At 69.9% G+C, this 230,686-nt stretch carries 180 protein-coding genes and 14 pseudogenes (2 of these 194 running past the window's edge); 114 read left to right on the forward strand and 80 right to left on the reverse strand.

Annotated features, from left to right (window positions below):
- A protein-coding gene (locus HYQ63_RS36385; RefSeq protein ID WP_179937956.1) for a TetR/AcrR family transcriptional regulator crosses the window boundary here: on the forward strand, window positions 1-137 show its 3' portion. It extends 433 nt beyond the left edge of the window; 137 of the gene's 570 nt are visible here — the last part of the coding sequence; the start codon falls outside the window, past its left edge; it ends in the stop codon at window positions 135-137.
- A gap of 338 nt (window positions 138-475) precedes the next feature.
- A complete protein-coding gene (locus tag HYQ63_RS36390) occupies window positions 476-1,291 on the forward strand; it encodes an oxidoreductase (protein ID WP_218929674.1) in 816 nt (271 codons plus the stop codon).
- A 323-nt stretch (window positions 1,292-1,614) separates the two neighbouring features.
- Here HYQ63_RS36390 and HYQ63_RS36395 read toward each other — a convergent pair whose 3' ends face one another.
- The 3 genes from HYQ63_RS36395 to HYQ63_RS36405 form a co-directional block, all read right to left on the reverse strand.
- Window positions 1,615-2,322, reverse strand: coding sequence for a nitroreductase (locus tag HYQ63_RS36395; RefSeq protein ID WP_179937958.1), 708 nt, complete (start codon window positions 2,320-2,322; stop codon window positions 1,615-1,617).
- 89 nt (window positions 2,323-2,411) lie between these two features.
- Window positions 2,412-3,146, reverse strand: a complete 735-nt coding sequence (locus HYQ63_RS36400; RefSeq protein WP_179937959.1) for an NADPH-dependent F420 reductase — start codon at window positions 3,144-3,146, stop codon at window positions 2,412-2,414.
- A gap of 137 nt (window positions 3,147-3,283) precedes the next feature.
- The gene (locus HYQ63_RS36405) at window positions 3,284-3,880 is read right to left on the reverse strand and encodes a TetR/AcrR family transcriptional regulator (RefSeq protein WP_179937960.1); all 597 of its coding nucleotides are present in this window, start codon (window positions 3,878-3,880) and stop codon (window positions 3,284-3,286) included.
- A gap of 233 nt (window positions 3,881-4,113) precedes the next feature.
- Here HYQ63_RS36405 and HYQ63_RS36410 point away from each other — a divergent pair, with 233 nt between their 5' ends.
- The 3 genes and pseudogenes from HYQ63_RS36410 to HYQ63_RS36420 all read left to right on the forward strand — a co-directional run bounded on the left by HYQ63_RS36410 (window position 4,114) and on the right by HYQ63_RS36420 (window position 6,484).
- Window positions 4,114-4,815, forward strand: coding sequence for an SDR family oxidoreductase (locus HYQ63_RS36410; protein ID WP_179937961.1), 702 nt, complete (start codon window positions 4,114-4,116; stop codon window positions 4,813-4,815).
- A 29-nt stretch (window positions 4,816-4,844) separates the two neighbouring features.
- Window positions 4,845-5,472, forward strand: a pseudogene (locus HYQ63_RS46175) (alpha/beta fold hydrolase).
- 37 nt (window positions 5,473-5,509) lie between these two features.
- Window positions 5,510-6,484, forward strand: coding sequence for an NAD(P)H-binding protein (locus tag HYQ63_RS36420; protein WP_179937962.1), 975 nt, complete (start codon window positions 5,510-5,512; stop codon window positions 6,482-6,484).
- Between the two features lie 139 nt (window positions 6,485-6,623).
- Here the strand turns inward: HYQ63_RS36420 and HYQ63_RS36425 are convergent, their stop codons facing one another.
- Window positions 6,624-7,262, reverse strand: coding sequence for a TetR/AcrR family transcriptional regulator (locus HYQ63_RS36425; RefSeq protein ID WP_179937963.1), 639 nt, complete (start codon window positions 7,260-7,262; stop codon window positions 6,624-6,626).
- A 125-nt stretch (window positions 7,263-7,387) separates the two neighbouring features.
- Here HYQ63_RS36425 and HYQ63_RS36430 point away from each other — a divergent pair, with 125 nt between their 5' ends.
- Both HYQ63_RS36430 and HYQ63_RS36435 read left to right on the forward strand, forming a co-directional pair.
- Complete coding sequence (locus HYQ63_RS36430) at window positions 7,388-9,742, forward strand: MMPL family transporter (protein ID WP_179937964.1); 2,355 nt, start codon at window positions 7,388-7,390, stop codon at window positions 9,740-9,742.
- A 364-nt stretch (window positions 9,743-10,106) separates the two neighbouring features.
- On the forward strand, window positions 10,107-10,463 hold the full coding sequence (locus HYQ63_RS36435) for a hypothetical protein (RefSeq protein WP_179937965.1): 357 nt from the start codon (window positions 10,107-10,109) through the stop codon (window positions 10,461-10,463).
- A 674-nt stretch (window positions 10,464-11,137) separates the two neighbouring features.
- Here HYQ63_RS36435 and HYQ63_RS36440 read toward each other — a convergent pair.
- The 4 genes from HYQ63_RS36440 to HYQ63_RS36455 all read right to left on the reverse strand — a co-directional run bounded on the left by HYQ63_RS36440 (window position 11,138) and on the right by HYQ63_RS36455 (window position 14,864).
- Window positions 11,138-11,920: an IS5 family transposase gene (locus HYQ63_RS36440; protein ID WP_257232368.1), complete on the reverse strand. Its 783-nt coding sequence runs from the start codon at window positions 11,918-11,920 to the stop codon at window positions 11,138-11,140.
- Window positions 11,921-12,273: 353 nt separating this feature from the next.
- Window positions 12,274-12,876: a GNAT family N-acetyltransferase gene (locus tag HYQ63_RS36445; RefSeq protein WP_179937967.1), complete on the reverse strand. Its 603-nt coding sequence runs from the start codon at window positions 12,874-12,876 to the stop codon at window positions 12,274-12,276.
- A 321-nt stretch (window positions 12,877-13,197) separates the two neighbouring features.
- Window positions 13,198-13,884, reverse strand: coding sequence for a GAF and ANTAR domain-containing protein (locus tag HYQ63_RS36450; RefSeq protein ID WP_179940889.1), 687 nt, complete (start codon window positions 13,882-13,884; stop codon window positions 13,198-13,200).
- A gap of 86 nt (window positions 13,885-13,970) precedes the next feature.
- Window positions 13,971-14,864 (reverse strand): IS982 family transposase, encoded by an 894-nt coding sequence (locus HYQ63_RS36455; protein WP_179935202.1) that lies wholly within the window; start codon window positions 14,862-14,864, stop codon window positions 13,971-13,973.
- Between the two features lie 449 nt (window positions 14,865-15,313).
- On the opposite strand from HYQ63_RS36455, the gene HYQ63_RS36460 reads away from it, so the two are divergent.
- Window positions 15,314-15,922: a GNAT family N-acetyltransferase gene (locus HYQ63_RS36460; protein WP_179937968.1), complete on the forward strand. Its 609-nt coding sequence runs from the start codon at window positions 15,314-15,316 to the stop codon at window positions 15,920-15,922.
- Between the two features lie 450 nt (window positions 15,923-16,372).
- On the opposite strand, the gene HYQ63_RS46180 is transcribed toward HYQ63_RS36460, so the two are convergent.
- The gene (locus tag HYQ63_RS46180; protein WP_373689176.1) at window positions 16,373-16,663 is read right to left on the reverse strand and encodes a DUF6233 domain-containing protein; all 291 of its coding nucleotides are present in this window, start codon (window positions 16,661-16,663) and stop codon (window positions 16,373-16,375) included.
- Here HYQ63_RS46180 and HYQ63_RS36465 point away from each other — a divergent pair.
- Window positions 16,571-16,864: pseudogene (locus tag HYQ63_RS36465) on the forward strand (cupin domain-containing protein); the annotation flags it as partial. The gene HYQ63_RS46180 and the pseudogene HYQ63_RS36465 overlap by 93 nt on opposite strands.
- Before the next feature lie 130 nt (window positions 16,865-16,994).
- On the opposite strand, the gene HYQ63_RS36470 reads toward HYQ63_RS36465, so the two are convergent.
- Together HYQ63_RS36470 and HYQ63_RS36475 are read right to left on the reverse strand one after the other, a co-directional pair.
- Window positions 16,995-17,981 carry a nitronate monooxygenase family protein gene (locus tag HYQ63_RS36470; RefSeq protein WP_179937969.1) on the reverse strand — a complete coding sequence of 329 codons (987 nt, stop codon included), beginning with the start codon at window positions 17,979-17,981 and terminating at the stop codon, window positions 16,995-16,997.
- Between the two features lie 225 nt (window positions 17,982-18,206).
- Window positions 18,207-18,704: a nuclear transport factor 2 family protein gene (locus tag HYQ63_RS36475; protein WP_218929606.1), complete on the reverse strand. Its 498-nt coding sequence runs from the start codon at window positions 18,702-18,704 to the stop codon at window positions 18,207-18,209.
- A gap of 49 nt (window positions 18,705-18,753) precedes the next feature.
- Here HYQ63_RS36475 and HYQ63_RS36480 point away from each other — a divergent pair, with 49 nt between their 5' ends.
- A complete protein-coding gene (locus HYQ63_RS36480; protein WP_179937970.1) occupies window positions 18,754-19,320 on the forward strand; it encodes a TetR/AcrR family transcriptional regulator in 567 nt (188 codons plus the stop codon).
- A 41-nt stretch (window positions 19,321-19,361) separates the two neighbouring features.
- Here HYQ63_RS36480 and HYQ63_RS36485 read toward each other — a convergent pair whose 3' ends face one another.
- From HYQ63_RS36485 to HYQ63_RS36500, 4 genes are all read right to left on the reverse strand, one after another.
- The gene (locus HYQ63_RS36485; RefSeq protein WP_179937971.1) at window positions 19,362-20,273 is read right to left on the reverse strand and encodes a LysR family transcriptional regulator; all 912 of its coding nucleotides are present in this window, start codon (window positions 20,271-20,273) and stop codon (window positions 19,362-19,364) included.
- Between the two features lie 63 nt (window positions 20,274-20,336).
- Entirely contained in the window at window positions 20,337-20,741 is a 405-nt protein-coding gene (locus HYQ63_RS36490) for a tautomerase family protein (RefSeq protein WP_179937972.1), read from the reverse strand.
- Window positions 20,742-20,792: 51 nt separating this feature from the next.
- Window positions 20,793-21,608 carry an MBL fold metallo-hydrolase gene (locus HYQ63_RS36495; protein WP_179937973.1) on the reverse strand — a complete coding sequence of 272 codons (816 nt, stop codon included), beginning with the start codon at window positions 21,606-21,608 and terminating at the stop codon, window positions 20,793-20,795.
- A gap of 101 nt (window positions 21,609-21,709) precedes the next feature.
- Complete coding sequence (locus HYQ63_RS36500; protein WP_179937974.1) at window positions 21,710-22,564, reverse strand: LysR family transcriptional regulator; 855 nt, start codon at window positions 22,562-22,564, stop codon at window positions 21,710-21,712.
- 133 nt (window positions 22,565-22,697) lie between these two features.
- On the opposite strand from HYQ63_RS36500, the pseudogene HYQ63_RS36505 reads away from it, so the two are divergent.
- From HYQ63_RS36505 to HYQ63_RS36515, 3 genes and pseudogenes are all read left to right on the forward strand, one after another.
- Window positions 22,698-23,884, forward strand: a pseudogene (locus tag HYQ63_RS36505) (YbfB/YjiJ family MFS transporter).
- 26 nt (window positions 23,885-23,910) lie between these two features.
- Entirely contained in the window at window positions 23,911-24,939 is a 1,029-nt protein-coding gene (locus HYQ63_RS36510) for a nitronate monooxygenase (RefSeq protein WP_179937975.1), read from the forward strand.
- A gap of 135 nt (window positions 24,940-25,074) precedes the next feature.
- The gene (locus HYQ63_RS36515) at window positions 25,075-25,308 is read left to right on the forward strand and encodes a hexameric tyrosine-coordinated heme protein (protein WP_179937976.1); all 234 of its coding nucleotides are present in this window, start codon (window positions 25,075-25,077) and stop codon (window positions 25,306-25,308) included.
- A gap of 80 nt (window positions 25,309-25,388) precedes the next feature.
- Here the strand turns inward: HYQ63_RS36515 and HYQ63_RS45190 are convergent.
- Window positions 25,389-26,164, reverse strand: a pseudogene (locus HYQ63_RS45190) (IS5 family transposase); the annotation flags it as partial.
- A gap of 182 nt (window positions 26,165-26,346) precedes the next feature.
- Here HYQ63_RS45190 and HYQ63_RS36535 point away from each other — a divergent pair.
- Both HYQ63_RS36535 and HYQ63_RS36540 read left to right on the forward strand, forming a co-directional pair.
- On the forward strand, window positions 26,347-26,943 hold the full coding sequence (locus HYQ63_RS36535) for a TetR/AcrR family transcriptional regulator (RefSeq protein ID WP_179937978.1): 597 nt from the start codon (window positions 26,347-26,349) through the stop codon (window positions 26,941-26,943).
- Between the two features lie 373 nt (window positions 26,944-27,316).
- Window positions 27,317-28,051, forward strand: coding sequence for an SDR family NAD(P)-dependent oxidoreductase (locus HYQ63_RS36540; RefSeq protein WP_179937979.1), 735 nt, complete (start codon window positions 27,317-27,319; stop codon window positions 28,049-28,051).
- Window positions 28,052-28,345: 294 nt separating this feature from the next.
- Here the strand turns inward: HYQ63_RS36540 and HYQ63_RS36545 are convergent, their stop codons facing one another.
- Window positions 28,346-29,308, reverse strand: a complete 963-nt coding sequence (locus tag HYQ63_RS36545; RefSeq protein ID WP_179937980.1) for an IS481 family transposase — start codon at window positions 29,306-29,308, stop codon at window positions 28,346-28,348.
- Window positions 29,309-29,448: 140 nt separating this feature from the next.
- Window positions 29,449-29,724, reverse strand: a complete 276-nt coding sequence (locus HYQ63_RS36550; protein WP_257232369.1) for a hypothetical protein — start codon at window positions 29,722-29,724, stop codon at window positions 29,449-29,451.
- 164 nt (window positions 29,725-29,888) lie between these two features.
- Between HYQ63_RS36550 and HYQ63_RS45200 the strand changes: the two genes are divergently transcribed.
- The 8 genes and pseudogenes from HYQ63_RS45200 (at window position 29,889) to HYQ63_RS36590 (ending at window position 36,786) form a co-directional block, all read left to right on the forward strand.
- Entirely contained in the window at window positions 29,889-30,404 is a 516-nt protein-coding gene (locus HYQ63_RS45200) for a hypothetical protein (protein ID WP_257232370.1), read from the forward strand.
- Complete coding sequence (locus HYQ63_RS36560; protein WP_179937981.1) at window positions 30,401-30,934, forward strand: DUF6262 family protein; 534 nt, start codon at window positions 30,401-30,403, stop codon at window positions 30,932-30,934. Before HYQ63_RS45200 ends, HYQ63_RS36560 begins: the two co-directional genes overlap by 4 nt.
- A 237-nt stretch (window positions 30,935-31,171) precedes the next feature.
- Entirely contained in the window at window positions 31,172-32,077 is a 906-nt protein-coding gene (locus tag HYQ63_RS36565; protein ID WP_179937982.1) for an NADP-dependent oxidoreductase, read from the forward strand.
- An 83-nt stretch (window positions 32,078-32,160) separates the two neighbouring features.
- On the forward strand, window positions 32,161-33,222 hold the full coding sequence (locus HYQ63_RS36570; protein ID WP_179937983.1) for an alkene reductase: 1,062 nt from the start codon (window positions 32,161-32,163) through the stop codon (window positions 33,220-33,222).
- Between the two features lie 11 nt (window positions 33,223-33,233).
- Entirely contained in the window at window positions 33,234-33,713 is a 480-nt protein-coding gene (locus HYQ63_RS36575) for a MarR family winged helix-turn-helix transcriptional regulator (RefSeq protein WP_179937984.1), read from the forward strand.
- Window positions 33,714-34,003: 290 nt separating this feature from the next.
- Window positions 34,004-34,924 carry an SDR family oxidoreductase gene (locus HYQ63_RS36580; RefSeq protein WP_179937985.1) on the forward strand — a complete coding sequence of 307 codons (921 nt, stop codon included), beginning with the start codon at window positions 34,004-34,006 and terminating at the stop codon, window positions 34,922-34,924.
- Window positions 34,925-35,407: 483 nt separating this feature from the next.
- Window positions 35,408-36,288 (forward strand): annotated as a pseudogene (locus HYQ63_RS36585) (zinc-binding dehydrogenase).
- 66 nt (window positions 36,289-36,354) lie between these two features.
- Window positions 36,355-36,786, forward strand: a complete 432-nt coding sequence (locus HYQ63_RS36590) for a nuclear transport factor 2 family protein (RefSeq protein WP_179937986.1) — start codon at window positions 36,355-36,357, stop codon at window positions 36,784-36,786.
- 186 nt (window positions 36,787-36,972) lie between these two features.
- Here HYQ63_RS36590 and HYQ63_RS36595 read toward each other — a convergent pair whose 3' ends face one another.
- Window positions 36,973-37,803: an AraC family transcriptional regulator gene (locus HYQ63_RS36595; protein ID WP_257232371.1), complete on the reverse strand. Its 831-nt coding sequence runs from the start codon at window positions 37,801-37,803 to the stop codon at window positions 36,973-36,975.
- 225 nt (window positions 37,804-38,028) lie between these two features.
- Here HYQ63_RS36595 and HYQ63_RS36600 point away from each other — a divergent pair, with 225 nt between their 5' ends.
- A complete protein-coding gene (locus tag HYQ63_RS36600; RefSeq protein ID WP_179937988.1) occupies window positions 38,029-38,424 on the forward strand; it encodes an MmcQ/YjbR family DNA-binding protein in 396 nt (131 codons plus the stop codon).
- Entirely contained in the window at window positions 38,421-38,813 is a 393-nt protein-coding gene (locus HYQ63_RS36605; protein ID WP_179937989.1) for an MmcQ/YjbR family DNA-binding protein, read from the forward strand. The genes HYQ63_RS36600 and HYQ63_RS36605 overlap by 4 nt, the downstream gene beginning before the upstream one ends.
- A gap of 148 nt (window positions 38,814-38,961) precedes the next feature.
- Here the strand turns inward: HYQ63_RS36605 and HYQ63_RS36610 are convergent, their stop codons facing one another.
- Complete coding sequence (locus HYQ63_RS36610) at window positions 38,962-39,192, reverse strand: hypothetical protein (protein ID WP_179937990.1); 231 nt, start codon at window positions 39,190-39,192, stop codon at window positions 38,962-38,964.
- Window positions 39,193-39,504: 312 nt separating this feature from the next.
- Between HYQ63_RS36610 and HYQ63_RS36615 the strand changes: the two genes are divergently transcribed.
- Window positions 39,505-40,749, forward strand: coding sequence for a PP2C family protein-serine/threonine phosphatase (locus HYQ63_RS36615; protein ID WP_179937991.1), 1,245 nt, complete (start codon window positions 39,505-39,507; stop codon window positions 40,747-40,749).
- 476 nt (window positions 40,750-41,225) lie between these two features.
- Here the strand turns inward: HYQ63_RS36615 and HYQ63_RS36620 are convergent, their stop codons facing one another.
- Window positions 41,226-41,495 (reverse strand): GNAT family N-acetyltransferase, encoded by a 270-nt coding sequence (locus tag HYQ63_RS36620; RefSeq protein WP_257232372.1) that lies wholly within the window; start codon window positions 41,493-41,495, stop codon window positions 41,226-41,228.
- 236 nt (window positions 41,496-41,731) lie between these two features.
- On the opposite strand from HYQ63_RS36620, the pseudogene HYQ63_RS36625 reads away from it, so the two are divergent.
- Window positions 41,732-42,113 (forward strand): annotated as a pseudogene (locus HYQ63_RS36625) (transposase); the annotation flags it as partial.
- 171 nt (window positions 42,114-42,284) lie between these two features.
- Here HYQ63_RS36625 and dxs read toward each other — a convergent pair.
- Together dxs and HYQ63_RS36635 are read right to left on the reverse strand one after the other, a co-directional pair.
- Window positions 42,285-44,231: a 1-deoxy-D-xylulose-5-phosphate synthase gene (gene dxs, locus HYQ63_RS36630; RefSeq protein WP_373689233.1), complete on the reverse strand. Its 1,947-nt coding sequence runs from the start codon at window positions 44,229-44,231 to the stop codon at window positions 42,285-42,287.
- A 35-nt stretch (window positions 44,232-44,266) separates the two neighbouring features.
- Window positions 44,267-45,076 carry an inositol monophosphatase family protein gene (locus HYQ63_RS36635; RefSeq protein WP_179937994.1) on the reverse strand — a complete coding sequence of 270 codons (810 nt, stop codon included), beginning with the start codon at window positions 45,074-45,076 and terminating at the stop codon, window positions 44,267-44,269.
- 866 nt (window positions 45,077-45,942) lie between these two features.
- On the opposite strand from HYQ63_RS36635, the gene HYQ63_RS36640 reads away from it, so the two are divergent.
- From HYQ63_RS36640 to HYQ63_RS36660, 6 genes and pseudogenes are all read left to right on the forward strand, one after another.
- Window positions 45,943-46,683 (forward strand): GNAT family N-acetyltransferase, encoded by a 741-nt coding sequence (locus HYQ63_RS36640; protein WP_373689234.1) that lies wholly within the window; start codon window positions 45,943-45,945, stop codon window positions 46,681-46,683.
- A 65-nt stretch (window positions 46,684-46,748) separates the two neighbouring features.
- Window positions 46,749-46,994, forward strand: a complete 246-nt coding sequence (locus HYQ63_RS36645) for a response regulator transcription factor (protein ID WP_179937996.1) — start codon at window positions 46,749-46,751, stop codon at window positions 46,992-46,994.
- Between the two features lie 400 nt (window positions 46,995-47,394).
- Window positions 47,395-47,520: pseudogene (locus HYQ63_RS45205) on the forward strand (integrase); the annotation flags it as partial.
- Between the two features lie 78 nt (window positions 47,521-47,598).
- Window positions 47,599-48,117, forward strand: a complete 519-nt coding sequence (locus tag HYQ63_RS36650) for a helix-turn-helix domain-containing protein (protein ID WP_257232373.1) — start codon at window positions 47,599-47,601, stop codon at window positions 48,115-48,117.
- A 533-nt stretch (window positions 48,118-48,650) separates the two neighbouring features.
- Window positions 48,651-48,944, forward strand: coding sequence for a hypothetical protein (locus HYQ63_RS36655; RefSeq protein ID WP_179937997.1), 294 nt, complete (start codon window positions 48,651-48,653; stop codon window positions 48,942-48,944).
- A gap of 708 nt (window positions 48,945-49,652) precedes the next feature.
- Window positions 49,653-53,990, forward strand: a complete 4,338-nt coding sequence (locus HYQ63_RS36660) for a serine protease (protein WP_179937998.1) — start codon at window positions 49,653-49,655, stop codon at window positions 53,988-53,990.
- Window positions 53,991-54,288: 298 nt separating this feature from the next.
- On the opposite strand, the gene HYQ63_RS36665 is transcribed toward HYQ63_RS36660, so the two are convergent.
- Window positions 54,289-54,909 carry a GAF and ANTAR domain-containing protein gene (locus tag HYQ63_RS36665; RefSeq protein WP_306664861.1) on the reverse strand — a complete coding sequence of 207 codons (621 nt, stop codon included), beginning with the start codon at window positions 54,907-54,909 and terminating at the stop codon, window positions 54,289-54,291.
- 377 nt (window positions 54,910-55,286) lie between these two features.
- Here HYQ63_RS36665 and HYQ63_RS36670 point away from each other — a divergent pair, with 377 nt between their 5' ends.
- Window positions 55,287-55,721, forward strand: coding sequence for a hypothetical protein (locus HYQ63_RS36670; protein WP_179938000.1), 435 nt, complete (start codon window positions 55,287-55,289; stop codon window positions 55,719-55,721).
- A 101-nt stretch (window positions 55,722-55,822) separates the two neighbouring features.
- Here the strand turns inward: HYQ63_RS36670 and HYQ63_RS36675 are convergent, their stop codons facing one another.
- The 4 genes from HYQ63_RS36675 to HYQ63_RS36690 all read right to left on the reverse strand — a co-directional run bounded on the left by HYQ63_RS36675 (window position 55,823) and on the right by HYQ63_RS36690 (window position 59,076).
- Window positions 55,823-56,821, reverse strand: a complete 999-nt coding sequence (locus tag HYQ63_RS36675; RefSeq protein WP_179938001.1) for a hypothetical protein — start codon at window positions 56,819-56,821, stop codon at window positions 55,823-55,825.
- Window positions 56,794-57,105 (reverse strand): hypothetical protein, encoded by a 312-nt coding sequence (locus HYQ63_RS36680; protein ID WP_179938002.1) that lies wholly within the window; start codon window positions 57,103-57,105, stop codon window positions 56,794-56,796. The genes HYQ63_RS36675 and HYQ63_RS36680 overlap by 28 nt, the downstream gene beginning before the upstream one ends.
- A 364-nt stretch (window positions 57,106-57,469) precedes the next feature.
- Window positions 57,470-58,093 carry a DJ-1/PfpI family protein gene (locus HYQ63_RS36685; RefSeq protein WP_179938003.1) on the reverse strand — a complete coding sequence of 208 codons (624 nt, stop codon included), beginning with the start codon at window positions 58,091-58,093 and terminating at the stop codon, window positions 57,470-57,472.
- Between the two features lie 35 nt (window positions 58,094-58,128).
- On the reverse strand, window positions 58,129-59,076 hold the full coding sequence (locus tag HYQ63_RS36690) for a GlxA family transcriptional regulator (RefSeq protein WP_179938004.1): 948 nt from the start codon (window positions 59,074-59,076) through the stop codon (window positions 58,129-58,131).
- A gap of 372 nt (window positions 59,077-59,448) precedes the next feature.
- On the opposite strand from HYQ63_RS36690, the pseudogene HYQ63_RS45210 reads away from it, so the two are divergent.
- Window positions 59,449-59,628: pseudogene (locus HYQ63_RS45210) on the forward strand (serine/threonine-protein phosphatase); the annotation flags it as partial.
- Window positions 59,629-60,012: 384 nt separating this feature from the next.
- Here the strand turns inward: HYQ63_RS45210 and HYQ63_RS36695 are convergent.
- Window positions 60,013-60,984, reverse strand: a complete 972-nt coding sequence (locus tag HYQ63_RS36695) for an AraC family transcriptional regulator (protein ID WP_179938005.1) — start codon at window positions 60,982-60,984, stop codon at window positions 60,013-60,015.
- Between the two features lie 82 nt (window positions 60,985-61,066).
- On the opposite strand from HYQ63_RS36695, the gene HYQ63_RS36700 reads away from it, so the two are divergent.
- The 4 genes from HYQ63_RS36700 (at window position 61,067) to HYQ63_RS36715 (ending at window position 66,894) form a co-directional block, all read left to right on the forward strand.
- A complete protein-coding gene (locus HYQ63_RS36700; RefSeq protein WP_179938006.1) occupies window positions 61,067-61,906 on the forward strand; it encodes an NAD(P)H-binding protein in 840 nt (279 codons plus the stop codon).
- 203 nt (window positions 61,907-62,109) lie between these two features.
- Entirely contained in the window at window positions 62,110-62,523 is a 414-nt protein-coding gene (locus HYQ63_RS46185; RefSeq protein ID WP_373689177.1) for a hypothetical protein, read from the forward strand.
- A 904-nt stretch (window positions 62,524-63,427) separates the two neighbouring features.
- Window positions 63,428-65,911, forward strand: a complete 2,484-nt coding sequence (locus HYQ63_RS36710; RefSeq protein WP_179938007.1) for an SdrD B-like domain-containing protein — start codon at window positions 63,428-63,430, stop codon at window positions 65,909-65,911.
- A 302-nt stretch (window positions 65,912-66,213) separates the two neighbouring features.
- Window positions 66,214-66,894, forward strand: coding sequence for a hypothetical protein (locus HYQ63_RS36715; protein ID WP_179940895.1), 681 nt, complete (start codon window positions 66,214-66,216; stop codon window positions 66,892-66,894).
- Window positions 66,895-66,901: 7 nt separating this feature from the next.
- Here HYQ63_RS36715 and HYQ63_RS36720 read toward each other — a convergent pair whose 3' ends face one another.
- On the reverse strand, window positions 66,902-68,242 hold the full coding sequence (locus HYQ63_RS36720) for a nitrous oxide reductase family maturation protein NosD (protein WP_257232374.1): 1,341 nt from the start codon (window positions 68,240-68,242) through the stop codon (window positions 66,902-66,904).
- 88 nt (window positions 68,243-68,330) lie between these two features.
- On the opposite strand from HYQ63_RS36720, the gene HYQ63_RS36725 reads away from it, so the two are divergent.
- Both HYQ63_RS36725 and HYQ63_RS36730 read left to right on the forward strand, forming a co-directional pair.
- Window positions 68,331-69,488, forward strand: coding sequence for a Dyp-type peroxidase (locus HYQ63_RS36725; RefSeq protein ID WP_179938008.1), 1,158 nt, complete (start codon window positions 68,331-68,333; stop codon window positions 69,486-69,488).
- Between the two features lie 335 nt (window positions 69,489-69,823).
- Window positions 69,824-70,972, forward strand: coding sequence for a DUF475 domain-containing protein (locus HYQ63_RS36730; RefSeq protein ID WP_179938009.1), 1,149 nt, complete (start codon window positions 69,824-69,826; stop codon window positions 70,970-70,972).
- Window positions 70,973-71,101: 129 nt separating this feature from the next.
- On the opposite strand, the pseudogene HYQ63_RS46190 reads toward HYQ63_RS36730, so the two are convergent.
- The 3 genes and pseudogenes from HYQ63_RS46190 to HYQ63_RS36740 all read right to left on the reverse strand — a co-directional run bounded on the left by HYQ63_RS46190 (window position 71,102) and on the right by HYQ63_RS36740 (window position 72,808).
- Window positions 71,102-71,670, reverse strand: a pseudogene (locus HYQ63_RS46190) (class II aldolase/adducin family protein).
- Window positions 71,667-72,032 carry a nucleotide-binding domain containing protein gene (locus HYQ63_RS45720; RefSeq protein WP_306664886.1) on the reverse strand — a complete coding sequence of 122 codons (366 nt, stop codon included), beginning with the start codon at window positions 72,030-72,032 and terminating at the stop codon, window positions 71,667-71,669. The pseudogene HYQ63_RS46190 and the gene HYQ63_RS45720 overlap by 4 nt, the downstream one beginning before the upstream one ends.
- Window positions 72,002-72,808, reverse strand: a complete 807-nt coding sequence (locus HYQ63_RS36740) for a four-carbon acid sugar kinase family protein (protein WP_306664862.1) — start codon at window positions 72,806-72,808, stop codon at window positions 72,002-72,004. Before HYQ63_RS36740 ends, HYQ63_RS45720 begins: the two co-directional genes overlap by 31 nt.
- 55 nt (window positions 72,809-72,863) lie before the next feature.
- Between HYQ63_RS36740 and HYQ63_RS36745 the strand changes: the two are divergent.
- Window positions 72,864-73,070: pseudogene (locus tag HYQ63_RS36745) on the forward strand (ABC transporter permease); the annotation flags it as partial.
- 246 nt (window positions 73,071-73,316) lie between these two features.
- Here HYQ63_RS36745 and HYQ63_RS36750 read toward each other — a convergent pair.
- The 5 genes from HYQ63_RS36750 to HYQ63_RS36770 all read right to left on the reverse strand — a co-directional run bounded on the left by HYQ63_RS36750 (window position 73,317) and on the right by HYQ63_RS36770 (window position 79,694).
- A complete protein-coding gene (locus HYQ63_RS36750) occupies window positions 73,317-74,339 on the reverse strand; it encodes an aldo/keto reductase (RefSeq protein ID WP_179938010.1) in 1,023 nt (340 codons plus the stop codon).
- A 267-nt stretch (window positions 74,340-74,606) separates the two neighbouring features.
- Entirely contained in the window at window positions 74,607-75,485 is an 879-nt protein-coding gene (locus HYQ63_RS36755; RefSeq protein ID WP_179938011.1) for a helix-turn-helix transcriptional regulator, read from the reverse strand.
- 275 nt (window positions 75,486-75,760) lie between these two features.
- Window positions 75,761-76,486, reverse strand: coding sequence for a hypothetical protein (locus HYQ63_RS36760; RefSeq protein WP_179938012.1), 726 nt, complete (start codon window positions 76,484-76,486; stop codon window positions 75,761-75,763).
- 23 nt (window positions 76,487-76,509) lie between these two features.
- Window positions 76,510-77,673, reverse strand: coding sequence for an NAD(P)/FAD-dependent oxidoreductase (locus HYQ63_RS36765; protein WP_179938013.1), 1,164 nt, complete (start codon window positions 77,671-77,673; stop codon window positions 76,510-76,512).
- Window positions 77,670-79,694 carry a LodA/GoxA family CTQ-dependent oxidase gene (locus HYQ63_RS36770; RefSeq protein WP_179938014.1) on the reverse strand — a complete coding sequence of 675 codons (2,025 nt, stop codon included), beginning with the start codon at window positions 79,692-79,694 and terminating at the stop codon, window positions 77,670-77,672. The genes HYQ63_RS36765 and HYQ63_RS36770 overlap by 4 nt, the downstream gene beginning before the upstream one ends.
- A gap of 374 nt (window positions 79,695-80,068) precedes the next feature.
- Between HYQ63_RS36770 and HYQ63_RS45725 the strand changes: the two genes are divergently transcribed.
- A complete protein-coding gene (locus HYQ63_RS45725) occupies window positions 80,069-80,620 on the forward strand; it encodes a hypothetical protein (RefSeq protein ID WP_179938015.1) in 552 nt (183 codons plus the stop codon).
- Window positions 80,621-80,693: 73 nt separating this feature from the next.
- On the opposite strand, the gene HYQ63_RS36780 is transcribed toward HYQ63_RS45725, so the two are convergent.
- From HYQ63_RS36780 to HYQ63_RS36790, 3 genes are all read right to left on the reverse strand, one after another.
- Window positions 80,694-81,899, reverse strand: a complete 1,206-nt coding sequence (locus HYQ63_RS36780) for a CdaR family transcriptional regulator (RefSeq protein WP_179938016.1) — start codon at window positions 81,897-81,899, stop codon at window positions 80,694-80,696.
- A gap of 285 nt (window positions 81,900-82,184) precedes the next feature.
- A complete protein-coding gene (locus tag HYQ63_RS36785; protein ID WP_179938017.1) occupies window positions 82,185-82,820 on the reverse strand; it encodes a CBS domain-containing protein in 636 nt (211 codons plus the stop codon).
- A gap of 337 nt (window positions 82,821-83,157) precedes the next feature.
- Window positions 83,158-83,844: a PepSY domain-containing protein gene (locus HYQ63_RS36790; RefSeq protein ID WP_179938018.1), complete on the reverse strand. Its 687-nt coding sequence runs from the start codon at window positions 83,842-83,844 to the stop codon at window positions 83,158-83,160.
- A gap of 338 nt (window positions 83,845-84,182) precedes the next feature.
- Between HYQ63_RS36790 and HYQ63_RS36795 the strand changes: the two genes are divergently transcribed.
- From HYQ63_RS36795 to HYQ63_RS36825, 7 genes are all read left to right on the forward strand, one after another.
- Entirely contained in the window at window positions 84,183-84,635 is a 453-nt protein-coding gene (locus tag HYQ63_RS36795) for a carboxymuconolactone decarboxylase family protein (protein ID WP_257232376.1), read from the forward strand.
- Between the two features lie 95 nt (window positions 84,636-84,730).
- Window positions 84,731-85,933 carry an MFS transporter gene (locus HYQ63_RS36800; protein ID WP_179938019.1) on the forward strand — a complete coding sequence of 401 codons (1,203 nt, stop codon included), beginning with the start codon at window positions 84,731-84,733 and terminating at the stop codon, window positions 85,931-85,933.
- Window positions 85,934-85,964: 31 nt separating this feature from the next.
- Window positions 85,965-86,141 carry a hypothetical protein gene (locus tag HYQ63_RS36805; protein ID WP_179938020.1) on the forward strand — a complete coding sequence of 59 codons (177 nt, stop codon included), beginning with the start codon at window positions 85,965-85,967 and terminating at the stop codon, window positions 86,139-86,141.
- Window positions 86,142-86,252: 111 nt separating this feature from the next.
- Entirely contained in the window at window positions 86,253-87,695 is a 1,443-nt protein-coding gene (locus tag HYQ63_RS36810; RefSeq protein WP_257232377.1) for a GntP family permease, read from the forward strand.
- 31 nt (window positions 87,696-87,726) lie between these two features.
- Window positions 87,727-88,965: a CaiB/BaiF CoA-transferase family protein gene (locus HYQ63_RS36815; RefSeq protein ID WP_179938022.1), complete on the forward strand. Its 1,239-nt coding sequence runs from the start codon at window positions 87,727-87,729 to the stop codon at window positions 88,963-88,965.
- A complete protein-coding gene (locus HYQ63_RS36820; RefSeq protein WP_179938023.1) occupies window positions 88,962-89,903 on the forward strand; it encodes a hydroxymethylglutaryl-CoA lyase in 942 nt (313 codons plus the stop codon). Before HYQ63_RS36815 ends, HYQ63_RS36820 begins: the two co-directional genes overlap by 4 nt.
- Window positions 89,900-90,874 (forward strand): D-glycerate dehydrogenase, encoded by a 975-nt coding sequence (locus tag HYQ63_RS36825; RefSeq protein WP_179940901.1) that lies wholly within the window; start codon window positions 89,900-89,902, stop codon window positions 90,872-90,874. The genes HYQ63_RS36820 and HYQ63_RS36825 overlap by 4 nt, the downstream gene beginning before the upstream one ends.
- A gap of 57 nt (window positions 90,875-90,931) precedes the next feature.
- On the opposite strand, the gene HYQ63_RS36830 is transcribed toward HYQ63_RS36825, so the two are convergent.
- The gene (locus HYQ63_RS36830) at window positions 90,932-91,732 is read right to left on the reverse strand and encodes an IclR family transcriptional regulator (RefSeq protein ID WP_179938024.1); all 801 of its coding nucleotides are present in this window, start codon (window positions 91,730-91,732) and stop codon (window positions 90,932-90,934) included.
- 28 nt (window positions 91,733-91,760) lie between these two features.
- Here HYQ63_RS36830 and ilvA point away from each other — a divergent pair, with 28 nt between their 5' ends.
- Entirely contained in the window at window positions 91,761-93,026 is a 1,266-nt protein-coding gene (gene ilvA / locus HYQ63_RS36835; RefSeq protein WP_257232379.1) for a threonine ammonia-lyase IlvA, read from the forward strand.
- Window positions 93,027-93,150: 124 nt separating this feature from the next.
- Here the strand turns inward: ilvA and HYQ63_RS36840 are convergent, their stop codons facing one another.
- The 3 genes from HYQ63_RS36840 to HYQ63_RS36850 form a co-directional block, all read right to left on the reverse strand.
- A complete protein-coding gene (locus tag HYQ63_RS36840) occupies window positions 93,151-94,665 on the reverse strand; it encodes a triacylglycerol lipase (protein WP_179938026.1) in 1,515 nt (504 codons plus the stop codon).
- Window positions 94,666-94,670: 5 nt separating this feature from the next.
- Complete coding sequence (locus tag HYQ63_RS36845) at window positions 94,671-96,869, reverse strand: endonuclease (protein WP_179938027.1); 2,199 nt, start codon at window positions 96,867-96,869, stop codon at window positions 94,671-94,673.
- Between the two features lie 306 nt (window positions 96,870-97,175).
- Window positions 97,176-98,726: a cytosine permease gene (locus tag HYQ63_RS36850; protein WP_179938028.1), complete on the reverse strand. Its 1,551-nt coding sequence runs from the start codon at window positions 98,724-98,726 to the stop codon at window positions 97,176-97,178.
- A 359-nt stretch (window positions 98,727-99,085) separates the two neighbouring features.
- On the opposite strand from HYQ63_RS36850, the gene HYQ63_RS36855 reads away from it, so the two are divergent.
- The 3 genes from HYQ63_RS36855 (at window position 99,086) to HYQ63_RS36865 (ending at window position 104,574) form a co-directional block, all read left to right on the forward strand.
- Window positions 99,086-102,109, forward strand: a complete 3,024-nt coding sequence (locus HYQ63_RS36855; RefSeq protein WP_179938029.1) for a family 16 glycoside hydrolase — start codon at window positions 99,086-99,088, stop codon at window positions 102,107-102,109.
- A gap of 237 nt (window positions 102,110-102,346) precedes the next feature.
- Complete coding sequence (locus HYQ63_RS36860; RefSeq protein WP_179938030.1) at window positions 102,347-103,828, forward strand: NCS1 family nucleobase:cation symporter-1; 1,482 nt, start codon at window positions 102,347-102,349, stop codon at window positions 103,826-103,828.
- 23 nt (window positions 103,829-103,851) lie between these two features.
- Window positions 103,852-104,574 carry an aspartate/glutamate racemase family protein gene (locus HYQ63_RS36865; RefSeq protein WP_179938031.1) on the forward strand — a complete coding sequence of 241 codons (723 nt, stop codon included), beginning with the start codon at window positions 103,852-103,854 and terminating at the stop codon, window positions 104,572-104,574.
- Between the two features lie 32 nt (window positions 104,575-104,606).
- Here the strand turns inward: HYQ63_RS36865 and pdxA are convergent, their stop codons facing one another.
- Window positions 104,607-105,620, reverse strand: coding sequence for a 4-hydroxythreonine-4-phosphate dehydrogenase PdxA (gene pdxA / locus HYQ63_RS36870; RefSeq protein ID WP_179938032.1), 1,014 nt, complete (start codon window positions 105,618-105,620; stop codon window positions 104,607-104,609).
- 711 nt (window positions 105,621-106,331) lie between these two features.
- On the opposite strand from pdxA, the gene HYQ63_RS36875 reads away from it, so the two are divergent.
- The 4 genes from HYQ63_RS36875 (at window position 106,332) to HYQ63_RS36890 (ending at window position 110,343) form a co-directional block, all read left to right on the forward strand.
- Window positions 106,332-107,033, forward strand: a complete 702-nt coding sequence (locus tag HYQ63_RS36875; protein ID WP_257232380.1) for an aldo/keto reductase — start codon at window positions 106,332-106,334, stop codon at window positions 107,031-107,033.
- A 44-nt stretch (window positions 107,034-107,077) separates the two neighbouring features.
- Window positions 107,078-107,863: an HpcH/HpaI aldolase/citrate lyase family protein gene (locus HYQ63_RS36880; RefSeq protein WP_179938033.1), complete on the forward strand. Its 786-nt coding sequence runs from the start codon at window positions 107,078-107,080 to the stop codon at window positions 107,861-107,863.
- Complete coding sequence (locus HYQ63_RS36885) at window positions 107,863-108,816, forward strand: phosphoglycerate dehydrogenase (protein WP_179938034.1); 954 nt, start codon at window positions 107,863-107,865, stop codon at window positions 108,814-108,816. The genes HYQ63_RS36880 and HYQ63_RS36885 overlap by 1 nt, the downstream gene beginning before the upstream one ends.
- Window positions 108,817-108,915: 99 nt before the next feature.
- Window positions 108,916-110,343: an Nramp family divalent metal transporter gene (locus HYQ63_RS36890; RefSeq protein ID WP_179938035.1), complete on the forward strand. Its 1,428-nt coding sequence runs from the start codon at window positions 108,916-108,918 to the stop codon at window positions 110,341-110,343.
- Between the two features lie 223 nt (window positions 110,344-110,566).
- Here HYQ63_RS36890 and HYQ63_RS36895 read toward each other — a convergent pair.
- Window positions 110,567-110,674, reverse strand: a pseudogene (locus HYQ63_RS36895) (transcriptional regulator); the annotation flags it as partial.
- Between the two features lie 45 nt (window positions 110,675-110,719).
- Between HYQ63_RS36895 and HYQ63_RS36900 the strand changes: the two are divergent.
- The gene (locus HYQ63_RS36900) at window positions 110,720-111,664 is read left to right on the forward strand and encodes an NADP-dependent oxidoreductase (protein ID WP_179938036.1); all 945 of its coding nucleotides are present in this window, start codon (window positions 110,720-110,722) and stop codon (window positions 111,662-111,664) included.
- A gap of 103 nt (window positions 111,665-111,767) precedes the next feature.
- On the opposite strand, the gene HYQ63_RS36905 is transcribed toward HYQ63_RS36900, so the two are convergent.
- Window positions 111,768-113,114 (reverse strand): mucin-1, encoded by a 1,347-nt coding sequence (locus HYQ63_RS36905; protein WP_179938037.1) that lies wholly within the window; start codon window positions 113,112-113,114, stop codon window positions 111,768-111,770.
- A 180-nt stretch (window positions 113,115-113,294) separates the two neighbouring features.
- Between HYQ63_RS36905 and HYQ63_RS36910 the strand changes: the two genes are divergently transcribed.
- From HYQ63_RS36910 to HYQ63_RS36930, 5 genes and pseudogenes are all read left to right on the forward strand, one after another.
- Window positions 113,295-114,314, forward strand: a complete 1,020-nt coding sequence (locus HYQ63_RS36910) for a LacI family DNA-binding transcriptional regulator (protein ID WP_179938038.1) — start codon at window positions 113,295-113,297, stop codon at window positions 114,312-114,314.
- A 94-nt stretch (window positions 114,315-114,408) separates the two neighbouring features.
- Window positions 114,409-115,752, forward strand: a complete 1,344-nt coding sequence (locus HYQ63_RS36915; protein WP_179938039.1) for a sugar ABC transporter substrate-binding protein — start codon at window positions 114,409-114,411, stop codon at window positions 115,750-115,752.
- A 101-nt stretch (window positions 115,753-115,853) separates the two neighbouring features.
- Window positions 115,854-116,843: a carbohydrate ABC transporter permease gene (locus HYQ63_RS36920; RefSeq protein WP_179938040.1), complete on the forward strand. Its 990-nt coding sequence runs from the start codon at window positions 115,854-115,856 to the stop codon at window positions 116,841-116,843.
- Between the two features lie 6 nt (window positions 116,844-116,849).
- Entirely contained in the window at window positions 116,850-117,692 is an 843-nt protein-coding gene (locus HYQ63_RS36925; protein WP_179938041.1) for a carbohydrate ABC transporter permease, read from the forward strand.
- A gap of 162 nt (window positions 117,693-117,854) precedes the next feature.
- Window positions 117,855-118,235, forward strand: a pseudogene (locus HYQ63_RS36930) (hypothetical protein); the annotation flags it as partial.
- Between the two features lie 48 nt (window positions 118,236-118,283).
- Here the strand turns inward: HYQ63_RS36930 and HYQ63_RS36935 are convergent.
- On the reverse strand, window positions 118,284-118,637 hold the full coding sequence (locus tag HYQ63_RS36935; protein ID WP_179938042.1) for a hypothetical protein: 354 nt from the start codon (window positions 118,635-118,637) through the stop codon (window positions 118,284-118,286).
- Window positions 118,638-119,109: 472 nt separating this feature from the next.
- Between HYQ63_RS36935 and HYQ63_RS36940 the strand changes: the two genes are divergently transcribed.
- From HYQ63_RS36940 to HYQ63_RS36960, 5 genes are all read left to right on the forward strand, one after another.
- A complete protein-coding gene (locus HYQ63_RS36940) occupies window positions 119,110-119,661 on the forward strand; it encodes a hypothetical protein (protein ID WP_179938043.1) in 552 nt (183 codons plus the stop codon).
- Between the two features lie 172 nt (window positions 119,662-119,833).
- Window positions 119,834-120,094: a hypothetical protein gene (locus HYQ63_RS36945; RefSeq protein ID WP_179938044.1), complete on the forward strand. Its 261-nt coding sequence runs from the start codon at window positions 119,834-119,836 to the stop codon at window positions 120,092-120,094.
- 34 nt (window positions 120,095-120,128) lie between these two features.
- Window positions 120,129-120,464, forward strand: a complete 336-nt coding sequence (locus HYQ63_RS36950; RefSeq protein WP_179938045.1) for a hypothetical protein — start codon at window positions 120,129-120,131, stop codon at window positions 120,462-120,464.
- A 34-nt stretch (window positions 120,465-120,498) separates the two neighbouring features.
- Window positions 120,499-121,707, forward strand: a complete 1,209-nt coding sequence (locus HYQ63_RS36955) for a helix-turn-helix transcriptional regulator (protein WP_179938046.1) — start codon at window positions 120,499-120,501, stop codon at window positions 121,705-121,707.
- A 220-nt stretch (window positions 121,708-121,927) separates the two neighbouring features.
- Entirely contained in the window at window positions 121,928-122,293 is a 366-nt protein-coding gene (locus HYQ63_RS36960) for an ATP-binding protein (RefSeq protein WP_179940903.1), read from the forward strand.
- A gap of 207 nt (window positions 122,294-122,500) precedes the next feature.
- Here HYQ63_RS36960 and HYQ63_RS36965 read toward each other — a convergent pair whose 3' ends face one another.
- From HYQ63_RS36965 to HYQ63_RS36975, 3 genes are all read right to left on the reverse strand, one after another.
- Entirely contained in the window at window positions 122,501-123,148 is a 648-nt protein-coding gene (locus HYQ63_RS36965) for a hypothetical protein (RefSeq protein ID WP_179938047.1), read from the reverse strand.
- Window positions 123,149-123,158: 10 nt separating this feature from the next.
- The gene (locus HYQ63_RS36970; protein WP_179938048.1) at window positions 123,159-127,925 is read right to left on the reverse strand and encodes a hypothetical protein; all 4,767 of its coding nucleotides are present in this window, start codon (window positions 127,923-127,925) and stop codon (window positions 123,159-123,161) included.
- Window positions 127,926-128,033: 108 nt separating this feature from the next.
- Complete coding sequence (locus HYQ63_RS36975; RefSeq protein WP_179938049.1) at window positions 128,034-128,642, reverse strand: TetR family transcriptional regulator; 609 nt, start codon at window positions 128,640-128,642, stop codon at window positions 128,034-128,036.
- An 83-nt stretch (window positions 128,643-128,725) separates the two neighbouring features.
- Here HYQ63_RS36975 and HYQ63_RS36980 point away from each other — a divergent pair, with 83 nt between their 5' ends.
- The 9 genes from HYQ63_RS36980 to HYQ63_RS37035 all read left to right on the forward strand — a co-directional run bounded on the left by HYQ63_RS36980 (window position 128,726) and on the right by HYQ63_RS37035 (window position 165,061).
- Window positions 128,726-129,661: an oxidoreductase gene (locus tag HYQ63_RS36980; protein WP_179938050.1), complete on the forward strand. Its 936-nt coding sequence runs from the start codon at window positions 128,726-128,728 to the stop codon at window positions 129,659-129,661.
- 476 nt (window positions 129,662-130,137) lie between these two features.
- Entirely contained in the window at window positions 130,138-131,127 is a 990-nt protein-coding gene (locus HYQ63_RS36985) for a cytochrome P450 (RefSeq protein WP_257232382.1), read from the forward strand.
- 2 nt (window positions 131,128-131,129) lie between these two features.
- Window positions 131,130-131,339, forward strand: coding sequence for a ferredoxin (locus HYQ63_RS36990; protein WP_179940905.1), 210 nt, complete (start codon window positions 131,130-131,132; stop codon window positions 131,337-131,339).
- Window positions 131,340-131,642: 303 nt separating this feature from the next.
- Complete coding sequence (locus tag HYQ63_RS36995) at window positions 131,643-132,176, forward strand: response regulator transcription factor (RefSeq protein ID WP_179938052.1); 534 nt, start codon at window positions 131,643-131,645, stop codon at window positions 132,174-132,176.
- A 204-nt stretch (window positions 132,177-132,380) separates the two neighbouring features.
- Window positions 132,381-151,832 (forward strand): SDR family NAD(P)-dependent oxidoreductase, encoded by a 19,452-nt coding sequence (locus HYQ63_RS45730; RefSeq protein ID WP_306664863.1) that lies wholly within the window; start codon window positions 132,381-132,383, stop codon window positions 151,830-151,832.
- Window positions 151,833-151,842: 10 nt separating this feature from the next.
- Complete coding sequence (locus tag HYQ63_RS37020) at window positions 151,843-160,074, forward strand: type I polyketide synthase (protein ID WP_179938053.1); 8,232 nt, start codon at window positions 151,843-151,845, stop codon at window positions 160,072-160,074.
- Window positions 160,067-162,469 (forward strand): thioester reductase domain-containing protein, encoded by a 2,403-nt coding sequence (locus tag HYQ63_RS37025; RefSeq protein WP_179938054.1) that lies wholly within the window; start codon window positions 160,067-160,069, stop codon window positions 162,467-162,469. Before HYQ63_RS37020 ends, HYQ63_RS37025 begins: the two co-directional genes overlap by 8 nt.
- The gene (locus HYQ63_RS37030) at window positions 162,466-163,572 is read left to right on the forward strand and encodes an alpha/beta fold hydrolase (RefSeq protein WP_179938055.1); all 1,107 of its coding nucleotides are present in this window, start codon (window positions 162,466-162,468) and stop codon (window positions 163,570-163,572) included. The genes HYQ63_RS37025 and HYQ63_RS37030 overlap by 4 nt, the downstream gene beginning before the upstream one ends.
- Window positions 163,573-163,585: 13 nt before the next feature.
- Window positions 163,586-165,061 (forward strand): MFS transporter, encoded by a 1,476-nt coding sequence (locus HYQ63_RS37035; RefSeq protein WP_179938056.1) that lies wholly within the window; start codon window positions 163,586-163,588, stop codon window positions 165,059-165,061.
- On the opposite strand, the gene HYQ63_RS37040 is transcribed toward HYQ63_RS37035, so the two are convergent.
- Window positions 165,009-165,866: an AraC family transcriptional regulator gene (locus tag HYQ63_RS37040; protein ID WP_306664864.1), complete on the reverse strand. Its 858-nt coding sequence runs from the start codon at window positions 165,864-165,866 to the stop codon at window positions 165,009-165,011. The two genes, HYQ63_RS37035 and HYQ63_RS37040, sit on opposite strands and share 53 nt — an antisense overlap.
- Before the next feature lie 147 nt (window positions 165,867-166,013).
- On the opposite strand from HYQ63_RS37040, the gene HYQ63_RS46195 reads away from it, so the two are divergent.
- Complete coding sequence (locus tag HYQ63_RS46195; RefSeq protein ID WP_373689178.1) at window positions 166,014-166,295, forward strand: SDR family oxidoreductase; 282 nt, start codon at window positions 166,014-166,016, stop codon at window positions 166,293-166,295.
- Window positions 166,296-166,732: 437 nt separating this feature from the next.
- Here the strand turns inward: HYQ63_RS46195 and HYQ63_RS37050 are convergent, their stop codons facing one another.
- Window positions 166,733-167,650 (reverse strand): LysR family transcriptional regulator, encoded by a 918-nt coding sequence (locus HYQ63_RS37050; RefSeq protein ID WP_179938057.1) that lies wholly within the window; start codon window positions 167,648-167,650, stop codon window positions 166,733-166,735.
- Between the two features lie 132 nt (window positions 167,651-167,782).
- Between HYQ63_RS37050 and HYQ63_RS37055 the strand changes: the two genes are divergently transcribed.
- Both HYQ63_RS37055 and dctA read left to right on the forward strand, forming a co-directional pair.
- Complete coding sequence (locus tag HYQ63_RS37055; RefSeq protein ID WP_179938058.1) at window positions 167,783-168,901, forward strand: PrpF domain-containing protein; 1,119 nt, start codon at window positions 167,783-167,785, stop codon at window positions 168,899-168,901.
- Window positions 168,898-170,307, forward strand: coding sequence for a C4-dicarboxylate transporter DctA (gene dctA, locus HYQ63_RS37060; protein ID WP_179938059.1), 1,410 nt, complete (start codon window positions 168,898-168,900; stop codon window positions 170,305-170,307). Before HYQ63_RS37055 ends, dctA begins: the two co-directional genes overlap by 4 nt.
- On the opposite strand, the gene HYQ63_RS37065 is transcribed toward dctA, so the two are convergent.
- Complete coding sequence (locus HYQ63_RS37065; RefSeq protein ID WP_179938060.1) at window positions 170,304-170,645, reverse strand: helix-turn-helix transcriptional regulator; 342 nt, start codon at window positions 170,643-170,645, stop codon at window positions 170,304-170,306. The genes dctA and HYQ63_RS37065 overlap by 4 nt on opposite strands.
- Before the next feature lie 111 nt (window positions 170,646-170,756).
- Here HYQ63_RS37065 and HYQ63_RS37070 point away from each other — a divergent pair, with 111 nt between their 5' ends.
- Together HYQ63_RS37070 and HYQ63_RS37075 are read left to right on the forward strand one after the other, a co-directional pair.
- A complete protein-coding gene (locus HYQ63_RS37070) occupies window positions 170,757-171,734 on the forward strand; it encodes a zinc-binding dehydrogenase (RefSeq protein WP_179938061.1) in 978 nt (325 codons plus the stop codon).
- A 42-nt stretch (window positions 171,735-171,776) separates the two neighbouring features.
- Window positions 171,777-172,736, forward strand: coding sequence for a DMT family transporter (locus HYQ63_RS37075; protein ID WP_179938062.1), 960 nt, complete (start codon window positions 171,777-171,779; stop codon window positions 172,734-172,736).
- Between the two features lie 754 nt (window positions 172,737-173,490).
- On the opposite strand, the gene HYQ63_RS37080 is transcribed toward HYQ63_RS37075, so the two are convergent.
- Together HYQ63_RS37080 and HYQ63_RS37085 are read right to left on the reverse strand one after the other, a co-directional pair.
- Entirely contained in the window at window positions 173,491-174,108 is a 618-nt protein-coding gene (locus HYQ63_RS37080) for a LysE family translocator (RefSeq protein ID WP_179938063.1), read from the reverse strand.
- A gap of 384 nt (window positions 174,109-174,492) precedes the next feature.
- A complete protein-coding gene (locus HYQ63_RS37085) occupies window positions 174,493-174,945 on the reverse strand; it encodes a helix-turn-helix domain-containing protein (RefSeq protein ID WP_179938064.1) in 453 nt (150 codons plus the stop codon).
- A gap of 108 nt (window positions 174,946-175,053) precedes the next feature.
- On the opposite strand from HYQ63_RS37085, the gene HYQ63_RS37090 reads away from it, so the two are divergent.
- Entirely contained in the window at window positions 175,054-176,286 is a 1,233-nt protein-coding gene (locus HYQ63_RS37090; protein WP_179938065.1) for an MFS transporter, read from the forward strand.
- Window positions 176,287-176,299: 13 nt separating this feature from the next.
- Here the strand turns inward: HYQ63_RS37090 and HYQ63_RS37095 are convergent, their stop codons facing one another.
- A complete protein-coding gene (locus HYQ63_RS37095; RefSeq protein WP_257232383.1) occupies window positions 176,300-176,584 on the reverse strand; it encodes an MFS transporter in 285 nt (94 codons plus the stop codon).
- 136 nt (window positions 176,585-176,720) lie between these two features.
- On the opposite strand from HYQ63_RS37095, the gene HYQ63_RS37100 reads away from it, so the two are divergent.
- Window positions 176,721-177,116: a hypothetical protein gene (locus HYQ63_RS37100; RefSeq protein WP_179938066.1), complete on the forward strand. Its 396-nt coding sequence runs from the start codon at window positions 176,721-176,723 to the stop codon at window positions 177,114-177,116.
- Between the two features lie 54 nt (window positions 177,117-177,170).
- Window positions 177,171-178,709, forward strand: a complete 1,539-nt coding sequence (locus HYQ63_RS37105; protein WP_179938067.1) for a hypothetical protein — start codon at window positions 177,171-177,173, stop codon at window positions 178,707-178,709.
- A 27-nt stretch (window positions 178,710-178,736) separates the two neighbouring features.
- Here the strand turns inward: HYQ63_RS37105 and HYQ63_RS37110 are convergent, their stop codons facing one another.
- Together HYQ63_RS37110 and HYQ63_RS37115 are read right to left on the reverse strand one after the other, a co-directional pair.
- Window positions 178,737-180,707 (reverse strand): APC family permease, encoded by a 1,971-nt coding sequence (locus HYQ63_RS37110; RefSeq protein ID WP_179938068.1) that lies wholly within the window; start codon window positions 180,705-180,707, stop codon window positions 178,737-178,739.
- 291 nt (window positions 180,708-180,998) lie between these two features.
- The gene (locus HYQ63_RS37115; protein WP_179938069.1) at window positions 180,999-181,952 is read right to left on the reverse strand and encodes an AraC family transcriptional regulator; all 954 of its coding nucleotides are present in this window, start codon (window positions 181,950-181,952) and stop codon (window positions 180,999-181,001) included.
- A 96-nt stretch (window positions 181,953-182,048) separates the two neighbouring features.
- Between HYQ63_RS37115 and HYQ63_RS37120 the strand changes: the two genes are divergently transcribed.
- From HYQ63_RS37120 to HYQ63_RS37130, 3 genes are all read left to right on the forward strand, one after another.
- The gene (locus HYQ63_RS37120; RefSeq protein ID WP_179938070.1) at window positions 182,049-182,891 is read left to right on the forward strand and encodes an NAD(P)H-binding protein; all 843 of its coding nucleotides are present in this window, start codon (window positions 182,049-182,051) and stop codon (window positions 182,889-182,891) included.
- 208 nt (window positions 182,892-183,099) lie between these two features.
- The gene (locus HYQ63_RS37125; RefSeq protein WP_179938071.1) at window positions 183,100-184,044 is read left to right on the forward strand and encodes a nucleoside hydrolase; all 945 of its coding nucleotides are present in this window, start codon (window positions 183,100-183,102) and stop codon (window positions 184,042-184,044) included.
- Window positions 184,041-185,501: an MFS transporter gene (locus HYQ63_RS37130; RefSeq protein ID WP_179938072.1), complete on the forward strand. Its 1,461-nt coding sequence runs from the start codon at window positions 184,041-184,043 to the stop codon at window positions 185,499-185,501. Before HYQ63_RS37125 ends, HYQ63_RS37130 begins: the two co-directional genes overlap by 4 nt.
- Window positions 185,502-185,514: 13 nt before the next feature.
- Here the strand turns inward: HYQ63_RS37130 and HYQ63_RS37135 are convergent.
- A pseudogene (locus HYQ63_RS37135) lies at window positions 185,515-185,625 on the reverse strand (AraC family transcriptional regulator); the annotation flags it as partial.
- Window positions 185,626-185,673: 48 nt separating this feature from the next.
- On the opposite strand from HYQ63_RS37135, the gene HYQ63_RS37140 reads away from it, so the two are divergent.
- Window positions 185,674-186,480, forward strand: coding sequence for a nucleotidyltransferase domain-containing protein (locus tag HYQ63_RS37140; protein WP_179938073.1), 807 nt, complete (start codon window positions 185,674-185,676; stop codon window positions 186,478-186,480).
- Window positions 186,481-186,493: 13 nt separating this feature from the next.
- Here HYQ63_RS37140 and HYQ63_RS37145 read toward each other — a convergent pair whose 3' ends face one another.
- Window positions 186,494-187,090, reverse strand: coding sequence for a TetR/AcrR family transcriptional regulator (locus tag HYQ63_RS37145; protein ID WP_179938074.1), 597 nt, complete (start codon window positions 187,088-187,090; stop codon window positions 186,494-186,496).
- A gap of 55 nt (window positions 187,091-187,145) precedes the next feature.
- Between HYQ63_RS37145 and HYQ63_RS37150 the strand changes: the two genes are divergently transcribed.
- Both HYQ63_RS37150 and HYQ63_RS37155 read left to right on the forward strand, forming a co-directional pair.
- Window positions 187,146-187,973 (forward strand): class I SAM-dependent methyltransferase, encoded by an 828-nt coding sequence (locus HYQ63_RS37150; RefSeq protein WP_179938075.1) that lies wholly within the window; start codon window positions 187,146-187,148, stop codon window positions 187,971-187,973.
- A gap of 72 nt (window positions 187,974-188,045) precedes the next feature.
- The gene (locus HYQ63_RS37155; RefSeq protein WP_179938076.1) at window positions 188,046-188,789 is read left to right on the forward strand and encodes a class I SAM-dependent methyltransferase; all 744 of its coding nucleotides are present in this window, start codon (window positions 188,046-188,048) and stop codon (window positions 188,787-188,789) included.
- Between the two features lie 73 nt (window positions 188,790-188,862).
- On the opposite strand, the gene HYQ63_RS37160 is transcribed toward HYQ63_RS37155, so the two are convergent.
- A complete protein-coding gene (locus tag HYQ63_RS37160; protein ID WP_179938077.1) occupies window positions 188,863-189,408 on the reverse strand; it encodes a hypothetical protein in 546 nt (181 codons plus the stop codon).
- Window positions 189,409-189,704: 296 nt separating this feature from the next.
- Between HYQ63_RS37160 and HYQ63_RS37165 the strand changes: the two genes are divergently transcribed.
- The 3 genes from HYQ63_RS37165 to HYQ63_RS37175 all read left to right on the forward strand — a co-directional run bounded on the left by HYQ63_RS37165 (window position 189,705) and on the right by HYQ63_RS37175 (window position 192,410).
- A complete protein-coding gene (locus HYQ63_RS37165) occupies window positions 189,705-190,556 on the forward strand; it encodes a DUF4097 family beta strand repeat-containing protein (protein ID WP_179938078.1) in 852 nt (283 codons plus the stop codon).
- A gap of 106 nt (window positions 190,557-190,662) precedes the next feature.
- On the forward strand, window positions 190,663-191,571 hold the full coding sequence (locus HYQ63_RS37170) for an ABC transporter ATP-binding protein (RefSeq protein ID WP_257232699.1): 909 nt from the start codon (window positions 190,663-190,665) through the stop codon (window positions 191,569-191,571).
- Window positions 191,568-192,410, forward strand: coding sequence for an ABC transporter permease (locus HYQ63_RS37175; protein ID WP_179938080.1), 843 nt, complete (start codon window positions 191,568-191,570; stop codon window positions 192,408-192,410). Before HYQ63_RS37170 ends, HYQ63_RS37175 begins: the two co-directional genes overlap by 4 nt.
- Before the next feature lie 76 nt (window positions 192,411-192,486).
- On the opposite strand, the gene HYQ63_RS37180 is transcribed toward HYQ63_RS37175, so the two are convergent.
- Window positions 192,487-195,645: a BTAD domain-containing putative transcriptional regulator gene (locus HYQ63_RS37180; RefSeq protein WP_179938081.1), complete on the reverse strand. Its 3,159-nt coding sequence runs from the start codon at window positions 195,643-195,645 to the stop codon at window positions 192,487-192,489.
- A 549-nt stretch (window positions 195,646-196,194) separates the two neighbouring features.
- Between HYQ63_RS37180 and HYQ63_RS37185 the strand changes: the two genes are divergently transcribed.
- The gene (locus tag HYQ63_RS37185) at window positions 196,195-196,953 is read left to right on the forward strand and encodes an AfsR/SARP family transcriptional regulator (protein ID WP_257232384.1); all 759 of its coding nucleotides are present in this window, start codon (window positions 196,195-196,197) and stop codon (window positions 196,951-196,953) included.
- A 48-nt stretch (window positions 196,954-197,001) separates the two neighbouring features.
- On the opposite strand, the gene HYQ63_RS37190 is transcribed toward HYQ63_RS37185, so the two are convergent.
- The 6 genes from HYQ63_RS37190 to HYQ63_RS37215 form a co-directional block, all read right to left on the reverse strand.
- Window positions 197,002-197,739: an SDR family NAD(P)-dependent oxidoreductase gene (locus HYQ63_RS37190; RefSeq protein WP_257232385.1), complete on the reverse strand. Its 738-nt coding sequence runs from the start codon at window positions 197,737-197,739 to the stop codon at window positions 197,002-197,004.
- A gap of 133 nt (window positions 197,740-197,872) precedes the next feature.
- A complete protein-coding gene (locus tag HYQ63_RS37195) occupies window positions 197,873-199,105 on the reverse strand; it encodes a class I adenylate-forming enzyme family protein (protein WP_179938084.1) in 1,233 nt (410 codons plus the stop codon).
- A gap of 156 nt (window positions 199,106-199,261) precedes the next feature.
- Entirely contained in the window at window positions 199,262-199,813 is a 552-nt protein-coding gene (locus HYQ63_RS37200) for a methylated-DNA--[protein]-cysteine S-methyltransferase (RefSeq protein WP_179938085.1), read from the reverse strand.
- A 36-nt stretch (window positions 199,814-199,849) separates the two neighbouring features.
- Window positions 199,850-200,665 (reverse strand): MGMT family protein, encoded by an 816-nt coding sequence (locus HYQ63_RS37205; protein WP_257232386.1) that lies wholly within the window; start codon window positions 200,663-200,665, stop codon window positions 199,850-199,852.
- On the reverse strand, window positions 200,662-201,249 hold the full coding sequence (locus HYQ63_RS37210) for an RNA polymerase sigma factor (RefSeq protein WP_179938086.1): 588 nt from the start codon (window positions 201,247-201,249) through the stop codon (window positions 200,662-200,664). Before HYQ63_RS37210 ends, HYQ63_RS37205 begins: the two co-directional genes overlap by 4 nt.
- Before the next feature lie 158 nt (window positions 201,250-201,407).
- A complete protein-coding gene (locus HYQ63_RS37215) occupies window positions 201,408-203,075 on the reverse strand; it encodes an FAD-binding oxidoreductase (RefSeq protein WP_179940913.1) in 1,668 nt (555 codons plus the stop codon).
- 327 nt (window positions 203,076-203,402) lie between these two features.
- Here HYQ63_RS37215 and HYQ63_RS37220 point away from each other — a divergent pair, with 327 nt between their 5' ends.
- The 16 genes from HYQ63_RS37220 to metF all read left to right on the forward strand — a co-directional run bounded on the left by HYQ63_RS37220 (window position 203,403) and on the right by metF (window position 223,182).
- Entirely contained in the window at window positions 203,403-204,866 is a 1,464-nt protein-coding gene (locus HYQ63_RS37220; RefSeq protein WP_218929608.1) for an MFS transporter, read from the forward strand.
- 82 nt (window positions 204,867-204,948) lie between these two features.
- On the forward strand, window positions 204,949-205,389 hold the full coding sequence (locus tag HYQ63_RS37225; protein WP_179938087.1) for a heme-binding protein: 441 nt from the start codon (window positions 204,949-204,951) through the stop codon (window positions 205,387-205,389).
- Between the two features lie 90 nt (window positions 205,390-205,479).
- Window positions 205,480-206,127, forward strand: coding sequence for a cupin domain-containing protein (locus tag HYQ63_RS37230; RefSeq protein ID WP_257232389.1), 648 nt, complete (start codon window positions 205,480-205,482; stop codon window positions 206,125-206,127).
- A 225-nt stretch (window positions 206,128-206,352) separates the two neighbouring features.
- Window positions 206,353-206,961: an O-methyltransferase gene (locus HYQ63_RS37235; RefSeq protein WP_257232390.1), complete on the forward strand. Its 609-nt coding sequence runs from the start codon at window positions 206,353-206,355 to the stop codon at window positions 206,959-206,961.
- Between the two features lie 33 nt (window positions 206,962-206,994).
- On the forward strand, window positions 206,995-207,810 hold the full coding sequence (locus tag HYQ63_RS37240) for a 2-amino-3,7-dideoxy-D-threo-hept-6-ulosonate synthase (protein WP_179938090.1): 816 nt from the start codon (window positions 206,995-206,997) through the stop codon (window positions 207,808-207,810).
- Window positions 207,807-208,910, forward strand: coding sequence for a 3-dehydroquinate synthase II family protein (locus tag HYQ63_RS37245; RefSeq protein ID WP_009719746.1), 1,104 nt, complete (start codon window positions 207,807-207,809; stop codon window positions 208,908-208,910). The genes HYQ63_RS37240 and HYQ63_RS37245 overlap by 4 nt, the downstream gene beginning before the upstream one ends.
- A gap of 131 nt (window positions 208,911-209,041) precedes the next feature.
- The gene (locus HYQ63_RS37250; RefSeq protein ID WP_179938091.1) at window positions 209,042-209,971 is read left to right on the forward strand and encodes a bifunctional transcriptional activator/DNA repair enzyme AdaA; all 930 of its coding nucleotides are present in this window, start codon (window positions 209,042-209,044) and stop codon (window positions 209,969-209,971) included.
- A gap of 13 nt (window positions 209,972-209,984) precedes the next feature.
- A complete protein-coding gene (locus HYQ63_RS37255) occupies window positions 209,985-211,721 on the forward strand; it encodes a class I adenylate-forming enzyme family protein (protein WP_257232700.1) in 1,737 nt (578 codons plus the stop codon).
- Window positions 211,722-211,833: 112 nt separating this feature from the next.
- Window positions 211,834-212,841, forward strand: coding sequence for a methyltransferase (locus tag HYQ63_RS37260; protein ID WP_179938093.1), 1,008 nt, complete (start codon window positions 211,834-211,836; stop codon window positions 212,839-212,841).
- Between the two features lie 59 nt (window positions 212,842-212,900).
- Window positions 212,901-214,769: an FAD-dependent monooxygenase gene (locus HYQ63_RS37265; RefSeq protein ID WP_179938094.1), complete on the forward strand. Its 1,869-nt coding sequence runs from the start codon at window positions 212,901-212,903 to the stop codon at window positions 214,767-214,769.
- Window position 214,770: 1 nt separating this feature from the next.
- Window positions 214,771-216,465, forward strand: coding sequence for an FAD-dependent monooxygenase (locus HYQ63_RS37270; protein WP_179938095.1), 1,695 nt, complete (start codon window positions 214,771-214,773; stop codon window positions 216,463-216,465).
- Window positions 216,462-218,477: an FAD/NAD(P)-binding domain-containing protein gene (locus HYQ63_RS37275; RefSeq protein ID WP_179938096.1), complete on the forward strand. Its 2,016-nt coding sequence runs from the start codon at window positions 216,462-216,464 to the stop codon at window positions 218,475-218,477. The genes HYQ63_RS37270 and HYQ63_RS37275 overlap by 4 nt, the downstream gene beginning before the upstream one ends.
- Window positions 218,474-219,880 carry an adenylosuccinate lyase family protein gene (locus HYQ63_RS37280; protein ID WP_179938097.1) on the forward strand — a complete coding sequence of 469 codons (1,407 nt, stop codon included), beginning with the start codon at window positions 218,474-218,476 and terminating at the stop codon, window positions 219,878-219,880. The genes HYQ63_RS37275 and HYQ63_RS37280 overlap by 4 nt, the downstream gene beginning before the upstream one ends.
- Window positions 219,881-219,948: 68 nt before the next feature.
- Window positions 219,949-221,172, forward strand: a complete 1,224-nt coding sequence (gene metK, locus HYQ63_RS37285; RefSeq protein ID WP_179938098.1) for a methionine adenosyltransferase — start codon at window positions 219,949-219,951, stop codon at window positions 221,170-221,172.
- A gap of 49 nt (window positions 221,173-221,221) precedes the next feature.
- Window positions 221,222-222,205, forward strand: a complete 984-nt coding sequence (locus tag HYQ63_RS37290; RefSeq protein WP_179940917.1) for a carbohydrate kinase family protein — start codon at window positions 221,222-221,224, stop codon at window positions 222,203-222,205.
- Window positions 222,202-223,182, forward strand: coding sequence for a methylenetetrahydrofolate reductase [NAD(P)H] (gene metF, locus HYQ63_RS37295; RefSeq protein ID WP_257232391.1), 981 nt, complete (start codon window positions 222,202-222,204; stop codon window positions 223,180-223,182). Before HYQ63_RS37290 ends, metF begins: the two co-directional genes overlap by 4 nt.
- Here the strand turns inward: metF and HYQ63_RS37300 are convergent.
- Window positions 223,109-223,588: a nuclear transport factor 2 family protein gene (locus HYQ63_RS37300; protein WP_179938099.1), complete on the reverse strand. Its 480-nt coding sequence runs from the start codon at window positions 223,586-223,588 to the stop codon at window positions 223,109-223,111. The two genes, metF and HYQ63_RS37300, sit on opposite strands and share 74 nt — an antisense overlap.
- A gap of 130 nt (window positions 223,589-223,718) precedes the next feature.
- Here HYQ63_RS37300 and HYQ63_RS37305 point away from each other — a divergent pair, with 130 nt between their 5' ends.
- Window positions 223,719-224,498 carry a 2OG-Fe(II) oxygenase gene (locus HYQ63_RS37305; RefSeq protein WP_257232392.1) on the forward strand — a complete coding sequence of 260 codons (780 nt, stop codon included), beginning with the start codon at window positions 223,719-223,721 and terminating at the stop codon, window positions 224,496-224,498.
- Between the two features lie 24 nt (window positions 224,499-224,522).
- Here the strand turns inward: HYQ63_RS37305 and HYQ63_RS37310 are convergent, their stop codons facing one another.
- The 8 genes and pseudogenes from HYQ63_RS37310 to HYQ63_RS37345 all read right to left on the reverse strand — a co-directional run bounded on the left by HYQ63_RS37310 (window position 224,523) and on the right by HYQ63_RS37345 (window position 229,880).
- The gene (locus HYQ63_RS37310; protein ID WP_179938100.1) at window positions 224,523-225,197 is read right to left on the reverse strand and encodes an alpha-ketoglutarate-dependent dioxygenase AlkB; all 675 of its coding nucleotides are present in this window, start codon (window positions 225,195-225,197) and stop codon (window positions 224,523-224,525) included.
- Window positions 225,194-225,757 (reverse strand): ABC transporter substrate-binding protein, encoded by a 564-nt coding sequence (locus HYQ63_RS37315; protein WP_257232393.1) that lies wholly within the window; start codon window positions 225,755-225,757, stop codon window positions 225,194-225,196. The genes HYQ63_RS37310 and HYQ63_RS37315 overlap by 4 nt, the downstream gene beginning before the upstream one ends.
- Window positions 225,754-226,065 carry an Ada metal-binding domain-containing protein gene (locus HYQ63_RS37320; RefSeq protein WP_179938102.1) on the reverse strand — a complete coding sequence of 104 codons (312 nt, stop codon included), beginning with the start codon at window positions 226,063-226,065 and terminating at the stop codon, window positions 225,754-225,756. Before HYQ63_RS37320 ends, HYQ63_RS37315 begins: the two co-directional genes overlap by 4 nt.
- Entirely contained in the window at window positions 226,062-226,799 is a 738-nt protein-coding gene (locus HYQ63_RS37325) for a 2OG-Fe(II) oxygenase (RefSeq protein ID WP_179938103.1), read from the reverse strand. Before HYQ63_RS37325 ends, HYQ63_RS37320 begins: the two co-directional genes overlap by 4 nt.
- Complete coding sequence (locus HYQ63_RS37330) at window positions 226,796-227,326, reverse strand: methylated-DNA--[protein]-cysteine S-methyltransferase (protein WP_179938104.1); 531 nt, start codon at window positions 227,324-227,326, stop codon at window positions 226,796-226,798. Before HYQ63_RS37330 ends, HYQ63_RS37325 begins: the two co-directional genes overlap by 4 nt.
- Window positions 227,327-227,369: 43 nt before the next feature.
- Window positions 227,370-227,876 (reverse strand): methylated-DNA--[protein]-cysteine S-methyltransferase, encoded by a 507-nt coding sequence (locus tag HYQ63_RS37335; RefSeq protein ID WP_179938105.1) that lies wholly within the window; start codon window positions 227,874-227,876, stop codon window positions 227,370-227,372.
- A 180-nt stretch (window positions 227,877-228,056) separates the two neighbouring features.
- Window positions 228,057-229,084 (reverse strand): annotated as a pseudogene (locus HYQ63_RS46200) (helix-turn-helix domain-containing protein); the annotation flags it as partial.
- The gene (locus HYQ63_RS37345; protein ID WP_179940923.1) at window positions 228,996-229,880 is read right to left on the reverse strand and encodes an NAD(P)-dependent oxidoreductase; all 885 of its coding nucleotides are present in this window, start codon (window positions 229,878-229,880) and stop codon (window positions 228,996-228,998) included. The gene HYQ63_RS37345 and the pseudogene HYQ63_RS46200, both read right to left, overlap by 89 nt.
- 119 nt (window positions 229,881-229,999) lie before the next feature.
- On the opposite strand from HYQ63_RS37345, the gene HYQ63_RS37350 reads away from it, so the two are divergent.
- Window positions 230,000-230,368, forward strand: a complete 369-nt coding sequence (locus HYQ63_RS37350) for a helix-turn-helix domain-containing protein (RefSeq protein WP_179938106.1) — start codon at window positions 230,000-230,002, stop codon at window positions 230,366-230,368.
- Window positions 230,369-230,386: 18 nt separating this feature from the next.
- Here the strand turns inward: HYQ63_RS37350 and HYQ63_RS37355 are convergent, their stop codons facing one another.
- Window positions 230,387-230,686, reverse strand: the end of a protein-coding gene (locus tag HYQ63_RS37355; RefSeq protein ID WP_179938107.1) for an aldo/keto reductase. It continues 729 nt past the right edge of the window; 300 of the gene's 1,029 nt are visible here — the last part of the coding sequence; its start codon lies off the right edge, out of view; its stop codon occupies window positions 230,387-230,389.

Below are 230,686 nucleotides of genomic sequence, written 5' to 3' on the forward strand. Positions count from 1 at the left end.
ATCCGGACCTGCTGGCCCGGCAGCTCAGCCTGGTCTTCGACGGAGCCAGTGCCCGTGCGGGGATCGGGGCCGACAACCTCACAGGGCTCGTTGCGCCCACTGTGGTCACCCTGCTCGATGCGGCAGGCGTGCGCTGACGCGTCGGCGCTTCGGGCAGGGCTCGGTGACTGATGTGCTCCGCGAGTGGATGTCCGTCCCCGGCGGCCGGAGCGGCTCCCGCGGCTTCATGCCTCCCGGTGCTCGGGAGGAGGCCCGAGGAGCAGTACCGGTGTGGATCGCCTGCCTCTCGGCGATTGCCGCGATGTCGCATCCCGGCGCGTAAGCATTCGCGTTGGAGGGAGGGGCTGCTCGCGGCCCTTCCGCCTCTGGCGGCGATGCGGCCCGGGATCGTCCCCTCCTTGGGCTTGCGCGTGGAAACCGATCGGTTTACGGTTGAAAAAACCGATCGGTTTCTCAATGGTTCCGGGAGTCCATGATGACGACACATCGGCCGGTGGCACTCGTGACGGGTGCGTCCTCCGGCATCGGGAAGGCGGCCGCGCTCGCGCTGGTCGAAGCGGGTTTCGACGTGGTCGGCACAAGCCGCGACACCTCGCGCGCCGCCCCCCTTGACGGCGTGACCTTCCTCGACCTCGACGTGGCCAGTGACGCGTCGGTCACCGCCGCGGTCCAGCAGGTGATCGACCGGTTCGGGCGGATCGATGTCCTGGTCAACAACGCCGGTATGGGCTTGATGGGTGCGGCCGAGGAGAACTCCGTCGCGCAGGCCCAGGGAGTCTTCGACGTCAACGTCTTCGGCGTGATGCGTATGGTGAAGGCAGCCCTGCCGCACATGCGTGCCCGGGGACGCGGACGCATCATCAACCTCTCTTCCGTACTCGGCTTCCTCCCCTCGCCCTACATGGCCGTCTACGCCGCGTCCAAGCATGCGATCGAGGGGTACTCCGAGTCCCTGGACCACGAGATCCGCGAGCACGGTGTCCGGGCGCTTCTCGTCGAACCCGCCTACACCAGCACCGGATTCGAGGCCAACAGCCCGCGACCCGACACGCCCCTGCCGGTCTACGCGGACCAGCGGCGCGCCTTCGACCGCATGATGGAAACTGCGATCAAGGACGGCGACGACCCCGGCATCGTCGCCAAGGTGATCGTCGCAGCAGCGACCGACCCGAAGCCGAAGCTGCGCTACACCGCCGGTCCCGTGGCCGGACGAGCGAGCACACTGCGCCGCATCGCTCCTGCCGGGGTCTTCGACAAGCAGATCCGCAAGCTCAACCGGCTGGCCGGCTGACACCTGCCCGTGCCCGAGCCCCCGCAAGGATGAAACGCACAGGGAAAGCGGCACATGGTGGAGATCCGGACCCCTGGTCTTCCCGACCGGCGGCAAGCGGCCCGCCCCCACCCTGCCCGCACCACCCGAAATCTCTGGCTGCTGCTTCTGGATTGAGCTGGTCAAGGCAGGCACCGGCCTAGACGACGTGAGACGCCTGCGCTACTCATGGGCGGCGTTGGGGTTGTGCCCGCACAACAGAGCGGTTGCAGTGTGGACGCCTCGGTCGCCCGGCCGAGCGTCGGCTCCGGCTTTCTTGTCAGTGTCCCTTGTCGGTGGAGGACCTACTGCTCGTCGAGGACGCCGGGGGTCTCGTGCAGGACGACGCTGTGCTCGAGCGGCACTCGTCCCATGCGGAAGCTGTTCGCCGGTGCGGCCGGGTCGGCTGTGCCGAAGGAGATGCCGAACAAGAGCTTGAGCTCCTCGGGAACGCCCAGGAACTCGCGGATGGTGTCGGCGTAGAAGCCGAGCATGGTCTGCGGGATGCCGTCGAGTCCCCGGGCGGTCAGCGAGAGCAGGAAGTTCTGCGCGTACATGCCGATGTCACCGGCCGCCCGCACCCCGTCTCCGAATGCCGGCATGAAGAGAAGGGCGACGTGGGGTGCGCCGTAGAAGTTCAGGTTCTTCCGGGCCGCTGCCTTCCTGGCTGTTCGGTCCGAGCGCGGTATGCCCATGGCCTGGTAGAGGGTCGCGGCGTGGTTGTGCGCACGGTCGAGGTAGGCGCCGTCGCCGAAGTCGGCGTAGTCGAAGGTGAAGTCGTAGGAGAACCGCTCCTCCTTATCGGCCTGGAGCAGTTCCTTGCTCAGGGCATCCCGTGCCGCGCCCGAGACGACATGCACCGTCCACGGCTGGGTGTTGCAGTTCGACGGGGCGGTTTGAGCGTCTTCCAGCACGCCGCGGATGTCGGACGGGGACAGCGGGGCGGGCAGGAACTTCCGAACGGAGCGCCGGGACCGCACGATGTCGGTGAAGGGCGAAGCCGTGGTGGGCAAAGCGATTCCTCTCAAGTGTGCTCAGTTCGCGTGATCGCGGCTGTGCCTCATGGGGTTGGTTGTGGCAGGGCGGGGCCCCGCCGGGTGTGTCAGCGGTGGACGGAGCGGTTGAGCTCGACGATCTCTTCCAGCGTGGGTGCGGATGTGAAGGCGGCGAAGCGCTCCATCATGCGGTCACGGTTGCGCGGGGCCTCGGCTCGGTCAGCCGCCTCCAGGGCCGGTCCCAGGTCCTCAAGGGCCAGCTCGGTGCAGTAGGCGGGCGTCATCGGCTGCTGGCGCCAGGAGTCGGCCAGCACCCCGGCGTCGAGGGGATCGAAGCCGCTCTCGTCCACCAGGCGCATGCCCACACGCCGTACCGCATCGGAGTCGGCGGCGACCGGGAGCGCGATGCGGCCCGGGGTACCCGCCGGAACGCTCTTGGTCTGCAAGGTGCCGGCCAGGGCGGCGTTCCATGCCTTTACCACGGGCCGCCCCAGCTGCTCGGCAACCCACAGGCTCTCCACCTGGCCGCCCTCCACCGCCTCGATGGGACCGTTGAGGTGGGGGAAGTAGTTGGAGGTGTCGATGACCACGGTGTCGCTGGGCACGGAGGCAAAGAGTCCTGCCACCGTCGGGATCCGCCCGAAGGGGATGGACAGGATCACCACGTCCTTGCCCTGGACGGCATCGGCCGCGGTCGCCGCGTGCGCCCCGAATTCCAGCGTGGTGGCATCGATCGTTTCCGGGCCCCGGGAGTTCGCCACCTGAACGTCGTGTCCGCCCGCGCTGAACGTGCGCGTCAGCGTCTTCCCGATCGACCCCGTGCCGATAACGCCAATTCTCATGATTTGTCCCTCTCGAAGTCGTGCCGCTCCCGAGGAGGAGGCGGTGAGGTGTGATGGCTGTGCGGGGAACGCAGCCGGGACTTCCCGACGGCTCCAGGGATGTTCCGGTGGCCGCCGTGCGGTGAGTGGCTGGTGGCCTACTCCTCGTTGTCCCGCTCGCGGTATCCGCTTTCGATGAGTGCGCGCAGACGGTCGAGCGACTCCTCGTCGGTGGCGCCGGTGCCCTTGATCCAGGAAACGGAAACGGTCGCGAGGAACAGGTCGTAGCCCTTCACCGACACTCTCGCGTGGCCCGCGAGCTGCGCGGCCCGCACGTATTCGTCGGTAGCGGTGATCAGGTAGTCGCAGGGAAGGGTCAGCGGGTTGTCCGGCTCCTGCTCCCTGGCCGCAGCCATGAGCGGTTCCGGCAGCCCACTGAAGGCGCTGAAGTACTCCTCCATGGCCCGCAGCCACTGCCGGAGCGCCTCGGATGCGTCACCGAGCGGCGCGATCTCCGCCCGGCGGGCCACCAGCTCCTCGGAGCGCGTCTGCAACACGGCAGCCAGCAGCGCCTCCCGGGTGGGGAAGTGCCGGTACAGCGTGCCGGGCCCGACACCCGCTTCCTTGGCCACCGCCTCCAGGGAGGCGCTGACGCCATACCTCAGGAAATGGCGCTGCGCCGCTTCCAGAAGGGCCGCACGGTTGCGCTGGACATCCGCACGGGGCCTGCGCCCCTGCTGCCCCTTGACGCCCATACGCCCTCCTGCCTCATGCGATCCTGCGGCTCCAGTAAAACGGAGGCTGTCTCCGCGCAAGGTCGAGCGTAAAGCGGAGGCTGTGTCCGGTCAACTCGGCCCGGCTGTCCCGCCGACCCTCGGGCCGTAGTCAGATGGTGCTGGTGGGATCCGAGGCTCGACTCACTTGCAAGGGTGAAACCGATCGGTTTACGGTAGAGGAAACCGATCGGTTTCTCGCGTTGGAGGTAGCCGTGACAGCGATCAAGGGCGCCACCGTCTTCGTCACCGGAGGCGGTCGCGGTATCGGCAAGGAACTGGTCGAGGAGCTCTGCGCGCGCGGTGCCGGCAAGGTCTACGCCACGGCCCGTGACCCGCGCACGGTGGCGCACCCTCATGCTGTTCCGCTGGCGCTCGAGGTCACCGACCCGGCGTCCGTGGCGGTGGCTGCCGAGCAGGCCCAGGACGTCACCATCCTGATCAACAATGCCGGCGCCTCGGTCGGCGCTTCGTACCTCGACTCCGCGATGGAGGACGTGCGCCGGGACCTGGAGACCAACTTCTACGGGCCGCTGCTGGTCACCCGGGCTTTCGCGCCGATTATCGAGCGCAACGGCGGGGGTCATATCCTCAATGTCCACTCCGCCCTGTCCTGGCTGGCTGACGGCACGCCCTACAGTGCGTCCAAGTCCGCTCTGTGGTCGCAGACCAATTCCTTGCGCCTGGAGTTGCGGCCGCGCGGCATCGCGGTGACTGGGCTCCACGTGGCTTATGTGGACACGGACATGACGTCGGCTGTCGACGCGCCCAAGGCCGACCCCCATGATGTCGCCGTGGCCGCGCTGGACGGTATCGCGGCGGGGGCACACGAGGTGCTGGCCGACGACACCACCCGCCGGATCAAGTTGCAGCTGGCTGCTGATCTGGAGGTCATGTACGCGCAGTTGGCCCAGTAGCGCGCACTTACTGATTCGAAGGAAATCTTGTGGAAGGGCCGCTCACCCACCGCTTCGTCGACGTGAACGGCGTCAGGCTGCACATCGCCGAGCAGGGGCATGGGCCGCTGGTCCTGCTGCTGCACGGCTGGCCGGAGAGCTGGTACTCCTGACGTCACCAGTTCGGGGCGCTGGCGGCGGCCGGGTACCGGGTCGTCGCCCCCGACCAGCGCGGCTACGCCCGCAGTGAGCAGCCGCCGGACGTCAGCTCGTACACCCTGCTCCACCTCGTCGCCGACGTGCTCGCCCTGATCGAGGAGCTGGGGGAGGAGCGGGCGGTCGTCGTTGCCTTCCGTCGCCTCCTGGCCGGTGCATCAGGCGACAACCCGCTCGGCAGAGAGCCACGGCCGTTGGTCATACCCGACGGTCTGGGCCTCCTGGCCACCATGCCGGACTGACATGGTCACCGCATTGCGCGGGCCGGAAGGAGGCAGCCCGCTGAGCGATCTTTTGCGTGGCCAGGGCATGTCGGGCAACACGCTGAGCGCTCTCGCGCCACGACTGCACGACCCGGTGGTCCTGCCGGGATGCGGGCATTGGACCCAGCAGGAGCGTCCCGCCGAGGTCAACGCCGCGCTACTCGACTTCCTCGCCCGCATCGATGGCTCGAATTTCTGACCAGCTGACCCACCCCAACCAGACAGAGGGCACGACGATGCCAGAGCGCAATCCCATCCTGATCACCGGTGCCGCCGGCGAAATTGGTGGCGTGAGCAGAACGATGGTCGAGATGCTGCTTGAACGAGGGCACCCGGTGCGTGCGTTCGTGCGACGGGACGACGAACGTGCACACGCGCTCCGCCAGGCCGGGGCCGAGGTCTTCGTGGGTGACCTGCTGAACATCGCCGACGTGACCGCCGCGCTGAAGGGTTGCCGACGCATCTACTTCAGCATGAGCCTGTCGCCGTACTACACCGACGCCGTCAGCCTGATGGCCGCGGCGGCGAGGGCCCAGGGCGGCATCGAGGTCTTCGTCAACATCTCCGAGTTCGAGCAGTCGTTCATGACGTTCGAGAAGATGACCGCCCCGGACGAAGAACGGCGTTCGTGGCTCGGCGGGCTCATCGCGGACTGGTCGCCACAGCAGCGGGCCCACTGGGTCGCCGAGCAGGTGCTGGACTGGTCCGGTATCCCGACCGTCAACGTGCGGGCGGCCATGTTCGTCGAGAATCCCATCCTGACCTGGCTGGCGCTGGGCCCGCTGAGTAACGGTGAACTGCGCCTGCCCTTCGGCCGCCAGCGGCTCGCGCCCATCGCAAGTTACGACGTGGCGGAGCTGTGCGCGAAGATCCTGGTCGATCCGGCGCCGCACATCTCGAAGTCCTATGAGCTCAACGGTCCGGAACTGAAGGACATGCATGGGTTCGCGGAGGACTACGGGGCCGCGCTGGGACGTCAGGTCACTTACGTTCCCGAAGAGGTCGACGCCTGGAACGAGAGCTACGTGGACAGCGCCCTGGCCGAGTTGCCGCACATTGCGGAGCACCTGAAGACCCTGACCCGGCTGGTCGCCGGCGGGGGGTACCGCGGCGTCACCGACCAGCTGGAAACTCTGCTCGGGCGTCCGCCGAAGACCGTGCGGTGGGCGCTGGAGAACCATCCGCGCATCCGGAAGTCGGCGTCTGCCTGAGCCGCATTCCCTCACGCCGCCGGATGTGGCGCGGTCGCGGTCCTGAAGGCCGAGTTACCCGGCCTCCCGGAGGTCCGCCGGGAAAACAGGCCGCTCGGAGCGAGTTCACGCCCTGTCTGACCGTCCTGCCGGTGGCGGATTACGAGCGTGCGACGTTGCTGACCGCAGTACGCAGGTCATCCTCCCCGGCGAGCAGCGGGGGCAGGGGGGTTGCGTTGGCGGGGTTGAGCGAGTCGAAGAGCAGGGCGATGAAGCGGGCCCGCAGAGAGGGCGCGGTGCCGGGGAGGGCGAGACCGGCGACCGCCATGACGAGGAAACGCGGAATGTCTTCCGCGGTGAGGTCGGAGCGGATCTCCTTCTGTTGCTGCGCGCGCAGCAACAAGGGGTGGAGGGAATGGCTGAGGCGCTGGAGAGCGTCCACGGCCACGTCGGTGAAATTGCTGGCGAAGCTGACCAGTCCCCGCTCCTCGGTGATCAGGTCGAGCAAGCGCGTGGCGATGTCCTGGAGGGAACGACGCGGGTGGGGGGCATCGGCGGCACGGTCGATGAGGGGCAGCAGGTCGGTTTCGAGGATGTCGTCGAGGACGGCCCGGACGATCGCCTCCCGGTTGGGGAAGTGGCGGTAGAGGGTGGCGATGCCCACGCCGGCCTCGGCTGCGATCTGTTCCAGAGATGCCTCGCCGGCGGCGAGGACGGTCCGCCCGGCAGCGGTGATGCGCTCGACGCTGGTGCGCGCGTCGACCCTGCGCCGGCCGCCGCGATCCTTCGGGGTTGTCATCGACAGCTCCTCCCTGCTCTGCGATGAAGGCTATCCTCCCTCGTTTGATAGTGTCCTATCGTTTTGATAGGACACTATCACTTCGCGTCTGGTGTGGTCTCGACGCACGGAAGAGGGAGAGAACTGTGTCCGTTCTGCTGTACCGGCTGGGAAGGTTCGCCTACGGCAAACCCTGGTACGTCCTCGGGGGCTGGCTGGCCGTGGTGACGGCCGTGGTGAGCCTCCTCCTTGCCAACCCGGTCAAACTCAGCAACGAGGTCCGTATCGACGGCACCCCGTCCCAGAAGGTCCTCGACGAACTGGCCAAGTCCCTGCCGGAGGCGTCCGGCGGGCAGGGCATGCTGGCCTTCAGCGCACCGGACGGTGCCCGGATCGACGGCGCGAAGGTCCAGGCCGCCCTGGCCGCGGCAGTGGATGCCGTCTACCGCCACGACCACGTCATCGACGCCCGGAAGGTCATGGCTCAGCAAGCCGCCCAGGGGAAGAAAAGCCCACTGATACGGGGCCAGGCGGCGGTGGCTCAGGCTGCCGGACAGCCGTCCTCCGGCAAGGCACCCGTCCCGTTACAGGTGGACGGCCGGCCGGTGCCGGGGGTCACTGTCTCCACCGATGGCTCGACAGCACTGATGCAGTTCCAGTTCGACGAACAGACTTACGAGCTTCCCTCCGGGACAATCGACAGCACCGTCAAGGCCGCCGAGCGTCAGGCCGCACATGGCGGCCTCGAAGTCCTGCCGTCCGCGGCGATGATGGAGATCCCCGAGATCGTCGGCATCGGAGAGATCGTTGGTGTCGTCGTCGCGGCCATCGTCCTGCTGGTCACCCTGGGGTCGGTCGTGGCGGCCGGACTACCCCTGGCCATCGCCCTGGTCGGTGTCACGGTGGGAGTGGGGGGAGCCTTCACCCTCTCCGCCGTCTTTGAAATCCACTCGCTCACCGCGGTCCTGGCTCTGATGCTTGGACTGGCCGTCGGTATCGACTACGCACTGTTCATCGTCAACCGGGAACGCCGGCTGATCCTGGAAGACGGCCTGGACTCGCACGAAGCGACCAGCCGCGCCGTCGGCACAGCCGGAAGCGCGGTCTTCTTCGCCGGCTGCACTGTCATCATCGCCTTGATGGGGCTCCTGGTCGTCAGGATCACCCTGCTCAGCACCATGGCCATCGTGGCGGCTGCCACGATCGCCTTGGCCGTCCTGCTCGCCCTCACCTTGCTGCCGGCGCTGCTGGGGCTGGTCCAGGAACGCATCTGTCCCACCCGGACCCGGAACAGGATGCAGCAACAGAAGGCTTCCGCCGACCACGCGCGGGCAAGTCGCTGGGCAGCACGCCTGGTCCGCCACAAGTACCCGGCCCTCGCCTCCGCGCTCCTGATCCCCGCGATCCTGGCCGTGCCCGCCGCCGACATGAAGATGGGCCTGCCCTCCGGCGCCAGCTACAACACCGAAACCGCACAGCGGCAGAGCTACGAGCTGGTCAGCGACGTCTACGGGCCCGGCTACAACGGCCCGCTCATGGTCGCCGTCACCTCTACCGCCAAGGGACAGCCCCTCACCCCGGCAACTCTCGCCGCAATCACCTCCGGCATCAAAGGCATCAAGGGCTCGACCTCGGTGTCCCTGGCCGGAATGAACAGCACCGGCACCACGGCCATCCTCAGCCTCATTCCCGGCAGCGGGCCGAACGACGACGCCACCAAGGACCTCGTCACCGCTGTACGGGACGAGAGCGCACAGATCGGCGAAGCCCACGGTGCCACCCTCGGTATCTCCGGCTTCACCGCCCTCGCGATCGATGTCTCCGACCGGCTCGCCGACGTCCTGCCCATCTATGTGGCAACCGTGCTCGCGCTCTCCCTGATCGTCCTGCTCCTGGTCTTCCGCTCCCTCATGATCCCGGTGATGGCCACCCTCGGCTTCCTGCTCACCATCGGCGCCACCTTCGGCCTGACCACGGCTGTCTTCCAGTGGGGCTGGTTCCAGGACCTGATCGGACTCGATGCCAGGGCCCCTGTGGTGAGCCTGCTGCCCATCATCATCACCGGCGTCCTGTACGGGCTCGCCATGGACTACCAGATGTTCCTGGTCACCTCCATGCGGGAAGCCCACGTACACGGCGCCACTCCGCTCAACGCCACCGTCACGGGATTCGCACGTGCCAGTTCCGTTGTCGTCGCGGCGGCCACCATCATGGTCTCCGTCTTCGCCGGATTCATCTTCAACCCCCAGCCCATGATCAAACAGGCCGGCTTCGCCCTGGCCACCGGCATCCTGATCGACGCCTTCGTCATCCGCATGACCCTCATCCCCGCCACCATGGCACTCGCGCAGGAGAAAGCCTGGTGGCTGCCCGCCCGGCTGGACCGCCTACTGCCCGACCTCGACGTGGAAGGCGACAAGCTCACGCAGAAGATCCCGCTGCCCCATCCCACGCCCCACCAACCGCACGCCACCGCGCCAAAGACCGAGACCACCGACTGACCTGCCGGAGGAGGGTTCTCTGCGGGCGGGGTGGAACTGCCCATATCCAGGGCCGGGCTGGGGGTTGAGCTGGGCTGTGGCCAGGCGGGTCGCCTGGTCGTTTTCGGGCAGCCCGGCGAAGGACTGTCCGGCCAGGGTGGCCTTGCGGAAAATGCGCCACCAGCCTTCCTGGAGGTTCAGCCGGCAGGTAATCCGTGGTGATCGCCGCCGCGGCCGTGGAGCACGAAGTCGTCCTCCGCGAACTTCGTGAGGATGGCAACAACCGGCACAAGGACTTCTCCGGCTACCGATACGTCATCGACGCGCTGGAGCGCGTCACACCAGCTCGCCTCCCTCACCCGCACCCTCCACCAGTGGCCACAGGATGAAGAAGGCAACGAATGCAACAGCTTCCTACGCGACTACGCCGACCTGCTCGAAGCGTTCGCCAGCACACCCGCCTCACACCCGCCTCTTCAGCGAGATCGACGAGGACCGGCTGGCCAGCCAGGCCGACGAGCTGTGCGAAGCCGCCAAAACGGTCCAGGACGAGCGTGAGCGGCTGGTCGACCGCGCGCAGGCTTCATCACTCGCCTTGAACGACCCCTCCCGCCCGTACGGCATCCTCCTGGCGGAAGCCACCCGACTGACGGAGGAAGCCGAGCATTCCTGCGACATGCTCCGCCACACAACCGACTGCGCACACAAGACCAACGGCACGCCAGCCCAAAGCACCGCCTGACCGTGATGCCCGCCAGCACCGCTGACCTGTCGCAGCGAAGGCTGGGCGATTCTCGTCGGAGGTTGAGTGCCGAACCGCTCGAGACCAGGCGGGCAGACAGCAGGTGACGTACTCAGAAGCCGTTGTCTTTCCGAGCGTGACTGCTGCGTTTGTGCTGGCCAGGCATAGTCCGTTTCTCGTGCGGCAGTGATGGCGTGTCGTGTTGTCTCCTCGGTGGAGGTGCCGTGTGCCGTCGGTGATGGGGTTGCTGGAGGAACGCGAGCGTGCTGCCCAGCAGCGGGTGGAGGTTCTTCAGGCCGAGTTGCGGGAAGCGGAGGCCGCGTTGGAGCGGTTCGTGATCGCTCGTGAGACGGTCGGGCAGGTCCTGGCGGAGCCGAGCGGCCGCGGGGATGCACCGGTGACCGTGTCTGATGGGCGAGAGCGGCCGGTCGTGGGTGCGGTGCCCGGCTCGGTGGTGCCGGTGTGGAGGGAAGGACTCGACGTCGGCGTACTGGCGCCGGACTATCGGCGGATCATGGCCATCGTGGCCGACCAGGGCGGGGAGGCGGTGGACTGTCGGCAGCTCGCTGCGGCACTCGGTCTGGCGGTAGTCCCGGCGAAAGTCGAGGGGGTGCGGTCGAAGGTCAAGCGCCTGGCCGCGCGGGGCTGGCTGGCCGAGACGGTGCCGGGCAGGTTCAGTGAGGCTGCCGGGCCAGGCGGCGGCTCGCGACCATGCTCATCGACCACCAGATCATCGCCTCCGCGCTGTCGGTGCGGCTCTCGTAGTCGCGGGCCAGGCGGCGGGAGCGCATCAGCCACGCGAACGTGCGCTCGACCAGCCATCTCTTGGGCAGCACGGTGAACCCGGAGGCACCGTCACTGCGTTTGACCACCGTCAGCGCGATCTGCCAGAGGCTGCGGGCGACGTCGACCAGCGGCCCGGTGTAACCGCCGTCGGCCCACACCCTGGCCACGCGCCAATGCCTGTGCCGCAGCCGGGCCAGCAGGACCCGGCCCGCGTCCCGGTCGGTGACCGACGCTGCCGTGACCATCACGGCCAGCAGCAGCCCGAGAGTGTCGACCACGATGTGCCGCTTGCGCCCGTTGACCTTCTTGCCGCCATCGAAGCCCCGGCTGGCGGCCGGCACCGACGCGGCGGCTTTCACCGACTGCGCGTCGATGACCGCGGCCGTCGGCTCCGCGTCCCGTCCCCCGGCCTCGCGGACCCGGTCACGCAGCCGGTCGTGGAACTCGCTGATCAGGCCGTTGTCCCGCCAGCGCCGCCAGAAGGCGTAGACGCGGTCCCAGGCGGGGAAATCGCCAGGCATCGCCCGCCACGTGATGCCGCCGGCCACGAGGTAGCGGATGGCGTCGATCATCTGCCGGTGACAGTAGCCCTCCGGCTGCCCGCCCCTGCCCTCCAGCCATCCCGGCACCGGCAGCAAGCCCCGCACCTCGGCCCACTCGGCGTCCGTCATGTCCGACGGATACCGAGGCCGTCTGTCCGAACGATCCCCCGCATTGCCGTACACGTGCGCGAGGCAATCACACGACCGAGCAACCGAGTTGGACGACGAGGACAACGGAACGCAAGACTGCGGCACAGGGCCTCCTGACGCTCGAAGGACTTCAGCAATCCCGAGCTGGGCAGGAGGCCCTGCTTTCATGCCTGCTTCGGCTGGAGATCACCCAACCGAGTCACTGCACTCGAACCAGTGATCACCGTGATCGATAGGGCAACGGCTTCTCACACCGCGCAGACGATCGCTGTGCACGTCGGTGAACCTGATGCCCAGGCTCCGAGTGCGCTTGCGTTGCGGGCCCCTGAGTCCTAACGCGGATCCCTGCGCATGCACCATGTGCGGGGGCCACTGTCGGGCAGCAGGATCTCGGCTGTGACCTTGAAGCCGAGGCGCTCATAGAACGCCACGTTCCTCTCGCTGGAGGTCTCCAGGAATGCCGGGTACCCGGCGCGTGCAGCCGCCTCGATGCCGGGGGTGAGCACCGCGGTGCCAAGGCCCCTCCCTTGGGCTTCGGGGGTGACTCCTACCGTGTTGAGGAACCACGCCGGCTCCTGCGGTCGATACGGAGCGACGGTCTCCTCTGCTGACTCGTAGGCGGCCGCCCGGTCACCGGTGAGGTCGCCGAGCAGCGGGCCGATCTCGGCGAAAGCGGGCGAGGGGTCCTGGTCAGGAGTGGCCCAGACAGCGACAGCGCGACCCGCGTCGGCAACCCACACGCGGCCGTACACCATCCCGATACGTGTCAGGCAGAGTTCTTGGAAGCGTCGGATCCGGTCTTCGTGGCTGTCCGCGGCGATCACGTGCCGGGTGAAGGGGTAGTCGGCGAATGATCGGGTGAGGGTGTCGACCGCGGCGGGAATGTCGGCGTTGGTGATGGGACGTACGACAGGGGCGTCCTGGTTCGGTGGCATGCCGACTGAACGATCTTGACGGCAGGCACATTCCTGACCAGCCCACTCGACCTTCTGTGAGAGAGGCTCACCGGCCAGACTTCGGTGAGAACACTCAGCCATTTCTGCGACGGAACAACGACCCGGTGTTGATGTACATGCCGTCGCCGAGCACGGTTTCGGGCCTGCGGCCCACGACGATGCATGCGGGCCGGGTGGGTGCGCATCCCTTCGGCATGGCGGGTACTCGGGCCGCAAGCCGTTGCTGCATCCCCCGGGGGAGGGCGATGGCCAGGCTTCTCCGGTCCAGAATGCGGGCCGGTGGAGCCGTCCCCGCGGCGGTCAGTCGTCGAGTCCGCCGCTCTCGCAGATCTGCCGTGCGATGTTCCGCAGCTTGATGTTGCGGTCTTGGGACACCCGCCGCAGCGTGTTGAACGCGTCGTCCTCGCTGATCTTGCGGCGCTCCATGAGGATGCCCATGGCTTCGCCGATGGTGTGCCGGGTGGCGAGCGCGTGCTGGAGTTGGTCGGCGGTGCGGGCGCTGGAGAAGGCGACTGCGGCGTGCGAGGCCAGCAGCCAGCCCGCGGTCTCGCTGCCCTTGGTGAACGCGGCCGGCCGCCGCGAGTACAGATTGAGGGAGCCGAGTTCCTCTTCCCTCGTGTAGAGCAGGAAGCTCATCATGCTCCCGACGCCCAGCGCGCGGGCTTGGCGCGCGAACTCGGGCCACCCCTCCCGGGGCTCGGTGAAGTCCTGAATCCGGTAGACCGGCTGGCTGCGCAGAGCGGCGTCGAAGCCCGGGCCCTCGGCAAGCCGCTCCTGCAACTGGTCGGAGCGGACCACCAGCCCGTCAGTGGGGGCCAGGGTTTCCACCCGCTTGCCGCGGAAGACCAGGATTCCGGCCGCCTCACATCCCTCGACGATCTCCACGGCACGCGCGGTGATGCGCTCCAGCGTCGCGTCCACCGAGTCCTGCGCCAGCAGGTCACGCGCCATCCTCGCCATCTGCTCGGCGAACCTTTCCCAGTCCATGACCACCGTCCCGCTCGCCATCATCCGCGTCTTCCGCACGCCCACGATGGGCACTCGGGCCTAGACGAGTAAGTCCGAAGGCTTGGTCAGTGGTCGTAGGCGATCAGTGATCGGGTGATGGATCGGCCTGTGGCGCGGTTGTGCCAGATCGCGGCCGTCATGGCCAGGATCCGTTGTCCGACACGGGCGAGGACGCCGGCGGGGGTTCTCGCTCCGTGGCGCTCGAGGTCGAGCTGGCCCTTGAGGGTGTCGTTCACCGACTCGATGAGCTGGCGGATGGGCTTGAGCAGGTATTCGCCGGGCCGCGGCTTGTGGGAGCGGTAGCTGGGCCGCAGGAGGGTCAGGCCGTGCTCGGCCAGGAAAGCGTCGAGGTGCTTGGACACGTAGCCCTTGTCACCGATGATCGTCTGCCCGGGGTGTGTGGCCAGCAGGTCTTGGTCGCCGGTGAGCATGTCGGCCAGCACCTCGCGTTCGTCGATTTTGGGGTTGGCCAGGGCCCAGGCGATCGGCAGGCCGCCGGGCGTGCACACAAGGTGGAGCCGCAGGCCCCAGAAGAACCGGGAGTGGGAGGGGCAGTAGCCGTACCCGGCCCAGCCGGCCAGGTCGGAACGCTTCACGGTGGGCCGTGAGCGGGCGCACTCCACCGGTGTGGAGTCCACGATCCACACGTCGTCGTGCCACAGGTCGCTGTCGCGGGCGAGTGTGCGGATGAATGTGCTGATCAGCGTGTTCCCGGCTCGCAGGCGCTTGTTGTAGCCGGACTGTCCGGGCAGGTAGGGAAACTCGGCGGCCAGGTGGGCGCGTGCGAAGCGCAGCCATCGGGCTTCGGAGACGAAGCCGAGCAGGGCCTGCATGACCGCGAGGGTCAACAGCTCGGCGTCCGTCAGTCTGGGTGGGCGGCCCCATCGCCGCGTTCCTGCCAGAGCGTCATCGATCTTCACGTACAGTGCTGTCGCGAGGGTCTCGAGGTTTGTCGTCACAAACGAACCAACGAGACCCTCGCTTCATGCGCCCGGAGACTTCGGACTTACTCGTCTAGCTCGTCGTCAGAGTAACCGGAGGTACTCAGGAGGCCGTGCAAGTGTGGCGGCGGTGATTCAGCGGACGAGGGCCGCAGGCTCCCCACGGGCTTTGAGGACTCCCCCGTTCCAACCTGAAACGGGCTTGCTTGCCCTGGCGTCGACCCTCGGAGCACACGGTGAATAACTCTTATCCGGCCTTGGCCAGTTCATGGCGACGTATCAACCGCCATGTTCCCCCAGCCAAGATCCTTTGACGAGAGTGCCTACCCCGTCACCCCGGTCGCCGCTGATCTTTTCGCCGCCCCCTGCATCAACCCCCGCCCCGCCGTCAGGCAGCTCTGTGTGCCGCACAAGCAGATCGGGCCCCGCCCCGTAGCCGAAGATCACCGAGGTGCAGAATGACGCGTATGCCGATAACGGACACTCTGAAGATGGCCACGATCGACGATGCTTCGCTGATCAGTCGCACTTTGACCCGTGCCTTCGGTGACGACCCGATGATGCGCTGGTTCTTCCCCGGCGATTCCTCGCGCGAGGCAGGGCTGGGCCGCTACTTCACCACAATCTTCACTCGGCAGTACGTCCACCACGGAGTGTGCGAGCGCACCGAGGCGGGGGCCGCCTTCTGGGTACCGCCGGAGGCGCAGGCCAAGGCAGTTCCCGACGCGGAGACCATCCAGGAGCTCCAGAACATCCTTGGTGACCGAGCTTCCCTTTTCAGGGACACCGTCGAGACGGCAGCCAAGCACGCGCCCCAGGAACCGCACTGGTCCCTGGCAGTGATCGGCGCCGATCCGGCCGCCCAGGGGCAGGGGCACGGGGCCGCTCTGCTGCGCTCGGGGCTGGCCAAGGCCGACGCGGCGGGTCTGCCCGCCTATCTGGAGTCCTCCAAGCCGTCCAACCTGCCCTTCTACGAGCACTTCGGCTTCACCATGCGTGAGCAGTTGCGGCTGCCGGGGAACGGGCCGGAGCTGTGGACGATGTGGCGCGAACCGCGTCACCCGGCCGACGCCTAGTAGTGCTTCGTTAGGTTCTAGTGCGACAGGCTTCCTTGCCTGACGGCCGCACCTCTACCACGGTAAACGCGAGGTCATCGTGGCTTTGCTGCCTTCCCGCCAGGTGACCTCCTCGAAGGGGGTGCCTGCTTCGAGGAACGCGGGCAGAGGCTGGGCAGCCTCACGGTAACGAGGCAAAGCAGGCGGTCCCAGCCCACCGCAGGCAGGCTGGGACGGCTCGATCACGGCCGGGCGGGCGATCCGCCGCAGCACCGGCGTCCACTCCCACGGCGGCTGGTTCACGACTCACCCCGGAGCCGTTCCACCTCCCCGAACTTCATACCAACCACCATGCCCCGGCCAGGCAAGATCGGCAGAGCTAACGAAGCACTACTAGTTCGAGGCCAGGCGGCGGACCCTGCGTAGCCCTGCCGTGTACAGCGGCCTCCGCTGGTCGTGCCCACGGCTCTGCTAGGCGTAGCCCTCGCCGCGTTCGAGCGCTGGAACGAGAACGGCCGCAGGGTCGCAGTCGTGGCAGGCCCGCGCACCTGGCCGCATCAAGGCATCCAGGGCTTCCATCGTGCCCAACTCCTTGCCGCCATTGTCGGCGACGTGGCGGCAGGCGGCATCGTGCACGATCGTATGTCCGCGCCGCTCCGGCGCCGGCCGGCCCGGCTCATGCTGACGACCTCGGGTCCGGCCCCCGTCGAGGTCTGGCGCTGGCGACTGGAGCCGGACGAGGAATACCCCAGCCACCCCCACCAGGCCGGAGTCGTGGAAACCGTGTCCGTCACCTCCGGCCGGATGGTTCTGGTAGTCGACGGCACGGAGCAGACCGTCGAAGCCGGGCAGACCGCGACCTTCGACGGCGACACCCCGCACACCTACCGCGGCGCGGGCATCGAGACCTGCCACCTGATCATGACGGTGCACCTGCCGCCCGGTCCCGCTTCGACGACCTGACCCGAACACCCGTTGAGCCGTTCGCGGACTGGTCGCCGAACAGCGTCCGTTTCCACTCGCCGGGGGCGTGCGCAAGAACTCGGTGCCATGAGCGGGACGTTGACCGGGTCCCTCGCGGGGCAGTGCCGGCTCAGCCGGTGTCCGCGGTGGGCTGCGGAGTCCACCGGCCGAGGCGGGCTGCGGCGTCCCGCGCCATCCTGCGCACCACCTCCCCGGCGGGAAGGATCTCGTGGACCAGGCCCACGCCCTCGCCGACGATCATGTTCGCGACGTCGAAGTCCTGTCGCGAGACGGCGTCCTTGAACTCTTCGGCGGCCTCGGCGCGTTGTGCGGCGAGGCCCGCCTCCCGCCCGTGCCACCGGTCGATGAACCGGTTGCGCAACACGCGACCGTTGTACTCGACGGGCCAGTCGTGCCTGCGCACGATGTCGTAGACGCTGGTTCGAATGGTCTCATCACCGTCGGCGGCCACCGCTCGGGCGTGGGCGCGAGCCGAGACCACGGCTTCCTCCGTCGCCCAGAAGCGGGTGCCGACGAGGACGCCGTCCGCACCGAGAGCGAGCGCGCCGGCGAGCCCGCGACCGTCCGCCACCCCACCGGCGCCCAGCAGAAGGGTGTCCGGGGAGCGGTCGGCGATCAGGTCCGCGACATCGGGTACGAGGGTGAACGTCGACCGCGTCCCGACGCCGTGCCCGCCGGCCTCCCCGCCCTGCGCGACGATGACGTCCGCTCCGGCGTCGAGGGCCTGGCGGGCCTGGTCGAGCGTGTGGACCTGACACAGCAGCGGTACGGCCGAGGCGCGGATCCGTTCCGCGAACGGGGCCGGGTCACCGAAGGACAGCATGATCGCGGCGGGCCGGCGCTCCAGGGCGATGTCGAGCAGCTCGGGGCGGCGGGCCAGGCTCCAGGTGATGAAGCCGCACCCCACCCGGGTGCCGGCCGCGGCGGCGAACTCCCGCTTCAGCCACTCTGCGTCGCCGTAGCCTCCGCCGATCAGGCCCAGCCCACCCGCGGTGGTCACCGCGGTGGCGAGCCGGGCCCCGGAGACGAGGTCCATGGGGGCGAGCACGACGGGGTGCTCGATTCCGAAGGTGTGGGTAAGGCGCGTTGTCAGCAAGGCGAAGTCCCCTTCGTCCAGGCATCCGCCCGGCAGTGCGGTGGGCGGTGCGGCGTTAAGGCGACCGTAGGTTCGCCGAGACTTCAGATCCAACGATTACTGGTGATGGCAGCCATCACCAGCAGAGAACTTTTCGACGGCCAACGAGCGTCAGGACGGTGAACTAGCGGCTCGGGCGATGGTGCTGCCTGAGCACACCGGCTTGGGATGACAGGGAGGCGGGCGCTACTGGAGCGGGATGTCGATCCCGTATTCGTCCACGGGCCGAGGACCGTGTACGCGTCTGTCGGCTTCGGAGATGGCGATGTCGTTGATGCTCGCCTCGCGGCGCCGCATAAGGCCGCGCTCATCGAACTCCCACAGTTCATTGCCGTAACTGCGCCACCACTGACCTTCCGTGTCGTGCCACTCGTACTGGAAGCGGACGGCGATCCGGTTCTCGTGGAACGCCCAGAGGCTCTTGCGTAGCGCGTAGTCCAGTTCGCGCTCCCACTTCCGTGTCAGGAAGGTGACGATTTCCTCGCGGCCGCTGACGAAAGTGTCCCGGTTCCGCCATGTCGAGTCCGCCGTGTAGGCCAGTGCCACCCGCTGGGGATCACGGGTGTTCCATGCATCCTCGGCGGCCTGGACCTTCTGCAGGGCGGTCTCCCGGGTGAACGGGGGGTGGGGCGGGCGATCTTCCGGCACTGCGGCCTCCTCGTATTGGGAACGTGCGTTCTCCATCGGTGAGGCTAAGATAGGGAACGATCGTTCTCAACGTCAAGGAGACCCGATGCCGGCCCCGATCACCGAGGAACAGAACAGCCTGGACCGTGAAGCGCTGCTCGACGCGGCAGAGAGGCTCTTCTACGAGCGAGGCATCCAAGCGGTCGGAATGGATGAGGTGCGCGCAGCATCAGGTCTGCCGCTGAAGCGGATCTACCGATTCTTCGCGGCAAAGGAGGGTCTCGTCGTGGCGATGCTCAAACGTCGCGACCAACGGTGGAGAGGAGACCTGGCCGCCCACGTGGAACAGGTCCCGGATCCCCGCGAGCGCGTACTCGCGGTATTCGACTGGCTTGCCGAGTGGTTCGCACAGCCCGGTTTCCGCGGATGCGCCTGGGTCAACGCCCACGGCGAACTCGGCTCGTCGTCCGAAGCGGTGCTGTCCGAAGTCCGGTCACACAAGCAGGCATTCCACGACCAGATCGCCATGTGGGTCCACGCCACCGGCGTGCCGGTGGTCGAACCAGTCTTCCTCCTCGCCGAAGGAGCCATCGTGACGGCCGGTATCAGTGGCGACCCGGTCTCAGCCCGTCATGCTCGCGCAGCCGTCGCGACGTTGCTCGGGACACCTTGATCTCTCGGTCCCAGCGTCAACAACCTGCTGACCCGCAACGACTAGCCCGTGGCTGCGGAGGAGCCTCCGACCATCCGCAGGACCGGCGGTGCCTGCTCCATGGCTCGCGCATGCGTGAGGAACCGGGTCAGGGCCGGCCACGGCGGTGTGTCGACGCGCTGGACAAACACGGTCTGAGAGCGTGCCTGCACCTCCGGCAGCTCATGCACCCGAACCTGCTCGCGGGAGGCGTGCCGCTCGACCACAGCGGCGGGCAGAAGGGTGAGGCCCATGCCGGCCCCGACGCAGCCGAGGATGCCCTCCAGCGTTCCGAATTCCATGCAGCGAACGCTGACGGCGCCCCGCGCCTGGAGGATGCTCTCCAGGCGCCTGCGGTAGGAACAGCCCGTACGGAAGACGAGAATCTTGGGGTCGCGCATGATGGCGTCCAGATCGGCGATGCGGCGCGCCGTGACGAGGACGAGGCGTTCCTCGAACACCGGGGTCTCCACCAGGTCGGGCTGCCGCACCGGGCCGTTGACCAGCGCGCCGTCGAGCCGATACTCCAGGACGTCCCGGACCAGCTGTTCGGTCGGCCCGGTGGTCAGTGAGAAGTCGATGCGGGGACAGTCATCGGCGAAGGCCGCCAGCACCGTGGGGAGCCGCAGGCCCGCCGTGGTCTCCATGGACCCGATCCGCAGCGGACCGCACGGATCGGCCTCGTCGCCGATCACTTGCTGTGCCTCGTCGACGAGCCTGCTGATGCGCTCGGCATACGGAAGCAACTGCTCGCCCGCGTTGGTCAGCGCCACGCCCCGGGCGTGCCGACGGAACAGCGGGGCGCCCAGCTGCTTCTCCAGCGCGTGGATACGCGCGCTGACGTTCGACTGCACGGTGTGCAGTTGCTGAGCGGCCTTGGTGATGCCGTGCGTGCGCGCAACAGCCAGGAAGATCCGCAGGTCGGAGAGTTCCACGTCGACCTCCACATGGGCCCGCGGGCAGGAGCATACCTGCGGCCGGTTACAAGGCGATTGGTGTCAGCGGCCGGGCACGGCCAGATCGCCCTCGGTGTACTGGGCGCGACCGAAGCCGAACGACCAGTCCTGGGGGCCGTTTTCGACAATGCCGATGAAGACGTTTTCACCGCTGATGCCGAGGGGTTCAAGCTGTTCGGCGATGGTGCGAAAGAGGCGTTGCTTGACTTCGGTGGTGCGCCCGGACTGGGTGAAGATCTGGATCATCACCAGCTTGTCGCTTCGCTCGAAGCCGAGGCCGGCGTCGAGGGCGATGACGTGATCCGCGTCGTGCTCGGTGATGACCTGGAACCTGTCCCGCTCGGGGATGTCCAGCACGTCCACGAGCGCCCGGTGCGTCGCGTCGGCGATTGCCCTCACCTCGTCGGGTCGGCGTCCGCGGATGAGATCGATCCGTACGAATGGCATGTGTGTCGTTCCTTGCTCGTCCTGTTGCCGGTGTGTGTCGGTGAGGGCGGATCAATGGTTCAGTTGCACCCACGTTCCATGGGGTGCGGCCTGTAGTACGGAGGACAGGCCGGCCTCGTGGAAGGCCAGCTCGATCTCCGACAGTCCCTCGGTGAAGTGGGCCCAGGCGTCGTAATGGGCCGGGACGACGGTGTCCGCGCCCAGGACAGCTGCTGCGGCAGCGGCGGCGCGGCTGTCCAGTGAGAGGGGGCGGCCGTCGAACTTCGCCGGGACGCGTGCCGCTCCCACGTGCAGGACGGCCGCGCCGATGTCGGGCACGCGGCGGGAGATCTCCGCGACCGTGCGGATCGAGGCGTTGTCGCCACTCACATACACGGTGGGAAGTCCCTGCCCGGACAGCACGAACCCGGTGACTTCGCAGTTGACGTTCCCGTCGGCGTCGCGCTCGCCGTCCTCGGGGCCGTGGACCGCGGGGACCGCCAGCACGGTCAGGTCGACGCCGCCATCCGCGCGGGGCACGGAGTGGCTGGTCCACGGTGCGAGGCCGACGGCCGGCGAGCCCAGCCGTCCGGCGGCCAGGGGGCCGGTGAGGACCAGCGGGGCGGCCTTCGCGAACGCGCGGCCACGCTCGTCGAGGTTGTCCGGATGCGTGTCGTGGCTCACCAGAACGAGGTCGACCTGCCCCACGGCGTCCTCGCCGACGACGGGGTCTGCCGTCTTGGTGAGGTACCCGTGCGGGCCGGCGTCATCGAAGGTCGGATCAGTGACGATGCGCAGCCCGCCGAGGTCGATCACGGCCGTGGGGCCGCCCAGGACGGTGATCGCGGATTCCTGGCGGGACAAACCTGTACTCAGGATTTCGCTCATGCCATCGACGCTAGTGATTTCCCGCTACCGGCAGAAATGCCGGTGGTGACCCAGCTATGTGTGTCAGGCATAGATTCTGCTCCCCGGAAGGGAGGGTGCGATCAATCCGGGGCGTCGTCCGGCACGGCGGCGTCCAGGAACCGACGGATCAGCGTCCGCTGGGCGCCGGGAAAGTGGACGAGACTGACCCGGCTTGGCGGCGCATTGGTGAGGGGCACGAAGCGGACGGCGGGGTGCTGGCTACGGCGCTGCGCGACTTCGGGAACGATGCCGATGCCGCGGTTGGCGGCCACCGTCTCCAGCCATTCGTCGTAGTTGCCCGTTTCGATGATCCGGTCCGGGCGCTGGTCCGCAGGCCATGACCAGGGGCCGGTCGTACCGCTGACGGTGTTGACGACCAGGGTCCAGTGCTGGACGTCCGTCCAGTCCAGATGGTCGAAATGGGTCAGGTCGGAGTGCTCGGAGCATACGGCGATCCGCGGCTCGTCGAACAGGTGCAAGATGCGCGCTCCTCGTGGCGCGTCGACCTCGCCGCGGACCACCGCGATGTCGAGGGTGCGCTGACGCAGCGCTTGGAGGGGATCGTCGCTCCGGGTCAGGGAGACTGTCGCTCCCGTGCTCTCCTCGAAGCGGCTGACGGTCCGCTGCGTCCAGGGATCGGGCAGCAGCCAGCTGAACCCGAGCCGCAGAGTGACACGGTGGCTCACGACGGCGAGGGCCTGGTCGAGGGTCGCGAGAACTTGCTCGACGTGGAGAAGGAACTCCGCGCCGGTATCGGTCAGTTCGACGTGTCGTGAGGACCGGTCGAGCAGTCGGACGCTCAGATTGCCTTCCAGTTGCGCGATCGTACGGCTCAGCGCGGGCTGCGTGATCAGCAGTTCCTCGGCGGCACGGGAGAACGAGCGATGGCGGGCCACGGACGCGAAGGCCCGCAGGTGGCGCAGTTCGACATCCATCCTCCTCGTGCCTCCTGGCCGCATCCATGTCTGCCGTGCATAGCGGCAGCTTAACCGGCATTTCACAGGCATACATGTGCTGCCTAGCGTGAACGACGGCCACTGAACGTCACCCAGGAAGGTGCCTAAGACCGTGCAGTCATCAGCCCTGCCCGCTACGCGGACGCAGTCTCCTTGGACGCTCGTCGCCCAGGCGGCGGCAGCGCTCGCCGCGGGACAGGGGATCGGCAGGTTCGTCTACACCCCCATCCTTCCCCTCATGCACACCCAGGCCGGACTCTCCTCGGCGCTCGGGGCCGACCTGGCGACTGCGAACTTCATCGGCTACCTCGCCGGCGCCCTGGTCGGCATCGCCGTACCCGCCGTCGTACGGTCGGCCGCAGTTCTGCGTTGCTCCTTCGGCGTGCTGGTGGCGACGCTGGCGCTCATGCCGGTCACCCACGACGGCACCGCCTGGTTCCTGCTGCGCCTCGTGGCCGGCGCCGCCAGCGCGTTGATCTTCGTGATCGCCGTCAGCGCCCTGCTCTCGGGCCTGCGCGAGCACGCCCACCACCTGGTCGGCTGGGCCTTCGGCGGAGTCGGTGCCGGAATCGCCCTGTCCGGCCTGCTGGTCGTCGCCGTGCAGACCGCGTCCACCTGGCAGGCCGCCTGGTGGACCTGCACCGCCCTGGCCGCCCTGCTCGCCGCGGTCGCCTGGCCCCTGCCCCCACAGCCGGAACCCAGGATTTCCGATGCGGCCGCGCATACCGAGGGGCCCCGTACCCACCGCTGGTTCCTCGCCCTGCTCACCAGCTACACCTTCGAAGGCATCGGCTACATCATCGCCGGCACCTTCCTGGTCGCCGCGATCCAGCAGGGCGTCCCGGGCCGTCTCGGCTCCGGGGCCTGGATCGTGGTCGGCCTCGCCGCACTGCCCTCGTGCGCGCTGTGGACCCGGCTGGCCGGCCGCTGGTCCAGCCCGGCCCTGCTGCTCACCTCGCTGACCATCCAGGCCATCGGCATCGCCCTGCCCGCGCTGCTGGGCGGTGCCACGCCCGCACTCGTGTCCGCCGTGCTGTTCGGCGCCACTTCATGGGCGTCAGCACGATCGCCCTGGCCATCGGCGCGCACCTTCAAGTGCCGCGGGCCGTGGCCCTGTTGACAGCCGGATACAGCGTCGGCCAGATCCTCGGTCCGCTGCTCGCCGCCCCGCTGCTCAGTCACGGCTACCACCAGGCGCTCCTGCTGGGCAGCGCGTTGGTCGTCGTCTCCGCGGTCGCGGCCGCCGCCGTCTGCGTCCGCTTCCCGCACCACCTCGGCCCCGTGACCTCGGCGGCCTGACCTCATACCTTTCAGGAGGAGTTGCCATGAGCACACTGCTCTCCGACCTCGGAGCAGACCTTCCCCTCATCGCGGCGCCGATGGCCGGAGGACCGAGCACGCCCGCGCTGGTCACCGCCGCCGCCCGGGCGGGCGGCCTGGGTTTCCTGGCCGGTGGGTACAAGACCGCACAGGCACTCGCCGGGCAGATCCACACCACCCGCGCGGAAGGCGTCGCGTTCGGCGTCAACCTGTTCGTCCCCAACCCGCTCCCCGCCTCCCGGGAGGCGTACCGGCGCTACGCGCGGGAGGTACAGGCGGAGGCCGACCGCTACGGCCTCACGCTGCCCGAGGAGCCGATCGAGGACGACGACCACTGGACGGACAAGATCGACCTGCTCACCTCCTCTCCCGTCCCCTGGGTGTCCTTCACCTTCGGCATCCCGGGCCGCGCGGTCGTCAGCGCCCTGCGCAGGGCCGGGAGCACCGTTCTGCAGTGCGTCACCTCGGCCGACGAGGCACGTCGAGCGGCTGACGCCGGGGTCGACGCCCTCATCGTGCAGGCACCCGCCGCTGGCGGGCACTCGGCCACGCTCACCCCCGAACGGCCTCCCGTACAGGTTTCGTTGCCCGACCTGATCGTCGGAGTGCGCCGCGCCGTCGCCCTGCCCCTCATCGCCACTGGCGGAATCACCACCGCCACCGACGTGGCAGGCGCGCTGGGTGCAGGTGCGCAAGCCGCCATGGTCGGCACCGTCCTGCTGCGCACGCACGAGAGCGGCGCGTCCGCACCGCACAAGGCGGCCCTGGTCGACCCGGCCTTCGACACCACCGTCGTCACCCGTGCCTTCACCGGGCGACCCGCGCGTGCCCTGCGCAACCACTTCACCGACCGATACGACGCGCTCGCCCCGGCCGGTTACCCCGCTCTCCATCACCTCACAGGCCCACTCCGCAAGGCCGCCACCGCAGCCGCCGACACACGGCTGACCCACCTGTGGGCTGGAACCGGGCACCGCCAGGCGAAGGCCGAATTCATCGCCGACACCTTCGCGCACCTCGCTGACCAGCTGTGAGTCCTGCGACTGGCGCACTGAGCACCGTGCCTGGCGTCAGCTGCGCGGTCGGCCGCGCGCTCGCCGCCGAGCGACGGGCGGGACCCGTCGAGAACAAGATGATCCAGAGAACCGTCAACACCACGGAGGTATGACATGGCCACTGAACTGGTCCCCGGCAAAACCCTGATCACCGCTTCTCCGCAGGAGGGCCGCGAGCTTGCCCTCAAGATGGCCCGGCTGGTCATCAAGGCCACGCAGCCCGACGGCGCGGTGCGCGAGCAGTTGCGCCCTGAGTACGCGCAGGACGCGGACTCGCTGATCTCCATCGCCCATGTGGTCGCGGTGGAGTTCGCGACGATCGCCGCAGCGAACGACTACTGGCGCTGACCGACCAACAGAGTCCGCGCCTTGCACGGATTGGGTCAGCACACAGAGCACGGACTGTCTTGCGCAGTTGCTCTCGCGTGTGTCTTGTCGTACCGGGTAGCGATACCTCGCCACGCCTTCAGCTTGTTGATCAGCCGCTCAACCGTGTTCCGCGCCTTGTAAAGATCGGCGTCGTGGCTGACGGGCCTACCGCCCCGGCTGCCTTTCTCCTGCCGGTTGGCAGCTTGGTCCTTTTTCTCCGGGATGACCGCCTTGATAGGCGTTTGCGCAGGTGGGCGCGATTGCCATGCGACGAGTGCGCTTTGTCTCCGGCGACTGCGTCAGGCCGGGTGCGGGGACGGCCGACGGGCCCGCGCACCCGCACCCTCTTCAGGACGGGGATGAACTGCGGGCTGTCCGCTGCCTGGTCCGGGGTCAGGAGGAACGTCAGCGGGCGGCACCTCCGATCGCCGGCGACGTGAATTTTGCTGGTCTGTCCGCCCCTGGAGCGTCCGAGGAGGGCGGCCTTCAGCCGAAGGTTGTGCCGGCGCCGGATGTGTCTTCGTTCATCCCGCTCAGTATCGTCTTCGACCCCCTGCCCGGTTTGTTCGTCGCAATCGCCCCCTTTACGCTGGCCTTCTCAGCCTCCGTGGCGGCCTTTTTACGCCACTGCCGGAAGCGGTTGTGGGCGGTTGTGGGTGGTCGACCAGGCGCCGAACTGCGCCGGCATCTCCCGCCACTGCCCGCCCGTCCTGAACCGCCAGATCACACCCTCGAACTGTTGCCGCAGCCGCTCGGGGTACGGGCCGTACTCACCGACCGGCAGGTACGGCTTGATGAACTCCCACTCCGAATCCGTGAGTTGTCCTCGCGTCACCCAAGAACGTCTATAGGTCTGGGGCCTGCCGCGAAGGCAAATCTCGCAGATTGATCACGACATGATGCGCGCCCTGGCACTCAGCACCGGTTTTCGGCTGGACTTTTCCCGAGCTAAGCCGGGCACATGGCGGCCCGGAGTCCATTGTGGCCCATGCGGTCCAGAACTTGTATTGTGCGGGTATGCCTCGACCTCGTGAGTTCGATGAAAATCGTGTGGTTCTCGCTATCCGTGACGAGTTCTGGGACAAGGGCTACGCGGCGACATCGATGGACGACCTGCTGCGCGTGAGCGGGCTGGGCAAAGGCAGCCTCTACGGGGCGTTCGGGGATAAGCGCAGCCTGTTCCTGCGGGTGCTGCGCGACTACGACGACGCGAACCTGCTGATGCTGCGCGAGCGTCTGGTTTCCGCGGCGCGGGGGATCGACGTGGTGCGCGAGTTCGTACTCGGCCTGACCGGCGATCCGACCGGGGCAGTTGCGCGTCGGGGTTGCCTGCTGGCCAACAGCAACGCCGAGCTTGCCGCCAGCACTCCGGAGGTCGCAGCTGAGGCTCGCCGCAGCTACGACGCGATCGCCACCGTCCTCACCGCGGCGCTGGAGCGCGCCCAGAGCGAAGGCGACCTCGACCCCGACATCGACCCTTCTGAGACCGCCCGCGCGGTCCTCGTCGCGCAACTCGGCCTCATCGCTCTCGGGCGCACCGGCATGGACATCGGAGCGCTCACCGTGATAGCCCAGTCCGCCCTGGCACGGTTGCTGCCCACTCCGGCGCAGTAGCAGCAACGCACCGGCCGACCTGTACCGCCACGGCCTGCAACCGGCTCCGAACCCTGGGGCGCGCCCTGAAGCTGTGCGCTGCGGCTCCTGCGGAGGGCCGCGCTCCGCAGGCCGGGCTCCTGCGCGCTGCCAGTCGTCAGGCGACTCGAAGCGCGACCCGGCAGGCCGATACCGCCGCGGCGGTCGGCGCTGCCGGTGGTGCGGCCCCGCAGTTGTCCGACCAGAGGTCGCGGGTGCGGGACAACTGCCCGCAGCCTGCGCAGCCCGTCTACGGGGCGCGCCGGGAAGCCCCGATGCCGAAGCAATCTTGACTGTGCGGTCCATATCGGGGAAGGTTGTGGACGCAACAGTCCATAACTTGAAGGAGCACGGCATGGCCGTCTTGGAAGACAAGGTCGCCGTGGTCACCGGGGCCAGCACCGGCATCGGGTTCGCGACCGCGCGCGCATTCCGCGACGAGGGCGCCACGGTGTTCATCACCGGTCGCCGCAAAGACGCGCTCGACGCCGCGGTTGCCGAGCTCGGACCTGGCGTGACCGGCGTGGTCTGCGATGCTTCGGTGCCCTCGGAGCTCGATGCGTTCTACAGCACCGTGCGCGACCAGGCCGGACGCATCGACGTGCTGGTCGCCAACGCCGGCGTCGGCACCGCGGCGCCGTTCGGTGAGGTGACGGAAGATCTGATCGACTCGGTGTTCGCCACCAACGTCAAGGGAACGATCTTCACTCTCCAGCAGGCGCTGCCGCTGCTCAGCACAAACGCTTCGGTAATCCTGACGGGTTCGACCGCTGCGACACGGCCCAACCTGGGACTTGAGGTCTACGCAGCGTCGAAGGCCGCAGTCCGCACGCTCGCCCGCGGCTGGGCTCTCAGCGCGCGCACACACGGCTTCCGGGTCAACGTCGTATCCCCGGGCGGTACGCGCACCTCTGGTCTGCTTGAGCTGGTCACACCCGAGATGCTCAAGCAGGCCGAAGGCGCTGTTCCCCTCGGCCGGCTTGCCGAGCCCGAGGAGATCGCCGCCGTGACGACGTTCCTCGCCTCGGACGCGTCGAGCTACGTCAACGGTGCCGAGTTCTTCGCCGACGGTGGATACGCGCAGGCATGAGCGCTCTCGTAAGCGCCGATTCAGGTGTGTCTCACGCACGGTCCGGGGCTGGGGCGGTGGCTGGGAGGAGGCGTGTCTCGATAACCTGACGGCGCGCGGACACCCACGTGCATGGCGATGGCGCGCATCGTGCCCAGCGCACGGTTGGCCGGAAGCTGAAGGCGTGGCGAGGTATCGCTACCCGGTACGACAAGACACACGCGAGCTACCTCTCCGGCCTCTACCTTCGCGCCTCGATGATCTGGCTCAAGGACCTCGCCCGGGCCATCTGTTGATCGCAACCGAATACGCGCCCTAGTTGTGTTGTCCGGGCAGGTTGGTGACGCGGCTGGCTGGGGTGTGGCCGCTGATGCCGGTGTGGGGTCGGTGGTAGTTGTACCAGTCCAGCCAGTCGGGGAATGTTGCCTGGCGTTCGTGCTCTGAGGTGTAGGGCTGCTGGTAGGCCCATTCATCGAGCAGGGTGCGGTGGAAGCGCTCGACCTTGCCGTTGGTCTGCGGTCGCCAGGGGCGGGTCCGACGTGGGCTGATGCCCAGGTCATGGCAGGTGCGGTGCCAGGTGTTCTTGCTGTAGGCCCAGGCGTTGTCGGTCAGCACCCGCTCGATGGTGACTCCGCGGTTGGTGAACCAGGCGCTGGCGCGGGTCAGGAAACCGGCGCAGGTGGCGGCTTTCTCGTCGGTCAGGGCTTCGGTGTAGGCCAGGCGGGAGTGGTCGTCCAGGGCGGTGTGGAGGTAGAGGTAACCGCCGCCCGTCCGGCGTTGCTGGTTGCCGCGGCCGGCAGCCCGTCCGAGGGCTTTATGGCCGCCGCCGTCGGGGATACGGCCGAGCTTCTTGACGTCGATGTGGACCAGTTCGCCCGGTTGGGAGCGTTCGTAGCGGCGGACTGGTTCGCCGGTGGCCCGGTCACACGTGGCCAGGGGCGGCAGGCCGTGGCGTTGGAGGATGCGGTGAGCGGTGGAGGCGGCGATGCCGGTGCGGGCCGCCGGCCGCAGTGGCCCAATGCGGTGTTCACGGCGCCTGCGCAGGACCTGTTCCTCCAGGGCGATCGGCGTGCGACGCGGCGAGCGATGCGGACGGCTGGAGCGGTCGTGCAGACCCGCTGTCCCCTGGTGGCGGTAGCGGTGGGTCCAGCGGGCTGCGGTGGTGTGGCTGACCTGGAAGCGTTCGGCCGCTTGCCGCAGTGGCCATCCGTCCTCGACGACGCACCGGGCCAGACGCAGCCTGCCGGTCGGGGTCAGCGGGGCGTTACGGTGGATCAACGAGGGCCTCTTGCGTGCCGGTGGTAGATGTCGCAATCCACACCGAAACCAGAGGCCCTCGCCTCGTTCAAGCACCACTCACAGCGCGTCGCCTGTCACCAACGTGCCGGGACAGCACACCTAGGCGGTTTCCGTTTGGATCAGCTGCTCGTTGGTCCGGGTGTGTCGTTGACTGACGCGCAGTGGGCGCGGATCGAGCCGTTACTCCCGGACCGGACGCCGAAGCGGTGTAGCAGGGCCGCGAGGAGTGCCCGGTCGGGCCAGGTCAGCTGCGGACGGTCTACCGTGCGCTGTAGCACGGCGAGTTGGTGTCGCAGCGCCAGGATCTCCAGATCTTTCTCGCGATCGCTCATCGGCACGAGCCGTACGAACGTGAACACGGTCGACACGGTGAGGTAGAGGAGTCGCAGCAGCACAGTCAAGCATCTCGCGGTCGGTGCGGATGGGCTACACCCGGTCTTGGCCCAGGGGAGGAGAGAAGCGATCGCGTTGACCTTTCTCCAAGCTCACCGACAGCGCGACCTGCACGGACGTAATATCCGGCACCTACAGGGTCAGCCAAGAGCGGGGGCGCGACGCTGTGGACCGGGTGATCGCCCTTCAGTTCGACCGTAACGGCACTCGCGTCTGGCGCAAGGCCCAGTCGTTGCTGGACTCCGAGCACGTCCGGCGAGCGATCGGCGAAGTCAGCGTCCCCTACGGCGTCTGTCAGGAACCCTCGAACGTCGCGACCGGCGGACAGAGCTGCCCCATCCGGTTCCGGTGCGTGGGCTGCGACCACTTCCGCACCGACGTCTCCTACCTGCCCGACCTGCAGGCGTACCTGGCCGACCTGCTGCGCAGCCGGGAGAAGCTCCTGTCGGCATTTGCCGCCGACGACTGGGCGCGCAGCGAGGCCATGCCCTCCGAGGAGGAGATCCGCAGGGTGCGCCGGCTGATTGACCGGGTCAAGGCTGATCTCGGTGACCTCACGGCCGAGGAACAGGGCTCAGATCGGGGAGGCCGTCGCCGTCGTACGCCGCAGCCGGAGCGTGATGCTCGGCATGCCCCGCATCGGCCACCCCTTGCCCGACATCCACGTCAGAGGTCCGCATGAGCACCGCTATGGCCGACGGCCGCCGCGCCGACAGTGAACGCCGCCGCCAGCGCGTGAAATCCGCCATCGTGCAGGCCACACGTACCGGCACGGCGATCAGCGTCAGCGGCATCGCCCGGCAGGCCGGGGTCGACCGCACCTTCCTCTACCGCCACCGTGACCTACTCGCGCTGATCCACGCCGCCGAACGCGAGCCGCACGGACCACCGTCCTCAGCCAGCCCACCGGTCAGTCTGGCATCGCTGCAAGCCGACCTCGCCAATTCTCAGGCCCGCAACACCCGCCTCGTGGCACAGGTCCGCCGGTTGGAGCGGCGCCTGTCGGAGCTGATGGGAGAGCAGGCATGGCGTGACTCGGGGCTCGGCGCCCCCGTCGACGTCGAAGAACTCCAGCGCCGGGTCGCGAGTCTGGAGCAGATGAACACCGAGCTGACCGCCCAGCTGGAGGGTAGGGACGCAGAGCTGGAGGCGGCCCGCGCGGCCAACCGGGAGCTGACCCGGGCGGTGAACCAGCGTGGAGCCGCCCTGTAGCTCAGTTGGTGCTGAGATGCGAGTCAGAGGGGCAATTAGTTGATCTTGAAGCTCCGGTGACTGCTCAGCTCTCCGATTCATCCTCGGCAAGAACGCAAGTGATCGGCGCACCCTGAAGCGAGCCGAGGTGGCCATCTTCGCCCCCGCGGCCGCGAATACTTGGCTAGCCATGTGATTGCTGTTACGTTGGTTATGTGGCCAGCCATGCTTTGGGTGGCCAGAGGGAATGGAGTCATCATGAGAGCAATCGTTTTCGACCATTTTGGCGGCCCGGACGTGCTGCACGAGGCGGACATCGAGGTTCCGCAGCCCGGCCCCGGTCAGGTCCGGGTCCGCGTGAAGGCCGCCGGGCTGAACGCGTTGGACGGCAAGATCCGCTCCGGGATGATGGAGGCCGTCCGCCCGACGACCTTCCCCGCCGTCCCCGGTGGCGAGCTCGCAGGCGTGGTGGACGCCCTGGGTGAGGGCGTGCGGGACGTGCAGGTCGGCGATGAGGTGCTGGGCTGGTCGGACACCGGCTCGTACGCCCAGTACGCGCTGGCCACCACCGTGGCCTCCAAGCCCGCCGGCCTCGACTGGCAGCATGCGGTCGCGCTGCCGGTGGCCGGCGAGACGGCCGAGCGGGTCCTGAACCTGCTGGGGGTGGCCGCCGGGGAGACCGTGCTGATGCACGGCGCGTCCGGAGCGGTGGGCACCCTGGCGGTCCAGCTCGCCACGGCCCGCGGAGCACGCGTGATCGCCACCGCGGGCCCCTCCAACCAGGACTACCTTGCCTCGCTCGGCGCCACCGCGACCGTGTACGGCGAGGGTCTGGTCGAGCGGGTGCAGGCGCTGGCCCCCGACGGCGTGGACGCGGTGTTCGATCTGGCCGGGAAGGGAGCCCTGGAGGACTCCATCACCCTGCGGGGCGGCACCGAGCGCATCGTCACCATCGCCGACTTCGGTGCACGGCAGCTGGGCATCACCTTCTCCCAGGGGCCCCAGGAACGCTCGACCGCCTGCTTGGCCGCTCTGGCCCAGGACGCCGCGGCCCGCAAGCTCGTCACCACCGTCACCGCCTACCCGCTCGACCAGGCGGCCACGGCCCAGCAGGTCAGCGACGCCGGGCACGTCCGGGGCAAGCTCGTCCTGACCGTCGACTGAGCACGTCCTCCCACCCCTCACACACCACCACCCGCTGCCTTTACGGTGACCGGCCGGTCACCGCCCTGTCGAAGGACCCCCTCATGCTGGATTCCCTGTGGACGCCGACGACTCTTGGCGGCATATCTCTGCCGCACCGCCTGGTCATGGCCCCCATGACCCGTGACCGCTCCACTCCTGAAGGCGTCCCCACCGAGCTGAACGCCGAGTACTACGCCCAGCGGGCCTCGCACGCGCTCGTCATCACCGAGGGAACCCAGCCCTCCGCCGACGGCCAGGGCTACCTCCTGACCCCCGGCATCCACAACGACGAGCAGATCGCCGGGTGGCGCAAGGTCACCGACGCCGTGCACGCGGCCGACGGCCGGATCGTCATCCAGCTGATGCATACCGGACGCATCGCCCACCCCGACAACACCTCCCACGGCCGCCGGCCGGTCGCCCCTTCGGCGATCCGGCCGCAGGGCGCGATGTTCACCGCGTCCGGGCCCCAGGAGATGCCGACCCCCCGTGCTCTGTCGACGCAGGAGGTCGCGGCGACCGTCGAGGACTTCCGTCGCGCCGCAGCGGCCGCCGTCGCGGCCGGCGCCGACGGCGTGGAGATCCACGGCGCCAACGGCTACCTGGTGCACCAGTTCCTGTCCGACAACACCAATCAGCGCACCGATGGCTACGGCGGCTCGATCGAGGGCCGCATCCGCTTCGCCGTCGAGGTCGCCGCCGCGGTGGCCGACGAGATCGGCGCCGAGCGCACCGGCATCCGTATCTCCCCCGCAAACCCCTACAACGACATCGCCGAGTCCGACACCGCCGAGCTGTATCCGGCGTTCCTGGACGCCTTGCGCCCCCTGGGCCTGGCCTACCTCCACGTGATGCACACCGGCGACGAGGAGCTGCTGGGCACCCTGCGCGCGCTGTGGCCGACCACGCTGATCCTCAACCGGGGCGGCACCGACCTGCCCGCCCGCGCCAAGGACATCGGCAACGGCACGGCCGACCTCGTCTCCGTCGGCGCCCTCGCGCTCGCCAACCCGGACCTGGTCGAGCGGCTTCGCGTCGGCGCGCCGCTGAACACCCCCGACCCGGCGACCTTCTACGGCGGCGGAGCGGCCGGCTACACCGACTACCCCACCCACACCGGCTGAGGAACCGAACCATGCCCACCCCCGAACGCCGCATCCCCACGACGGCCGGCGCAGGACCGATGAGCTACGCGATCTTCCAACTCGCCCGCGCCCACCGCGCCTACGCCGCCACCCTGCTGCGCGAGATGGACCTGCATCCCGGACAGGAACTGCTGCTGATGCACCTTCTTGACCGGGACGGCCAGTCCCAGTCCGAGCTGCTCGAATGCCTCGGCGTGGACCAGTCCACCATCTCCAAGGCGCTACGCCGCATGCAGGACGCCGGCCTGGTCATCCGCGAGCCGGCCGCACATGACCGGCGCGTCATGGTGGTCCACCTCACCGACAAGGGCCGGGCGATGCGCGAGCCCATCGCGGCCCTGTGGCAGGCCCTGGAGGAGACCTCTGCCGGGAATCTGTCGGAGCAGCAGGCGGAGTCCTTCGTCGAGACCGCGTACGCCATCACCGAGGCGATCAGCAGCCGCGCGCTTCCGGAAGAAGAGTCCGCCTGACTCCCCGGTGTGCACCCCATGCCCGCCTACGCCACACCACACGTGACGAGGGGCACGCGGCCTGGGGAGCACACCGTCCCGCATGCGGCGCGACCACCTTCAGGTCGGCCATATCACCCACCCCATCCCGGCTGCCTTCGCGGCACGTTCCGGCGGCGAGGCACACTGCGGATCCGCCCCCACGGCCCGCCTCCATTGACCCGCCCGGCACGCAGGTGCCCATGTCTGCAGCCACCTCAGCCGTGCCCACCAAGCTCCTCGCTGATGACCTGACGGAAAGTGAGACCCCCATGCCTGCCACCGACTCAACCACCCTCCCGGTCCTCGTCGTCGGGGCGACCGGCTCCCTGGGGAGCAAGGTCGTCGACGAACTCCTGAGGCGCGGCAAGACCGTCCGCGCCCTGGTGAGGCCGGCCAGCGACGCCGGCCGGCTCGAAAGCCGGGGCGTTCAGATCGCCCGCGGCGACATGCTCGACTTCGACTCGCTCGTGACCGCCATGAACGGCGCCGACGCCGTCATCACCACCGCCGCCGGCTACACCCGCGGCGGCAAGAACGCCCACGACATCGACACCATCGGCAACGCCAACCTCGCCGAGGCCGCCCACCGCACCGGCATCCGACGGTTCGTCCTGACCAGCATCCTCACCAGCGACCAGACGCCCGATGTCCCGCACTTCTGGCACAAGAAGCTCGCCGAGGACAAGCTCGAACAGCTCGGCGTCCCATTCGTCGCCCTGCGCCCGGGGGCGTTCCTCGACCAGGTCGCGAGCATGGCGGGCGACCCGGTCGACAAGGGCCGCATGGTGTGGATCGGCAAGGCCACCGTCCCGCTGACCTTCGTCCACACCTCCGATCTCGCGGCGTACCTGGCAGCCGCGGTCGACGCCGAGGCCGAGGCCGGTGAGCGGATCGACATCGGCTGGGACCGTCCGGTCAGCATGCGGGAGGTGGCCGACGTGATGGGCAGCCGGGCCGGAAAGAAGATCAAGGTGTGGGTCGTCCCGTCCGCCGTCGCCCGCGCCGCAGGAGCCGTCGCCGGCCGCTTCATGCCCCTGATCGCGGACATGGCCGCGATGTTCCGCTGGTTCGAGACCGGACGCTACGTCGCCGACCCCCGTCGCCAGGAGCAGTTGTTCGGGCCCGTCCCCACGGCCGAGGAGGCCCTCGCCCGGTTCACCGATGAGCTGCGCACCGCACAGCACCGGTGACAGGCCCGCGTCTCAACCCTCGCCGCCCGGCGGCCTGACCAGGACGCCTCGGGCCCATCCCTCCTGGCCGAACCACTCCACAACGGTTCCGGCCGAGCCAACGGGTGACGGGGCGGGCGCTCAGCGCTTCCCTGGCCGGGATGAGGGGCCCAGTGAAGACCTGCGATCGCGGGGCTTCACCCGGTGTCCCCCATTGACCACCAGATGTCCGCAACCGACTGAGCGATTCGCCGGATGTCGACAGAAGATCGAGAGGTGCTGCGGCGACCACCTCGCCCCCGGGCCGCAGCATGGCGAATGGCGATCCTGCGGGCCGTACACGATAAGCAAGGAACTGGCATGGACAAGCGTGCAGCATCCTCCGCAGGCGCCGCCCCTGCGACGATGCGAGCGGTCGTCGTCACTCAGCCCGGCGGCCTGGATGCCCTTCAGGCCACCACGGTGCCGATGCCCGAGCCGCAGCCCGGATGGGTGCGCATCGAGGTGAAGGCGTTCGGCGTCAACGAGTCCGAGGTCACCACACGAAAGGGCGAGTCGGACCCGGAGGCCACCTACCCGCGGAACCCCGGCATCGAGGGCGTCGGTGTGGTCGACCAGGCCGACGAGGACAGCGGGCTGCGCCCGGGGCAACAGGTGGCGACCATGATGGGCGGCATGGGCCGGTCCTTCGACGGCTCGTACGCGCAGTACGTGACCGTCCCCGCAGGGCAGGTCATCCCGTTCGAGACCGGCCTCCCGTGGGAAGTGGTCGGCGCGCTGCCGGAGATGTTCCAGACCGCCTACGGCTCCCTCGCCACGGGCCTCGCTCTGCAGGCGGGGCAGACGCTGCTGATCCGCGGCGGCACCTCCACGGTCGGGCTGAGCGCGGCCACGATCGCGAAGGACCTCGGAGCCACCGTGCTGTCCACCACCGGCAGCCCGGACCGGGCCGGGGAACTGCGGGCCGTGGGTGTCGACCATCCTCTGGTCGACAGTGGCACCATCGCCGACCAGGTGCGCGAGTTGATGCCGTACGGCGTCGACGCCGTACTGGAACTGGTGGGCTGCTCGGTCCTCGCCGACACCTTCCGCATCGTCCGCCGCCACGGCACCGTCTGCTTCACCGGAGCCCTGGCGGGCCAGTGGACGATCTCTGACTTCACCCCGTTCATGATCCCCAGCGGGGTGCGGCTGACCAGCTACGCGGGCCGGCCACCGACCTGCCGGCGCAGGTGTTCCAGCAGCACCTGCAAGCCATCGCCGCCGGGCGGCTCAAGGCCCCGGTCGCGAAGGTCTACCACGGCCTGGAGCAGGTGCGCGATGCCCAGGCCGACGTCGAGGCCGGCACGACGCCGGGCAAGCACGTGGTGCTGCTCGACGACTGAGAAACACACACTCATCCGCCGCCGCCCTCGGAGCCGGCCGGCGGCATGCACGAAAAGGAGACTGTCATGGGCGTCAGCAAGGAAGAAATCAGCAAGACCATCCTGGAACTGGAGAAGTCCTTCAACGAGCGGTGGAGCGTCGGCGACAACCGCGGCTACCTCGACAACTACGCCGAGGAGATCAGCTACTTCGACCCGATCGAAAAAGACCTGGTCGTCGGCCGTGACGCGGCCGTCGCCCACATCGAGGCGATCTACTCCAACCCGCACATCGTGCGCAACGAGTACCTCAATCCCGTCGTGCATGTCAGTGATGGCGGTGACTTCGCCGTCCTGGCCTACAACCTGAACACCTACGTGCTCGACGACAACGGCAACGAGCGGCAGCTTCGCGCCTGGAACGCCACCGAGGCGTACCGGCTGATCGACGGCGACTGGCGCATCGTGCACTCCAACTGGGCGTTCACCCAGACCGCGACAGGCGCCATCGCGTCCTGACCTGGGATCAAAGGGGCCCGTGAGCAGCGATCGAAGGAGACGGCCGGCCCCGGCCCGGCCCCAGCTCCGGACGCGATCAAGGTTCACGGGGCACGCGTGCGCAACCTCATGGACATCGACGTCACGGTGCCGCTGGGCAAGCTCGTCGCGATCGCCTGGCGGCCGTGGGTTTGTGCTGCGCCCGCCTCACATACCGGTCCTGGTTTCGCGGGCCGCGAAGGCGGCCGGGGTGAGACCGGTGTGGCCACGGAAGAAGCGGCCGAAGTTCGCGGGATCGGTGAATCCGAGATGGACGGCCACAGCCCGGGCGTCCCAACCGGCACCTCCCAGCAGGCGCCGGGCTTCGAGCAGCCGCCGCTCGTCGATGACCTCACGCACCCCCTTGCCGGTGGCGTCCCGGGCCGCGCGGCTGAGGGTACGAACCGAACAGCCGAGCAGCCCGGCATAGTCCGCAGCCCGGTGCAGTTCCCGGAAGTGCAGCTCCATGGCGTCCACGAACCGTGCGTACGTGTCCCTGCGGCCCGTGCCGCCCGCCAACGCGCCGGTGGAGGTGACATCCGGGGAGTTGGCAAGGCGCAGCAGCAGTGATTCGAGCAGGCTGCGCCGCAGGGCGTGGTGGACATCGAGCCGGCGGCGCCCCAGTGCACGGTGCTCGTCCAGGAGTTGGAGCGCCGTCTGCCGCAGCCAGGCCGCGTCATCGGGGTGCGGGCTCAGTACGGCAGGGGCCTCGTGCGCGGTGAGCGGGGCCAGCAGGCGGGCGGCGTCGGACGTCAGCACGTCCGGCTCGAACAGGATGAACAAGCCACGGACGGCACCCGGCGGATGCCAGCACTGCGCGTGCCCGGGACGCACCCACAGCCACTGCCCGCAGGCCACGGTCCGCGTGACGTGGTCGACATCGTGGAGCAGCTCACCCTCGGTGACGAGGATCAGGTAGTGGAAGGTGGCGCGGCCCGGACGGGGCGGATTCCACGGCCAGTCATCGTGCTCGGCGAAGAAGTCCTCGACGGTGCTCACCTCAAGGCCGTACGGAGTGCCGACCGGGGGCTGGAAACCGTACAGCGGAACCGCGGCCTGCCCGCTGCGTCCGACGCGTGGAGAACGCCTGGGGTGTCGCTTGTCGACCATCACATGTCCGCAGCGTACCGCCCGATTGCCCGCTTCAGGGAAAAGGATGGGGCGTGCCGTCCGCGTCCCTTGGTCGACGCCCCTGCCTGCCACCACCAGAGGAAGGAAACACTCATGAACGGATCGACCATGCAGACGTTCGCCGCCGAGTGCGCGGAGGAACTGCCCGGAGCCCAGCTGGAGCATCCCTTCGGCCCGGACTGGGAGGTCTTCAAGGTGCGAGGCAAGGTGTTCATGCTGATGACCGAGGTCCCCGGGCGCCCTGTCGTGATCCTCAAGGCGGACCCCGACGAGGCCCATGCTCTCCGGGAAAGCAACAGCCACATCACCCCCGGCTACCACATGAACAAGAAGCACTGGATCACTCTGGAGGGCGGGAAAAGCGTCGACAAGAAGCTCGTCAGGGAACTCGTCACCGACTCCTACCTGCTCGTCGTCGACCACCTGCCCAAGGCCGAGCAGCCCGTCGACCCGCACACCTATGGCACCAGCACGCGGGCGGCCCGGTGAGCACGGCCGGTGACCGCCTCCAGGACACCGCCCGCAAGGCGGCCCTCGCCCTCCCCGACGTCAGCCACGGCCGCCCCTTCACCCCCGGACTCGACGTGTACAAGGTCGCGGACAAGGTGTTCCTGATCGTCACCGACGACCCGGACGAACAGATCATCACGGTCAAGTGCGAGCCCGAGCACGCGCGGGCACTGGAGCGCGGCTACGCCTCGATCGCCCCGGGCCGCTATCTCGACAAGAGGCACTGGATCTCGCTGGGGGCCGGGCGGGGCATCACGAAGCAGCTGGTCAACGATGTGGTCGAGCACTCCTACGACCTGGTCGTCGACGGTCTGACACAGAGCGAGCGCCCGCCGCGAGCCCCTGGCCCGGACGCGGCCGACAGGTGAACGTTGGCCGCGCCCCCCTTGGACACTGGCTGGCCTCAAGTCAGCCAGGCAGCTCTGGGAGCTGGTCGATGACGCCGCCTCGCTTCCAAGTCCTTGTGCACACCGGGATGGCACCGGTCGGCTGCTGATCACCACCCGTACTGCGCATCTACCCGACTCCGGACTCCAGCTCGCGCGCTCGCATGCGCAAGGCCACCCGGTGACCCGGCCCGGCCGTGCGCCAGTAGGGGTGCCACCACACTCGCGCCGACAGCTCCAGCAGCCGTCGTCGCAGCGCAGTCGTCCGTTCATGCTGTGCGGGATCGGCGAGCGCCCGATAGGTACGATCCCAGGCACTCTGCGCGGCGATCAGGTCCTCGGGAAGAGTGGGGCATCGCATGGACCTATTGCATCTTGCGTTCGATTTCTCTCGCATCTGTGCAGGTGAGGCCGTGCGGTAAATGTGACTGAGCGCCGTAGTTGGCGAATCCTGAGCGTTGTACTTGGCGGGCTGACGGGACTTGTTGAGATCGGCCAAAGGTGCTCTTTGTTCCTCAGTGGGGAGTACGAGCACGTGTCTGGGGCTGCCGTAGCGTCTTGTCCGTTGTGCGTTGGAGCTGGTCAGTCGTTCGACTCTTCCCCCGCGCCCGCGACATGGCCGCCGTTGGCGTAATCGACTGGCCGTGCCAGGCGGCTGCGGCACCCTGCGGCTATGGCTGAAGGCGAGCGCGAGCAGGACAGGGGCATGGTGGACCGGTCGGAGGGATTCGGCGAGCGCCTGCTGGGGGTGCTGCTGGACCGGGCCCACGAGATGCCGCCGCAGCTGATCGCTCCGCTGATCGCGGAAGAGGTTGCCAGGGTCGGTGGCCGTGACGTCTCGATCCTCCTCCAGGACTACGCGCAGATGGTGCTCGCTCCGCTGCCGGGTCGGCGACTGGTGGTCGCCGAGCCCGAGCTGATCAGCGACTCCCACGCCGGAACGGCGTTCCTGACCGCGGCTACCGTCGAGGTAGCGCGTGACGACGGCGGCGTCCGGATGTACCTGCCGTTGCTGGACGGCAGCGACCAGGTCGGGGTGATGGCCGTCACCTTGGACTCCGTCGATGACGACGACCGGCGGCTGCTGCGCAGGCTGGCCGGCCTGGTCGCCGACATGGTGGTCACCAAACACACTTACACCGACCTGTTCTTCCAGGCCCGGCGCCGCGAGCCGATGAGCGTGGCCGCCGAGATCCAGTGGTCCCTGCTCCCCCCGCTGGCCATGTCCGTTCCGCAGGTCGCGTTGGCAGGGATCCTCGAACCCGCCTACCGCATCGCCGGCGACAGTTTCGACTACGCCCTCAACGAAAGTGTCCTGCACGTGGCCGTAATCGATGCGATGGGCCACGATCTCGGGGCCGCCGCGATGGCCACCATCGCCATTGGCGCCTACCGCCACGCCAGGCGCGCCGACGTCGACCTGGCCGAGATGTACTTGTTCATGGACCGGGCGATCGCCGGTCAGTTCGGTCCCGATCGCTTCGTCACCGCGCAGATGATGCGCCTGGACACCGCGACGGGCCATCTGCAATGGGTCAACGCGGGCCACCCGGCACCGCTGCTGATCCGCGGCGGCCGGGTGCTGCACCCCCTGGAGGGCCCGACCACCCTGCCGGTCGGCTTCGGCGGCGAGCAGCCCCGGATGAGCGAGTACCAGCTCCAGCGCGGCGATCGGCTGCTGTTCTACACGGACGGCGTCATCGAGGAGCACGTTGCCGGACAGGAGCCGTTCGGCGAGGAACAGCTCATCCGCTGCGTCGACCGCATGATGGGCGAAGCGAGTGGGGTACGTGCCGAGGTGCGTTGGCTCTCCCAGAGACTGGTGGAGGAGCGGGGCGGGATCACCAGCGACGACGCGACCCTGTTCCTGGTCGAATGGCGCGGGGGCGTCGCCGACCACCTCGCCCTCTTGCAGTAAGCCGACCTCAGAACCGTTTCACGGTCGAACCACGTGCCGATTTCCGGCTGCATCTCACTGATGGTTCGCACCTGTGTCCACCAGTCGTGGCCAGCGGGATCGCGGCCCTCATCGGCCGATCACAGTTTGCCGATCGTCACACACCAAATCCATCGCGCGCCAAGGACCGACTCCTGGAGGGGATCCTTCAGCGTCGAGGTGTTGAAGCGGGACGTCTCCGTCACCTCGAGACCGCTTTTGGTACCCCGCCGAACGTCCCAGGCATTCCGTCACTCCGGGAGCCGCAATTCGTCGGTTTCCCCCAGATAGGTCGGATGGTCGTGCGGTCACGGCCCGCCTGAGGGTCGGAGTGACCGCCGGAGGGCATCGGCGGCTCGCTGCTCGGGCCGATCCTCGCCGGATGTGGCCTGCCGGGGGCGCGCGCCACTCCCGTAGCGGCCGCCAACTATCGCGCTCAGACTCGCCAACTACATCGCTCAGTCACAACCGTCTGCGGCTCGCCGTACTCGACCACCTCGCTGTGCGACGGACAGGCCGATCGCCTCCAGCAGGCGCCGGGAGCCTGTGTTCGCGCTCTGCGCCACCGCCACCACCGGAAATTCGCCCGGCAGCTTTCGGGCCCACTCGACCGTGGCGGCGACCGCTTCCCGGCCCAGGCCGCGCCCCCACCACTGCGGGAGAAACGATGGATACGCATAGCCCGCGCCGAATGCACCGACCGACTCCTCATCATCGGTGAACGACACCTGCGTACGGTCCTCACCAGGCACACCGAGCACTACAACTCCGGACGAGCTCACCGCAGCCTCGACCTACGTGCTCCAGACGACGACCCGAACATCATCCTCCTGCCTGTCGCCGCGGTCAGGCGCAGGCACTCGGCGGACTGCTCAACGAGTACCACGCCACGCCACCCCGACCGCCTCATTATCCACAGGAAACGCCCAGCTCAGCGGCCTGATCGGAATATTGGCACCCTTCAGGCGAACACACAGGCCCGAGCCCCGTGGACCGGGGCAAGCCGGGTTCCAAGATGCACATCCTGTCGGACGCGAACGGACTGCCCCTACTCGTCGGCATCTCGGCCGCCAACCTCTATGACAGCGAAGGGCTGAAGCCCATGGTTGAGGTCACCAAGCGAGGGCATCGAGTCCAGCGAACGATTAGGCCGACGCCAGTGGGTCATCGAGCGGACCATGTCGTGGCTGTCCGGGTACCGCCGACTCAGCCCCCGCTACGAACGTAACCCCCGCAACTACCTGGCCTTTCTCGGCCTCGCCGCCGCCCTTTGCTGCTCTACACAGGCCGGCGAAGTAGCTGGTCAGAAGGGGTGCCCCTGGTCCAGGGGCACCCCTTCCGCGTAGAGCCTGTCTCACCAACCGGCTCTGTCACCTTGTTGATCAGCGTGTGTGGACCAGGCGTGGGCCACTATGCGGCCGATCCGGCGTACGAACTCGTATGTACCGCATATCGGTTGGCTTCTTACGGGGCCCCTGCTCCGCAGCGGGGGCGTACGGGCCCCGATGGACCCGCCCTTAGGCGTTGTGGGTAATCGGTACTGCGTTGCTCGGAGTTCCGGCTCCTTGGTGAAAGGCTCCGATCTCGCCCAGGGCAAGATCGACGCTGTCGTGGATCGCCTTGTGCAGGGCATCCTCGGTGAGTTCCAGTTCCGCGAGGAGTTCACCCCGTGATCCGTGGTCGAGGAACTGTTGGGGAATGCCGATCACTTGGACCGGAGCGGCGACACCGGCATCACACAGTGCCTGTGTCACGGCTGCGCCCACGCCTCCCATACGTCCGCTGTCCTCCACGGTAACGATTTGACGGTATCCGCGGGCCAGGCGGATGAGCCCCTCTGGAACAGGCTTGACCCACCTCGGGTCGATGACCGTGGCGTTGACTCCGTCGTCGGAGAGCCGGTGCGCCACCCGCACGCACGGGCCCGCCATAGCGCCCACACCGACGATCAGTACGTCGCGCTGCCTGGACTCGTACAGCACGTCGACGCCGTGCCTGCGTTCGAACGCGGGTACGGCGGACTCGACCGCTCCCTTGGGGAAACGCAATGCTGTCGGCGCGTCCGTGACGTCAACGGCCTCGCGGAGTTCCTCGCGAAGCGTGTCGGCGTCCCGGGGGATGGCTACGCGCAGGCCGGGAACCATGTTGAGCAGGGACAGGTCCCACATGCCGTTGTGGCTGGCACCGTCACTGCCTGTGATTCCAGCCCGGTCCAGTACGAACGTCACACCGCACTGGTGCAGGGCGACGTCCATGAGGAGCTGGTCAAAGGCCCGGTTCAGGAAGGTCGAGTAGATGGCGACGACGGGATGTAGGCCGGCCATCGCCATGCCGGCCGCGGAGGTGACCGCGTGCTGTTCTGCGATTCCGACGTCGAAGAGCCGGTCAGGGTGGCGTTTGCCGAACTCATTCAGTCCGACCGGCCCTTGCATGGCCGCCGTGATGGCGGTGACGCTCGGGTTCTCCGCGCCGATCTTGGTGATTTCCGCAGAGAAGACGGAGGTCCAGGTCTGGGAACCGTCCGACGATGCTTCGCCGGTGCGGGAGTCGATCTTTCCCACAGCGTGGAACCGTTCGGCTTCGTCTCGTTCGGCAGGACTGTATCCGCGTCCCTTCTCCGTGATGCAGTGGACGATGACGGGACTTCCGAACCCCTTGGCAAGACGGAGGGAGTTCTCCAACTCGGCGATATCGTGTCCGTCCACCGGCCCGACGTACTTGATGCCGAGATCCTCGAAGAGCGCCTGTGGTGCCACGATGTCCTTGAGCCCCTGTTTGACGCCGTGCAGGGTCTCGAAGACCGGATTGCCGACAACGGGCGTACGTTCGAGGACCTCCTTACCGGCCGCCAAGAACCGTTCGTACGCCGGCAGGGTCCGCAGGGCCGAGAGGTGCCGGGCCAGCCCTCCGACCGTGGGCGAGTAGGAACGGCCGTTGTCGTTGACAACGATCACCAGGGGCCTGGAGTTGCCCGCCGCCGCTATGTTGTTCAGAGCCTCCCACGCCATTCCCCCCGTCAAGGCACCGTCTCCGATGACTGCCACCGCGCACCGGTCGACCTCGCCGCGCAGCGCGTACGCCTTGGACAACCCATCGGCGTAGGCCAGGGCCGTGGAGGCGTGGGAGTTCTCGACCAGGTCATGTGCGGACTCGGCCCGCGACGGGTAGCCCGACAGGCCGCCCTTCTTGCGCAGGGTGGAAAACCCGTCCCGGCGTCCGGTGACGATCTTGTGGACGTAGGACTGGTGCCCGGTGTCCCAAACGAGGGAGTCCTTGGGGGAATCGAAGACCCGGTGCAGCGCCAGGGTGAGTTCCACCACGCCGAGGTTGGGGCCCAGGTGACCACCGGTCTGTGAGACGTGCTCGATGAGGAAGGTGCGTACTTCCGAGGCGAGTCGTTCTAACTCCCCCTCGGACAGGTTGTGCAGATCCTTCGGGGAGCTGATCTCGTTGAGCAGCTTCACCATGGGATTCCCTTTCTGAATCGTTTCCCTGGAGTTCACAGGTCGGCGAGGGCGTACTTCAGCCCGGTGACGACTTCGGGAGAGCCCGCGAGGAAGGCGTCGATCTGCCCGGCCCGAACGGTTTCGCAATGGCCTCCGGCGGCCTTCACGAGAGCGATACCGGCCGCGATGTCCCAGATGTTGAGATTGATTCCGACGTAGCCGTCGAGCGAACCGTCGGCCACCGAGAAGAGGTCGCAGGCGGCGGATCCCACCCAGCGCCAGTCCTGGACATGAGAGACCAGGACCGGCACGATCTGCTGCAAGGTGAACGCCCGTGCGGTGGCGTCGTGGCACAGGCCAACTGCAACCAGAGCCTCGTTCACCTTGACCGAGGAGACCGACATCGGGCGTTCGACGCTGGAGTAGATCCGGTCTCCTTCGGCGGCAGCCCAGTCTCCGTGAGCAGGCCGAACCACGGCGCCCGCAAAGATCCCGTCGCGTGCCTCAAGGCCGACCGAGACGGCGAAGTCTCGTCGCCCGTGCACGAAGTTCGTGGTCCCGTCGATGGGGTCGATCACCCAACGCAGCCCAGAGGTCCCCTCCCGAGACCCGGTCTCTTCGGCGAGGATCCCGTCGCTCGGGCTTCGGTCCGAGAGGTGGCTGATGATCGCGCGCTCTGCTTCCTTGTCGGCGCGAGTCACGAGGTCGTAGCGGGCTCCCTTGCTGGTGACCGACTGGAGGAATTCCGCCGCGTGTTCATCAATGGCCCTGGCACCCTCCTTCGCCGCCTCTAGTGCTAGGGCTGCGTATGTTAAGTCCACGCCCCCGTGCATCGACGTGACCAGCATTTCGTTTTCTCGCATCAATACCCCATGAATCGGTGTGTGATCGAATGAATCCCTTGAGTGACCACCCTTGCTCACGGATTGATCTTGCGTCAACTACTTCAAGTGACATCGATGTAAACAGCAACGATTGTCTTGATTCGTTTCGTTGGGGTTGTGGGTGTTCTCGCGCCGAGGGCAAGGGCTTGTTGCGGGGTGGCGGTGAGTGTTACTTCGGGTTGCATGTCGAGAGGGGTGGTGTCCGAGTTATGGCATTTCCAGCATTTGCTGGAGTGTTGAATTAGCCATCAAGGTTTCTCGTGCCACTATCGCGATTCCAAGCCCTGAGGCCGAAATCGATCGAATATACTTACCTTTCACAAAGATGTCAGGTGCCGTTGTTCGACCGGCGGTCTCGAGGTCGGATGTGATCAAGCGGAGTGAGGCACTGTGCTTGGACGCGGTTGAGCGAGTGCCATCAAGATTCCGACGACACTCGCTCCACCCATGCGATCGGCGCACCAATCGCTGCCTCCTCGGCCACCTCCAGGGCACGCTCGATGCGTGGTTCGCGCGCTGCCGTCGCTCGTGTTTCGCAGTTTTGAGTGATCAGGTGGCGAACAGGCCGAAGGGGACGGCGCGTTCGACTGCGCGGCGGGGGCGGTCCGAGCGGGAGCCCGGGACTGCTCGCAACGGCTCCGAGCCACGCCACGCGAAGGCGTCCTCGGCCGTCACCTCGGACCCCGGTGCCGCGATGCGCCACGGCGGAATCCGAACCTCCGGCCGATGGGCAGCGTTGTATAGGACGAAGGGCATTGCACACACGACAATGTGAGGGGTTTGCGGTGACAGATCTGACGGCCGCGGTCGAATCGGTGGAGCAGCTCTCCACGGTCTGGCGCGCCATGGTGCTCGACCGGGACGAGGAGGCGGACGTACGGGATCTTCCTGGTGTCGCCGTCCGCTGGGCCGACTGCCGCTTCGCCTTCTGGAACGCGGTGACACTGACCGACGTCGGAGCGGACGCGGCGCTCCTCGACCAGCGTCTAGGGCAAGCGGCGGACATCATGCGGTCCAAGAAGCAGCCGGGCTTCCTGTGGCTCTTCGAGGACTTACTCGCGGACGACGCGCGCGCGGCACTGGGAGAGGCGGCACAGCGCGCGGGCCTGGTCTATGCCTTTCCCGGTACCGGCATGGCGGGCGACCTTCTGCCGATCCCCGAGCCGCACCACCTGGACCTGACGTTCGAGCGGGTGACCACCGACGAACAGCTGCGGGCCTACGCGGACATCAACTCGCGCGCCTACGGCTTTCCCCTCGAGGAAGGCCGCGACGGCATCGTCGGCTCCACGTTGTGGAAGAAGGAGGTGTACGCCTACCTGGCCCTGCGGGACGGTGTCCCGGTCGCCTGTGCCGCGACGGTCGGGGCGCAGGGCCGCCTGTTCGTCGTGCTCGTCGCCACCGATCCGGACGCGCAGCGTCGAGGGTACGGCGAGGCGGTGACGCGCAAGGCGCTGTATGAGGGCGCCCGCGCCACCGGCCTGACCCGCGCCACTCTGCACGCGACCGCCGCCGGGGCACCCGTGTACCCGCGGATCGGCTTCGAGCCGAACTCACCGATGCACTTCTACGGGCTGGCGGACTGACCCACCGACGGCGTTGTCTACGGCTGGTGGCACAGCTCGGCTCATGGTCCCCTTAGTGTTCGATCATGGACACGAATGCCCGGCGCACCGCCAGGGCGCGGCGTCTGGTGGACGTGCTGACGGCACGCGAGCGGGAGGTCCTCGTACTGGTCGGCCTCGGACTGTCCAGCGCCGAGGCAGGCAGAAGGCTTTACTTGGGGGAGGGCACGGTCAAGACGAACGTCCGGAACATCCTGGCCAAGTTGGACTGCGCCAACCGCGTCCAAGCCGCGATCCTCGCCCATGAGTCCGGCCTGCCGTCGGCAGAGTGACAGTGGTTGTCTCCTACAGCCTGTTCCCTGACGCTGGTCCGTTCCCGCGGAACGGAATGCCTCTGCGGACGGGGGAGAGGAGCGCGTACGTGGTGTGGGAGCGTCGAGCTGCTGGGGGTCAAGGGGTCGCAGGTTCAAATCCTGTCGTCCCGACGGTGTGACCAGCGGGTTTGCCAGTGATGGCAGACCCGCTGATTGCGTTCGTGTGACACGTGATGGCATCACGTGAGCGCCGCTCTGTGGCTGCCACGGCGCCCCTGGCCGGAGGCATCGTGCAGGGAGAGGCCGCGGCAGGCATGGAGAGGATTGAGGTCTCAGGCCGCCTGCCTTTCTGACGCACTGCCAGGGCCGGTGGCGGGGCGTTCCCGGTCGGCGCGCTCCAGGGCGCTGCCAATGGCGGCGACGGCGTCGCGGGGACCGGACCCTGAACTGGAACCAGAGCCACCTCCTCCATGCCCTGCGCGAGTACGAGGCCCTCTACAACGAACACCGCCCGCACAGAGCCCTGGAACAAGCCGCTCCATGCCTGAAGGGTGTCTTTATTGCCGTACGGTGGTTGACCTGGGGCTTTGAGATCGCTTGCGTGTGGGCATGATCAATGATTGTGGGTCTGCGACTGCTCTACCTGATCTTCCGTCGACTACTGGGCTGCTTACTCTTGCTGGGCCGATCGACCGCCGCGAACCATGCTGAGATCCTCGTGCTTCGTCATGAGGTCGCTGTACTTCGCCGGCAGGTCGAGCGGCCGCGGTTTTCGTGGGCTGATCGTGCCGTGTTCTCCGCTCTCGCGCGGCACCTTCCCTCCGTCTTACGTCGCCATCGGCTGGTCACCCCGGGCACGCTGCTGACCTGGCACCGGCGTCTGGTGCGCTGGAAGTGGCGCCAGACGGCGGTCGGACCTGGCCGGCCATCATTGCCGGAAGGGACGGTCGCGCTCATTCAGCGTTTGGCGCGAGAGAACCCGACCTGGGGATACGTCAGGATTCAAGGTGAGCTGCGGCGGCTTGGCCATCGGGTCGCCGCCGCCACGATCCGGCGCGTCCTGCGCGGCACATGGGTCACTCAGCTCGCCCGCAACCTGCTCATGGACGTCGAGGACAGAGGGCAGAATATAGGAGCGTGAGCGTGGTACGGGTGTCCTTTGGCGCGGCGAGTGATGACGTGTCTCTAGACCTACAGCGCCGTACCGAGCCCCTGCGTGCCGTCGTCAACCGTATGCCCCTGAGGTCACCCCATCGATCCGGATGCCTTCTGCATCGAGAGGCATAAGTACCCCTTGTCGGCCCTCGACTCCCTTTCGGGGTGGGAGCACGGCACCGTGCTCCCCATGCGACAGGGGGAGCACGGACTGCCGGTGCTCTCTCCGGGGCCAGTTTTCGCAGGCAGTCCGCACGCGGGTGTCCTGGTCGCCGTGGAGGGTCTGCGTCAAGGCGCGGCAAAGCCCCTTGGCGTCCGTCGGCAGATAGGGCACTCCCAGAGTGTGAGCGCCGTATCCGGCTCTGTGGCGCCGCAGCGAGACAGTCCGCGGAGGTCTCGCTGGAAAAAAGTGTGCCAAGCGAGCGAAGGTGATGGCGTTGATGAGTGAGCTTGGCGTGCTGATCGACGAGATCTTCGCCCGTTGTAGTGGCGGGCGTATTCGTCCAGGACGCTGCGCAGATGGTGCTGGCCGAGGATGAGCATGCGGTCGGTGACCTCGGACCGGACGGTGAGCACGAATCCGCACGCGTTCGTGCGTGGGCTGCGTGGAGGGATCTTCACGACCGTGATGCCGGCGCTGGCCAGGACAGCGTCGAAGGAGGTAGTGAACTGTCCGGCCCGGTCACGCACCAGGAACGCGAACTCGGAGGCTCGGTGACCCAGTTCCATCAGGAGGTTGCGTGCCTGCTGCGCGGTCCAGGGGCCGTCGGTCAGACGGAGTGGCTTACTGTCCGACTGCTGGTCGTCGGCTGAACCAGCAGATGATCGATCTCGGCGCTGACATGGTTCCGCGCAGCCGACCTCGCCGCCGGTATCCGCTCCGCGCGCGCCGCTCAGATCCCCGTGTGGGAGGTCCACACCCCAGATCAGCCGTAAGCACAACCGACCGACACGACTCAGGCTCACGGCTACCACCACGCGTCACCGATCGGGATGTGGAGCATGCAGCGGACGGACGATCTGGCACGGGGAGTTCAACTCGTATGTGTTTCCGGCGTTCGGGCCCGAGCAGCCAGCTGCGAGGTCAGCTGACCGATGGTCGTCCTCCCCGCCGGGACGCAATCCCTTCTGGAGGGACCAATGCTGGTGGTGGCACCATGAGTTGGGGCGAAGGGGTGGGGATTCCTTGCGGGACGACAGGCGGCAGATCCAGACGGCGGTATTGGGTAGCGCGGACGCGGAGGAGCCGCTGATGCTGCTGTTGGGGCCGATCGAGCTGGACGCCTTCCGTCACTGGCACGAGCACGACACGTTGTGGTGCGGGTTGCTGCTCGGCGGCTGCGGCGGCCAGCTGACGACCAAGCTCTACACCGACCGGGTCTGCCACTTCGACCACGTGCGCCGTGAGGCGCTCGATTGTCGAGTGGAGGTGAAAGACCTCCACCGCCGTACAGACCTCAGGAGTTGCCATACTCCGCTGTGGAGTTGGCGGGGATGGGGGAGCAAGAGGGGGGAATTGTCGTGCCGGATTCGCGTAGCCCCGAGGCGGTGCTGGGGGCAGCAATCCTGCGAGTACGCGCGCCGGACAGCGCCGATGGAGCCGACGGAGCCATCGGCGGGGCGGGATTTCTGATCACCAGCGACCTCGCGCTGACCTGTGCGCACGTCGTGTGCGATGCGCTGTCGCTTCCGCGGGATGCGCCCCGGCCCGACGGGGTGTGCCTCACCGTCGACCTGCCGCTGGACGGCGGTGGGCGAGGACGCGCAAGCGCCGAGGTCGAGCATTGGGTGCCCACCGCCCCCGACGGCAGGGGCGACATCGCTGTACTGCGGCTGACGGCTCCGATCCCGGGGGCGCGGCCAACGCGCATGGCGGAGGCGGACACCGTCTGGGAGCACGCTGCACGCGTGGCCGGGTTCCCGGCGACCTCGCCGGGGGGCGTCTGGCACCGGGGGAGGCTGCTGGGCGGGACCGCCGAGGGATGGGTGCAGTTCTCGGCGGCCGACGGCGAGGCCGCTCCCGTACAGGGCGGTTTCAGCGGCAGCCCGGTGTGGGACGAGCAACTGGGTGTCGTTGTGGGGATGGTGACCAGAGCTCAGGTCACCGGGGAGCGGCGGCAGAGCTTTCTGATAGCGACGCGCATGATCGCACAGGCGGTGCCGGAGCTGGCCGAGGTGCTGCGCCCGGCGACCCCGTTCCGTGGGCTGGCCGCCTTCCGGGAGGAGGACGCGGCGGTCTTCTTCGGGCGGGAGGCGGAGGCCGAGGACATCGCCCGGCTCGTACGGGCGCATCCGTACGTGACGATGGTGGGGCCGTCGGGCAGCGGGAAATCCTCCCTGGCGTTGGCCGGTGTCGTACCGCGGTTGCGTACCGAGGGCTTCGAAGCCCTCGTCGTACGGCCGGCCGCCGGGCGGTCGCTGCTGACCACACTCGCCTCGGAGCTGGTGGCGCTGCTGCACCCGGAACTGCGCGGCACTGAAAAACTGCTCAGGACGCGGGAGCTGGAGCCGCTGCTGAGCGAGCCCGGCAGGCTCGCGGAGACGATCCGGCTGGTGCTGGAGGAGTCGGGGGCGGGTCGCCTGCTGGTCGTCCTGGACCAGGGGGAGGAGCTGTTCGCGGGCGGCGGGGAGGCGGCCCAGGCTGCGGCTGGGGTGCTGTTTCCCGCCGACCCGCCAGAGGAGCTGCGGGTCCTGGTCACCTTGCGCGCGGACTTCCTGGAGGCCGCGCTGTCCCATCCGGCAACTGGTCCGGCGCTCAGCCGTACGGTCCACGCCCTCGCCCCGATGGACCGCGAGCAACTGCGTGCGGTGATCATCCGGCCTGTGGAGACCGTCGCGGGTGTGGAGTATGACCCGGGACTCGTCACGGCCATGCTGGATGACGCGGGCGCCGAGCCGGGCGCGCTGCCGCTGCTGGGCTTCGTCCTGGAGCGCTTGTGGCGCGAGCAGCGGCACGGAGTCCTGCGCTTCGACACCTACCAGGAACTGGGCGGCGTGCAGGGCGCCCTGGGCCAGCAGGCCGAGACCATCTGGCGTGCGTCCGTGGCGGACCAGGACACGGATACGGCGCTGCGGCTGCTGACCGGGCTGGTGCGGGTGCTCCCGGGCGGCGAGGGCACCCTGCGCAACGTCCTCACCCGCGAGGAGGCGGGTCAGCAGCGGTGGCGGATCGCCCAGGCGCTCGCCCGGCAGCGGCTGCTGGTCCTGGGGAGCAGCCCGGAGGCGGGAGAGACTGTTGAACTCGCGCACGAAGCGCTGATCCGGGCCTGGCCCCGCCTCGCTCAGCGAGTGGAGGACGATCGGGCGTTCCTGACCTGGCGGGCGGGCCTGCGCCGGGACATGGAACGCTGGGAAGCGTCGGAACGGCGGACGGAACGGTTACCCGGCGTGGACGAGCTGCGGGCCGCACGGCCGTGGCTGGACAGCCGGAGCGCGGAGCTGACCGCGGGGGAGCGGAACTTCCTGAAGAGGGGGCAGCAGCACCGCCAGAAGGTGATGAGAGCCAAGCGTGCCGCCTGGGCGGCCGGAGCCTTGGTGATGGTGTTGCTCGTCACGCTCAGCACCAGCCTGGTCGTCACGTCGGGAGCCAAGGAACAGCGGGAGGCCGAGGCACACTCGCGGGAGCTGGCCGGCATCTCGGCGGATCTGGCGGAGCAGGATCCGGTGCTGGCGGCCCGAGTGGCGATGGCGGCGTACGAGGCCGCGCCGACGAGGGAGGCCAGCAATGAGCTTCTCCGGCGCTACATGGGGTACCGCGATACACAGTGGGCCGTATCCGGTACGCAGGGCGCCATCGACGCGATGGCGACCAGCGCTGATGGCGCGATCACTCTGATCACCACCGAACTGGGCCGGGGGACCCTCTTCGTACGGGGCGCGGACGGGAAAGTCCGCAGGGTCCAGTTCCCCGTCGAGCGGTACCTGGGCTATCCGATGGTCAGCGCGGACGGCAGACGAATCGCTTACACGACGGAGAAGGGCTCGCTTGTCTGGCACGAGGTGCGGTCCGACTCCAAGGCGCTGCTGGGGCCTGGCCACACCCTCCATGGCGGTGGCACCGCACACGACGACAACAAGAGGATCGACTTCGCCCAACGCCGCATTGCTGTCCTTTCCCAGGACGGCACGCGCGCCGCGACGATCTCCGGCAGACAGATCGACCTGTGGGATCTGGAGGCCGGTAAGCACCGGACGTTGCCGCTCTCGGCGCCGGCTGCCCTCTCCGTGTCGTTCGGTCCCGACAACCACACACTCGTGGTGGACGAGGAGGCCAAGACCCCCAACCTGGCCCAGATGGGCCCCGTGGTGGCCATGGACGCCCGTACGGGAAAGCCCCGGAAGCTGGGAGCCACGATCAGCTCGACCGCGGTGTCGGGTGACGGCTCGACGGCCGTGATGTGCACGCAAGGCGGGGACGACTCCGACCGGCAGGTCGTCTACCGCGCGGTACGGGTCAAGGACGGCCGGGAGATCAGCCGTTACTCCGACGAGAATCTGATCGGCTGCAACGACATGGCCGTCGACAGCGCGGGGCACCGGATGGTTCTGGAGGACGAAAGCCGGCGCGTACTGGTCGACGTACCCAGCGGGAAGCAGCTGGCCACGACCGACGGATTTGCCGAGTCCGACGACGGCGAGCTGACCAACCCGCAGCTGCTCGGAGGACCGGAAACACCCGTCCTGGTCACCGCGCGGGGCACTCAGGTCACCGCGCGGCCCCTGGCCACCCGACCGCAGCCCGAACTCGCAGGGCCCACGCTGCTCGACCACGGCCGACGGCTGATCGGACGAGAGGGTACGAAGGAACACCAAAGGATCAGGCTCGTCGACCCGTTGCGGCAGATGAGGTCCCTTGCCGCGAGCAGACCGCTGTCGAAGAATGACCTCGGCGGGCGTCCAGTGTGGGCGGAGGAACCGGAGGACCTGCCGCTGGCAGTTGGCCGGAACGAGAAGCTGATGGCCGACGTGGTGGCGTACAACAAGGTCGTCGTCCGGTCCTTGCCGTCGCTGCGCGAGGTATCACAGATCACCCTTCCCCTGGGCAGGGCGAACCACTTCGGCGACCGGGAGGCACCGTCCGCCCACTTCCTCAGCAGCGGTGAGCTCCTGACCCAGGTGGAGGGCCGACTGGATCGCTGGGACCCCGAGACGGGCCAGCGGCTGTCGACGGTCGATCTGCGTGATCTGAAGCTGTCGAAGCGCGGCCCCAAGCCGTTCGACCCGCAGGAAGACCCACCTGTCTCCGGCTTCTGGGTGGGGTCGTATCCCAAGAAGGACCACGTACTGGTCAAGGTCGAAGGCGATGCCAATGTGCATGTGGTGGACCTGCGCGAGCAGCGGGAGGAACAGGAACTCGGGTTCCGGGTGGGGGCGGATTCCGTGACGGTCCATATGGACCCAAGCGGCAAGTATGCGGCTGTGTACGCCCGAGGGGCGATGGTCGAACTGTGGTCCGTGCAGGCCGACGGGGAGGCGAGACGGTCCCTGGGCCCGATCGGGCCGGTCACACAATCCGGCGAAGGTCGTGGATTCGTGGCGAGCTTCCTTGCCGGACAGCGATTCCTCTTGGCCGAAGGCGACTCGGCCCGTATCTACAAGGCAGGCGGCCGTTCATACGACACGTCATACGACTTCGGTAAGCCGCAGACCTTTTTGAACGCATCGCAGGACGGGAAGGTCTTGCTGAGCAAGTCACCGGACGACTTCGCGATCCCTCCCAGCCGGGGTTTCGACGTCGTCCGGCTCGACCCCGCCCTGTGGCGTGACCAACTCTGCCGGGTTGTCGGCCAGCAGAGGTTCACGGCTTCGGAGCGGAGTGCCGTCCCCGCCGAGCTGCCGGATCGCGCCTGCCCCGACTGAGCCCGTCAGGCGCCGGCTGCCGGACGACGCAAAGGCCACGTGTGGATCGTTCCTCGCGAGACCTTTGCGTGCATGGCGCGAGTTGGACCAACTGAGCAGTCGCACGGCGATTTCGAACCGGCCGACGCTCGCGGCCATCGGTCAGTCGTTGCAGACCCGACCCCCTCTGCCGGGCCTACGGTCCACGACGACATGGCGGGTACTCGGGCCGCAAGCCGTTGCTGGGTCCCGCGCGGGAAGGCGATGGCCAGGCTTCTCCGGTCCAGAATGCGGGCCGGTGGAGCCATCTCCTCGGCGCTCAGGCGTCGAGTCCGCCGCTCGCGCAGATCTGCCGTGCGATGTCCCGCAGCTTGATGTTGCGCTCCTGGGACACCCGCCGCACCGTGTTGAACGCGTCGTCCTCGCTGATCTTGAGGCGTTCCATGAGCATGCCCATGGCCTCACCGATGGTGTGCCGGGCGGCGAGCGCGTGCTGGAGCTGGTCGGCCGTGCGGGCGCTGGAGAAGGCGACCGCGGCATGCGAGGCCAGCAGCCAGCCGACGGTCTCGCTGCCCTGGGTGAACGCGGCCGACCGCCGCGAGTACAGATTCAGGGAGCCCAGCTCCTCTTCCCTCGTGTAGAGCAGGAAGCTCATCATGCTCCCGACACCCAGTGCGCGGGCCTGGCTCGCGAACTCGGGCCACCCTTCCTGCGGCTCGGTGAAGTCGGTGATTCGGTAGACCGGCTGGCTACGGAGAGCGGCATCGAAGCCCGGGCCCTCACCGAGCCGCTCCTGCAACTGATCGCAGCGGACCACCAGCCCGTCGGTCGGGGCCAGGGTTTCCACCCGCTTGCCGCGGAAGACCAGGATTCCGGCCGCCTCACACCCCTCGACGATCTCCACGGCACGCGCGGTGACCAGCTCCAGCGTCGCGTCCACCGAGTCCTGCGCCAACAGGTCCGGGGCGCCGGGAAGCCGCGCGGGTGTGACGGTGGCGGATAAGCGGTCGGCGGGCGGAGGTGCGGGGTGTCGGCGCCGTTGCGACGCCGCTGCTCCCCCAGCGGCGGCACGCCTGTCCGAGTGCTGCGCCATAGGTGACGCGTGCGGCGGGTTCACCGCGCAGCAGGTCGGGGCGGGCATCGGGGATCGCGAAAGCCCGCATGAGCCCTTCCACCGGCCCGGGCTTCTGGCCTGTTGGGACGCTGTCCGGGATTGTCCCGGACATGTCCCGGACAGCCAAACCGTTGTCCAGCTCACTCCCGCCAGCCAACCTTGCAACTCGGCAACCGAACGGCACGCTGCTGGGATCCAGCAGCGTGACCGAATCCAACCTGACTTCGAGTCAACGAGGTGGAACAGTGAAAAGAGCGATGATGAGGGTGCTGGCCGCTGCTTCCTTAGGTAGTGCAGCGGTGCTCGGCCTGGCGGTAGCCCCGGCGACGGCCGCACCCGTCAGTAACTGGACACAGCTCAGCGATGACTTCCCCAACGAGGCTGGCGTCTCGTACGAAGCGGGAACTGACAGCTTCGAGATCTGGGACAACAACCCCGACAATCTGCGCGTATACGCGAAATGGAATTACAAGGGCATCAGCGACTCCTGGACCACATACGGAGCGCCGGTCGACTACCCGTACAGCTACACCGTGGACCGCGATCTCGTAGAGGGGCGTGTGATCTACCTCAGCGTCTGCCGGTCCGAGCCGAGCGCCACAGACCCGTGCGCTGACATCGTCGAGACCAGCACCTGACCCGGTTCAGCATGGTCCTCGGTTCCGTCGGTAACAGGCAGGACCCGGAGTTCAGCTGATCCCATTCGGGCCCGAACCCCAGTCGCTGGGATTCGGGCCCTTCATCCTGCGGCCCGCCGAAGATGGTCGGCTGTCACTGTGCCGAGCGCAAGTGTTCGCGCCGGGTGGTGACCAGAGCAGAGCGTGCCATCGGTGGCGGGTCTGCCGTCCTCCGTCCAGCCAGAGTGCTTGTGAGGGGGCTCTGGGGGAAGGTCGAGGCCGCCCATGAAGTGGGCGATGTCGATGTAGTAGGTGTAGTCGCCGCTATGGATCAGCTCGCGGAGCCGGGAGACCGTGGCGAGCAGGGCGTCGCGGAGGAGGGCGGCGATCTGGGTGGTGAGGCTGGTGGCGCGCAGGTCGAGTCCGGCGAGTAGCTGCTCGGCGAGGTCGAGTTCGTCGTCAGCGACCTCGGGGTCGGTGAAGGCCAGGACGAAGGCGCACTGGGCCTGGCAGGCGGCCCGCTCCCCGGCGACACCATGCTGCTCGGCTTCGCCGCGGGCGGCCTGATACGCGGCGGCCGCGCAGGTCATGTCGCCCGGCACCCACCACACGTCGCCCATCACGCGGTGGTGGCGGCCGGCCCAGCCGAGGGTCTGGGCGGTTTCCAGGGCGGGGCTCGTGCAGGTCGGTGGGCAGCAGGTTGGTGTCGACGACCGTGGTGAGGCGGTCGACGGTGCGGTCGCGGTGCTCGTGCTGCCGGCGGCTGAGCGCGCTGAGGGTTTCGACAGGGCGTCCGCTGCTGTCTCCAACCCGGCTCCAGGGTCGTGTGGGGCGGGTGGGGCGAGCGGTTCCCCGATCGAGTCGCTGACGTAGGACCAGGCTGCGTCCGCGAGCCAGTCGAGCTCGAGATGGTGGTCGCGGGCGAGGCGCAGGCCTTGGCGCAAGCAGCCGATGAGCAGGAGCCGGTTCCGGGTGGGGCTGGTGTTCCACTGCTCGCCGAGTGCGTCGAGGGCCCGCTGGGCGGCGTGGGCCCGGTCGCGGGGTGACCAGCGGTCGTCGGTCTGGTCATCCGCGGCGCGGATGGTGGAGCGGATCAGCCCGTGCAGGTGGAACGGCCACAAGCCGAAGGGTCTTCGCTGACGAACGGCCTCTCCACCAGCCGTGTGGCCGGCGCCTCGTGGGCCATGCCCGCGGCCCGGGTCGCCAGCACCACGTCGAAGGCGTCCAGCAGGGCGACCGGCCGCAGGACGTGCCGCTCGTCGGGGGTGAGGTCGGACAGGGGGCGGGCGATCAGGGCCGGGAAGTCCTGGTCGAAGTCGTCCGGGCCGGGGGTGTGGCCCGAGCGGCGGAGCTCCAGGAACCGCATCACCGACAGATCGAGGTAGAGGGGCAGGCCGTGGTGCACCGCATCACCGAGAGACGAGGAGAAACTCGACAACTGCGGCTGATGGGGAGATGCGTCAGGTGACGGGTACGGCGGGTTCACCGCGCAGCAGGTCGGGGCGGGCATCGGGGATCGCGAAAGCCCGCATGAGCCCTTCTACCAAAGTCTGGTCGATGTGGTAGAGCCGGGCCCGTTCATCGCGCTCGTCACCCCTGATGTGCTGATCAGTCTGACGACACCTCGCGCCAGCCTGCTCGGTGCGCGGACGAGTGTCGCGATACGGCGATGTGCACCCCCGTTGCCGTCAACGACTGTCGTCAGGCCACCAGCTCAGCAGGCAACAGCCCAGCTCAAACTGCTTGATCACGGCCTTCTGTAACACGCTTTAAGCGCCTTGCCGGAGCAGCCGGGCAGTCAGCTCGGCCGGGGCCTTGTGCGGTGAGCCGGAGTCGTAGGGCGGCTGGGGATCGTACTGGAGCATCAGCTGCACGGTTTGCGCGGTGGCGTCCCCCGCGATCCGCCCGGCCAGTGCCAGGCCCATGTCGATCCCGGCCGAGACGCCCGCCGCGGTGACGTACTTGCCGTCGAACACATAGCGCTCGTCCACGGCCTCCGCTCCCAGGGCCCGGAGGCGGCCCATGGTGGTCCAGTGGGTGGTCGCACGGCGTCCGGTGAGCAGTCCGGCCGAGCCGAGGATCAGCGAACCGGTGCACACCGACGTGGTCCAGGTCGTGGTGGCGTCCACGGCCCGCAGCCAGGCGAGCACCTCCGGGTTCTTCTGCTGCTCCTCCGGGAAGGGGCCGCCGGGCACCAGCACGACGTCCGGCCGCGTCACTTCCTCCAGCGTGGCCTCGGCCACCAGGCGGAGGCTGCCGCTGTCGTTGCGCACCGGGCCGCGGCGTTCGGCCACGAACACCGGCTGGGCGCCGGGCAGTCCGGCCAGGGTGTCGTACGGGCCGACGGCGTCGAGGGCGGTGAAGTGTTCGTAGAGCAGGATCGCGATCTGCACGATGGTGCCTCTCGGTAAGGGGTGATGACGTGTGCTCAGGGATGGAACCGGCGCCGGTACTCGGCGGGGGCCGTGCCCAGGTCGCGGACGAAGGCGCGGCGCATGGCCTCCGGTGTTCCGTAGCCGCAGGCGCGGGAGACCTCCTCGATCCCGTCTCCGGTGTCCTCCAGCAGCCGCCGCGCCACTTCGAGCCGCACCTGGTCCACGTACCGGCCGGGCGAGGTGCCGATCTCGTCCCGGAAGGCGCGGGCGAAGTGGCGGGGCGACAGGTTCGCCCGCTCGGCCAGGGCGGTGACGGACAGGTCCGCATCGGGGTGTTCGGCGATGTACTGCTGGATGTCGCGCAGCGGACGGCGCTGTGCGCTCTGCGCCGCGAGCTGGACGCTGAACTGCCGCTGGCTGCCGGGGCGGCGGAGGAAGACGACCAGGAAGCGGGCGACGGTGAGCGCCACATCACGGCCGAGGTCCTCCTCCACGAGGGCGAGCGCGAGGTCGATGCCACTGGTGACCCCGGCGGAGGTGGACACCGGTCCGTCGCGGATGTAGATGGGCTCCGGGTCCACCTCCACGGCGGGGAACCGCTCGGCCAGCCCCTCCCACAGCGCCCAATGGGTCGTCACCCGGCGACCGTCCAGCAGCCCGGCCGCGGCTAGCGCGTAGGCCCCGGTGCACACCGACACCAGACGCCGCGCCGCCCGGGCGTTCTGCCGCAGCCACGTCACGACCTCCGGATCCATCGCCCGGGTGCCCTCACCGCCCGGGACGATCAGGGTGTGCGGAGTGGGCGCGCCAGACAGCGCGAGGTCCGGCGTGACCGACAACCCGCTGGAGGTGCGCACCGGTGAGCCGTCCAGGCTGCCGGTCCTGATGTCGTACGCGCCGGGGACCGCGCCGGCCGCACCGGCGAAGACCTCCAGCGGTCCGGTGAAGTCCAGGCTCAGTACGCCGTCGAAGAGGACGATGAGCACGGTGCGCTGTTCCATGGCGTCCATGCTGGCCGCCGGAAAGGATGGCAGCAATGACGTACTTCCCACCTTTTCTGCCATCCGCCGGGCGCGTGATGTCACGGCCCGGGGGCGCTCAGGAGGTGGCGTCGACGCTCGCGCTCGTGCGGTGGGGCGCCGCCGGTCCCTCCCGGCTCTTCACCACCTCCAGGCGACGCGGCGCCGTACCGCGCTTCCGGGTGGCAGATGATGACCTGGCGCTACCGGGGGAGTCCGGCCCCGCAGCTACCTCAACACGGTCTCGGCGGCACTGCTGGTCCTGACGATGCGGCCCTTGAGGACGTAGACCGTGCGTCCGAATGGTGGCAGTTCGCTGACGGCGCCACCGTGTCGGTGCAGAGCGATCATCCGATGCGCTTCGACCTGCGTGAGCGCATCCGGGTGCAGAGTTGCCCGGCCTGCCGCGCGGCTGGCACCGCGAGATGGCGCTCCGCCCCGCGCCCGGCAGCTCCTTTCTCGGGTGACTTCGTCGTGGGGGCCCGCACCAACAGCGGCCGCAGGCTGGAGGTGGTCCTGGCTGGCAGGAGGGGCTGTAGCGGAATATGTCAACGACGACCGAGCTCTCCTCCTGATCCCTAGGGCGCCGTGCTGAAGGTCTTCGTCGACGCCCCGGCACTGGAGGCCGCCGAGGCGGCCGGGGGAGCCGTCATCGCCGAGATCGTCACGCACAGCGAGCCGCGCGCTGAATGAACGGTCGACGCGTGCGAGGTCCAGCTCGACTTCGCCGAAGAACGCCGACAACGAGTAGAGCCCCAGCTCACCGACGACGCTTTTCTGAACGGCACACGGTTCATTCACCGGCTCAGCGTCGGTGCACCATGTCCGATGCCTGGTGCGCCGGCAGACCGTGCACGTGCACATGACCAACAGGTCTTCGACGAACTCCGACGTGCCTTCGTACAGCCGAGTCGGAAGTCAAGTCTCCGCTTGAGTCTCTCGCGCGCGGTACTCGCTCGGGCTGATGCCGTGTTGCCGCTTGAAGGCGGCGCTGAGGGCGAAGGCGTTGGCGAACCCGACGCGGTCCGCCACCGTGGCGAGCGTCGCGTCGGGCTCGCGCAGCAGGTCGGCGGCCAGAGCGAGGCGCCGTTCCCGCAGGAAGGTCATCGGCGGCAGTCCGACCAGGGCGGTGAAGCGCCGGGCCAGGTTCGCTCGTGACACGCCTGTCCTGGCAGCCAGGGTCGGCAGTGTCCATGGGTGTGCGGGGTCGGCTTGCAGCAGGCGCAGGGCGGGGCCGACGACGGGGTCACTGTGGGCGCGGTACCAGGCGGGGACCTGAGCGCCGGGGCGGGTGAACCAGGCGCGCAGGGCGGTGATGAGCATCAGGTCCAGTGTCCGGTCCAACAGGATCTGCTGCCCGGGCTCTTCACGGGTGATCTCCGCGAAAGTCGTCCGACTGACCGGGCAGGCGCCCACGTTCGCCTCGATGACGGCCAGGAGTGGCAGGGCGGCGAGCAGTCGAGTCGGGGCGCCGCTGTCCACGGTGTGCAGGCCGCTCAGGAGGAGTGTGCTGTCCGCGTCTGCCGTGTCCCAGGTGCCGGCATCCGGAACTCGCGCGACGGCTGTCTCCTCGCCCTGCGTGGTCGTGCAGCGGCCCCCGGGATGGATCACCACGTCCGGCTCGGTGGCCGGGTCGTCCGCGATCACGTACGGTGCGCCGCCGCACAGCACCGCGACGTCACCGGGGCCGATCCTGACCGGGGCGCCGCCCTCGGGGGTGATCCAGGCGGAGCCGTGCAGGAGGACTGCGAGGGCCAGGGGCGAGCGGTCTTCGAAGCGCGCTGCCCAGGAGCCGGTCAGGGAGGACTGGTTGAAGATCGCGCCACTGGTCCGTACCCCGTTCAACAGGCTGGTCAGCGGATCCGTGCTGGTCAGTGCGAGTGGATCCATGCCGGTCAGCGTAGACGAACGGATATGGAGCTGAGTTTGCGTGGCATGGCTGGGGCGGATGGCGGCTGGTTCAGTTGCATTCATGAGCGACGAGATGATCCTGGTGACAGGGGCTACGGGCAAAACGGGCCGCCGCGTGGTGCGGTTGCTGGAGGAGCGGGGCGTGGCGGTCCGCGCGGCGTCGCGGTCCGGTACGCCGTCCTTCGACTGGACCGACCGGAGCACCTGGGCTCCGGCGCTGCGCGGCACGACGGGGATGTACCTGGTGCACCCCGACCTCGGCACACCACAGGCCGCTGAGGCCGTCGCCGCGTTCGCCCGGCAGGCCGCGGCTGCCGGAGCCCGGCGCGCGGTGCTGCTGTCCACGCCCTCCGACGCCTGCGGCCCTGCCCAGGAGCCCGCCCTGGCCGCGGAACGAGCGCTGGAGCACTCCGGCCTGGAGTGGACCGTGCTGCGGGTTCGGTGGTTCTTCCAGAACTTCAGCGAGGACTTCCTGTACGACCCCGTGCTGAGCGGCGAGGTACGGCTGCCGGCCGGGGACGGCAAGGAGGCGTTCATCGACGCCGAGGACATCGCCGAGGTGGCGGTCGTCGCGCTCACCGAGGCCGGACACGCCGGGTGCCACTACGAACTCAGCGGGCCTCGGTTGATGACCTTCGGCGAGGCGGTCGAGGAGATCGCCCGGGCCGCCGGCCGCGACATCCGTTACGTGCCGCTGACCCCGGAGGCGTACGCGGAGGAGCAGCGCGCGCAGGGCGTGCCCGAGGAGTGGGTGCAGCTGTCGATCGGTCTGTACGAGCAGGTACGCTCCGGCGGCCTCGCCACACTCGGCGACGGCGTACAGCGTGCGCTGGGCCGAGCCCCCCGGAGCTTCTCCGAGTACGCAAAGAGCGCCGCCGCGGCGGGCGCCTGGAACGACTGACGTTCCCCTGGTCCGGTCCGGCACCGTGTTCCCGGTCGGCTCCGTCGGCGGGCCGGTGATGGCCTCCGCCACCCGCAGCCGACAACTGGCGCTGCCGAACGGGCGGTTGGCTGCCTGTTCTCGCGCGCGTCGTGAGTGATCCCTGCCGAACGATGTGCCACGCCGGCCATGACCGGCGCGGCACATCGGTGACGGCTGCCCTCGTGGACGCGAGCGGAGCCGGACCACCTCACCCCACAGCCGTCCGGACGGCGTGCGGAAGCCCGCCGCCCATCGCCGGTCTGCCCTGCGCGGACCGATCCCGTTCACCCCGCATCCGGGGATCCTGCATCAACCTCGACGGGGCACAGGCCACCGCCAAGCGCATCACCGATGAGGGCCGTACGGCGATCGCGCTCGCCGACTCGCTGTACGTCCGGTACTGCGCGCAGGACACCCTCTCTCGTGTAGTCCCGCGCGCGGTCGAACTGCTCGGCGACCTCGACTCCATGGCCTCTGATGAGGTCGGCTACCTCGCCACCTGCGCCAACGGGCTGGACCTGCATCCGCCGGCACGGCAGCGGATGACCGGTCCGCTGGCGGCGTACCTGGCCGATGGGCCGCTCACCATCGCCTGATCCCAGGCGTTCTCGCCCCGGACCACGCCCCGCCATCCTGCACCGCACCCGCGGGGAGTCCGTGAATGCCGCCCGCATCCACTGCCGCGTCCCCCCTTCCGGCCACGGGGTGAACGCCCGAACCTGCTGCTCACCGGGGCCTCGGGAGTGCTCGGCCAGGCCCTGGTCGACGAGCGGTGCGACGACTTCGGCTCCCCTTTCCGCACAACAATTCGGATCCTCTTTCCGCATAACAAAATTGACGCCCCAACAATCATGCAGCAGGCGAACCGTGGACCAATCTCGGCTACACAACACCCCTGCGTGACGAGCGCGTCCCAGACGCGTCACCCGGGCGTAGACGCACCTCATCGGCCGGATCCGACCATTACGCCGCTGTCGCACATTCTTCCGATCGCCATTCTCTGGGCGCTCGGGGGTCATCGCGGATCCCGATGAATGCCAAGGGTTCTGCTGGCGGCGGAGGGACTCCAGCGGATAAGATATCGCGCGCTGCTCGCGATGGCGGTCGGTGAGGTTAGCGGTGGGGGCGAGGGTACCGTGGTTGAGCTGCGAAAAGACACGGCCCTGGGTGGTTTTGTTCGAGGCACTGAACACGCGTTCGCTTTTCCTGTCCCACGGAACTTACGGCTCGTCCGCAATGCCCTCAAACGATCATCACAAAGCGGTCCACAAGACAGCGGTGGGCCCTTTTTCTTTTCCGTGGCGTTCGCGGTCGGCATCCGCGTCCGGGGCCACGAAGTGGACGTGCGGCGACAAGCGGGGGCTTCGTTTTCACCACAAGAGAAGTGTGGAGCGTGATGCCATGAACCGAGTCGGCAGAGACTCACGCCGGACGGCCCGCAGACTTGCGGGGCCGCTGGCGCGCATAGGGTTATCCGTTCTCTTGCTGGCAGGCGGCGTCGTGGGAGCGACGGCTGGACCGGCCGCCGCTTTGACCGCCGACGGCACGCTGACGGTTGAGGTGCTGCGCGACTTCTTCGGCACCGGCGTGATCAACGCGACGATGGACGTGCCGCAGCGGGGCATGAAGGTGGAGATCTCCGACCCCGCTGGGCACGTCGTCACCGGCGTCACGGATGCCACCGGCAAGGTCGTGGTGGCGCAGTCGACCGTGCTGAGCGGCGGCCAGTACCGCGTCGACGTCAGCGTCCCGGCACCGTACAGCGACTATCTGCGGGCGGCGCCTGCGTCGACGGCGGAAAACCACTTCGACAGCTTCACGTCGTTCGTGGATGTGTCGGACGGAAAGAACGCCTCGGTGGTGACGGGGGTGTGGGATCCGGCCGACTACGCGCTGCCGGACTCGCGGTATTTCGTACCGGTCCACAACGGCGCCAACGGCACGGACAACCGGGCGTTGGTGGCGTTCGGGACGAAGGCCCGGGGCACGTGTCCCACCGATGTGGCGTGCCCGACCACGCTGGCCACGCAGGACCAGGTGGGCACGACGTTCGGGTTGGCGTACGACAAGCACCGGACCCGGCTGTTCCAGAGCGCGTTCGCCCGCCGGTACGCCCCGTACGGGCCGCAGGGCGGGGGCGCGATCTACACGGTGCCGGTCAACGGATCGGGTGCGCCGGAGCTGTTCGCGCGGGTGCCGGACGCCGCGGTGACGCGGCACGACACCGCCAACATGATCAAGGATCCCGGGTTCACCGACGCGCCGGGCAAGGAGAGCATCGGTGGCCTGGCCCTGTCGGAGGACGGCTCCACGCTGTACGCGGTGAACCTGCGGACCCGCAGCCTGGTGAGCTTCGACGCGACAGGGGACACCGCCGCGGCGCCCAAGTCGACGGTCCCGATCCCGGACCCGGGGTGCGCGAGCTCCGACGACTGGCGGCCGTTCGGTCTCCAGGTCCACAACAACACGCTGCACGTCGGTGGCGTGTGCAGCGCGGAGAGCACGCAGCAGCGCGCGGACCTGAAAGCCTTCGTCTCCACCTATGACGGCAAGCGGTTCACCACGGTGCTGAGCCACCCGCTCACGGGCGCACGCGGCAGCGTCTTCGGTTCCGGCGACAGGGCCACCCACTGGAACCCGTGGAACACCAGCCTGGACACGTGGGACGACCGGAAGACGGGCAACGTCTTCATCGATCCGCAGCCGGAGCTTGCCTCCCTCGCCTTCGCCCGCGACGGCTCGATGATCCTGGGTTTCCGCGACCGGTTCATGGACGTGCTCAGTTGGGGAGGGCTGGACCCCCGCCCGGGGAACGACACGGCGGAGAACGGCATGTCCGGTGGTGACATCACCATGGTCTGCGCCACTCCCACCGGTGAATACCAGTGGGAAGGCACCGGGAGCTGCCCCAACCACGCCACCCCCGCCAACAATGGCGGTCAGGCCGCCGATGTCGTCGAATACTTCCCGGGCGACTTCTTCCGCGGCGCGCACCAGGAGACCGCGCTGGGGTCGGTGGCCCATATCCCGCAGCAGCAGTGGGTCGCCAGCACGGAGTTCGATCCGGTCGTCGACGTCGCGACCTCAGGGACCGGGTACCACGACATCACGACCGGTCAGGGCCCGGGCAACGACCCGACCGCCAACGGGTTCCAGTTCGTCAGCCGGGAACAAGGCGGGTTCGGCAAGGCCGGCGGGCTCGGTGACATCGCGTACGCGGCGGCGAACGCGCCGATCCAGATCGGCAACGTGGTGTGGTTCGACGGCGACCACAACGGGATCCAGGACCCGGGGCACGTGCTGCTGCCGGGGGCGACGATCAACCTGTGGGACGCGAACGGCAAACAGGTCGCCACGACGAGGACCAATGCCGCCGGCGAGTACTACTTCGGTGGTGTCGGCGCCGAGTACGAGCTCACGCCGGGTGCGAAGTACACGGTGCAGTTCGACGTGTGCACCGCGGACACCAGCCAGGTGCCCGAGCAGCCCCCGGCGAGCGAGCTGCGGTTCACGCTCCCGCGGGCCGGTGCCAACCGTGCGCACGACTCCAATGTGACCCTGCCGACCACCGGACCGTTGTGCAACGGCTCCGCGCCTGTCACGGCGCCGGACGAGCCGGGCGGGGTCGATCACACGATCGACGCCGGGGTGTACATCCCGAAGGCAACGCCGACCCCGACTCCGACCGATACCGCGAACCCGACTCCGACCCCGACCGATACCGCGCACCCGACCCCAGCCCCGACCGATACCCCGACCCCGACCTCACCACCGGCCCCGGGCCCGACCTCACCACCGGTCCCGGACTCGCCGCCGTCAGGCGCGCCGCCCGCCAACCCGGCCCCGGCCGGCAGGAGCACGGGTTCGCTGGCGCACACCGGTATGTCCGGGCTGTCAGAGGCGATCGCCCTCGTCGGTCTGCTGGTGGGAGCGGGCCTGGTCATCGCGTTCATGAGCCGGAAGCGCCGCGCCCAGAAGCACTGAACGAACCGAACAACAGCGATCTGCCTGTCCGCGATCCGTATGGCGCGGTCAGGCAGATCACGTCTCGGCCGGTCCACGAGGGCCGGCCTTGGAGTCGTCCGTCACCGGACTGCCGGGTGTCGCCGCGACCGCACGGCGGCCGAGCGGTGTGGTGATCGAGAGGGTGAATCAGAAGAGTGTCAGCGTCGAGTCGCGTGCGGAGAGTGAGAATCCAGCAAGCTCGACCAGGCCGTGCGGCTGACCGGCGCCGATGGCTGCGGCCACGCTGGGCGGCAGCCGTCATCGGCGTAGCGGCCGTCGCGGTGGCCGCGTTCCTGGCCGCCGACGGCGGGTCCGGCCCCAGCGGTCCGCGCGCACTGACAACGGATGAGGCGAGCCGACTGGCGATGACGCGGTTCCGTAACTACCAGGCGCAGGGCCGCGCGGTGACGATCACCGTGCCGGGCACTGCCGGCGGGCTGACCGTCAGCGGGTCCGTCGACTATCGGCGCAAGGTCGGTTACGGCGTGGTGCACGGCACCGGGCGCGACAAGTCCAGCGACGGGCTGATCCAGTGGACGCCCACCTCGGTGCACGTCCGCCCGATGACGGACGCCCCGGCGCACGCGCCCGCGGCGCCGCCCCGTTCGGGCTGGTACGACCGTCCGCTGCTGTCGTCCGGCAGCGCGCTGGACACCTCCCTGTCCATCGCGCTCGGTCTCGGCGGCGACCGGCCGGACAACGCCGAACTGCTGCCGCAGAACGGCGCCGCCTGGTGGGGGCGGGAGCAGGTGGACGGGCGCTGGGTGGACGTCATGACCGGACCGTCCTCCCCTGACCGCTCCGGTACGGCGGGCAACGTGCGCTACTGGATCGGCTCCGACGGCACCATGTACCGGGTCCGCGTCAGCGTGGGTTCGCAACCGCAGCCGGCAGTCATCGATTTCGACACCCACAAGTACGTTCCGGTCAAGCCGGTACCCGGAACCACCCCGACCCGGTAGCCGCTGTTCAGGACGTCTGCACCCGCGCGTTCGCGGCGAGCAGGGACGCCGGCGGCAGCCGGATGCCCTCCGTCTTCGGCAGGGCCGGGACGGGCGGGACAACGGTGGCGCCCGACGTGGTGGCGTTGGGGAACTGCGGCTGCGGAGCAGGCGCCGCGACCTCGGTGAACGGGATGCCACCGGGTGCCGTCGGCGCCGCCCACGTGCCGGCCGGCGAGGGCGACTTGGCCGGAAGCGGGCAGGCCGCGGTTGTCGCGAGCCGGGCGGGCACGGTGGTGCGCAGATCGTTGCCGCGCAGGCAGTTGCCCCGTCCCCGCGTGGCGGTGGGGAACGTCCAGCCGACGTCGACGCCGTTGCCGGTGAACGTGTTGTCCACGATCTGGTTGCCGACCGAAGGGATGTCGGCGGTTGCGGTGATCACCAGCCCGGCGTTGCGGTTGTCGGCGATGCGGTTGCGGACGAACTGGTTGTCGCTGCCGCCGTCGATGCCGATGCCGGTGCCCCACCCGCCGTCGGCCTGCTGCGGGGTGGCCCTCTGCTGGTTGGCGGCGATCAGATTGCCCGCGATGACGGAGCCCTTCTGCGGGAGCAGCTTCTCCTGGTGGTCGGAGTTGGTGGTCAGGCCGACCCGGTTGCCGACCAGGCGGTTGCGGACCACGTACATGTCCTCGCTGGCGTTGGTGCCTTCGTAACCGACCGCGTTGAGTTCGGCGACGTTGTCCCGCACCACGACGTTGCACGGCTTGCACTGCCCGACATAGATCCCCGAGTCGGCCCCGCCTGACGCGTACGAGTGCTCGATGACACCGTTCTGGGCGGAGAACGCGTAGATGCCGTACAGACCGTTGCGGGTCGCGGTCACGTGGGAGACCAGGAACGACTTCAGGAAGGTGACGGGCTCGTCGCCGGTGTCGTAGCCGCCGCTCTGCCCCGGCAGGCCGGCGGCCGCCTTCGCCGAACCGGTGACCAGGACCCCGTTCTGCGTGTTGTTCTCCACGGTCAGGTTCTCCACGGCCACCCCGGGCGCCGAGACGACGACGCCGTTCGGCTGCCGCAACCGCCCGTCGATGACGACCTTGTGCCGGGACGCGCCGCGAAGCGTGATGCGCGCCGTGTCGATCTTCACCGACTCGTGGTACACGCCCGGCGCGACCAGCACCAGATCACCGGGCCGAGCCAAGGACACCGCATCCGAGATCGTCGGGGCATCGGCAGGCACTCGGATCGTCACATGGGCACCGGTCGGCCGCCGGCCTTTGCCCGATCCGCCATCGCCGCCGCCGCAGCCGACCACAAGTGCCAGCGTGGCCAGTACCGCCGCCACCACGCGAAGAGCTAATCGAGGCATGATCCCAGTCTGGCAGAACGCCCAATTCCACGCCAGAATCGGTGAGATTGACCGGCGTGCACGATTCGGATGTGGCACTCTGCACACCATGCATCGAGCCGATCACCACCCGTCGCGCCGCGCGTTCCTCGATGTCACCGGCGCCATGGTGGCCGCCGGCCTGACCGCCGGGTGCACATCGGACTCCGCCCGGCCGGGCCGGCACGCCCCTACCGCAGCGGCCACGCCGACGCCGGTTGTGGCGACGGGCCGCCATCAGGCAGGCATCACGCTCCCCCAGCCGGCCCAGCGCAACCTGCTGGCCGTGGTGGCCGACCTCGGCGCCAGCGTGGCTCCCGGCCCGTTACTGGCCGAACTGGGGAAGACCATCCGTACGCTCATCGCGGGGAACGACCCGCGGCTGCTGGGCCTACCGCCGGGCGACCTCACCGTGACCGTCGGCGTGGGCCCCCGGCTGGTGCGCACGGCCGGTGCCTCGCTGCCCGGCGCGACCGACCTCCCGCGATTCTCCCGCGAGCGGATCGCCCCGCGGGCGCGCGGCGGTGACCTGCTGATGCAGATCTGCGCCAGCGACGCGCTGCTCCTGCCGGTCGTCGCCGCCGCGCTCCTGGACCGGGCCGGTGACCGCATCCGCGAACGCTGGCGGCAGTCCGCACGCCGCGGTGCGAACGTGCCCGTCGGCAACGGCCTCACCGCGCCACGAAACCCGCTCGGTTTCATCGACGGCATCGTGGGCCCGCACACGACCGCCGAACAACGACGCGACCTGTGGCTGGCCGGGCCCCCTCCGGTCGCCGGTGGCACCCTTGCCGTACTGCGGCGCATGGAACTCGACCTGCCCCGGTTCGCCGCCCTGTCCGTAGCCGAGCAGGAAGCGGTCTTCGGGCGGCGCCGGGCCAGCGGCGTCCCCCTCTCCGGCGGCCCCGTCGCCTCGGGCCCGGAACTCGGCGCCAAGACACCAGACGGACGCTATCTCGTCCCCGCGGACGCCCACGTGCGCAGGGCCAACCCCTCCGTGGTCGGCGCCGGCCTCATGCTCCGCCGCTCCTACAGCACCGACGAGCCCGCCCCCGGCCTGCTCTTCATCAGCTTCCAGAACGACCTGCGGACCTTCACCGCCACCCTCGCCCACATGGACACCTCCGACGCGCTGCTGCCCTTCACCACCACAACCGCCAGCGCGACATTCCTGATCCTCCCCGGTTTCGACCGGCAACGCCCGCTCGGTTCCCAGCTGTTCGGCTGATCGCGCCGTGCCCGCCGCCTTGGCCTGGCGGCGGCGCAGCAGTTCGTGGTGCCAGCGCAGCACCGTGTCAGGTGTGACTCAGTGGTAGTTGGCGAAGACGTGCCCGGGGGAGGCGAGGCAGGAGGGCGGGAGCTCGGCCTCTGGCGATGCCTGGCGGCGGGCGCCCGCACCACCTTCGGCCCACCGGACACTCCTTAGTACTGCAACCGCAACTGGGCGCCGCTGGCCCGGAATATGTGTCAGGGCTGCGAGGCATCGCTCTAGACTTCAGGGTCAATGTTTCGTAAAGTCCCGTACGGTGCGGGGGAGTCCCGTATAAAACGATGGGGTAGCCAGTGCTTCTGAAAACGTTCGGCTGGTCGTTCGCGGTCACCGCGCTCGGCTTGGTCGCGGCGGTGTTCTACGGGGGGTGGACCGGCTTCGGGATCGTGGCGATCCTGTCCATCCTCGAGATCTCGGTGTCCTTCGACAACGCCGTGGTCAACGCCGGGATCCTGAAGAAGATGAATGCCTTCTGGCAGAAGATCTTCCTCACCATCGGCGTCCTGATCGCGGTCTTCGGCATGCGCCTGGTCTTCCCGGTCGTGATCGTCGCCATCAGCGCCAAGATCGGTCCGATCGAAGCGGTACGGCTCGCGCTCGATGACAAGGACAAGTACCAGCAGTTGGTGACCGACGCCCACCCGTCGATCGCCGCCTTCGGTGGCATGTTCCTGTTGATGATCTTCCTCGACTTCATCTTCGAGGACCGGGAGATCAAGTGGCTCGGCTGGCTGGAGCGTCCGCTCGCCAAGCTCGGCAAGGTCGACATGCTCTCCGTCTGCATCGCGCTCATCGTGCTGCTCGTCTCGGCGATGACCTTCGCCACCAAGGCCCACCAGTACGGCGGCATCCATGCGGACAAGGCGGAGACCGTCCTGATCGCCGGCGTCGCGGGCTTGATCACCTACCTGATCGTCGGCGGCCTCTCCGGCTACTTCGAGAACAAGCTCGAGGAAGAGGAGGAGCGCGAGCACGAGGCCGAGGAAGAGGCCAAGAGGAGCGGCAAGAAGGTCCCGGCGGTCGCGATGGCCGGCAAGGCCGCGTTCTTCATGTTCCTCTACCTGGAGGTCCTGGACGCGTCCTTCTCGTTCGACGGCGTCATCGCCGCCTTCGCGATCACCAACGACATCGTCCTGATGTCGCTCGGCCTCGGCATCGGCGCGATGTACGTCCGCTCGCTCACGGTCTACCTGGTCCGCCAGGGCACCCTCGACGACTACGTCTACCTGGAGCACGGCGCGCACTACGCGATCGGCGCCCTCGCCGTGATCCTGCTCGTCACCATCCGGTACGAGATCCACGAGGTCATCACGGGACTCGTCGGCGTCGTCCTGATCGCCTGGTCCTTCTTCTCCTCGGTCCAGCGCAACCGCAGGCTAGCGGCGGCCGAGGGAAAGGACACGGGGTCCGACGAGAAGGCTGAGGTCTCCTCCGGGGTCTGAGCCGGGCCGCCAGCGCGGGCCGCGGGGCCGCCGCCAGGCGGACGGTGTCCTCCGCGAAACCCCACCGGTGGCCACCACCGCCCTGGAATGGTCGTCCAGGACCTGCGCGGCCGTGCGCTCGGGGTTCTCCTACTCCAGGATCCAGCGTGTGGGTGCCGGAAACCGTGTGGCTGCTTGGTCGAGGGTGGGTGCGGCGACGACGGGGCCATGGTTGGCGAGGAGGACGGCGTGGTGGGTGCGCGCCGTTGCTTCCGCCAGCGGCTCCAGGGCGGTGTCGCCGGGTGCGTGGTAGGGGAGGAGGGGGAGGGTTCCGACGCGCATGGCGTAGTACGCGGTCAGCGGCGGCAGCGCGTTCGCGGGGTCGACGTCGGCCAGGCAGGAGACGGCTGCCGCGTGGGTGGAGTGCAGGTGGACGACGGCGTGGGCGTCCGCCGTGCCCGGTAGAACGCGGCGTGCAGGAACGCCTCCTTGGTGGGGCGCGGGCCGTCAAGTGCGGTGCCGCGTACGTCGGTTCGGGAGAGGGTGTCCTCGGTGACGGTGCCGAGGCTCGACCCGGTGGGTGTGAGCAGCAGGCTGCCGTCGGTGAGGCGCACCGAGAGGTTGCCGGTGGAGCCGTGGGTGAGGCCCCGGGTGAACAGGGAGCGGGCGGTGCGGACGAGGGCCGCGCGGGCCGCTGATTCATCGTCGTAAGGGCTCACTTGACCGCCTCCCCGAGGCCGCGCAGGAACAGGTCGGGGGCGCCGAAGTTGCCGGACTTGAGCATGAGCGCCAGGTCGCCGGAGGCCGTGGTCGCGTATGTCCAGGGGACGCCGGGGTCGGCCTCGTCGGCGACCAGGACCGTGCGGATGCCCAGGGCGGTGGTGACGGCGCCGGAGGTCTCTCCGCCGGCGACGATGAGATGGCGTAGGCCGTGGTCGACGAGGCGGGCGGCGAGGGTGCCGAGGATCTGCTCGACCAGGTCCGCAGCGGTGCTCACGCCCAGCTCGCTTTGTACCGCGGCGAGTTCGTCCGGTGAGGCGGAGGCGTAGATCAGGACCGGCGTTGCCGGGTGGCCGAGCAGTTGCCGGCCAGGACGGCGGCCCGGCCGGTGTGGGGCATGGGCACGTCGGTGGCGCCGGAGCCGGTCGGGTAGGCGCGGCCGAGTCCTTCGGCGAGGCCCGCGGCGCCGGTGACGACGGGGAGTTCGAGGCAGGCGGCGCCCAGGACGGCGAGGTCGTCGTCGGTGAGCGCGTCGGCGACGACGTGCCGTACGCCGTCGCGCTCGTGGGCGAGGAGCGCGTCGCGGACCGCGTCGGCGCCGCGGCTGATGGTGGCGTGGTTGACGAGGCCGACCCGGTGCGGGGTCTGGGCGGTGAGGAGGTGGCGCAGCGAGGCGTCCGTCATCGGGTTGAGCGGGTGGTGTCGCAGTGGCGAGTCCGAGAGCAGCTGGTCGTGGACGAACAGGTGGCCCTGGTAGACGGTGCGGCCGTTGGGTGGGGACGCCGGGCAGAGCACCGTCACCCGGGCCCCGGCCGCGTCGAGGAGAGCGTCGGTGACCGTTCCGATGTTGCCCTGAGCGGTGGAGGCGAAGGTCGAGCAGTACGTGAAGTGGAACTGCGCGGCGCCCTTCGACCACAGCCACTTCTGGGTGGCGAGCGACTCGGACACGGCCTCGTCGGCGGGCGTGGAGCGGCACTTGAGCGCGACCACGGCGGCGTCGCAGTCGGCGGGCAGCTCCGTGTCGGCGTCGGGGACGCCGAAGACCAGGGCGGTTCGCAGGCCGGCCCTGCGCAGGGCAGCGGCGACATCGGTGCCGCCGGTGAAGTCGTCGGCTGTGCAACCCAGTCGCAGGGGCATGGCGTAGGTCTCCTTGGCGAGAGGGAAGGGCGGTGCGGCCCGCGTGGTCGGGATCTGGCGGTCGCTGATGGCGGCCGAGCTCATTGCCAGCTCACCGGAGCTGGGCGAAGGTCTCGGGCAGCTCTTGGAGAACGCACGCGCGTACCAGGACATGCCGCTCGTCCTCGCGTCCATCCTCGTCATCCTGACGGTGGGCATCGGCATCGACCTAGTCGTCTTTGCGCCCCTGGAGCGCCGCGTCCTGCGAGGTCGTGGCCTGTAGGGAGATCCCGTCGTCCCTCACCAAGCCGGTACCGCCAGCCCTTTGGCGGTACCGCCTGCACATGGTGGTTCGGCGACGCGAGAGTGTTCCCGCGGAAGGAGGACGTTTCCTCGAACAGTCGGCAGCGGCGGAGCTCCCTCTCGACACCGCGTCGGGGGGCGCGCGGCGCGGCATCAGGTGTCGAACCGCACCCCGCCGAGCCACTTGACCTTGTCGGGGGTGACGGGATGACGGGTGCCCGGCCGATCAGCGTCGGCGGGCTGCCGGTTCCAGGGCGGGGTTGATGTAGCTGGTGTCGGCCGGGTTGATGACCGTGCCGGGGGTGACGATGGCGTCGATGCGGTCCAGGACCGCCGGGTCCAGGACCACGTCGGCCGCGGGCAGCTGCGTCTGAAGGTGGTCCAGGGTGCGTGGGCCCATGAGGACCGAGACGACCGCGGGGTGGTTGAGGGCGAAGGCGATGGCCATCTCGATCAGCGTCATTCCGTTGTCCTCGGCCAGGTGGGCGAGGGCTTCGGTCGCCTCGAGCTTGCGCTGGTTGACCGGTAGGGACATGTCGAAGCGGTCGGCGAGGCGCTGCCGCGCCGGTGAGGGGGTGGGCAGGTCGGCGTCCTGACGCCAGAGGCCCGAGAGCCACCCGCCGGCGAGCGGGCTGTAGGTGATCACGCCCATGCCGTGCCGGGCGGCGGTGGGGAGGACGTCGGCCTCGATGCCGCGTACCAGCATGGAGTACGGCGCCTGCTCGCATACGAACCGCTCCAGATGGCGGTCCCGGGCGGCCCACTGGGCTTCGACGATCTGGCTGCCGGGGAAGGTGGAGGATCCGATGTAGCGGACCTTGCCCTGGCGTACCAGGTCCGTCAGCGCGCCCAGGGTCTCTTCGATGTCGGTGTCGGGTGAGGGACGGTGGACCTGGTAGAGGTCGATGTAGTCGGTTCCCAGTCGGCGCAGCGAGTCCTCGACGGCGCGCATGATCCAGCGCCGGGAGTTGCCCCGCTGGTTGGGGTCGTCCCCCATCGGCTGGTGGAACTTGGTGGCCAGGACGAGGTCGTCACGCCGTCCCTTGATCGCCCGTCCGACGATCTCCTCGGACTCGCCCTGGGAGTAGACGTCGGCGGTGTCGATGAAGTTGATGCCCGCGTCCAGGGCACGATTGATCGTCCGGGTGGACTCGTCGTGGTCGGGGTTGCCCCACGGGCCGAACATCATCGCGCCCAGGCACATCTTGCTGACGGACAGGCCGGTGCGGCCGAGCAGACGGTGTTCCATGATCGCCTCCAAGGGACGAGTGCGGTTTCTTGAATCGGGGGGCGGGAGGGCGGAGTTCATCGGGCTCCGCTGAAGTCCACGAAACCAGCGGCCGCGCTCCGCAGACAGGCACGCTTGTGAGGGGTAACGACAGGGACCCCCTCGAGGCGGCCAGAGGGCGCGCGGAGGTGACGCAGGTGGGATCCCGGCCGCCAAGGCATTCAGAGGGGTTCGAGGCACGGGGTTGCCGCTGGGCCGGGAAGCCTGCGGAACGGGCCGGACCCTGCGTCAGTGCTCCGTGTCGGACCGCGCGGCAGCGCCGGCCTGGTTCCGGGTGGCTGCCCAGCTGGCCAGGAGCTGCAACGCGTCGGCGGCAGGCGTGCCGGGATCCGCGTTGTAGACGGTGATGGACAGACCGGCGTCGCCGGGCAGGTCAAGACTCTCGTGGACCAGTTCCAGATCGCCCACCACCGGGTGCCGGAACCGCTTGGTTCCCTCGGTGTAGACGTGCACGTCGTGCGCGCCCCACAGGGTGCGGAAGGCATCGCTGCGGGTGGACAGCTCCCCGATCAGGTTGTGCAGCTCGCGGTCGTAGGGATTCTTGGCGACCTCGACCCGCAGCACTCCGACTCCGTCGCGGGCCACGCGCTCCCAGTCTCGGTAGAACAGGGGCGCCCTCGGGTCGAGGAAGACGAACCGGCAGGGGTTGACGGGCTCGTGCTCGAACGCCTGGCAGTGCAGGGCGCGGGCGAGCGGGTTGGCCGCGAGGATGTCCATGCGGTTGTTGCGCACGTAGGCCGGCTGGTCGTGCAGGCCCTCGACGATGCGCAGCACGCTGGGCCGCACGGTGGTCTTCTTGGGGCGGCGCCGGACACGGGCGGGGCTTGCGTTGGCCGCACGGGCCAGATCGTACAGATGCTCCCGCTCGGTCTCGTCGAGCCGCAGGGCCTGGGCGAGCGCGTCCAGGACGCTGTCGGAGACCCCGCCGAGGTTGCCGCGCTCCAGGCGCGTGTAGTACTCGACGCTCACCCCGGCGAGCATCGCGACCTCGCCCCGGCGCAGCCCGGGCACCCGCCGCTGCCCGTACACCGGCACACCCGCCTGCTCGGGCGTGATCTTGTCGCGGCGAGACTTCAGGAATGCGCTGACTTCGGCCCGATTGTCCATGGGGCCAGCGTAGGAAGACGACGCGGCGGGTGGGGGTCCCTGTCAGTACCCCTCACAGCAGGGACCCCCACCGCCGGTGCCGGAACCGATCTCGGTTCCGCCGATCCTGGAGCATCGCGCCCTCCCGGACCTCAGAGGGATGTCCTCGACATCTCCCCCAGAACTGCGATCTTCATGATGATCCCAGACGTGGCGGATTGAGCTCGTCGAGCAGTTCACGGGCGACGTTGGCCAGTTCAGCGGCGAGGTGGTCAGCCGCAGCCGTCGTCGCCCACTCAGTTGTTGAGGCTGGTGTGGTTCCACCAGCCCTGCCGACCGGCCTTGAAACTGATCGACGCACCGGCTCCGTTGATCGTGGCGTCGTACCTCTGCCCCTTCTTCAAGGGGCTCTCCGTCACGACACCGTGTGGGTCCTCGATCGACTCGATGGTGATGTCCGGGACCTTGCTCAGGAGCGTGGGGTCGATGTTGCGCGGCTCAGTGATGGTGATGACTTCGTCCCAGTTCGGCTTCTTCGCGAGCTCGTGCGCAATGTGTACCTCGTCGTCCTCGCCGAACAACAGGTAGGTGAGGTAGGTGGGGTATTCCAGGCCTCCGAGCTTCCGGAAGTACCGTACGTCCTCCGCCCTACAGACCGCGTCGGTCTGCTGCCCGTTCAGCATCTTCTGGAATTCCCTCGAGCCGTCAGGTTTGACAATGACCCGTTCCAGCTGGACCTTGAAGGTCTTGCCCTGCTTGAGGTCCGCGAGCGGGAAGTGTTCGGGGGAGAAGAGGCTGTAGAAGACCCTCTTGTCCTTGTTCTTCTCCAGATCCGCGAGATACGCGTCGCGCACGGCGTCCGCGAGGCTGAGGGTCACGATGGCCTGGAAGGCATGCGCCTCCACGTTGTAGAGCGCCAAGTGGTAGGAGAAAATGCGTCTCTTGCCGATCAGCAGAAACCGGTGGAGACCATGCAGGGCTCCGCTGTCGGGGCCGGCTCCGTGGTCCATTTCCGTGGTCATGACGTGCTGCGCCTTTCCTGTGGTCAGAAGGAGGAGTGGGGGAGCTCGGCCAGGCGCCGCGCCCAGAAAGAGCGGTGGATCCAGCGGGCCTCCTGGGCGTGGATGAGACGGTGGCCGCGCAGATACGCGGTCCGGGTGGCAGCTACCTTGTGCGCGTAGGCGGCGAGGGCTGAGTCCTCGCCGTAATTCACGCGACTCAGGCGGGCGTCGACGGCCCGGCCCGCGCTCATCCCGGTGTAGAGGGCGGTGAGGACGCCCTGGGAGGAGAGCGGGTCGAAGGCGACCGCCGCGTCTCCGGCGGCGGTCCAGCCGTCTCCGTACACCCGGTTCAGGTGCGCTGTGTGTGCGGCGGCCCGGCGGGGCGCGGCGGATGGCGTGGGCCCGTGCCGCCGGGCCCACCGGGACACGTGCCGGGTGGCCAGCATCCGTCGGCGGAAGTGGCGTGCGGTGTACGGGGCGGCGGGCAGGTCGGTGTCGGTGAAGTAGGCGACCAGGCGCCCGCCGGAGGGCTGCGGGGCGGTGTACCACCAGCCGTCCTCGTCGGACTCGATGAGCGAACAGCGATCGGTGTCCCGCGGGTCCGCCTCCAGGGGCGCGTGGAGGGCTGTGAGCCGGTCCCGGACCTGCCGTCGGGCCCCGCACCGGACGGCGATCGCGGCGGCGCGGCCGGTGGCGTCGATCACCCAGCGGCAGCGCACCGTACGCTCGCCACCGGCCCCGGTATCGGCAGGGCCCGTGCCGCCGCGCAGGGACAGAGTCCAACCGCGGTCCGGCTGCCGCGCCGCTCCGCGTACGGCCGTGCCCTCGGCGACCTCGGCCCCCGCCGCGCGGGAGGCGTCGCGCAGTCGCCGGTCGAAGAGCCGCCGGTCGAGGTGCCAGCCATGGCCGTGCGGATCGTTGATGAAGTCCACGGCGTGCAGGTCGGCCGAGCCCCACGCCGAAAGATTGCCGTAGCAGGGCAGATGCCCGGACCTGAGAACGCGGTCGGCGACGCCGAGGTCGCCGAGCAGGACCCGCCCGGCGGGCACGAGCGTCTCGCCGACCTTCGGCGGCCCGGTGCCGGCGTCCGCCAGCAGAACCGTACGGCCGGCCCGGGCGAGCGTGAGCGCGGCGGCGCAGCCTGCCGGGCCGCCGCCCGCCACCACGACGTCGTAGGTTTCCCCGCCGGGGGCGGGCGCGGGGCTCACAGCGCCTCGTGGAAGGGGTCGAGTCTCTCGAGGTATCCGGCGGCGATCTCCTCCTCGCGGTAGCCGGTCGCCTCCACTGCCTCGCTGACCGCCCGTGCCACGTACTCGGCCTCGACGGTTTCGGGGGCGGGCCCGTCCGCGGGCCAGGTGCCGGCCGCGGCGGCCAGCACGGGCACACCCGCCTCGAGCACCTGCAAGTTGACGAGGTTTGCCGTGTCCATCGCCTGGTCGAGCGGTGATGCGGGGCGTGACTCCACGTGGATGCGGTCGGGGAACTTCCCGTCGCCGACGGTGTAGTCGCGCACCTCGACGATCCCGAGCTTCGGCCAGTCCGCGATCATCTGGTTGCGCTGCTGGTTCGTATTGCCGTTGAGTCCGCGCAGCCAGGTCGCTCGCCGTTCGAACGCCTCCTCCCGGGCGCTGTCCTCGCCGCCGGTCGGTGGTGTGTTCACCTTCTCGAAGTCCTCCACCTTGAGTACGTGGTTGGGCACGTGGGCAGGCCAGAAGGTCGGCAGGTACGGGCTGTAGCGGGGCCCGAGGTCCGGCACCAGCGCCTCGTAGCCGGAGCGGCAGCTCGCGGTGTCGGCCTGCCATGGGGCGGCCATCCAGCGCGTGAGATCTCCAGGCCCTTGCGCGTACAGTGGGCCGTTCTTGATGGCCGCCTCCTGCGGAGTGAGCATCGGCCCGAAGTCGGGCTCCGACGTGCCCGAGTTGCGGTGCAGGATGCGGAAGGGTTCGGCGAACATGGTCGGGTGCCTGATCGGCCAGGTGACCTCGCACCCCGGGTGGAACGCCTCGGCGGCACAGTTCTCCAGGGCCGCCCGGTCCAGCAGCCCCGGCTGCTCCGCGACAGGCGCGTCATCCACGGTGGGGCGGGACGCTCGCAGCGGGGCGGCCTGGAACGCGCCGTCAGCCCAGCGCTGAAGCAGCCAGTCCTGGAACGGGGACAGCGTGATGTGCTGACGCACGGATTTGGGCTTGCTGGCCATGGCGTCGCCGTAGAGCCATGGCCACGGCAGGGGCGACATCCCGTCGCGGCAGTAATCGCGCAGGGCCACGTACATCTGGCGACGCAGTTCCCGGTTGCGGTCGGACGGATCGGCGAGTCGTTTCCGCATGGCCGGGGCGAGGAAGAAGTTGGGGCCGTTCCAGCCGAATTGCGTCGCGAAACCCCGATTGACCCACTGTAGATCGCAGAATCGCCGCAGAATCGGCTCGATGTGATCGGCGAACGAAATGATCTGCGGGCGGGCCAGTGAACCGGCCTCGACGAAGACATCGAAGAGCAGGTCGTAGAGGGTGCGGATGGACTTCACACCGGGGGCGTAGTCCGGAGGACCCACCACGACCCAGGCCGGGGTGGCAAGGAGTTCCCTGCCGTCGATACGGACCTTCGCCGTCACAGGGCCGTCGGACACGTCGTCGTACCAGGTGTCGTTGTTGGCGACTCCGGTGATCGGTTTGTTCTTGTAGGAGGCGGAGCTTCCCCTGCCGCCGAGCACCACCAGGCGCCCGTCGGAACGGGTGGAGATCTCCCCGAGGTACACCGCATTGCCCATGACTTTGCCGGAATCGAACTTCTTCGTCTCGGTCATCGAGCCGCGAACGGTCCGGCTTCCGGGGTCGTTGACCAGCTTCTTCCGGTCGGCGTCCACGACGTCGGCGTTTCGCCGAGCGTATTGCCCAGCCGCCAGCATCTCGCCCTCGGGGATATCGAGCGGCAGATGGAACTGGTACCAGGCGGCCTTTTTGTTGGCCAGGTGCACCGTCCACTGGATCTCGGAGACACCCGCGTCGCCCGGCTTCAGCTCCCGTACGACCTCCCCTGCGGCGTTGTAGCCGTACACCCGGAAACGCGCAGCCTGCCTCCGGATCGCCCCGGAACTGTCCTTGTAAGAGCCAAGGTCCATGGGTTTCTGGTCCGGTGATTCCGGGCCGATGAAGGGCGTTTCGATGCTGTTGCCCACCCGGGCGACACCAATGGCAGGGTGGATCTTCACCTGCACGATCTGACCGTCCATCGAAGAGCCTTCCCTTGCGGGCCCGTGGAGTCCGGTCACCAACGTAAGATCTCGCAATTCCGGCCGCACACCGAGACTGCCGAATGGGTGTACGGATGCATCCTGCGGCAGGTTCCACGTCTCGTGCACCATCAGCCCTTCGAAGCCGACCCTGCGCTCCACGTACGTCGTCACCGACCGGTCTTGTAGCCGGTTACGGCTCCGGACATGATCCGCCGGACAGGGCTTGGAGCCCGGAGGCCGTTTGCGCGGATTGACAGTCCGGCGCCCGTCGCGGACAGGCGTTTTCTCCCTGGTTCACGAAGACGCGCCGGGCGGCCGGGCGGAAGGCTGTGCGGCGTCACTTCGCATCCCCTTCCGAGGAGGAACACCGAATGACCCGACACGGAATCAGACTCACCGCGCTGCTGGCCTCCACCGCGGCCCTCACCGGCGCCGCTCTCTGCGCCGGTGGGACCGCTCAGGCGGCGACCTCGGCGAAGGCGCCGACGGCCTCCGCGGCGACCACCTGTACCGACCCCAAGACGGGTGTGCCGCTCACCGCCACGATCGAAGGGGACAAGAACGCCAACGCCATCTGGGGCACGCCGGGCAGCGTCGTCAACGCCTTCTCGGGGGACGACTGGGTCTTCTCCGACCTGATCAGCTCCTCCGCCGTGGTCTGCCTCGGTGACGGCTCGGACAACTTCAACCCCAGCGACCCGACCAATGTGTCGGTGGGGACGTACTTCGGCGTGAGCGGCCAGAACGGCAACGACAACATCACGGGGGGCACCGGCAACGACTACCTCTTCGGCGACAGCCCCGACAACGCCTCCCACTCCGGCAATGACACCCTGATCGGCGGCCCCGGCTACGACATCGCCAACGGCGGTCCCGGGATCGACCGGTGTGACGCCGAAGTCGAGATCAACTGCGAGCTCTGAGGACGGGCGCCGGGGGCCTCGTAGGCCGCTGGGGGAGCCCGAGCGGCCTACGCCCCGCCGGCACACACCGGGCTCATGTCGTCCAGGCGCCGGAGGAGGCCCTGGCGACCACGGCGCTCAGGATGCGGACGCCACGGGCGGATCCGGGGTCGACATCGGTGAGCCGCCGCACCCGCTGGAGACGGTAGTCCAGGGTCCGCGGATGGATGTTCAGCGCGGCGGCGGTGTTCCTGCGGTGCATGTCATGGGCGTAATACGTCTCCAGGGTGGCGAGCAGCTCGGGTCCCCGGGCGAGGCTCCGGGCCATGCCGGACAACCAGGTGTCGATCTCGCGGTCTTCGGCAACGGCCAGTTCGACGAAGACATCGGCCAGGGTGTGCAGGCGACGGGGTACGGGCTGGAGCGGAGCCGCCAGGCTGATGCGCCGGGCGCGCGCGTACGCATCGGCCAGCGCGCGGACGCGGCCCGTACTGGTGCCGACTGCGCAGGGCCGCGCCACCGCCTCGCCGGCGTCGCGGACGAAGGCGAGCGCCCGGTCCCGCGCGGACCGGTCGCGGGCCGGCCCGGCCGTACCAGGAGCGCGGTCCTGGTCGGCGGGTACCAGGGCCACCAGCTCCTCCGCCCCGGGCCAGGCCATCGGCACCCGGTGGCGGGCCAGGAGGGCTTCGACGATCCCCTCGCGCCCTGCGGTGTCCGGGGCGGTACGGCCGGGGACACGGACGACCACCACCTCGTACGATGCGGCCAGGCTCATGCCGACGGCACGGGCGAGGCCCGAGGCCAGGGAGTCGTCGGCGAGGAGGGCCGTGGTGAGCGCGCGGACCCGGGCCACGAAGGACAGGCGGCGCTCCTGCTCCGCCACATGGCCGCGGGTGTAGGCGTCGATGCCGCGTGTGCCCTGCGTGGTGAACCAGACCATGAGGCGCATCAGTTCATCGGTGTTCTCCGGGCCGGACGCCTCCTGGATCTCCCGGAGCATGAGGTTGGTGTGCAGACCGAGGACCCGCCGCCGGGACGCGGCGGACATCCCCGTCCTGGCCCGCGATGCGCCCATCCACGCGATGTTGTCGAGATCCTCCTGGGTGAGGGGAGTGCCCTCGGGGGCTAATTCCAGGGTGCGGCGTCTGAGCCACACCGCGTAATCCAGCGCTTCGGCTCTCAGCCGCCCGTCGTCCTCCACGAACCGGTACTCGGGGATCTCCCGTCCGTAGACCTCGACTTCATGGCGTGCGTCGTCCAGGGTGCGCCGGGCCAGTTCGGCGAAGAGGTGACTTCCCATCGGTCGGTGCCTCCGTCAGTCTTTCGGGAACTCCCGCAGGACCGCACGGGGACAGCTCCACGCAGGGGCGGTGCTCCACGCGGCGTTCCCGAGATCGGATGAGTCGAGGCCGAGCATGCCACCACTCGACGGCGGGTGGTCGGCATGGGCCGCGTTCCGTGCGCGGAAATTCACTTCGCCGCCCTGCGCGCGACCGTCTCGGTCAGCCGGACGGCGGGCCGGGGTGCAGACGTGGGAGGACGCGCGTGCGCCCGACGGAGAAGCAGTTGATCGCCGGGCGCACACTTAGCCCGGGGCGGTGAGGTGGGCGTCCACGGTGACGACACCGTCGACGCCCTGGCAGAGGCCCACGACCACCGGGATGAGGCGCGGTTCCGGGACGTGGCCCCGAAGGGTGACGTCCCCGTCACGGACCTCGACCGCGACGGTGCCCTCGTCCAGGCCGAGGATGCGTCCCAGGACGTCCTGCTCGACCTCGTCGCGGATCTCGACGTCGGAGCGGATGAAGGCGTCGAGCAGGTCGCTGCGGCTGACGATGCCAAGGAGCCTGTCGTCGCCGACCACCGGCAGCTGCTTGACGTGCCGCCTGCGGAGTTCGCGTGCGGCCCGGGGGATGGTCCAGTCGGCGCGGGCGGTGAAGACGGGGCTGCTCATGAGCGCGCCTGCGGTCCGGGCCCGGGCCTTGCCCCAGGCGCGCTCGTCGTTCCCGTACTGCCCCTGTGGATCGGGCATGCCGGTCTCGTGCCGCAGCACGTCGGACGCGGACACCATGCCGAGGGGGGTGCCGTTGACGTCGACGACCGGGGCCGCGGCGATGTCGTTCGCGTCCAGCAGGGCGGCGACTTCCTGGAACGGTGTGTCGGGCCGGAAGGTGATGACCTCCTCGGTCATGACGTCACCGACCGTGCGGCGGTGCAGCATGGCATCGGCCTCCTCCGCTGTGCGACGGGGCGGCCACGGTCGGACCGCCCGGGCGGGCCACGCGCGGTGCGTCGGCCTCCGCGGCCCTGCCGGCTCGTCCACGCCGTCCTCCCTACCCATGACAGCACCGCGCCGCTCCGGCGACCAGTGACGTTCGGCCTGGCGGGGAAGGCCGGCGGTCCTACGGCCAGGAGTGCGGCGCTCACTCAGCGTCCGCTCCCGATGCCCACGGGCCCCGCCCCCGGAACGGACGAAGGGGCCGCGGCCGCCGGACAGTGGCGGGTGCGGCCCCTTCGGGCTCTGGGGGAGGCTTCAGGCGGGCGTTCTGGTTGCCTGATCAGTCGTCGTCGCCGTCGTCCTGGTTGTCGTTGTCGTCGTGGTCGACGTGCTGGCCCAGGACCTTGCCGTTGGCGGCGTCGACGGTGATGTCGTGGCTCTTGTGGTCCTTGCCGAGGACGTCGACCTCGTAGACGGTGGCGCCGGTGCGGTCGTTGTCGTCCAGGCCGAAGGAGGTGACGGTGCCGGGGACGGCGTTCAGGGCCTGGTCGGTGGCCTTGTCGTAGCCGGTCTTGTCGCCCTTGATCAGGGCCTGGGTCTCGCGGGCGTCCTCGGCGGCGTCGTCGTCGCGGTCGGTGTGCTGGCCCAGGACCTTGCCGTTGCCCGCGTCGACGGTGATGTCGTGGCTCTTGTGGTCCTTGCCGAAGACGTCGACCTCCCAGATGAGGGAGCCGTTGCGGTCGGCGGTGTCGAGCTCGGCGGAGGTCGCGGTGCCGGGGACGGCCTTCAGCGCCGCGGCGGTGGCCTGGTCGTAGCTGACCTTGTCCGCCTTGACCTGGGTGCGGTCCTGGGCGGTGTCGTCCAGGTGGCGCTCGCTCTGGTTCAGCTGGACCGAGGACTTCGGGGCCGGGCCGTCGTCGTCCGCGAAGGCGCTGGCTGCGCCCGTGCCGCCGATCAGGGCGATGGCGGCGGCCGTGCCGAGGACGACGGCGCGGGGGGTGAGGGTGCGCTTGGCGGTGGCCTTCATGGGGGACGTTCCTCCGGTTCGTTTCGCGGTTTCGCTTCCGCCGGTGGGCCCTGTCGCGCCCTTCCGACACCCACTACGTTGCCGAACCGAACCTGAACGCAGCCTGAAGTCCTGAAGCCGTCTTCAGGTTCAGGCCATGTGATGTGCCTTCACTCGCAGCCCGCGCCGCGGCTCTTCCTGGCCGGGTGGCCGCGATCGAGGCGCTTTGGGACTTGGGGAGGTAGTTCTTGTCGGGGCCCGGGTCGGCTTCGGCGGCCCAGGGCTCCGGAACATTGACCCATGTTTCTGCCGTGGAAATGCACCATACCCCGGGTCTTTTCCGCTCCTAGATTCACAGCATGACAACGTTCCAGGTGCCTCAGCGCATGAACTTCTCGACCATCGCCCCCAAGGTCTTCAAGGCCGTCCTGGCCCTCGACTCCGCCGCCCGGGAGGGACTCGATCCCGTCCTGCTGGAGCTGGTGCAGATCCGCGCCTCCCAGATCAACCGCTGCGCGTACTGCATCGATTACCACACCTCCGACGCCCGTAAGGCGGGGGAGACGGAGGAGCGCATCTACCAGCTCCCCGCCTGGGAGGAGTCGAGCCTGTTCACGCAGCGGGAGCGGGCGGCCCTGGCGCTGACCGAGGCCGTCACCCTCCTGCCCCAGGGCGTGTCGGACCGGGTCTACGAGGGGGCGGCCGAGCACTTCGACGAGAAGGAGCTCGCCCAGCTCATCGCGCTCATCTTCACCACCAACGCGTGGAACCGGATGAACGTCACCACGCGCAAGACGCCCGGCACGGAGTAACCGACGTTCCACCTCACGGGGCGGTGGCCCATCCACCGGGGCTGCCGCCCGTGGCCCGCCATGGACCGTTTTCCTCACGAAGGGCTGATGAAGCCGTGACCACCGTCGACACACCGGTGTCCGCCGCCACAGGCCGTTCGCCCGTCAAGGGCTGGCTCGCCGTCCTGGCGGTGTCCCTGGGCATCTTCTCCCTGATGACCTCCGAACTGTTGCCGGTGGGCCTCCTCACCCCGGTCGGCTCCGCCCTGGACGTCTCCGAGGGCACCGCGGGACTGATGGTGACCGTTCCCGGCCTGGTCGCCGCCGTCACGGCGCCCCTGGTCACCGTGGCCACCGGTCACATCGACCGCCGTATCGTGCTGGCGCTCCTGATCGGCCTGATGGGCGCGGCCAACCTGGCCTCCGCCTTCGCGACCAGCTTCGCGGTCATCCTGGTCGCGCGTTTCCTGATCGGCATCAGCGTCGGCGGTTTCTGGTCCATCGCCGGTGGCATAGCGATGCGCCTGGTGCCGGAGAAGCACGTGCCCCGGGCCACCGCCGTCGTCTTCGGGGGCGTGGAGACCGCTTCGGTCCTGGGCGTCCCCACGGGGACGTTCCTCGGCGACTTCAGCGGCTGGCGCACCGCGTTCGCCGCCGTGGGCATCCTCGGACTGATGTCCCTGGCCTTCCTGCTCGTCCTGATGCCGAACGTGCCAGCTCAAAAGACCATCACGTTCGCAGACCTGCCGAAGGTCTTCCAGGGCAACGCGGGCGTACGGGCCGGGATCGCCATCACCTTCCTCGTGATCACCGGTCACTTCCTCGCCTACACGTTCGTCAGGCCGATCCTCCAGGACGACGGAGTCGACGACAACATGATCGGCGTGCTGCTGCTGACCTTCGGCGTCGCCGGTATCTGCGGCAACTTCATCGCCGGAGCGCTCATCGCCAAGCGGCTGCGGCAGACCGTCGTAAGCATCTCCGTGGTCCTCCCCGCCGCCATGGTGCTCCTCGCGCTCGTCGACAACACCGCCGTCACCGCGGGCGCCATCCTGATCCTGTGGGGCCTGGGCTACGGCGCGGTGCCGGTCACCTTCCAGACCTGGATCCTCGACGCCGCACCGGACACCAGCGAGGCGGCCTCCTCGCTGTACGTCTCCACGTTCAACCTGTCCATCGCGCTGGGTGCGTTCGCGGGCGGCCTCGCCGTCGACGGCATCGCCACCGCGAGCGTGCTCTGGACCGGCGCCGCCCTCGCTCTCCTGACACTGCTCGTGGTGGGCGTTGCCCGCCGCACCGCGGCCGTCTCCGCCGGGTGAGGTCTTCCCTCCACAGAAGGCTCCCGCCCAGGTGTCCTCGGCCCTCAGCGAACCCCTGCTGGGCACGCTGGCAGCCTTTCGGCAGGCCCGGCCCCGCGTCGACCTGCACCTCACGGAAGTCGACACCGGTCAGGGCCGGGAAGCCGTCGCTCGGCACGAGACCGACCGTGCCGTCATCCGGCCCAGCGCGCCGGTGCGCGGGCATTGACCCGCATCGTGGGCTCGTGCTCATAATGCGGGCCATCGGGTCGAGCCGCCGGCTTCGTATACGCCCCACTCCGCACAAAACCGGACGGTAGGCATGTCGGATACCGCAATCTTGCTCAACACAGCCATCGCCGTGATCGCCATCGTGTTCCTGATCGTGCGGCTACGGATGAACCCTGTCGTCGCCCTGGTCCTGGGCGCCTGCTATCTGGGTCTCGCGACCGGCCTCGGGGTCGACAAAACCGTGAAGACCATCAGCAAGGGCTTCGGCGACGTCATGGCCGACATCGGACTCCTGATCGCGTTCGGAGTGCTCATCGGAGCCCTCCTGCGCGACCTCGGAGCCATCGAGCGACTCGTCGACACCCTGTTGCGCGTCGCGGGCCCGAAGCGGATCCCCCACGCGATGGCCTTGACGATCGCGACCTTCCTACAGTCCATCTATCTGGACGTGCTGCTGGTGATCACCGGTCCGCTGGCCAAGGGCATAGCCGCCAAGCTCGGCCGATACGGCACCGCTCGCATGGCCACGGCCCTGGCCATTGGGCTGGAGTGCGGCATCGTCTTCACGGTCCCAGGTGCCGGAGCGCTGGCGCTCGCCGCGCTCCTTGACGTGCCGCTCGGCACGTACCTGCTGTACGGGCTCATCGTCGTCATCCCGACCGTGACCATCGCCATCGCCGTCATGAACTTCGCGCTGACGCGCGGCTGGTGGAATCCGGCACTCGATGAAGAGGACGTTCCCGGCCCGGCGCCGAGCGCGCCCGCGGACGGCGGTGCGGCCGACGACGCGTACCCCGTCGGCCGGAACACCCCTGCCGGCGGAACCATGACAGCAGCGGTGGAGGTGAAGGCCCGCACGCAGCCGCAGCCACATCCGCAGCCACATCCGCAGCCACAGCCGCAGCCGCAGCCCAGACTCCTCCTCCTCTTCTCGCCCCTCCTCGTCTCCCTCCTTCTCATTGCCACCGGAGCCCTCGCCGAGGTGGCAGGGTGGCACAACCCCTTCGTGCAGTTGCTCTCCAGCCCGGTCGTGGCCCTGCTGCTCGGCCTGGTCGCCACCTGCCTCGTCGCCCGGCGCCACCTTGGGCAGCCCCGGGTGGACGCCGCGCTGAGCAAGGGCATGCGCGACAGCGGACAGATCCTCCTCCTCAACGGTGTCGGAGGCTGTCTCGCAGCGGTGATCGCTGCCTGCGGACTGGGGCACATCCTCGGGGATTACTTCAAGGCCAACACGTGGGCCCCGCTTTTGATGGTGTGGCTGGTGGCCGCCGTGCTGCACGTCGCGGTCGGCTCGGTGACGATCTCCGCGATCACCGCTGCCGGCCTGCTCGCGCCGGTGGCCCCCACGCTGGGCCTCGATCCCGTACTGATCGCCCTGGCTGCCGGAGCCGGATCGTTGTTCTTCGTGCACCTGACCAGCAACACCTTCTGGCTGCTCCAGTCCCTGATGGGCCAGACCACCCGCGGCGCCCTCAAGACCTGCTCGGTCGGGGTCTCCGTCGCCTCCGTCGTCGCGATGGGCCCGATCCTCGCGCTGAGCGCCATCCTCTGACCCCCTCCCACCCACCTGACGTTAGGACACCATGACGAATCGCAGCACACAGTTGCCGCTGCACGGAGTGCGTGTGCTCGAACTCGGCAATTACATCGCGGGCCCCACCGCCGGACGGCTGCTCGCGGACTTCGGCGCCGAGGTGATCAAGATCGAACGCCCCGGCACGGGAGACGAGTTGAGGAACTGGCGGCTCTACGCCGGTGATGTCTCGATGCTCTTCCGCACCATCAACCGCAACAAGAAGTCGGTGGTGCTGGACCTGAAGACGGATCGTGGCCGGACAACCGTGCTGGAACTGGTGCGGCGATGCGATGTCGTGATCGAGAACTTCCGCCCCGGCACGCTGGAGCGCTGGGGACTCGGCCCCGCGGCACTCGAGGAGGCCAACCCCGATATCGTCCTGGCCCGCATCTCCGCGTTCGGTCAGTCCGGGCCCCTGTCGGACCGCCCGGGGTTCGCCGCGGTGGCCGAGGCCATGGGAGGTCTGCGCCACCTGGTCGGAGAAGCCGACCGCCCGCCCTCCCGGGTCGGAGTGTCCATCGGAGATTCGATCGCGGGCCTGTACGCGGCGTTCGGCGCCGTGATCTCGCTCCTTCAACGCGAACGGGTGCCCACGAAGGCGCCGTTGTCCGAGCGCACGGTGGATGTCGCCTTGCACGAGGCCGTCTTCTCGATGATGGAATCCCTTGTTCCCGACTACCTCGCCTACGGCCTCGAACGGCAGCGGGTCGGCGGCAGGATGGAGGGCATCGCCCCCACCAACGCGTACGAGTGCGGGGATGGGCCCAGCGTGGTGATCGCCGGTAATGGCGACGCGATCTTCCGGCGCTATATGCGGGCCATCGGTCGTCCCGATCTCGCCGACGATCCCGGACTACAGACCAACGCGGAGCGATGGGCCCGTCGTGACGAACTCGACGGCGCGATCAACGCATGGACCACGACGCTTCCTCGTGACGAGGTGCTCAAAGCCCTCGACGCCGCAGGCGTCCCGGCGGGCCCGATCTACACCGCGGAGGACATCTGCGCGGACCAGCAATTCGCGGTCCGCGGCATGATCCAGCGGCTGCCGGTCCGCATAGCGGCAGAGGAGCCCCAGGAAGTGGGATTCCCCGGGATCGTCCCCGTCCTCGGCGAGAAGTCCCTGGCCGTCCGATCCCTCGGCCCCGACCTCGGCGAACACACCCGACAGGTGCTCACCGGCCTGCTCGGCAAGGACGACGAGGAGACCGACGCGATCATCATGGAGATGGAGAAGAAGCAATGAGTACACCTGTGACTCTGCGCGATGTGACGCTGCGCGACGGCCTCCAGCTCACCGGCAAGCCCTTGTCCACCGACCGCAAGGTGGCCGTCGTCCGCGAACTCCTCTCCCTCGGTATCCCCAGCCTGGAGATCGGCTCGCTCGCCAATCCGACCCTCGTCCCGCCCATGGCCAACACGCTGGATGTGATCGCACACCTGAATCCGGACGAGCTCGCCCGGTCCTGGGTCTGGGTGGCCACCCCACGGCACGTCGAGAAGGCGGCGATGGCGGGCGCGGTGAACTTCCAGTACTGCCTGTCGGCATCCGACCGCCACAACCAGGCCAACATCGGCCGGTCGACCGAGGACAGCCTCGCGGCCATGCCGGCGGCGATCGAGCACGCCCGCTCGGCCGGCGGGCGCATTCAGCTCTGCGTCGCCACGGCGTTCACCTGCCCGTTCGACGGAGCCGTCCCGGAGGAAACGGTGCTACGGATCGCCAATGACCCCCGTACGGAGGGCGCCGAGGACGTCGTGCTGTGCGACACCCTCGGGCAGGCCGTGCCCGCTCAGGTGACCAGCCTGGTCTCCACCGTGGCAACGCGATCGCCCGCGCGGCGGATCGTCTACCACGGACACGACACGTGGGGCATGGGCGTCGCCAACTCCCTGGCCGCGGTGGCCGCCGGAGCGAGCGAACTGGACGGCGCGCTCGGCGGCCTCGGCGGCTGTCCGTTCGCCCCCGGCGCCAGCGGGAACGCCGCGACGGAAGACCTGCTGTTCGCGCTGCGTCCCGACTGGCTGACGCCGGACACCTTCGGCGCCGTGGTGGAACTGGCCGACGGGCTGCTGGCAGAACTGGACGAGCCGAACCGCTCCAGGGCAGGCCAGGCGGCCCACTCCAGCACCACCGCGTTCGAGTGGGCCGTGGCGGCACCGGATGCGCAGGCGTGCCGATGAAGTTCCTGGTGACAACCCCCATCCCGGCTCCCGGAATGGACATTCTTCAGGCGGCCGGTGAGGTGTACGTACCCGACCGGCAACTGTCCGCGGACGAACTGCGCCGGGAATGCTCCTCGGGGAACGTCGACATCGTCGTCGCCCAGCTGACAGACGTGTTCGACAGAGACGTACTGGAGCACGCGAAGATCCGGGGCGTCTCCAACTACGCGGTCGGATACGACAACGTCGACGTGGCAACCGCCACACAGCGCGGAATCCTCGTGGGCAACACACCCGGGGTCCTCACCGACGCCACCGCCGACATCGCGATGCTTCTCCTGCTGGCCACGGCACGGCGCTGCGTGGAGGCGGACCGCTTCCTCCGCGCGGGGAAATACCAGGGCTGGCAGCCCGAGCTGCTCCTCGGAAGCGACGTCAGCGGGGCCACACTCGGACTCGCCGGCTTCGGACGGATCGCCCGGGCGACGGCTGAACGCGCCCTCGGGTTCGGAATGACCGTGCGCTACACCGCGCGCAGCGGCCCCGTACCCGCCGAGCGGCTCGGACACCTCGCCGGCAGGGTGCGGTTCGCCGAGTGGGACGACCTGGTGTCCACCAGCGACTTCCTTTCGCTGCACGTCCCGTTGACCGACGCCACACACCATCTCGTGGACGAGAAGACCCTTCGCGCCATGAAGCCGACGGCCTGCCTCGTCAACACGTCGCGCGGGCCCGTGGTGGACGAGAAGGCACTCGTCGAGGCGCTGCGCTCGGGCGAGATCGCCGGCGCCGGACTCGATGTGTACGAGGACGAACCCGCGCTCGCCGATGGCCTCGCCGACCTGCCCAACACCACCCTCCTGCCCCACGTCGGCAGCGCCACCCGCTCCGTCCGCGCCACCATGGCCGAGGTCTGCGCGAACAACGCCGTCGCCATGGGGCGAGGCCAGATGCCGGCCCATGCGGTGAACCCGGAGGCGTGGCAATGAAGGCCGTCGTGGCGGAAGCCGTCATCGTCGGGAGGGACGCCTCGACGGGCAGAGCCGTCAGGCCGGGTACCGGCCGCCGAGTGCTCGGGTGATCTGCTCGGCATGCTCCACCACCAGATCGACCCATTCGACGCACCGCTCATAGGGCATGCGCAGTGTCGGCCCGTGGACCATGAGCGCCCCGACCAGCTCCCCGGCCGAGTCGAACACCGGGGCCGCGAGGCCCGACGCACCGTCGATGCGTTCGCCGACCGTGATGGCATAGCCCTCGGAACGCGTCTGCTGGACCAGCCTGCGCAGTTCGTCCCGGTCGGTCACGGTGCTCTCGGTCAGCTGCGGAAGCTCCTCCCGCAGCACGCGCTCGGCGAGATCCGGATCCCAGGCCAGCAGCACACGCCCCGACGATCCCACGGTGATGGGGGCGATCTTCCCCACCGACATCTCCCGGCGGAGGGCGTGCCGTGTCTCGGCGACCGCGATGCACACCCGCTGGGTGCCTTCGGAGCGGAAGAAGCACGCGGTCTCCCCGGCCCGGTCGCGAAGGTCCTTCAGAGCGGGGTTGACCACTTGGAGGATGTCGAGGTCCTTTGCCGCGGCAGCCGCCCAGTAGGCCATCTTCACCCCGATCCGGAACGTGTCCTCGGAGCGGTCGAGAAACCCGTGCGCGACCAGGTTCGTCACCAGGCGTTGCACGGTCGAGGCAGGCAGTCCGGTCTGCTGCTGGATCTCGCGCAGGCTCATAGAAGGCCGGGCCAGTGTGAAAGCGTTGAGGATCTCGGAGATCTTTCCCAGGACGAGCAGCGGAGCCTGCTTCGACCCTTCGTTCGCCACCGTGGCGGACTTACCTCGGGCTGCCATGCGCCCAACGATACGACAGGAGGAACAGGTGACTGAGCACGGCGGGACCGGCGGCGTGGGCGCATCGGACGTGGTCGCGGCCGCACGACGGTGTGCGGAGGTGATCCGGCCGAGCCCCCTGCACCGCAGCGAGCGGCTGTCCGCGCGGTACGGATTCGACGTGTGGCTCAAGCGGGAGGACCAGCAGGCCGTACGGTCGTACAAGGCACGCGGCGCCTACAACCTCATCGCACAGCTGTCCGCGGAGGAACGCCGGCGAGGTGTGGTCTGCGCGAGCGCCGGCAATCACGGCCAGGGTGTCGCACTGGCCTGTGCCTCCCTGGGCGTGCCCGCCCGGGTGTACCTGCCGAGGACGACCCCCCGGCAGAAGCGGGACCGGGTGAGGGCATTCGGCGGCGAGCACGTCCGCATGATCGTCGAGGGCGACACCTACGACGACGCCAGCGCTGCCGCGATCGAATACACCCATGCTTCCGGAGCCACCCTCGTACCCGCCTTCGACGACCCGCGCACCATCGCAGGGCAAGGCACCGTGGTGAGGGAAGCCGTCGAGCAGCTCGGCCGCGCTCCGGACGCGGTGATCGTCCCCGTGGGCGGGGGCGGCCTGCTCGCGGGCGCCATCGCCTGGCTCCGTGAGACGCACCCGACCGTCCAGGTGATCGGCGCCGAACCGCAGGGCGCGGCGGGCATGGCCGCGGCCCTGGCCGCCGGAGGCCCCGTGACGTTGCCGGACATCGATCCCTTCGTCGACGGCGCGGCCGTACGCACGGTCGGCAGACACACCTATGCGGTCGTCGCCCAGCAGCCGCCTCGCATGCTCGCTGTACCGGAAGGCCGGGTCTGTGCGGAGATGCTCGACCTCTACCAGTCCGACGGCATCATCAGCGAACCGGCAGGCGCCCTGGCCTCCGCCGCGCTCGACCGTGATCCGGGCCTGAAGCCCGGCGCGACGGTCGTGTGCGTCGTCTCGGGCGGCAACAACGACGTGAGCAGATACGCCGAGATCGTCGAACGCGCGCTGCTCTTCGAAGGGCGCAAGCACTACTTCCTCGTCGAGTTCCCGCAGGAGCCGGGCGCACTGCGACGGTTCCTCGACGTCGTGCTGGGACCGGAGGACGACATCACCCTCTTCGAGTACGTGAAGCGAAACAACCGCGAGACGGGCCCCGCACTGGTGGGCATCGAACTCGGTGCGCCTGATGGCCTCGAGCCGCTGCTGGACCGCATGGGCAAGGTCCCGCACCGTATCGAGCGCGTCCCTCCGGACAGCCCGCTCTTCACGTTCCTGACCTGACATCCGGGCCCGCCCGGGCAAGCCGTGCCGCCACGGACAGCCTGCCTTCGCCCTGGTACCGGTAGCGGCCCAGCGGCCGCGGGCAGCCGTTGGGCAGAGTCACCATGACGGCGCGCTTCCTCTCTCACTCCCAGGGGGTCACGGTGAGCCGGATGCGCGCGCCGTCCCCGAGGATCGGGACGGTGGTGGCGGGCAGCTCGATGTGGTTCACCCAGACGCCGCCGGCGGGGGATTCGTCGCTGAGGCCACCGGCACCGGGGGGCCGGTGGTCCCTGATCGGGCCGGCGATGTCGGAGTTCCAGGTGGCCGAGAGCGCGGGTTCGGCCGCCGTGGCGTCGGCGCCCACGTCCACGACGAGGATGTCGTCGAAGTCGGCCGTCTGCTCCAGGTGGTCACGGAAGCTCAGCAGGCCGTCGCGCCGGCGCAGCGACAGGATCCGCAGATGCAGGGCGTACCGCAGGGTGCCGGACTCGCCGGACCGCAGTCTGGAGCTCAGGAACGTGTTCACCAACGGCACCGGCCCCTCCCCGTCCGCCGCACCGGTGGGCAATTGGATCGAGCACCAATGGGCGCTCATCCGCTCGTGGGTGACGATCTGTAGGCCGCGCACCGACAGCCGGACCTCCGCCTGCCAGGTCATGTCGGACGCCCGCGACAGCCGGTGACCGACCAGCTCGGCCTCCACCCTGCGGTCGCCGAACAGGAAACGCCGCAGGTTCTGGTAGCCCTCCTCGGAGTTGACCAGTCCGTAGCGTCCACTGTGGCTGCGGTGCACGTATGCCACATGTGCGCCGGGGACGTACGCGTTGTCAATCTGCACCAGGCCGTCGCTGCGGGGACCGACCACCGCCGCCGACAGCCCGCGCGCCACGTCGTAGTCGGTCGGATTGGTCCCGACCAGGCAGAACACTCGCTCGCGGGGGAAGGCGAACGGCTGGTCGGGCGTCATGGCCCGGGGGTCCCAGTCGTCCGGCGGGCCGTCCGGGTCGCGCAGTGCTCTCGGCGTCAGGTATTCGTACATCCGCTCCGGGCCGAAGATTTCGGCGCCGTTGATGCCGGTCAGGTCACGCAGCCGCTCCAGCAGGCCGAAACCGGCGTCGAAGGTGATGCCGCCGTGCGGGGTGCCGTAGGTGAAGAGCTTGCCCACCCAGTCGGCCGGATCACGTCCGAGGTCCGGGAGGATCTTCTGGATGAGGCAGCGGCACACCAGGCCGCCCATGCTGTGGGCGACCAGATGGACACGCGGCGCCCCGGACTTCTCCCTGATCGTCTCGATCAGCTTCATCAGGTCCTGTGCGGCGGTCTCCAGCCGGAACTCCCTGGGCTTCCTTCCCCAGGTGGTGGCTGAGGCGTCGTAGAAGCGGTGTACCCAGATGGAGTCCGGCGGGATCGTGTCGTGGGAGGCCAAGTAGAGTTCCTGGCCGCCGTCGACGAGGATCTGGTAACTCTCGTCCAGGTGCAGGCGCAGCAGCGGGCTCTCGAACTGGTAGAAGCACGGCTCGTTGTCCGGGCCGATACGGATGTGGGTGGAGCCCTCGTTGAACCCGTAGAAGGGGTCCGTCACCACCTTGTCGATGCCCGCGGTGTCGCCCGCGAAGCCTCGTACGTAGACGATCGGCAGCTTCTCGGCCCCGGCCATGATACTCAGGGCCAGACGCCGGAGAAGTCGATCTCGCGGGCCCACTCGGGATGGTCTATCAGCGGATTCCGGTTGCCCTGGATCTCCGCGATGGCGGCGTTGCGGTGCAGTTCGTACTCGGTGACCGCCTGGTTCTCGTGCCATGTCAGCAGGACGGGCAGCCGGTCCTCGGGGAACTCGCGTGCGACGTCGCCGACCTGTCCCGGATAGCGGAGCAGGAAGTACAGGGTGGCACGGGCGACCGCGCCCTTGCCCTCCGTCGGCTCGAACCCCACGCTCTCGCGCATCCCACAGGCGTCCCGGAGCGCTTCGTCGAAGTCGGGGAAGTCGAAGTACGGGAAGTTGCCGCGGAAACTATTGCAGCCGGCCTCGCACGCGAACAGATGGTGCAGGTCTCCCCGCATCGGCTCCCGTTTGGCGAACCACGACTGCGGCACCACGTGCTCGCAGTTGAACGGCATCGACGCCTCCAGCGCGTCGAACTCCGCCTCGAACTCGGCCGGACCCGCCGTGCTCTCTTGCAGCAGCAGTTCCTCCACGCAGGCCAGCCGCGCCTCGGCCACGGCCGCGTCGGCCCGTACGAGCTCCTCGACGGAGAAGCTCTTGGCCGAGTAAATGCCGTACAGCCGACCGTCCTTGTGAAGGTCCACCCAGGGGTAGACCAGCCGCATCGGCTTGTACCTGGGCTGGGGCGTGTGGGTCTCCTCCAGCAGCGCGGTGAGCGCCCGGCGCAGCGCGTCACCGTCGCCGGTGCGGACGTCCGCGTAGTACGCGTCGCGTGCGGCGATGTCGGCGGTCCGGTCATAGTAGGCACGTTCCTGCGCGAGCCTGTGGTTGATCAGGGCTGCGTCGACGTCCTTCTCGACCGCTGACACGACGTTCGTCCGCCCGGCCGACGGCGGCTGCGACGCGGCCTTCGGTGTCGCTTCGAGCGCGGGAAGCGGGGCGAGGAGGGTGGCCTGTGGGGACGACGGTGTATCGAAACCGAAGGCGATCCGCAGCGGGAGGACGAGCTGCGCGGCATCATCGGTCGCGTGCGCCGGTGCCTGGGCTCGTGACCCATCGGCCGTCGACAGGGCGGACTTCCCGTTCGACGAGGGAAGCGGCGGGGCGCTTTCTACGGGGGACGGGGCGAGCCCGGCGGTGAACATCTCGTCCCGCAGCTGGGCCGCCGCACCGGTCAGGGCCGCCTCGTGCAGGGCGCGCAGCACCCGGCTGATCCGCACACCCTCGTTGGCCCGCCACGCCAGTTGCTGCTCGCCCATCTCGGGCCGCCACACCGTGCCGTCGACGCTCAGTGGCCGGCCCTCGGCGTCGGTCTTCGGGACGGCCGAGTGGTGCAGCGCGACGACCTCCCACTGGTCGTTGAAGACCGGAGAACCTGACGAGCCCTCACGGGTGTCGGACGCGTAGTGCAGGAACCGTTCCAGTACGTCGACGAGCTGGTTGTCGCGCAGCGCAATCTGCTTGGGCTCGCCCCTGGGGTGCTGGATGATGTTCACGAACTCCCCGATGACGATCTTCCCCTGCGTTTCCCTGAGCATCAGCCAGCCGAACGACGACAGCGCCTCGTCCTGCGTGCCGCGCGGGGCCACCGCGACGAGGCTGTAGTCCAGCGCCCGGTCGGTGACGAAGAAGCGGTGCGGCTCCAGTGGGAAGACGGCCGGTGTGAGCGGGCCCCCTTCGACGCCGTCCTGGAACGCGAACGCGACCTTGCTGCGGCTCGCCTCCTCGGCGCAGCGCAGCACGTGGTTGTTGGTGAGCAGCAGGGAGGGGGACACCATGAAGCCCGTACCGTGTCCGCCACCCGGTCCGCTGATGGTGATCCGGCCAACCGAGCGGGAGACCTGAACGCCTTCCTCCAGGAACGCGACCGGGGCGAGGTTGTTGCGCCCGATGAGGCGCTCTAGCCCCAGCGCGTCTCTGGTAAAGGCCTCCGGGGGCAGTTGAAGGGTGCTTCCCTCGCTGCTGGCGGGTTCCGTCGGCGTGCGCTCGATCGCCCGCGCCATGGCCCAGTCGGCGCCGAGACGTGCCAGCCGCTTCTCGACCCGCTCGGGAGCGTCGGCGTACAGCACCCCCTGCGTCTGGAGAACGTTTTGGTTTCTCTCGCGCTGTTCGGTTCGGTTGGTGTAGCGTGCCGCGGCCATCGTCAGCTGCGCGAGATAGTCCGACTTCTGTTCGGACGTGAGTTCCGCCGTGGCCATGATCCGCCTCCTGGCCTGCTGATTGTGGCGGTGGTGTCTGAGACACGGTTCATCGGGGACAGGCGGACGGCGTCGGATGAGGCGTCGGCGCTGCCATGCGGACAGGCGATGTACCGTCTGCCGCTCTCCGTAAGACTCTCTGCCACTCATGCTTGCAGATGACACACTTACGCGCAAAAGGCCGAAAAGTGCGGTTTGCGGAGATTTGCCGTCCGCGGCGGGGGCCGCGGACGTGCGGACCGGGGTATGGCGTGACGACGAGCGTCTCCTGAGCGCGAAGGCCGGAGGTCGCTGCGGCCGTGCCGTTCAGGTGCGCTCGGGAGCGGTCGCGGTGGCGGAGAGGCCGTCGGGGCCGCCCGGGGCATCGGTGATGGGCGGGGTGTCGGCGGCGGAGGCCCGCACGAGCCGGGGGCCGTCCGGCCCGTACACCGCGCGCGGCTCGGGAAACGCGGTCAGCAGGCCGAGGTAGCTCACGGCCGCGAGGGCGAGGCCGACCGGCAGGGAGATGTCGGCCCCGTTCGCGAGGTCGCCCAGCGGGCCGACGAACTGGCCCGGCAGGTTCACGAAGAGCAGCGCCACGACGGCGGACACCAGCCAGGCGGACATCCCGCGCCAGTTCCAGCCGTGGGTGAACCAGTAACGGCCGCCGCGCTGGCGGCGGTTGAAGACCTGTAGCGCCTCCGCGTCGTACCAGCCACGGCGGGTGACATAGCCGAGAACCATCACGATCATCCAGGGCGCGGTGCAGGTGACGATCAGCGTCGCGAAGGTGGTGATGGACTGGGTGAGGTTCAGGGCGAACCGGCCGAGGAAGACGAACGCGATCGACAGTGCCCCGATGAGGAAGGTCGCCCGGACCCGGCTGAAGCGCGGAAAGACGCTGGAGAAGTCGAGGCCGGTGCCGTAGAGCGCCGTGGTGCCGGTGGACAGGCCGCCGATCAGCGCGATCAGGCACAGTGGCAGGAAGTACCAGCCGGGCGAGATCGCCAGCAGCCCGCCGACGTAGTTGGGGGCGGCCGGGTCCATGTACGTGCCGGCCTTGGTGGCGATGACCGAGGCGGTGGCCAGGCCGAAGACGAACGGCAGCAGGGTGGCGAGCTGGGCGAGGAACGCGGCGCCCATCACCCGGCGGCGCGGTGTCGCGGCCGGGATGTAGCGGGACCAGTCACCGAGGAAGGCGCCGAAGGAGACCGGGTTGGACAGCACGATCAGTGCGGCGCCGATGAACGACGGCCAGAACAGCGGGTCGGCGGTCGAGGCGAAGGTGCCCGCGTAGCCGGGGTCGAAATCGTCGCCGAAGGCGACGGCGCCCAGCACGAAGAGCGCCGACGCGGCCGTCACGGCAACCTTGTTGACCAGCAGCATGAAGCGGAAGCCGTAGATGCAGACGATGAGGACGAGGACCGCGAACACCGCGTAGGCGGCGCCGTACGAAACCTCCGACTCCGGTACGCCGGCGAGCCGGTGGGCCCCGCCGATGAGCGCGTCACCCGAGGACCACACCGAGATCGAGTAGAACGCGATCGCGGTGAGCAGCGAGAGGAACGAGCCGACGATCCGGCCGTGCACTCCCAGGTGTGCCGAGGACGAGACCGCGTTGTTCGTGCCGTTCGCCGGTCCGAACAGCGCCATGGGGGCGAGCAGCAGCGCCCCGGCGACCAGGCCGAGGACGGTCGCCGCGAGACCTTGCAGGAAGGACAGCCCCAACAGGACGGGAAAGGCGCCGAGTACGCACGTCGCGAAGGTGTTGGCGCCGCCGAAAGCCAGCCGGAAGAGGTCGATCGGGCGGGCCGACCGGTCCTCGTCCGGTATGCGTTCGACACCATGGGTCTCGATCTCGGTGATCGATGTGGTCACGGGCTTCACCCTCCGGTCCGGCTGTGGCATGCCCCGTGGCAGGGACGGGGCCACAGTCTGCGTCCCGCCCATGACCAGCGGCAACCGTCGATGCCATTCCGTGGTGGCTCTGGCCGGTGCCTTGCTGACCCGCGTTCGGCCGGGATCGCGGCACGGCGAGTAACGGGAACTTTCGACTTGTTGAGGACAAAGTATGGACGGTTCAGGGCGCCGTTCGTACGCTGGGCGTCGCTTTCGTACGGACGTCTGCGTGCATCACGGCGGAATGCCGCTGCACCACCCGTACGTGGACGAACTCCACTCCATGACCGCGGTCCGCCGTGGGCCGCGCCGCCTCGCAGCGCCCAGCAGGAGGAAGAGTGACGTCACGCAAGTACCCGAGCCTCCGTAGCCATCGCCGTAGGCCACGAAGAACCGTCGGCCTGCTCCTCGCGGTCGTTCTCGCCGGCGGTCTCGCGACACCGACAGCCGAAGCGGACGAAAAGCCCTTCGGGGACCTGCCTCCCCAGGAACCCGGCGTCACCCTCCGCGTCTTCGACGTCCAGTCGCCGCTGAGCAAGCTCTGCGACCTCAAGCCGGCCCAGACCCCCAACGTCGACAAGCTGATCCCCACCGTCGACTGGTCCTCCACGGAGGGCTTCGGTTTCACCGACAACTTCGTGTCGCAGATCATCGGCAACGTCAACGTCCCCGCCGACGGTACCTACACCTTCCGCCTGATCAGCGACGACGGCTCCCGTCTGCTCATCGGCGACAAGAAAGTCATCGACCACGACGGACTGCACGGCGCCGAGCCCAAGGACGGCGAGGTCACCCTTTCCCCCGGCTACCACGCCCTGCGGATCGACCACTTCGACCGCGGCGGCGACCAGCAGGTCACCCTCCAGTGGAAGCCGCCGGGCGCCGGTGACTTCACCCTCGTCCCGAACTCCGTGCTCAGTACCGACGCCGACGTCGTCCGCGTCACCGCCCCGGGCCGCAAGGAGTGCGAGGGCAGTTACGACACCCCCGGCGACGGTCTCCCACTGACCTCGGTCAACCCCGGCTACACCCTCACCGATCTGCGCCCCGAGGGCTTCGAGCCGCAGGTGTCCGCGATGGACTGGCTGCCGGGCGGCAAGCTCGCCGTGACGACGTGGGGCGGCAGCACCAAGACGGAGGGGGAGGTGTACATCCTCGACCACGTCACAGGTGATACCGGCCCGGAGAAGGTCACGTACAAGAAGATCGCCGGCGGCCTGAAGGAGCCGATGGGGATCACGTACGTCGACGGAAAGCTGTACGTCTCGGAGAAGCACCAGCTCACCGAGCTGTCCGACACCAAGGGCGACAACACCGCGGACGAGATCCGCAAGGTCGCCGACTGGCCGTACGGAGGAAACTTCCACGAGTTCGCCTTCGGACTGCTCTACGAGGGCGGAAACTTCTACCTGAACCTTTCCGTCGCCATCAACCAGGGCGGTGCGACAACCGATCCGCAGCCCGCCACGAACCGCGGCACCACCATCAGGGTGAACAAGAAGACCGGCAAGGTCAGTTACCTGGCCGGCGGCCTGCGCACACCGAACGGCATCGGACGGGGCCCGCGGGGCGAGCTCTTCGTCACCGACAACCAGGGCGGCTGGCTGCCCGCCTCCAAGCTGCTCCACGTCAAGCAGGACCGGTTCTTCAACCACTACACCAACCCGGACGGTCCGTTCGACGACCGCTCCGTCACCAAGCCGGTGCTCTGGCTGCCGCAGAACGAGATAGCCAACTCGCCCAGCACACCGATGCCGGTGAAGAAGGGGCCCTTCGCCGGACAGATGCTCTTCGGTGACGTCACCTACGGCGGAATCCAGCGGGCCGACCTGGAGAAGGTGGACGGCGCATACCAGGGCGCGGTGTTCCGGCACACCCAGGGCCTGGAGGCCGGCATCACCCGAATCACCACCGGACCGGACGGTGCGATCTACGCCGGTGGTCTCGGCGCCGACGGAAACTGGGGCCAGGAAGGCAAACTCCGCTTCGGCCTTCAGAAGCTCGCGCCGAACGGCAAGACCGCCTTCGACATCAAGACCATGCGCGCCACCCGCGACGGCTTCGAACTCACCTACACCAAGCCCCTGTCGGAGGAGACAGCCGCCAGGCTGACGAGCGGCGCCTACTCCGTCGAGCAGTGGCGCTACGTCCCCACCCCGGCGTACGGGGGCCCCAAGGTCGACGAGGAGTCCCTCCCCGTCGCGGCCGCCCGACTGTCCGACGACCGTCGCAGGGTCCGGCTCACCATCCCCGGCCTGAAGACCGACCGGGTGGTGCACGTGCGATCGCCGCGCCCGTTCTCCTCGGCCGAGGGCGAGCAACTCTGGTCCACCGAAGCCTGGTACACGCTCAACGCGCGCCCGGGTCCCGAGCAGCCCGTCACCTCGTACGACGCCGAGTCGGCACGCTTGTCCGGCGGAGCGGACATCGACACCGAGCACGCCGGCTACACCGGCGGTGGCTTCGTCGACGGCTTCGGAACTCCCGGCGCCACCGCCACCTTCGAGGTCGACGCACCCGCGAAGGGCGGCTACGACGTGGCACTGCGCTACGGCAACGGCCCCAACCCCTTCACCGGCACCAAGACGATCGGCGTCAGCGTCAACGGCGGGCAGGAGCAGCAGACCAGTCTCCCCTCCACCGGCGCCTGGAACCGCTGGTCCACCAAGACCGAGCGGCTCACCCTGCGCAAGGGCCGCAACACCATCACCTACGCCTACCGGCCCGAGGACACCGGCCACGTCAACCTCGACATGATCGAGGTGCGGAGAACCGGCAGCCGCATCGACCTGTTCTCCGGCGGCAGCGTCTCCACCGGCTGGCAGCACTCGGACGGCCGGAGCGTCGAATGGCCGCACACTGCCGAGGATTCCATCGAGGTGTGCTGCGGCGACATCCGCACCAAACAGGCCTTCGGCGACTTCAGGCTGCACGCCGAATTCCGGGTGCCGAAGCTGCCGGACGACGTCACCGGGCAGGACCGCGGGAACAGCGGCATCTATCTCCAGGAGCGGTACGAGATCCAGATCCTGGACTCCTTCGGCGTGGAGAAACTCGCCCCGAACGAGGCTGCGTCCATTTACGACAAAAAGGCCGCCGACCTGAACGCCGCCACTCCACCGGAGAGCTGGCAGACGTACGACATCGTTTTCCGTGCGGCCCGTTTCGACACCGCGGGCCGGAAGACCGATGACGCCAGGATCACCGTGGTGTGGAACGGCAGGAAGGTCCACGACAACGTGGCAGTGGACGGCCCGACCGGCGGCGGCGACGCCGAATCTGCCGCGGCGGGTGCAATCCGGCTCCAGGACCACGGCAACAAGGTCCGCTTCAGGAACCTCTGGATCGAGCCGCTGGACTGACGGCCACGCAAGGAACCGTCCCGGGCCGGCGCACCCACTGTGCCTGAGAAGGCACGGCTTCGCCGGACCCGGGACAACTGGGCTCACGCCCTGCCGGTTGATCCCTTGAGCGGACTCGCTGCTTCCGAACCCTTGACGGCGCAGTTGGGTGAAAACTACGTTTCGCTTCACGGAAGACTGCTTCCGTCTTGTGGAAACATCCAGGCGTGCGCCACCTACTCCCCTCTGGAGCGCCGTATGACTGCTGTGCATGACCGATCGCGCGTGGAAGCCGAGGGCGCTGTCAGCTCTGGGCTGTACACGTACGATCTCGCCCCGACGAAGAAGGAAGGGCGCCGTTGGGGCGCCTACAACGTCTTCACGCTCTGGGCCAACGACGTGCACAGTCTCGGAAATTACGCATTCGCCATCGGGCTCTTCGCGCTCGGGCTCAACGTATGGGGCATTCTGGCGGCCTTTGCGCTCGCCTCCGTTCTGCTGTTTCTCCTGCTGACGCTGTCCGGCTTCATGGGGCACAAGACGGGCGTCCCCTTTCCCGTCATGGGCCGTATGGCGTTCGGTATCAAGGGGGCGAAGATACCGGCCGTCGTCCGGGGCGCCGTCGCCATCGCCTGGTTCGGTATCCAGACCTACCTCGCCTCTTCGGTCCTGAGCGCCCTTCTCGTCGCGATGTTTCCCGGACTTCGCTCCATGGACGCGAACTCCCTGCTCGGCCAGTCGACGCTCGGCTGGGTCACCTTCCTGGCCTTGTGGACCCTCCAGGTCCTCATCGTGAGCTATGGCATGCAGATGATCCGGCGGTACATGGCCTTCGCGGCGCCCACGACCCTGATCACCATGTGCGCCCTCGCGGTCTGGATGTTCGTGCGCGCTGACGGGTCGATCTCGCTGTCCATCGACGAGCCGCTCATCGGCGCCGAGATGTGGATGCAGATCCTTCAGGGCGCTGCGCTGTGGGTGGTGATCTACGGAACGTTCGTGCTCAACTTCTGCGACTTCACCCGGTCCGCGAAGAGCCGCGGCTCCATCGTCCGCGGAAACGTGATCGGTATCCCGGTGAACATGCTCTTCTTCGCCGCCATCGTCGTGGTTCTCAGCGGGGCGCAGTTCAAGCTCGACGGGCACGTCATCACCAGTCCCACGGACATCGTCCGGACGATCCCGAACGAGTTCCTGCTGGCCGCGGCCTCACTCGCCCTCATCACCCTGACGATCGCGGTGAACCTGCTGGCCAACTTCGTGGCCCCGATCTACGCGCTGATCGACCTCTTCCCCCGTCGGCTGAACTTCCGCCGGGCCGGTCTGGTGAGCGCGGGCATCGGTCTGGTGATCCTGCCGTGGAACCTCTACAACAGCCCGGTCGTGGTGAACTACTTCCTCGGCGGGCTCGGCGCCCTGCTCGGACCCCTGTTCGGCGTGATCATGGCGGACTACTGGCTGCTGCGGAAGTCCCGCGTGAACGTGCCCGACCTCTACACCGACGACGCCCGGGGCGAGTACCACTACCGCCGCGGCTACAACCCCCGGGCCGTCTGGGCCTTCGTCCCCAGTGCCGCGATCGCCGTCACCATGGCCCTGGCACCCTTGTTCCACGCCGTGGCCGGATTCTCCTGGTTCATCGGCGCCATCCTCGCCGCGGCGCTGTACGCGGTCATCGCGGACCGCACGGTGCCGCTTCGGGACGTGGACGGTGAGGCCATCGCCGTCGCCGCCGAATGAACCACTCAGGAGAAGACTGAACGATGCGCATCCTCGTTGTGAACGTCAACACCACGCCGTCCATCACCGACTCGATCGGCGAGCAGGCGGCCGGTGTGGCATCGCCCGGTACCGAGATCATTCCGCTGACGCCCGCCTTCGGGGCGGAGTCGGTCGAGGGCAATTACGAGAGTTACCTCGCCGCCGTCGCCGTGATGGAAACCGTCCGCGCCTACCCGGAGCCGTTCGACGCCGTGATCCAGGCCGGATACGGCGAACACGGCCGGGAAGGGCTACAGGAACTGCTCGACGTTCCGGTGGTCGACATCACCGAGGCGGCCGCGAGCACCGCCCAGTTCCTCGGCCGCTGCTACTCCGTCGTCACGAGCCTCGACCGCACGGTCCCGTTGATCGAGGAGCGCCTCCACTCCGCCGGTCTGAGCGCCCGGTGCGCGTCCGTGCGCGCCAGCGGACTCGCCGTACTCGACCTGGAACGGGACGAGACCGCTGCCGTCGACGCCATTGTCGAGCAGGCCGCCCGTGCGGTGGAGGAAGACCGGGCGGAGGTGATCTGTCTGGGCTGCGGCGGCATGTCCGGCCTCGCTGAACGCGTCGTCGACCGTACAGGGGTCCCCGTCGTCGACGGGGTGACGGCGGCTGTGACGATCGCCGAGTCCCTCGTCCGGCTCGGCCTGTCCACCTCCAAGGTGCGTACCTACGCACCCCCTCGGCCCAAGAAGATCATCAATTGGCCCCCACGGGTGTGATGACACGGGCCCGGCTCTGAACGGCTCACGGTTCAGGCCACCGGAGCGGCGGGCACCGTGGCCATCTCGGCCGCCTGGCGCAGCGCCTCGACCATGCTGCCGGGCTCCGCCGCGCCCGTTCCGGCGATGTCGAACGCGGTGCCGTGGTCGACCGAGGTGCGAATGACGGGCAGGCCCACGGTGAGGTTGACGCCCGCCTCGATGCCCAGGACCTTGACCGGGCCATGACCTTGGTCGTGGTACATCGCCACGATCAGGTCGTAGTCGCCGCGTGAGGCGAGGAAGAAGGCGGTGTCGGCGGGGAGCGGACCCCGGGCGTCGATGCCCTCGGCGCGCAATGTCTCCAGGGCCGGGACGATCTTCTCGTCTTCCTCGCCGTAGCCGAACAGGCCGTTCTCGCCCGCGTGCGGATTGATGCCGCAGACACCGATGACGGGGTTCGGGGTGCCGGCGCGGACCATCGCCTCGTGGCCGCGGCGCACCGTGCGCTCGACGAGGCCCGGCTCGATGCGGTTGACGGCGTCGATCAGGCCGATGTGCGTGGTGACGTGTATGACCTTCACCTTCTCGGTGGAGAGCATCATCGAGACCTCCTCGGTCCCGGTCAGGTGAGCGAGGAGTTCGGTGTGGCCGGGGTAGATGTGGCCCGCTGCGTGCAGGGCCTCCTTGTTGAGCGGTGCGGTGCAGATGCCATGCACCTCTCCTGCCACGGCGAGTTCGGCGGCACGTTTGATGTACGTGTACGCGGCGCCGCCCGCGACCGGTGACAGCGTGCCCCAGGGCAGGTCGGCGGGGAGCAGACCGAGGTCGACCACGTTGACGCGGCCGGGAGTGAACTCGGCGTCGCGCGGGTGGCCGACGGCGGCGATCTCGTAGTCCAGGCCCAGGATGCGGGCGGCCTCGCGCAGCCGCTGCGCGTCGCCGATGACAACGGGACGGCAGCGGGTCAGGACGGCCTCGTCGAGCAGGGCCGCGACGACGACCTCGGGGCCGATGCCGGCGCCGTCGCCCATGGTGACGGCGATGAGGGGGAGAGGGGCGTGCATGCGAACAACTCCTGGGCGGGAAGCGGACGGTGGCAGGGTCGGGTGGCTGCCGCCGCCTCGTCGGCCGGGTCCAGCGGCACATGGTGCGCGCCGAGCACGGTGAGGTGCGCGATCTGCGCAACCGTGCCGGGTTCTGCGGTCCTCACCGCGTCCGGGTCGGCGTCGGTCTCGGTGTCCGGAGCGACGAGGTCGTGCGCGGCAGTGACCTCGGTCACATCCGCGGCGTCCGCGCCGGACGGGTGGTCCGCGAGCGCGACGGCGTACGGCGGTACGGGCGGCGAGACGGATGGGCGTGGGGGCGGGGGAGTCACGGAACGGAACCTCCTCGGGCGTGCCCGGCGGTGGGCGGCCCGGTGAGGATCATGACACAAGTTGCGTGAAGTGCGCGAGAACTCTTGCGTGATGTACGCAATCATGCGAGCGTTCCCGTGGCGCCGACGGCCGTCACCCGCGGACCGCGTCGCTGATGCGGACGCGATGCGTACGGGCCTACACAGCACGTTACGCCGCGCTCACCCGCAACTCAGTACACCGCCGGGAACCACCGCAGCGACCGGTCGAGGCCGCGTAGCCGCACGACACCTCCAGATGCGCACATCACGCATGAGATCGCGCACGAGCAAGAAACCGCACCACCCGCACCGCCCGCCTCGGAAGGAACCGCCGTGACCGTCGGCCTTGAACTCCCGCACGTGCCCGTCCCGTTGCGCGATGCTGCGCGCCGCGCTCGACGGGAGCCTCAAGCGCCTGGGCACCGACCATGTCGACGTCTTCTACCTGCACCAGCCGGACCGCAGGACGCCGCTCACCGAGACCTTGGCGACCATCGCCGAGTTCGTCCGGGCGGGCAAGGTCCTCGCCCTCGGCGTCTCCAACTTCGCCGCCTGGCAGATCGCCGAGTTGAATCGCGTGGCCGACGAGGTCGGCGCTCCGCGCCCCGTCCTCGCCCAGCAGCTCCACAATCTCCTCGCGCGTCGCATCGAGGAGGAGTACGTGGAGTACGCAGAGTACGCCGCGGTCACCGGACTGCGCACGATGGTCTACAACCCGCTCGGCGGCGGCCTGCTCACCGGCCGCCACAGTTTCGCGCAGGCCCCGGCGGGCGGGCGCTTCGGCGACTCCGAGCTGGCCGCGAAGTACCGCGAGCGGTACTGGAACGAGGATTTGTTCCGCGCCGTCACCGACCTCACCCGCATCGCCTCCGACGCGGGCCTGGCGCTGACCGACCTGGCGCTGCGCTGGCTGCTGACGCGGCCCTCCACTGACGCGCTGCTGCTCGGCGGCTCCAAGGTCGAGCACCTGAAGGCCAACATCGCCGCCGCGTCCGCGGGCCCGCTGCCCGCGGACGTCCTGGCCGCCTGCGACGAGGTCGGCGCCCGGCTGCGCGGCCCGATGCCCGCCTACAACCGCTGACCTAGCTGACCTCGCCGCCCACCTCGCAAGGGAGAGAGACACCCATGGCCACCGGCCGCACTTCCGCCCAGTTCATCGCCGCGCTGCGCAATCGCGAGGAGCTCATCGGCTACTGGTCGCTGCTCGACGCGCCGATCGCCGCCGAGCGCCTCGCCCGGGTCGGCTACGACTACCTGGCGTTCGACGCCCAGCACGGCCTCTTCGGCTACCAGGGCATGCTGAACAACCTCCTCGCCACCGACACCAAGGGCAGCACCGCCGTCGGCATGGTGCGCGTGGAGGCCAACGACCTCACCTACATCGGCAAGGCGCTCGACGCGGGGGCGAGCGCCGTGATCGTCCCGCTGATCGACAACGCCCAGGACGCCGCCGATGCCGTCGCCGCCGTCCGCTACCCGCCGCTGGGGCGCCGTTCGTACGGCCCGATGCGCGCTCAGCTGCGCATCGGCCCGAACCCGGCCGACACGCACGAACAGACCGCGGTCCTCGCGATGATCGAGACGGCCGACGGCCTGGCCAACGTCGAGGAGATCTGCGCGACCCCCGGCCTGGACGGTGTCTACGTCGGCCCGTCCGACCTGCGCCTGGCCATCGGCGGCGCGACCTCCACCGACCCGTCCGTACAGGATCAGTTCGAGCAGGCCCTCACCCGTGTCCGCAAGGCGGCCGAGGCGGCGGGCATCGCGGCCGGCATCCACAACGCCGACGGCGCGAGCGCCGCCCGCCGCCTCGCCGAGGGCTTCACGTTCGCGTCCGTCGCGGCCGACGTCGTGCACCTCCAGCAGATCGCGACGTCCCACCTGGAGGCGGCACGCGGCGGGGCGCGCTGATGCCGACCACGCTCATCACGACGCCGACCTTCGCCCGCCATTCGGCGCGCCCCTGGCAGATCCTGGAAGAGGCCGGAGCAGGTCCCCTGCGCCCCTACGAGGATGTGGCGCTCCCCACCGCCGAACTCCTCGAGTACGCGGCCGAAGCGGATGCGCTGATCGTCGGCATGGACCCGATCACCGCCGAGGTGATGGACGCCGCACCCCGCCTCAAGGTGATCGCCAAGCACGGCGTCGGCGTCGACACCATCGACGTGGCCGCCGCCCACGCGCGCGCGATACCGGTGGTGTGCGCGCCGGGCAGCAACTCGCGGGCGGTGGCGGAGTACACCTTCGGCCTGCTGCTGTCCACGACCCGCTCCCTCGCCGCCTCGCACACCGCGGTGGCGGCGGGCGGCTGGCCGAAGCTGTTCGGCCCCGAACTGCACGGCAAGACGCTGGGCATCGTCGGCTTCGGCCGCATCGGCCGCCTGCTGGCCGGCTACGCCCGCGCCTTCGGCATGGAGCTGCTCGCCCACGACCCGTACGTCTCCGAGGCCGACGTCCGCGTGCACGGAGCCGAACCGGCCGCGCTCGACGCCCTGCTGGCGCGCGCCGACGCCGTCAGTCTGCACACCCCGCCCGATCCGTCCGGCACCCCGCTGCTCGACCGTGCCCGCCTGGCGGCGATGAAGCCGGGCGCGGTCCTGGTCAACGCCGCGCGCGGCGGCCTCGTCGACGAACACGCGCTCGCCGACCTGCTCGGCTCCGGGCACCTCGGGGCCGCGGCCCTCGACGCGTTCAGCACCGAGCCGCTGCCCGCCGACCACCCGCTGCGCGAGGCCCCGCGCACGCTCCTCACCTCCCACATGGCCGCCTGCACGCCCGAGGCCAACCAGGCCATGGGCGCGATGGTGGCCGAGGACGTCGTCCGCGTACTGGCGGGCAAGGAGCCGCACCACCAGGCGCGTTGAGACGCCACGACACGACCCCGTCCCCGCCAACCCGTCCCCGCCCCCTCCCCGTTCCCGGACGACGGCGACGACGCCGGAAGATCCCTCAAAGGACCTGACATGGCCACCACGACCGACGGCGCCACGGCGGCGCCGCCCCCCGCGCAGCCCGACCCGTACGCGCTGCGCGCCGAAGACGCCCGCCCGGCCCCCGAGAGCTTCCGCGGCCGACTGCGCCAGCTCGGCCCCGGGCTCGTGCTGTCCGCTGCCGTCGTCGGCTCCGGTGAACTGATCACCACCACCTCGCTCGGCGCGGAAGCGGGGTTCGCGCTGTTGTGGCTGGTGATCATCTCCACCGCGGTCAAGGTGTGGGTGCAGATGGAGCTCGCCCGCTGGACCATCCTCAACGGCCGCCCCGCGCTCGACGGCTTCCGTGACGTCGGCCCCCGGATCGGCCGCCTGAGCTGGATCAACTGGCTCTGGATCGGCATGGACTTCGCCAAGATGTTCCAGCGCGGCGGCATCATCGGCGGCACCGCGGCGGCCTGCTCGATCCTGCTGCCGATCCACGGGGCGGCCCTGAGCACGTCGTCCCTGACCATCTGGGCCCTCATCGTCACCGGCGCCGCCATCCTCATCCTCCAGACCGGCAAGTACCCCGTCATCGAGCGGGTGGAGGTCGTCGGCATCACGCTCAAGACGATCATCACCTTGGGCCTGGCCCTCGCCCTGCCGTTCACCGCCTTCGGCTACGGCACCGAGCAGCTCGCCGGCGGACTGAGCTTCCAGATCCCTGCGGGCACGGTCGGCATCGCCCTCGCCATGTTCGGCATCACCGGTGTCGGCGCCGACGAGATGACGACGTACACGTACTGGTGCCTGGAGAAGGGCTACGCCCGCTGGACCGGCCCCGACGACGGCACCGAGCAGCGCGCCCGGCGCGCCGAGGGCTGGCTCAAGGTCATGCGGCTCGACGTGGGCGTCTCCTGGCTCGTGTGCACCGTCTGCACCCTGTCCTTCTACGTGATCGGCGCCTCGGTGCTCCACCCGCAGGGTCTGGTGCCCGAGGGTAACGACATGATCACCACGCTGTCGCACATCTACACCGACACGCTCGGCCCCTGGGCCGAGTACCTGTTCCTGGCCGGCGCGATCGCCGTCCTCTTCTCGGTCACCGTCGCCTCGTCGGCCAGCGTCCCCCGCTTGTGGACCAACACCCTCGGTCTGCTCGGAGTCATCGACTGGCACGACATGCGCATCCGCACCCGCACCATCCGCATCCTCACCTGCTGCCTGCCCCCGGTCTGGATGGGCATCTTCCTGTGGGTCCAGTCCCCGGTCCTGATGGTGCAGATCGGTGGCATCGGCGGTGGCATCTTCCTGCTCGCGGTCGTGGTCGCGGTCTGGCGCCTGCGCTACACCGGCGTCCCGCCCCGCTTCCGCGCCAACCCCTGGATGACCGCCGCCCTCGTCCTGAGCAGCGTGGCGACCTTCTTCCTCGGGGTGTACGGAGTGCTCGACGCGCTCGAGCTCACGCCCGGCAGCTGAATCCGGCGGCAAGGGGCGGCTGGTGCCGCTCACCACCATCGGCGAGGACCTGGCCGTGCCCAGGTCCTCGCAAGCCGTTCCGGCGGTTGGAGTTCCCCCCCCCCCCCGCCTGCCCGGGCAGCCAGCCGGACCACCCCGGCCCAGTTGGCGACCCGCCCGGCATCACGGACCCGTTCAGGTCGCGGATCAGCCCGGCCAAGCGGTCGTCCCGGGGGGAAGCGGCCGGTGGCGCGGCGGAGGGGTCGCCCAGCAGGGCGGCCCACCCACGGTTCCACCACACCAGTCGCCAGTCCGCCGCGAACACGGCGACCGCCACGTCCCCGAGGCGGATCCCTTCGTGCGGAATTCCGTGCCACCGCGGCAGGTTGCAGGCGTCATGAAGGCTATTGGCGTCTACGACTTCGGCGGCCCGGAAGCACTACAGGTCCTGGATCTGCCCGAACCGCAGGCGGGTCCCGGTGAGGTCCGCATTCGCGTACAGGCGGCCGCCGTCAGTCCCACCGACGTCATGCTGCGTACCGGCGGCCACGCCGTCCGCATGCCCGACCGCCGGCCCCCGTTCGTGCCCGGCATGGACGCCGCCGGTGTGATCGACCAGCTCGGGCCCGGGACCGACGAGCGGCTCGCCCTGGGCCAACGCGTGGTCGCCATGGTGCTGTTCACCAGCGCGCACGGCGGGGCCTACGCCGAGCAGGTCGTGGTGCCCGCCGCGTCGGTGGTGCCGGCACCCGAGGGGGCGGACTTCCCCGCCGCGTCCACTCTGCTCATGAACGCCATGACAGCACGCCTCGCTCTGGACGCGCTGGCCGTGCCGCACGGCGGGACCGTCGCCGTGACCGGTGCGGCCGGTGCCGTCGGCGGGTACGCGGTCGAGCTGGCCAAGGCCGACGGGCTGACCGTGATCGCGGACGCCGCCCGGTACGACACCGAGCTGGTGCGCGGCTTCGGCGCCGACCACGTCGTCGAGCGCGGCACCGATGTGGCCGCGCGTATTCGCGCGCTGGTCCCCGACGGTGTTCCCGGCCTCGTCGACGGCTCGTTGCAGACCACCGAGACCGTGCCCGCCATCGCCGACGGCGGCGCCCTGGCCGAGCTGCGGGGCTGGTCCGGTCCGGCCGAGCGCGGCATCCGGGTGTGCCCGGTGATGGTGCCGGACGGCATCACCGACACCGAAGGGCTGGACACGCTGCGCCGCCAGGCCGAGGACGGCACGCTGACGCTGCGCGTCGCCGAGGTGCTGCCCGCCGACGAGGCGGCCACGGCCCATCGCATGCTGGAGGCCGGCGGCCTCCGCGGTCGGTTGGTGCTGGACTTCTCCTGAGCACCGCTGCGGCTGTCGAAGGCCCCCGGGGGGAGCGTTGACCTGGTCGCACTCGCTGCGGGCCGGCCACAATAGATATTGCCCGCCTCAAAGTTTTCTTTGATCAGTGCGTCGCCGGACCGGGCCACACGGCGGAGGCGTCGTCGCGGTCGGGATCCGGCAGGCGGACGGGGCGGACGGGGAGGGTGCGGGTGCGTCCTTCCATCACCGCAGTCCAGGGGGCGGGGTGGCCCGAGTAGCACAGGGTGGTCAGGACGAAGGCGCCGTCGGCGTAGACCTCGACGTACTCGCCGACGGTGAGAATCCGCAGCGTTGCGGCGGGTTCGGTCAGGACGGTCTCGCCCAGCGGTACGCCTGCGGGGCCGGTGACCCAGAGGTTCTTGCCGTCGCACCCGACGACCAGGGCGGGGCCGTCCTCGCCGGTGCGCAGGGTGATCTCCACGCGTCCGGAGACATCGACATCACCGACGGCGTGCAGCGTCGGCTCCGTCGTCTCCTCCAGCAGCCAGGCGTCCAGGCCGGTCCACCACTCCAGGCGGGGTGCCGATCCGTCCGGTATGACAAGGGATTTGGGCTGGGCCAGCATGCCGCGGCAGCGTTCGCCGGAGTCGGTGAGGCCGACCCGGCGGGGGGTGGTGTGCAGGACGACGCGGGAGCCGTCGGGGGCGGCGATGACGCGCGGGGCGTAGGAGCCGGTCGGGCCGAGCGGCCCACGGCGGGTCCACGGTCCCCGCAGCCGGGGTGCGGTCCACGCCTCGAACCCGCGGGTCGCGCCGATCGAGCCGATCAGCAGCCAGCTGCCGTCGTCGAGACGTTCGAGGACCGGGCACTCCAACTCGTCCACGTCGCCGGGTGAGATGAGCGGCGGGTGGACTGTCCAGTGCTCCAGGTCGTCCGACGTCGCCCAGGCGACACAGCCGCTGACCTCGGCGGGCAGGGACGCGTCGGCGGCGCAGACGACCATGACCCAGCCGTCCGACGCGTCGTCGCGTACGACGAACGGGTCGCGCCATCCCATGCGTTCACCGGTGCGGTACCAACGGGCGTCCGCCTCGACGACCGGCCCGGTGCCGTGGCGGCGCCAGCCGGTGCCGTCGGTGCGGTCGGAGTACGCGAGGCCGATGGACTGGAGCGGCCAGCCGCCTTCCGTCAGTCCGCTCACGCCCGTGTAGAACATCGCCATTCCGCCGCCGGAGCCGTGCCGGACGGGGTGCATGGTCCACACCGCCTGCTGGTCGAAGCGTCCGGGCAGCCCATTGCCGAAGGCGGTGCCCCCGGGCCGCCAGCCGACCAGGTCGGTGGAGGTGGCCCGGCCGTACGAGGTCTCCATCCTCAGGTGGTCGAACTCGCTTGTCCACGGGCCCTGAAGGTGCAACACGGAGTAGGTGCCGTCGTCGTCGCGGAGCAGGGCGAAGTCGTTCACGCAGAGGCCGGGCGGGGCGTATCGCATGCACAGTTCCTGTCGGCTCGCAGCGCTCAAACGCGTGCGCTGACCATGGACTTCAAAGGTCTCGCTTAAGAATCGGCCCAAGTAAAACTCAACGCAAACGCTTGCGCAACAGCGGGCTCGGGCTTACGGTCACGTCACCCCCAGATCACACCGATGTGAAACAGACGGGAGCAATGCGCTGTGAGCGTCAGCATCACCGATGTCGCCCGCGCCGCCGGAGTCTCGGCGTCCACCGTGTCCCGCGCGCTGCGCGGCCAGCCGGGCGTCTCCGGCGAGGTGCGGGCGCAGATCACGGCCGTCGCCGCACAGCTCGGCTATACGGCGTCCCGTTCGGCGTCCAGCCTGGCCAGCGGGCACACCTTCACCATCGGGGTGGTGGTGCCGTACGTGGGCCGCTGGTTCTTCGGCACCGTGCTGGACGCCGCCGAGCAGGTGTTCAGCGCCGCCGGGTACGACGTTCTGCTGTACAACCTGGGCTCGCCGGAAACACGCAAGCGTTTCTTCACCAAGATGCCGGTCCGCAAGCGGGTGGACGCCGTGCTGTCGCTGCTCATCCCCGACGAGGAGGAGTCGGCCGCGCTGCGGTCGCTCGGGGTGCCGCTGGCCACGACGGTCGGCGGCGCCCGGCCCGGCTTCACCGTGGTCGGCATCGACGACCGGGCCGGGACGGAGAGCGCCGTCCGGCATCTGGTGAACCTCGGCCACCGCCGGATCGGCATGATCAGCGGGTCGAGCGGGCCGCAGCACTGGACCACGCCCATCACGCGCCGTCAGGCGTACCTGGACGTGCTCGCCGACGCCGGGATAGAGCACGACCCGGCGCTGGAGGCGGACGGCGACTACACCGTCGAGGGCGGCGAGCGGGCCATGACCGAACTGCTCGCCGCCTCCCGGCCGCCGACCGCCGTGTTCGCGCAGTCCGACGAGATGGCGATGGGCGCGATGCGCGCCCTGCGGCGGCACCGGCTGAGGGTGCCGGACGACGTGTCCGTCGTCGGCTTCGACGATCACGAACTCGCCGACGTGGTCGGGCTGACGACCGTTGCCCAGCCGGTCGCCGGGCAGGGCGCCGAGGCCGCCCGGCTGCTGCTGCGGCAACTCGACGAGCTGGGCGCCGGGCAGCCCGGGCATGTGCAGATGCCCATCCGTCTCGTCCTGCGCGAGACCACCGCCCCGCCGCGCCCGCGCGGACCCCAGTGACCCCGGTTCCGCCGCCGGGCCCCGAAGTCCCAGAACACCACGCCGGAAAGCACCCGAGCACCACGGACCCTCGCACCGCACGGAGGCATGAACCATGAGCTCGACCAACAGAAGGTACCGCCGCACCGCCTGTACGGGCATGGCCCTCGCCCTGCCCCTCGCGGCACTGGCCGCCTGCGGCGGCGGCAGTGGCGCCGACGTATCCGCGGAGGCGGGCAGCGGCAAGGGCACCATCAGCGTCTGGGCCCACCAGGGGCAGAAGAACGAGGACACGGCCCTGCGGAAAGCGGTGAAGTCCTTCAACTCCTCCCAGAACAAGATCAAGGTCGAGCTGAAGCTCATCCCCGGCAACGACTACACCAAGACCATCACCGCCACCGACGCCTCCAAGCTCCCGGACGTGATGGAGTTCGACGGCCCGACCATGGCGAACTTCGTCTACAACAAGAAGCTCGCCCCCATCGACTCCTACGTCTCCGCGAAGACGCTGTCCAACGCCACCGACGCCGGCAAGACACAGGGCGAGATCGGCGGCAAGCACTACGGCCTGGGCATGTACGACTCCGGGCTCGGCGTCTACGGCAACAAGAAGCTGTTGGACGCGGCCGGGGTGAAGTACCCGACGCGCCCGTCCGACGGCTGGACCGCCACCGAGTTCACGGCCGCGCTCAAGGCACTCAAGGCCAAGGACTCCGACGGCAAGGTCGTCGACCTCCAGGAGAACAGCGGCTACGCCAACGAGTGGGGCACCTTCGGCTTCGCGCCGATCCTCTGGTCGGCGGGCGGCTCCCTGCTGAAGGACGGCAAGGCCGAGGGCGCCCTGGACACGTCCGCCGCGGTGTCGGCGATGAAGACCTTCCAGTCCTGGAAGCCGTACACCGACCCCAACACCGACGGCAACGCCTTCGCCAAGGGCCGCGTCGCGCTGAGCTGGGTCGGCCACTGGATGTACCCCGCCTACAGCAAGGCCCTCGGCAAAGACCTCGTCGTGCTGCCGCTGCCCGACTTCGGCAACGGCCCCAAGGCCGGCCAGGGCTCGTGGGCCTGGGGCATCGGCGCGAACTCCAAGAACGCCAAGGCGGCCGGGACCTTCCTCGACACCCTGCTGAACGACACCAATGTCACCGCGATGACGACGGCCAACGGCGCCCCGCCCGCCACCAAGTCCGCGCTGGCCAAGAGCGAGCTGTACCAGCGGGGCGGTCCGCTCCAGCTCTTCGCCGACCAGCTCGCCAAGCCCTGCGTCGACAGCGACGTCACCAAGTCCTGCGTCGCCGTGACCCGCCCCGTCACTGCCGGATACCCCACGGTCACCGCCAAGTTCAGCGACGCCCTGAACGCGATATACGGCGGCGCCGACCCGAAGAGCGCCCTGGAGAAGGCCGCCCGCGCCATCGACCGGGACTTCTCCGACAACGCCGGTTACAAGATCCCGTAGTCCCGTCATCCCGTAGGACGCTTCGGCCGGGACGGGACCGCCCACGACGCGCAGGACGCGTACGGCGGCACGCCCGTCCCGGCCGGGAACAGGACAACTCCGTGAAGACCGTGGAACCCGCGCCCACCGCGCCCCCGAGGAGGGAGCAGGGCCCGCCCGTGAACTCCGTGAAACGCTCGCGGCCGGTGCGCAAGAACCGGGACTGGGCGCACGGACTGCTCATGTCCGCGCCCGCCGTCGCCGGACTCATCGCCTTCGTCGGCATCCCGTTCGGCTACGCCGTCGTCCTCTCCTTCTACAACGTGCGCCTCGGCTCCCCGCTGGAGCCCACCTTCTTCGGGATCGAGCAGTACCGGCGCCTGTTCACCGACCCGGACCTGTCCGGCCCGTTCCTGCGGGCCCTGCTCAACAACCTCACCTTCGCCGGGGTCGTCGTACCGCTCCAGACGGGCCTGGCGCTGGCCCTGGCCATCCTGCTCAACCGCAAGCTGAAGGGCATCGGTCTGTTCCGATCGCTGTTCTTCATGCCGGTCGTCTTCCCCATGACCCTGGTCGCCGTGATCTGGCGGCTCATCCTCGCCCGCAGCGACCAGGGCCTGCTCAACTCCGCGCTGCACGCCGTGAGCTTCGGCAACTGGGGCGCCTTCGACTGGCTCGGCGACACCGCCACCGCGATGGCCTCGATCATCGTGCTGTCGGTGTGGCAGGGCGTCGGCTTCCAGATGGTCATCCTGCTCGCAGGGCTCCAGCAGATCCCCGGCGAGCTCTACGAGGCCGCCGAACTCGACCGGGCCACGCGGTGGCAGCAGTTCCGCCACGTCACCCTGCCCGGCATCCGCGGCACCCTCGTCTTCGTCGCCATGCTGACCTCCGTGCTGTCCTTCCGGGTCTTCGACCAGGTCTACGTCCTCATCCACGGCGGAGGTCTCGACGAGGACGCCACCCGTACGGTCATGTACCAGGCCGTCACCACCGCCTTCGACCAGAACAACATCGGCCAGGCGGCCGCGATCACGGTCGTCTTCTTCCTGATCGTCGTCGCCCTGACCCTCATCCAGCGCCGCGTCGTCCGGCCCGACAACGAGGACTGACCCACGATGGCCACGACCCGCGCGCCCCTGCGCCGTTTCGCCGACTACGCCGTCCTCAGTGTCCTGGCGTTCATCTTCGTGCTGCCCGTCCTGTACCTGCTCCTGGGCAGCCTCAAGCCCTCGGACGAGGTGCTGAACGGCCTGACCGGCTTCCTCCCCACCCACCTGTCCTTCGACAACTACGCGACCGTCCTGGACGCCCTCAGCTCCGACAGCACCGGCTACTTCTGGCGCTTCATGGGCATCTCGCTGCTCGTCGCGTTCGTGGTCGTGACCGGCGGCCTCTTCGTCAACTCGATGGCCGCGTACGGCATGTCACGGCTGAAGTGGCGCGGCCGGGAGGCCGTCTTCACGCTCGTGCTGCTGCTGATGCTGGTCCCGTTCGAGTCGGTGGCCGTGCCGCTCTTCTACATGTTCAACGACCAGCGCAACACCATCTACATCCAGGCGGTCCCGTTCATCGCCAACGCCTTCTCGATCTACCAGTTCCACACGTTCTTCCGCTCGATCCCACCGAGCATCGAGGAGGCGGCCCGGCTGGACGGCGCGGGCCCCTGGCGCACGTTCTTCGCGATCATCGTGCCCATGTCGAAGCCGGTGTTCGCCTCGGTCGCGATCCTCACCTTCCTCACCCAGTGGGGCTCCTTCCTGTGGCCGGTCCTGATGGTCTCCGACCCCTCCGTCCGCCCCCTCCCCCTGGAAATGAGCGTCTTCCAGGGCCAGCAGCCCCCGGACTGGGGCCAGATCCTCGCCTTCGGCGTCCTCCTCGTCCTGCCCGTCCTGATCGTCTTCGCCTTCTTCCAGCGCTGGTTCGTCCAAGGCGTCGCCAGCTCCGCCGTCAAGGGCTGAGCCATCGGGGGACACGCTGTGCGCGCCCCCGCATGGCTCAGGCGTTGCCGCGCGTACCCAGAAGTTCGAGGACTCCACGGGATCCAATCGTGATCGCAGGGATCGGGACAGGCGTTGCGTTGGCGACCCGAGGGCATTCCTAGGTCGCGTACGCTCGGCTCCGTGCCCCGCCATCCGAAGAAGCCCCGCCGCCTGGTCGCCGACGGGCGCGCGTACCTGTGGACGCTCCGCCACAGCCACCGCGTGCTGGAGAGCGGCCGGTCCGCGGACTGCCGCGAGACCCTCACGCTGTACCCGCAGCCGGCCGGCACCGGCGGCCCGCTGCGGATCGTCTTCGCCGAAGGGCCGGGCCGGTACGTCCCGGGCGGGTTCCCCCTGGGCTCCGGGGACGTGGGATACGTCCGCGGCGGCTCCCTGAACCTGCACGAACCGGGCGCCGTCCGGGCCCTGCTCGACGCGGCGTCAGCCCGCGGGTGGCAGCCGGGGGAACGGCGGGCGGTGGAGGTCGACGGCTGGCCCCTGCTGGAGGCGGCGGTCGCAGCGGCGAGGTTGAGGCAGCGGTCGGGCCGAAGAGGCTGCCGCGGCTGTTGTTCAGACGAGCTGGACGACCAGGGCTGTCGTGCGGTGGGCGGCGGTGTCGCTGATCCGTAGCAGCAGCTGGTTGTGGTCGTTGATGGCATCGACCGACTGCACGGTGCTGCCCTCGGGGAGGTCCAGCATGGTGTCGAGCCGGTGCAGGCCGTCGCGCGGGTCCCACACCGCGGGGAGGTTGGTGGCGATGGTGTCCGCTGTGGCGCGTACGGTGCCGGTGATCCAGCCGCGTGCGTTGATGTCCAGGGCCTGCCCGCCGAACCCTTCATCGGCCAGCCGCTTCGGGGCGTCGGGAGTGTCCCAGCGGACGGCCGCCGAGGTGCCGTCCGGACGGGTCTCCCCGCCGACGGCCACGCCGTCGTCGTTGACGCCGTTCAGTCGGGTGCGCGTGGTGCCGGGTACCGAGCCGGAATACGTCGCCTCGGTGTCGTCGGGGCCGCCAGGCGGTGCCCGTGTCGCCCCTCCAGCCGACGATGAGCCCGTTGTTGTTAAGAGGGGCGCAGCTTTCAGGGAGCTGGAGATGGACGAGGTGATCGTGAGCTTCGGCCAACGGAGCTATGGCCTCGTGGCCCCCAAACAACTCCTGCCGGATGGCGCCTGAACCGCACCAGGTGGTGCGAAACCACCCTAAGATCACAGGACCACCTTTCGGGATGGGGCGGTTCCGGGGTGGTTCAGTCGAAAGCCCAGGTCATACCCGGTGGTTCCGGGTGGTTCCGGGTGGTTCTGCGGTTCTCCCCCCGGAGGGGAGAACCGCCTGATCCGCTCCCCACGGCACCGAACCGGGCCCCGTGAACCGGCTGACGCGAAGCGAAGGAGCAAGATCATGTATGACTGCGAGGGATGCGGACAGTCCCACCGGCAAGGGCTGTTGTTTGGCTCCGGGATCGGCGAAGCGAAGTGGTGGTGCTGGCGCTGCCAGAGCACCGACCAGAAGGAACTGATCAGATCCCTGGACGACCGTGCCCTGGGCGTGCTCAACCGCGACGCCGACGGCGTGGACTGGCCCTACGGCCCGAACATCTACGTCCAGATGCGCGCGGACCTGCTGGACTGGGCGGACCGTCACGACATCAAGAGCGGCAACACGCGGTGTTCCTCCGGGCTCCACTGGCTCGACAAGGGCCGCTGCGCCAAGCAGGAGTGCTACAGCAAGCCGGGGTTCTACGACCACACGACCACGTGGCTTTCCCGGACCACCGGTAGGCCCGCTCTGGTCTTCAACCAGCCGTACAGGCACGTGGACCCGGCCGAGGTTCTGGATTCCATCCGCGAGTACCCGTCTCTCACGGCCGAGGTCGGGCCGGAGAGCTGGTACGGCGCGGGCACCACGGGCGTCTACATCTGGAATGACGGCAACCGCTCCGAGGCCGTCTGACCGCCCCGTTTACACGCGCTGACGATCCCCTTCGGCGGGCGCCGTGTTGGGAGATCCGTGAGATATCGGTCCCTCGCACGGCACCAGAAGCTGCATGACCTGCGGTTCCTTCCAGCAAAGCACTTGATTCCACATCACGGGAGTCCTGTTCGGGCCCGGAAGGAGCAAGATCATGACGACGTTCGAAGGGTCTGCCCCCGCGCCGACGGCCGAAGGGTGGACGCCCCGGCCGACGTGCAGCGCCCGCACCAAGCGCGGCCCGTGCAAAAACTCCCCGGTCAAGGGCGGGACGGTCTGCCGCTTCCACGGCGGCAGCGTCCCGCAGGTGCTCGCCGCTGCGGCGGAGCGGCAGGCGGACGACCGGCGCCGTGCGGCCGTCGCGGAGTGGGGCACGACCTTCGGAGAGATCGGCCCGGCCGGGGCCCCGCCGTAGTGATGGCCTGGCTGATCCGGCAGGCGTCGGGCACGTGGCGTGGCTATTGGAGCGGGTCCGGGAGACGGCGGCCGATGTGACGCTCCAGCGGGAAGCCGTCATGGAGATACAGCACGCGCTCGAAGCCAGACTGGCCGCGAACAGCGAGCCGCCCGGAGGCCGGTTGAGCGATCAGTTCCGGGCGGCGGCCACGGAACCGGCCTTGCACCTTCGCGCCCACATAGCCCGCCTGGAAGACCGGGAGCTGGCCACAAGCGTGCTGGAGTGGTTGGAGCCGCGCTGGAGTGAGGCAGCAGCGCGGACGGCGCTTGACTCCCTTCAGGACCGGCTAAGCCACTATCTCCGAGGGCTCTACGCGAGGCGGCAGTGAGCTGTGAAGCAGCATGGCCGCGTACCGTGGCAGCGTGGCAAACGAAGACCTGGGGCGGACCCTGCGCCGCTTGCGCCGTCTGGCGTCCCTGACGCAAGAAGAGCTGGCCGAGCGCTCCGACGTGTCCGTCGACGTGATCCGCCAGCTCGAACAGCGGCGGAAGCACTCGGCGCGCCTGCCCACACTGCACGCACTGGCCAACGGTCTCGGCGTGGAACTGACTACGCTCCTGGGCGACCCGCCTGCGGTCTCCTCCACAGGAGAGAACGACGGACCACGCTTCGTGGCCGTGCGCCGCGCCATCATGCCCGTGCTCTGGGGGCCGGAGCTGGAGCCGCCAGGGCCTGACTTCTCGCTGGACCGTCTGCGCGAGCAGATCGCGGAAGGCTGGGCGCAGTACCACGCCGCCGAGTTTGACTCGGTGATGAAGGCGCTGCCGGACTTACTCTCCGATGCGCGCGCCGCCACGGCCTCGGACAACGACCGCAGGGCCGGATTCGCAGCCCTGGGCAAGGTGCTTCAGCTCGCCGGACACGTCGCCGTGCGGATGGGCAAGACGGACCTTGCTCTGACGAGTCTGGAGCGTGCCATAGACGCTGCGGGGGAGTCCTCCGATCCGCTGCTTCTACCGATGATCGTCAACTCCACAGCGTGGACTTACCAGCGGCAAGGACGCTTGGAAGACGCACTGAACATCGCCCTCCGCGCCGCCGAGGACATGGCGAACGCGGGCCGTACCGACACGGCCGACGGCCTGAAGGTGTGGGGTGCGCTGACCATGAGTGCCGCCACGTCGGCCGCGCGAAGCGGCGACTATGAGCGCGCGGCGGCGATGATGGAGGCGGCAGAGAAGGAAGCCGCCCGAGTGTCGAAGCTGCCCGACGGTGGCGATAACCGCATGGTCAGCGTCTTTAGCCCGTCGTCGGTCCGGATCGAACGCGTCCGGCTCGCAGTCCAGTACGGGCATCCTCAGGACGCCTTGGCACTGGCCAAGGGGATGCGGCTGAGTAAGGACACCCCGCCGTCCTGGCGGACGTGGCTGCTGTTGGACGTGGCCCGAGCCCATACGGACATCGGGGACGCAGCCGGAGCGGTGAAGACCCTGGAGTCCCTGCGCCGGGTGGCGCCGACGTGGATGCAGCACCACACATTGGCCGTGGCCATTGTGCGTGACCTGTGGACACTCCCCAACCACCCGCCGGGGCTGCGCCCGCTGGCGGAGTTCTTGGGGGTTAGCGAATAGCGTGGTGAAAGTGGGACGTTGCGCCCCTGTCACCTTTTTGGCACGTCGCTTACATGAATGGTCACTGCCCCGCGACCTCGTGAACGGCCGGGGCTGCGACCGACCTGAGAGAGCAACTGACGTGCCGAAATCCACGGACGCGCAGTCACGAAAGCAGCCCCGGCAATGCCTGCCGCTCACCGTAGCCCGCCCTACCGGGTACCCCGGCTACAGCGCGACCCTGCCTCGCGAACCGGGGAGCGCGGCCACCGCCCGGCGTCTGGTGCACATGGCGTTAGCAGCCTGGCGGCTGGAAGAGCTGGCCGAGGCCGCGGCCCTGATCGTCTCCGAGCTGGTGACCAACGCTGTGAAGCACGCCCGGAGCACTTCCATCCGGATCACGATCACCCGGCCCGAGGCGGTGCGGGTGCGTATCGGTGTCGTGGACAAGTCGAAGGAGCGCCCGGTGCCCCGGAAGTCGAGCGCCGAGGACGAGGGCGGGCGCGGTCTGGCGCTCGTGGAGGCGCTGGCTGAGGACTGGGGCACCGATCCGCTGCCGTGGGGCAAGCGGGTGTGGGCAGAGCTGCACGGGAAGGAACACGAATGAGTGGCGAGCGGAACCCCGGGTGGGCGACTTGATCCATGACGAGGACGCTTCCCGGCGCGCGGTCGCCTGCGGCGGGTGCCGGTCTCCCGTGTGCCTGCCCGCCCCGGTCGCTCGACTATTGCCTTCTCCTCCGCTGCGTCCGGACCACAAGTATTCCCGGACCGGCGCGCCACGCTGAACAGCGACCGTCCCCGCAGCGGGAATCGGTCAGATCCCTGCTTCGTGCTGGAAGGCCTCTATCCGGTCCACCAGGGCTCTGACCTCTTCCACCTCGTCCTCGTCGACGGTGTCGTATTCTCCCTTGCCCTCCCAGTTCTCGAGTTCCTCCTCTAGCTCATGCAGATACCCCGCGTGGTGCGCACGCAGCACGGCAAGAAGAGAATCGCCACGTCGCGTCACTTCGTCGAGGCTGGTGGTTTCCCGGCGTGCGCCGAAGATCGTCGGTCGGCCCGCCGCCAGTTCGGTCAGGCGGTAGCACAGCACCACGCCGTGGTCCTCGGTGTCGATACCGGGGCGGACGAGGTACAGCAGCGGCAGCAGATCGGAATCCATGTCATGGAACCGCCGCTCCATCGGCTCGAGGGTGTCGGCTCGGGCGGCGGGTCCACCTCGGTCGAGTGGCACGGCCATTTGCCATGGCTGGTTGGTCCACGCCGCGAGCAGGTCGGTTCCGTACGGGTCGGCGTCCGCGATCATGAAGAACTCCCGAGGAAAACCGACTCCGTAGCATTTGTGCAGGACGTGCTCCGCGGGCAGGCCGTTCTCATACAGCGCTCGTGCGAGGCGGGCCATCGGGGCGTACTCGCGGCTCGCCGCCTCGGCTCGCAGTCGTTCGAGCTCCTCGCCATCGACCAACCGTCACTCCCTATTCTGTGCCTTGCTTTGGTCCCTGACGCTCGGCCTGTCGCAGCGCGCGGCCCAGTTTGCGCCAGGTTGACCTGAGCTTCCTCGACGTCAGCGCGAAGATGATGTCATGTGCGAGCTCGTGCGCCAACGCCACGGACTTCGCAAAATCCTTGTTCCGCTGGGCCAGGGTCGACCCGCTCAACTCGTTGACCGCATTGGCCAGGTCGTGGAGAATCTGCCGGATCCGGGGATCCCGCGCGGTCATTCCCGGGTTCTCCGTCATCAGTATGATGACTCTTTCGACATGAAGGAATATCTCGGTCTGTATTCGTCCCTTCCCTGCCTTCGTGATCTTGGGATTCTTCATGAACAGAGATTCCGCGAGGTTTTGCGCGCTCGCCGTCGTCTGGGACTGTAGGAAAATCGCGTACGCCGGTTTACCTCTCCGCTTGACGGCGTTGATGACGTTCTGTGCACTTCGGATGAGGCGGCGCGCGGGACTCCCCGGCTTCGGGTCGGTGCTGACGGAAGCCCGCGGATCGTAGATCACCGAGAAGTGGCCGCTGAACAGCGCTTTTAGCCACTTCCGGAAGTTGTGCCCCTCGGACGGGCCGATCCCGAAGGGAAGCACCTTTTGGGTCGTGTTACTGGCCTGTTTGTCCAACCTGTGGAAGACATCGAGTACCTCCGCCTCCCACACCTTCACCAGCGTGCTGGGCTCCGAGGGATACAGCACGTCGGGATGGCGCTTGCCGATCGCGAACCGGATCGCACGGTCGATCCTGTTCGAAAGTATCGTCAGCTGAACGGTGAGCGACTCGGTTTTCGCCCTCTTCCAGTCGAACCGTTCGAAGTCGTAGCCACCGATGATCATCATCGGGTCGCCCTTGACATCTTTGAGGATGTTGTCGTACGCGGCGAGCACACCGGGGCCGCCGGGCGCTGAGACAGTACTGTCCGGATCCTGGAGCAGAACGTAGACCTTCTTGTTGACCTCGCTGAGATAGCCCTTTGCGTCGCGGGTGTAGGGGGAATTGAACACCTTGCCCCGGAGGAGGCCAAAGGGCACTTTCTTGCCGCGCATCTGCGCTCTCTCCTTGGCGAGAGCGGCTTCCTTGTCCGCCTTGTTCAGGCCCTGGAACCTCGCGCGCACCGTGTCGATCGACACCGCCCTCTTGCGCTTTCCGGAGGTGTCCATCCATCTGGGGGTCCACGTGAACCCGAACACGGCCATGAGCAGGTCACGTGGGCGATCGACCGCGTTGATGGCGGCGACGACCGGCTGCTTGCCGCGCTCCTTGTCGTTCGTATCCAGCCCTTCCGCGGCGTTGACGCCGATGATGACGGCGGTTCTGATCGCCGCCACCGGCTTCTCCGTCTTCGACGATGCCCAGGCGTCGGTGAGATATCGAGCGGCGACCTTGGGGTTGTTCGTTACTTCCTTGGGGATCGCGATCATATTGACGATGAAGGCCGCCCGGTGCGGTTCTTCGGTGACGTTCTGGACCGCGCGCAGGGTGCTGTGTGCGTGGTCGACGTCCACGAGTTCGATCGAATCCCGTGCTTGGCCGAGCGCGTAGGGGAAGGTCAGGTTCGCCTCGTCGGAATTGCCCTTCGGGTTGATGGACAGCTCGATGACGTGAAGCTCCCCGTTCTTCACCAGGCGTATCGACTTCAGGCGGTGTCGGCGCTTGATGCTCGGGAGGCCCTTGCGCACCGACTTGACCGTGGCGTCCTCGGCGCCGATGAGCCGGTTCGCGTCGCGGATGGCGGCGTCCAGGGCGCGCCGCTTGTCCTGGTCCGTGCGGCGGTCCTTGCGTTTGCGGTTCTTCGGGCGGTCCGGCTTCTTCGCCTTGCGCGGTCGCTTCGGTTTCGCCGGTTTGCGCGGCCTTCTCGGTCGCGTGGGCTTGCGGCGGTCTTGCGGGCGCTCGGGCTTCTTCCGCTTGGGCTTGAGTTTGGCCGCCAGCTTCCTGAGCAGGCCGGTGATCTTCTCGATGACCCAGTCGATGGCGCGGTTCACCGGCCGGGCAAGGGCCTGGAATATCTGCTTGACCTTGCCCGCGATCCCTCCGATGCCGAGGATCGCGGCCAGGGCCCCGATGAGGACCGGGATCGACCGCGCCAACGCGCGTTCCACCAGCGCCGGAACGCCTCCGGTGCCGCCGCGGGCGATGGCGATCACGGCGTCCAGGACCGTGTTGACGAACTCGATGATCTGACGGCCCTGGGTGACGATGAACCGGACGATGTCGATGATCATCTTGCAGGCGCGGATGAACGCCGACGCCGGGTTGAACAGCGACACGATCCACGTCACGCCCGCGATGATGATCGTCGGCAGCAGGTAGGACACCAGCTTGCTGATGAGGTCCTTCTTCAGGTCCCCGACCCGCGACTTCAGGTCCGACCACAGACCGGCGACGCCGCGTCTCTTGGCCTCCACGACGATTGGGATCGCGTCCTTGCCGGTTTCCGCCGCCGCCATGGTCTTCGGGTTGACCTTGCGGGCCAGGCGGGCGCGGATGTTCGGCCAGGACAGCCCGAGCAGACCGGCGATCATCACCAGGATGCCGAGGACGTCGAAGCTCGTCGGCAGTATGAGGCCCGCCGTGACGCCGGAGCCCAGCAACCAGGCCAGCACGCCCTGTTGGAGGTGGCGGCCGGCATTCTTCATGAACAGGTTCAGCCCACCGCCGACACCGGTGATGAGCCGGCCGAGGAAGCCGACCGGGTCCTTCAGGATCAGGCCGACCGCCGACGCCGCCTTGCGCAGGACGCCCATCAGCAGGCGGCCGAGTTCCTTGATCGTGTTGATGACCCCGCCGATGGCGTCGGCGGCCTTGGAGACCAGTCCCTTGTTCTTCTCCTTCTCCGCCGCGATCTCGGCGTCGACCGACTTGACCGCTTCGGTGTACTTGGTGGCCAGGGTGTCGACCAGTTCGGTGCCCTTGTCGTTGACCGTGTCCGTCAGCTCGTCGAACTTGCCCTGGAAGTCCGCGGCCGCTTCCCTGCCGATGGCGCGGAGGTCCTTGGGCAGGGTGTCGACGGTGTGCTTGAGGTCCTTGCGGCCCTTGGCGATGCGGTCCTTGGCTCGGTGCAGCTCGCCCTCGACCGTGTCGGCGACGTCGGAGATGACCTGGCGCATCGCGGTCAGGTAGTTGTCCCGTGCGCGTTCGTAGATCCGGTTGGCCTCTTCCGGGAGGTCGGCGAACAGGTCCTTGACCCAGCGGGCCTTGCCCCGCCACCCGGAGTAGCGGCGGGACTTGTACTCGTCCATGCCCCGGGTGTGCTCGTCGGTGAACCGGTCCCTCGCCCGCTTCTCGCCGCTGGTGAACTGGGCGTCGACCTTCTTGTCCAGGCCGGACAGGATCTCCTCGACGTCGCCCTTGGCGTCGTCGAACACCTTCTGTAGCAGGGCGGTGACCTTCGTGCGCTTGTCCTCGTCGCGGCCCTTCGTGCCCTGCTTGCCGGTGGTGACCTGCTGGCCGGTGGCGACCCGCGTGGCGTGGAGGGCACCCATCGCGGCCGCGCCGCTCGTGGCGGCGGTCGCCTTGACTTTCTTCAGCTCGGTGGCCTCGCCGGCACGCAGCTCCTTCGGGGCCGCCGCCGAGTGGGCCTCCATCGTCTTCTTGTCCCGCACCGCCTTGTCGAACGCGGGCTCGCGCGAGTTCTTCATCGACAGCTGTTGCTCGGTGACCTGTGCCGACGCCATCTGCTGGTTGACCTGGTCCGGCCCGGCCGACATGTCCGTGGCCGACTTCGGCAACGCGTCCGGGGCGGCCTGGTTCGGGTTCGGGGCCCCCGGTTTGCCCGGCACCGCGTCCGCCGACAGCGGCACGACCTCCTTGGCGTCCGGGGCGGGCTCCGGCGTGGCGGCGGTGGTGTCGGCGATCTCCTGGCCCGCGGCGTCCTTGCCCTCACCGACCTTGCCCTGGACCTCGGTCTTGACCTCCTCCGCCTTGCCCGACTCCCCGAACTTGTCGGCCTCGTCCAGGTTCTTCGGGGCCCGGTCCTTGATGGCCTTCTCCACCGCGGTGATGAACGACTGCTTGTCGAACTCCTTCGGCTGCGCGGCGTCCATGTCCTCCGCGTGCGCCGCCTTGCCGCGGGCCTCCTGGTCGTCGGCCGGTGGCACCGCGGCTCCCTGCGCGGCACCGGCCTCCGCGGCGGGCGGCGGGTGGCTCGATGCCACCCGCTGCTTCTTGGCCGCGACGTCCTTCTTCAACGCCTGGAACTTCGGGTCCGCACCCGGTGACCGCGGGCCCGCCGCTTCCTGTTTCTTCGCACCCTTGTCGGGGCGGCCCTCGGCGTCCGTCGTGTCCTTCGTGTCCTTCTGGTCCGGGCGAGGTGCGGGCGGGGCCTTCGCCTTCCGGACAGGCTTCGGCTCCGGCTTCTTCGCGTCCGGTTTTTGCGTCAACTGCTGCTGTGCCGGGAGCTTTTGCTGTGCCGAGGGGAATTGCTGAGTTGCGGGCAGCGCACCCGCCTGAGCCGCGACGGCCTGGTTGCCGATCTGGTCTTGCCCGCCCGGCAGCATCTGCCCGGCCCACCAGGACGGGCCCGGCCCGGCACCCGGTGGCGACCCACCCAGCGCCGCCGCCACCGTCGCGTTACCGGCCACCGCCCGCGCGACGGCCGACGCGCCGGGTTCCACGGCCGAGCCCGACGCACGCGCGGTCGGTCCCCGCAGGTCCGACCCCTCCGCCCCGTTCCGCATGCGTGGATCGCGCACCGGGGACACCGCCGGCGTCGTCGGGTGCGGAGTGCGGACCTTTATGTGCACAGGCATGGTGGCCGCAGGGTCGCACCCGCCCCGTCGCGGCCGTGCCTTCGCGGCGTCACGGGTGCGTCGCCGGTGGAGCGGATCGGGATGGCCGCAGGCGCCCTCCGCCTCTTCCTACGCGATGGCGTCCAGCGCCGGCGCGAGGACGGCGAAGGCCCGGTCGGTCAGTGCGGCGGGGTCCTCGGCGCCGTCGCTGTCGCTCCATCGTTGCAGCACGGCGTCGAAGGCGGTCAGGGCAATTCCGGCGGCCAGTTGGGGGTACAGGTCCGTCGCGGGGTCCAGGTCCAGCCGGTCGGCGACCTCCGCCGCGAGTCCGTCGCGCCACTGTGCCTGACGCTCCAGGAAACGGGCGCGGAGCGCGGGCGTGCCCAGGATCAGCTGCACCACGCGCAGCGCCTGGTCGGCATGGCCGGCGCAGGCGTCGATGGAGACCCAGACGGTGTGTCGCAGCGCCACCGACGGCGACTCCTGAGCGGGGCGGCTCGCGAGCTCCGCGCGCATGCCGGTGCCCATTTCGGCCAAGAACTGGATGACCACGTCCTCCTTGGACGCGAAGTACCGGAAGAAGGTCCGCTTGGACACACCGGCGGCGATCACGATCTCGTCGACCGTGACCGCATCGAACCCCTTCCGGGCCAGCAGCTTCAGCGCGGCCCCGGTCAGCTCGTCCGAGACGAGCTGACGCTTGCGTTGGGCCAGGCTCACTTCAGGGCGAGTAGTCACCCCTCCATCGTATATGCCGATGCCATCGATGGCATCAAGGATCGGTCTTGACACCGAATGCCACATGGGGCAGCTTGTGCCGTATGAGCAATCAGCAGCGCTGGACCGCCGAGCAGATCCCCGACCAGAGCAAGCGCGTGGTCCTCGTCACCGGAGCCAACAGCGGCCTCGGCCTGGCGACCACCCGGGCACTCGCCCGCAAGGGCGCGCAGGTGATCCTCGCCGTACGGGACGAGGACAAGGGGCGCCGGGCGGTCGCGGAGATCACCGCGGAGCATCCGGCCGCCCGGCTCGAGGTGCGCCAAGTCGACCTGGCCGACCTGGACTCGGTCCGCGCCTTCTCCGAGCGGCTGCACTCCGATCGCGCGCACCTGGACGTGCTCATCAACAACGCCGGCCTGATGGCGCCGCCCCGGACGCTCAGCCCGCAGGGTCACGAAGTGCAGTTCGCGGCCAACCACCTCGGCCACTTCGCGCTCACCGGTCTGCTGCTCGACCTGCTGGAGGCCGGGGACAACTCCCGTGTGGTCACGGTGAGTTCGCCCAACCACCGGCAGGGCACCATCTTCTTCGACGACCTCTCCGGTGAGCGCAAGTACTCGCCCATGGGGTACTACAACCAGTCGAAGCTGGCCAACGCCGTCTTCGGCTGGGAACTTCACAGGCGGCTCACCGCGGCCGGCAGCCCGGTGCGAAGCGTGCTCGCCCACCCCGGCTACACCTCGACCAACCTTCAGACCAGTTCGCCGGTCGGCATGGTGAAGTTCCTGTTCGGTCGCCTTCTCCTCCCGCTCGCCCAATCCCCGGACCAGGGCGCGCTCTCTCAGCTGTACGCGGCGACGGCGCCGAACGTGGAGGGCGGGCAGTTCATCGGCCCTGACGGCATGGCCGAGCTGCGCGGCGCACCGAAGCAGGTGGCGCTGGCCGAGAGGGCCTCCGACGCCGAGACCTGCCGCCGCCTGTGGGAGCTGTCGGAAGAGCTGTCCGCCGTGCGGTTCGCGTTCTCGGCCGCTGCCTGAGCTCCGGAGGGCACGAGGGTGTCCGCGGACATGGCCGGAGCCAGTCCGTGGATCCTCCCGATGCTACTGATGCAGAGGGCTTTCTTTAACAGATTTACACCTTTGATCTGACTTATTTCTCCTTGTGTGATCTGCGTCACCAATGGACGTTTCCTGGCCATTCTCCTTGTTAGGGTGAACCACTCTTTCCAATGCCGCTGTGAGGTGTTGAAGTAGTGGGGGACTTAATGGGGGACGCCGTGGGGGACATGGCAGAGATAGATGTGGCCGGTCTTCCGGCCTATCCGTTCATCGGTCCGGATGACGATCCATTTACTCCTGTCAAGGGATCTGACCTGGACCGACTCGAGGGGCCCATCGGAAAGGTCCGGCTTCCGTTTGGTGGCTGGGCCTGGCTCATCACCCGGCATGAAGACGTGCGGCAGCTGCTGCGGCACCCGGGTTTCAGTTCCGATCAGTACAAGCCCGGGTTTCCGGTGCTGAATCCGATTCCGCCGAAGCAGGACGACGCCTCCGGCCTGTTCATCTTCATGGACGGCGACGCGCACAGCCGCTTCCGGCGGATGCTGACCGCCGAGTTCATGATCAAGAACATCCGGCGGATCGAGCCGTTGATCGAGAAGGACGTCATCGAGGCCTTGGAGCGGATGCGCTCCCTCGGGGCGCCCGCGGACCTGATGAACGAGTTCGCGCTGCCCGTACCGTCGATGACGATCTGTCACCTGCTCGGCGTCCCATACGCCGACCATGACTTCTTCCAGCATCACAGCCGCGTGATCATGGACCGGAAGTCCGGCCCGGCGGAGGTCGAGGAGGCCCTCGGCGCCCTGACCGTCCTCCTCGGAAACCTCGTCAAGGCCAAGCGGACCGAGCCCGGTGAGGATCTCCTCAGCCGGCTTGTGGCCGAGCGCGTGGTGCCGGGCGAGCTCCGCGAGGACGAACTCGTCAGCCTGGCCATGCTCCTGCTCGTCGCGGGCCACGAGACGACCGCGAACATGATCGGGCTCTCCGCCCTGGTACTCCTCGAACACCCCGAGCACCTGGAGGCCCTGCGCGAGGACCCGAGCCTGGCGCCGGGCATGGTCGAGGAACTGCTCCGGTACCTCACCGTCGTACGCACCGGCCTGCCCCGCCTCGCACTGGAGGACGCCGAGATCGGCGGTCAGAAGATCCGCGCGGGCGAGGGCGTCGTGGCGATGCTGGCGATGTCCAACCGGGACAGCTCGGTCTTCGGCGACCCGGACGAGTTCGACCCGAAGCGGCGCGAGGCGCACCGGCACATGGCGTTCGGCTTCGGCCTGCACCAGTGCATCGGCCAGCCGCTGGCCCGCGCCGAGCTGCGGATCGCTCTCCTCGAGCTGGCCCGCCGCTTCCCCGAGCTGCGGTCCGAGAGGGCCCTGGCCGACGTCCCGCAGCGTCCCATGGCGGTGACGTTCGGGGTGGCCGAGCTGCCGGTGACGTGGTGACCATGCGCATCACGGTGAACAGGGAGCTGTGCGTCGGTTCCGGGAATTGCGTGGCGAACGTCCCGGAGGTGTTCGACCAGGACGACGAGGAGGGCCTGGTGCGGCTACAGATCACCGAGCCGCCCGAGGAACTTCATGAGCTGGTCGAGGTGGCTGCCCAGATGTGTCCGGTGGGCGCGATCGACGTTCAGTATCGCGCGACTACGCAGTAGCGGTGTAACGCACGGGGGAGTGCGCCGTCATGCTGTCCATTCACGCCCGGATTCCTTTCTGCTGTTCTCTTCTCCGGGTGATGCGAGCTGGTTGAGGCGAATCTCGCCGACCGGGTTCAGGAATGGTCCATCGGCATGTGTTTTTCGCTCCCGTGTGAATTCCGCGCAACAGGAGAGTGGATAAATTAATAGGGGGCGTTCAGGTTGAACGGTGTAAGACAGGCGCGAGTTATCGTATGCGATCCGCATCCCTACGCGCGTCGTGGTATTCGTAGAGCGCTTGAGCAGGATCCCGCACTCATCGTGGTCGGTGAGGCCGGCGATATCGTCGAACTCCTTTCGGCGGTGAATCCGTGCGTACCGGATGTCGTGGTGCTTGAGGGGCAGTCACAGATCGGCCATGTGCAGGAACTCACCAGCATCGACGCCGCCTTGGTCGTCGTGGGAGACGTGGACACGACCACGCGCTGGATCGGCTTGACCCAGGCCAATGTGCATGCGCTCGTCCACTGTGACGACCCCGAGGAGGAACTGGTGGAGGCGGTTCGCCGGGCGAGCGACGGCACCGGCTACGTCTCTCCCGGCCTCAGCGGAGCGCTGCTCAGGTTCACGCGCGCCATGCTGCCTCGGCACTTGTCGGCGGTGCGCACGCACGCACCGCTGACGTCACGCGAGTCCGAAGTGCTTCAACTGGTGCGAAAGGGAATGGCCAACAAGGAGATCGCCCGTCGTCTCGGCCTGAGCGAGAAGACGGTCAAGTTCCATGTCTCCAACGTGCTCGCGAAGGCTCATGTGGCGTCCCGGGCCCAGCTGATCGCATCGGGCGCGGCCATGTAAGGCCGCGCGCAGGGGGGGCGAACGAGCGGGGCGTGCGCACGGTTCAACCGTGCGCACGCCCCGTCGTCATGTCGGGACCCGGGCCTGGTCGAAAGTCCTGGTTCCACGGGATCGTCCTGTACCGAAGCCCGGCTGCCGAGCCCCATCCTCTGGCCGAAGTCGTGCCCCCGTTCGAAAACCAATACTTCCCCTATGAATCCATCCATGTCAGGTGACCAGGGGATCGGCGGGGCGCGCGACACCGCCATCGCGGTGATCGGAGCTGCCTGCCGGGTCCCCTCGGCGTCCAGCCCGGCAGAGTTCTGGCGCCTGCTGTCGGAGGGAACCGACGCCGTCTCGCCCTGGCCGGCGGAGCGCGGCGAGGGCAGCCGGTCCTGGCGTGGTGGCTTTCTGGATGAGGTCGGCACCTTCGACGCCGCCTTCTTCGGTATGGAGCCGGACGAGACGGCCGCCGTGGATCCGCAGCAGCGGCTCGCGCTGGAGCTGGTCTGGGAGGCGATGGAGGACGCCGGCGTCCGCGACGAGCGGCTGCGGGGCTCACGCACCGGAGTGTTCGTAGGCGTCTCCTCCGACGACTACGCCGCCCTCGCCGCCCGGAGCGACCGGGCAGGGCGCGGCGAGTTGCACGACTTCACGGGGCGGCACCGCGCCATCGTCGCCAACCGGGTCTCCTGGTCCTTCGGACTACAGGGCCCCAGCCTCGCCGTCGACGCGGCGCAGGCGTCGTCCCTGGTCGCCGTCCACTTGGCCTGCGAGAGCCTCCGCCGCGGGGACTCCGACCTCGCCTTCGCAGGCGGGGTGAACCTGATCCTCTCGCCGGAGAGCATGCGGACCACGGCCGGTCTCGGCGCGCTGTCCGCCAGGGGGCGCTGCGCCGTCTTCGACGAGAGCGCCGACGGGTTCGTACGCGGTGAGGGCGGCGGAGTGGTCCTGCTCAAGCCGCTCGCCCGGGCCGTCGCCGACGGCGACCCCATCTACTGCGTCATCCAGGGCAGCGCCGTCAACAACGACGGCGGCGGCGACCGCCTCACCGACCCCGATGTCGCGGGCCAGCGGGACGTACTGCACCGCGCCTACGCCGACGCCCGGGTCAGCCCCGAGACCGTCCAGTACGTCGAACTCCACGGCACCGGCACCCCGGTCGGAGACCCCGTCGAGGCCGCCGCCGTGTCCGACGTCATCGGCCGCAGCACCGGGGACCGCGGGCCGCTGCGGGTGGGCTCGGTGAAGACGAACGTCGGCCACCTCGAGGCCGCCGCCGGCATCGTGGGCCTGCTCAAGGCCGCGCTGTCCCTGCGCCACCGTCAACTGCCGCCCAGCCTGCACTTCGACACCCCCAACCCGGCGATACCCCTGGCCGAGCTGAACCTCCGGGTGCAGACCGAACTCGACGCCTGGCCCGCCCCCGATGCCCCGCTCGTCGCGGGCGTCAGCTCGTTCGGCATCGGCGGCACCAACTGCCACGTCGTCCTCGCCGAAGCGCCGTACACCGGTCGGCCCGACACCGCGGTGAACCGCCCCGCAACCGGCCGGCCCCTGCCCTGGGTGCTGTCCGCCCGCACCGGCCGCGCACTGGACGCGCAGGCCACCCGCCTGCTCACCCATCTCGAGCAGCAGCCGGACGCGCACGTCGCCGACATCGCCCGGTCGTTGGCGGTCGGCCGGTCCACGTTCGAACACCGCGCCGTCGTCGTCGGCACGGACAGGGATGAGCTCACGTCGAGCCTGGCACGCCTCCACGACGAAGCGGTGAACGGCATCGCCACGTCGGGCAGGACGGCCTTCCTCTTCTCCGGTGGCGGCTCCCAGTGCGTCGGCATGGGGCGGGAACTGTACGAAACGTACCCGGTCTTCGCCGATGCCCTCGACGAGGTGCTCGACCACTTCGTGCCCGGTCTCGACCTGCGCCAGGTGCTGCTCGGCGGCCTCGACGACGATGCCGCCGCCGAGGCCCTCGACGGCATGCGTTACATGCAGCCTGCCCTGTTCGCCTTCCAGGTCGCCCTCTACCGCCTGGTCACCTCCTGGGGCGTCACACCTGACCTGCTCGTCGGCCACTCCTTCGGCGAGATCGTCGCCGCCCATGTGTCCGGGGCCCTGCCCCTGGCCCACGCCGCCGCCCTCGTCGCCGCGCGCGGGGAGCTGATGGAGGAACTGCCACCCGGCGGTGCAATGATCGCGGTCGAGGCGACGGAAGAGGAACTGCTCGCGGCCCTCGACGGCGTCGACGACGTCTCGATCGGCGCCATCAACGGGCCACGGGCCGTCGTGCTCTCCGGCGCCGACGAGGCGGTCACCCGGATCGCGGACGAGTTCCGCGCCCGCGGCCACCGCACGAGCCGACTGCGGGTGCAGAACGCCGCCCACTCGCCGCTGATGGCCCCCATGCTGGACGAGTTCGCCCGCAGGATCCGGGGCCTCGCGGTCTCCGAACCCGGCATCCCGATCGTCTCCACCGTCACCGGGCGGACCGGGGCCGCCCTGACGGAGGACTACTGGATCGGGCACCTCGGCGCCACGGTGCGATTCCACGACGCGATCGCCGCCTGCCGCGAGCAGGGCGTGACCCGGTTCCTCGAACTCGGCCCGGGCAGCGCGCTGACCCCGCTCGTCCCCACCTCCGACACGGACCTCGCGGTGGCGTTGCAGCACCGCGACCGCCCCGAGCCGCAGGCGCTGCTCACCGGCCTCGCCGAAGCCTGGTGCGCCGGTGTCTCCGTCGACTGGGCCGAGGCGGTCGGCGAGGCCCGAACCGTCGGCCTGCCCACCTACGCCTTCCAGCGGCGGCGCTACTGGCTCGACGAACGCCCGGCCGCCGCCGAGGCCGAGCAGCACCTCAGCTCCGCCACGCTCGCCCTGCGCGAGCGCATCACCACCGAGCCGGACGGATTCCTGGTCCGCTGGCTGGCCGACCACATGGCGGAGACCACCGGCGCAGCCCCCGCCGACCCCGACGCGACCTTCCGCGACCTGGGCCTGGACTCGGTCCTCTCCGTTGACCTGCGCAACCGCCTGGTCTCGGCGACCGGTCTGCGGATGCCCGCGAGCATCCTCTTCGACTACCCGACGCCGAGCGCACTCGCCGCGCATCTGCACGACCGGATCCTCGGCGTCCTGGGCACCGTGGACGACACCCGGACCGCCGCCCCCGTGACGGCCGCCACCGACGACGATCCGATCGTCATCGTCGGCATGGCCTGCCATCTGCCCGGCGGGATCGACTCGCCGCAGGAGCTGTGGCAGGCGACCCTGGACGGTCTTGACGCGATCACCGAGTTCCCGGCCGACCGCGGCTGGGACCTGGCGAGCCTCTACGACCCGGACCCGGACCACCCCGGCACCACCTACACCCGCCGGGGCGGCTTCCTGGCCGGGGCCACCGACTTCGACGCCGAGTTCTTCGGGATCAGCCCGCGTGAGGCCGCGGCGATGGATCCGCAGCAGCGGCTGCTGCTGGAGACCGCCTGGGAGGCCCTGGAGCGGGCCGGTATCGATCCGACCTCGCTGCGCAGCAGCAGGACCGGCGTGTTCGTCGGCGCCATGAACATGGAGTACGGACCGCATCTGCACGCCCCGGTCGACGGCACCGAGGGTTTCCGCCTCACCGGCAATACGTCCAGCGTCGCGTCGGGCCGTATCTCGTATCAACTGGGGCTCGAGGGCCCGGCGATGACGGTGGACACGGCGTGCTCGTCGTCGCTGGTGGCACTGCATCTGGCGGTGCAGTCGCTGCGCAACGGCGAGTGCACCATGGCGCTCGCGGGCGGTGTGACGGTGCTGTCCACGCCGGGCATGTTCGTCGAGTTCTCCCGCCAGCGTGGCCTTGCCGCCGACGGCCGCTGCAAGCCGTTCTCCGACGACGCCGATGGCACGGGCTGGGCCGAAGGCGTGGGCATGCTCGTGGTCGAGCGGCTCTCCGACGCCGAGAAGCGCGGTCACCAGGTCCTGGCGGCGGTGCGTGGTTCCGCGGTGAACCAGGACGGTGGCAGCAATGGGCTGACCGCGCCGAATGGTCCTTCGCAGCAGCGTGTGATCCGGGATGCGTTGGCCGGTGCGCGGCTGACGTCGGCGGATGTCGATGTGGTGGAGGCGCATGGTACGGGTACGTCGTTGGGTGACCCGATCGAGGCGCAGGCGCTGTTGGCGACGTACGGCCAGGGGCGGGATGAGGACCGGCCGTTGTGGCTGGGTTCGATCAAGTCCAACATCGGGCACACGCAGGCGGCAGCGGGTGTCGCCGGTGTCATCAAGATGGTGCAGGCGATGCGTAACGGCGTCATGCCGCGCTCGCTGCACGTCTCCGAGCCGTCGCGCCATGTCGACTGGGAGTCCGGTGCCGTCAGCGTGCTGACGTCACAGCAGGAGTGGCCGGAGCTGGAGCGGCCACGCCGTTCGGCGGTGTCGTCCTTCGGCATCAGCGGGACGAATGCGCATGTGATTTTGGAGGCGGCGCCGGTCGGGGATCAGGTGTCGCCGGGCGAGGTTGCGTCGCCGGTGGGTGTGGGTGCTGTGCCGTGGGTGTTGTCGGCGCGTGGTGAGGTGGCGTTGGCGGAGCAGGCGGTGCGGCTGCTGGCCCGGGTCGGCGACGGTGCTGACCTGGGCGTGCGGGATGTGGGGTTCACGCTGGCCGGGGGGCGTGCGGTGCTGGAGCACCGTGCGGTTGTGCTGGGTGGTGATGGTGGCGAACTGGCTGCTGGTTTAGCGGAGTTGGCTGCGGGTCGTGTGGCGGCGGGTGTTGTTGCGGGTTGTGCGGTGTCTTCCGGTGGTGTGGTGTTGGTGTTCCCGGGTCAGGGTTCGCAGTGGGTGGGGATGGCGCGGGAGTTGTTGGAGTTCTCGCCGGTGTTCGCGTCGCGGATGGCGGAGTGTGCGGCGGCGTTGGAGCCGTTTGTTGATGGCTGGTCGCTGTTGGATGTGGTGCGGGGCGGGGATGAGGAGGTGCTGCGTCGGGTTGATGTGGTGCAGCCGGTTCTGTTCGCGGTGATGGTGTCGCTGGCGGAGTTGTGGCGGTCGCTGGGCGTGAAGCCTGCGGCGGTCGTCGGGCATTCGCAGGGCGAGATCGCGGCGGCGTGTGTGGCCGGTGGTCTGTCGCTGGAGGATGCGGCGCGGGTGGTGGCGTTGCGGAGTCGGGCGATCCTGCGGTTGTCCGGGCGGGGCGGCATGGTGTCGGTGCTGGCTCCCGAGGCGCAGGTGGCGGGGCGGCTGACGGACGGGCTCCAGATCGCGGTCGTCAACGGTCCCGAACAGGTCGTGGTGTCCGGCGCGCCGGAGGAGCTGGAGGTGTTCCTGGCCGGGTGTGAGGCCGATGGGGTACAGGCCCGTCGTATCGCGGTGGACTACGCCTCGCACTCACCGCAGGTGGAGGGCCTGAGGGACGAACTCCTCGATGTTCTGGCCGGTATCGAGCCTCGCAGTGGTCATGTTCCTCTGTTCTCGACGGTGTATGGCGAGGTCATCGACACGGCGGAGATGGACGCGGAGTACTGGTTCACCAACCTCCGCGAGACGGTTCGTTTCGATGCCGCTCTTCAGAAGCTGCTGGAGGCCGGGCACCGCGTCTTCGTAGAGAGCAGCCCCCACCCCGTCCTGCTGGGGGCAGTGACACAGGCGGCCGAGGGTGTGGGCGCGGCGGGTGTGGCGGCGGTGGGCACGTTGCGTCGTCGTGAGGATGAGCGGGCGCGGCTGTTGCAGAGTGTGGCCGAGGTGTTCGTGGCGGGTGTCGATGTGGACTGGTCGCCATGGGTGGCGGGCGGTCGGCTGGTGGAACTGCCGACCTACGCCTTCCAGCGGCGCCGTCACTGGCTTCCGGCGGTGCGTTCGATGCTGGACGCGGCGGGGCTCGGGCTGCGTCCGGCCGGTCACCCGCTGCTCGGCGCGGCCGTTCCTCTCGCGCCCCAGGAGGGCCTCGTCCTCACCGGTCAGCTGTCCCTGCATACCCACCCGTGGCTGGAGGACCACGCGGTCTACGGCACGGTCATCCTGCCCGGCACCGCATTCGTCGAGCTGGCGTTGCACGCGGGCGACGAGGTCGGCTGCGCGGTGGTGGAGGAGCTGACGTTGGAGCGGCCGCTGGTGTTGTCGGCGGAGGCTCTGGTGGCGGTGCAGGTGTCGGTGGGGGCTCCGGACGACGCGGGGTGCCGGTCGATCGCGGTGCACTCCCGTGTCCAGGACGCGGACGCCGGTGCCGATGCGGGGGTGGAGTGGGTCCGGCACGCCGTGGGCGTGCTGGCCGCAGCCGGTCCCGTGGCGGAGGAGCGCCTTGAGGGTGCGTGGCCGCCCGCCGGTGCCGAGGCCGTGGATGTCGCCGAGGCGTACGAGCTGCTGTCCGGCGTGGGATACGGGTACGGGCCCGTGTTCCGGGGTCTGCGCTCGGTGTGGCGTGCGGGCGACGAGCTGTTCGCCGAGGTCCAACTGCCAGCCGAGGCCGACGAGTTCGGCGTTCACCCGGCGTTGCTGGATGCCGCGCTGCACCCGCTGCTCAACGGGGACCTGTGGGTGCCGTTCTCCTGGAACGGGGTGCGACTGCACTCGGTAGGAGCGTCGGCGCTGCGGGTGCGGTTGTCGCGGAGTGCCGATGGCGCCGTGCGGCTCGCGGCGTTCGACGGCGCCGGTCTGCCGGTGGTGACGGTGGACGAGCTGCGCTTGCAGCGGATGTCGCAGGAGCAGCTGGGCTCCGCGGTGGCCGCTGACCCGCTGTATGAGGTGCGGTGGACGGAGGTGCCGGTGCCGGACGGCTCCGGCGGCGTCCCGCCGGAGGTCGTGGTCGAGTACGTCGAGCCCGACGGGGACGTTCGTACGAGCGTGGCCGAGGTGCTGGAGTCCGTCCAGCGCTTCCTGGCCGAGTCGGCGGACGCAGAGTCGGCGGACCGTGAGGACGCCCGGCTTGCCGTGGTCACGCGTGGCGGGATGACGGGTACGCAGGATCCGGCGACGGCGGCGGTGTGGGGTCTGTTGCGTTCGGCGCAGGCCGAGCACCCGGGACGTGTCGTGGCCGTCGATGTGCCCGTCGGTGCGGATGCCGAGTCGGCCGTCGCGTCGGCACTCGCCTCGGGTGAGCCACAAGTCGCCCTGGAAGAGGGTCGGTTGCTCGTACCCCGACTGGTCGCGCATGCCCCCGAGGCGGCGACGGTGCCGGACTGGAAGCCGGAAGGGACGGTCCTGATCACCGGTGCCGGTGGGGCGCTGGGCCAGTTGGTGGCCCGGCACCTGGTCACCGAGTACGGGGTGCGGCATCTGCTGTTGATGAGCCGTCGGGGCGCCGAGGGTTCGGAGGAACTGGTCGCCGAACTGACGGAGGCCGGGGCGACGGTGGCCTTCGCGGCCTGCGACGTGGCCGACCGCGAGGCGCTGTCCGTGGCATTGGCGGGCATTCCCGGTGAGCATCCGCTGACCGCTGTCATCCACGCGGCGGGTGTCCTGGATGACGGTGTGGTGACCGCGTTGACGCGTGAGCGTGTCGACACGGTGATGCGTCCCAAGGTGGATGGCGCCCGGCTCTTGGACGAGTTGACGCGGGATGCCGACCTGGCTGCCTTTGTGTTGTTCTCGTCCGCTGCCGGTGTGATGGGTACGGCGGGGCAGGGCAACTATGCCGCGGCCAACGCCTTCCTGGACGCGCTGGCGCTGTCGCGCCGGGCCGAGGGGCTGGCGGCCACGTCGATGGCCTGGGGGCTGTGGACCAGTGACAGCGCGATGACCGCGCACCTGGACGACGCCGACATCGCCCGCCTTTCGCGCAGTGGACTGGGGTCGATGTCGACGTCCCAGGGCCTCGCGCTGTTCGACGCGGCCCTCGCGGCCGACCGGGCGACCATCGTCCCGGCCCGCCTGGACCTGTCCGCCTTGCGGAACCAGGCGGCGCGGGGCAGCCTGCCCGCCGTCTTCAAGTCCCTGGTCCGCGCACCGGCACGCCGTGCGGCGGCGGTCGTGGACACCGGCCAGTCCTCGTCGTGGATCGCCGACATGGCGGCGCTGGACGACGCGGACCGTGCAGTGGCGCTGTTGGAGCTGGTGGGTGCGCAGGTCGCTTTGGTGCTGGGGCATGGTTCGGCGTCGTCGGTGGAGGCGGATCGGGCCTTCCGCGATCTGGGCTTGGATTCGCTGACGGGTCTGGAACTGCGGCAGGGATTGCAGGCCGCGACGGGTCTGCGGCTGCCGTCGACGCTGGTTTTCGACTACCCCACGTCGACCGCGCTGGTTGGTTTCCTGGAGGAGCAGATCCGGGGCACCGACACCATCCCGGTCGGTCCGGTGGCGGTCGCCACGGCCACGGACGACGATCCGATCGTCATCGTCGGCATGGCCTGCCGACTGCCCGGCGGGATCGACTCGCCGCAGGCGTTGTGGCAGGCGGCCCTGGACGGTCTTGACGCGATCACCGAGTTTCCGGCCGACCGCGGCTGGGACCTGGCGAGCCTCTACGACCCGGACCCGAGCCACCTCGGCACGAGCTACTCCCGCCGGGGCGGGTTCCTGAACGGTGTCGGTGATTTCGACGCCGAGTTCTTCGGGATCAGCCCGCGTGAGGCCGCGGCGATGGACCCGCAGCAGCGGCTGCTGCTGGAGACCGCCTGGGAGGCCCTGGAGCGGAGTGGCGTCGATCCGACCTCGCTGCGCGGCAGCAGGACCGGCGTGTTCACCGGACTGATGTACCACGACTACGGGTCCTGGCTCGCGGAGGCGACCGAGGATGTCGAAGGGCTGATGATCACCGGCACCAGCGGTGGTGTCGCCTCGGGCCGCATCTCGTATCAACTGGGGCTTGAGGGTCCGGCGATGACGGTGGACACGGCGTGTTCGTCGTCGCTGGTGGCGCTGCATCTGGCGGCGCAGGCTCTGCGCAATGGTGAGTGCTCGTTGGCGCTGGCCGGTGGTGTGACGGTCATGTCGACGCCGACGACGTTCGTGGAGTTCTCGCGGCAGCGGGCGATGTCGGTGGACGGCCGGTGCAAGGCGTTCTCCGACGACGCGGACGGGGCGGGGTGGTCGGAGGGTGTCGGGCTGCTCGTGGTGGAGCGGCTCTCGGACGCGCGGCGCAACGGGCATCAGGTCCTGGCGGTCGTACGTGGCTCCGCGGTGAACCAGGACGGCGCCAGCAATGGGCTGACCGCGCCGAATGGTCCCTCGCAGCAGCGTGTGATCCGGGATGCGCTGGCCGGTGCACGGCTGACGTCGGCCGACGTGGATGTGGTGGAGGCGCATGGTACGGGCACGTCGTTGGGCGACCCGATCGAGGCGCAGGCGCTGTTGGCGACGTACGGCCAGGGGCGTAACGCCGAACGGCCGTTGTGGCTGGGTTCGATCAAGTCCAACATCGGGCACACGCAGGCCGCGGCGGGTGTCGCCGGTGTCATCAAGATGGTGCAGGCCATGCGGTACGGCGTCATGCCGCGCACCCTGCACGTGGACGAGCCCTCGCACCACGTCGACTGGACGTCGGGCCAAGTCCAACTCCTGACGGAGAACCAGCCGTGGCCGGAGAACGACCGCCCTCGTCGGTCCGGTGTGTCGTCCTTCGGCATCGGCGGGACGAACGCGCACGTGATCCTGGAGGCGGCGCCGGTCGAGGAGTGGGCGGCGGTCCAGGAGGCCGAGCCGGTACGTGACGGCATCTTGCCGTGGGTGTTGTCGGCCCGCAGCGAGGTGGCGTTGGCGGAGCAGGCGGTGCGGCTGCTGGCCCGGGTCGGCGATGGTGCTGACCTGGATGCGCGGGATGTGGGCTTCACGCTGGCCGGGGGCCGTGCGGTGCTGGAGCACCGTGCGGTTGTGCTGGGTGGTGATGGTGGCGAACTGGCTGTTGATTTGGCGGAGTTGGCTGCGGGTCGTGTGGCGGCGGGTGTTGTTGCGGGTCGTGCGGTGTCTTCCGGTGGTGTGGTGTTGGTGTTCCCGGGTCAGGGTTCGCAGTGGGTGGGGATGGCGCGGGAGCTGTTGGAGTTTTCGCCGGTGTTCGCGTCGCGGATGGGGGAGTGTGCGGCGGCGTTGGAGCCGTTCGTTGATGGCTGGTCGCTGCTGGATGTGGTGCGGGGCGGCGATGAGGACGTTCTGGGTCGGGTCGATGTGGTGCAGCCGGTTCTGTTCGCGGTGATGGTGTCGCTGGCGGAGCTGTGGCAGTCGCTGGGCGTGAAGCCTGCGGCGGTGGTGGGGCATTCGCAGGGTGAGATCGCGGCGGCGTGTGTGGCTGGTGGTTTGTCGTTGGAGGATGCGGCGCGGGTGGTGGCGTTGCGGAGTCGGGCGATCCTGCGGTTGTCCGGGCGTGGCGGCATGGTGTCGGTGCTGGCTCCGGAGGAGCAGGTGGCGGGTCGGCTGACGGACGGGCTCCAGATCGCGGTCGTCAACGGTCCCGAGCAGGTCGTGGTGTCCGGCGCGCCCGACGAGCTGGAAGCGCTGATGGTCGCATGCGAGGCCGATGGGGTTCAGGCCCGTCGTATCGCGGTGGACTACGCCTCGCACTCGCCGCAGGTGGAGGATCTCAAGGCCGAACTCCTCGACGTGCTCGGGGGGATTGAGCCCCGCAGCGGTCACGTGCCCTTGTTCTCCACGGTGTCGGGCGAGCTGATCGACACCGCGATCATGGACGCGGAGTACTGGTTCACCAATCTGCGTCAGACCGTCCGCTTCGATGCCGCCCTTCAGAGCCTCCTTGAGGCCGGGCACCGCATCTTCGTCGAGAGCAGTCCGCACCCCGTTCTGGTCGGGGCGGTGACCCAGGCCGCGGAGGGCGGCGGGGTGGCCGGGGTGACGGCGGTGGGCACGTTGCGTCGTCGTGAGGACGAGCGGGCGCGACTGTTGCAGGGCCTGGCCGAGGTGTTCGTGGCCGGTGTCGATGTGGACTGGTCGTCGTGGGTGGCGGGCGGTCGGCTGGTGGAGTTGCCGACCTACGCCTTCCAGCGGCGTCGTCACTGGCTTCCCGCGGGGCGTTCGGTGGTGGACGCGGCAGGCCTTGGGCTGCATCCGGCCGGTCACCCGCTGCTCGGCGCGGCCGTACGCCTCGCGGGCAGTGACGACGTCGTGCTCACCGGACGGATATCCCGCGCCACCCACCCGTGGCTGGAGGACCACGCCGTCTTCGGCACGGTGCTGCTTCCGGGAACCGCCTTCGTGGAAATGGCCCTCCGCGCGGGCGACGAGGTCGGCTGCGCTGTGGTGGAGGAGCTGACGTTGGAGCGGCCGCTGGTGTTGTCGGCGGAGGCTCTGGTGGCGGTGCAGGTGTCGGTGGGGGCTCCGGATGACAGGGGGCGTCGGTCTATCGCGGTGCACTCCCGTGTCCAGGACGCGGACGCTGATGCCGATGCGGGGGTGGAGTGGGTCCGGCACGCCGTCGGCGTGCTGGCCACAGCCGGTCCCGCGGTGGCGGAGGAGCGCCTTGAGGGTGCGTGGCCGCCCGCCGGTGGCCGGCGAGTGGATGCCTCCGACGCGTACGAGATGCTGGCCGGTCTCGGATACGGGTACGGACCGGCCTTCCGGGGCCTGCGCGCACTGTGGCGCGCGGGGGATGAGATGTTCGCCGAGGTCCAACTACCCATCGAGCCCGATGCGTTCGGCGTTCACCCGGCGCTACTGGATGCCGCGCTGCACCCGCTGCCGTCGGGTGACATGAAGGTGCCGTTCTCCTGGAGTGGAGTGCGACTGCACTCGGTGGGCGCGTCGGTCGTGCGGGTGCACCTGTCGCCGCGTGGCGACGGGGCCGTGAGCGTGGCGGCGTTCGACGGCGCCGGTCTGCCGGTGGTGACGGTGGACGAGCTGCGTCTCCAGGCGATGTCGCAGGAGCAGCTGGGCTCCGCGGTGGCCGCTGACCCGCTGTATGAGGTGCGGTGGACGGAGGTGCCGGTGCCGGATGTCTCCGACGCGGTGCCGCCGGAGGTCGTGGTCGAGCACGTCGAGCCCGGCGGGGACGTTCGTACGAGCGTGGCCGAGGTGCTGGAGTCCGTCCAGCGCTTCCTGGCCGAGTCGGCGGACGCAGAGTCGGCAAACACCGAGTCGGCGGACCGTGACGACGCCCGGCTTGCCCTGGTCACCCGGGGCGCGGTCATGGCGGAGCCCGATCCCGCCACCGCGGCCGTGTGGGGCCTGCTGCGTTCCGCGCAGGCCGAGCACCCCGGACGCATCGTGGTCGTCGACACGGCCGAAGGGGCGGACCCGATCGAAGCCGTGGCGCTGGCCCTTGCTTCTGGTGAGCCTCAAGTCGCCCTCGGCGATGGTGGGTTGTTCGTGCCCCGGTTGGCGACGGTGGCCGCGGAGGCGGCGACGGCGCCGGACTGGAAGCCGGACGGCACGGTCCTGATCACCGGTGCCGGTGGGGCGCTGGGCCAGTTGGTGGCCCGGCACCTCGTCACCGAGCACGGCGTACGGCATCTGCTGCTGGTGAGCCGTCGGGGCGCCGAGGGCTCGGAGGAACTGGTCGCCGAACTGACGGAGGCCGGGGCGACAGTGGCCTTCGCGGCCTGCGACGTCGCCGACCGCGAGGCGGTCGCCGCGGCCTTGGCCGACATACCGGCCGATCACCCGCTGACCGCCGTCATCCACTCCGCCGGTGTCCTCGACGACGGCGTCCTGACCGCGCTGACCCCCGAACGCCTCGACACGGTGATGCGGCCGAAGGTGGATGGCGCCCGGCTGCTGGATGAGCTGACGCGGGATGCCGATCTGGCTGCCTTTGTGTTGTTCTCATCGGCTGCCGGTGTGATGGGTACGGCGGGGCAGGGCAACTACGCTGCGGCCAACGCCTTCCTGGACGCGCTGGCCCAGTCGCGCCGGGCCGAGGGGCTGGCGGCCACGTCGCTGGCGTGGGGGCTGTGGACCAGTGACAGCGCGATGACCGCGCACCTGGACGACGCCGACCTGGCCCGGCTGACCCGGGGCGGGCTCGCACCGATGTCCGCGGAACAGGGCCTGGCCCTCTTCGACGCCGCACTGGCGGCCGACCGCGCGACCCTGTTCCCGGCCCGCCTGGACCTGCCCGCGCTGCGGAACCAGGCGGCGGGGGGCAGCCTGCCCGCCGTATTCAAGTCCCTGGTCCGCGCACCGGCACGCCGTGCGGCGGCGGTCGTCGGCACCGGCCAGTCCTCGTCGTGGATCGCCGACATGGCGGCGCTGGACGACGCGGACCGTACTGCCGCGCTGCTCGAACTGGTCGGCGCACAGGTCTCCTTGGTCCTCGGCCATGGTTCGGCGTTGTCGGTGGAGGCGGATCGCGCTTTCCGTGATCTGGGCTTCGACTCGCTGACGGGCCTGGAGTTGCGACAGCGGTTGCAGGCCGCGACGGGTCTGCGGCTGCCGTCGACGCTGGTTTTCGACTACCCCACGTCGACCGCGCTGGTTGGTTTCCTGGAGGAGCAGATCCGGGGCACCGACACCATCCCGGTCGGTCCGGTGGCGGTCGCCACGGCCACGGACGACGATCCGATCGTCATCGTCGGCATGGCCTGCCGACTGCCCGGCGGGATCGACTCGCCGCAGGCGTTGTGGCAGGCGGCCCTGGACGGTGTCGACGCGATCACCGAGTTCCCGGACGACCGCGGCTGGGACATCGCGGACCTCTACGACCCCGATCCTGACCGAGCAGGGAAGACGTACTCGCGACAGGGAGGATTCCTGCACGACGCCGCGGTGTTCGAGCCCGAGTTCTTCGGGATCAGCCCGCGTGAGGCCGCGGCGATGGACCCGCAGCAGCGGTTGCTGCTGGAGACCGCCTGGGAGGCCCTGGAGCGGGCCGGTATCGATCCGACCTCGCTGCGCGGCAGCAGGACCGGCGTGTTCGCCGGACTGATGCCCATGGAGTACGGACCTCCGCTGCACGAGCCGATCGAGGGCATGGACGGTTTCCGCATGCTCGGCAACGCGTCGAGCGTCGCGTCGGGGCGTATCGCGTATCAACTGGGGCTTGAGGGTCCGGCGATGACGGTGGACACGGCGTGTTCGTCGTCGCTGGTGGCGCTGCACTTGGCGGCGCAGGCTCTGCGCAATGGTGAGTGCTCGTTGGCGCTGGCCGGTGGTGTGACGGTCATGTCGACGCCGACGACGTTCGTGGAGTTCTCGCGGCAGCGGGCGATGTCGGTGGACGGCCGGTGCAAGGCGTTCTCCGACGACGCGGACGGGGCGGGGTGGTCGGAGGGTGTCGGGCTGCTCGTGGTGGAGCGGCTCTCGGACGCGCGGCGCAACGGGCATCAGGTCCTGGCGGTCGTACGTGGCTCCGCGGTGAACCAGGACGGCGCCAGCAATGGGCTGACCGCGCCGAATGGTCCCTCGCAGCAGCGTGTGATCCGGGATGCGCTGGCCGGTGCACGGCTGACGTCGGCGGATGTCGATGTGGTGGAGGCGCATGGTACGGGTACGTCGTTGGGTGACCCGATCGAGGCGCAGGCGCTGTTGGCGACGTACGGCCAGGGGCGGGATGAGGACCGGCCGTTGTGGCTGGGTTCGATCAAGTCCAACATTGGGCACGCGCAGGCCGCGGCGGGTGTCGCCGGTGTCATCAAGATGGTGCAGGCCATGCGGTACGGCGTCATGCCGCGCACGCTGCACGTGTCCACCCCCTCCCACCACGTCGACTGGGAGTCCGGTGCCGTCAGCCTGCTGACGGCACATCAGGAGTGGCCGGAGCTGGAGCGGCCACGCCGCTCGGCGGTCTCGGCCTTCGGGATCGGTGGGACGAACGCACACGTGATTCTGGAAGCGGCGCCCGAGGACACCACGGCCCCGGCCCCCGACCCGGCGCCGGAAGCGCCGATGATCCCCTGGACACTGTCGGCGAAGACCTCCACCGGGGTACAGCGGCAGGCCGCACGGCTGCTCGCGCGGATCACCGACGACCCCGGCCTCGACCCCCGGGACGTCGGATACACCCTGGCCACGGGGCGGGCACTGATGGAGCACCGGGCCGTGGTCCTGGGGGCCGGTCTCGACGAGCTGGCCGGAGCGCTGACGGCCCTCGCCCGGGGCGACCTCGCCCGGGGCGAGGACGTGCCCGCTGCCGTGGCCGGTGCCGTCCCCGCCGCCGGAGCGGGCGGGCTCGCGCTGGTCTTCTCCGGTCAGGGCTCGCAGCGGGCCGGCACGGGCCGGGAGCTGTACGAGCGGTACCCGGTCTTCGCCCAGGCATTCGACGCCGTGTGCGCGGCCGTGGACGAGCATCTCGACGGGTACGCCGAACACCCGCTGCGCGACGTCGCGTTCGCCCCCGAGGACTCCCCGCTGGCCCCGCTCCTCCAGCAGAGCATGTACACCCAGACCGGCCTGTTCGCGCTGGAGGTCGCACTCCTCGAACTGCTCAAGGCGTGGGGGGTGAGCCCCGACCACGTCATGGGCCACTCCCTGGGTGAGATCACCGCGGCGTACGCGGCGGACGCGCTCTCGCTGGCCGACGCGTGCGCCCTCGTGGCGGCGCGCGGCCGCCTCATGCAGGCCCTGCCGGAGGGCGGGGCGATGGTGGCGATCGCCGTCGACGAGCAGGAGGCCGAGGCGTACATCGCGGAGGCGTCCCTCCAGGACGCCGTCGGGATCGCCGCGGTCAACGGGCCGCGGTCCGTGGTCGTCTCGGGTGACGAGGCCGCCGCGGTCGCCGTCGCCGAGCACTTCCGGGCCGCGGGGCACCGGGTGCGCCGCCTCTCCGTCTCGCACGCGTTCCACTCGCACCGCATGGACGCGATGCTCGACGAGTTCGCCGACGTGGTCGCGGGACTCACCTTCCGGACACCGCGGATCCCCGTGGTGTCGAACGTCACCGGCGGCCCGATCGAGGCCGAGCGCCTGTGCACCGCCCAGCACTGGGTGGAGCACGTCCGCCGGGGCGTCCGCTTCGCGGACGGCGTGCGGAGCCTGGCCGACCAGGGGGTCACCGCCTACCTGGAAGTCGGCCCCGAGGCCGTGGTGACCCCGATGGTGCACGCCACCCTCGACGCGGTCCTCGGCGACGACGGATACGTCGCCGTGGCGGCGCTCAAGTCCGGCCAGCGGGAACCCCTCGCGCTCACCCGGGCGCTCGCCCGGACGTTCGTCGCCGGCACTCCGGTGGCGTGGGAGCTGCTGCTGCCCGGCGGACGCCGCACCGAACTGCCGGGCTACCCGTTCGCGGGCCAGCGCTACTGGCAGGACGCGTCCGAGTCGACGGTCGGCATCCGGGCCGCCGGACTGAACGCCACCCGGCACCCGCTGCTCGGCGCGGCCGTGCACCTGGCCGACGGACAGGCGGTGCTCACCGGCCGGGTACTGCCCGGCGCGCATCCCTGGCTCGCCGACCACGCCGTGGGTGGCACCGTGCTGCTGCCCGGCACCGCCTTCCTCGACCTGGCCCTGCACGCGGGCCACGAGGTGGGCTGCTCCCACGTCGAGGAACTGACGCTCCGGACGCCCCTGGTCCTGTCGGCCGGCACCGCCGTGAACCTCCAGGTCGCCCTGGGCGCCCCGGACGAGGCGGGCCGCCGGTCCGTCACCGTCTACTCCTCGCCCGCCGCGGCCTCCGGCACCGAGCCGCTGGTCCGGCACGCGACAGGCACGCTGTCCGCGGCATCCCCGCCCGCCGCCGAAGCGTTGACCTGGCCGCCTGCCGACGCCGAGCCGATACCGGTCGACGGTCTCTACGACGACCTGGCCGAGCGCGGTTACGGCTACGGCCCCGTCTTCCAGGGGCTGCGCACTGCCTGGCGCACGGCCGACGCGCTGTACACGGAGGTCGAACTGCCCGCACAGCCCGGGGCGTTCGGCATCCACCCGGCGCTGCTCGACGCCGCCCTGCACGCCGTCATGCTCGGTGTGCCGTCCCTCTCCGGCGCGGATGGCACGCAGCCCCTGCTGCCGTTCTCCTGGACGGGCGTGACGATGGCGGTGTCCGGCGCAGCCGCGGTACGGGCCAAGCTCACCGCCGCCGGAGACGGCGCCGTGTCCCTGGCCGCCGTCGACGCCGCCGGGCAGCCCGTCATCACCGTGGACGCGCTGGTGCTCCGGCCGATGTCCGGGGCCGCGGCACCGGACCGGGACAGCGGACTCCACCTGCGCTGGCGCCCCGTAGCCGTGACGGCACCGGCCGAGGGGCACGCCCCCGCGGTCACCGTCGCCCACATCGAACCCGGTGACGTTCACACCCGCCTGGCCGAGGCGCTCGAGCGCACGCAGCGCTTCCTCGCCGAGTCGGCGGACGGCGACGAGTCGGCGGACGGCGACAAGCGGCTCGCCGTGGTCACCCGGGGCGCGATGATGGAGCGGCCCGAGCCGGCCACCGCGGCCGTGTGGGGCCTGCTGCGCTCGGCCCAGGCCGAACACCCTGGGCGGCTGCTGCTCGTCGACGTCGATGCCGCCGCGCGGTCGGACGAGGCCGTCGCCGTGGCCGTCGCCTCCGGCGAGCCCCAGGTCGCCGTCCGCGACGGGCAGATCTTCGTGCCCCGGCTCGTCCGCTCCGCGCCGCCGGTGCTGCCGGTGCCGGACGTGCCCGACTGGCGTCTCGTAACGACCGCTGAGCCCGAGGGCCTCGCCATCGTCCCGGCGCCCGCCGCGCCGCTGGGCCCGGAGGAGATCCGGGTGTCGATGCGGGCCGCCGGGATCGGCCGCGGCGACCTGACCGACGGGGCCGGGGCACCCGGCACCGAAGGCGCGGGCGTGGTGACCGAGGTGGGGACGGCGGTCACCGGCGTGGCCGTGGGCGACCGTGTCTGGGGCACCTTCCCGGACGGTGGCGCCCTGGGCCGGACGGCGGTCACCGGCCACGGGTCGGTCGCCCGCATGCCACGGACCCTGTCCTTCGCCGAGGCCGCGGCGGCGGCCACGGCGTTCTCCACCGCCTGGCACGCCCTGGTGGACGAGGCCGCGCTGCGGGCCGGGGAGCGGGTGCTGATCCACGCGGGCGCGGGCGACGTCGGCCTCGCGGCCGTCCAGATCGCCCGGTACCTGGACGCCGAGGTGTTCGCCACCGCACCCCTCGGCGCCCGGGACGGCCTGCGCGGCCTGGGCCTCGACGAGGCCCACCTCGCCGAGCCGGAGCCCGATGACATCGCGAAGAAGGTGCCGACGGGCCTCGACATCGTCCTGGACCCGCAGGGGAGCGCGGGCGCCGAGGCGTCGGCCGCCCTCCTCCTCGCGGAAGGCGGCCGGTTCGTGGCCACCGGCGCAGGCCGGTCCGCGGCCGCCGACGCCTCCGGGCAGCGGGCGGTCCTCACCGAACTCGCCGGCCTGTTCGACACCGGCGCGCTGCGCGCCCTGCCGGTCACGGCCTACGACGTACGGTCGGCGGCAGAGGCCCACCGCCGCCTGGACGAGGACGCACACACCGGCACCACCGGCAGGGCCGTCCTGACGATCCCGCGCCCGCTCGACCCGGACGGCACGGTCCTCGTCACCGGCGCCAGCGGCACTCTGGGACAGCTCGTCCTGCGGCGGCTCGTCTCCGAACACGGCGTCCGCAACGTACTGCTGCTCAGCCGCAGCGGCGGCGAGGCGCCCGAGGACTTGGTGGAGCGCGGCGTACGGGTGCAGTCCGTCGCCTGCGACGCCGCGGACCGCGAGCAGCTCGCGAGGGCCCTCGCCCGTATCCCCGCGGAGCATCCGCTGACCGCCGTGGTGCACACGGCCGGTGTCCTCGACGACGGCGTCCTCGAGGCCCTGACACCCGAGCGGCTCGCCACCGTGCTGCGGCCGAAGGCGGACGCGGTGTGCGCACTGCACGAGCTGACCGCCGACGCGGACCTGGCGGCCTTCGTGGTGTTCTCCTCGGTCGCCGGTGTTCTCGGCTCGCCGGGGCAGGCGAACTACGCCGCGGCCAACGCCTTCCTCGACGCGTTCGCCACCCGACGGCACGCGGCCGGACGGCCCGCGGTCTCCCTCGCCTGGGGCATGTGGACGCAGACGAGCACGATGACGGCCGGACTCGGCACCGCCGACCTCGGCCGCATCGCCCGCACGGGGCTGCTGCCCACCTCCACGGAGGAGGGGCTCGCCGCCTTCGACCGGGCACTGGTGGGCGCCCTGCCCACCGTCGTTCCGGTGCGTGTCGACACGGCCGCCCTGCGCGCCGCGGACACCGTTCCGCCGCTCCTCCGGGACCTGGCGCCAGCCTCCAGCCGACGGGCCGCGGTGAGCGCCCCGGCGGCACCACCGGCCGAGTCCCTGGAGAGCAGGCTGCGCGGCCTTCCGGCCGAACAGCGAAGCACCCTCCTGCTCGACCTGGTCCTGAGGGACGTCGCCCTGGTCCTCGGGCACGGTGACCCGCGCGGCATCTCCGCCGACGGGGCGTTCCGCGACCTGGGCTTCGACTCGCTGACGGCCGTCGAACTCCGTAACAAGATCAACCATCGCACCGGCCTGAAGCTGAGCGCGACCGCGGTCTTCGACCATCCGAGCCCGCGCGCCCTGGTCGACCACCTGCTCGGCCGCCTCACCGCGGCACCCGCAACGGCGCGGGACGCCGAAGAGCCGAGCTACGAGCGGGTCCTCGCCGACCTCACCAGGGTCGGGAACAGCCTGGCCGCGCTGGAGCTCACCGACACCCAACGAGCCGCCCTCGCCGAGGTCTTCCGCGGCCTGGCCGAGCCATGGACGGGCGGAGAGCCCGTGGCGGCGGCCGACGAACCGGCGTCGGCCGACCTCGAATCCGCGACCGCGGCGGAAGTCCTCGACTTCGTCACCAACAGCCTCGGCATCTCCATCTCCGGCGACGAATCGCCCACCGACCCGAGTTGAGAGTGAGTTCATGCCCACCGAAGACGAGCTGCTGAAATACCTCAAGGCGGTTTCCGAGGAACTGCACGTCACTCGCGGCCGGTTGCAGACACTCGAAGGCCGCCGCAGCGAACCCGTGGCGATCGTCGGCATGAGCTGCCGACTGCCCGGCGGCGTGTCCTCGCCGGACCACCTGTGGGACGTCGTCGCCAAGGGAGAGGACGCGATCGGCGCGTTCCCGGCCGACCGCGGCTGGGACGTCGACGCGCTGTACGACCCCGAACCGGGAATCCCCGGCAAGACCTACACCCGCTCCGGTGGTTTCCTGCACGACGCGGCGGACTTCGATCCGGCGTTCTTCGGGATCACCCCGCGCGAGGCGCACGGAATGGACCCGCAGCAGCGCCTGATGCTCGAGGCGTCGTGGCAGGCCCTGGAGAGCGCGGGCATCAACCCGCAGACCCTCAAGGGCACCCGCACCGGTGTCTTCGCTGGGTCCTTCCACCACGACTACGACCCGGGCGGCGGCAGCGTCGGCAGCCTCGTCTCCGGACGCGTCGCGTACGCACTGGGACTACAGGGGCCCGCCGTCACGGTCGACACGGCCTGTTCGTCGTCCCTGGTCGCGCTGCACCAGGCGGTGCAGTCGCTGCGCGACGGCGAGTGCGCGTTGGCCCTGGCCGGTGGTGTGACGGTGCTGTCCACCCCGGGTGTCTTCGTCGAGTTCTCCCGCCAGCGCGGCCTCGCCGCCGACGGCCGCTGCAAGTCGTACGCCACGGCCGCGGACGGCACCGGGTGGGGCGAGGGCGTGGCCATGCTGGCCCTGGAACGCCTCTCCGACGCCGAGCGCCACGGCCACCGGGTCCTGGCACTCGTCCGCGGTACGGCGGTCAACCAGGACGGCGCGTCCAACGGCCAGACGGCACCCAACGGCCCCGCACAGCAGCGGGTGATCCAGGACGCCCTGGCCAGTGCGCGGCTGACCTCCGCCGACGTCGACGTCGTCGAAGGACACGGCACGGGCACGACCCTCGGTGACCCGATCGAGGCGCAGGCGCTGTTGGCGACGTACGGCCAGGGGCGGGATGAGGACCGGCCGTTGTGGCTGGGTTCGGTGAAGTCCAACATCGGGCACGCGCAGGCGGCGGCGGGTGTCGCCGGTGTCATCAAGATGGTGCAGGCCATGCGGTACGGCGTCATGCCGCGCACCCTGCACGTGGACGAGCCCTCGCACCACGTCGACTGGAGCGAGGGTCAGGTCAGGCTCCTGACGGAGGACAGGCCCTGGCCGGAGCTGGACCGTCCCCGCCGGGCCGGTGTGTCGTCCTTCGGCTACAGCGGGACGAATGCGCATGTGATTTTGGAGGCGGCGCCGGCCGGGGATCAGGTGTCGGTGGGCGAGGTTGCGCCGGTGGATGTGGGCGCTGTGCCGTGGGTGTTGTCGGCCCGCAGCGAGGTGGCGTTGGCGGAGCAGGCGGTGCGGCTGCTGGCCCGGGTCGGCGATGGTGCTGACCTGGATGCGCGGGATGTGGGCTTCACGCTGGCCGGGGGGCGTGCGGTGCTGGAGCACCGTGCGGTTGTGCTGGGTGGCGATGGTGGCGAACTGGCTTCTGGTTTGGCGGAGTTGGCTGCGGGTCGTGTGGCGGCGGGTGTTGTTGCGGGTCGTGCGGTGTCTTCCGGTGGTGTGGTGTTGGTGTTCCCGGGTCAGGGTTCGCAGTGGGTGGGGATGGCGCGGGAGCTGTTGGAGTTCTCGCCGGTGTTCGCGTCGCGGATGGCGGAGTGTGCGGCGGCGTTGGAGCCGTTCGTTGATGGCTGGTCGCTGCTGGATGTGGTGCGGGGCGGCGATGAGGACGTTCTGCGTCGGGTCGATGTGGTGCAGCCGGTTCTGTTCGCGGTGATGGTGTCGCTGGCGGAGCTGTGGCAGTCGCTGGGTGTGCGGCCTGCGGCGGTGGTGGGGCATTCGCAGGGTGAGATCGCGGCGGCGTGTGTGGCCGGTGGTCTGTCGCTGGAGGATGCGGCGCGGGTGGTGGCGTTGCGGAGTCGGGCGATCCTGCGGTTGTCCGGGCGGGGCGGCATGGTGTCGGTGCTGGCTCCGGAGGAGCAGGTGGCGGGGCGGCTGACGGACGGGCTCCAGATCGCGGTCGTCAACGGTCCCGAACAGGTCGTGGTGTCCGGCGCGCCGGAGGAGCTGGAGGTGTTCCTCGCCGAGTGTGAGGCGGATGGTATCCAGGCCCGTCGTATCGCGGTGGACTACGCCTCGCACTCACCGCAGGTGGAGGACCTCAAGGCCGAACTCCTCGACGTGCTCGGGGGGATTGAGCCGCGTACGGGTCACGTACCGCTGTTCTCCACGGTGTATGGCGAGGCCATCGACACGGCCGACATGGACGCGGAGTACTGGTTCACCAACCTCCGCGAGACGGTCCGTTTCGATGCCGCTCTTCAGAAGCTGCTGGAGGCCGGGCACCGCGTCTTCGTCGAGAGCAGCCCCCACCCCGTCCTGCTCGGCGCCGTGACGCAGTACGCGGATCACCTTCGTACGGCCGGAGTGGCTGCGGTCGGCACGCTCCGCCGCAACGAAGGCGGGGAGGCGCAACTGCTGCGGAGCCTGGCCGAGGTGTTCGTCGCGGGTGTCGATGTGGACTGGTCGCCGTGGGTGGCGGGCGGTCGGCTGGTGGAGTTGCCGACCTACGCCTTCCAGCGGCGCCGGTACTGGCAACCCGCCGCCGCCACGGCCGCCGACGTCGGCTCCGCAGGGCTGGACGCGGTGCGGCATCCGCTGCTCGGCGCGGCCGTATGCCTCGCGGGCAGTGACGACGTCGTGCTCACCGGACGGATATCCCGCGCCACCCACCCGTGGCTGGAGGACCACGCCGTCTTCGGCACGGTGCTGCTCCCGGGAACCGCCTTCGTGGAAATGGCCCTCCGCGCGGCCGACGAGGTCGACTGCCACGTGCTGCGGGACCTGACCCTGCACGCACCGCTGGCTCTCCCCGAACAGGGCGAGATCGACATACAGGTGCAGATCGGGGCCGGGACCGGCACCGGCCGTCCGCTGGACATCTACTCCCGGCCCCGCCGGCACGACGGCATGGCGGAGTGGACCCAGCACGCGAGCGCCGTACTCACCACGGACGCCGCCCCCGCTGACACCAACGGGCCGCTGCTCGGCGCCGCGTGGCCGCCCGCCGGTGCGGAGCGCCTGGACGCTGCCGCCCACTACGACACGATGGCCGCCGCGGGGCTGGAGTACGGACCGGCGTTCCAGGGCCTCTCCGACGTGTGGCGGCTCGGCGACGAGATCCTCGCGCGGGTCACCCTGCCCGGACGGCAGGCGGAGGAGGCGCAGCGGTTCGCGCTGCACCCCGCCCTCCTCGACGCGGCGCTCCAGGCCGCGGCGGTGGACGGCCTGGACGGCCGTACGCCGCTGCCCTTCTCCTTCGGAACGGTCGCCCTGTACGGCCGCGGCGCGAGCGAGGTGCGCGTGCGCATCGCCCCCACCGGGGCGGACACCTTCACGCTGGAGGCTGCCGATCCGTCCGGCACGCCGGTCGCCCGGATCGACTCGCTCCTCGTACGCCCGGTGACGGCGGCCGACCTCGCCACAGCGGACAGCAGCACGGCGTCGCTGCTGTCCGTCGAGTGGTCGCCGTACGCGGCGCACGAGGACGCCTCGGCTGTGGACCCCGAGGCGGCCGCCTCGGACGTGACGCTCTTGAAGGCCGCCGACACCGGGCCCGAAGCCGGGGCCGCCGCCGGTGACGATGCCGGGGACGCGGCCGCCCGGGCGCGGGCGGTGCTGCGGGACACCCTGCGCGGCGTGCAGGAGTGGCTGGCCCAGGACCGGCCCGCCTCGGCGCGCCTGGTCGTGCTGACCCGCCGAGCCGTGCTCACCGGCGCCGAGGAGCCCGACGCCGCCGTCGACCTCGCCCATGCGGCCGTGTGGGGGCTGGCCAGGGCCGTCCGTGCGGAGAACCCCGGCCGCGTCGTCCTCCTGGACGCCGACGGCGACCCGGACGGCCTCGACGAGGCCGCGGCCCACGACGCACTGCGTACCGGCCGCCACGAACTGGCTCTCAGGGACGGGAAGTTGTACGTTCCCGCCCTGCGTCGCCAGGAGACGGCACCGGTGGCCGGCGGCACGGCCGAGGCCCTCGGCACGGGCACCGTCCTGATCACCGGCGGGACGAGCGGTCTCGGCGCACAGGTGGCCCGGCACGCCGCCCGGCACGGCGCCCGGCATCTGCTCCTCCTGTCCCGGCGCGGCTCCGCGGCCGAGGGGGCCGAGGCGTTGCGCGACGAACTCGCCGCCTCCGGGGCCCGGGTCACCGTGCGGGCCTGCGACGTGGCCGACCGCGAGCAGCTGGAGCGCGCGCTGCGCGATGTGCCCGACGCGTATCCGCTGACCGCCGTCGTCCATGCCGCGGGCGTGCTCCACGACGCCGTCGTCGAGTCGATCGACGCGGACGGCCTGGACGCCGTGCTGCGGCCGAAGACCGACGCCGCCTGGCATCTGCACGAACTGACCGCCGGGACGGAGCTGTCCGCCTTCGTGGTCTTCTCCTCGCTCGCGGGCGTGCTGGGCGGGGCGGGGCAGGGCAGTTACGCCGCCGCCAACGCGTTCCTCGACGCGCTGGCGCAGCAGCGCCGCCGCACCGGTCTGCCCGGACTGTCCCTCGCCTGGGGCCTGTGGGCGGAGGCCACCGGCATGACCGGGCACCTCGGCGAGGCGGACCTGGAGCGGATCAAGCGCGGCGGGATCGCCGCCCTCGGCACCGAGCAGGGGCTCGGGCTCCTGGACGCCGCGCTCACCCGGGGCACGGACGATGCGCTGCTCCTCGCCGCCGCCCTCGACGAGCCCGTCCTGCGCGCCACCGCACCGGACCTGCTGCCCCCGCTCCTCGCCGGTCTGTTCCCGCCGCGCCGCCGCGTCGCCGTGGCCCGCGCAGGCCGGGCGGCCGGTGCGGACGGTCGCACGGCGCTCGACTCGCGGGACGCGGTCGTGGACCGGCTGCGGTACCGGTTCGCCGGAACCATGGGGTTCGACACCACGGAGATCGACACCGTCGCGCCGCTCGTCGGCCAGGGCCTCGACTCCGTGATGGCCATGCAGATGCGCAGCCTGATCGAGTCGGACTTCGGCCAGGCCCTGCCGATCGCCTCGCTGTTCAACGGCGCCACCGTCGAGAGCATCGCCGACCAGCTCGTCGCGGGCGCGGGCCGGGCCGTGGACGGCCCTGACACAAGCGGGGGCACCGAGGACGCCGAGGACATCGCGGAGGTCGTACGCCATCCCGCCACACGGGACGTCGTACGCCTGCTCCGCGCCGAGCAGCACGGCACGCCCGCCGTCACCCACCACATCGGCCTCGCCGTGCGGCTCACGGCCCCGACGACGCGGGACCGCCTGACCGAGGTGATCGCCTCGCTGACCGCCCGGCACGCCGCGCTGCGCACCGCGATCGTCCCGGACGCCGACGACGGGCTGCGGCTGGAGGTCCGGCGTTCCCTCGACGACGACCTGGTGCGCTGGTCACCGGTGGACGAGGGCACGGACGTGGACGAGCGGCTGCGCGCGCTGATGGAGCCGCCGTTCGACCTGTCCCTCGCTCCGCTGTGGCGGTTCGAGCTGCTCGCCTACCCGTCCGGCGAGCAGGTTCTCGTGTTCGGCGCGCACCACGCGGTCTCCGACCTGGCCTCGCTGATGCTGGTGGCCCACGGCCTCGGTGCCGGACTCGGCGGAGCCGAGCCACCCGCCGCCGTCACCAACCGCGACATCGACCTGCTGCTGCGGGCCCAGGCCGAGCGCCCGGCGGACGAGCAGGGCCCGTCGGCCGCCTGGCGCGAGGACTTCGTGGGGGCCCGGCGCCTCGACCTCGAACTGGCCGGGCCGCGGCCGGTGGAGCGGTCGTTCCGCTCGGCCATGCACCTGGCGGACCTGCCGCAGGACCTCCACGAGAAGGTGACGGCCCGGGCGAACCGCCTCGGCATCACGCCCGCCGCCTTCTGGCTCGGTGTCCTGACGGTGCACCTCGCCCGGCTGCGCGAGCGGAACAGGTTCGTCCTCGCGGTCCCCGTGGACACCCGCCTGCACGTGTCCGCTCCGGACGCGGTCGGGTACTTCGGCCTGCCCATCCCGTACGCCGCCCAGGTGGAGGCGGGGGAGGCGGTGGCCGACGTACTGCGGCGCACCGACAGCCGGCTGAGCCGGGTCCTGGAACGCGGCGTCACGTTCTTCGACGCGATGTCCGCCCTCGTCGAGGAGGGGCTGTACCGCAAGGACGCGCCCCTCGTCGAGGTCTACTTCAACTACATGCCGCCGCAGGCCGGTGCCGCGGAGGGGCTGCGGATCGTCCCGGCGGGCACCGGCTACTCCGACCTCGACCTGATGGTCACCGTGATGCCGGGCCTCGGGAAGGTCGGCCTCGAATACAACGCCGACGTCCTCGACGAGGCGCACTGCGCGGACCTCGCGCGCGGCTGCCTCGCCCTCGCCGCCGAGATCGCCGACGGCCCCGACACCCTCCTCGCGCTACCGGAAGGACCCACCACCGTGGCCCCCGAGCCCGCGACGGCCACCACCGTGGCTCCCGAGCCCGCGACGGCCACCGAGTCCGCCGTGGCCCCCGAACCCGCACGCCGGATAGCCGTCGCGGCCACCTTCGCCCTCGGCAATCTCCCGGCCATGCTGTCGGTCGCCCTGGAGGACGCCGGTGTCGACGGCGGGCCCTTCGAGGTGGCCGAGGCCCCCTACCACCAGGTCCTGGCGAGCCTGCACGACCCGGGCAGCGTTCTCGCCGGGACGCCGACGGTCGCGAGCCTCGTCCTGCTGCGTCCCGGCGACCTGACGCGCTTCGCGGACCCGGACGGCGGCGGCGACCTGCTCGCCCAGCTCGCCGACGAGTACCCGACCGCCCTGCGCGCCCTCGCCGACCGCACCCGCACCCCGCTCGTCGTGGCCTTCCTGCCGGAGCGCTCCGACGATGAACGGCTGCGCACGTGGGAGCGACAGGTGACGGCGCGCCTCGCCGACCGGCCGGGCATCGCCGTACTGCCCTCGGACACGTGGAACGACGACGACTACCCGGTGGCCGACGTGTTCGACGCGCACACCGACGCCATGGCCCACCTGCCGTTCCAGGACGAGTTCCAGGCGGTCGTGGCGCTGCGGCTCGCCGATGTCGTCTGGAAGGTCCGCCGCCGGGCGCCCAAGGTGATCGTCGTCGACGGGGACGAGACGCTGTGGAGCGGCGTGGCCGGTGAGATCGGTCCCGACAACGTCGACCTGACCGGTCCGCGCGCCCTGCTCGCCCGGCGGCTGCTCCAGTGGCGGGAGGCAGGAGTGCTGCTCGCCCTGGTCTCCAACAACGACGAGGAGACGGTGCACCGGATCCTCGACCGTTCGGACAGCCCGCTGCACCGGGAGCACTTCGCCGCGATCTCCGCGGCGTGGGAGCCGAAGTGGACGCGGATCGTGAAGATCGCCGAGGAGCTGCGGCTCGGCCTCGACAGCTTCCTGTTCCTCGACGACAACCCGGTGGAAATCGCCGGGGTGCGCGCCCAGTTGCCCGAGGTGCTGTGCGTCACCTGCCCGAGCGCGAACGAACTCGCCGACTTCGTCGCCCGGTTGTGGCCGATGGTGCCGCGCGCCGCGACGGCGGAGGACTCCGCCAGGGCCGAGTTCTACCGGCAGGAGCAGGTGCGCGGCGAGGCCCGTGCACAACTGGGCTTCGCCGAGTTCCTGGAGAACCTCCAGCTCGAACTCGACATCGAGCCCGTGTCCGAGGAGACGGCCGAGCGCACCATCCAACTCAGCAGGCGCACCAACCAGTTCAACCTGCGGCCCCGCCCTCTGGACGCCGCCGAACTGGAGCGGCTGCGGGAGGACGGTGAGGTGTGGACGGCGACCGCGCGCGACCGGTTCGGCGCGTACGGGCAGATCGGCGTCCTGGCCGTCACCGCGGACGACGACGCACTCGAAGTGGTCGCCTGGATGATGAGCTGCCGCGTGCTCGGCCGGGGCGTGGAGGACCGGCTGCTCCAGTGGCTGGCCGACCGGGCCGAGGAGCAGGGATGCGGCACGGTGCGCCTCGTCGCCGACAACACGCCCCGCAACATTCCTGCCCGGCGCCTGGTCTCCCGCCTGGGCGGCGGCGACGTCGAGGCACCGCGCCTCGAGGTGGCGGTGCCGGTGGCACAACTCCGGGAGTTCCGTTCCTGGGACCTCGGATCCGAAAACGCAGCGGAGGTCAGCAATGCCTGAGGCGGGCAGCGGCACCAGCCGCAACCGCAGTGTCAACCGCCGTCCCGAGGAGGAGGTGATCGAGCGGCGCGGCCCCGGCCGCGCCCAGGCCACCGACCTCCTGGCGCGCTTCCGGAAGACGGCCGAACCCGCCGCCCCGAAACCGGCACCCGCCGACGGGGCGGGAGCCCGCGGTGTCATGGAGGTCGCCGCGGACATCGTCGCCCGGGCCGCCCGCTTCCTGCCGGGGAGCACGCCCGACGCGGAGACGGACCTGTTCGACGCCGGTCTGTCGTCGGTCGACGCGGTCGAGCTCGTCTCGGTCATGGCCCGCGAACTGGACGTACGGGTGAGCCTGGACGACGTCTTCGCGGACGCGCGGCCCCGTCGCCTCGCCCAGCGCTGGGCCGCCGCGGCGGGGCTGCCCACCGCGGTGTCCGACGCCCGGCCGGGCGCGCCGTCGCCGAGCGCGCCGACAGCACCGTCGTCGAACGGCTCGCCGTCGATCGCGCCGGTCGTCGTCCGCGCGTCGGACGGCGGGGCGGACGAGGACCTGGAGATGATCCTGGCCGACCTCGCGCTCGCCGACCGGCTGCCGTTCAGCCGCCAGGCCGACCGGGTGCCGCCGCGCCGCATCCTGCTCACCGGTGCCACCGGCTACCTCGGCAGCCACCTCCTGCTCGACCTGCTGCGGCAGAGCGACGCCCACGTGGTGTGCCTGGTGCGCGCGGCGGATGACGCCGCCGCCGAACGACGCCTCGCCGATGCCCTGGCGAGCTTCGACCAGCCCTGGTCCAGCGAGGTCCGGCGGCGGGTCACGGTGCTCGCGGCGGACCTCAGGCAGCCGCGCCTCGGCCTGTCGCCGGAGGGCTGGGAGAGCCTGGCCCAGGAGATCGACGCGATCGTCAACGTCGCCGCCGCGGTCGACTTCCTGCGCGGCTACCCGTCGCTGCGCCAGACCAATGTGCTCGGCCCGCTGGTCCTCGCCGAGCTGGCGATGACCGGGCGGCCCAAGCCACTGCACCACATCTCGTCGGTCGCCGTGTTCAACGAGGTCGGCATCGAGAAAATGGGCGAGGACGACCCGGTCGCCCACATCGACCGGCTCGTCGCGGGCTACGACAAGTCGAAGTGGGCTGCCGAGGCCGTGCTGCGGCGGGCCCGCGAGCACGGCCTGACCGTGACGTTCCTGCGTCCGGGCGCGATCGGCGGCCACACCCGGACCGGTGTGTACAACCCGCGCGACCTCAGCACCGGCCTGATCGGGGCGTTCTCCCGGTACCGGACCGTCCCGGCGTTCAAGTTCATGAACCTGGCGCCCGTGGACTGGATCAGCAAGGTGGCGGCCGCGGTGGTGTTCGATCCCACGGCATGGGGCCAGAACTACAACGTGACGGGCCGCGCGGAGACGCTGCCGGAACTGGTCAAGGACATGAAGCTGGCCGGCATGAACGTACGGGTGGCCAACTGGCGGGACTGGCGCGACGACCTGCTTCAGCGGCATGCGGCCGATCCGGTGCCCGAACTCGACTTCCTGGTCCGGATCTTGCGCAGCCCCACCGCGATGAAGCTGTTCGAGGCGCTGATGTTCGGCCCCGAGGCCGGTTCGGAACGCACCGAGACGTTCGTGACGCGGCACCGCCTGCCCATGGCCGAACGGTACGGCGCCCAGGCGCAGTTGAAGGCCTTCGAGCGGATGGCGAAGGACGGCGTGGCGCGGCTGCCCAGCCGCGACGACCCGCCCTATCTGTCGTTCCGCGAGCGCACGAAGGGCCATGTGGGCCCGATCGGCGAGGACCGCGACACCAAGTGCCGGATGGCCCTCACGCTGTCCATCGCGAGCATGTACCAGGTCGTACGGCACCGGAAGATCGACGTCCGAGGCGAGGTGACCTGCGAGCGGCTGCACCCGGAGCCGCTGACGGTGGAGGCGGGCGAGATCTGGGTCCGTCCCGACGAGGGCGTCCCGCTCCGGCACGGCAGTGACCACCCCCTGCTGCGCTACCGTCTGGTCCTGGTGGACCGGGACGGCGGCCGCTGGTGGCTGGAGGGCTGGAAGACGGCCCGCGCCAGCCGTGACTTCTGGAAGCAGACCCGGACCATCGAGGTCACCATCGGACGCGAGGGCGAGCCGGCCCGCCTGGCCGGTGTGGTCAAGGTGCCCGGCAAGAGCTACGTCCCGGACCAGATCGACGGGATCCGGGTCGATCCGCGGTTGTCGTCACAGGAGCAGCGGCTCGCCAAACTGGCCTGGCTGTCGTGGTTCTTCGTACAGGTGGGCATGGGGCTCGCGGAGCCTTCCCTGCGCGTCGCCGCCGAACTCCTGGACCTGCGCCGGGACGCGATCGACCGGGACAAGGACAAGCTGCAACGCAAGATCAGGAAGCTGATGATCAAAAGGGAGCAGACCCGATGACGCTGAGGCCCCTCCACCACGCGCTCGGGGACCGGGTCGAGGAGATCCCCTTCACCGCCTCCGACGGCACGGAGCTCGGCCTGTGCCGGGTCGCCCCCGAGGACCGCGCCACCGACCGCCCGGCCGTGCTGATCCTGCACGGCCTCACCGCCTCGGCGGACATGTTCACGCTGCCCGAGACCCGCAACCTGGTCGACGTCCTGCTCGACGCGGGCTACGAGCCCTGGCTGCTCGACTGGCGCGGCAGCTGCCGTCTTCCGTACAACGAGGGCCGGGTGCGCTACACCTTCGACGACGTGGCGCTCTACGACATCCCCGAGGCGGTGTCGCTGATCAGGGAACGGATCGACGGCCGCGAGCTGTTGGTCGTCGCGCACTGCATCGGGGCGATGTGCCTGTCGCTGAGCATGGCGGCGGGGCTGGTGCCCGGCCTGGCCGGCGTCGTCGCGCAGGGGGTGTTCCTCACGCCGAAGATGTCCTGGAAGACGCGGGCGCGCCTGCACTTCGGCGGGGAACTGCTCCGGTCCCGCCTGGTCAACATCCCCACCGACTTCAAGAAGGTGGGCCTGTGGTCGAAGCATTCGCTGATCTTCGCGGAGGTCTCGCTGGGCGCCGAGTGCAAGGACCCCAACTGCCAGATCCTGCACAACGACTCGTGGGGCGTGGGTGGTTCGCTCTTCGAGCACGACAACCTCGATGACATAACCCACGACCGTTTGGCCGACCTGTACGGTACGGTGCCGATGTGGATTTTGCCGCATCTGCGCAGCATCGAACTGGCCCACACGATGATGCGGTACAACGACGCCGACGGTCGCTACGACGCGTTGCCGAAGAACGCGCTCGACAACGCGGGGAAGTTCGACACCCCCCTGATGCTTCTGTCCGGCAGCGACAACCGCTTCTGGTACGACTCCAACGAGCTGTGCCACGACGTCCTCACGCGCCGGTACCCCGAGATGGACGTCCGCTACGTGGAGGTTCCGGGATACGGCCACCTCGACGCGTTCATCGGCCGCAACGCGGCGCTGGACGTGTTCGGCCACATCGTGGACTTCCTCGACGAGTGCCGATCGGTCAACGCCCCTGCGGTGCGGGAGTAGGTAGACGCATACGATGACGTCCGAAATCGAGCAGCCGGGTGGCGCGCCGTCCGGTGCGCGCCTGGTGATGCCCATCATCTTGCTCACCATCTTCACGGTCCCCCTGTCGATATCCGGAACAGCCGTGTCCCTGGGCGACATCGCAGATGACCTGGGGTCCTCGTCAACAGGCGAGCAGTGGGCTCTCAACGGATACACGCTCACCTTCGCCTGCTCGACTCTCATCTGGGGCTCCATCGCGGACATCATCGGGCGATGGCGAGCCCTGATGACCGGGTTGCTGATCTTCGGTGTCGGCTCCGCGATGAGCCTGGTCGCCACGGACTACCTGGTGCTGGACGCGGCCCGGCTGGTCGCGGGGGCGGGCGCGGGTGCCGTCTTCTCGGTGGGCACGGCGGTGGTGTCATCGAATTTCGAGGGTGAGCGCCGCACCCGTGCCTTCGCCCTCCTGGGATCGGTCGCGGGTCTGTCCCTGGCCTTCGGCCCGTCCCTGTGCGGCCTGTTCACCCAGGTCGTCGGCTGGCGGTTCGTCTACGGATTCCAACTGGGCTGCCTGGTCATCGCGTGCCTCGGCATGCCGATGATCCGCCGGGCGGCCGCCCATGAGAAGCGGTACGCGGCCCGGATCGATGTGGCGGGAGCCGTGCTCTTCTGCGTCGCGACCACTCTGACGCTCGGTGGTTTGGCGCTCGGTTCGGCGACGGGGTGGCTGTCACTCCCCTTCCTGCTGTGCACAGCTGCCGGGCTCGTGGCTTACGGGCTGTTCGCGTGGCGGGAATCCACCGCGCCGAGCCCTCTGCTGAGCCTGCGCACGCTACGGAACAAGCGCTTTTCCGGAATGACGTTGGTGGTCGCGGTGTCATCCTTCACCTTCACCAACGCGGTGGCCTACCTGCCGGTCTTCTTCCAGGGCGCCTACGGCTCCTCAGCAGGCGCGAGCGGCGCGTTCTTGATGTTCCTGACCATGCCCGTACTGATCTCCCCGCTGATCGCCGGACGTCTGGCTGCCAGAGGGACAGCCGTGGACACGATCCTGATCTGGAGCATCGCGCTGATGGTCGTGGGCCTGGTGGCCACCGGCGCGGTCGCGGAGCAGGGCCTCGCCTGGATGACGTTGCCGATGGTGATCGTCGGCGCCGGATTCGGGCTCCAGGCCGGTTTGATCGACGGTGAGGCATTGGCGCAGGTGCCCGCGAAGGAGGCGGGCATGGCGGCCGGATGGATCAATACCGTCCGGCTGGGAAGCGAGGCCATCGCGGTGTCGCTGTTCGGCTCGCTGTTCGCCAGCTTCGCGGGCAACGCCGACCACGCCTCCCGCCAGGGCTTCGCAGGCATCACGATCGGCTCCACCTTGTTCGCAGCGGTGATCGGTCTCCTGTCGATATTCCTGCTGCGCCGAGGCCGGCAGGGTGATACGGCACCGCAGGCGCAGCGTCTCATCGCCCGATCCTCGGGGCCGGTGCAGCGGCGCGGTGCTCGGTCGGAGTGATGCCGCGGAGCCGTTTGAAGGCGACGCTCAGCGCGAAGGCGTTGGCGTAGCCGACCTTCCGGGCGATCGAGCCGACCGTGGCGTCCGTCTCGCGCAGCAGGTCGGCCGCCACGTCGACGCGCCAGGAGGCGAGGTAGGTCATGGGTGGTTCGCCGACCTGTGCGGTGAAGCGGCGGGCGAACGTGGCGCGGGACACTCCCGAGGTGGCCGCCAGGTTCGCCACGGTCCATGGGTGGGCCGGATCGTCGTGGAGCAGGCGCAGGGCGTGGCTCACCGCCGGGTCGTCCATCGCGCCGTACCACGGCGGCGCATGCGCCGCGGACTGGTCGAACCAGGTACGCAACGTGGAGAGGAGCATCAGGTCCAGCAGCCGGTCGCGCATCGCCTGCTGTCCGGGCGCGTCCCTGGCGATCTCCTCGATGACCAGATCCCGTAGTGAGCGGTGGCAGTCGACGTCGGGAAGCACCAGTACTTCGGGCAGCGCGTGCAGCAGCCGCTCGCTGATTTCGCCCCGGCCGGTGTAGGCGCCGCTGAGCAGGAGGGCCGAGTCGTCGGGGACCTCGTCGGGCTCGTCCTTGTCGGCGTCGCGACGACAGTAATCGGTGCTGGTGATCACGGCCTGCGGTGGGGTGGCCGGGTCGTCCGCGACCGTATAGGGCGCTCGGCCGCGGATGATCGCGATGTCTCCGGGGCCGACCGGCACCGGTTCGCCGTCCGGGGGGACGATCCATGCCCGGCCGCGCAGCATCGTGGCCAGCGTCAGAGGTGAGCCGCTGGCGAATCGCAGGGACCACGGCCCGCTCATGACGGTCCGTCGGAACAGGGCACCGCGTGCCCTCACCCCCGTCCAGCAGTTCGGAGAGCACATCCACGCGCCTACTGTAGACGCACAGACATCGACGTGAGTCTCCAAGCCATGGACCGTCTCACGAGAAGTGGCTTGGCTGGTCTCATGACCAAGCATCCGATTCTGGTAACTGGCGGTACGGGCAAGTCCGGCAGCCGGGTCGTGTCCCGCTTGGGAGCGCAGGGGACACCGGTCCGGGTGGCATCGCGCTCCGGCGAGCCGCCATTCGACTGGTTCGACCGCGCTACCTGGGACTCCGCGCTGGAGGGCGTGAAGGCGGTGTACGTCGTGCCGATCGACGGGGCACTCCTCACCCGCCCCTTCGTGGAGCGCGCCGTCGAGCTGGGTGTCGAGCGCGTCTGGACGCGATCCTCGCCGGTGAGCTGAGACTGCCGGCCGGGGACGGCGCAGCCTCCTTCGTCGATGCCGAGGACATCGCCGCGGTCGCGGTCGCGGCCCTCACCGAGGACGGCCACCGTGGGCAGATCTACGAACTCTCCGGGCCGCGCGCTCTGACCATCGCCGACGCGGTCGCGGAGATCTCCAAGGCCACCGGCCGCGATGTCCGCTACGTCTGTCCCCCGGTGAGTTCGTCGCCGAACTCACCGGACAGGGATGGTCGGCCGCCGAGGCGGAGGACTACGCGGAGGCGGTGAGCCCGATCCGGCGCGGAATGGACAGCCACCTGTCCGACGGAGTGCGGCGCGCACTCGGCCGACAGCCGCGTGACTTCACCGACTACGTGAAGGCGTCCGTCGGGGCGTGGGGTGCGGTGGGGGAGAGGACGTAGGCGGCCGACCGCGTCGTGTGCGATGCCCTCCCCGTCAGGGCGGCGTGACGCGCCGGCCGGCCGTGGCGCTGTCGCGCAGGAAGCCCGCGAAGGACTGGGCGGCGGGGGTGAGGGCGTGGTCGGCCATGCGAACGAGGAGGATGCGGCGTACCGGGGCGGGGGGTTGCAGCGGCAGGACGCCGACGCCGCCGCGGATGCCCTCCAGGGCCAGGGTGGGGGCGAGGGCGACGCCGATGCCGGCGGCGACCATGGCCTGGGCCTCCTGGTAGTCGTGGGCCTCGTAGGCGATCTGCGGCTCGAACCCGGCCGTGTGGCAACTGCGGGCCAGGGCCTCGGCCACCGGGTGGTGGTCGGCGCGGGTGATCCAGGGGTCGTTCGCGAAGTCGGCGAGGGCGGCCATGGGGCGGTCGGCGAGGGGATGGTCCTTGCTGACGAGGAGGGCCGGGGGGTCGTCGGCGAGTGAGGTGACGACGATGTCCTCGCGGTCGATGCGGTTCCAGTCGTAGTCCCACATCAGGGACATCTCGACTTCCCGGTTCTCCAACATCGCCCACAGGCCCGCGATGCGCGCGCTGCGCACGGTCAGCCGTACGTCGGGGTGTGCTTCCCGGAAGGCGATCACGGCCCGGGGGAGGAGGGAAGCGCCGACGGTGGGGAAGGTGCCGATGCGGAGGGTGCCCGCGCGGAGTCCCGCGAAGTCGGCGAGCTCGTTCTCCGCGGCCGTCAGTTCCCGCTCGATCCGCTCCCCGCGCATCGCGAGCGCGCGCCCCGCGTCGGTGAGCGTGACGCCCCGCGCATGGCGCTCCAGCAGCGGTTGCCCGGCCTCCGCCTCCAGGCGGCTGACCTGCTGGGACACCGCGGACGGCGTGTAGTTGAGCGCACGCGCGGTGGCGGTGACCGAGCCGCGGCGGGCGACCTCGGTGAAGAGCAGGATGCGCCGTACATCGAGCACCGCGCCACCTCCAGCGTTAACCCCAACTTAATACCCGTGCAGATTTCCGAGATTGTACTTCACGCTCTCTGCGCCCACCGTGGATCACACCCCGCACGGAAGTGCCGTCGGGGTTTCCACGAGGAGTCTGTTGTGCTGCGTCTCCAGGGCGAGATGATCCGCGGAGGAACCAGCAAGTGCTGGATCTTCGACCACCACGATGTGGTGGCGACCGGCGTGGACGCCGACACCCTGTTGCTCGCCGCCTACAACGCCGCCGACCCCCGCCAGATCGACGGCGTCGGCGGCGCCTCCTCCACCACCTCCAAGGCCGCGATCGTCCGGACCTCGGCCGCGCCGGGCATCGACGTCGAGTACGCCTTCGCGCAGGTCGGTATCGGTGACGAGCGCGTGGAGTGGACCAGCAACTGCGGCAACTGCGCCACCGCCGTCGCCCTGTACGCGGTCCACAACGGCCTGGTGCCGATCACAGCGGACGCCACCACGGTGCGGATGCTCAACGTCAACACCGGAGCCCGCCTCACCGGCACCATCCCCACCCCGGGCAGCACGGCCCCCGACGAGGGCGCGGCCGCGGTGCCGGGCACCGCCGCGCTCGGTGTGCCGGTCCTGCTCGGCTTCGAGGACCCCGCGGGTACGAGCACGGGCCGCGCCCTGCCGACCGGCCGTGCCCTGGACACCCTGACCGGGCCCGCCGGTCCGGTCGAGGTGTCCCTGGTCGACGCGGGAGCCCCGGCCGCGCTGTTCGAGGCCAAGGCGTTCGGCCTCGACGGCACCGAGTCCCTGGCCGAGTTCGCCGCGGCGGTGCCCGCGCTGGCCGCGCTGCGCCGCGAGGCCGCCCTGACCATGGGTCTGGCCGAGGAGAGCGACCCGGTCAGCCATGCCGTGCCGAAGGTCGGCGTCGTCGCCCGGTCCGCCGCGTATCGCACCACCCAGGGCACTCTGGTCGCACCGGACGAGTACGACCTGGCCGTACGCATGGTCTCCATGCACGCACCCCACCCGGCGATCGGTCTCACCTCGGCCGTCGCGCTGGCCACCGCAGCCGCCACCCCCGGCACCCTCGCCCACCGCATCGCCCGGCAGACCGCCGACGGCACGCTGCGCCTGGGCACCCCGGCAGGTGTCATCACCGCCCAAGCCGTCCCCGCGCCGGACGGAGCGTCCCCCACGGTGCTGCTGCACCGCGCCGCCCGACGCATCGCCCGAGCCGAACTTCTCGTTCCCGTCCTGGAAGGACGCCCCGCATGAGCCGCAACGATGCCGCCCCGGGTACCGTCACCGCTCCACCACGCCGCATCCGCCGGCTGCTGTCCCTGCTCTACGTCCAATGCCTGATCGGCGTCCTCGCCGGGGCTGCCGTCGGCTGGCTGTGGCCGTCCTTCGGAACCGATCTGAAGCCCCTCGGCGACGGCTTCATCGCGCTGGTGCGCATGATGATCGCGCCGATCATCTTCTGTACCGTCGTCCACGGCATCGCCTCCATGGGCAACGCGCGCGCCGTCGGCCGGGTCAGCCTCAAGGCGTTGCTCTACTTCGAGGTGCTGACCACCGTCGCCATGGTGATCGGCCTGGTCGTCGTCAACATCGTCCAGCCCGGCAGCGGACTGCACGTCGACGCCTCCACCCTCTCCACCGAGGGCCTGCCGCCGGAGGCCACCGCGAGCCACGAGAGTTTCGCCGCCTTCGTCCTCGCCATGATTCCGGACACCCTGCTCAGCGCGCTGACCGGCCACGAGATCCTGCCGGTGCTGGTGATCTCGGTGCTGTTCGGCTTCGGCCTGCACGCGAGCGGCGAGGCGGGTCTCGGGATCGCCCAGGGCATCGAGAAGCTGTCCAAGGTCCTGTTCACGCTCATCCGTTGGATCATGCGGCTGGCCCCGGCCGGTGCCTTCGGCTCCATGGCCTTCACCATCGGCAACTACGGTCTGGACACCCTGCGCCACCTCTTCCTGCTGGTCGGCTCCTTCTGGCTCACCGCGCTGTTCTTCGTCCTGGTCGTCCTCGGCACGGTCATGCGCCTCAACGGCCTGCGCCTGCTGCCCTTCCTCCGCTACATCAAGGAAGAGCTGCTGATCGTCCTGGGCACCTCGTCCACCGAGCCGGTGCTGCCGCGCATGATGGGCAAGCTCCAACACGTGGGCGCCTCCAAGCCGGTGGTCGGCATCACGCTGCCCGCCGGGTACTCCTTCAACCTCGACGGCACCGCGATCTACCTGACCATGGGCTCGGTCTTCCTCGCCCAGGCCCTCGGCATCGACCTCAGCCTCACCCAGCAGCTGTCGATGCTCGCCGTCATGCTGCTCACCTCCAAGGGCGCCGCCGGTGTCACCGGTTCCGGCTTCGTCGCCCTGGCCGCCACCCTCAGTGCCGTTCCGCACGTACCCGTCGCCGCCCTGGCGCTCATCTTCGGCATCGACCGCTTCATGTCCGAGGCCCGCGCCCTGACCAGCCTGGTCGGCAACGGCGTCGCCACCCTGGCGGTGGCCAAATGGGAGGGCCAGCTCGACGAGGACCGCGCCAAGGCCGTCCTCAGCGGCGACATCCCGTACCCCTCCGGTCCCGAGGGCGAGCCCGCCACCGGCGAGAAGCCCGTGGACGACGGCCCGAAGGCAACGGCCGGAACGGACCGCGACCCCGTGGCGGCCGTCGGCTAAACGGTGTCGGGGCGGAGGACCAGGTCGAGCAGGCCGGGGAAGCGCGCGTCGAACTCCTCGCGGCGCAGCCGGTTGACCCGCCTCGGCCCCTGGTCACGCTGCTCCACCAGACCGGCGCCGCGCAGGACCGAGAAGTGGTGGCTGAGCGCGGCCTTGCCGACCGGGACATCGAAACTGCCGCAGCCGCGCGTCCATTCGGCGGAGCCCGCCAGCTCGCGGACGAGCTGGATGCGTACCGGATCGGCGAGCGCGGACAGCGCGGTCAGGACGGACACCTCGGCGGGGTCCGTGTGCACCGGTGCGGCGCGATGACCACCACCCGCGGCCGGGTTCGCCATGTGCCCCTCCTCACCTTGCCCAGTGTTCGATGAATATCTTACAGTCCCCAGTGTTCGCTTTTCATTGAACACCCGCTTTTCATTGACCACTGCCGAAAGGGTGTGTTCCGTATGCGTACGGTCGCGTTCCAGGAATACGGCGGCCCCGAGGTGCTACGGGTCGTGGAGGCCGAACCCCCGGAGCCGGGGCCGGGCCAGGTCACCATCGATGTCGCCTACGCGGGCGTGAACTTCGCGGACCTCAAGGCCCGCGCCGAGGGGTACCGGGTGGCATCGCTGCCCTACGTCCCCGGCCTGGAGGTCTCCGGGCGGATCCGGGCCGTCGGCCCCGGTGCCGAGGGGCTGCGCCCGGGGCAGGACGTCGCCGCCCTCGTCGGCGGCGGCGCCTACGCGGAGACGGTGGCCGCCGAGGCCGCCACCGTCTTCCCCCTCCCCGACGGCCTGGACCTGCGGACCGCGGCCACGCTCCCCACCGTGCTGCCGACCGCGCACGCGCTCCTCCACGAGGTGGGGCGGCTGCGCGCCGGGGAGAGCGTGCTGGTGCACGGCGCCGCCGGAGGCATCGGCACGGTGGCCGGACAACTGGCCCGGGCGGCGGGCGCCGGTGCCGTGTACGGCGTGGTCTCCTCCACGGCCAAGGCTCCGCACGCTCTGGAGCACGGCTACGACGAGGTGTTCACCACGGACACCTTCCCCGACGACATCCACCGCGCCACCGGCGGCAGGGGCGTCGACCTGGTCCTCGACCCGGTCGGCGGCGACACCCTGCGCCGCGGCCTGGACACCCTGGCCGTCTTCGGACGCCTGGTGTCCTTCGGCAACGCGAGCGGTGCCGAGCCGTGGCACGTCGGTCAGCCCGAGCTGTACGCACAGGGCCGTTCCGTCGCGGGCTTCTCCATCCTGGCCCTCGCACAGTCCGCACCCGAGGCACTGCGCTCCCTCACCGAACGCGCCTTCCGCACGGCCACCGACGGCACCGTGACCCTGCCGGTCACCGCGGAGTTCCCGCTGCCGGACGCGGCCGAGGCCCACCGGCTGATGGGCGGGCGCACCTCCACGGGCAAGTTGCTGCTGCGGATCGCCGATTGAACGCGACCGCCGTGCGCAAGGCGATACAGATGTGGACCGAGAATGACTGACAGCAGCGTGACCCGGGGCTTCACCAGGGTCGCGGGGACCATACCCGCTCCCGCGCTCGTGCTGGGCGGTGTGTGCGGCATCCAGTTCGGCGCGGCCTTCTCACCCCAGATATACCCGCAGGTGGGCGCGCCGGGCGTGGTGTTCCTCCGGCTGCTGATCGCGGGTGTGCTCCTGTGTCTGATGTGGCGCCCACGGCGGCAGGCGCTGGACTCCGTGAAGGGCGCGTGGGGGACGGTGATCGGCGCCGGGGCCCTGCTGGCGGGGCACCACCTCGCGTTCTACGAGGCGGTGAACCACATCCCCCTGGGGGCGGTGGCCACGATCGAGTTCCTCGGCCCGTTCGTCATCGCCCTGGCCGGATCACGACGAGCGGTCGACCTGCTGCCCGCATGCCTGGCGGCCGCCGGTGTCGTCCTGCTCGGCGGAGGTGGCGTCCCCCTCGACCCGGGCGGCCTGGCCCTGGCCGCGGTGGCGGCGTCCTGCTGGGGCGGCTACATCCTGGTCTCCTCCCGCATGGCGCGACGCCTCAGCGGCGGCCAGGGGCTGGCGCTGGCGGTGCTGTGGGCGGCGCTGCTGAGTACCCCGTACGGCATCGCCCGCGCCGGGAGCGCCCTCCTGGACCCCCACGTGCTGTGGGTGGCCGCCGTGGTGGCGGTGGCATCCAGCGTGCTCCCGTACTCGCTCAACCTGGAGGCGCTGCGCCGGATCCCACCGCGGGTGTTCGGCGTGCTGACGAGCCTGGAGCCCGCCGCCGGTGCCCTGTTCGGACTCCTCATCCTCGACCAGCGGCTCGCCTGGCCGCAGTGGCTCGGCATCGCCGCGGTCGCCTGTGCCTCCGTCATCGCGACGTTCCTGGGAGCCGGGGGACGGCGGAACTCCCGAGTGAGCGCCAAGGGCACCTCGCCGGAGGCCGGACGTCACGCCTTGAGCGAGACCGGCTCGGCGAGGTAAGTCATGGCGCGCCGTCGGCGGATGCGCCCGCACGGCACGGACCTGCCGGTCCGCACGGACCGCGTCCAGATGTACGGCGACGGTCCCGCGGCGCCCGAGTAGGCCCACTACGAGGGCGACCCTCCGCCTTGCGATCGCACGCACCAGACGCCGCGGGCTGATCCGACGGGACTTTGCGGAAACCCCCTAGGGCACCACCGCGCTGCTGCGCTACCACGCCCCCATCGGCTCCTACGAGTTCTGCACCCGCCTGCTGCGGGAGACCAGCGTCGTAGGCGGACCCTCGCGCAGGACGGGCCTCGGCCTCCGGCGCCCCGCCCGCGACGGCGGCGCCGCGCGCCTGGAGGAGGGCGTTGCCGCCGACGTGGTCGGAGTGCTGGGGCCCCCGGACGAAGTCTGGGGGAGGGGTGTTCATGACCAGGCCGACGGCCGTCCCGGCCTGCGCGCGGGCCCAGTCGGCGGTCACCTCGGCGTGGCCGACGAACCCGCTGTCGACCAGGGCCGGTTGCCGCCCGGGGAGCAGCAGCGTGTTGGCATCCGGGAACGCCGCTGCCGCCACGTCAGCCATGGCGGCAACGGCGGAGGTGGGGCTGTGGGCTCGCCGCTCGGGCCTGTTCAGGCGGATCAGCGTCTGCTGCCCGTGGCGATGAGCTTCCGCTCGCCGCCGTCCCGGACGCCGAACACCTCCAGCTGACACATGGTCAGGGTGCGTCCGGACTTCAGGACGGCAACATGATCCGTGAACGGGGGCTCGTCAGCCGACCAGGCGTTCCGCCAGCAGGAACACGCCGATGGCGATCATCATGGCACCGGAGACACGGGTGACGGCCCGGGCCGCCGAGGGCCGGGTCTTCAGGACCGTGCGGGCGAGGACGCCGACGCCGAGGTAGACCAGGGCGCAGGCCGTCATGTGGAGCGTGCCCAGCAGGCCGGTCTGCGCGGCGACCGGCCAGCCGCCCGCGGGGTTGATGAACTGCGGAAACAGCGAGAAGTACAGCAGCAGCGCCTTGGGGTTCAGGCCGCTGATTCCGATCCCCTTGAGCATGATCTGCAAGCGGGAGGATCCCATCGCCTCATTGGAGGCCGTCAGCGTGGCGGGCTGCCGCAGTACGCCGCAGCCCAGCCACACCAGATAGCCCGCCCCGGCGACGGTCAGCGTGGTGAGCACGGTCGCCGAACTCGCCACGATCACCACCAGCCCCGCGACGGCGAGCAGCGTGTACCCGACGTATCCCGCTATCAGCCCGGCGACCGCCGGAACCACCGACCGGTCCCGCAGCCCGGCCGAGATCGCGTACGCCCAGTCGGCGCCCGGGGTGAACACCAGCAGCAGATCCACTGCCAAGAAGGCCGCCAGCGTCGTCATTTCCATCGATCGATCCCTCGCATTCTTGCTCTGGGAGGGAAGGCTAGGCCGAAAGGACCCAAAGGTGTTTGCGTTCTTACCCCGCGATGGCTGTTCTAGAGGGAGAAATTTTTCCATAGGCGCCATTCACCGGAAGATTTTTGCCGGGCCGCCTGTGTGCGAGGTTGGCGCTCAGGTGAAAGAACCGTGCCGCCCCGCCACTTGGTCTCGCTGGGCCACCACGTCATCGTCCACATCGACGGCGGCGAACAGCCCGGTGCTGCCGAGTGGCGCGCGGGCTACCTGGATGCCATGCGCCGCCACGGCCAGGAGAGCCGGGCGCGCGTACGGCCCGGCGACGACACCGAGTTGGCCGGCTCTGAACAGAGGGAGGCGGGGCTCCCGCTCAGATCACGGGGCGGAAACCTTGTGCACGGTGGTGTCGTCCGGGTTCAGCCGTCGCCCGTCCGCGGACAGCACTTCCAGTGCGCGGAGGGGACGTCCCTCTCGGCGGTCGACCAGCTCCGAGTGCGGTTCGCCGGGGTCGAAGAAGTTCTGTTCGCCCCACTGCCGCAGTGCCACGATGACGGGGAAGAGCGCCTCGCCCTTCGGGGTCAGCACGTACTCGCGGTAGGCGCTGCCGTCCGAGGCGGGGACGGATTCGAGGACGCCGCCGGCGACCAGGGTGCGCAGTCGCGCGGCGAGGATGTTCTTCGCCACGCCGAGGCTGCGCTGGAACTCCCCGAAGCGACGGCTTCCGTCGAAGGCGTCCCGCACGATCAGCAGGGACCACCAGTCGCCGATCGCGTCCACCGACCGGGCGACAGGGCATGCGCTGTCGTCGAAGCGCGTCCTGGTCACCATGGCGTCCCTCACTCTCACGACCACTCTCACGATGGTTGCAACATGCTACCAAGCGGGCTACTGTCCGCCACTGGTGGCAAGATGAAACCAGGACGTGGGGGAGTGCTGATGCCCGGCAACGGTGATGCTGTGACACGACGGGCCGAGGCTCGAAGCGGGGAGGGTTCCGCGTTCGTCCTGTCCCGTGGCGTCGTCATCCTGTTCGCCGTCGCCTGCGGGGCCGCGGTGGCCAACGTCTACTTCTCCCAGCCGCTCCTGGTGACCATGGGTCACGACCTCGCCATGAGCCCGGCTCTGGTCGGCAGCGTGGTCACCCTCACGCACGTCGGATACGGGCTGGGGCTCTTCCTCCTCGTGCCGCTGGGCGACGTGGTCGACCGCAGACGGCTCATCGTGGGTCAGTTGCTGCTGCTGGTGGTGGCGCTGGTCGTGGTGGCCACCGCTCCCGCGGCGGCGATCCTGCTCGCGGGCATGGCCGCGACGGGGCTTCTCGCGGTCGTCACGCAGACGCTGGTGGCCTTCGCGGCTTCACTGGCCCCTCCCGCCGAGCGCGGACGGGTCGTCGGTCTGGTCACCAGCGGCGTGGTCATCGGAATCCTGCTCGCCCGCACCGCGTCCGGCCTCATGGCCGATCTCGCGGGCTGGCGCTCCGTCTACCTCGCCTCGGCGTCGCTCTCCGCTGCGCTCGCCCTGGTCCTGTACCGAGTGCTGCCGCGCCACGGTGGCACTCCGCCGACAGTCCTGCGCTACGGACAGCTCCTGCGCTCAACGGTCACCCTGTTCGCACGGGAACGACTGCTGCGGCTCCGGGCCCTGTTCGGCCTGCTGGTCTTCGCCGCGTTCAGCACCCTGTGGAGCAGCGTCGCGCTGCCGCTCAGCGAGGCCCCGTACTTCCTGCCGCACAGCGCGATCGGGACGCTGGGGCTGATCGGTGTCGCCGGTGCCCTGGCCGCCACCGTGGCGGGCCGCCTGAACGACCGCGGACTCTCCCGGCGGACCACCGGCATCGCCCTGGCCCTGCTCGCCGCCTCGTGGCTGCCTCTGGCCTTCACCCGCAGCTCGCTCTGGGCCCTGGCCGTCGGGGTGATCCTTCTCGACCTCGCCGTACAGGCGGTCCACGTCACCAACCAGACCCTGATCTACGCACTGCACCCGGACGCGGGCAGTCGGCTGATCGGCGGATACATGGTCTTCTACTCGATCGGCAGCGCCACCGGCGCCCTCGCCGCGACCTCCCTCTACGCGGTGGCCGGCTGGGGCGCCGTCTGTGCACTGGGTGCCGCGTTCAGCTGCCTGGGGCTCGCGCTGTGGGCGTGTGAGCGTTCTCGCCGAAGGCGGTGATGCCGGGGCCCGGTCAGCTTCCACGAACCGTACGGAAGTGTTCTTCGATCTCCTCGAGGCTGCGGTTGCGGGTATCGGGCAGGTAGCGGACCAGGAAGAGGACCGTGACGACGTTGACCGCGGCGAAGAGGAAGAACGTGACGCCGCCGAGGGCGTCGATGAGGGAGGGGAAGGTCAGGGTCACGGCGGCGTTGCCGAGCCGTTGGGTGAAGACCGCCAGGCCCGTGGCCAGGCTGCCGCGGTCGAACGGATCGAGCTGCCGCAGACGGAACCGCGGAGCGTCGCCCTGCCGCCTCAACTCGTCGTTCGCTATACGACGAAGACGCCGAAGAATGGCGACGAGGGCCCAGCTCCAGATGCGATCAACGGGTGGCGGATATAACGTCCGTTATGGATGACCAGATTGTTTCTGTGTGAGGCGTGAGTAGGACATCGTGCGCCTGAAGCTGGAGTGCCCGGAGGACCTGGAGCACGCCGCGGCGCTTGCCTCCTGGCTGGGCCGCCCGACCGTCCATGACGTCGTCGTGCTCGTCCCGTGGCTCGACCCCGACGAACGGCGACGGTCGGCCGCGACGATCCGGCGGTTGTTCAACGACTGCGGCTGTGCTGCCGGGATGGCGGCCTTCGCGGTGACGGCGGGTGTTGCGCTGGGGTACCAGTTCGCCGTCGGGGGTTGGTCCTGGCCGTCGGCAGGGGTCGGCGTGCTTGTCGCTGTCGCGGGGGGTGCCGTCGGCAAGCTGCTGGGGCTGGCCTGGAGCCGCCATCGGCTGCGCTCCCTGCTGCTGCGCATGGACGGTCGAGGCCGGCCGTCCATGCGTCATGATCCCTGAATGATCCCTTGCCCGGCTCGGCCGGCCGGTGTGTGAGACGAGGGAGGAACCGTCATGGCCGTCGTCTGTAGACAGGCCCAGGAATGGGTCGAGGAAAAGGTCTCGCAGCCCATCGAGACATGGGAGTCGCGCACCGAGAAGCGGTGCAGAGATTACGAGTGGTACGACCCGCGAGGCTGGGTCTGCTGGCTCGTCACCGTGACGGTGAAGGTCCTCAGGACGGTCGTGGTCACCGTGGGCAAATTGGTGACACGGCTTGTCTGCAAGGTAGTCGAGGTAGCCGTTGATTTCGGCAAGGATGTCTTCAGCAGTGTGTGGGACCTCTTGGTCGGGGCAACCACCCTCAACCCCCGCCGTATCACGGACGGGATCCTCCGTCTTGTCGGCGGAGTCACGCTGGGTGTCATCCGGTTCGGCCGTCTCGTCCTCGGCGGCGAACTGGTCGCGTTCGCCATCGACGCGGTGAACGACGCATCGATACGACGCCACGTCCGTGGACTTCTGGCGCGGAAATACTCGGGTGGAACCCTTGAACAGATCAAGAGGGCCATCAACCTCGACCACGGGCCTTTCCGGTTGCAGCTGAAGGCCACCGCGTACCTCACCGTCATGGACTCACAGGCCTCCTCGACCACCGACCCGAAGGTGCCCAACCTGGTGGCGCTCCATGAGTCGGGCGAAATCGATCTGCGTGAGCTGTGCGGCATCACCTTCCCTCAAGGGTTCTTCTACCGCAAGCGCTACAGGACCTTCAGGAAGCTGGATGCGGCCGCTGGTGGCGGCGGTGAGCAGGCCGAAGTCCCGCTCACCAAGGACGAGGTGAACGAATACATCATCTCCCGCGGCGAGCGCGGCCCGGACTTCCAGGTCTTTCCCATGGGCGCGGATGACCTGGACACCAAGCTCAGCACGGCGGAGGAAAAGGGGCGCGAACTATACCTGAAGTTCAGCTTTGACGAAAAGACCGTGCCGGTGACCAAAGCGGAGCACATCGTCCAGAACGACGGCGACAACCGCCGCGAGACGCAGAGCGATTTCCTCGCCGAGGTGATCGACCGTCAACGCAAGAGCCTGAGCCCCGCCAACCCCATCGCCGCACGGTTCGATCTCTGTCGTCCCGTCGTCGTCGGCATATTCCGGTACACGAACCACGCCCGGCACGGAGTGGCCAGCATTTTTGGCAAGAGAGAATGCGACGAGAGCACATCGGATACCTCGGGAGTGACCTTCGTCGACAACTTCCCCGACTCCATCTGGAAGTACGTGGTGGTCCATGAGCTCGGTCACTATGTCGGCCTGTGCCATACCGACGGCGTGGACCGGATCATGTTCTCGTCGGAGGAGAAGTCCGCGGCCGCGGGCTGGTCCATTCCCCGCCTGTTCTGGAGTGCCTATCGGAGCGGCGAACCGGACTTCACCCTCGACGAGGCCAAGAAGGCGTGGACGTACATCGTGGAGAACTTCGACCCCACGTGCCTGGGAGCCGCTCCCTCGCCACCTCCCCTGTTCCCTCCCGGCCCGATTCCCCGGCCACCTGCTCCGCCCAAGCCGCCAGAGGGTCCGCCCAAGCCGGACGGTCCGATAGTGAAGTGACGCCGTGTCGGCGGCGGTGGGCCGTGCTCAGCCGACGTGGACGTGGGGGCGGCGGGCGCGGTCGGGTTCGGCTTCGCGGAGGACTTCGCGGGTGACGGGGGCGACCTCTCCCTGGCCGAACAGGAAGAACCGCAGGAACTGGGCGAAGGGGCTGCCCTCGGTCCACTCGAAGTAGATGTGCGGCCGGCACCCGGTCTCGTCCCGTACGTGCAGCAGCAGGGCGGCCAGCGAGTTGGGGATGCTGGAGCCGTCGAGGGTCAGGACGCGGTAGCGGCCGTGCAGCACCTCGCCCCGTACCCGTACCGCGGATTCGAAGTCGGAGGGGTCGCGGACGGTGACCTCGACGAAGACGAGGTCCTCTTCCGCCGGGATGTCGTTGTCGGCCCGTATCTGCTGGATCTTGTCGCGGTACTCGGCCGGGTCGCGGTTGTCGGGCTCGTTGGCGATGAAACGTATCCGGCGGGTGGCGGTGTCACGGACGAAGCGCTCGGCCATGCCGTCCAGCTCCATGTCGGTGACCCGAAGCTCGAAGGCGCGGGCGAGCCGGGACAGCAGGGACACCGCGATGATGCCCGCGATGAAACACGCCCCGATCTTCACACCGTCGGGGCGTTCCACGACGTTGACCGCCGTGGTGTAGACGAAGACCACGGTGATGGCCCCGAAGGCGATGGTCCAGCCCCGCTGCCGGGCGCGGCGGGCGGCGATGGTGACGGCGACGGCGGCGGAGGTCATCAGGACCAGCACCCCGGTGGCGTAGGCGCCGCCCTGGGCGTCCACGTCGGCGTCGAAGATCCAGGTGACCAGGAAGCCGATCAGGGTGAAGACGAGCACCATGGGGCGGACCGCGCGGGCCCAGTGCGGTGCCATGCCGTACCGGGGCAGATAGCGCGGCATGAGGTTGAGCAGTCCGGCCATGGCGGAGGCGCCCGCGAACCACAGGATGCCGATGGTGGCGGCATCGTAGACGGTGCCGAAGACCGAGCCCAGGTACTGGTGGGCGAGGTAGGCCAGGGCGCGTCCGTTGGCCGGGCCGCCCGCCTTGAACGCGTCCTGCGGTATGAGCAGGGTGGTGATGAAGCTGGTGCAGATCAGGAAACCGCTCATGATCACCGCGGCGGTGGTGAGCAGCTTCCGCGTGTCCCGGATCCGGCCGGTGGGCCGCTCCTCGGTGTCGCCGGGGTCGCCCTGGACGTGGGGCATGACCGCCACGCCGGTCTCGAACCCGGACAGGCCGAGGGCGAGCTTGGGGAAGACCACCAGCGCCAGACCGACCATGATCAGGGGGTTGCTGTGCTGGGCGGTCAGCGCCTGCGACCAGTCGGTGACCACGTGGGAGGCGGTGGCCACGTGCCACAGCCCGACGATCACCACGACCGCGTTGAGCGCGAGATACGCACCCACCAGGGCCACCGCCACGCCGATGGCCTCGGTGAACCCCTTGAGGAAGACCGCTCCCAGCAGGGCCACCAGGCCCATGGTGATGACGACCTCATGGCCGTGCAGGAGGCTGGTGAAGTGCGGGTTCTCCACCAGGTGGGTGGAGGCGTCGGCCGCCGAGAGGGTGATCGTGATCAGGAAGTCCGTCGCGGCGAAGCCCAGCAGCGTCAGCACGAAGAGCTTGCCCTGCCAGAACGACAGCAGCCGCTCCAGCATCGCGATCGACCCCTCGCCGTGCGGGCTCTCCTTGGCCACCCGCCGGTACACCGGCAGCGCCCCGGCCAGGGTCACGGCCACCAGGACGAGCGTGGCGATGGGGGAGAGCAGCCCGGCGGCCAGGGCGGCGATACCGGGCTGGTAGCCGAGCGTGGAGAAGTAGTCCACGCCGGTCAGGCACATCACCCGCCACCAGCGCTGTCCCCGGTGCTCCTCGGAGGGCTGGGTGTGCGGCCCCGGCCGGCGCTTGGCCATATCGGCCAGGCCCTCCAGCATCCAGGACCGCAGGCGACCACCGGAAGGGTTCTCCGGAGGGGTCTCCACATCGGTGGAGGTGGCCATCGTGCACTCCTGTCACATCGCGCAAGCGAACATGCCGTCGAAGAAGCGGCCAGATCAGGGTAAGCGGGACGATTGGCGGGGCCTGCGGCGGCATGTGTCGTCGTGCTCGGCTTCGCGCTGTGTCCGGCACGCGTGCGTGTTCGCGAACACCCGCAGCGGGATCACCGAACCGGCCGCCAACCGCACAGCCCTCGGGACGTCTTCGCCCCGGAACTGCTCGACACCTGACGGGCTTACGCTCCTCCGCCCCGTGCGCGGGAGCGGGCCTGATGGAGTCGGACGCGGGTGGATTCAGGCGTTCGAGCCGTTCGCGGTGCGCCGGTATGCGCTCGGGTTGGCGCCTCGTACCCGTTTGAACGCCGCGCTGAACCCGAACGGGTCGGCGTACCCCACGGTGCGGGCGATGTCCGCGATGGTTGCGGTCTGCTGCTCGACCAGGAGGTCCGCCGCGAGCGTCATGCGCCAGCGGGTGAGGTAGGTCAGCGGCGGTTCGCCGACCAGGTCGGCGAACCGCTTGGCCAGCGTCGAACGCGACACCCCGGTGCGGTCGGCCAGCGCGGCGACCGTCCATGGCGCCGCCGGTTCGGCGTGCAGCAGGCGCAGCGCGTGGCCGACCACCGGGTCCCGTTGGGCGGCCCACCAGGCCGGGGGCTCGCCGCCGGGCCGGTCGAACCACTCGCGCAGCGTGCAGACCAGCATCCAGTCCAGCAGCCGGTCGAGTACGACCTGCTGGCCCGGCGTGTCGACGGCGACCTCGGCGGCCACGTGGTCCAGCACGGCATCGGCCGTGCCCCCGGCGTCCGCGCGCAGCACGACGGGCAGCGCGTCCAGCAGCCGGCGGCTGATCTCGCCGCGCACCGGATAGGCGCCGACGATCAGGGTCGTCGCACCGCGGCCGTCACCGGCGTCGTCCTCGCCGCAGTCGTTCCAGCCGAGCCGGTGCCGGGTCCCGCCCTGTTCGGGCGTCGCGCAGTGCTCGCCGCATGCGAGTGGTTCGGCCGGGGTGTCGACCTCGTCGACGAAGGTGAACGTCGCGGGGCCGCGTACGACGATCGTCTCGCGGGCGCGAAGCGGCTCGGGCGGACGCCCCTCCGGCACGATCCAGCCCGCCCCGGTGAGGACGGTGCACAGGGTCAGCGGCGCGCCGTCCACGAAGTGCAGGGACCAGGGCGGGGTCAGGGTCGAGCTGCCGAACAACGAGCCATGGGCTCGTACCCCCCGGATCAGATCACTGAACGCGTCCACTCCAGCGAGTCTAGACGCATACGTTGAGACGAATACGCAGGCGATCCGGCTTCTTGCCCATGGGATCGTCCGAGCCAGCCGTGTTCAATCGGCGTCATGACCAACGCCAACGACACCACTCTCATCCTCGGCGCAACCGGCAAGACGGGTCGGCGGATCGCCCCCCGGTTGCGGCTGCGCGGCACGCCGGTGCGTGCCGCCTCCCGGTCGAGCCGGACCCGGTTCGACTGGTCCGACCCCGGCAGCTGGGACGCGGCCCTGCGGGGTGTCGCCGCCGTCTACGTGGTGGCCCCGAGCGTGCCGGGTCCGGTGCACGAGTTCGTGGCCCGGGCCGAGGCCGCCGGGGTGCGGCGGATGGTCCTGCTCTCCGGGCACGGCGCGGACACCTGGGGCGACTCCACGTTCGGGCTGGACATGCGGTCGGCCGAGGATGCCGTGCGCGGCTCGGCGCTGGAGTGGACCGTCCTGCGGCCGTCGAACTTCGCCCAGAACTTCGACGAGGACGTCTTCCACGCCCCGCTGGTCGCCGGGGAACTGGCGCTCCCGGCCGGTGCGGTTCCCGAGCCGTTCATCGACGTGGAGGACGTCGCCGACGCCGCGGCCGCGGTGCTGACCGAGCCCGGTCGGCACGCCGGAAGGGTCTACGAGCTGACCGGGCCGCGTGCACTCACCTTCGGTGAGGCTGTTGACCTGATCTCCCGGGCGTCGGGGCGGCCCCTCACGTATCGGCAGATCTCGCCCGCCGAGTACGCCGCGACGCTGGTCGCGGAGGGCTTGAGCGAGGACGACGCCCATCACGTCGCCGAGATGTTCGTGATGATGGAACGCGGGCTGATCGCCGCGACGACGGACGACCTCGCCACCCTGCTGGGACGGGCGCCCCGGACCTTCGAGGATTACGTGGTGCGGGCCGCGGCGGCGGGGGCCTGGGGGCGGTGATCGCCCGCCTCGCCCGTTCGCCGCATGCTCGTGCGGCACGGAGCGGGGCGCGTCGTCCCAGGTGATGCGGTGAAAGGCGGCGGACCCTATCGCGTTACGGTGTGGAACCGACAGCGACGGTTGAGGGCCTCCTCATGTCACCCACCGAGCGGTCGAGCGTTCGTCTGTGGCGGATCTCGACGTGCGACACGATTCCAGAGAGAACCCGATGAGAAAGATCATCCTCGACTGCGACCCCGGGCACGACGACGCGATCGCGATGCTCCTGGCGCACGGCAACCCCGACGTCGAACTGGTCGCCGTCACCACCGTCGTCGGCAACCAGACCCTGGAGAAGGTCACCCGCAACGCCCTCTCGGTCGCCCGCATCGCGAACATCACCGGCGTCCCCTTCGCCGCGGGCTGCGCCCGCCCCCTGGTGCGCACCGTCGAAACGGCCCACGGGATCCACGGCGAGAGCGGCATCGACGGCCCCGCGATGCCCGAGCCCACCCTGGCCCTGGACCCCCGGCACGCCGTCGACCTCATCATCGACACGGTGATGGCCCACGAGCCCGGCGAGATCACCCTCGTCCCCACCGCGGGTCTGACCAACATCGCCCTGGCCGTACGCAAAGAGCCCCGCATCGCCCAGCGCGTGCGCGAGGTCGTCCTGATGGGCGGCGGCTACCACACGGGCAACTGGAGCCCCGTCGCCGAGTTCAACATCAAGATCGACCCCGAGGCCGCCCACATCGTCTTCAACGAGGGCTGGCCGGTCACCATGGTCGGCCTCGACCTCACCCACCAGGCCCTCGCCACCCCGGAGGTCGTCGACCGCATCGCCCGCGTCGGCACCGGCCCCGCCACGTTCGTCAATGAACTCCTGGACTTCTTCGGCGCCACGTACCTCAAGGAGCAGGGCTTCGAGCACCCCCCGGTGCACGACCCGTGTGCCGTCGCGTACGTCATCGACCCCACCGTCATGACCGTCCGCAAGGCCCCGGTGGACATCGAACTCACCGGCACCCTCACCCTCGGCATGACCGTCACCGACCTCCGCGCGCCCGCCCCCGACGACTGCCGCACCCAGGTCGCGGTCACCCTCGACCACCAGCGCTTCTGGGACCTGATCGTGGACGCCCTCGAGCGGATCGGTGACGTGCGCGCATGAACTCCTCCTCCACCGACCCGGCCCTCGCCCCGGCCGCCATACCGGGCGGCACACGCCCCGTCCGGATCTGGGTCCTGGTCACCGCGCTCCTGACGGCCTGCTTCGCCTTCCAGCTCAACGCGAGCATGCTCAGCCCCGCCCTGAAGAGCATCGAGAACTCCCTCGGGGCGACCTCGGCCGAAGTCGGCCTGACCCAAACCGCGTTCTTCACCTCGGCGGCCCTCTTCTCGCTCTTCCTGCCCCGCCTGGGCGACCTCATCGGCCGCCGCCGGGTCCTGGCCGGGATGCTGGCGCTGATGGCCGTCGGCTGTGTGATGGCCGCGCTCGCCGGGAGCATCCCCGTGCTCTTCGCGGGCCGCGTCATCCAGGGCGTATCCGGGCCCACCGTGCCGCTGTGCCTGATCATGCTGCGCAACGAGGTCCACGAGCCGAAGAAGTACGGCACCCTCCTCGGCGTCATCACCGCCGTCAACGGAGGCGTCGCCGGTGTCGACTCCCTCGCGGGCGGATACCTCGCCGACCACCACGGCTTCTCGTCCATCTTCTGGGCCATGGCCGCCGTCGCCGTGCTCGCCACCGTCCTGGTCGCCACCCTCACCCCCGAGTCCGTGGCCACCGAGGACGCAGAGACTGAAAGCCGCATGGACTGGCCCGGTGTCGCCCTCCTGGTCGTCTCGGTCGGAGCGGCCCTGATCGCCCTGAACGAGGCCGGGAAGCTCGCCGACGCCAACTGGCCGCTCGTCGCCGCCCTGTTCGTCGTCACCGCCATCGCCTTCGCCCTGTTCTGGCGCACCGAGGACCGCAGCAGCCACCCCCTGGTGGCCACCCGCCACCTCAGGCAGCGCTCCACCTGGGCCCTGCTGCTGACGACCGTGCTCACCATGACCGGTGTGTTCGCCGTCATGAACGGCCTGATCCCCGCCTTCGCCCAGGACGCCCGGGCAGGTTTCGGCATGACCGCCGAACAGTCCGCCTGGTGGACCCTGATCCCGTACGCGCTCGCGGGCCTGGCCATGGGCCCGCTCGCCGGTCGCCTCGCCGCCACCCACGGCTACGGCCGCATCCTGCGCCTCGGCCTCATCGGCGCGGCCGCCACCCTCGCCCTGATGCTCCTCACCCTGCAAGCCGACTCCCGCCTGCTGCTCCTGGCGGCGTCGATCCTCATCGGCATCACCTACGCGGGCGTGGGCAACATCGTCCTCAACGGCCTCGGCATCGTCCTGTCCCCGAAGGAGAACCCCGGCTTCCTGCCGGGCCTGAACGCGGGCGCCTTCAACCTCGGCGCGGGCCTCAGCTTCGCCCTCGTCTACGCGGCGCAGACCGCCGCCGAGCCCGCGGACAAGACGTCCGCCACCGGCTACGGCGCGGGCATCATCACGGGAGCCGCACTCATCGCCGCCGCCTTCGTGACGTCCTTCCTCATCCCCAAGCCGGTGGAGGCGGAAGCGACGCCGTGACGCTCACGGCGCGTCATCCGCTCGTGGTGAAGCGCGACGGGGGCACGCCGAAGGCCCGGGTGAGGGCAGCGGTGAAGGCCGCGGGCGAGGCGTAGCCGAGGCGCCCGGCGGTCTCGGTGACGGAGTCGGTGTCCGCTCGGCAGCGCACAGCGGCACACGGCACAGTGGCCCCATGAATGAACGAGGGCTGGACCGCGACGGGACGATCGCACGCGAAGGCGCGCTGGACCGCGTGCCGGAAGCGTTCGTCCCCGTCGTCGATGCCGCCCGCGCTCACCTCACCGGGACGTTCGGCGGCACGCGCCTGCACAGCGCCTACCTCTACGGCAGCATCCCCCGTGGCACCGCCACCCCCGGAGTCTCCGACCTCGACCTCCAACTCGCCCTCCACGACGAGCCCACCGAAGCCGACCGCGCCGATGCCACAGCGATCGAGACCGCACTCGACCGTGCGTTCCCGCAGATCAACGGCGCCGGGATCCTGGTGAGCAGCACGCGGTTTCTGCTCAGCGGCGTCGAACGTCACGACGCCGGATTCTTCATCGCCTGCCTCTGCACCCCGTTGCTGGGCCCCGACCTCGCGGAACAGCTGCCCCGTTACCGCCCCACAACCCTCCTCGCCCGGGAGACCAACGGGGACTTCGTCCGCCTGCTTCCCCGCTGGCGGGCGAAGGTGGCCGAAGCCACCACGGACGCCGAACGCCGGAGCCTTGGCCGTCGCGTCGGCCGGCGCACGGTCCGTACCGGATTCACCCTGGTCATGCCCCGATGGGGCGGCTGGACCAGCGATCTTGACCAGTCCGCGGAGCTGTTCGGCCGTTACTACCCCGAGCGCGCCGCGCAGATGCGTGCCGCCGCGTCCATGGGCCGTGCGCCCTCAGCCGACCCGGCGGTGCTCGGGATGCTCATCGACGACCTCGGCCCTTGGCTCGCGGCCGAGTACACCGCCGTGCACGGCGAGAGAGCCCCGCGTCCCTGAACAGGTCAACGCATCACGGCGCTTCGTGCTCGACCCCGGCAATGACCGCGGTCACGACCTTGCGGACGGCGCCGGCCTCCGGCGGGGTGCCGTGGCGGTCGGCGAAGAGCATGTGCGCGGCCCCGATCAGGGTGGGGGCGAGCGTGTCGACGTCGGCATCCGCGGTGATGCGGCCGCGTTCGCGCTCGGCGGTGAGGTAGGAGGCGATCGCGATCGCGGCCTCGGTCAGGATCGGCACGCCGGTGGGCCTGGCCTCGCGCAGCCGGGAGCGCAGGTCGTCCCGGGAGGTCACGAGGCTGACGATGGCCACCGCGACCGCCCCGAACACGTCCATCAGCGCCTGGGTGAGGTTGTCCGCGACGGTGCCGGTTCCGGCGGACGCACGCAGGGCGGCGGCCAGGTCGTCGATCCGGGCGATGCGGTCCAGCACGAGTTCGGCGAGGAAGGCGTCGAAGTCGGCGAAGTGCCGGTGCAGGACGCCCTTGGCGCAGCCCGCCTCCGTGGTGACCGCCCGACTGGTCAGGGCGCTCGGCCCGTCCCGGAGCAGGATGCGCTCGGCGGCATCGAACAGGTGGTCGCGCACATCGCGGATGGCTACTCCCGTGGGCACCGCGCAACTCCTTCTTCCCTTGACGAGTGGGCATGTGCCCACTCATAGTGGGCGCATGCCCACTTTACCGCCGGAGCGAGCCCCTCGCCCCGAACGCACGACCCATCGACACCGACAGGTGGCGGAGTCCTTCGGTTCGGACGCCGAACGCTACGACCGGGCCCGGCCCCGCTACCCCCAAGCCCTGGTGGACCGGATCGTCGTTGCCAGCCCCGGCCCGGACGTCCTCGACGTCGGCTGCGGCACCGGCATCGTGGCCCGGCAGTTCGCCGAGGCCGGTTCCCGGGTGCTGGGCGTCGAGGTCGACGCCCGGATGGCCGACCAGGCGCGCCGGCGCGGACTCGACGTCGAGGTGGCGTCCTTCGAAGACTGGGACCCGGGCGACCGGAGCTTCGACGCCGTCGTCTCCGGGCAGTCCTGGCACTGGGTGGACCCGCTCGCCGGACCCGCCAAGGCGGCACAGGTGCTACGCCCCCGTGGTCTGCTGGCCCTGTTCTGGAACGCGGGCCAGCCCTCGACCGAACTGACGGAAGCCTTCACCGATGTCTACCGCCGCGTGATCCCCGACTCGATCGCCGTCCGCCAATGGGCGGTGCCTGCCGCGGAGGGGTACACCGCGCTGTGTGCCCAGGCGGCCGACCGGATGCGGGAGGTGGGCGCGTTCACCGACCCCGAGCAGTGGCGGTTCGACTGGGAACAGCCCTACACGCGGGACGAGTGGCTGGACCAACTCCCCACCCAGGGCGCCTTCACCCGGCTCCCGCGAGCCCAGCTGGACGAGGTGCTGGCAGGCGTCGGCACCGCCATCGACGCCGCGGGAGGCAGCTTCACGATGCACTACGCCACCGTGGCGGTCGCCGCGACGCGAACCGATACCGCCTGACCCACGCTCCAGCTTCGCTCCGTCAACTGCGGTGCTCCGTCACATAGACGGCCCGCTGGGCAGACTGACCCCATGGCGACCTATGACACGCTCGGCGCGACATACGCCCGGACACGGCGACCCGATCCGCGGATCGCCGCGCAGATCCACGCCGCACTCGGGGGCGTCACAGACGTGATCAACGTCGGGGCGGGCACCGGTTCGTACGAACCGCCGGAGACGGTCCTCGCGGTCGAGCCCAGCCACGTCATGCTGGCCCAGCGTCCGTCCGGATCCGCGCCGGCGGTGCGGGCGGTCGCCGAGCGGCTGCCGCTGTGTGACGGCGCCGCCGACGCGGTCATGGCAGTGCTGACGGTCCACCACTGGACCGACCTGGCGGCCGGAATCAGGGAGCTGCGCCGGGTTGCCCGCCGCCGCATCGTCATCCTGACGTGGGACCAGCGCATCTTCCGCGAACGGTTCTGGCTCGTACGGGACTACCTCCCCGACGCCGCCGCGTTCGACGACACCCGTGCCGTACCCACCGAGCAGTTGGCCGACCTCCTCGGGGGCGCGCGGCGGGAACCGGTGCTGGTTCCCCATGACTGCACGGACGGGTTCGCCGCCGCGTACTGGCGGCGTCCGACTGCCTACCTCGACCCGCAGGTACGCGCGGGGATCTCCTTGCTCGCGCAGACGGGCGAGGCCGTCATCGCGCCCGGGTTGGACCGGCTCGCGGACGACGTGACGACCGGCCGCTGGCACATCCGGCACGCCGACCTCCTCGGGGTCGAGGCCATCGACGTCGGGTACCGGCTCCTGGTCACTGACGTCTGACGCGGCTCTCATGGGGTGTCCCCGGAGGGGGCGCCCCGCCCTCGGGCCCTTCATTGGTTTGGTCCGGGGAGGTCTATTTCACCCAGCCGGTGTAGTTCTGGCCGACGTGCGGGGCCCGTCGTTCGCTGCGGCGGCCGGGATCCTCGTGGTGCAGCATCGCGGAGGCCGCCCGCACGAGCCAGGCGTTGACCGACAGCCCTTCCCTGCTCGCGGCCTCCTCGATCCGGGCCTTCAGCTGCTCGGGCGGCCGGAAGTTGACGCGCGCGGTGGCGCCATCCTTGGCGCCCGGGGCGCCAGGCGCGGGCGGGGCTTCCGGCGGTGCGCCGTCGAACGGCTGCGAGAACGGGCGCGCGGACTCGTCCGAGGGCTCCTCGGACGGCGGCAGGGTGACCACGAACCCGGGGTCGAGCCCCCGCAGCCGGACCTCGACCGCGCCCGGCGCCAGTTCGCGGGTGATCTCGTCCGCGGCGGCCGACAGGGCGTCGAGCAGGACCAGTCGAACGCTGGCGGAGAGCGGTGCGACGAGACGCTCGGCGACCTCGCGGGTCTGCGCGTCACCCGCCTCGGCGGCAGTGATCAGTTCCTGCCGCAGGTCGTCGACGTACCGCATCAGTTCCATGGCGTCATCCTCGCGCCGACGCGGGGCGACCGGCAAGTCCGTACCCTTCGGGGCCGCACGGACCGGATCCCGCTGCGCACCTCTCTCGGGCGGCGCCGGAGCGGGACGGACGAGCGGGCCACCCGGGGTCACGTCGACGCATCGCGGTGCTGCCGGGCCTTGCCCAACGTCGCTCCATGCAGGGCGGCTTGTCGTGGCGCCATGGGTGCGCCATTATGGCGCCATAGGCGTGACGCCCTACACCGACGGCCTCCGGCGCGCGTTCCTCCCGCAAGCGGCTCACCAGGAAGGCTGACATGGCAACGTACGAAACCCCCGAACCGATCTCCGCCAGGGTCGAGATCTCCACGGGCACCATCACGGTCAGGGCGAGCCGGCGGACCGACACGGTCGTCGAGGTCCGCCCGACGGACGACTCCAACGCCGCCGACGTCAAGGCGGCGGAGCAGGCGCGCGTCGACTTCGCGCAGGGCAAGCTCCAGGTCAAGGCGCCCCCGCAGATGTTGCACTGGCCCAGCGCGTCGCGCCGCACCGGCTCGGTCGACGTGCTGATCGAACTTCCCGAGGGCTCCGATCTGCGCGGCAGTTCGTCCTCCGTCGCACTGCGCGGCGAGGGCCGGCTGGGCGAATGCCGCTTCGAGGCGGCGCACGGCGCCTTCCGGATCGACGAGGCCGGTCCGCTGCGGCTGTCCACGTCCCGGGGTGAGATCGCCGTGACGCGCGCGGTGGGCCACGCCAGGATCGCCAACGGCTCCGGAGGCGTACGCGTCGACGAGATCGACGGGTCCGCCCTGGTCGGCAACGACCACGGCGAGACCCGGATCGGTGACGCCACCGGCGAACTGCGCCTGACCGGGATGAACGGCGACTTCCACGTGGAGCGGGCGCACGGCAACGTCGTGGCCAAGACCGCCCACGGCGGCATCCGGCTGGGCGAGGTCGTGCGGGGCTCGGTCGTGGTCACGGCGGCCGGTGCCGAAATCGAGATCGGCATCCGGCAGGGCACCGCGGCGAAGCTCGACGTGTCCACCCTGACCGGCACCGTCCGTAACGCGCTCAAGGCCGTCGACGGCCCGGGGGAGACCGACGAGATCGTCCACGTCAAGGTCCGTACCTACAGCGGTGACATCGTCATCCACCGTTCCTGAACCGCATCGCCCCCCCGCAGGCCCGCCCCGGGGAAACCCGCATACGAATGAGGGAAATACGGTGATAACCCATGAAAGGGTCGTGCTGGACGTCGAAGGTCTGCGCATGCGCTACGGCACGACCGAGGTCCTGAAGGATGTGAATCTCCGCGTGCACCACGGGGAAGTGGTGTGCCTGCTCGGGCCGAACGGGGCGGGGAAGACCACCACGCTGGAGATCCTGGAGGGCTTCCGCATGCGGTCGGCCGGCCGGGTCGAGGTGCTGGGCACCGATCCGGCGCACGGCGGCGACGACTGGCGGGCCCGGGTGGGCGTGGTGCTCCAGTCCTGGCGCGACCACGGGCGCTGGCGGGTGCGCGAACTCCTCGCCCACCTAGGCATCTACTACGCCGAGTACTCCACCGCCCAGATCCGGCGGCCGTGGGATCCCGACGAACTCCTCGCCGCCGTCGGCCTGACCGCGCAGGCGGACAAGAAGGTCAGGATGCTCTCCGGCGGCCAGCGGCGCAGACTCGACGTGGCTGTCGGCATCGTCGGCCGCCCCGAACTGCTCTTCCTCGACGAACCCACGGCGGGTCTCGACCCCGTCGCCCGGCGCGAGTTCCATGACCTCGTCGAACGTCTCGCCGACGAGCAGGACACCACCATCGTGCTGACCACCCACGATCTGCACGAGGCGCAGAAGCTCACCAACCGCATCATGATCCTCAGCGGTGGCCGCATCATCGCGGACGGCACCGCCGAGGAACTCGCCGAGCGCATCGTCGGCGAGGACGAGGTGCGCTGGTCCCACGACGGCCAGAACTACGTCCGTTCCCTTCCGGAGTCCACGAAATTCGCCTTCGAACTGTTCCGGAAGCACGGCGAGTCGATCACCGATCTGGAAATCCGGAAGACCACGCTGGAGGATACCTATCTCTCCCTGGTGCGGCAGTCCACGGGCGAACAGGAAACACTGCCGGAGGACGCCGCCGGCGCGGCCTCGGCGGACAGCGAGGGGGGCACGGTCCGATGAACAAGACGGTCATGCGCGCGGGCTGGTCCCGCGGTGTCACGGAACTGCGTCAATCATTCACCAATGGCGGGGACCTCTTCAACCACTTCTTCTGGCCCGTCCTGATGCTGGTCGTGCTGTTCCTGATGCGGGACGTCTCGTTCGGCGACGGTGAATTCGAACTGGGCACCCTGGTGTTGCCCGGTATCCTCGGAATGAATGCCGCGATGGCCATGGTCACCATGAGCCAACTCCTCACGGCCGACCGCGAGGACGGCACGCTGCTGCGCGCCAAGGCCACACCGCACGGCACCCCCGCCTATCTGGTCGGAAAGATCATCTCGGTGTCCGTGGGCGTGGTCGTCGACCTCGCGATCTTCCTCATCCCCGCACTGTTCCTCATCCCCGGTCTGAGGGTGGGCAGTTCGGAGGCATGGCTGACCCTGGGCTGGGTGCTGGTGCTCGGGCTGGTGGCCACCCTGCCCATCGGCGCGGTGCTGGGCTCGCTGTTCAGCAGCACGCGCAGCCAGGGGCTGCTGACGCTCCCGATCATGGCGATGATCGGCATCTCCGGCATCTTCTATCCGGTGACCTCCATGCCCGAGTGGGTGCAGGGGCTGGCCCAGGTGTTCCCGGTCTACTGGCTCGGCCTCGGCATGCGTTCGGCGCTGCTGCCGAACAGCGCGGTCACCGTGGAGATCGGCGACGCCTGGCGCCACTTGGAGACCGTCGGGGTGCTGTCGGCCTGGGCCGTGATCGGTCTGGTCCTCGCGCCGATCGTGCTGCGCCGGATGGCGCGGCGGGAATCCGGTTCGACCATGGCCGAGCGCCGCGAGAAGGCTCTTCAGCGGGTCGGATGACGCCCGGTGCGGCCCCTCCCCGCACGGCTACCACGTCATCGAGGCGACCCCCACCTCGTGACCGCGGTCCCCGCGCTCAGGAAGCGAGCGTGACCTCGACCAGCTGGGACCAGCGGACCTGCGTCCCCTCCCGGGTCGCCTCGGCGAACCGGACGTCGCCGAGGCGGCGCCGCGCGGTCCGCTCGATCCGGGCCACGTCCGGGTGGGAGCGGGTCCGGAGCCCGCGTACGCCCGTGCTCGCCGCGAGCAGCCGCGCGGCCTGCTCGTGCTCGTCGCGGCGCAGCGCCAGGTCCGCGACCCCGACGAGCACGTGCGCGATCAGTGGCGCGTGTCCCGCCTCGGACGCCGCCTCGCAGGCCGCCGCGCGGTGCGCCCGGGCCTCGCCGAGGTCGTCGGCGAGGTAGCCGAGCAGGTCATGCGTCACCGCGCGGATGTCCGCCCGTTGCGCTTCGTCGCCCAGCATGGCCGCCACGATCCCCAGTTGCCGGTGCACCTCCTCGGTGTCCCCGCCCCGCCGGGCGAGTTCCGCCTTGGACAGGGCCAGCTCGGCCAGCGCGTCCGGCCAGGTGACCCGCTCCGCGCACCGCTGTGCCTCGGCCATGGCGGCCGCGCTGGCGTCCTCGTCGCCCAGCAGCCCGTACAGCTGCGCCTGCCACGACCGCATCCGGATCACGTCCTCGGTGGCACCGATTTCGGTGACGACCGCGATCGCCTGCTCGTAGTGCTCGCACGCACCGGCGAACTCGCCGCGCAGGGCGAGCAGATTCGCCAGCTCGCCCAGGGCGAGCGAGATCCCGTACCGCTCGCCGAGCGCCCGGAACTCGGCGAGCGCCTTCTCCAGGTACGCGCCCGCCTCCTGGCCGTCCTGCCCGTCCCGGCCGAGCACGATCCGCATCTTGCCCAGGTGCCACCGGGCCAGCGCGCGCACCCAGGGGTCATCGTCGTCCAGCAGCGGCTCGAACGCGGACAGCGACGCGTCGGGCGCCCGGAGCATGTGTTCCAGCACGAGGACGAGCCTCAACCCCGGGTGGTGGCGCCTGCTGCGCCGACTGAGCCGGTGCGCCTCGTGGATCCACTCCGCGGCCCGGCGCTCGTCGCTCAGCCCGGAGGTCACGAAACCCGCGATCAGCGCGCACACCGTGGCGCGGACCTCGTCGGCCACCTCGCCGGGCGTCCTGGCGGCCGCGGTGAGCAGCTCGATGCCCTCGGTCCTGCGCCCGCCCAGCCACCAGTACCAGCCCGCGCCCACCGCGAGCCGCATCGCCGCCTGCGCCTCGCCCGCCGCGAGCGCGCCACGCATCGCCGCACCGACGTTGTCGTGCTCGGCCTCGACCCTGGCCAGCCACTCCAGTTGCCCGGCGCGGCGCAGATGCGGCTCCGCGGTCTCGGCGAGTTCGGTGAAGTAGGCGAGATGCGCATGGCGTGCCAGGTCCGTTTCCCCCGCCTCCGCGAGCCGGTGCCCGGCGTACTCCTGGATCATGCCGATCAGGCGGTAGCGCGGGGTGCTGCCGCCCTCGGCGAGCAGCAGCGACTTCTCGGTCAGCGCGGTGAGCAGGTCGAGCACCTGCTCCCGCTCGACCCCGTCGCCGACGCAGACCCGCTCGGCCGCCTCCAGGCTCGCCCCGCCCGAGAACACCGACAGCCTGCGCAGGACCATCCGCTCGGCGTCGCTGAGCAGCTCCCAGCTCCAGTCGACCACGGCGCGCAGCGTCTTGTGCCGCGGCAACGCCGTGCGGCTGCCGCTGGTCAGCAGGCGGAACCGGTCGTCGAGGCGGCCTGCGAGCTGATCGATGGACATCGTGCGCAGCCGTGCCGCGGCCAGTTCGATCGCCAGTGGCATCCCGTCCAGCGCCCGGCAGACGCGCGCCATCGTCGTACGGTCGTCAAGCACGAGGTCCCGGCGCACCGCCCCGGCCCGGTCCCGCAGCAACTGGACGGCGGGGGAGGACTCGATCTCGTCCGGGCCCGCGTTCCCCTCCGGCAGGGCCAGCGGCTCGACCAGCCACAGCGCCTCCCCGGTGATGCCGAGCGGTTCCCGGCTCGTCGCCAGGATCCGCAGCCGTCGGCACTCCCCGAGGACCCGGTGGGCGAACACCGCCGCGGACTCGATCACATGCTCGCAGTTGTCGAGGATCAGCAGCGCCTCGCGCTCGCGGATCGCAGCGATGAGCCGGTCCGTCAGCTCCGCTTTCGGGGCCCCACCCAGCAGGGGGTCCCGCAGGTCCAGCCCGGTGAGCGTCGCCTGCGCCACGTCGCCGTCCGCGCCGATGGCGGCGAGCTCCACCAGCCACGCCCCGTCCGGCAGGTCGCCGAGCAGCGTGCGCGCGGTCTCCGTGGCCAGCCGGGTCTTGCCCGAGCCACCCGGCCCGATCACGGTGGTGAGCCGGTGCCCGTCGATGAGCCCACGGACGGCGGCGACATCGGCGCCCCTGCCGACGAAGCTGGTCAGCTCGGCGCGCAGGTTGGTCTTGCGGCTCGCTTCCCCCTGCCGCAGGCCCTGACCCAACTCGCCCCGCAACAGCGCCACGTGCAACGCCGCCAGCTCCGGCGAGGGGTCGACGCCCAGCGCGTCGGCCAGGGCCTCCCTCGCGCGCTCGTACACCAGCAGCGCCTCGCTGTCGCGACCGGCCGCGGCCAGGGCGCGGATCAGCGCGGCGACGAGCCGTTCCCGCAGCGGGTGCGCGGCCACCAGGTCGGTCAGCTCCGTGACCATCTCCGCCCCGCGCCCGAGGGCGACTTCCGCCTCCGCCCGCTCCTCCATGGCGGTCAGGCGCAACCCCTGGAGCCGGACCACCGCGGCCTCGAACGCGGCGCTGTCCCGCAGACCGATGTCCTGCATGGCCGCACCGCGCCACAGCCCGAGGGCCTCGCGCAGCAGCCGTGCGTGCCGGGAACGCTCCTCGGTGTGGGCCCGGCCCGCGGTGACGAGGCGTTCGAACCGCACCGCGTCGACGGCGTCGGGCTCCACCACCAGCCGGTAGCCGTCCGTCCGCCCCTCGACCACCCCGCCCGGCAGCGCCTTCCGCAGCCGGGACACCAGGCGCTGGAGGGCGTTCGTCGCATCGATGGGCGGGTGCTCACCCCAGATCCAGTCGACGAGTGACGCCTTCGGGACTACATGACCCGGCTTGAGCGCGAGGGCGACCAGCAGTCCGCGCAACCGCGCACCCGGCACGTCGGCCGAGCCACCGTCGTCGGTGCGCACCTCGAGTGGACCCAGCATCCCGATCTGCACCCGCTGATTTTGTCATGGTCGCCCGGCAGCCGGCCGGGAGCCGGGAGTTCAGGCGAGGACGACGCTGCGCGGATGATTTATCGGCGCGCGCAAGATCCCTCAGAAGGCCGTGCCGCGAGGGTTAACTAAGCGTTCCCCTACTTCTCGGAGAGGTAAGCTATGTGTTTTGAATTTGCTGACCCTGCGGGAGGTAATATCGGCACCGGTCTTGGCTGAATTTTCGCTATTGACTCGATTCATCTCGCGGCATCCAAGAGTCCATCTATGGATTCCATGCTCCTCTAAGCGGCTTCGTTCCGGCCATTGGGCCTGGTGAGAGCCGTTGTGTGGCCGGAAACCGATTCGTAGGTTTTTTATCTCAAAATGCGCTCCAGTGGTCATGATCGGCCACGTTAGTTGACACATGCACTTGGCGGTCGTACCGTCCCTTGCTAAGGGGAATGAAGTGAATGCCTGCCCATGCAGGCCTCTGAAAAGCATTGCACTATATGCAACGACAGGGGGAGCTGGATGGGGAATTGCAAGGGAAAGAGTGTGCAGGTTCTCGGTATGCTGCGCATCGCCGACGACGGTGAGGTGGAGAACCTGGCGTTGGCCCACAAGCCTCGCACCGTGTTGGCGATGTTGGTGGCTCACCCCGATCAGGTGGTGTCGCTGCCTTCGCTCGTTCGTGAATTATGGGGTGATCGCCCTCCGGCCAGTGCCCTCAGGGTCGTCCAGACCTACATCCTCCAGGCACGGAAGGCTCTCAGTCAGGCCACCCGGCTCCCCATCAAGGTCATCATCGAAGATGCCCTCACGACGCATGCCGGTGGCTACATGTTCAACGAGTCGTTCGCCCGACTCGACTACCGGATCTATCAAGGTCTTGTCGACTCGGGGCGCAAGGCGCTGGTGAACGGCGATCTTTCCGCCGGGGTCAGCTATCTCGGTGATGCCCTGGGGATCTGGCGAGGGTCGGCGTTCGCTGATGTCGTCGTCGGAAGGATGCTGGAATCGCGGCGGCGGCAGTACGAGGAGTCCCGGCTGGGGGCCTTGGAAACGCTCGCCGAAGCGAAGATCGAGATTGGACGCCACTTGGAGGTCACTGCCGACCTCGCCGCCCTTACCGCCGAGTATCCCTATCATGAAGGGTTGCACTCCCAATACATGCGCGCCTTGGAGAAGGCCGGGCGCCGGGCTCAGGCACTCGAAGTGTTCCATCGCCTGCGCGTCGGGCTCGTGTCCGAGCTCGGTATCGAGCCCGGCCATACGATTAGCCGTCTGCAATACAGCATTCTCAACTCCTCTCCTGTCAACGGCGTCTGATGTGCCCGGGTGGGCCCGGTTTTTTGATCGTCCCTCGATCCGGCTCATTTACACGACGGTGTATCCGCCGTCCACGGCGAAGATGACGCCCGTCGCATAACTGGCCAGTGGGTCCGTGAAGTTCAGGATCCACCAAGCGATCTCCTCCGCCGTGCCCAGTCGGCCCATCGGTATCTGCTCCTGGGTCTGGTGGATGGTCATCACCGCTTGATCGTCAAGCGCGTTGTTCTCCAGGATTGGCGTCTCGATCGGCCCCGGAGCCACGGAAACCACCCGGACGCAGCTCCGGGCCAATTCGCTTGCCCAGGAGCGGGTGAAGAAGTCGAGCGCCGCCTTGGTGGCGCCGTATACGCACAAGCCCGGCCAACCGTGCTGGCCGATGGCCGCGCTGATGTTCACCACGGTCCCTTCCGCATGCTCCAGAAAGGGCAGCGCGGCCTGGGTGATCAGCAGCGGGGCCCGGAGATTCACGGCGATGAAATGGTCGAACTCCGATGGAGTGATCATGCCGAGGTGCGTCGGCCGGAAGACGCTGGCGCTGTTGACCAGGATGTCGATGCCACCGAAGGCCGCCACTGCCTGCGAGATGATCGCCTGAGGGGCGTCCAGTTCGCTGATGTCCGCGGTCACCGGTGTGATCGACGGCCGCCCCTTCGCGGTGGCCTTGAGCTTTTCGAGTGTCCTTCCCACGGCCAGCACATTCGCCCCGTGGTCAGCGAAAGTGCGCGCCGTGGCGCGACCGATCCCGCTGCCGGCTCCCGTGATGACAACGGTCTTGCCGGTCAAGGTGGACTCCATCGAAAAGCTCTCCCTGGATGCATCGGCAACATGCTGTACACACTATGAACACCGTATGCTCCCAGGGAGTTGCACACCGTTAAGTGCGACTTTGTGCGGAAGTGTCCGCGGAGCGCGCCCGTCAGCCCACGGGATGACCATCCCGCTCGAAGTGCCGCACCAGGGTGCGGTCGGCGAGCAGGATCTGGTCGAGACCGCGAGTGAGCGCACGCCGGTCGGCCAGGGGGTCGAAACGGCCGAGGACACGCAGCGCTCCGCTCGCCGGATCCTGCTCCACCAGATCACGGGTCCGCAGCCAGCCGGCCCGGGTGTGCTCACCGTCGGGAAGGAAGCGGCCGGGAGGCCCCGCCTGCGGCAGATACGGAGAGCGGTCGAGGCGCACCTGCAACTCCCCGTCCGCCAGCCGCAGTTGGAGACCGGGCACCGGCATCCCGACGGTGTCGGGTCCGTACCAGCCGGTGGGGTCCGTGGCGATGATCCCGGTTTCCGTGGTGCCGTAGGCCTGCCCGATCCGCACCCGATGACGCTCGGCGAAGCGGGTGTACACCCGGTGGGCCATCTGCTCACCGCCGGATATCGCCAGCCGAAGCCGAGGGATCCGCACGGGACGGTCGATCTGGGCGAGAGCGGCGAAGTGCTGGGGGGACCCGATGATGGTGTCGGCCCCCGACCGGATCGCCGTACGGAGCACGGTGCGGCGGCCCGAGTCGGGGGCCAGCAGGACCGTGCTCCGGGTGCTCGTCGCGTACAGCACGCCGCCGACCAGGCTGAAGGAGTGCGCGAGCGGACCGAGGACCAGGACCCGGGATCCGGGCTCGGGCATACCGCCGACGGTCTTGAACCGCTCCAGCTCGGTCAGCAGCGACTCGGGTGTCCGGCCGATGGCCTTGGCGAACCCGGTGCTCCCGGAGGTGAACTGGACCAAGCAGTGATCGGTGGCGGCGGGGCGGCCTCTGAGGAGGCGGCGGACGAAGACCTCGCACTCATCGTGGAAGGTCTCCTTGCCGTGGCCCGGCGCGTTGAAGGAGACATGGAACTGGGGCCGGCACCAGTCCAGCTGGCGGCCCAGCTCCTTGCCGCGCACATGCGGCCCCATGAGCATGACCTGGGCGCCGCAGGACCACAGGGCGAACAGGGCCCATAGCTGGCTGAAGCTATGGGCACCCTGGAGGGCGACGGTGTGCCCGGAACGGATCCCATAGGCGTCGAAGAGCCGCCGCATATGGGCGACTTGGGTCCGCAACGTGTGATAGGTGACGCCGTGCCCGGCCTGGGCCCAGAGGGCGCTGCCCGGTGGTGCGCCCAGCAGATCGGCACCCCACCAGTCGGGCTCCGGGTCCACATATGCAGCCATGACGGGTTCCCCTTCCCGCTCCACCGCTCGGCGCCGGAGAGGACCTCATGCGCCGTCCCTGGGAAAACACCGGACAGCCGCCGAAGGTTGCATCGGAGTCGCACCGGAGGGGAGCCGGTGCGCGGCGGAAGCGATCGGTGACCGCGAAACTCCCGGTCAGGCGGCCGCTTCCGTCGCGAGCAGGTATTGCTTGGCGGCGACCCCGCCGGCGTATCCGGTCAGTGAACCCTTCGCTCCGACGATGCGGTGGCAGGGCAGCACGACGCACAGCGGATTGGAGCCGAGCGCCATCCCCACCGCCCGCGCGGCGCGCGGGCGGTCCAGCGCGGCGGCCAGCTCGCCGTAGGTGGCGGTGCGGCCGTAGGGCACGAACGACTCCAGCGCCAGCACCGTCTGCGCGGTGAACGCGGAGGCGAGCGAGAGGTCCAGGGGAACGGAGAACGAGCGGATCTTCCCGGCCAGATACGCGGCGAGCTGGTCCCGCGCCTCGGTCAGCACGGCCAACTGGCCGGGTGTGGCGTCGGTCTCCGTGCGGAACTCCACCCCGCTGCCGCCCGCACGGGTCGCGCGCCGGCGCACGGCCTCCGCGGTGTCGTACACGCAGGCGAGCAAAGCCTCGTTCGTGGCCGCGAGGACCAGCCGGCCACATGGGGTCGACTCCTCGGCGAGCGCCACGGACGTCACCGCGGCACGGGCTTCGGACTGCATGGATCTCCTCCTTCTCCGCCTTTTCCGCGCCGAGGCTCAGACCGTAGCGGGACGACAGCTCTTGCAGGCACGGTAGCCCGCCTGCCGGGCATCCCCGGCGGTACGGAACGGAACCTGGTGCGGCCGGGTGATCCGGCGGGCGTGCGCACAGGTCGGATGACAGTAGATCCGCGTGGTGTCGCTGCCGAGGAAGACGGCCCCGCGCAGGGTCAGCTCCTCCAGCCGGTGCATGTCGATGCCCTCCGCGCTCCGCAGGGCATCCCCGACGCGCCCCGCATAGGCGGCGTCGCAGGGCGCTCCGCCCTCATAGGTGACGCGATGGCAGGGGATCAGCACCGGCACCGGATTCTTGGCCAGAGCCTCGACGATCGGCCTGGTGGCGGAGGGCAGCGACGCCTCTCGCGCGAGCCAGGTGATCGGCCGCAGCTGGCCGGAGGGGATCGACCGCACCGCGTGGAGCACGGCGCGCTCCAGGTCGGTGAGACCTCCCAGGTCGATCGGCAGCCGCTTCGCCCGGCCCGTGCGCAAGGCGGGGCGCAGCCCGGGGAAGGGCGCCGAGGCGCGGATGGCGGTCCGGCCGGTGCGGGCGTGATGCAACCGCTCGAACTCGTCCGCGTCGGTCACCATCGTGTCGACGGCCGAGCCGGTCACCGCGTCCGGGCTGTAGGCCACGAAGAGGCCGCCGGCCGCGCTGTCAAGATGGCTGTAGGTGTCGTAGCGCTCTCGCGGAATTCCTACGCGCTGAAGTACCCTCAGGGCGAAGTCCGCCGGGGCAGGGGCCGCGAGATCGGCCAAGGCGTGCTCCAACTGTCCCTCCGCGGGCCGCTCTTCCTCATCATTCCGGTAGTTCATCTGGTCACCTCCCCCAACACCGCCGCCTCGGGTGTCAAGATCTCACGTAGTGTGCCGATCCCTCTTGATACTTGTGCCTTGACGGTACCCACAGGGCAGCCCTGGGCCTCGGCCATGTCGCTGTAACTCATCCCTATGACATGGCGCATCACCACCGCGACGCGATGCTTCTCGGGCAGCTCGGTGAGCGCCTTGACCAGAATCGTACGGTCGGCGGACGTCGCCGCCCGCTCCTCCGGTCCCGGACTCTCGTCCGGCCAGCTGCCGCAGGCGTCCTCCGCACGGGTGGCCGAGACCGGGTGACGGACGCTGGTACGCACATGATTGCGCCAGACGTTCGCCGCGATCGTCATCAGCCAGGCCCGGGGTTTCAGCTTGCGCCGACGCTCCGGCGAGTAGGTCTGGAGCGCCGAATAGGCGCGTAAGAAGGTGTCCTGGCCCAGGTCGTCCGCCTCGGCGGCCGATCCCGAGACCCGGAACAGAAAGGCACGCACCGCCGAGGCGTGGACCCGGACCAGCTCGGTGAAGCCGTCATCCAGATCTGACGCCAGGCGCTCGGTCAGCTGCTCCGCCATATCGTCCATCAGCTACAGAAACACCGGGACGTCAGCAATGGTTGCACAGCCCGCGCCGCGGCGCCCGGGAGCGGAGCCGGACCGGTATGCCGAAGCACCGCACCGGCCGCCGGAATCGGCAGCCGGTGCGGTGTCTGCGCCCGTGCGTACGGGTCAGTTTGTCCGGGTCAGTCGGGCAGCCCCACCGACTGGCTGTGCCGGAAGACGTTCCGCGGGTCGTACTTCTTCTTGACGGACTGGAGCCGCGGGTAGTTCTCCTTGTAGTAGAGGTCGTGCCACGGCACCTTCGAGGTGTTGTACTTCGGGTCGCCGAGGTCGATGTCCGGGTAGTTGACGTAGCAGCCGTCGGTGACGTCGTTCGGCACCGGCACCCCGCCGGTCTCGGCGTAGACCTCCTGGTAGCACTCCCGTATCCAGGCCAGCGACTTGGCCTCGTCGGCCGCCTCGGTCCAGTACAGCATCCACGACATCTTGAACGCCGAGTTGCGGTGGGAGGAGGCCGTCGCGTCCTGGGCGACCGCGTTGACCTGGCCGCCGAAGGAGCTCAGCTGTACCGATGCGGTGGGGTTGTCGATGGCGTCGCTGGTCAGATGCTTGTAGAGCGCGTCGAGATGCGAGTCGGGGAAGTTCGCCCGCATATAGGCGGACTTGAAGTCTCCCTTGAGCGTCGGGTCGTTGAGCGTCAGGGTCGAGGTGCCGAGGTAGCGGGTCGCCTGGAGCCACGGCATGCGGCGCGGCTCCACGAGCTCGGGCATGGCGGCCAGCTCACCCGTCCTGGTGGTGGCCGCCTCGTGCCCGACGGACACGCCCTTGCTGATGGCGGCCACGAAGTCCGCCAGCATCTGCTCGGCGTTCGGCACGGTGGCGTCCATCTGGGTGATCATCCCGATGGCGCCGTTCGACCGGTGGTTCAGCCCCAGGTAGCTGCACATTCCGGCGTACGGGTCGCCCGGAGCGCTGTGCTCGACGTGCCAGGCGCCGTAGTTCTTCACCAGGGTGTCGAAGTCCTTGCGGGAGAGCGAGCTCCACGGCCAGGAAACGGCGTTGATGAGCACCTCGGCCGGAGGGCGGGGGAGCAGGGCCGACGGATCGGAGCCCTTGGCGTCCGGGCTGCGGAACCAGTAGCGCGTGACGATGCCGAAGTTGCCGCCGCCCCCGCCGGTGTGCGCCCACCACAGGTCGCGGTTCGGGTCCGACTCCTCCCGGGTGGCGACGACCGCCCGGGCGGTGCCCGAAGCGTCCACGACGACCACCTCGACCGCGTACAGATGGTCCACGACAAGGCCCAGCAGACGGCACAACATCCCCCAGCCGCCGCCGCTGACGTGGCCACCCGCTCCGACCTGGTGGCAGATGCCCGCGGGGATGACGACGCCCCAGCGGCGGTAGAGCCCTTCGTAGACGTCGAGCAACTGGCACCCCGACTCGACCATGAACGCCTTGCGCTCGGCGTCGAAGGCGACCTGGCGCATCTCCGACAGGTCGACCACGACCTTCGCGTCCGGGTGGTAGACGAAGTCCTCGAAACAGTGCCCGCCGCTGCGCACCGCGAGGCGCTTGCCCTCCTTCACCGCCTGCTGGGTGACCTTCACCACCTGGTCGGTCGTGGTGACCAGATGCACCTTCTCGGGCTTGCCTATGTACCGCTGGTTCCAGCCTCTGACCACGTCCGCGTAGTTCCGGTCGGCGGGTGTGATCGCGACGGCGTCCCCCGCCGCCGCGGCACGCGTCGTGGCGTCCCGCGTCGTGGCGGCCGCCGCGGTACCGGCCGTGCCGCCGAGCAGCATTCCTCCTCCAACGGAGGCGCCCCCGTAAAGGAAACGTCGCCGTTCCATCCCGCCTCTGCTGTCTGTCATCACATGGCCTCTCTGGCCGTCGTCGTGGAGGCTGCGAGCCGGTTCCGGCGCAGCGCGCGACGGCCGCGGGCGACGCTACTTGCCGCTCGACGGGCCCCTCACCCGGAATATTGCTCCGCAATTCGCGGGCGGAAGCCGTCGGCCGCTCGGCTTCCGCGGCGATGCAACCCCCCGGCGCTCGACGGTGTTTCTCCTCCCGTCGGCTCGATCACGGGCCGCGCCGTGGGCCGATGTCCGGCCCTCAAGACGCCACAGCGGCGCGGTGCGAGCCGACGGACGCGAGAGTCATCAGAGGAGAGGAAAGCCATGACCGAGCTCGATGCCATCAGTGAGGCGCGGGACAAACCCGCAGAGGACCGGATGACGCCCCGACACCGGCTGATCCTGGTTCTCCTGCTCGGTGCCCAGTTCATGCTCGCGGTCGACTTCTCCGTGCTGAACATCGCCGTGCCGACCATCGGGTCCGACCTCGGCTTCGAGCTGAGCACCCTTCAGTGGATCGTCACCGGCTTCATGCTGCCCGCCGCGGGCTTCACGCTGCTGTTCGGCCGCATCGCCGACCTCTTCGGCCGGCGGAACCTCTTCCTGGTGGGCATGCTCATCCTCGGTGTCGCGTCGCTGGTCGGCGGCCTCGCCCAGTCGCCCGGCATGCTTCTGGCCGGCCGCATCGGGCAGGGTCTCGCCACGGCCATGGCGACACCCGCCGCGATGTCGCTGCTCACCACGTCCTTCCCCGAAGGCCCCCTCCGCCAGCGCGCCCTGGGGCTCAACGGCACCCTTCTCACCGGCGGCTTCGCGCTCGGTTCGGTGCTCGGCGGAGTGCTGACCGAGCTGCTGAGCTGGCGCTGGGCGTTCCTGATCAACCTGCCGGTCGTGGTGCTCATCCTGGCGTTCGCCCCGCGCGTCCTGAGCGACAGCAGCGAGCGGACCCGCAGCCGCCTCGACGTCCCCGGAGCGGTCACGGTCACCGGCGGTCTGGTCAGCCTGGTCTACGGGATCTCCGCGACCGAGCAGAGCGGCTGGGGCGACCCCGTCGTCATCGGCTGCCTGATCCTCGCCGCGGTGCTGCTGGTCGCCTTCTGGTTCATCGAGCTGCGCAGCTCCAACCCGCTGGCGCCGGTCAGCGTGCTCAAGCGGCCCACCGTGCGCTGGGGCAACTTCGCCGGGCTCCTCGTCGTCAGCATGCCCAGCGCGGTGGTCTTCCAGATGACGCTCTACCTCCAGGACGTGCTCGACTACAAGCCGCTCGCCTCGGGGCTGGCGTTCGGCGGGTCCAGCATCGCGGCCATCGCGGGCGGCCTCCTCGCCCCCAAGGTGATCGGCGCCATCGGCAGCAAGCGCACCCTCGTCACCGCCCTCACGGTCCAGGGACTCGGCCTCCTGGGGCTGCTCACCGTGGACGAGGGCGACGCCGGGATCTACATCGTCCTCATCGCTGTCGCGGTCGCCTTCTTCGGCCACGCCATGGGTCTCGTCTCCTACACGGTCATCGCCACCTCCGGCCTGCCCAATGAGGAGCAGGGTCTGGCGACCGGTCTGAGCACGATGAGCCAGCAGATCGCCCTCACGCTCGGCACCCCGGTGCTGGCGGCCGTCGCGGTCTTCGGCGCCGACGCGACCGAGGGCGTGGAGGCGAGCATCGCCGACACCCTCGACGGCATGCACCTGGCGGTGCTCGTGGGCGCGGTGGCGAGCCTCGCGGTCGCCGCTCTCGTGGCCGCCTTCTTCCGCTCCGGTGCTGCGGCCCGGAGCGAGGAGTCGACCGCCTGAGTCCGGCTCCCGCGCCGCCCGATCCGTTCTTTCTTCCCTGTTGTCCCCTCCGGCTCCGGCCGGTCCTACGAAAGGCACACCCATGACCACTGTCGAGCAGCTCGGCGCCACCGTCACCGAGACCCGCACGATCACCCTCGCCGGCGCCCAGCAGGGCATCACGGCGGCGCTGCGCAAGGCCGAGGAGCTGGGCGCTCGGGTGGCGATCGTCGTCCTCGACGCCGGCGGCCACGTCCAGGCGCTGGCGCGCATGGACGGTGCCCCGGCCGTGGCCACCAGCGTCGCGCAGAACAAGGCGAGCACCGCGCTCGTCGTCCGTACGCCCACCAATGAATTCGCGGAGGCCATCAAGCAGGACGCGGTCCTGGTGAGCAGCCTGGCCAGCCAGCCCGGTATGGCGCTGTTCTCCGGTGGTCTGCCGCTCGTTTCCGACGGCACGCCGGTCGGTTCCATCGGCGTCAGCGGCGGAATGGGGGACGAGGACCTGAATGTCGCTCAGGCGGGAGCTGCGGCCATCGTCTGACCGGACGGTGGTGGTGAATGCGAGGGCAAGAATGTGAGTGCGTGCCCAGGGCCTTGGCGCGCAGGCTGTAGTCACGTTGCGAGAAGCGTCGTGGACGAAGGAGAGATTCCGGTGAACGTCAGCCCTGGAGAGGTCTACGAGAACCCCCGTTGCGGCGAGCGGATCGTGGTCCGCACGCCGGCCTCGGAAACCGGGGGAAAGCGCTCGGTGATGGATCTGTATGTCGAACCCGGCGGCTTTGCCGCGGGCGAGCACATTCATCCGGTCAGTCATGAACGCTTCACCCTCGTGCGCGGAAAGCTCGCAGTCATCCAGGGCGGTCGTAAGACGGTGCTCGACAAGGTGGGACAGAGCATTCTGATCCAGCCGGGAATCGAGCACCGTTGGTGGAACCCGACGGGTGACAAGACCTACGCCATATGCGAGGTCATCGGAAACGGGACGCGCTTCGAGCAGATGGTCATGCGTCAGCTTTTCTGCCTGGCGCAGGACGGAAAGACGAACGCCGAGGGAATGCCCAAGCTGCTCCAGCGAGCCGTGACCTCCCTGGAGTTCCAGGATGTGCTGCGGTTCGTCAAGCCGTCCTGGAAGCGGCAGCGCATTCTCTACGAGATCCTCGCACCGGTCGCCCGTCGGCTGGGGTACATGGGGTGCAATCCCGAGTACATGAACCGCAAGCCGTCGGAAGTGGCGGTCCTGGAGGATCTCCCCGACGAGGTCCTGGCCTGGCACTACTGACCTGGCACCTCTGGACTGGAGTATCCCGGGCTGAATAGGCCGCTCGCAGGCCCGGGAAAGGCAGCACAGACCACTCTGTGGTTTGTGCTGCCTTTTTTATGCCCCGAGATAAGCGAAATCCTTAACTCCACTTTTCTAGACAGTTATTAGACGGCCTCTAGTGCCGCCTCTGCAAGACTTCTTGGCATGAGACCAACGACGGTATCTGAGCGCTTGTATTCGTACATGGTCGAAAACAGCGTCCCGGTCGATGAGCCGCAGCGGAATCTCATTCAGCGGACCGCCGGAGTCGGTGAGCGGTCGCGGATGCAGATCGGCACTCCGCAGGGCTCGTTCTTCACCTTCCTCACGCAGATCATGCAGGCACGGAATGCGATCGAGGTGGGCACCTTCACCGGGTACTCGGCCCTCTGCATCGCCAAGGGCCTGCCGGTCGACGGCCATCTCCTCACCTGTGATGTGAGCGAGGAATGGACCAGCCTCGGCAGGGAGGCGTGGAAGGAGGCGGGTGTCGACGAGAAAATCGAACTCCGCCTCGGCCCGGCCCTGGAGACGCTGCGTTCCCTGCCGGCCGATCCGGTCGTGGACCTGGCCTTCATCGACGCGGACAAGCAGAGCTACATCGCCTACTACGAGGAATTGGTGCCCCGTATCCGTCCCGGCGGCGTCATCCTCGTCGACAACGTCTTCTGGTTCGGAACCGTCGTCGACGACCGGGACGGAGAGGGCGCCATGATGCACGCCTTCAACGCCCATGTGGCGGCGGACGAGCGCGTCGAGGCCGTCATTCTGTCGATCGGCGACGGATTGACGATGGTCCGGAAAAGGACCTGACGCCCACACATCGGCAGCACAAGGGAGTGTCTGATGCCGAGCACGTCTTCATCGGGTAAATCACTACGACTAGCCAGACTTTCCGGGCACGGCGACGAGCGGTATCTCTTCGTGCCACTCGATCACTCCGTCTCCGACGGGCCGATCGCGACGGTGAGCGGCTTCCAGGAACTCGTCCGTGACGTGGTCGACGGCGGGGCCGACGGAATCGTCGTCCACAAGGGCCGGGCCCGGGTGCTCGCCCCCGAGCTGCTCGCGGACTGCTCGCTGCTCATCCACCTGAGCGCCAGCACGGCACACGGCCCGGACGTCAACGCCAAGGTGCTCGTGGGCGACGTCGACGAGGCCATCAGCCTCGGGGCGGACGCGGTGAGCGTGCACGTCAACATCGGCTCCGAGACCGAGGCCGACCAGTTGACCGATTTGGGCACGGTGGCCGCGGCCTGTGACCGCTGGGGGATGCCGCTGCTGGCGATGATCTACCCACGTGGTCCGCGGGTCACCGATCCCGCAGACCCGGCGCTGGTGGCGCACGTCGTCAGCATCGCCGCCGACCTCGGCGTCGACATCGTCAAGACCGTGTTCGCCTCCCCCGCGGAGCGCATGGCCGAGGTGGTTGAAAGCTCTCCCATCCCCATCATCGTCGCGGGCGGTGGCGACGCCTCGCAGAGCGTCCAGGACTTCGCGGTCTCCGCGCTCGCGGTCGGGTGCAGCGGACTCGCCGTCGGCCGGCGCGTCTTCAACTCGGCGTCTCCCCGCACGACGGTTCAGGAACTGGCCGAGATCGTTCATGGGCCCCAGGGCTCTCCCGTCCCCATCCAAACCTCGCGAATGGCAGGTGCACTGTGAAGCTCAGTTGGGTCGACATCCGCTCGGTCGGTTCCGCGAAGGACGCCATCGTCCAGGAGGCGATTCACGCCCGGGTGGAGGGCATTCTCGCCGCCGACCCGGCGGACCTGGAGAAGCTGCCGCCGACGGTGAAGAAGGTCCTCTTCCCGCAGGGCCAGACGCTCCCCGAGAGCTTCGGCGCGGCGGACGTCGTCATCGTCGACCCCGCCAAGCACGGGGAGCCCGCCGAACTGGCCCTCGCCCACCCCGATGTGGAGTTCGGCCGGTTCGTCGAGATCATCGACGCCGAGACGCTGGAGGACGCCTGCCAGTCCGGCCGCGTCGACAAGTGGAGCGTGCTGCTCTTCCGCGACCCCACCAAGATCCCGCTGGAGATCGTGATCGCGGCCGCCGCCCGTGCCAACGGCAGCCTCGTCACCATCGCCAAGGACGTGGAGGAAGCCGAGATCATCTTCGGTGTGCTGGAGCTCGGCTCCGACGGTGTGCTGATGGCCCCGGCGAAGGTCGGTGACGTCACCGCGCTCAAGGCCGCCGCCGAGGGCGGCATACCCGACCTCGAGCTGGTCGAGCTGGAGGTCACGGCCACCACGCACGTCGGCATGGGCGAGCGGGCCTGCGTGGACACCGCCACCTACTTCGGCAAGGACGAGGGCATCCTGGTCGGCTCGCACTCCAAGGGCATGATCCTCTGCGTCAGCGAGACCCACCCGCTGCCGTACATGCCCACCCGCCCGTTCCGGGTCAACGCCGGTGCCATCCACTCGTACACCGTCGGCCAGAACGAGCGCACCAACTACCTGAGCGAGTTGAAGGCCGGCAGCAAGGTCACCGCCGTGGACATCCACGGCAAGACCCGCCTGGTCACCGTCGGCCGGGTCAAGATCGAGACGCGTCCGCTGCTCTCCATCGACGCGGTCGGCCCCGACGGCCGCACGGCCAACCTGATCCTCCAGGACGACTGGCACGTCCGGGTGCTCGGCCCGGGCGGCACGGTGCTCAACAGCACCGAACTCAAGCCCGGCGACAAGGTGCTCGGCTACCTGCCGGTCGAGGACCGCCACGTCGGCTACCCGATCAACGAGTTCTGCCTGGAGAAGTAGCCACCCCCGGGCGGGCCGGTGACACGCACGGCGCCACCGGCCCGCCCCGGCGGGGCCGCGGGACCACCTCCCCGCACGCATACCTCCGAAAGACCACCACAACGGAATCAGTGCATCCCGGAGGAACAGCCTTGGACGGGACAGTGTCGTCCTACGTGGATGACGACGAGCGGTGGAGAGCCGTTCTGCGCCGAGACCGGCAGGCAGACGGAGTCTTCTACTACTCGGTGCGGACGACGGGCATCTACAGCCGGCCCTCCTGCGTCTCCCGGCCGGCGCGCCGGGCGAACACCGTCTTCTTCACCGACCCGGAGGCCGCCGAACGCGCCGGATACCGGCCGTGCCGCCGGTGCAGACCGCGCGAGAACAGCGCACACGCCTCCTATGTGACCGCCATCGCCAAGACCTGCGAGCTGATCCACGATGCGAGCGAGACACCGAACCTCGACACCCTCGCCGAGGCGGCCGGTTTCAGCCGCTTCCACTTCCACCGGGTCTTCAAGCGGCTGACGGGGGTGACCCCGCAGGCGTACGTGGCCACCTGCCGGGCCGACCGGCTGCGCCGGGTGATTTCCGAGGCCGAGACGGTGACGGAAGCCATCTACCGGTCCGGCTTCACCTCCCAGGGCAACTTCTACGCCGTGTCCCAGCAGATTCTGGGCATGACGCCGACCAACTTCCGTATGGGCGCGGACTCCATCGCCATCAGCTTCGCCGTATCGGGGAGCCCCCTCGGCCCCGTCCTGGTCGCGAAGACCGAGAAGGGGATCTGCTCCGTGCTCACCGGCGACCAGGCCACCGGCGGGGCACGCATGGGCGACGGGCTCACCGGCGACGCCGAGGCAGCGCTCGTCGGACGGCTGAGGGAGCGTTTCCCCAAGGCGCATCTCATCCGCGCCGGCCGGGAGTTCGACGATCGGGTCGCCGCCGCCGTACGCCAGTCGGAGCCGCCGAGGCTGGGCCGGGACCTGCCGCTGAACATTCGCGTCACGGCCATGAGCGAGCGCCTCAGAAAGGCACTTCGCGACACACCGAGCGAACCATCCGTCCAGACACGGTGAAAGAGGATTGGTGATGTTACTCTTCGGCACTCAACGGTCGGCGGCCCAGCGACTGCGGCTGCACGCCGATCGCGGGCTCGGCGCGGGCAACTTCTTCTGGCGCGCCTGGTCGATCGCCAAGGACCGGGACCGGCCGCTCCTCTATCACCCGGATGTCACCGCCCCCGGCTGGGCGGAGACCGAGCCGCCCGGCATCTCCCTGAACGACATGCGCATCACCGTCATCCGGTACGCCACCTGGTACCGCGACCACGGGGTGCGGCCCTCCACCCACGTCGGGGTCTACACCCGCGACGGGCTGGCCGGACTGCTCCACCACATAGCGATCAACAGCCTCGGCGCCGCCGCCGTGCACTGCAACCCCAAGATGGCGTCGCCGACCGCGGCCGACTACTTCCAGCGCACCCAGACGACGGTCCTCGTCGGTGACAAGGACCTGCTCGACGGCTGCACCGAGGCCTGGTCGCAGCAGGGCATCGCCACCGCCAGGACCCCTCTGCTCCAGGACATCCGGCAGCTGGACGAGACCGCCCCGCTGCCGCCCGCCCCGCTGCCCGGATTCCCCTACCGGCACGGGCCCGACGACCTGGTGATGGTCTCCCACTCCTCCGGGACCACCGGCCGTCCCAAGGCACCGATCTTCAGCCACCGCGGGTTCTTCATCGGCAAGCGCGAGCGGCTGTGGAGCTTTCCGTCCCTGCGCACCGACCGCATGCTCACCGCCCTCCCGCACAGCCACTCGTCGGGCATCAGCTATCTCAGCATGGCGCTGCTGCTGGGCATCCCTACCCTGATCCTGGACGATCCGAACGGACGGTCCGTGGCCCAGGCGATCAACCAGTTCCACCCCACCTTCGTCCTCGGCTTCCCGCTGACCCTCGCGGAGATCGACGTCGAGGACATCGACCCCCGCGCCGCCCGGAACATCCACTCGTGGAACGGCATGGGCGACGCCTCGCACGAACGGCACATCAGGCCCCTGATGGGCCTGGGCTCCCGGCCCGGCAAAACCGGCTCCCAGTACAACGACGGCCTGGGCTCCTCCGAGATGGGCATGGTGCTCTTCCGGCAGGTGTACGTCCCCGAGTCGACCGAGTACGGACGGCTCATCGGCCACCCGGCCGGTGTGGTCCGCAAGGCCGCCGTCCTCGACGAGGAGGGGAACGAACTGCCCGACGGGCAGGCCGGGATGCTCGGCGTCCGCACCCCCAGCGTCACTCCCGGCTACTGGGACGACCCCCAGCTCAGCCAGGACTCCCTGCTGAGCGGCTACTTCCTCACCGGCGACATCGTCCGGCGCGACGACCAGGGCCGCTTCTTCCACCTCGACCGCACGCCCGACGTGATCCACGCAGCCGACGGGCCCGTGCACAGCCTCCCCCTCGAAGAGGTCCTGCTGCTGACCACGCAGGCGCTCGACGCCGCGGTGGTGGGCGTCGAGGACCCGGAGGCCCCGGGGAAGGCGGCCCCCATCGGCATCGTCCTCTTCCGAGACGACCGCTACGGCCGCGCCGACCGAGACAGCGGCGGCCACGGCCCCGAGCGCTCCTCCGACGCCCTGCTGGAGGCCGTCAACGCCGAACTCGGCCGCAAGCGGATGCCGTTGCTGCGCGCACTGCTCATCGCCGCCGACCGCGACGAACTGCCCGTGGGCGTCACCGGCAAGGTGCTCAAGCGGCAGCTCCGCGAGCGCCACCGCACCCTGCTGCACGACGCCGCCGCCCACGGGGCCGCGCCACGGGCGAACTGACCGGCGCCGCCGTACGCCGCTCAGCCGGTGTACGCCGCTCAGCCGCCGTACGCCGCCCGCCGTCGTACCTCAGCGGCCTCACCACCGCCCCACCCGATCAGAAGGGCCAGTCATGCACGACGGACACGCCGCGCGCCAAGTAGTCGACATCATCACCGGCTCCTGGCAGTCACAGGCGCTCTACGCCGCGGTCGCCCTGGAGATCCCCGACCACATCGCCGCCGGGCACACCACCGACACGGCCCTGGCCACGGCCACCGGCTCGGGCCCGGACGGCATCACCCGGCTGATGCGGCTGCTGCTGGCCATGGGCGTCTTCGACCGCTCGCCGGAGCACGGCTACGCGCTGACGCCGGTGAGCGAGGTGCTCCGCGCCGACAGCGACGCGTCGATGCGCGACATGATCCAGCTCTACGGCGAGGAGTTCCACACCGCGTGGGGAGCGGTGGTGCCCGCCGTCCGCACCGGATCCTCCGGCTTCGAACACGCCCTCGGCACCTCCATCCACGCGTATCTGGCGAACGCGCCCGGCGCGGGCGCCAAGTTCCAGCGCGCCATGAACGCGGGCAACGTCTTCTTCCCCGATGTCCTGGACGCCTTCGACTTCTCCCGCTGCACCACGGTGATGGACGTCGCGGGCGGCAGCGGCCAGTTCCTGTCGATGGTCCTGCGGGCCCACCCGCATCTGCGCGGGGTGCTCCTCGACCTGCCGCACATGATCCCCGTCGCCCGCGCCCACCTGGACGCCGCCGTGGGCCCCGACCGCTACGAAGCCGTCGAGGGGGACATCTTCGCCTCGGTTCCCGAGGGCGCCGACGCGTACCTCCTCTCCAGGGTGCTCCAGGACTGGGACGACGACCGGTCCGTGACCCTCCTGTCCAACATCCGCAAGGCGCTGCCCGAGGACGGCCGACTGCTCGTCGTGGAGCGGGTCATCCCCGAGGAAGGCGCACCGGAGCTGCTTCCGCTCCTGTACGACCTGCATCTCCTCATGGCCGCGGGAGGGCGCGGGCGGACGCTGGACGGTTACCGCGACGTCCTCACCGCGGCCGGGCTGCGCCTGGAATCCGTCCACCCGCTGGCCCTCGAAACCACGTTGCTGGTCGCGGCCGCCACCTAGGCCCGCGCCGGGGACCCGCGACGCCGACGACTCACGAGAAGGCGAATACGAGGCACTCGATGAACCTCTCACCCCCAACCCGACCGAGCGACGACCCCCGGGTCCTGGACGTCCCCGTGCTGATCATCGGCGGCGGCGGCGCGGGCCTGACGGCATCCGTCTTCCTCTCCGACCTCGGCGTCGGCTCGTTGCTCGTCGAGCGCCACGCGACGACGTCGATCCAGCCCAAGGCGCATATCCTCAACGCCCGCACCATGGAGATCTTCGGCCACCACGGACTGGCCCGGGACATCTACGCCGAGGGCTCCCCGCCCGCCAACTGCGGCGCCATGGCCTGGCTGACCAGCCTCGGCGGCGACGAGCCGTACGACCGCAAGGTGCTCCACCGCGCCGATGCCTACGGCGGCGGCGACCTGGCCGAGCGCTATGCCGAGGCTTCCGCGTACCCGCACGCGAACCTCGGCCAGCGCTGGCTGGAGCCGCTGATCCGCCGCCACGCCGAGGAGCGCAACCCCGGCGGGATCCGCTTCGGACACGAGATGGTGGAATTCGAGTACGACGGGGCCGACGGGGGCAGCGTCACCGCGACGATCCTGGACCGCGCCGCGGACCGTACCTACCGCGTCCGCGCCGGATATCTGATCGCCGCCGACGGCGGCCGCTCGGTGAGCAAGCGGCTCGGCATCCGCATGCTGGGCACCCCCACCTTCCTGGAGTGGATCAACCTTCACATACGGGCCGACTTCTCCGAGTTCATCCCGTTCGACGACACGGTGGTCAACCGCGTCTCCAGCCTCGCCGACGACGGCAGCCTGGAGCACTGCGGCGTCGTGCCCATGGGCCCCAAGCGCTGGGGACGCCACTCCGAGGAGTGGACGCTGATGTTCTCCCGGCCGCCCGGTACGCGGGAGGCGGCGGAGCTGGACGACGAGACGGTCGTCAAGATGGTCCGCCGGACGCTGAAGCTCCCTCAGGACCACCCGATGGAGGTGCAGAGCATCAGCCGCTGGCCCGTGGAGGGCACGGTCGCCGAGCACTTCCGCGCCGGCCGCGTCTTCCTCGTCGGTGACGCCGCCCACCGTCATCCGCCCTCCGGCGCGCTCGGCCTCAACACCGGCGTCCAGGACTCCCACAACCTGGCCTGGAAGCTGGCCCGGGTGCTCTCCGGCGACGCCGCGCCCGCGCTGCTCGACAGCTACGAGGCCGAGCGGCGCCCGGTCGCCGAACGCGTCGTCGAGCGGGCGCTGTTCTCGCTGTTCAACCAGATCGCCTTCACCGCGGGCACCGGCGTGGTCCCGGGGGCCCGCCCCGAGTGGAACCGGGCCCAGATGACCGCCCTGTTCTCCGACACGCCCGACGGCCGGACCCGGCGCGCGGTCCTCGCCGAGTACTTCGAGACCAACCGGATCACCACCGCCCACCTCGGCCTGGAGATGGGCTACGACTACGCCGACGCCGGGTTCGTCACCGGCGACGGCACCGAGCGGCCCGAGCCGGATCCGCTCGGCCTCGAGTACGTCCAGTCCTGCCGCCCCGGCGGCAGGATGCCGCACGCCTGGCTGCGGCGCGGCGGGGAGCGGACGGCGACCCACGACCTCATCGACCACGGGGCGTTCCTGCTCCTGGCCGGTGCGCGGGGCGAGAGCTGGGTGCGCGCCGCGGCCGAGGTCTCCGGAACCCACGGCCCGGCCGTCACCGCCCACGCCGTGGGCCCGGACCACGAGGTGGCCGACCCCGACGGCGTATGGGCCGCCCTGCGCGGCCACGGCGAGGACGGGGCCGTCCTGGTCAGGCCCGACGGGTTCGTCGCCATGCGGCTGAGCTCGGCGTCCCCGGACCCGGTGCGGGAACTGCGCCGAGGGCTCGATGTGGCCCTGGGACGCGCCGTCCCCGTCACCGCCGCGCCGGGTGCGGAGGGGGACCGCTGACATGACCGACGTCCAGCGCACTCCCGTCGCCATCGTGGGCGCCGGCCCGGTGGGCATCATGCTCGCGCTCTTCCTCGACCGCTACGGCATCGAGTCGGTCCTGTTCAACGCCGAGCCCACCATGGAGGACAAGCCCCGGGGCAACACGCACAACGCCCGCACCATGGAGCACTACCGGCGCCTGGGCATCTCCGGCCAGATCCGACGGCTGGGCCCGCCCGCCGATCACACGCTCGACATCGCCTACTTCACCCGTTACAGCGGCTTCGAACTGTCCCGGCTGACGCTGCCCTCGCCGGGGGAGCGGATGCGGGCGCTCGCCGGTACGCCCCGCACCGACCAGACGCCCGAGCCGGTGCACCGCGCCAACCAGATGTACGTCGAGAAGTTCCTCTTCGAGCACGCCATGACCCGCCCCAACATCACCTTCCGCTTCGGCTGGCGGGTGACCGGCCTCAAGCAGAACGCCACCGGCGTCACCCTGGAGGCCGAGAGCGTCACCGGCGGGGCCCGGGAGACCTGGCAGGCGCCGTACGCGGTGGGCTGCGACGGCGGCCGCAGCTTCGTGCGCCGCACCCTGGGCGTGCACTACGAGGGACCCGGATCGCTGGAACAGGAGATCCTGGGGCGCCGTGCCACCGCCGCCCATCTGCGGCTGCCGACCTTCCACTCGGACGTGTTCACCGCCCGGCGGGCCTGGAGCTACTGGTCGCTCAACCCCGACCTGGTCATGAACCTCATCGCGCTCAACGGCCGCGACGAGTTCTTCCTGCTCACCAGCTCCGTCGACCCGGACACCACCAACGCCGCGGAACTGTCCTCGCTGGTACGGCGCGCGGCGGGCACCGCGCTGCCCGTCGAGGTGCTCAGCCACCGCCCGTGGACCCCGGGCGTCGCCCTGGTCGCCGAGCGCTTCACCGTGGGCCGGGTGTTCCTCGCGGGTGACTCGGCCCACCTGTTCACCCCCAACGGCGGCTTCGGCATGAATACCGGGGTGGACGACACCGCCAACCTCGCCTGGAAGCTGGCCGGGACGCTCCAGGGCTGGGGCGGCCCCGGGCTGCTGCGCTCCTACGAGAGCGAGCGGCGGCCGATCGCCCTGCGCAACACCGCGGCCGCCCGCGAACTCAACACCGGCCTCGCCGACATCGAGCGCCCCGGCGTCATGGAGGACGACTCGCCGGAGGGCGCCGCGGCGCGGGCCCGGGTGGGCGCGCTCGTCCGCGCCTACGGGGAGCGCACCCACTCCATCGGCGTGCAGCTCGGCGCCCGGTACGACGGCTCCCCGCTCATCGATACCGACGAGGAGCCGCCCAGCGACTCCATGGGCACCTACACGCCCACCGCCATCCCCGGCGGACGCGCCCCGCACGTATGGCTCGACGACTGGCGCGGCCCCGGCAGCTCGCTCTTCGACCGCTTCGGCCCCTACTACACCGTGCTCCGGCTGGGCCCCGAGCCGCCGCCCGTCAAGGAGCTGGAGGCCGCCGCCCAGGCCGCCGGGCTGCCCCTGCGCACCCTGGACGTCGAGGATCCGGTCGTCCGCGACCTCTACGAGCGCGATCTCGTGCTCATCCGCCCCGACCAGCACGTCGCCTGGCGCGGCAACGCCCTGCCCACCGACCCCGGCGACCTCGTGGCCCGGGTGACGGGGCAGCGGGCGGCGGGCACGGCGCGTGACGGGGACTCCGCATGAGCCGACCCAGCGCGCGCCGGGGCCAACTGAAGGTCGGACTCGTCGGCGTCGGGCCCCGCGGCCTGTCGGTGCTGGAGCGGATCTGCGCCAACGAGCGCAAGTCAGGCTCGCACCGCGAGGTGTCCGTGCACGTCGTGGACCCCTTCCCGGCGGGCGCTGGCCGGGTCTGGCGCACCAGCCAGTCCGACCAGCTGCTGATGAACACGGTCGCCTCGCAGATCACCCTGTTCACCGACGACAGCGTGGAGATGGACGGCCCGGTGGAACCGGGCCCCAGCCTCTACGAGTGGGCCAGGGAACTCGGCCGGAACGCTGATGGGGCCGGCGCCGACGAACGCACGCTGGCCGAGGCCCGTCGGCTCGGCCCCGACGCGTACCCCACCCGGGCCTTCTACGGCGTCTACCTGAGGAGCGTCTTCCGCCGGGTGGTGGCCGACGCCCCGCGCCACGTCACCGTCACGGTCCACCAGGCCCAGGCCATCGGCCTGGACAACAGCGGACCGCTCGCCGACGGCCCGCAGACCCTCACCCTCGACAACGGCGTCCGGCTGACCGACCTGGACACGGTCGTCCTCGCCCAGGGGCACGTTCCCGCCCTGCCCGCACCCCACGAGGAGGAACTCGCCCGTGCCGCCGCCGAGCACGGCCTGCTCTACATCCCGCCCGCCAACCCGGCCGATGTGGACCTCGGTGGCATCGAGCCGGGACAGACCGTGCTGCTGCGCGGCCTCGGGCTGAACTTCTTCGACCACATGGCCCTGCTCACCTCGGGCCGGGGCGGCACCTTCCGGACCGAGGACGGACGCCTCGTCTACGAGCCCTCCGGCCGGGAGCCCAAGATCTACGCGGGGTCCCGGAGGGGCATTCCGTACCACGCCCGCGGAGAGAACGAGAAGGGCGCCCACGGGCGTTACGTGCCGCGGCTGCTCACCCCCGCGACGATCGCCGGGCTGCGGCGGCGGGCGGTCGACGGCGAGCGGGTGCACTTCGGGACCGACCTGTGGCCGCTGATCGCCAAGGAGGTCGAGAGCGTCTACTACGGCACCCTGCTGGAAGTGCGGGGCCGCGCCGCCGACCGTGAGGCGTTCACCGAGCGGTATCTGGCCGCCCCGGCGGGCGAGGCGGAGCGCCGCCTGCTGGACGCGTTCGGCTTCGCGCCGGACGACCGCTGGAGCTGGGACGCCCTCGCCCGGCCGCAGGGCAACCGGACGTACCCCAGCCCGGCCGCGTTCCGGCAGTGGCTGCTGGACTACCTCGGCGAGGACGTGCGCGCCGCCCGCGCGGGCAATGTGAGCGGTCCGCTCAAGGCGGCCCTGGACGTGCTGCGCGACCTCCGCAACGAGATCCGGCTCACCGTCGACCACGGCGGCCTGGAGGGCAACTCGTACCGCGACGAGCTGACGGCCTGGTACACCCCGCTCAACGCCTTCCTCTCGATCGGGCCCCCGGCCTCGCGCATCGAGGAACTCGTCGCCCTCATCGAGGCGGGCGTGGTCCGGATCATCGGGCCCGGCCTCCACCTCACCGTCGATGAGACCCTCCCGTCCTTCGTCGCCGGGTCGGACACCGTGCGGGGCGGGCGGATCCGGGCGAGCGTCCTCATCGAGGCCCGGCTGCCCGAGCCGGACCTGCGCCGCACCGCCGACCCCTTGCTGCGCCATCTGCTCACCACGGGGCAGTGCCGCCCGTACGACATCCCGGGCACCTGCGGGACGAGCTACCGGACGGGCGGACTCGCGGTCACCGAGCGGCCGTACCGGACCGTCGACGTCCACGGCAGCCCTCATCCGCGCCGGTTCGCCTACGGGGTCCCCACCGAGGCCGTGCACTGGGTGACCGCGGCCGGGATCCGGCCCGGCGTCAACTCGGTGACGCTCGGCGACTCGGACGCCATCGCGCGCGCCCTGCTGAACATCCGGGCCGCGGACTCTCCCCTCCAGTCGGTGCGGGGCGGGGAGCCGCAGGAGGGCCACGACGGGCTGCACGGCGGCCAGAGGGAGGCGATCGCATGACCGCTCCGTTCGACGGCGGCCGGGACACCGGACTGCTCTCACCCGTACGGGCCGGCACCCCCATCGAGGCGGACGTGGCGGACGAGGCCTGGCTCCAGGCGATGCTCGACGCCGAGGCAGCCCTGGCCCGGGCCCAGGCTCGGCTCGGCACCGTCCCGGCGGAGGCCGCGGCCGCCATCACGGCGCAGGCCCGCGCGGACCGGTTCGACCCGCGGGCGCTGGCCCTCGTCGCCCGCGAGACGGCGAACCCCGTCGTGGGCCTCGTCCAGGTGCTGACCCGGGCGGTGGCGGCCACGGCCCCCGCGGCAGCCGAATACGTCCACCGCGGCTCCACCAGCCAGGACGTCTTCGACACCGGGGCCATGCTGGTGGCCTCCCGCGCCCTGCGCCGGATACGGGCCGACCTGGACCGGACGTGCGCCGCGCTGGCCGTGCTCGCCGCGGACCACCGGGACACGCTCATGGTCGGCAGGACCCTCGCCCTGCACGCCGTCCCCACGACCTTCGGGCTCAAGGCGGCCGGCTGGCGCCATGTGCTGCTGGACGCCGTCGCACGGATCGACCGCCTGCTCGACGGGGGCCTGCCGGTCTCGCTCGGCGGCGCCGCGGGCACCCTGGCCGGGTACCTCGAATACGCGGCGCTGGGCGACGCGCCGCAGGGGGAGTCCGGCACCGCCGAGTACCTCGACCGGCTGGGCGCCGCGTTCGCCGAGGAGACCGGGCTCGCCCGGCCCCTGCTGCCGTGGCATGCGCTCCGTACGCCGCTCGCCGACCTCGGCGCCGTCCTGTCCTTCACCGCGGGGGCGCTCGGCAAGGTCGCCGTGGATGTGCAGTCGATGACCCGGACCGAGGTCCAGGAGGTCACCGAACCGGCCGCCCCCGGGCGCGGCAGCTCCTCGGCCATGCCGCACAAGCGCAACCCGGTGCTCTCCACCCTGATGCGCAGCGCCGCCCTCCAGGTCCCGGTGGTGGCCACGGGGCTGACGCAGAGTCTGCTGTCGGAGGACGAGCGGTCCGCCGGGGGCTGGCACGCCGAGTGGCTGCTGCTGCGCGAGTGCCTGCGCCTGGTCGGCGGGGCGGCCCACACCGCCGTCGAACTCGCGGAGGGCCTGGCCGTCCGCCCGGAGCGGATGCGGGACAACGCCCATCTGACCGGTGCCCGGGTGGCGTCCGAGCGGGTCGCGGCCGTGCTGGCGCCCCGGCTCGGCAAGGCCAGGGCGAAGCATCTGCTCTCCGAGGCGGCCGCGGAGGCCGAGCGGGACGGGCTCCAGCTCGCCGAGGTGCTCGCCGCGCTCCCCGACGTGGCCGCCCACCTGGGCGCCGAGGACCTGCGCGACCTGCTCGACCCGGCCCACTACACGGGCGCGGCGGGGCCGTTGGTGGACCGCGCGCTCAAGCGCTGACCGGCGCCCGCTCGTCCCGCTCCACCCGTCCGCATCACCTCAGCATCACCTCAGCGGAGGAACTCACCATGGCACTGCGCCTGTTCACCTCGGAGTCCGTGACCGAGGGGCACCCCGACAAGATCGCTGACCGGATCAGCGACACCATCCTCGACGCGCTCCTGAAGGAGGACCCGGCCTCCCGGGTCGCCGTCGAGACCCTGATCACCACCGGCCTGGTCCATGTCGCCGGTGAAGTAACCACCACGGCGTACGCCCCGATCGCGACGCTCGTCCGCAACGCGATCCTCGACATCGGCTACGACTCGTCGGACAAGGGCTTCGACGGCGCCTCCTGCGGCGTCTCGGTGTCCATCGGCTCGCAGTCCCCCGACATCGCCCAGGGCGTCGACTCCGCCTATGAGCTGCGGGTCGGGGGCGCCACCGACGGGGACGCGGGGGACGAGCTGGACAAGCAGGGCGCGGGCGACCAGGGTCTGATGTTCGGCTACGCGTGCGACGAGACGCCCGAGCTGATGCCGCTGCCGATCAACCTGGCGCACCGGCTCTCCCGCCGGCTGTCCGAGGTCCGGAAGAACGGGACCATGCCGTATCTGCGGCCGGACGGCAAGACCCAGGTCACCATCGAGTACGACGGCCACAAGGCGGTCCGGCTGGACACCGTCGTCGTCTCCTCGCAGCACGCGCCCGACGTCGACCTCGACGCCCTGCTGACGCCGGACATCCGCGTCTTCGTGGTCGAGCCGGTCCTGCGGGAACTGGCCGACTGCGGCATCAAGCTGGACACCGAGGGCTACCGGCTGCTGGTCAACCCGACCGGCCGCTTCGAGATCGGTGGCCCGATGGGTGACGCCGGGCTCACCGGCCGCAAGATCATCATCGACACCTACGGCGGCATGTCCCGCCACGGTGGCGGCGCCTTCTCCGGCAAGGACCCGTCCAAGGTCGACCGCTCCGCGGCGTACGCGATGCGCTGGGTCGCCAAGAACGTCGTGGCCGCGGGCCTCGCGCAGCGCTGCGAGGTCCAGGTCGCGTACGCGATCGGCAAGGCCGAGCCGGTCGGTCTGTTCGTGGAGACGTTCGGCACCGCCACGATCGACGCCGAGAAGATCGAGAAGGCCATCTCCGAGGTCTTCGACCTGCGTCCGGCCGCGATCATCCGCGACCTGGATCTCCTGCGTCCGATCTACGCCCAGACGGCGGCCTACGGTCACTTCGGCCGTGAGGACTCCGACTTCACCTGGGAGCGCACCGACCGCGTCGACGCCCTCCGCGCGGCGGCCGGACTGTAGTCCGCGGCTTCTTATGACCCCACCGACCGCTCCCAAGGAGGACACCGACGTGCGCATCGCCGTCACCGGATCGATCGCGATAGACCATCTGATGGTCTATCCCGGTCGGTTCGCCGAGCAACTGATCGCCGGGCAGCTCGACAAGGTCTCGTTGTCGTTCCTCGCCGACGATCTGGACATCCGGCGGGGAGGCGTCGCCGCGAACATCGCCCTCGCCCTGGGCCGGCTCGGGCTCAGCCCCCTCCTCGTCGGCGCGGCCGGGGTTGACTTCGCCGCCTACGGCTGCTGGCTGCGGTCCAACGGCGTGGACACGGAGTCGGTGCGGGTCAGCGAGACGCGCAGGACCGCGCGTTTCGTGTGCACGACGGACGCCGACCAGAACCAGATCGCGACCTTCTACGCCGGTGCCATGGCCGAGGCGAAGGAGATCGCACTCGAACCGACCGTGCAGCGCGCCGGGGGCCTCGACCTCGTGGTGATCGCCCCCAACGACCCCGAGGCCATGCTGCGGCACACCGACGAGTGCCGCAGCCAGGGGTACGCCTTCGCCGCCGACCCCTCGCAGCAGCTCGCCCGCACCAGCGGGGGCGAGGCGCGCAGGCTGGTCGAGGGCGCCCGCTACCTGTTCACCAACGCGTACGAGGCGGCGATGCTCCGGGAGCACACCGGCTGGAGCGACGCCGACATCCTGGACCGGGTCGGCACCTGGATCACCACGGACGGAGCCGAGGGCGTCCGCGTCGCGGCGGCGGGGCGGCCGCCGCTGGAGATCCCCGCCGTCCCGACGTCCGGGGTGGTCGACCCCACCGGCGGCGGCGACGCGCTGCGCGCCGGATTCCTCGCCGGTCTCGCGTGGGGGCTCGGCCACGAGCGGGCCGCCCAACTCGGCTGCGCCCTGGCCACGGTGGTCCTGGAGTCGGTCGGCACCCAGGAATACCAGCTCTCCGCGGACGACCTGGTGAGCAGGCTCGACAAGGGCTACGGCGGCGAGGCCGCCCAGGAACTCGAACCCCACCTGGCGGGGTCGGCATGACCGCGCCACCCCGTACGTACCCGACCGGACGCGGCCTCGCCGAGCCCCCGGCGGCCGCTTCCGCGACGCGGGCGCGCGCACCGCGCCGGAACCTCGCCGAGGTGCTCGCCGCGGGGGAGCGCTCGTACTCCTTCGAGTTCTTCCCGCCGAAGAACGAGGCGGGCGAGCGGACCCTGTGGAACGCGATCCGGCGGATCGAGCAGTACGCGCCGACCTTCGTCTCGGTGACCTACGGAGCGGGCGGCTCGTCGCGGGACCGGACGATCGGGCTGACCAAGCGGATGGCCGCGGAGACCACCCTGCGGCCGGTCGCCCACCTCACGGCGGTCGGGCACTCGATCGGCGAACTGCGGAACATCATCGGCCAGTACGCGGACGCCGGAATCCTCGACGTCCTCGCCCTGCGCGGCGACCCGCCCGGCGACCCCCGCGGCCCCTGGCTCACGGAACCGGACGGGCTGACCTACGCGAGCGAACTGGTGGCACTCATCCGTGAGTCGTGCGACTTCAGCATCGGAGTGGCGGCCTTCCCGGAGCGCCACCCGCGCTCCCCGGACTGGGACAGCGACATCCGGCACTTCGTGGCCAAGTGCCGGGCGGGCGCCGACTACGCCATCACACAGATGTTCTTCGACGCCGAGGACTATCTGCGGCTGCGCGACCGGGCGGCGGCCGCGGGCTGCGACATCCCGATCATCCCCGAGATCATGCCCGCGACCGACTTCCGCCAGGTGCGCCGCTTCGCCGAACTGAGCGACGCCCACTTCCCCGACGACCTCGCCCGGCGGCTGGAGGCCGCCCAGGGCGACGCCGACGAGGGACGCAGGATCGGGGTCGACCACGCCACCGCCATGGCCCGGCGGCTGCTGGACGAGGGCGCGCCGGGCCTGCACTACATCACGCTCAACCGATCGACCGCGGCGCTGGAGATCCATCGGAATCTGGCGCCACGACCCGTCCGCCACACGCCTCGCTGATCGCGGCGGGGTCCCAGTAGTAGGGCCGGATCTCGCGGATGCGGCCGTCCCGGAGGGTCACCGTCTGCACGATGGAGGTGACCACTTCGCGGCCGGTCGCCCGCGAGACGAAGCGCACCCGGTTGGTGGCCACCACGGTGTCACGGTCGACCAACTGCCGCTGTTCGAGGAATTCCATCGACTGCCACAGCTCGCCCATGACGGCGATGAACCGCTCCATGCCCTCGGGCCCGTGCCACACGCCCGTGAAGGGCAGCCCCGGCGCCTGGTGCAGCTCCACCTCCGGGTCCAGGCACGCGGCGATCTCCTCGAATCCGGCCCGGCCCGGGCCACCCGCCATGACATAGGCCCGCTCGGCCTCGTAGAACCGCTGCATCACGGCGATGGCGCTGTCGTTCGAAGACATGGTGTGACGACTCCCGGGGAAACTCCGACACTTCGTTCTCGTATCCCAGCCAAGCGTCCGGGCCCCCGCATTGCTGGCGGGATTCGGCCATCGCGCTCCGCGGCCGCTCCCAGCCGGAAGACTGTCGGTCATGGACCAGACCGAACTGCCCCTCGACCTGCCCGGCGATACCGCGGGCGCCGGGGACGCACCGCACACCGCCCACGACGCCGTCCCCGCCCTCGCGGACCTGGACTGGCCCGCGCTGTACGCCCAGCTGAACGAGAACGGTGTGGCCCTCACCCCTCCGCTGCTCTCCCGCGAGCAGTGCGAGACGCTCATCGCCACCTTCGACGACCCCGCGCTGTTCCGCTCGACCGTGGTGATGCAGGCTTACGACTTCGGCCGCGGCACCTACAAGTACTACGCCGACCCCGCCGCCGTACCGCTCGTCCAGACCCTGCGCGAGAAGCTGTACCCGCCGATGGCGTGGATGGCCAACCAGTGGGCGCCCCTGCTGAACGAGCGCACCTTTCCCGGCACGCTGGACGAGTTGCTCGCCGAATGCGCGGACAACGGCCAGCGCCGGTCCACCCCGCTCATCCTCGACTACGGCCCCGGCGACTACGCCTGTCTGCACCAGGACATCTACGGGGACATCGTCTTTCCCCTCCAGATCGCCATCATGCTCAATGAGCCCGGCCAGGACTTCACCGGCGGGGAGAACGTCTTCGTGGAACAGCGCCCCCGCTCCCAGTCCCGCGCCAGCGTCCTCACCCCACGGCTCGGACAGGGCATGATCTTCCCCGTCCGCCACCGGCCCGTGCGGGGACCGCACGGCTACCGCCGCCACCCCATGCGGCACGGCACCAACGCCGTGGCCACGGGACGCCGGACCACGCTCGGCGTCATCTTCCACAACGCGCGCTGACCCCGCACCGCCCCCGGGCTCATGTCATCGCCCGGCCTCCCGATCGGTGAGGCCGGTGACGCGCATGGTGATGTTCAGGCGCCCGGAGGCGAGCCCGGTGGCGGGGTCGGCGGTGCCCTCATGGACCCTGGGCACGCCGTGGTAGACGTACCGGGAGGGGCCGCCGAAGACGAACAGGTCGCCGGAGGCGAGTTCGATGTCGGTGTAGGGCTTGGTGCGGGTTTCGGTGTTGCCGACGCGGAAGACGCAGGTGTCGCCGATGGACAGCGACACGACCGGGGCCGAGGACCGCTCGTCCTTGTCCTGGTGCATGCCCAGCTTGGCCTGACCGTCATAGAAGTTGATCAGGGCGGTGTCCGGGGTGTACGCGGCCGCGCCCTGGGTGTCGCCATAGGCGTCGAGCAGGGCGCGGCGGCCCAACTGGACCATCCAGTCGGGGAATTCGGCGACGCGCTCGCCGTTCACGTCGTCGGCGGTGCGGGTGTACTTGTAGGGCTGCCAGTGCCAGCCGATGCACACCGTCTGCACCGACATGACGCCACCGCGCGGCAGGCGGGTGTGGCGGATGGGGACCGGGCCGGTGGCCCAGGCGCGGCAGGCGGTGACGAGTTCGCGCTGCTGTTCCAGGGTGAGCCAGCCGGGCAGGTGCACGGCCCCGGGGGCGATCTCCATGGCGGGGCGGGGAATCAGGGCGGTCATGCGGTGCTCCCGGGCGGCGGGTAGGAGGTGACCCAGCGGTGGCGTACGGCCCAGGTGCCGCCCTCGGCGGTGGCACCGCGCAGGCCGTGCAGCGTGTCCGGCCCGGCCAGCGCGGGGAGGCGGGAGTCCCTGAGCGCGGCGAAGGCGACCGTGCGGGCCGGATCCCAGTCGGTGGAGTGGCGCAGCCGGCGGGCCAGCTGGGCGAAGCCGAGCGGGGCCGCGGCCATGACCCAGGCGTCGGGCTCCTCGGCGGTCAGCCGGCGCGCGGGGCGCAGCCAGGACGCGGCGCTCTCCGGCCAGTCCACCCTGGCGAGGACCTTTCCGCCGCGCGCCTTCCACGCGGCCGCGAAGGCGTCGGCGGCGGCGCGGGATGCCGGGTCGCGGCTGTGGCCGACGGCGACGGTCTCGATGCGGCTCTTCGCGGGGGTCAACAGGCCCACGAGGGCGTTGAGTTCGGGGGCGGTGTGCGGGGCGGGGCACGGCAGGTCGCCGTACGCGGCCAGCTCCTCCGCGGGGATCAGGGGCGATCCGGATGCCGGTGGTCCCGTGAGACTGCTCATGGTGTGGTGGTGTTCTCCCGGTTGGCTTTCCACAGGGCGTACTTCCGGGGCAGGCACACGGCGCACGGCCGGTATCCGGCGGCGATCGCGGTGGCCTCGTCCACAAAGAACACCCGGTGTTTCACATAGTGGCCGCGGGCGATGGCCCGCAGCGCGGAGGGGCAGTCCAGACGCCCGTAGAGCCGCATGCCCCGGTGTCCGCCGAGACTGCCCGGAACGGCGCTGCGATACGGCACCCCGTCCGGGCCGATCAGGGTACGCGGGCGCTGCTCCGGGAGCCGGGCGGGGTCGGCCGGGGCGGGAGTCACGCGGCGTCGTGGAAGACGAGGCCGAGGGTGTGGCGGTGTCCGGAGCGGACGGTGCTCACGCCGTGCCGCATGGGCCCGTTGGCCCAGCCGCGCTTGGAGGCCACGGGGCGGTCCCGGGTGGTGAAGATCAGCCCGTGGCCCTTGGGCAGGGTGGTGGACGATCCCCTCGACTGGGCGCGGGGGCGCTGCTCCGTCATGATGAACTCGCCGCCTGTGAAGTCCTCGCCGGGGGCGTCGAGGCCGACCACGACCTGGAGCGGGAAGAGCATCTCGCCGAACACGTCCCGGTGCAGGGCGTTCCAGTCGCCCGGGCCGTAACGCAGCAGGATCTGGGCGGACTTGGCCTGCCCCGCCTCGTGGCACATCGTCAGCCACTCTTCGAGGGTGTCCGGCCAGGGCGAGGGCCGGTCCAGTTTGCGGGCCCAGTCGCGGGCGATGGGCAGCAGCCGCGGATAGAACGCCTCGCGCAGCTCGCGCACCAGGTCCGGGAGGTCGTGGGTGAAGTAGCGGTACTGGCCGGAACCGAAGCGGTAGCGGGCCATGTCGATGGTCGTGCGGAAGCGCTCGGCCTCGTCGTACAGCCCGGCGATGCGGTGGCATTCGCCGGGAGTGAGGAGCGGCCCGGTGAGCGCGTGGCCGAACTCGCCCAGTTCGCCGGTGAGCGCGTCCCAGTCGTCCGCCGCGACGCGGTCGGCCACCTGGCCCTGGCTCGCGGAGCTGATGGTGTCGGTCATGAGGTGCTGTTCCTTTGCAGTGCCGCGGACTCGTGTGCGTGCTCCAGGTCCAGCAGCTGTCGTTTGCGCTCCAGGCCACCGGCGTATCCGGTCAGCGCGCCATTGGCGCCGATCACGCGGTGGCAGGGGCGGACGACCAGCAGCGGGTTGGCCCCGATCGCCGTGCCGACGGCGCGGACCGCGGCGCGCGGGGCGTCGATCCGGGCGGCGATGTCGCCGTAGCTGAGGGTCGTGCCGTAGGGGATGGATTCCAAGGACGCCCAGACCCGCTGCTGGAAGGCGCTGCCGCCGGTGACGTACTCGATGTCGAAGCGGGTCAGCTTGCCGTCGAAGTACGAGCGGAGCTGGCGCGTGATGTCGGCGAAGGCGTTCGCGTCCTCGGTCCAGCCGCCCTGGACGGTGGGGCGGCGCTTCTGCTCCGGCACCGACAGGGAGGCCAGTGCGGTGCCGCCCTTCGCGGTCGCCGACTCCTCGCCGACCAGAAGCAGTTCGCCGAGGGGGCTGTCCATCGTGGTGTAGACCGTCATCGGCCTCGTTCCTCCGGTGATTGTCGAGGTGTGCCGGTGCGGGTCACATGAGTGTCGGCTGGAGCACGCCCTCGTGGGTGAGCAGCTGCACCTTGCGCTCGACCCCTCCGGCATAGCCGCGCATGGTCCCGTCCGCGCCGATCACCCGGTGGCAGGGCCGCACCAGCAGCAGCGGGTTCGCGCCGATCGCCGTGCCCACGGCCTGGACCTGACCGCGGGGTACGCCCAGACCTTCGGCGAGCTGTCCGTAGGTGGTCGAGGTGCCGTACGGGATCTCCTCCAGCGCGCGCCACACGCGCTGCTGGAAGTCCGTGCCGCCGGGCGTGAACGGGATGTCGAAGGCGGTGAGCCCGCCGTCGAAGTACGCGCTCAGCTGCCGGGCGACCTCCGTGAACCGGTCGGGTGCGTGGCGCCACTCGGGCCGTACGGCCGGAGCGTTCTTCTGCCCGGGCATGGACAGCGAGGTCAGGGTGAGGGTGTCGTCCGGCGTCTCTTCGCCCACCAGGAGCAGTGCGCCCAGGGGGCTGTCCAGCGTGGTGTAGATGGTCATCGTCGTGCTCTCATCGCTCGTCCGCTGTGGCTTCACTGTCAACGATGAGGGGTCGCGGCCCGGAATGCTGGCGGTATTCGGACATTACGCTGGGGTGCGACGCCGGGCGGCCGCGGCTTCGGCGGTGGCCCCGGCGGCGGCCCTCCAGAAGTGGTGCGTCGCGTACGGCGTGGTCGCGGTGAGCGTGCGCAGCGTGCGGCGGCGGGATTCGGGCATCCCCGGCTCGCCCAGCGCGGCGTCGGCCAGCACCTCGGCCGTGGGGAAGAGGTCCGTCAGCCCGCCGCCGGGCGTCCGCGGCGGCTGCCCGTAAGCGGCCACGAGCGCGCTGCCGAGTCTGCGCCCGGCCACCACCGAGACCTGCTGGCACCGCGCGGACGGCCAGCTCATGCGGATCCGCGGCGCCCGGGAGCGCAGCCCGGGGCGCCGGGAGACCAGTGGGGCGAGCGCCGGGTCGGTGCCGTCCCCCGGGGACTCGCCGACCTCGGCGATCCCCGATGCGTGCGGCAGGCGCAGGGTGCGCCGGTAGACGCGTGCACCGCGCTCCCCGGTGAGCTGCTCGATGCCGTCGAAGGCCCGGTTGCCGAGGTACTCGAAGACCTCGGAGGCGGCGTACGGGCCCCGGAAGGCGAGCCGCAGCGGCACCCCCGCCGCCCCGTTCGCCGAGCCGGGCGCCCCGAACCGCGGCGGGCCCCGGCTTCGGCTCCCGCAGACGGCTCGGGGTGGCGGCGTAGATCTACCGGACGGTGTCGTTGAACTGCCGCACACTGGAGAACCCGGCCGCGAAGGCGATCTCGGCGGCCCGCATGTCCGTCGTCTCCAGCAGGATCCGCGCCGTGTGCGCGCTGGGCGCGCGCCACGCCGATGGGCCCGGCGCCCACCTCGGCGTTCAGCTGCCGCTGCGCCCGCCGCGCGCTGTACCCCAGCCGCGCCGCCAGCCCGGCCACGCCTTCGCGGTCGACGATGCCGTCCGAGATCAGCCGCATGGCGCGGCCGACCGCGTCGGCACGGGCGGTCCACTCGGCGGAGCCGGGCACGGCGTCCCGCGGCGGTGCGACGGCGGGAAGCGCACCTCGCGCCGACCACCGGCCGGGGACCGCGCTCAGCGGGCGTTGCGGAAGATCACGCCTGGCGGCGCGGGTCGCGGATGCCGTCGATGATGCGGGTCCAGTTGTCGCCACCGTGCCCGTCGTCGATCGCGCGCCGGTAATGCGCCTGAACCGCTTCCGGGAGCGCGAGGTCGAGGCCGATCGATGCGCTGGTTTCCACGATGTGGTCGGACGTCGCGCCCATCATCGTGACGGTGCTGAGGTCGCCCGGATGCTCCCCGGCATCCAGCGCGGCGCCGGGAGTCTCCTCGCCCGCCGCCACGATCGCGCCGACCGAGTCGGCGAGGGAGAGCAGCTCCGGCAGCGCCTCCTGGGCCTTCATCCCCACACTGCCCAGCATCGCGGTCGCGTGCATCAATCCGGACAGGGTGGTGAGGAACAGCGTGAGCTGGGCCTGGTACATCATCTGGGCGAGGCCCGGATCGTCGCCCAGATACTTCGGCGCGCCGAGCAGCGCCAACGCCGCCCGGTGGCGCTCCAGCGCCTCGTCGGGGCCGCTGTAGTAGATGTACGACGCCTCGGTGCCGACCATCGGCGCCGGGACCATGACACCGCCGGTGAGGAAGGTGGCGCCGTGGCCCGCCGCCCAGGTGCTCGCCTCGCGGGTCCGGTCGGGGGTGTCCGAGCTGAGGTTGACGAGCGTCCGCCCGGTGAGCGATCCGGAGGCGTCGCCCAGGATGTCGTACATCGCGCGGTAGTCGGTGAGGCTGAGGATCACCAGCTCGCTCGCTTCGACCGCCGCGGCCGGGGTGGCCGCGAGCGTGGCGCCGTCGGCGACGACGCCGTCCGCCCGGCCGGCGGTGCGGTTCCAGACGGTGACCGGATGACCGGCGGCAAGCAGGGCGCGGGCCATGGCCTGGCCCATCGGGCCCAGCCCGAGGACGGTGACGGGGCTCATCTGCCCGGAGAATGGGGTCTGTTGTTCGTTCACCCCTCCATGATCGGAGCGCCCCAGTACTCTCGGAAGTACCCACTAAATACTGCGGTACTTACCTTTTTGTAAGGAGCGGCACGGCAATGGCCAGGACTCCGAGAAGCGGTCCCTACATCTGCGGCATCGACGCCGCCCTCGACGTGGTGAGCGGCAAGTGGAAGGGGCTGATCCTCTGGGAACTGGACGCCCATCGCGTACGCCGCTTCTCCGAACTCCGCCGCGGCCTTCCGGGCGTGACGGAGAAGATGCTGACCCAGCACCTGCGCGAGATGGAGAAGGACGGCCTCGTGCACCGCGAGGTCTACGCCGAGGTGCCGCCCCGCGTGGAGTACTCCCTGACCGAGCACGGGCACACCCTCAACCGAGCCCTCGGCCCGCTCGGCGCCTGGGGCGTCGACCGGATCCGCCGCGAAGGCTCCGAAGTGGTCGACGTGCCCGAGACCGCACACTGACAGGCCACGTGGTCCGGGTCAGCGGCGGCGCAGCGCCTTGTCCGTGAGCGCGGGCGGATCGTAGTGGGTGACGTCGTGGTTGAGGTCGGTGCCGGGTGGCACGATCTCGTCGATGCGGTCGAGGATGTCGCCGCTCAGCACCGTGCCTGCGGCGTCCAGCAGCGAGGTGAGCTGGTCGTGGGTGCGGGGGCCGATGATCACGGAGGTGATCGCGGGGTGCGAGAGGACGAATCCGGTGGCGAGCGCGGGCAGAGTCAGCCCCGCGTCGGCGGCCACCTTCCTCAGCTCGTCGACCGCGGTGAGCTTGGCGGCGTTGCC

This window comes from Streptomyces sp. Rer75 (assembly GCF_013414305.1).
Lineage (GTDB): Bacteria > Actinomycetota > Actinomycetes > Streptomycetales > Streptomycetaceae > Streptomyces > Streptomyces himastatinicus.

Excerpts from the sequence above, each read along its gene's own strand:
- HYQ63_RS36435 (WP_179937965.1), top strand. The coding sequence starts at position 10,107 with ATGAAGAAGGCAACGAATGCAACAGCTTCCTACGCGACTACGCCGACC.
- HYQ63_RS36475 (WP_218929606.1), bottom strand. The coding sequence starts at position 18,704 with ATGGAGAACGCACGTTCCCAATACGAGGAGGCCGCAGTGCCGGAAGAT.
- HYQ63_RS36390 (WP_218929674.1), top strand. The coding sequence starts at position 476 with ATGACGACACATCGGCCGGTGGCACTCGTGACGGGTGCGTCCTCCGGC.
- HYQ63_RS36565 (WP_179937982.1), top strand. The coding sequence starts at position 31,172 with ATGAGAGCAATCGTTTTCGACCATTTTGGCGGCCCGGACGTGCTGCAC.
- HYQ63_RS36780 (WP_179938016.1), bottom strand. The coding sequence starts at position 81,899 with ATGGGAAGTCACCTCTTCGCCGAACTGGCCCGGCGCACCCTGGACGAC.
- HYQ63_RS37270 (WP_179938095.1), top strand. The coding sequence starts at position 214,771 with ATGACCGACGTCCAGCGCACTCCCGTCGCCATCGTGGGCGCCGGCCCG.
- HYQ63_RS36590 (WP_179937986.1), top strand. The coding sequence starts at position 36,355 with ATGGGCGTCAGCAAGGAAGAAATCAGCAAGACCATCCTGGAACTGGAG.
- HYQ63_RS36560 (WP_179937981.1), top strand. The coding sequence starts at position 30,401 with ATGAGCACCGCTATGGCCGACGGCCGCCGCGCCGACAGTGAACGCCGC.
- HYQ63_RS37240 (WP_179938090.1), top strand. The coding sequence starts at position 206,995 with ATGCCGAGCACGTCTTCATCGGGTAAATCACTACGACTAGCCAGACTT.
- HYQ63_RS36770 (WP_179938014.1), bottom strand. The coding sequence starts at position 79,694 with ATGGACGGTCAGATCGTGCAGGTGAAGATCCACCCTGCCATTGGTGTC.
- HYQ63_RS36900 (WP_179938036.1), top strand. The coding sequence starts at position 110,720 with ATGAAGGCTATTGGCGTCTACGACTTCGGCGGCCCGGAAGCACTACAG.
- HYQ63_RS37350 (WP_179938106.1), top strand. The coding sequence starts at position 230,000 with ATGGCCAGGACTCCGAGAAGCGGTCCCTACATCTGCGGCATCGACGCC.
- HYQ63_RS37235 (WP_257232390.1), top strand. The coding sequence starts at position 206,353 with ATGGTCGAAAACAGCGTCCCGGTCGATGAGCCGCAGCGGAATCTCATT.
- HYQ63_RS37040 (WP_306664864.1), bottom strand. The coding sequence starts at position 165,866 with ATGAGCGGGCCGTGGTCCCTGCGATTCGCCAGCGGCTCACCTCTGACG.
- HYQ63_RS36500 (WP_179937974.1), bottom strand. The coding sequence starts at position 22,564 with ATGGATGTCGAACTGCGCCACCTGCGGGCCTTCGCGTCCGTGGCCCGC.
- HYQ63_RS36690 (WP_179938004.1), bottom strand. The coding sequence starts at position 59,076 with ATGGAACAGCGCACCGTGCTCATCGTCCTCTTCGACGGCGTACTGAGC.
- HYQ63_RS37030 (WP_179938055.1), top strand. The coding sequence starts at position 162,466 with ATGACGCTGAGGCCCCTCCACCACGCGCTCGGGGACCGGGTCGAGGAG.
- HYQ63_RS37280 (WP_179938097.1), top strand. The coding sequence starts at position 218,474 with ATGACCGCTCCGTTCGACGGCGGCCGGGACACCGGACTGCTCTCACCC.
- HYQ63_RS37335 (WP_179938105.1), bottom strand. The coding sequence starts at position 227,876 with ATGACCATCTACACCACGCTGGACAGCCCCCTGGGCGCACTGCTCCTG.
- HYQ63_RS36980 (WP_179938050.1), top strand. The coding sequence starts at position 128,726 with ATGAGCAATCAGCAGCGCTGGACCGCCGAGCAGATCCCCGACCAGAGC.
- HYQ63_RS37175 (WP_179938080.1), top strand. The coding sequence starts at position 191,568 with ATGAACAAGACGGTCATGCGCGCGGGCTGGTCCCGCGGTGTCACGGAA.
- HYQ63_RS36405 (WP_179937960.1), bottom strand. The coding sequence starts at position 3,880 with ATGGGCGTCAAGGGGCAGCAGGGGCGCAGGCCCCGTGCGGATGTCCAG.
- HYQ63_RS37020 (WP_179938053.1), top strand. The coding sequence starts at position 151,843 with ATGCCCACCGAAGACGAGCTGCTGAAATACCTCAAGGCGGTTTCCGAG.
- HYQ63_RS36820 (WP_179938023.1), top strand. The coding sequence starts at position 88,962 with ATGAGTACACCTGTGACTCTGCGCGATGTGACGCTGCGCGACGGCCTC.
- HYQ63_RS37205 (WP_257232386.1), bottom strand. The coding sequence starts at position 200,665 with ATGAACTACCGGAATGATGAGGAAGAGCGGCCCGCGGAGGGACAGTTG.
- HYQ63_RS36725 (WP_179938008.1), top strand. The coding sequence starts at position 68,331 with ATGCATCGAGCCGATCACCACCCGTCGCGCCGCGCGTTCCTCGATGTC.
- HYQ63_RS36825 (WP_179940901.1), top strand. The coding sequence starts at position 89,900 with ATGAAGTTCCTGGTGACAACCCCCATCCCGGCTCCCGGAATGGACATT.
- HYQ63_RS37275 (WP_179938096.1), top strand. The coding sequence starts at position 216,462 with ATGAGCCGACCCAGCGCGCGCCGGGGCCAACTGAAGGTCGGACTCGTC.
- HYQ63_RS36535 (WP_179937978.1), top strand. The coding sequence starts at position 26,347 with ATGCCTCGACCTCGTGAGTTCGATGAAAATCGTGTGGTTCTCGCTATC.
- HYQ63_RS36440 (WP_257232368.1), bottom strand. The coding sequence starts at position 11,920 with ATGACGGACGCCGAGTGGGCCGAGGTGCGGGGCTTGCTGCCGGTGCCG.
- HYQ63_RS36750 (WP_179938010.1), bottom strand. The coding sequence starts at position 74,339 with ATGGAACACCGTCTGCTCGGCCGCACCGGCCTGTCCGTCAGCAAGATG.
- HYQ63_RS37165 (WP_179938078.1), top strand. The coding sequence starts at position 189,705 with ATGGCAACGTACGAAACCCCCGAACCGATCTCCGCCAGGGTCGAGATC.
- HYQ63_RS37105 (WP_179938067.1), top strand. The coding sequence starts at position 177,171 with ATGGCCGTCGTCTGTAGACAGGCCCAGGAATGGGTCGAGGAAAAGGTC.
- HYQ63_RS37085 (WP_179938064.1), bottom strand. The coding sequence starts at position 174,945 with ATGGTGACCAGGACGCGCTTCGACGACAGCGCATGCCCTGTCGCCCGG.
- HYQ63_RS36540 (WP_179937979.1), top strand. The coding sequence starts at position 27,317 with ATGGCCGTCTTGGAAGACAAGGTCGCCGTGGTCACCGGGGCCAGCACC.
- HYQ63_RS36570 (WP_179937983.1), top strand. The coding sequence starts at position 32,161 with ATGCTGGATTCCCTGTGGACGCCGACGACTCTTGGCGGCATATCTCTG.
- HYQ63_RS36840 (WP_179938026.1), bottom strand. The coding sequence starts at position 94,665 with ATGGCCGGGGCCGAGAAGCTGCCGATCGTCTACGTACGAGGCTTCGCG.
- HYQ63_RS37345 (WP_179940923.1), bottom strand. The coding sequence starts at position 229,880 with ATGAGCCCCGTCACCGTCCTCGGGCTGGGCCCGATGGGCCAGGCCATG.
- HYQ63_RS36635 (WP_179937994.1), bottom strand. The coding sequence starts at position 45,076 with ATGCGAGAAAACGAAATGCTGGTCACGTCGATGCACGGGGGCGTGGAC.
- HYQ63_RS36890 (WP_179938035.1), top strand. The coding sequence starts at position 108,916 with ATGGCCACCACGACCGACGGCGCCACGGCGGCGCCGCCCCCCGCGCAG.
- HYQ63_RS36580 (WP_179937985.1), top strand. The coding sequence starts at position 34,004 with ATGCCTGCCACCGACTCAACCACCCTCCCGGTCCTCGTCGTCGGGGCG.
- HYQ63_RS37035 (WP_179938056.1), top strand. The coding sequence starts at position 163,586 with ATGACGTCCGAAATCGAGCAGCCGGGTGGCGCGCCGTCCGGTGCGCGC.
- HYQ63_RS36905 (WP_179938037.1), bottom strand. The coding sequence starts at position 113,114 with ATGCGATACGCCCCGCCCGGCCTCTGCGTGAACGACTTCGCCCTGCTC.
- HYQ63_RS36970 (WP_179938048.1), bottom strand. The coding sequence starts at position 127,925 with ATGCCTGTGCACATAAAGGTCCGCACTCCGCACCCGACGACGCCGGCG.
- HYQ63_RS37200 (WP_179938085.1), bottom strand. The coding sequence starts at position 199,813 with ATGCAGTCCGAAGCCCGTGCCGCGGTGACGTCCGTGGCGCTCGCCGAG.
- HYQ63_RS36865 (WP_179938031.1), top strand. The coding sequence starts at position 103,852 with ATGCGCATCCTCGTTGTGAACGTCAACACCACGCCGTCCATCACCGAC.
- HYQ63_RS36640 (WP_373689234.1), top strand. The coding sequence starts at position 45,943 with ATGGTGCTCGACCGGGACGAGGAGGCGGACGTACGGGATCTTCCTGGT.
- HYQ63_RS37260 (WP_179938093.1), top strand. The coding sequence starts at position 211,834 with ATGCACGACGGACACGCCGCGCGCCAAGTAGTCGACATCATCACCGGC.
- HYQ63_RS37215 (WP_179940913.1), bottom strand. The coding sequence starts at position 203,075 with ATGGAACGGCGACGTTTCCTTTACGGGGGCGCCTCCGTTGGAGGAGGA.
- HYQ63_RS36400 (WP_179937959.1), bottom strand. The coding sequence starts at position 3,146 with ATGAGAATTGGCGTTATCGGCACGGGGTCGATCGGGAAGACGCTGACG.
- HYQ63_RS36490 (WP_179937972.1), bottom strand. The coding sequence starts at position 20,741 with ATGCCATTCGTACGGATCGATCTCATCCGCGGACGCCGACCCGACGAG.
- HYQ63_RS37265 (WP_179938094.1), top strand. The coding sequence starts at position 212,901 with ATGAACCTCTCACCCCCAACCCGACCGAGCGACGACCCCCGGGTCCTG.
- HYQ63_RS36480 (WP_179937970.1), top strand. The coding sequence starts at position 18,754 with ATGCCGGCCCCGATCACCGAGGAACAGAACAGCCTGGACCGTGAAGCG.
- HYQ63_RS36450 (WP_179940889.1), bottom strand. The coding sequence starts at position 13,884 with ATGGACTGGGAAAGGTTCGCCGAGCAGATGGCGAGGATGGCGCGTGAC.
- HYQ63_RS36515 (WP_179937976.1), top strand. The coding sequence starts at position 25,075 with ATGGCCACTGAACTGGTCCCCGGCAAAACCCTGATCACCGCTTCTCCG.
- HYQ63_RS36445 (WP_179937967.1), bottom strand. The coding sequence starts at position 12,876 with ATGCCACCGAACCAGGACGCCCCTGTCGTACGTCCCATCACCAACGCC.
- HYQ63_RS37225 (WP_179938087.1), top strand. The coding sequence starts at position 204,949 with ATGACCACTGTCGAGCAGCTCGGCGCCACCGTCACCGAGACCCGCACG.
- HYQ63_RS37305 (WP_257232392.1), top strand. The coding sequence starts at position 223,719 with ATGGACCAGACCGAACTGCCCCTCGACCTGCCCGGCGATACCGCGGGC.
- metK (WP_179938098.1), top strand. The coding sequence starts at position 219,949 with ATGGCACTGCGCCTGTTCACCTCGGAGTCCGTGACCGAGGGGCACCCC.
- HYQ63_RS37255 (WP_257232700.1), top strand. The coding sequence starts at position 209,985 with ATGTTACTCTTCGGCACTCAACGGTCGGCGGCCCAGCGACTGCGGCTG.
- HYQ63_RS37070 (WP_179938061.1), top strand. The coding sequence starts at position 170,757 with ATGCGTACGGTCGCGTTCCAGGAATACGGCGGCCCCGAGGTGCTACGG.
- HYQ63_RS36945 (WP_179938044.1), top strand. The coding sequence starts at position 119,834 with ATGACGACGTTCGAAGGGTCTGCCCCCGCGCCGACGGCCGAAGGGTGG.
- HYQ63_RS36845 (WP_179938027.1), bottom strand. The coding sequence starts at position 96,869 with ATGGCCACGGCGGAACTCACGTCCGAACAGAAGTCGGACTATCTCGCG.
- HYQ63_RS36795 (WP_257232376.1), top strand. The coding sequence starts at position 84,183 with ATGACAACGTTCCAGGTGCCTCAGCGCATGAACTTCTCGACCATCGCC.
- HYQ63_RS37185 (WP_257232384.1), top strand. The coding sequence starts at position 196,195 with ATGCTGCGCATCGCCGACGACGGTGAGGTGGAGAACCTGGCGTTGGCC.
- HYQ63_RS36940 (WP_179938043.1), top strand. The coding sequence starts at position 119,110 with ATGTATGACTGCGAGGGATGCGGACAGTCCCACCGGCAAGGGCTGTTG.
- HYQ63_RS37170 (WP_257232699.1), top strand. The coding sequence starts at position 190,663 with ATGCGCTACGGCACGACCGAGGTCCTGAAGGATGTGAATCTCCGCGTG.
- HYQ63_RS37210 (WP_179938086.1), bottom strand. The coding sequence starts at position 201,249 with ATGGACGATATGGCGGAGCAGCTGACCGAGCGCCTGGCGTCAGATCTG.
- HYQ63_RS36760 (WP_179938012.1), bottom strand. The coding sequence starts at position 76,486 with ATGACCACGGAAATGGACCACGGAGCCGGCCCCGACAGCGGAGCCCTG.
- HYQ63_RS36720 (WP_257232374.1), bottom strand. The coding sequence starts at position 68,242 with ATGCCTCGATTAGCTCTTCGCGTGGTGGCGGCGGTACTGGCCACGCTG.
- HYQ63_RS37330 (WP_179938104.1), bottom strand. The coding sequence starts at position 227,326 with ATGACGGTCTACACCACGATGGACAGCCCCCTCGGCGAACTGCTTCTG.
- HYQ63_RS37075 (WP_179938062.1), top strand. The coding sequence starts at position 171,777 with ATGACTGACAGCAGCGTGACCCGGGGCTTCACCAGGGTCGCGGGGACC.
- HYQ63_RS36925 (WP_179938041.1), top strand. The coding sequence starts at position 116,850 with ATGGCCACGACCCGCGCGCCCCTGCGCCGTTTCGCCGACTACGCCGTC.
- HYQ63_RS36420 (WP_179937962.1), top strand. The coding sequence starts at position 5,510 with ATGCCAGAGCGCAATCCCATCCTGATCACCGGTGCCGCCGGCGAAATT.
- HYQ63_RS36860 (WP_179938030.1), top strand. The coding sequence starts at position 102,347 with ATGACTGCTGTGCATGACCGATCGCGCGTGGAAGCCGAGGGCGCTGTC.
- HYQ63_RS36815 (WP_179938022.1), top strand. The coding sequence starts at position 87,727 with ATGACGAATCGCAGCACACAGTTGCCGCTGCACGGAGTGCGTGTGCTC.
- HYQ63_RS36830 (WP_179938024.1), bottom strand. The coding sequence starts at position 91,732 with ATGGCAGCCCGAGGTAAGTCCGCCACGGTGGCGAACGAAGGGTCGAAG.
- HYQ63_RS37300 (WP_179938099.1), bottom strand. The coding sequence starts at position 223,588 with ATGTCTTCGAACGACAGCGCCATCGCCGTGATGCAGCGGTTCTACGAG.
- HYQ63_RS36885 (WP_179938034.1), top strand. The coding sequence starts at position 107,863 with ATGCCGACCACGCTCATCACGACGCCGACCTTCGCCCGCCATTCGGCG.
- HYQ63_RS36990 (WP_179940905.1), top strand. The coding sequence starts at position 131,130 with ATGCGCATCACGGTGAACAGGGAGCTGTGCGTCGGTTCCGGGAATTGC.
- HYQ63_RS37130 (WP_179938072.1), top strand. The coding sequence starts at position 184,041 with ATGAACTCCTCCTCCACCGACCCGGCCCTCGCCCCGGCCGCCATACCG.
- HYQ63_RS36495 (WP_179937973.1), bottom strand. The coding sequence starts at position 21,608 with ATGAGCGAAATCCTGAGTACAGGTTTGTCCCGCCAGGAATCCGCGATC.
- HYQ63_RS36645 (WP_179937996.1), top strand. The coding sequence starts at position 46,749 with ATGGACACGAATGCCCGGCGCACCGCCAGGGCGCGGCGTCTGGTGGAC.
- HYQ63_RS37140 (WP_179938073.1), top strand. The coding sequence starts at position 185,674 with ATGAATGAACGAGGGCTGGACCGCGACGGGACGATCGCACGCGAAGGC.
- HYQ63_RS36510 (WP_179937975.1), top strand. The coding sequence starts at position 23,911 with ATGAGCACACTGCTCTCCGACCTCGGAGCAGACCTTCCCCTCATCGCG.
- HYQ63_RS37090 (WP_179938065.1), top strand. The coding sequence starts at position 175,054 with ATGCCCGGCAACGGTGATGCTGTGACACGACGGGCCGAGGCTCGAAGC.
- HYQ63_RS37195 (WP_179938084.1), bottom strand. The coding sequence starts at position 199,105 with ATGGCTGCATATGTGGACCCGGAGCCCGACTGGTGGGGTGCCGATCTG.
- HYQ63_RS45725 (WP_179938015.1), top strand. The coding sequence starts at position 80,069 with ATGACCCGACACGGAATCAGACTCACCGCGCTGCTGGCCTCCACCGCG.
- HYQ63_RS37120 (WP_179938070.1), top strand. The coding sequence starts at position 182,049 with ATGACCAACGCCAACGACACCACTCTCATCCTCGGCGCAACCGGCAAG.
- HYQ63_RS36740 (WP_306664862.1), bottom strand. The coding sequence starts at position 72,808 with ATGCCCCTGCGACTGGGTTGCACAGCCGACGACTTCACCGGCGGCACC.
- HYQ63_RS36790 (WP_179938018.1), bottom strand. The coding sequence starts at position 83,844 with ATGAAGGCCACCGCCAAGCGCACCCTCACCCCCCGCGCCGTCGTCCTC.
- HYQ63_RS37125 (WP_179938071.1), top strand. The coding sequence starts at position 183,100 with ATGAGAAAGATCATCCTCGACTGCGACCCCGGGCACGACGACGCGATC.
- HYQ63_RS37110 (WP_179938068.1), bottom strand. The coding sequence starts at position 180,707 with ATGGCCACCTCCACCGATGTGGAGACCCCTCCGGAGAACCCTTCCGGT.
- HYQ63_RS36915 (WP_179938039.1), top strand. The coding sequence starts at position 114,409 with ATGAGCTCGACCAACAGAAGGTACCGCCGCACCGCCTGTACGGGCATG.
- HYQ63_RS37315 (WP_257232393.1), bottom strand. The coding sequence starts at position 225,757 with ATGAGCAGTCTCACGGGACCACCGGCATCCGGATCGCCCCTGATCCCC.
- dctA (WP_179938059.1), top strand. The coding sequence starts at position 168,898 with ATGAGCCGCAACGATGCCGCCCCGGGTACCGTCACCGCTCCACCACGC.
- HYQ63_RS37080 (WP_179938063.1), bottom strand. The coding sequence starts at position 174,108 with ATGGAAATGACGACGCTGGCGGCCTTCTTGGCAGTGGATCTGCTGCTG.
- HYQ63_RS36700 (WP_179938006.1), top strand. The coding sequence starts at position 61,067 with ATGAGCGACGAGATGATCCTGGTGACAGGGGCTACGGGCAAAACGGGC.
- HYQ63_RS37025 (WP_179938054.1), top strand. The coding sequence starts at position 160,067 with ATGCCTGAGGCGGGCAGCGGCACCAGCCGCAACCGCAGTGTCAACCGC.
- HYQ63_RS36610 (WP_179937990.1), bottom strand. The coding sequence starts at position 39,192 with ATGCGATGCCCCACTCTTCCCGAGGACCTGATCGCCGCGCAGAGTGCC.
- pdxA (WP_179938032.1), bottom strand. The coding sequence starts at position 105,620 with ATGCACGCCCCTCTCCCCCTCATCGCCGTCACCATGGGCGACGGCGCC.
- HYQ63_RS37325 (WP_179938103.1), bottom strand. The coding sequence starts at position 226,799 with ATGACCGACACCATCAGCTCCGCGAGCCAGGGCCAGGTGGCCGACCGC.
- HYQ63_RS37150 (WP_179938075.1), top strand. The coding sequence starts at position 187,146 with ATGCCCACTTTACCGCCGGAGCGAGCCCCTCGCCCCGAACGCACGACC.
- HYQ63_RS45730 (WP_306664863.1), top strand. The coding sequence starts at position 132,381 with ATGTCAGGTGACCAGGGGATCGGCGGGGCGCGCGACACCGCCATCGCG.
- HYQ63_RS36875 (WP_257232380.1), top strand. The coding sequence starts at position 106,332 with ATGCTGCGCGCCGCGCTCGACGGGAGCCTCAAGCGCCTGGGCACCGAC.
- HYQ63_RS36880 (WP_179938033.1), top strand. The coding sequence starts at position 107,078 with ATGGCCACCGGCCGCACTTCCGCCCAGTTCATCGCCGCGCTGCGCAAT.
- HYQ63_RS36615 (WP_179937991.1), top strand. The coding sequence starts at position 39,505 with ATGGCTGAAGGCGAGCGCGAGCAGGACAGGGGCATGGTGGACCGGTCG.
- HYQ63_RS37310 (WP_179938100.1), bottom strand. The coding sequence starts at position 225,197 with ATGACCGCCCTGATTCCCCGCCCCGCCATGGAGATCGCCCCCGGGGCC.
- HYQ63_RS36785 (WP_179938017.1), bottom strand. The coding sequence starts at position 82,820 with ATGCTGCACCGCCGCACGGTCGGTGACGTCATGACCGAGGAGGTCATC.
- HYQ63_RS36575 (WP_179937984.1), top strand. The coding sequence starts at position 33,234 with ATGCCCACCCCCGAACGCCGCATCCCCACGACGGCCGGCGCAGGACCG.
- HYQ63_RS36425 (WP_179937963.1), bottom strand. The coding sequence starts at position 7,262 with ATGACAACCCCGAAGGATCGCGGCGGCCGGCGCAGGGTCGACGCGCGC.
- HYQ63_RS36460 (WP_179937968.1), top strand. The coding sequence starts at position 15,314 with ATGCCGATAACGGACACTCTGAAGATGGCCACGATCGACGATGCTTCG.
- HYQ63_RS37065 (WP_179938060.1), bottom strand. The coding sequence starts at position 170,645 with ATGGCGAACCCGGCCGCGGGTGGTGGTCATCGCGCCGCACCGGTGCAC.
- HYQ63_RS36600 (WP_179937988.1), top strand. The coding sequence starts at position 38,029 with ATGAACGGATCGACCATGCAGACGTTCGCCGCCGAGTGCGCGGAGGAA.
- HYQ63_RS36655 (WP_179937997.1), top strand. The coding sequence starts at position 48,651 with ATGGTGCTGGCCGAGGATGAGCATGCGGTCGGTGACCTCGGACCGGAC.
- HYQ63_RS37220 (WP_218929608.1), top strand. The coding sequence starts at position 203,403 with ATGACCGAGCTCGATGCCATCAGTGAGGCGCGGGACAAACCCGCAGAG.
- HYQ63_RS36695 (WP_179938005.1), bottom strand. The coding sequence starts at position 60,984 with ATGGATCCACTCGCACTGACCAGCACGGATCCGCTGACCAGCCTGTTG.
- metF (WP_257232391.1), top strand. The coding sequence starts at position 222,202 with ATGACCGCGCCACCCCGTACGTACCCGACCGGACGCGGCCTCGCCGAG.
- HYQ63_RS46195 (WP_373689178.1), top strand. The coding sequence starts at position 166,014 with ATGACCAAGCATCCGATTCTGGTAACTGGCGGTACGGGCAAGTCCGGC.
- HYQ63_RS37155 (WP_179938076.1), top strand. The coding sequence starts at position 188,046 with ATGGCGACCTATGACACGCTCGGCGCGACATACGCCCGGACACGGCGA.
- HYQ63_RS37160 (WP_179938077.1), bottom strand. The coding sequence starts at position 189,408 with ATGGAACTGATGCGGTACGTCGACGACCTGCGGCAGGAACTGATCACT.
- HYQ63_RS36755 (WP_179938011.1), bottom strand. The coding sequence starts at position 75,485 with ATGGACAATCGGGCCGAAGTCAGCGCATTCCTGAAGTCTCGCCGCGAC.